Source organism: Clostridium estertheticum (genome assembly GCF_011065935.2).
Classification (GTDB): Bacteria; Bacillota; Clostridia; order Clostridiales; family Clostridiaceae; genus Clostridium_AD; species Clostridium_AD estertheticum_A.
Genome location: NZ_JAAMNH020000001.1, coordinates 2,970,896 through 3,201,581 on the forward strand (window position 1 = coordinate 2,970,896; position 230,686 = coordinate 3,201,581).

At 31.4% G+C, this 230,686-nt stretch carries 219 protein-coding genes and 2 pseudogenes (1 of these 221 only partly in view); 41 read left to right on the forward strand and 180 right to left on the reverse strand.

Annotated features, from left to right (window positions below; translation table 11 throughout):
- The 8 genes from G9F72_RS14135 to G9F72_RS14170 all read left to right on the forward strand — a co-directional run.
- Positions 1-16, forward strand: partial view of an aminoglycoside 6-adenylyltransferase gene (locus tag G9F72_RS14135; protein ID WP_164956041.1) — the end only. 842 nt of this gene lie to the left of the window's left edge; 16 of the gene's 858 nt are visible here — the last part of the coding sequence; its start codon lies off the left edge, out of view; it ends in the stop codon at positions 14-16.
- 76 nt (positions 17-92) lie between these two features.
- Positions 93-938: a class I SAM-dependent methyltransferase gene (locus G9F72_RS14140; RefSeq protein WP_164955298.1), complete on the forward strand. Its 846-nt coding sequence runs from the start codon at positions 93-95 to the stop codon at positions 936-938.
- Positions 939-1,013: 75 nt separating this feature from the next.
- Positions 1,014-1,784 (forward strand): endonuclease/exonuclease/phosphatase family protein, encoded by a 771-nt coding sequence (locus G9F72_RS14145; RefSeq protein WP_164955299.1) that lies wholly within the window; start codon positions 1,014-1,016, stop codon positions 1,782-1,784.
- A gap of 70 nt (positions 1,785-1,854) precedes the next feature.
- Positions 1,855-2,403, forward strand: a complete 549-nt coding sequence (locus G9F72_RS14150; protein ID WP_164955300.1) for a GNAT family N-acetyltransferase — start codon at positions 1,855-1,857, stop codon at positions 2,401-2,403.
- A 108-nt stretch (positions 2,404-2,511) separates the two neighbouring features.
- Entirely contained in the window at positions 2,512-3,855 is a 1,344-nt protein-coding gene (locus G9F72_RS14155; RefSeq protein ID WP_318010981.1) for a sodium:solute symporter family protein, read from the forward strand.
- Positions 3,856-3,875: 20 nt separating this feature from the next.
- On the forward strand, positions 3,876-4,088 hold the full coding sequence (locus tag G9F72_RS14160; RefSeq protein WP_164955301.1) for a hypothetical protein: 213 nt from the start codon (positions 3,876-3,878) through the stop codon (positions 4,086-4,088).
- 188 nt (positions 4,089-4,276) lie between these two features.
- A complete protein-coding gene (locus G9F72_RS14165; RefSeq protein WP_164955302.1) occupies positions 4,277-4,543 on the forward strand; it encodes a DUF3795 domain-containing protein in 267 nt (88 codons plus the stop codon).
- Between the two features lie 40 nt (positions 4,544-4,583).
- Positions 4,584-4,916 (forward strand): MGMT family protein, encoded by a 333-nt coding sequence (locus G9F72_RS14170; protein WP_164955303.1) that lies wholly within the window; start codon positions 4,584-4,586, stop codon positions 4,914-4,916.
- A 106-nt stretch (positions 4,917-5,022) separates the two neighbouring features.
- Here G9F72_RS14170 and G9F72_RS14175 read toward each other — a convergent pair whose 3' ends face one another.
- Positions 5,023-5,229 carry a DUF378 domain-containing protein gene (locus tag G9F72_RS14175; protein ID WP_164955304.1) on the reverse strand — a complete coding sequence of 69 codons (207 nt, stop codon included), beginning with the start codon at positions 5,227-5,229 and terminating at the stop codon, positions 5,023-5,025.
- A 247-nt stretch (positions 5,230-5,476) separates the two neighbouring features.
- On the opposite strand from G9F72_RS14175, the gene purB reads away from it, so the two are divergent.
- Both purB and G9F72_RS14185 read left to right on the forward strand, forming a co-directional pair.
- Positions 5,477-6,907, forward strand: coding sequence for an adenylosuccinate lyase (gene purB / locus G9F72_RS14180; protein WP_164955305.1), 1,431 nt, complete (start codon positions 5,477-5,479; stop codon positions 6,905-6,907).
- A 269-nt stretch (positions 6,908-7,176) separates the two neighbouring features.
- Entirely contained in the window at positions 7,177-8,175 is a 999-nt protein-coding gene (locus G9F72_RS14185; protein WP_164955306.1) for a tyrosine recombinase XerC, read from the forward strand.
- Between the two features lie 118 nt (positions 8,176-8,293).
- Here G9F72_RS14185 and G9F72_RS14190 read toward each other — a convergent pair whose 3' ends face one another.
- Positions 8,294-8,779 (reverse strand): hypothetical protein, encoded by a 486-nt coding sequence (locus G9F72_RS14190; protein WP_164955307.1) that lies wholly within the window; start codon positions 8,777-8,779, stop codon positions 8,294-8,296.
- A 229-nt stretch (positions 8,780-9,008) separates the two neighbouring features.
- Here G9F72_RS14190 and lexA point away from each other — a divergent pair, with 229 nt between their 5' ends.
- Positions 9,009-9,617, forward strand: coding sequence for a transcriptional repressor LexA (lexA, locus tag G9F72_RS14195; protein WP_164955308.1), 609 nt, complete (start codon positions 9,009-9,011; stop codon positions 9,615-9,617).
- Positions 9,618-9,725: 108 nt separating this feature from the next.
- On the opposite strand, the gene G9F72_RS14200 is transcribed toward lexA, so the two are convergent.
- From G9F72_RS14200 to G9F72_RS14250, 11 genes are all read right to left on the reverse strand, one after another.
- Complete coding sequence (locus G9F72_RS14200; RefSeq protein ID WP_164955309.1) at positions 9,726-11,006, reverse strand: aminotransferase class I/II-fold pyridoxal phosphate-dependent enzyme; 1,281 nt, start codon at positions 11,004-11,006, stop codon at positions 9,726-9,728.
- A 524-nt stretch (positions 11,007-11,530) separates the two neighbouring features.
- Positions 11,531-12,352 (reverse strand): FtsX-like permease family protein, encoded by an 822-nt coding sequence (locus G9F72_RS14205; RefSeq protein ID WP_164955310.1) that lies wholly within the window; start codon positions 12,350-12,352, stop codon positions 11,531-11,533.
- A gap of 439 nt (positions 12,353-12,791) precedes the next feature.
- Positions 12,792-13,310 carry an HTH domain-containing protein gene (locus G9F72_RS14210; protein ID WP_164955311.1) on the reverse strand — a complete coding sequence of 173 codons (519 nt, stop codon included), beginning with the start codon at positions 13,308-13,310 and terminating at the stop codon, positions 12,792-12,794.
- Positions 13,311-13,573: 263 nt separating this feature from the next.
- Positions 13,574-14,353, reverse strand: coding sequence for an MBL fold metallo-hydrolase (locus G9F72_RS14215; protein WP_164955312.1), 780 nt, complete (start codon positions 14,351-14,353; stop codon positions 13,574-13,576).
- Between the two features lie 63 nt (positions 14,354-14,416).
- Positions 14,417-15,184: a class I SAM-dependent methyltransferase gene (locus G9F72_RS14220; RefSeq protein ID WP_164955313.1), complete on the reverse strand. Its 768-nt coding sequence runs from the start codon at positions 15,182-15,184 to the stop codon at positions 14,417-14,419.
- 358 nt (positions 15,185-15,542) lie between these two features.
- The gene (locus tag G9F72_RS14225) at positions 15,543-16,064 is read right to left on the reverse strand and encodes a GNAT family N-acetyltransferase (RefSeq protein ID WP_164955314.1); all 522 of its coding nucleotides are present in this window, start codon (positions 16,062-16,064) and stop codon (positions 15,543-15,545) included.
- 103 nt (positions 16,065-16,167) lie between these two features.
- Entirely contained in the window at positions 16,168-16,371 is a 204-nt protein-coding gene (locus G9F72_RS14230) for a hypothetical protein (RefSeq protein ID WP_224676134.1), read from the reverse strand.
- A gap of 33 nt (positions 16,372-16,404) precedes the next feature.
- Positions 16,405-17,418: a phosphotransferase gene (locus G9F72_RS14235; RefSeq protein ID WP_164955315.1), complete on the reverse strand. Its 1,014-nt coding sequence runs from the start codon at positions 17,416-17,418 to the stop codon at positions 16,405-16,407.
- A gap of 197 nt (positions 17,419-17,615) precedes the next feature.
- Positions 17,616-17,759, reverse strand: a complete 144-nt coding sequence (locus G9F72_RS14240) for a hypothetical protein (RefSeq protein ID WP_164955316.1) — start codon at positions 17,757-17,759, stop codon at positions 17,616-17,618.
- Positions 17,760-17,985: 226 nt separating this feature from the next.
- Entirely contained in the window at positions 17,986-18,396 is a 411-nt protein-coding gene (locus G9F72_RS14245) for a hypothetical protein (RefSeq protein WP_164955317.1), read from the reverse strand.
- A gap of 198 nt (positions 18,397-18,594) precedes the next feature.
- Positions 18,595-18,903, reverse strand: coding sequence for a hypothetical protein (locus tag G9F72_RS14250; protein WP_164955318.1), 309 nt, complete (start codon positions 18,901-18,903; stop codon positions 18,595-18,597).
- A gap of 474 nt (positions 18,904-19,377) precedes the next feature.
- Here G9F72_RS14250 and G9F72_RS14255 point away from each other — a divergent pair, with 474 nt between their 5' ends.
- Together G9F72_RS14255 and G9F72_RS14260 are read left to right on the forward strand one after the other, a co-directional pair.
- Entirely contained in the window at positions 19,378-19,689 is a 312-nt protein-coding gene (locus G9F72_RS14255) for a dihydrofolate reductase family protein (RefSeq protein WP_202054821.1), read from the forward strand.
- Between the two features lie 126 nt (positions 19,690-19,815).
- Positions 19,816-20,253, forward strand: a complete 438-nt coding sequence (locus G9F72_RS14260) for a helix-turn-helix domain-containing protein (RefSeq protein ID WP_164955319.1) — start codon at positions 19,816-19,818, stop codon at positions 20,251-20,253.
- A gap of 144 nt (positions 20,254-20,397) precedes the next feature.
- Here G9F72_RS14260 and G9F72_RS14265 read toward each other — a convergent pair whose 3' ends face one another.
- The 6 genes from G9F72_RS14265 to G9F72_RS14290 all read right to left on the reverse strand — a co-directional run bounded on the left by G9F72_RS14265 (position 20,398) and on the right by G9F72_RS14290 (position 28,260).
- Positions 20,398-21,051 carry a pentapeptide repeat-containing protein gene (locus G9F72_RS14265; RefSeq protein ID WP_164955320.1) on the reverse strand — a complete coding sequence of 218 codons (654 nt, stop codon included), beginning with the start codon at positions 21,049-21,051 and terminating at the stop codon, positions 20,398-20,400.
- A 302-nt stretch (positions 21,052-21,353) separates the two neighbouring features.
- Positions 21,354-21,632 carry a hypothetical protein gene (locus G9F72_RS14270; RefSeq protein WP_164955321.1) on the reverse strand — a complete coding sequence of 93 codons (279 nt, stop codon included), beginning with the start codon at positions 21,630-21,632 and terminating at the stop codon, positions 21,354-21,356.
- Between the two features lie 134 nt (positions 21,633-21,766).
- A complete protein-coding gene (locus G9F72_RS14275; protein ID WP_164955322.1) occupies positions 21,767-22,819 on the reverse strand; it encodes a DMT family transporter in 1,053 nt (350 codons plus the stop codon).
- Positions 22,820-23,135: 316 nt separating this feature from the next.
- Positions 23,136-25,040: an alpha-glucosidase gene (locus G9F72_RS14280; RefSeq protein ID WP_164955323.1), complete on the reverse strand. Its 1,905-nt coding sequence runs from the start codon at positions 25,038-25,040 to the stop codon at positions 23,136-23,138.
- 32 nt (positions 25,041-25,072) lie between these two features.
- Positions 25,073-26,410 (reverse strand): MFS transporter, encoded by a 1,338-nt coding sequence (locus G9F72_RS14285; protein ID WP_164955324.1) that lies wholly within the window; start codon positions 26,408-26,410, stop codon positions 25,073-25,075.
- Positions 26,411-26,481: 71 nt separating this feature from the next.
- On the reverse strand, positions 26,482-28,260 hold the full coding sequence (locus G9F72_RS14290) for a glycoside hydrolase family 36 protein (RefSeq protein WP_164955325.1): 1,779 nt from the start codon (positions 28,258-28,260) through the stop codon (positions 26,482-26,484).
- Positions 28,261-28,958: 698 nt separating this feature from the next.
- Here G9F72_RS14290 and G9F72_RS14295 point away from each other — a divergent pair.
- Together G9F72_RS14295 and G9F72_RS14300 are read left to right on the forward strand one after the other, a co-directional pair.
- Positions 28,959-30,083: a metallophosphoesterase family protein gene (locus G9F72_RS14295; protein ID WP_164955326.1), complete on the forward strand. Its 1,125-nt coding sequence runs from the start codon at positions 28,959-28,961 to the stop codon at positions 30,081-30,083.
- A gap of 38 nt (positions 30,084-30,121) precedes the next feature.
- Positions 30,122-30,313, forward strand: a pseudogene (locus G9F72_RS14300) (CDP-alcohol phosphatidyltransferase family protein); the annotation flags it as partial.
- 57 nt (positions 30,314-30,370) lie between these two features.
- Here the strand turns inward: G9F72_RS14300 and yidC are convergent.
- From yidC to glyA, 22 genes are all read right to left on the reverse strand, one after another.
- Positions 30,371-31,018, reverse strand: coding sequence for a membrane protein insertase YidC (gene yidC / locus G9F72_RS14305; protein ID WP_164955327.1), 648 nt, complete (start codon positions 31,016-31,018; stop codon positions 30,371-30,373).
- A 26-nt stretch (positions 31,019-31,044) separates the two neighbouring features.
- Positions 31,045-31,290, reverse strand: a complete 246-nt coding sequence (locus tag G9F72_RS14310) for a hypothetical protein (protein WP_164955328.1) — start codon at positions 31,288-31,290, stop codon at positions 31,045-31,047.
- Positions 31,291-31,423: 133 nt separating this feature from the next.
- The gene (locus G9F72_RS14315) at positions 31,424-31,843 is read right to left on the reverse strand and encodes a hypothetical protein (protein ID WP_164955329.1); all 420 of its coding nucleotides are present in this window, start codon (positions 31,841-31,843) and stop codon (positions 31,424-31,426) included.
- 54 nt (positions 31,844-31,897) lie between these two features.
- Positions 31,898-32,206 carry a hypothetical protein gene (locus tag G9F72_RS14320; protein WP_164955330.1) on the reverse strand — a complete coding sequence of 103 codons (309 nt, stop codon included), beginning with the start codon at positions 32,204-32,206 and terminating at the stop codon, positions 31,898-31,900.
- Between the two features lie 74 nt (positions 32,207-32,280).
- Positions 32,281-33,240 carry an N-acetylmuramoyl-L-alanine amidase gene (locus G9F72_RS14325; protein ID WP_164955331.1) on the reverse strand — a complete coding sequence of 320 codons (960 nt, stop codon included), beginning with the start codon at positions 33,238-33,240 and terminating at the stop codon, positions 32,281-32,283.
- A gap of 531 nt (positions 33,241-33,771) precedes the next feature.
- Positions 33,772-34,890 carry an NAD/NADP octopine/nopaline dehydrogenase family protein gene (locus tag G9F72_RS14330; RefSeq protein ID WP_164955332.1) on the reverse strand — a complete coding sequence of 373 codons (1,119 nt, stop codon included), beginning with the start codon at positions 34,888-34,890 and terminating at the stop codon, positions 33,772-33,774.
- A gap of 563 nt (positions 34,891-35,453) precedes the next feature.
- Complete coding sequence (locus tag G9F72_RS14335) at positions 35,454-36,107, reverse strand: HAD family hydrolase (RefSeq protein ID WP_164955333.1); 654 nt, start codon at positions 36,105-36,107, stop codon at positions 35,454-35,456.
- 297 nt (positions 36,108-36,404) lie between these two features.
- Positions 36,405-37,448, reverse strand: coding sequence for a 2,4-diaminopentanoate dehydrogenase (gene ord, locus G9F72_RS14340; protein WP_164955334.1), 1,044 nt, complete (start codon positions 37,446-37,448; stop codon positions 36,405-36,407).
- 196 nt (positions 37,449-37,644) lie between these two features.
- Positions 37,645-38,700 carry a 2,4-diaminopentanoate dehydrogenase gene (gene ord / locus G9F72_RS14345; protein WP_164955335.1) on the reverse strand — a complete coding sequence of 352 codons (1,056 nt, stop codon included), beginning with the start codon at positions 38,698-38,700 and terminating at the stop codon, positions 37,645-37,647.
- Positions 38,701-38,751: 51 nt separating this feature from the next.
- Entirely contained in the window at positions 38,752-39,822 is a 1,071-nt protein-coding gene (orr, locus tag G9F72_RS14350; protein ID WP_164955336.1) for an ornithine racemase Orr, read from the reverse strand.
- A gap of 4 nt (positions 39,823-39,826) precedes the next feature.
- Positions 39,827-41,224: a GlmL-related ornithine degradation protein gene (locus G9F72_RS14355; RefSeq protein WP_202054815.1), complete on the reverse strand. Its 1,398-nt coding sequence runs from the start codon at positions 41,222-41,224 to the stop codon at positions 39,827-39,829.
- 16 nt (positions 41,225-41,240) lie between these two features.
- Positions 41,241-43,454, reverse strand: a complete 2,214-nt coding sequence (gene oraE / locus G9F72_RS14360) for a D-ornithine 4,5-aminomutase subunit OraE (protein ID WP_164955337.1) — start codon at positions 43,452-43,454, stop codon at positions 41,241-41,243.
- Entirely contained in the window at positions 43,454-43,819 is a 366-nt protein-coding gene (locus G9F72_RS14365) for an ornithine aminomutase subunit alpha (RefSeq protein WP_164955338.1), read from the reverse strand. The genes oraE and G9F72_RS14365 overlap by 1 nt, the downstream gene beginning before the upstream one ends.
- Before the next feature lie 31 nt (positions 43,820-43,850).
- Positions 43,851-45,263 (reverse strand): 2-amino-4-oxopentanoate thiolase subunit OrtB, encoded by a 1,413-nt coding sequence (gene ortB, locus G9F72_RS14370; RefSeq protein ID WP_164955339.1) that lies wholly within the window; start codon positions 45,261-45,263, stop codon positions 43,851-43,853.
- A gap of 39 nt (positions 45,264-45,302) precedes the next feature.
- Positions 45,303-45,593 carry a 2-amino-4-oxopentanoate thiolase subunit OrtA gene (gene ortA / locus G9F72_RS14375; RefSeq protein ID WP_164955340.1) on the reverse strand — a complete coding sequence of 97 codons (291 nt, stop codon included), beginning with the start codon at positions 45,591-45,593 and terminating at the stop codon, positions 45,303-45,305.
- A gap of 301 nt (positions 45,594-45,894) precedes the next feature.
- Positions 45,895-47,286 carry a sigma-54 interaction domain-containing protein gene (locus G9F72_RS14380; RefSeq protein ID WP_164955341.1) on the reverse strand — a complete coding sequence of 464 codons (1,392 nt, stop codon included), beginning with the start codon at positions 47,284-47,286 and terminating at the stop codon, positions 45,895-45,897.
- A 166-nt stretch (positions 47,287-47,452) separates the two neighbouring features.
- Entirely contained in the window at positions 47,453-48,403 is a 951-nt protein-coding gene (gene arcC / locus G9F72_RS14385) for a carbamate kinase (protein WP_164955342.1), read from the reverse strand.
- A 33-nt stretch (positions 48,404-48,436) separates the two neighbouring features.
- Entirely contained in the window at positions 48,437-49,438 is a 1,002-nt protein-coding gene (gene argF / locus G9F72_RS14390) for an ornithine carbamoyltransferase (protein WP_202054824.1), read from the reverse strand.
- A gap of 93 nt (positions 49,439-49,531) precedes the next feature.
- The gene (locus G9F72_RS14395; protein WP_164955344.1) at positions 49,532-51,040 is read right to left on the reverse strand and encodes an alanine/glycine:cation symporter family protein; all 1,509 of its coding nucleotides are present in this window, start codon (positions 51,038-51,040) and stop codon (positions 49,532-49,534) included.
- A 223-nt stretch (positions 51,041-51,263) separates the two neighbouring features.
- On the reverse strand, positions 51,264-52,094 hold the full coding sequence (locus tag G9F72_RS14400; protein ID WP_164955345.1) for a DNA-binding domain-containing protein: 831 nt from the start codon (positions 52,092-52,094) through the stop codon (positions 51,264-51,266).
- The gene (locus G9F72_RS14405; RefSeq protein ID WP_164955346.1) at positions 52,091-53,359 is read right to left on the reverse strand and encodes an ATP-binding protein; all 1,269 of its coding nucleotides are present in this window, start codon (positions 53,357-53,359) and stop codon (positions 52,091-52,093) included. The genes G9F72_RS14400 and G9F72_RS14405 overlap by 4 nt, the downstream gene beginning before the upstream one ends.
- Positions 53,360-53,539: 180 nt before the next feature.
- A complete protein-coding gene (gene glyA / locus G9F72_RS14410) occupies positions 53,540-54,769 on the reverse strand; it encodes a serine hydroxymethyltransferase (protein ID WP_411955935.1) in 1,230 nt (409 codons plus the stop codon).
- A gap of 385 nt (positions 54,770-55,154) precedes the next feature.
- On the opposite strand from glyA, the gene G9F72_RS14415 reads away from it, so the two are divergent.
- Positions 55,155-55,928, forward strand: a complete 774-nt coding sequence (locus G9F72_RS14415) for a threonine/serine exporter family protein (protein WP_164955347.1) — start codon at positions 55,155-55,157, stop codon at positions 55,926-55,928.
- Positions 55,925-56,350 (forward strand): threonine/serine exporter family protein, encoded by a 426-nt coding sequence (locus tag G9F72_RS14420; RefSeq protein WP_164955348.1) that lies wholly within the window; start codon positions 55,925-55,927, stop codon positions 56,348-56,350. The genes G9F72_RS14415 and G9F72_RS14420 overlap by 4 nt, the downstream gene beginning before the upstream one ends.
- 44 nt (positions 56,351-56,394) lie before the next feature.
- Here the strand turns inward: G9F72_RS14420 and G9F72_RS14425 are convergent, their stop codons facing one another.
- The 21 genes from G9F72_RS14425 to G9F72_RS14525 form a co-directional block, all read right to left on the reverse strand.
- Positions 56,395-56,682, reverse strand: a complete 288-nt coding sequence (locus G9F72_RS14425; protein WP_164955349.1) for a metal-sensitive transcriptional regulator — start codon at positions 56,680-56,682, stop codon at positions 56,395-56,397.
- Positions 56,683-56,963: 281 nt separating this feature from the next.
- Positions 56,964-58,748 carry an aspartate--tRNA ligase gene (aspS, locus tag G9F72_RS14430; protein ID WP_164955350.1) on the reverse strand — a complete coding sequence of 595 codons (1,785 nt, stop codon included), beginning with the start codon at positions 58,746-58,748 and terminating at the stop codon, positions 56,964-56,966.
- Positions 58,749-58,834: 86 nt separating this feature from the next.
- A complete protein-coding gene (gene hisS / locus G9F72_RS14435; protein WP_164955351.1) occupies positions 58,835-60,088 on the reverse strand; it encodes a histidine--tRNA ligase in 1,254 nt (417 codons plus the stop codon).
- Between the two features lie 37 nt (positions 60,089-60,125).
- Positions 60,126-61,553 (reverse strand): coproporphyrinogen III oxidase, encoded by a 1,428-nt coding sequence (locus G9F72_RS14440; RefSeq protein WP_164955352.1) that lies wholly within the window; start codon positions 61,551-61,553, stop codon positions 60,126-60,128.
- Between the two features lie 46 nt (positions 61,554-61,599).
- A complete protein-coding gene (locus G9F72_RS14445; RefSeq protein ID WP_164955353.1) occupies positions 61,600-62,208 on the reverse strand; it encodes an MBL fold metallo-hydrolase in 609 nt (202 codons plus the stop codon).
- A 10-nt stretch (positions 62,209-62,218) separates the two neighbouring features.
- Entirely contained in the window at positions 62,219-62,665 is a 447-nt protein-coding gene (dtd, locus tag G9F72_RS14450; protein WP_164955354.1) for a D-aminoacyl-tRNA deacylase, read from the reverse strand.
- Positions 62,666-62,698: 33 nt separating this feature from the next.
- Positions 62,699-64,882, reverse strand: a complete 2,184-nt coding sequence (locus G9F72_RS14455) for a RelA/SpoT family protein (protein WP_164955355.1) — start codon at positions 64,880-64,882, stop codon at positions 62,699-62,701.
- Positions 64,883-65,011: 129 nt separating this feature from the next.
- Entirely contained in the window at positions 65,012-65,530 is a 519-nt protein-coding gene (locus tag G9F72_RS14460) for an adenine phosphoribosyltransferase (protein WP_164955356.1), read from the reverse strand.
- A 134-nt stretch (positions 65,531-65,664) separates the two neighbouring features.
- Complete coding sequence (locus G9F72_RS14465) at positions 65,665-66,543, reverse strand: DHH family phosphoesterase (RefSeq protein WP_318010952.1); 879 nt, start codon at positions 66,541-66,543, stop codon at positions 65,665-65,667.
- A 154-nt stretch (positions 66,544-66,697) separates the two neighbouring features.
- The gene (gene secF, locus G9F72_RS14470) at positions 66,698-67,576 is read right to left on the reverse strand and encodes a protein translocase subunit SecF (RefSeq protein ID WP_164955357.1); all 879 of its coding nucleotides are present in this window, start codon (positions 67,574-67,576) and stop codon (positions 66,698-66,700) included.
- A gap of 4 nt (positions 67,577-67,580) precedes the next feature.
- A complete protein-coding gene (secD, locus tag G9F72_RS14475) occupies positions 67,581-68,819 on the reverse strand; it encodes a protein translocase subunit SecD (RefSeq protein ID WP_164955358.1) in 1,239 nt (412 codons plus the stop codon).
- Between the two features lie 80 nt (positions 68,820-68,899).
- Positions 68,900-70,264 (reverse strand): thioether cross-link-forming SCIFF peptide maturase, encoded by a 1,365-nt coding sequence (gene scfB / locus G9F72_RS14480; protein ID WP_164955359.1) that lies wholly within the window; start codon positions 70,262-70,264, stop codon positions 68,900-68,902.
- 62 nt (positions 70,265-70,326) lie between these two features.
- Positions 70,327-70,464, reverse strand: coding sequence for a six-cysteine ranthipeptide SCIFF (gene scfA / locus G9F72_RS14485; RefSeq protein ID WP_124999239.1), 138 nt, complete (start codon positions 70,462-70,464; stop codon positions 70,327-70,329).
- Positions 70,465-70,531: 67 nt separating this feature from the next.
- Positions 70,532-70,900 carry a TIGR04086 family membrane protein gene (locus G9F72_RS14490; protein ID WP_164955360.1) on the reverse strand — a complete coding sequence of 123 codons (369 nt, stop codon included), beginning with the start codon at positions 70,898-70,900 and terminating at the stop codon, positions 70,532-70,534.
- Positions 70,901-70,997: 97 nt separating this feature from the next.
- The gene (yajC, locus tag G9F72_RS14495; protein WP_164955361.1) at positions 70,998-71,291 is read right to left on the reverse strand and encodes a preprotein translocase subunit YajC; all 294 of its coding nucleotides are present in this window, start codon (positions 71,289-71,291) and stop codon (positions 70,998-71,000) included.
- Positions 71,292-71,417: 126 nt separating this feature from the next.
- Positions 71,418-72,548 (reverse strand): tRNA guanosine(34) transglycosylase Tgt, encoded by a 1,131-nt coding sequence (gene tgt, locus G9F72_RS14500; protein ID WP_164955362.1) that lies wholly within the window; start codon positions 72,546-72,548, stop codon positions 71,418-71,420.
- A gap of 50 nt (positions 72,549-72,598) precedes the next feature.
- Entirely contained in the window at positions 72,599-73,624 is a 1,026-nt protein-coding gene (gene queA / locus G9F72_RS14505) for a tRNA preQ1(34) S-adenosylmethionine ribosyltransferase-isomerase QueA (protein WP_164955363.1), read from the reverse strand.
- 32 nt (positions 73,625-73,656) lie between these two features.
- Positions 73,657-74,715: a Holliday junction branch migration DNA helicase RuvB gene (gene ruvB, locus G9F72_RS14510; protein ID WP_187356031.1), complete on the reverse strand. Its 1,059-nt coding sequence runs from the start codon at positions 74,713-74,715 to the stop codon at positions 73,657-73,659.
- 23 nt (positions 74,716-74,738) lie between these two features.
- Entirely contained in the window at positions 74,739-75,338 is a 600-nt protein-coding gene (gene ruvA / locus G9F72_RS14515; RefSeq protein WP_164955365.1) for a Holliday junction branch migration protein RuvA, read from the reverse strand.
- A 206-nt stretch (positions 75,339-75,544) separates the two neighbouring features.
- Positions 75,545-76,303: a hypothetical protein gene (locus tag G9F72_RS14520; RefSeq protein ID WP_164955366.1), complete on the reverse strand. Its 759-nt coding sequence runs from the start codon at positions 76,301-76,303 to the stop codon at positions 75,545-75,547.
- A gap of 203 nt (positions 76,304-76,506) precedes the next feature.
- Positions 76,507-76,806 carry a hypothetical protein gene (locus tag G9F72_RS14525; protein WP_164955367.1) on the reverse strand — a complete coding sequence of 100 codons (300 nt, stop codon included), beginning with the start codon at positions 76,804-76,806 and terminating at the stop codon, positions 76,507-76,509.
- A gap of 166 nt (positions 76,807-76,972) precedes the next feature.
- On the opposite strand from G9F72_RS14525, the gene aat reads away from it, so the two are divergent.
- Complete coding sequence (aat, locus tag G9F72_RS14530) at positions 76,973-77,641, forward strand: leucyl/phenylalanyl-tRNA--protein transferase (RefSeq protein ID WP_164955368.1); 669 nt, start codon at positions 76,973-76,975, stop codon at positions 77,639-77,641.
- A 108-nt stretch (positions 77,642-77,749) separates the two neighbouring features.
- Positions 77,750-80,215, forward strand: coding sequence for an ABC transporter substrate-binding protein (locus G9F72_RS14535; RefSeq protein ID WP_164955369.1), 2,466 nt, complete (start codon positions 77,750-77,752; stop codon positions 80,213-80,215).
- 74 nt (positions 80,216-80,289) lie between these two features.
- Here G9F72_RS14535 and rd read toward each other — a convergent pair whose 3' ends face one another.
- The 10 genes from rd to G9F72_RS14585 form a co-directional block, all read right to left on the reverse strand.
- Positions 80,290-80,451: a rubredoxin gene (gene rd, locus G9F72_RS14540; RefSeq protein ID WP_164955370.1), complete on the reverse strand. Its 162-nt coding sequence runs from the start codon at positions 80,449-80,451 to the stop codon at positions 80,290-80,292.
- Between the two features lie 160 nt (positions 80,452-80,611).
- Positions 80,612-80,845, reverse strand: coding sequence for a spore photoproduct lyase family protein (locus G9F72_RS14545; protein WP_411955957.1), 234 nt, complete (start codon positions 80,843-80,845; stop codon positions 80,612-80,614).
- A complete protein-coding gene (locus G9F72_RS14550; protein ID WP_164955371.1) occupies positions 80,842-82,014 on the reverse strand; it encodes a MalY/PatB family protein in 1,173 nt (390 codons plus the stop codon). The genes G9F72_RS14545 and G9F72_RS14550 overlap by 4 nt, the downstream gene beginning before the upstream one ends.
- Before the next feature lie 150 nt (positions 82,015-82,164).
- Positions 82,165-82,398, reverse strand: a complete 234-nt coding sequence (locus tag G9F72_RS14555) for a hypothetical protein (protein ID WP_164955372.1) — start codon at positions 82,396-82,398, stop codon at positions 82,165-82,167.
- Between the two features lie 118 nt (positions 82,399-82,516).
- On the reverse strand, positions 82,517-83,008 hold the full coding sequence (locus tag G9F72_RS14560; protein WP_164955373.1) for an LURP-one-related/scramblase family protein: 492 nt from the start codon (positions 83,006-83,008) through the stop codon (positions 82,517-82,519).
- A 30-nt stretch (positions 83,009-83,038) separates the two neighbouring features.
- Positions 83,039-84,799 (reverse strand): DUF4153 domain-containing protein, encoded by a 1,761-nt coding sequence (locus G9F72_RS14565; RefSeq protein ID WP_164955374.1) that lies wholly within the window; start codon positions 84,797-84,799, stop codon positions 83,039-83,041.
- A 25-nt stretch (positions 84,800-84,824) separates the two neighbouring features.
- Positions 84,825-85,616, reverse strand: coding sequence for a RelA/SpoT domain-containing protein (locus G9F72_RS14570; RefSeq protein ID WP_164955375.1), 792 nt, complete (start codon positions 85,614-85,616; stop codon positions 84,825-84,827).
- Positions 85,617-85,663: 47 nt separating this feature from the next.
- On the reverse strand, positions 85,664-86,509 hold the full coding sequence (locus tag G9F72_RS14575; RefSeq protein ID WP_224676136.1) for a putative RNA methyltransferase: 846 nt from the start codon (positions 86,507-86,509) through the stop codon (positions 85,664-85,666).
- Positions 86,510-86,563: 54 nt separating this feature from the next.
- Positions 86,564-87,844 (reverse strand): 4Fe-4S dicluster domain-containing protein, encoded by a 1,281-nt coding sequence (locus tag G9F72_RS14580; RefSeq protein ID WP_164955377.1) that lies wholly within the window; start codon positions 87,842-87,844, stop codon positions 86,564-86,566.
- Positions 87,845-87,870: 26 nt separating this feature from the next.
- Positions 87,871-88,896: an AI-2E family transporter gene (locus G9F72_RS14585; RefSeq protein ID WP_164955378.1), complete on the reverse strand. Its 1,026-nt coding sequence runs from the start codon at positions 88,894-88,896 to the stop codon at positions 87,871-87,873.
- A 181-nt stretch (positions 88,897-89,077) separates the two neighbouring features.
- On the opposite strand from G9F72_RS14585, the gene G9F72_RS14590 reads away from it, so the two are divergent.
- Positions 89,078-89,338, forward strand: coding sequence for a glutaredoxin family protein (locus G9F72_RS14590; RefSeq protein ID WP_164955379.1), 261 nt, complete (start codon positions 89,078-89,080; stop codon positions 89,336-89,338).
- Positions 89,339-89,404: 66 nt separating this feature from the next.
- Here G9F72_RS14590 and G9F72_RS14595 read toward each other — a convergent pair whose 3' ends face one another.
- Both G9F72_RS14595 and G9F72_RS14600 read right to left on the reverse strand, forming a co-directional pair.
- On the reverse strand, positions 89,405-90,115 hold the full coding sequence (locus tag G9F72_RS14595) for a hypothetical protein (RefSeq protein ID WP_164955380.1): 711 nt from the start codon (positions 90,113-90,115) through the stop codon (positions 89,405-89,407).
- 540 nt (positions 90,116-90,655) lie between these two features.
- Complete coding sequence (locus tag G9F72_RS14600) at positions 90,656-91,942, reverse strand: DEAD/DEAH box helicase (protein ID WP_164955381.1); 1,287 nt, start codon at positions 91,940-91,942, stop codon at positions 90,656-90,658.
- A gap of 409 nt (positions 91,943-92,351) precedes the next feature.
- Here G9F72_RS14600 and G9F72_RS14605 point away from each other — a divergent pair, with 409 nt between their 5' ends.
- On the forward strand, positions 92,352-93,221 hold the full coding sequence (locus G9F72_RS14605; protein ID WP_164955382.1) for an SDR family oxidoreductase: 870 nt from the start codon (positions 92,352-92,354) through the stop codon (positions 93,219-93,221).
- Between the two features lie 53 nt (positions 93,222-93,274).
- Here the strand turns inward: G9F72_RS14605 and G9F72_RS14610 are convergent, their stop codons facing one another.
- Complete coding sequence (locus G9F72_RS14610) at positions 93,275-93,787, reverse strand: HD domain-containing phosphohydrolase (protein ID WP_224676137.1); 513 nt, start codon at positions 93,785-93,787, stop codon at positions 93,275-93,277.
- 230 nt (positions 93,788-94,017) lie between these two features.
- Between G9F72_RS14610 and G9F72_RS14615 the strand changes: the two genes are divergently transcribed.
- A complete protein-coding gene (locus G9F72_RS14615) occupies positions 94,018-94,953 on the forward strand; it encodes a M15 family metallopeptidase (RefSeq protein WP_164955383.1) in 936 nt (311 codons plus the stop codon).
- Between the two features lie 15 nt (positions 94,954-94,968).
- On the forward strand, positions 94,969-96,084 hold the full coding sequence (locus tag G9F72_RS14620; RefSeq protein WP_164955384.1) for an amidase domain-containing protein: 1,116 nt from the start codon (positions 94,969-94,971) through the stop codon (positions 96,082-96,084).
- Positions 96,085-96,146: 62 nt separating this feature from the next.
- Here G9F72_RS14620 and G9F72_RS14625 read toward each other — a convergent pair whose 3' ends face one another.
- Positions 96,147-97,811, reverse strand: a complete 1,665-nt coding sequence (locus G9F72_RS14625) for a ribonuclease J (protein ID WP_164955385.1) — start codon at positions 97,809-97,811, stop codon at positions 96,147-96,149.
- Positions 97,812-98,075: 264 nt separating this feature from the next.
- On the opposite strand from G9F72_RS14625, the gene G9F72_RS14630 reads away from it, so the two are divergent.
- Positions 98,076-98,375 carry a hypothetical protein gene (locus G9F72_RS14630; RefSeq protein WP_164955386.1) on the forward strand — a complete coding sequence of 100 codons (300 nt, stop codon included), beginning with the start codon at positions 98,076-98,078 and terminating at the stop codon, positions 98,373-98,375.
- 56 nt (positions 98,376-98,431) lie between these two features.
- Here the strand turns inward: G9F72_RS14630 and G9F72_RS14635 are convergent, their stop codons facing one another.
- Complete coding sequence (locus G9F72_RS14635) at positions 98,432-99,664, reverse strand: FprA family A-type flavoprotein (protein WP_164955387.1); 1,233 nt, start codon at positions 99,662-99,664, stop codon at positions 98,432-98,434.
- Positions 99,665-99,877: 213 nt separating this feature from the next.
- On the opposite strand from G9F72_RS14635, the gene G9F72_RS14640 reads away from it, so the two are divergent.
- Both G9F72_RS14640 and G9F72_RS14645 read left to right on the forward strand, forming a co-directional pair.
- Positions 99,878-100,588, forward strand: coding sequence for a Crp/Fnr family transcriptional regulator (locus G9F72_RS14640; protein ID WP_164955388.1), 711 nt, complete (start codon positions 99,878-99,880; stop codon positions 100,586-100,588).
- 121 nt (positions 100,589-100,709) lie between these two features.
- Positions 100,710-101,156, forward strand: a complete 447-nt coding sequence (locus tag G9F72_RS14645) for an RrF2 family transcriptional regulator (protein ID WP_164955389.1) — start codon at positions 100,710-100,712, stop codon at positions 101,154-101,156.
- A gap of 108 nt (positions 101,157-101,264) precedes the next feature.
- On the opposite strand, the gene sigG is transcribed toward G9F72_RS14645, so the two are convergent.
- From sigG to G9F72_RS14675, 6 genes and pseudogenes are all read right to left on the reverse strand, one after another.
- Positions 101,265-102,038, reverse strand: coding sequence for an RNA polymerase sporulation sigma factor SigG (gene sigG, locus G9F72_RS14650; RefSeq protein WP_164955390.1), 774 nt, complete (start codon positions 102,036-102,038; stop codon positions 101,265-101,267).
- A 228-nt stretch (positions 102,039-102,266) separates the two neighbouring features.
- Positions 102,267-102,431 (reverse strand): annotated as a pseudogene (locus G9F72_RS14655) (YebC/PmpR family DNA-binding transcriptional regulator); the annotation flags it as partial.
- A gap of 153 nt (positions 102,432-102,584) precedes the next feature.
- Positions 102,585-103,217 (reverse strand): N-acetylmuramoyl-L-alanine amidase, encoded by a 633-nt coding sequence (locus G9F72_RS14660; RefSeq protein ID WP_164955392.1) that lies wholly within the window; start codon positions 103,215-103,217, stop codon positions 102,585-102,587.
- Between the two features lie 15 nt (positions 103,218-103,232).
- On the reverse strand, positions 103,233-103,469 hold the full coding sequence (locus G9F72_RS14665; protein ID WP_164955393.1) for a hemolysin XhlA family protein: 237 nt from the start codon (positions 103,467-103,469) through the stop codon (positions 103,233-103,235).
- Positions 103,470-103,562: 93 nt separating this feature from the next.
- Positions 103,563-103,727 (reverse strand): Spo0E family sporulation regulatory protein-aspartic acid phosphatase, encoded by a 165-nt coding sequence (locus G9F72_RS14670; protein WP_164955394.1) that lies wholly within the window; start codon positions 103,725-103,727, stop codon positions 103,563-103,565.
- A 170-nt stretch (positions 103,728-103,897) separates the two neighbouring features.
- Positions 103,898-104,155, reverse strand: a complete 258-nt coding sequence (locus G9F72_RS14675; RefSeq protein WP_164955395.1) for a hypothetical protein — start codon at positions 104,153-104,155, stop codon at positions 103,898-103,900.
- A 234-nt stretch (positions 104,156-104,389) separates the two neighbouring features.
- On the opposite strand from G9F72_RS14675, the gene G9F72_RS14680 reads away from it, so the two are divergent.
- Entirely contained in the window at positions 104,390-104,563 is a 174-nt protein-coding gene (locus tag G9F72_RS14680; RefSeq protein WP_164955396.1) for a hypothetical protein, read from the forward strand.
- Between the two features lie 187 nt (positions 104,564-104,750).
- Here G9F72_RS14680 and G9F72_RS14685 read toward each other — a convergent pair whose 3' ends face one another.
- The 11 genes from G9F72_RS14685 to hflX all read right to left on the reverse strand — a co-directional run bounded on the left by G9F72_RS14685 (position 104,751) and on the right by hflX (position 115,044).
- Positions 104,751-105,266 (reverse strand): GNAT family N-acetyltransferase, encoded by a 516-nt coding sequence (locus tag G9F72_RS14685; RefSeq protein ID WP_164955397.1) that lies wholly within the window; start codon positions 105,264-105,266, stop codon positions 104,751-104,753.
- Positions 105,267-106,232: 966 nt separating this feature from the next.
- Positions 106,233-106,859, reverse strand: a complete 627-nt coding sequence (locus tag G9F72_RS14690; RefSeq protein WP_164955398.1) for a type 1 glutamine amidotransferase family protein — start codon at positions 106,857-106,859, stop codon at positions 106,233-106,235.
- Between the two features lie 42 nt (positions 106,860-106,901).
- Entirely contained in the window at positions 106,902-107,051 is a 150-nt protein-coding gene (locus G9F72_RS14695) for a hypothetical protein (protein ID WP_164955399.1), read from the reverse strand.
- A 129-nt stretch (positions 107,052-107,180) separates the two neighbouring features.
- Complete coding sequence (locus G9F72_RS14700; protein WP_164955400.1) at positions 107,181-107,921, reverse strand: YebC/PmpR family DNA-binding transcriptional regulator; 741 nt, start codon at positions 107,919-107,921, stop codon at positions 107,181-107,183.
- 562 nt (positions 107,922-108,483) lie between these two features.
- Entirely contained in the window at positions 108,484-109,125 is a 642-nt protein-coding gene (locus G9F72_RS14705; protein ID WP_164955401.1) for a YigZ family protein, read from the reverse strand.
- 14 nt (positions 109,126-109,139) lie between these two features.
- Complete coding sequence (locus tag G9F72_RS14710; RefSeq protein WP_164955402.1) at positions 109,140-109,799, reverse strand: HEAT repeat domain-containing protein; 660 nt, start codon at positions 109,797-109,799, stop codon at positions 109,140-109,142.
- A 12-nt stretch (positions 109,800-109,811) separates the two neighbouring features.
- A complete protein-coding gene (locus tag G9F72_RS14715) occupies positions 109,812-111,227 on the reverse strand; it encodes a PLP-dependent aminotransferase family protein (RefSeq protein WP_164955403.1) in 1,416 nt (471 codons plus the stop codon).
- 26 nt (positions 111,228-111,253) lie between these two features.
- Positions 111,254-112,150, reverse strand: a complete 897-nt coding sequence (locus G9F72_RS14720) for a nucleotidyltransferase domain-containing protein (protein WP_164955404.1) — start codon at positions 112,148-112,150, stop codon at positions 111,254-111,256.
- A gap of 52 nt (positions 112,151-112,202) precedes the next feature.
- Positions 112,203-112,424 (reverse strand): hypothetical protein, encoded by a 222-nt coding sequence (locus G9F72_RS14725; RefSeq protein WP_164955405.1) that lies wholly within the window; start codon positions 112,422-112,424, stop codon positions 112,203-112,205.
- A gap of 150 nt (positions 112,425-112,574) precedes the next feature.
- Complete coding sequence (locus G9F72_RS14730; protein ID WP_164955406.1) at positions 112,575-113,099, reverse strand: hypothetical protein; 525 nt, start codon at positions 113,097-113,099, stop codon at positions 112,575-112,577.
- A 157-nt stretch (positions 113,100-113,256) separates the two neighbouring features.
- Positions 113,257-115,044 (reverse strand): GTPase HflX, encoded by a 1,788-nt coding sequence (gene hflX, locus G9F72_RS14735; protein WP_164955407.1) that lies wholly within the window; start codon positions 115,042-115,044, stop codon positions 113,257-113,259.
- Between the two features lie 122 nt (positions 115,045-115,166).
- Between hflX and hpt the strand changes: the two genes are divergently transcribed.
- Positions 115,167-115,691, forward strand: coding sequence for a hypoxanthine phosphoribosyltransferase (gene hpt / locus G9F72_RS14740; protein ID WP_164955408.1), 525 nt, complete (start codon positions 115,167-115,169; stop codon positions 115,689-115,691).
- 88 nt (positions 115,692-115,779) lie between these two features.
- Here hpt and yunB read toward each other — a convergent pair whose 3' ends face one another.
- Entirely contained in the window at positions 115,780-116,457 is a 678-nt protein-coding gene (yunB, locus tag G9F72_RS14745) for a sporulation protein YunB (protein WP_164955409.1), read from the reverse strand.
- Between the two features lie 197 nt (positions 116,458-116,654).
- Between yunB and G9F72_RS14750 the strand changes: the two genes are divergently transcribed.
- On the forward strand, positions 116,655-119,114 hold the full coding sequence (locus tag G9F72_RS14750; protein ID WP_164955410.1) for a transglycosylase domain-containing protein: 2,460 nt from the start codon (positions 116,655-116,657) through the stop codon (positions 119,112-119,114).
- Between the two features lie 41 nt (positions 119,115-119,155).
- On the opposite strand, the gene spoVAE is transcribed toward G9F72_RS14750, so the two are convergent.
- From spoVAE to spoIIAA, 6 genes are all read right to left on the reverse strand, one after another.
- Positions 119,156-119,515 carry a stage V sporulation protein AE gene (spoVAE, locus tag G9F72_RS14755; RefSeq protein WP_164955411.1) on the reverse strand — a complete coding sequence of 120 codons (360 nt, stop codon included), beginning with the start codon at positions 119,513-119,515 and terminating at the stop codon, positions 119,156-119,158.
- Positions 119,512-120,531, reverse strand: coding sequence for a stage V sporulation protein AD (gene spoVAD, locus G9F72_RS14760; RefSeq protein ID WP_164956046.1), 1,020 nt, complete (start codon positions 120,529-120,531; stop codon positions 119,512-119,514). Before spoVAD ends, spoVAE begins: the two co-directional genes overlap by 4 nt.
- 6 nt (positions 120,532-120,537) lie before the next feature.
- Positions 120,538-120,990 carry a stage V sporulation protein AC gene (spoVAC, locus tag G9F72_RS14765; protein WP_164955412.1) on the reverse strand — a complete coding sequence of 151 codons (453 nt, stop codon included), beginning with the start codon at positions 120,988-120,990 and terminating at the stop codon, positions 120,538-120,540.
- 187 nt (positions 120,991-121,177) lie between these two features.
- Positions 121,178-121,933 (reverse strand): RNA polymerase sporulation sigma factor SigF, encoded by a 756-nt coding sequence (gene sigF / locus G9F72_RS14770; RefSeq protein WP_164955413.1) that lies wholly within the window; start codon positions 121,931-121,933, stop codon positions 121,178-121,180.
- A gap of 10 nt (positions 121,934-121,943) precedes the next feature.
- Positions 121,944-122,372, reverse strand: coding sequence for an anti-sigma F factor (spoIIAB, locus tag G9F72_RS14775; RefSeq protein ID WP_164955414.1), 429 nt, complete (start codon positions 122,370-122,372; stop codon positions 121,944-121,946).
- Positions 122,373-122,385: 13 nt separating this feature from the next.
- Positions 122,386-122,721 (reverse strand): anti-sigma F factor antagonist, encoded by a 336-nt coding sequence (spoIIAA, locus tag G9F72_RS14780; protein ID WP_164955415.1) that lies wholly within the window; start codon positions 122,719-122,721, stop codon positions 122,386-122,388.
- 334 nt (positions 122,722-123,055) lie between these two features.
- Here spoIIAA and speE point away from each other — a divergent pair, with 334 nt between their 5' ends.
- Positions 123,056-123,883 carry a polyamine aminopropyltransferase gene (gene speE / locus G9F72_RS14785; protein ID WP_164955416.1) on the forward strand — a complete coding sequence of 276 codons (828 nt, stop codon included), beginning with the start codon at positions 123,056-123,058 and terminating at the stop codon, positions 123,881-123,883.
- Positions 123,884-123,970: 87 nt separating this feature from the next.
- On the opposite strand, the gene G9F72_RS14790 is transcribed toward speE, so the two are convergent.
- The 49 genes from G9F72_RS14790 to G9F72_RS15030 all read right to left on the reverse strand — a co-directional run bounded on the left by G9F72_RS14790 (position 123,971) and on the right by G9F72_RS15030 (position 182,471).
- Positions 123,971-124,609 carry a nitroreductase family protein gene (locus G9F72_RS14790; RefSeq protein WP_164955417.1) on the reverse strand — a complete coding sequence of 213 codons (639 nt, stop codon included), beginning with the start codon at positions 124,607-124,609 and terminating at the stop codon, positions 123,971-123,973.
- A gap of 59 nt (positions 124,610-124,668) precedes the next feature.
- A complete protein-coding gene (locus G9F72_RS14795) occupies positions 124,669-125,787 on the reverse strand; it encodes a 4-hydroxybutyrate dehydrogenase (protein WP_164955418.1) in 1,119 nt (372 codons plus the stop codon).
- A gap of 80 nt (positions 125,788-125,867) precedes the next feature.
- A complete protein-coding gene (locus G9F72_RS14800; RefSeq protein ID WP_164955419.1) occupies positions 125,868-127,238 on the reverse strand; it encodes an aldehyde dehydrogenase family protein in 1,371 nt (456 codons plus the stop codon).
- 39 nt (positions 127,239-127,277) lie between these two features.
- Positions 127,278-128,846 carry an acetyl-CoA hydrolase/transferase family protein gene (locus G9F72_RS14805; RefSeq protein WP_411955958.1) on the reverse strand — a complete coding sequence of 523 codons (1,569 nt, stop codon included), beginning with the start codon at positions 128,844-128,846 and terminating at the stop codon, positions 127,278-127,280.
- A gap of 1 nt (position 128,847) precedes the next feature.
- Entirely contained in the window at positions 128,848-130,149 is a 1,302-nt protein-coding gene (locus G9F72_RS14810) for an acetyl-CoA hydrolase/transferase family protein (RefSeq protein WP_164955421.1), read from the reverse strand.
- 14 nt (positions 130,150-130,163) lie between these two features.
- On the reverse strand, positions 130,164-130,442 hold the full coding sequence (locus G9F72_RS14815) for a NifU family protein (protein WP_164955422.1): 279 nt from the start codon (positions 130,440-130,442) through the stop codon (positions 130,164-130,166).
- 69 nt (positions 130,443-130,511) lie between these two features.
- Entirely contained in the window at positions 130,512-131,963 is a 1,452-nt protein-coding gene (locus G9F72_RS14820; protein ID WP_164955423.1) for a 4-hydroxyphenylacetate 3-hydroxylase family protein, read from the reverse strand.
- Between the two features lie 125 nt (positions 131,964-132,088).
- A complete protein-coding gene (locus G9F72_RS14825) occupies positions 132,089-133,354 on the reverse strand; it encodes a hypothetical protein (protein WP_164955424.1) in 1,266 nt (421 codons plus the stop codon).
- Between the two features lie 501 nt (positions 133,355-133,855).
- Entirely contained in the window at positions 133,856-135,295 is a 1,440-nt protein-coding gene (locus G9F72_RS14830; RefSeq protein WP_164955425.1) for a sigma 54-interacting transcriptional regulator, read from the reverse strand.
- Positions 135,296-135,492: 197 nt separating this feature from the next.
- Entirely contained in the window at positions 135,493-136,797 is a 1,305-nt protein-coding gene (locus G9F72_RS14835) for an acyl-CoA reductase (protein ID WP_164955426.1), read from the reverse strand.
- On the reverse strand, positions 136,794-137,906 hold the full coding sequence (locus G9F72_RS14840) for an acyl-protein synthetase (protein WP_164955427.1): 1,113 nt from the start codon (positions 137,904-137,906) through the stop codon (positions 136,794-136,796). Before G9F72_RS14840 ends, G9F72_RS14835 begins: the two co-directional genes overlap by 4 nt.
- 19 nt (positions 137,907-137,925) lie before the next feature.
- Positions 137,926-139,395, reverse strand: coding sequence for an AMP-binding protein (locus tag G9F72_RS14845; RefSeq protein WP_164955428.1), 1,470 nt, complete (start codon positions 139,393-139,395; stop codon positions 137,926-137,928).
- On the reverse strand, positions 139,392-139,634 hold the full coding sequence (locus G9F72_RS14850) for an acyl carrier protein (RefSeq protein ID WP_164955429.1): 243 nt from the start codon (positions 139,632-139,634) through the stop codon (positions 139,392-139,394). Before G9F72_RS14850 ends, G9F72_RS14845 begins: the two co-directional genes overlap by 4 nt.
- Before the next feature lie 71 nt (positions 139,635-139,705).
- A complete protein-coding gene (locus G9F72_RS14855) occupies positions 139,706-141,460 on the reverse strand; it encodes an Eco57I restriction-modification methylase domain-containing protein (RefSeq protein ID WP_164955430.1) in 1,755 nt (584 codons plus the stop codon).
- Positions 141,461-141,597: 137 nt separating this feature from the next.
- The gene (locus G9F72_RS14860; protein ID WP_164955431.1) at positions 141,598-142,233 is read right to left on the reverse strand and encodes a cyclodeaminase/cyclohydrolase family protein; all 636 of its coding nucleotides are present in this window, start codon (positions 142,231-142,233) and stop codon (positions 141,598-141,600) included.
- Positions 142,234-142,255: 22 nt separating this feature from the next.
- Complete coding sequence (gene hutI, locus G9F72_RS14865) at positions 142,256-143,494, reverse strand: imidazolonepropionase (protein ID WP_164956047.1); 1,239 nt, start codon at positions 143,492-143,494, stop codon at positions 142,256-142,258.
- 78 nt (positions 143,495-143,572) lie between these two features.
- Positions 143,573-144,469, reverse strand: coding sequence for a glutamate formimidoyltransferase (gene ftcD, locus G9F72_RS14870; protein WP_164955432.1), 897 nt, complete (start codon positions 144,467-144,469; stop codon positions 143,573-143,575).
- Positions 144,470-144,550: 81 nt separating this feature from the next.
- Positions 144,551-146,074, reverse strand: coding sequence for a histidine ammonia-lyase (hutH, locus tag G9F72_RS14875; RefSeq protein ID WP_164955433.1), 1,524 nt, complete (start codon positions 146,072-146,074; stop codon positions 144,551-144,553).
- Positions 146,075-146,298: 224 nt separating this feature from the next.
- Entirely contained in the window at positions 146,299-147,159 is an 861-nt protein-coding gene (locus tag G9F72_RS14880) for a DMT family transporter (RefSeq protein WP_164955434.1), read from the reverse strand.
- A 200-nt stretch (positions 147,160-147,359) separates the two neighbouring features.
- Positions 147,360-148,925: a murein biosynthesis integral membrane protein MurJ gene (gene murJ, locus G9F72_RS14885; RefSeq protein WP_164955435.1), complete on the reverse strand. Its 1,566-nt coding sequence runs from the start codon at positions 148,923-148,925 to the stop codon at positions 147,360-147,362.
- Positions 148,926-148,977: 52 nt separating this feature from the next.
- Entirely contained in the window at positions 148,978-150,072 is a 1,095-nt protein-coding gene (locus G9F72_RS14890) for a glycosyltransferase (protein ID WP_164955436.1), read from the reverse strand.
- Positions 150,073-150,119: 47 nt separating this feature from the next.
- Positions 150,120-150,839: a WecB/TagA/CpsF family glycosyltransferase gene (locus G9F72_RS14895; RefSeq protein WP_164955437.1), complete on the reverse strand. Its 720-nt coding sequence runs from the start codon at positions 150,837-150,839 to the stop codon at positions 150,120-150,122.
- Positions 150,840-150,968: 129 nt separating this feature from the next.
- Positions 150,969-151,622 carry a sugar transferase gene (locus G9F72_RS14900; protein WP_164955438.1) on the reverse strand — a complete coding sequence of 218 codons (654 nt, stop codon included), beginning with the start codon at positions 151,620-151,622 and terminating at the stop codon, positions 150,969-150,971.
- A gap of 63 nt (positions 151,623-151,685) precedes the next feature.
- Entirely contained in the window at positions 151,686-152,924 is a 1,239-nt protein-coding gene (locus G9F72_RS14905) for an O-antigen ligase family protein (protein WP_164955439.1), read from the reverse strand.
- A gap of 28 nt (positions 152,925-152,952) precedes the next feature.
- Positions 152,953-153,984 (reverse strand): glycosyltransferase family 2 protein, encoded by a 1,032-nt coding sequence (locus G9F72_RS14910; RefSeq protein WP_164955440.1) that lies wholly within the window; start codon positions 153,982-153,984, stop codon positions 152,953-152,955.
- A gap of 120 nt (positions 153,985-154,104) precedes the next feature.
- Complete coding sequence (locus G9F72_RS14915) at positions 154,105-155,175, reverse strand: glycosyltransferase family 4 protein (protein WP_164955441.1); 1,071 nt, start codon at positions 155,173-155,175, stop codon at positions 154,105-154,107.
- Between the two features lie 11 nt (positions 155,176-155,186).
- Complete coding sequence (gene wecB / locus G9F72_RS14920) at positions 155,187-156,236, reverse strand: non-hydrolyzing UDP-N-acetylglucosamine 2-epimerase (RefSeq protein WP_164955442.1); 1,050 nt, start codon at positions 156,234-156,236, stop codon at positions 155,187-155,189.
- 20 nt (positions 156,237-156,256) lie between these two features.
- The gene (locus tag G9F72_RS14925) at positions 156,257-157,246 is read right to left on the reverse strand and encodes a D-glucuronyl C5-epimerase family protein (protein ID WP_164955443.1); all 990 of its coding nucleotides are present in this window, start codon (positions 157,244-157,246) and stop codon (positions 156,257-156,259) included.
- A 77-nt stretch (positions 157,247-157,323) separates the two neighbouring features.
- On the reverse strand, positions 157,324-158,664 hold the full coding sequence (locus G9F72_RS14930) for a glycosyltransferase (protein WP_164955444.1): 1,341 nt from the start codon (positions 158,662-158,664) through the stop codon (positions 157,324-157,326).
- 20 nt (positions 158,665-158,684) lie between these two features.
- Entirely contained in the window at positions 158,685-160,184 is a 1,500-nt protein-coding gene (locus G9F72_RS14935) for an O-antigen ligase family protein (protein ID WP_164955445.1), read from the reverse strand.
- A 52-nt stretch (positions 160,185-160,236) separates the two neighbouring features.
- On the reverse strand, positions 160,237-161,676 hold the full coding sequence (locus tag G9F72_RS14940; RefSeq protein ID WP_164955446.1) for a polysaccharide deacetylase family protein: 1,440 nt from the start codon (positions 161,674-161,676) through the stop codon (positions 160,237-160,239).
- Between the two features lies 1 nt (position 161,677).
- A complete protein-coding gene (locus G9F72_RS14945; RefSeq protein ID WP_164955447.1) occupies positions 161,678-163,396 on the reverse strand; it encodes a CDP-glycerol glycerophosphotransferase family protein in 1,719 nt (572 codons plus the stop codon).
- Between the two features lie 35 nt (positions 163,397-163,431).
- On the reverse strand, positions 163,432-164,844 hold the full coding sequence (locus G9F72_RS14950; protein ID WP_164955448.1) for a lipopolysaccharide biosynthesis protein: 1,413 nt from the start codon (positions 164,842-164,844) through the stop codon (positions 163,432-163,434).
- Positions 164,845-164,997: 153 nt separating this feature from the next.
- The gene (locus G9F72_RS14955) at positions 164,998-166,107 is read right to left on the reverse strand and encodes a LegC family aminotransferase (RefSeq protein ID WP_164955449.1); all 1,110 of its coding nucleotides are present in this window, start codon (positions 166,105-166,107) and stop codon (positions 164,998-165,000) included.
- Between the two features lie 21 nt (positions 166,108-166,128).
- A complete protein-coding gene (locus G9F72_RS14960) occupies positions 166,129-167,121 on the reverse strand; it encodes an NAD-dependent 4,6-dehydratase LegB (protein WP_164955450.1) in 993 nt (330 codons plus the stop codon).
- Positions 167,122-167,138: 17 nt separating this feature from the next.
- Positions 167,139-168,194: a nucleotidyltransferase family protein gene (locus G9F72_RS14965; protein WP_164955451.1), complete on the reverse strand. Its 1,056-nt coding sequence runs from the start codon at positions 168,192-168,194 to the stop codon at positions 167,139-167,141.
- A gap of 4 nt (positions 168,195-168,198) precedes the next feature.
- On the reverse strand, positions 168,199-168,846 hold the full coding sequence (locus tag G9F72_RS14970) for a NeuD/PglB/VioB family sugar acetyltransferase (RefSeq protein WP_164955452.1): 648 nt from the start codon (positions 168,844-168,846) through the stop codon (positions 168,199-168,201).
- 13 nt (positions 168,847-168,859) lie between these two features.
- Positions 168,860-170,008 carry a UDP-N-acetylglucosamine 2-epimerase gene (neuC, locus tag G9F72_RS14975; protein ID WP_164955453.1) on the reverse strand — a complete coding sequence of 383 codons (1,149 nt, stop codon included), beginning with the start codon at positions 170,006-170,008 and terminating at the stop codon, positions 168,860-168,862.
- 46 nt (positions 170,009-170,054) lie between these two features.
- Positions 170,055-171,098, reverse strand: a complete 1,044-nt coding sequence (neuB, locus tag G9F72_RS14980) for an N-acetylneuraminate synthase (RefSeq protein WP_164955454.1) — start codon at positions 171,096-171,098, stop codon at positions 170,055-170,057.
- Positions 171,091-171,795: a cytidylyltransferase domain-containing protein gene (locus G9F72_RS14985; RefSeq protein WP_164955455.1), complete on the reverse strand. Its 705-nt coding sequence runs from the start codon at positions 171,793-171,795 to the stop codon at positions 171,091-171,093. Before G9F72_RS14985 ends, neuB begins: the two co-directional genes overlap by 8 nt.
- A 2-nt stretch (positions 171,796-171,797) precedes the next feature.
- The gene (locus tag G9F72_RS14990; RefSeq protein ID WP_164955456.1) at positions 171,798-172,790 is read right to left on the reverse strand and encodes a methicillin resistance protein; all 993 of its coding nucleotides are present in this window, start codon (positions 172,788-172,790) and stop codon (positions 171,798-171,800) included.
- Positions 172,791-172,801: 11 nt separating this feature from the next.
- Complete coding sequence (locus G9F72_RS14995) at positions 172,802-173,542, reverse strand: N-acetyltransferase (protein ID WP_164955457.1); 741 nt, start codon at positions 173,540-173,542, stop codon at positions 172,802-172,804.
- A 34-nt stretch (positions 173,543-173,576) separates the two neighbouring features.
- A complete protein-coding gene (locus G9F72_RS15000) occupies positions 173,577-174,665 on the reverse strand; it encodes a Gfo/Idh/MocA family protein (protein ID WP_164955458.1) in 1,089 nt (362 codons plus the stop codon).
- A gap of 94 nt (positions 174,666-174,759) precedes the next feature.
- Positions 174,760-176,076, reverse strand: a complete 1,317-nt coding sequence (locus G9F72_RS15005) for a nucleotide sugar dehydrogenase (RefSeq protein WP_164955459.1) — start codon at positions 176,074-176,076, stop codon at positions 174,760-174,762.
- A gap of 45 nt (positions 176,077-176,121) precedes the next feature.
- Positions 176,122-177,963 (reverse strand): polysaccharide biosynthesis protein, encoded by a 1,842-nt coding sequence (locus G9F72_RS15010; protein ID WP_164955460.1) that lies wholly within the window; start codon positions 177,961-177,963, stop codon positions 176,122-176,124.
- Positions 177,964-178,249: 286 nt separating this feature from the next.
- Entirely contained in the window at positions 178,250-178,468 is a 219-nt protein-coding gene (locus G9F72_RS15015; protein WP_164955461.1) for a hypothetical protein, read from the reverse strand.
- A gap of 91 nt (positions 178,469-178,559) precedes the next feature.
- Positions 178,560-179,330, reverse strand: a complete 771-nt coding sequence (locus G9F72_RS15020) for a tyrosine-protein phosphatase (RefSeq protein ID WP_164955462.1) — start codon at positions 179,328-179,330, stop codon at positions 178,560-178,562.
- Positions 179,331-179,545: 215 nt separating this feature from the next.
- The gene (locus G9F72_RS15025; protein ID WP_164955463.1) at positions 179,546-180,610 is read right to left on the reverse strand and encodes a tetratricopeptide repeat protein; all 1,065 of its coding nucleotides are present in this window, start codon (positions 180,608-180,610) and stop codon (positions 179,546-179,548) included.
- A gap of 127 nt (positions 180,611-180,737) precedes the next feature.
- Complete coding sequence (locus tag G9F72_RS15030) at positions 180,738-182,471, reverse strand: phospho-sugar mutase (RefSeq protein ID WP_164955464.1); 1,734 nt, start codon at positions 182,469-182,471, stop codon at positions 180,738-180,740.
- Between the two features lie 464 nt (positions 182,472-182,935).
- Here G9F72_RS15030 and G9F72_RS15035 point away from each other — a divergent pair, with 464 nt between their 5' ends.
- Complete coding sequence (locus tag G9F72_RS15035; protein WP_164955465.1) at positions 182,936-184,426, forward strand: aminotransferase class I/II-fold pyridoxal phosphate-dependent enzyme; 1,491 nt, start codon at positions 182,936-182,938, stop codon at positions 184,424-184,426.
- Between the two features lie 19 nt (positions 184,427-184,445).
- On the opposite strand, the gene G9F72_RS15040 is transcribed toward G9F72_RS15035, so the two are convergent.
- The 9 genes from G9F72_RS15040 to G9F72_RS15080 all read right to left on the reverse strand — a co-directional run bounded on the left by G9F72_RS15040 (position 184,446) and on the right by G9F72_RS15080 (position 196,785).
- Entirely contained in the window at positions 184,446-185,294 is an 849-nt protein-coding gene (locus G9F72_RS15040; RefSeq protein ID WP_164955466.1) for a hypothetical protein, read from the reverse strand.
- 250 nt (positions 185,295-185,544) lie between these two features.
- On the reverse strand, positions 185,545-186,123 hold the full coding sequence (locus G9F72_RS15045; protein ID WP_164955467.1) for an indolepyruvate oxidoreductase subunit beta: 579 nt from the start codon (positions 186,121-186,123) through the stop codon (positions 185,545-185,547).
- A 2-nt stretch (positions 186,124-186,125) separates the two neighbouring features.
- Complete coding sequence (iorA, locus tag G9F72_RS15050; RefSeq protein ID WP_164955468.1) at positions 186,126-187,892, reverse strand: indolepyruvate ferredoxin oxidoreductase subunit alpha; 1,767 nt, start codon at positions 187,890-187,892, stop codon at positions 186,126-186,128.
- A 67-nt stretch (positions 187,893-187,959) separates the two neighbouring features.
- Positions 187,960-188,856, reverse strand: coding sequence for a phosphate butyryltransferase (locus tag G9F72_RS15055; RefSeq protein ID WP_164955469.1), 897 nt, complete (start codon positions 188,854-188,856; stop codon positions 187,960-187,962).
- A 60-nt stretch (positions 188,857-188,916) separates the two neighbouring features.
- Entirely contained in the window at positions 188,917-190,347 is a 1,431-nt protein-coding gene (gene glnA, locus G9F72_RS15060; protein WP_164955470.1) for a type I glutamate--ammonia ligase, read from the reverse strand.
- A gap of 147 nt (positions 190,348-190,494) precedes the next feature.
- Positions 190,495-191,508, reverse strand: coding sequence for an alpha-hydroxy-acid oxidizing protein (locus G9F72_RS15065; RefSeq protein ID WP_164955471.1), 1,014 nt, complete (start codon positions 191,506-191,508; stop codon positions 190,495-190,497).
- A gap of 14 nt (positions 191,509-191,522) precedes the next feature.
- Positions 191,523-191,984: a DUF523 domain-containing protein gene (locus G9F72_RS15070; protein ID WP_164955472.1), complete on the reverse strand. Its 462-nt coding sequence runs from the start codon at positions 191,982-191,984 to the stop codon at positions 191,523-191,525.
- Between the two features lie 40 nt (positions 191,985-192,024).
- Entirely contained in the window at positions 192,025-194,388 is a 2,364-nt protein-coding gene (locus tag G9F72_RS15075; RefSeq protein ID WP_164955473.1) for an endonuclease MutS2, read from the reverse strand.
- Between the two features lie 18 nt (positions 194,389-194,406).
- Entirely contained in the window at positions 194,407-196,785 is a 2,379-nt protein-coding gene (locus tag G9F72_RS15080) for a DUF3656 domain-containing U32 family peptidase (RefSeq protein WP_164955474.1), read from the reverse strand.
- Between the two features lie 214 nt (positions 196,786-196,999).
- Between G9F72_RS15080 and G9F72_RS15085 the strand changes: the two genes are divergently transcribed.
- Positions 197,000-198,994 carry an elongation factor G gene (locus tag G9F72_RS15085; RefSeq protein WP_164955475.1) on the forward strand — a complete coding sequence of 665 codons (1,995 nt, stop codon included), beginning with the start codon at positions 197,000-197,002 and terminating at the stop codon, positions 198,992-198,994.
- A 107-nt stretch (positions 198,995-199,101) separates the two neighbouring features.
- Here the strand turns inward: G9F72_RS15085 and G9F72_RS15090 are convergent, their stop codons facing one another.
- Together G9F72_RS15090 and G9F72_RS15095 are read right to left on the reverse strand one after the other, a co-directional pair.
- Positions 199,102-199,890 (reverse strand): YhfC family intramembrane metalloprotease, encoded by a 789-nt coding sequence (locus tag G9F72_RS15090; RefSeq protein WP_164955476.1) that lies wholly within the window; start codon positions 199,888-199,890, stop codon positions 199,102-199,104.
- A 101-nt stretch (positions 199,891-199,991) separates the two neighbouring features.
- The gene (locus G9F72_RS15095; protein WP_224676138.1) at positions 199,992-200,177 is read right to left on the reverse strand and encodes a hypothetical protein; all 186 of its coding nucleotides are present in this window, start codon (positions 200,175-200,177) and stop codon (positions 199,992-199,994) included.
- Between the two features lie 426 nt (positions 200,178-200,603).
- Here G9F72_RS15095 and G9F72_RS15100 point away from each other — a divergent pair, with 426 nt between their 5' ends.
- From G9F72_RS15100 to G9F72_RS15125, 6 genes are all read left to right on the forward strand, one after another.
- Positions 200,604-202,034: a TldD/PmbA family protein gene (locus G9F72_RS15100; protein WP_164955477.1), complete on the forward strand. Its 1,431-nt coding sequence runs from the start codon at positions 200,604-200,606 to the stop codon at positions 202,032-202,034.
- Positions 202,034-203,368, forward strand: coding sequence for a metallopeptidase TldD-related protein (locus G9F72_RS15105; protein ID WP_164955478.1), 1,335 nt, complete (start codon positions 202,034-202,036; stop codon positions 203,366-203,368). Before G9F72_RS15100 ends, G9F72_RS15105 begins: the two co-directional genes overlap by 1 nt.
- A gap of 72 nt (positions 203,369-203,440) precedes the next feature.
- Positions 203,441-203,971, forward strand: a complete 531-nt coding sequence (locus G9F72_RS15110) for an amidase domain-containing protein (RefSeq protein WP_164955479.1) — start codon at positions 203,441-203,443, stop codon at positions 203,969-203,971.
- Between the two features lie 203 nt (positions 203,972-204,174).
- Positions 204,175-205,197 (forward strand): LacI family DNA-binding transcriptional regulator, encoded by a 1,023-nt coding sequence (locus G9F72_RS15115; protein ID WP_164955480.1) that lies wholly within the window; start codon positions 204,175-204,177, stop codon positions 205,195-205,197.
- A gap of 33 nt (positions 205,198-205,230) precedes the next feature.
- Positions 205,231-206,985 (forward strand): ABC transporter ATP-binding protein, encoded by a 1,755-nt coding sequence (locus G9F72_RS15120; protein ID WP_164955481.1) that lies wholly within the window; start codon positions 205,231-205,233, stop codon positions 206,983-206,985.
- Positions 206,924-208,723, forward strand: a complete 1,800-nt coding sequence (locus G9F72_RS15125) for an ABC transporter ATP-binding protein (protein ID WP_164955482.1) — start codon at positions 206,924-206,926, stop codon at positions 208,721-208,723. The genes G9F72_RS15120 and G9F72_RS15125 overlap by 62 nt, the downstream gene beginning before the upstream one ends.
- Before the next feature lie 72 nt (positions 208,724-208,795).
- Here G9F72_RS15125 and G9F72_RS15130 read toward each other — a convergent pair whose 3' ends face one another.
- Both G9F72_RS15130 and G9F72_RS15135 read right to left on the reverse strand, forming a co-directional pair.
- Positions 208,796-210,283, reverse strand: a complete 1,488-nt coding sequence (locus G9F72_RS15130) for a sensor histidine kinase (protein WP_164955483.1) — start codon at positions 210,281-210,283, stop codon at positions 208,796-208,798.
- On the reverse strand, positions 210,273-210,959 hold the full coding sequence (locus G9F72_RS15135) for a response regulator transcription factor (protein WP_164955484.1): 687 nt from the start codon (positions 210,957-210,959) through the stop codon (positions 210,273-210,275). The genes G9F72_RS15130 and G9F72_RS15135 overlap by 11 nt, the downstream gene beginning before the upstream one ends.
- A gap of 424 nt (positions 210,960-211,383) precedes the next feature.
- Between G9F72_RS15135 and G9F72_RS15140 the strand changes: the two genes are divergently transcribed.
- Entirely contained in the window at positions 211,384-211,596 is a 213-nt protein-coding gene (locus tag G9F72_RS15140; protein ID WP_164955485.1) for a helix-turn-helix domain-containing protein, read from the forward strand.
- Between the two features lie 283 nt (positions 211,597-211,879).
- Here G9F72_RS15140 and G9F72_RS15145 read toward each other — a convergent pair whose 3' ends face one another.
- The 7 genes from G9F72_RS15145 to G9F72_RS15175 form a co-directional block, all read right to left on the reverse strand.
- Positions 211,880-212,878 (reverse strand): LacI family DNA-binding transcriptional regulator, encoded by a 999-nt coding sequence (locus tag G9F72_RS15145; protein ID WP_164955486.1) that lies wholly within the window; start codon positions 212,876-212,878, stop codon positions 211,880-211,882.
- 212 nt (positions 212,879-213,090) lie between these two features.
- Positions 213,091-213,999: a ribose ABC transporter substrate-binding protein RbsB gene (rbsB, locus tag G9F72_RS15150; RefSeq protein ID WP_164955487.1), complete on the reverse strand. Its 909-nt coding sequence runs from the start codon at positions 213,997-213,999 to the stop codon at positions 213,091-213,093.
- Between the two features lie 19 nt (positions 214,000-214,018).
- Positions 214,019-214,948 carry an ABC transporter permease subunit gene (locus tag G9F72_RS15155; protein WP_164955488.1) on the reverse strand — a complete coding sequence of 310 codons (930 nt, stop codon included), beginning with the start codon at positions 214,946-214,948 and terminating at the stop codon, positions 214,019-214,021.
- Between the two features lie 39 nt (positions 214,949-214,987).
- Positions 214,988-216,493, reverse strand: coding sequence for a sugar ABC transporter ATP-binding protein (locus G9F72_RS15160; protein ID WP_164955489.1), 1,506 nt, complete (start codon positions 216,491-216,493; stop codon positions 214,988-214,990).
- A gap of 39 nt (positions 216,494-216,532) precedes the next feature.
- Positions 216,533-216,928: a D-ribose pyranase gene (rbsD, locus tag G9F72_RS15165; protein ID WP_164955490.1), complete on the reverse strand. Its 396-nt coding sequence runs from the start codon at positions 216,926-216,928 to the stop codon at positions 216,533-216,535.
- Positions 216,929-216,966: 38 nt separating this feature from the next.
- The gene (rbsK, locus tag G9F72_RS15170) at positions 216,967-217,905 is read right to left on the reverse strand and encodes a ribokinase (protein ID WP_164955491.1); all 939 of its coding nucleotides are present in this window, start codon (positions 217,903-217,905) and stop codon (positions 216,967-216,969) included.
- Positions 217,906-218,128: 223 nt separating this feature from the next.
- Complete coding sequence (locus G9F72_RS15175) at positions 218,129-219,067, reverse strand: 1,4-dihydroxy-2-naphthoate polyprenyltransferase (protein ID WP_164955492.1); 939 nt, start codon at positions 219,065-219,067, stop codon at positions 218,129-218,131.
- 185 nt (positions 219,068-219,252) lie between these two features.
- Here G9F72_RS15175 and G9F72_RS15180 point away from each other — a divergent pair, with 185 nt between their 5' ends.
- A complete protein-coding gene (locus G9F72_RS15180) occupies positions 219,253-219,807 on the forward strand; it encodes a biotin transporter BioY (protein ID WP_164955493.1) in 555 nt (184 codons plus the stop codon).
- A 16-nt stretch (positions 219,808-219,823) separates the two neighbouring features.
- Here G9F72_RS15180 and G9F72_RS15185 read toward each other — a convergent pair whose 3' ends face one another.
- Together G9F72_RS15185 and G9F72_RS15190 are read right to left on the reverse strand one after the other, a co-directional pair.
- On the reverse strand, positions 219,824-220,162 hold the full coding sequence (locus G9F72_RS15185; RefSeq protein ID WP_164955494.1) for an arsenate reductase family protein: 339 nt from the start codon (positions 220,160-220,162) through the stop codon (positions 219,824-219,826).
- Positions 220,163-220,299: 137 nt separating this feature from the next.
- Complete coding sequence (locus G9F72_RS15190) at positions 220,300-221,670, reverse strand: TRAP transporter large permease subunit (RefSeq protein ID WP_164955495.1); 1,371 nt, start codon at positions 221,668-221,670, stop codon at positions 220,300-220,302.
- A 258-nt stretch (positions 221,671-221,928) separates the two neighbouring features.
- Between G9F72_RS15190 and G9F72_RS15195 the strand changes: the two genes are divergently transcribed.
- Entirely contained in the window at positions 221,929-222,201 is a 273-nt protein-coding gene (locus G9F72_RS15195; RefSeq protein WP_164955496.1) for a hypothetical protein, read from the forward strand.
- Between the two features lie 48 nt (positions 222,202-222,249).
- Here the strand turns inward: G9F72_RS15195 and G9F72_RS15200 are convergent, their stop codons facing one another.
- From G9F72_RS15200 to G9F72_RS15235, 8 genes are all read right to left on the reverse strand, one after another.
- Positions 222,250-222,939 (reverse strand): response regulator transcription factor, encoded by a 690-nt coding sequence (locus G9F72_RS15200; RefSeq protein ID WP_164955497.1) that lies wholly within the window; start codon positions 222,937-222,939, stop codon positions 222,250-222,252.
- Positions 222,936-224,432 (reverse strand): sensor histidine kinase, encoded by a 1,497-nt coding sequence (locus G9F72_RS15205; protein WP_164955498.1) that lies wholly within the window; start codon positions 224,430-224,432, stop codon positions 222,936-222,938. The genes G9F72_RS15200 and G9F72_RS15205 overlap by 4 nt, the downstream gene beginning before the upstream one ends.
- A complete protein-coding gene (locus G9F72_RS15210; protein ID WP_164955499.1) occupies positions 224,425-225,636 on the reverse strand; it encodes an ABC transporter permease in 1,212 nt (403 codons plus the stop codon). Before G9F72_RS15210 ends, G9F72_RS15205 begins: the two co-directional genes overlap by 8 nt.
- A 13-nt stretch (positions 225,637-225,649) precedes the next feature.
- Positions 225,650-226,342 (reverse strand): ABC transporter ATP-binding protein, encoded by a 693-nt coding sequence (locus tag G9F72_RS15215; RefSeq protein ID WP_164955500.1) that lies wholly within the window; start codon positions 226,340-226,342, stop codon positions 225,650-225,652.
- Between the two features lie 49 nt (positions 226,343-226,391).
- Positions 226,392-227,546 (reverse strand): efflux RND transporter periplasmic adaptor subunit, encoded by a 1,155-nt coding sequence (locus tag G9F72_RS15220; protein ID WP_164955501.1) that lies wholly within the window; start codon positions 227,544-227,546, stop codon positions 226,392-226,394.
- Between the two features lie 273 nt (positions 227,547-227,819).
- Positions 227,820-228,704, reverse strand: a complete 885-nt coding sequence (locus tag G9F72_RS15225) for a tRNA 2-thiocytidine biosynthesis TtcA family protein (protein ID WP_164955502.1) — start codon at positions 228,702-228,704, stop codon at positions 227,820-227,822.
- A gap of 94 nt (positions 228,705-228,798) precedes the next feature.
- Positions 228,799-229,851: an FAD:protein FMN transferase gene (locus G9F72_RS15230; protein WP_164955503.1), complete on the reverse strand. Its 1,053-nt coding sequence runs from the start codon at positions 229,849-229,851 to the stop codon at positions 228,799-228,801.
- A gap of 143 nt (positions 229,852-229,994) precedes the next feature.
- Entirely contained in the window at positions 229,995-230,471 is a 477-nt protein-coding gene (locus G9F72_RS15235) for an FMN-binding protein (protein WP_164955504.1), read from the reverse strand.
- Between the last annotated feature and the right edge of the window lie 215 nt (positions 230,472-230,686).

Genomic DNA, 230,686 nt, shown 5'->3' on the forward strand with positions numbered 1-230,686 from the left:
AACAGAATTTAAATAAATTTTAAAACAATTTTTAAATTTCATAGACCATTATTTTATTATCATTATTTTAATTGTAAAGGGGGCATAAACCTATGTATAATCCAAAAGAAATTAGTGAGTTTTATAATAATTATGGAGTAAGGGAATGGGAAAGACTTAATTTATCAGCATATGATAGAATTAATTATTACCTACACATGCATTTTTTAAAAGAACATATTGGACAAGGTAAAACTGTATTGGATGCTGGATGTGGAGCAGGAAGATTTAGCATTGAAATAGCCAAATCTGGAAGTAAAGTTACACTTTTAGATATTTCTAGTGAACAATTAAGACTGGCTGAAAGTAAATTAATAGAAGAAAATCTTGAATCTAACCTGGATGATGTTATATTAGCAGATTTAAGAGATTTATCAATGATAGAAGATAATAAATTTGATACCGTAGTATGTTATGGAGCACCATTAAATTATTTACTAGAAAATAAGGAAAAGGCTATTAATGAGCTTGTTAGAGTTACGAAAACTGGAGGCAATATACTTGTTAGTGTTAACAGCAAATGGGGAGTAATAAGAACACAATTGGGGAGAGAAGATTTTGATTATACATCTTTCTTTGGAAATCCCGATTATTGGTTTATAGATCAAGTAGTTAATACAGGAGATTTACCAAAGCATGAAATGGTAAATCATCCTCCAAGACATTTCTTTTATGCACAGGAGCTTGAGGACTTATTAAAGGCTGCAGGAGTAGGAAATATAATTTTAGGGGGAAGCCCATGTATAACTAGTGGATTTAGAAAAGCTACTGAGATGTTAGAAAAAGATGAAACCGCGTGGAAGACTATATTAAGATTAGAGGAAAAAGCATATTGTACAAGAACAATGGTTGATAATGGGGAGTTTTTATTGGCTAAAGGTGTAAAAAAGTGTAAATAGAGATAAGAAAAGCATAACAATAATGGGCTATTTGACAATCATCACGGAATGCTCAGTGGAAAGACGAGGGATAATATGAAAATATCAACCTACAACATATGGAACAATGATAAGGATTTTAACTCTAGGTTAGAACTGTTAATAAAAGTTATTATAGAGTTTAAGTTAGATATAATAGCTCTTCAGGAAGTCAGAAGTGAAGAGGCTGTCAAATTTATTGCTTCAAAAAGTAGCTTAAAACATTATTGTTGGCAAGCGTATCCAGATTGTGAAGAAGGATTAGCCATCATTTCTAAATACCCAATAACGTTTAATTGGAATAATTGGAGTAATAACATAGATTTCCATAATAGTGGAGTGATAAATGTATCCATAGAAGTATGTAATAAAAAGATTGGCATTACAAATATTCACTTAGACTATAAAAGGGCATTGAATAGAGAATTTGAGATAGTAAAAATAATAAAAAGAATCGAAGATAATGAAATAAATGATTATGAGTTTATAGTTGGAGATTTTAATACTTATCCAAATTCTTCAGTACATAACTATCTTATTGGTGGTCAGTCATTACTAGGGCATAGCACCTCATTTATTGATTTATATGATAGTTATTCGGTTAGAACAAACTATAATAAAGATGTAACTTTAGATTTTTATAATAATCCTAGATGGGACGATGAGTATGCACTTGATGTCCCTGGAAGATTTGATTGGATATTACTAATGAATCCATATCCTAAAGCATATCCTCATTTAGTAGAATACAGAGTTATAGGGAATGAAAGAGTCAACGAAATAACTCCAAGCGATCATTATGGTGTATTCTGTGAATTGAAGCTATAGTTCAAATGGAAAGGGTAAGTGTCGGTAAACATGAAAGTAAAATCTAAAAAAATCATATAAGGAGAATGCCATGTTAAATATATTCCAAAATCAATTGCCAATTAAAGTATCTGATAAATATTTAATTAGATATATAAGCAATGATGACAAAAAAGATCTTTTTCAAATATATAGTAATAAGAAAATAGCAAAGTATGTTGTACGAAAAACTCACTGTTCTATAAAAGATACAGAGGAGTTTATACAATTAATAAAGCAGCGAATGAAAGAGGGAAATAACATATATCTAGGCATTTGTGAAGAATGTTCTCAAAAACTTATTGGAATTATCAGGTTTCTAGAAAAAGAGGATCCAAGTACTCTATCAATTGGATATGCGCTAAATGAAGACTATTGGGGACGTGGTATAATATATACAGTAGTAAATAATTTAATTGAATTCATTAAGTTAGAGGGAACTTATAAAAGAATGCGTGCAACAGTAAAACCAGAAAATATCAACTCTCAGAAATGCGTGGAAAAGCTAGGTTTTATATTACAGGGTAAATTTAACAAAAGTGAAATTATAGATAATAAGGAAATAGAAACTGTAAGACTCTTATATTATAAGATTATATAATATAAGAGTCTTGGAAGCTTGTTTTCCATAGCTCTATAATTATATTTAAAGGGGATGTAGATAATTCTTATAATTAGTATCATTATTACGTTACTTATAACTGGAATAATTGGTTATTTATCAAAGTCAAAGGTTAAAACATCTAAGGATTTTATATCAGGTGGAAATAAACTTGGAGTCATGGGTGTTACAAGTATGCTTATGGGATCAATAATAGGTGGGGCATCTACTGTAGGAACTGCTCAGATGGCATATAATCGAGGGATTGGAGCAGTATGGTTTATATTTGGACTTTCTATTGCAAGTATAATGTTGGGACTATTTTATTCAAAACAGGTAGATAAAAAATCTACAGAAACAATTCCTCAGATAATAGGAAATACATATGGTAAAAAAGCAAGAACAGCATCAAGTATTTTATTGTCCCTAGGAATGTTTATTCATATTAATGGGCAGATTATAGCCTGTACTGCCTTGTTTACGGTAGTATTTGGTATGAGTATTACTAAAACCGCAGTAATTGTTGTATCTCTGCTTGTAGCCTACGTAGTATTTGGGGGCTTTTGGGGAAGTACAATGGTGGGTGCGGTAAAGACAATTCTTCTATATGGGACAAGTATTATATGTGGCTTATTACTAATATTTAAGTTCAATGGAATTAGAGACATAACTTCTGTATTGCCACAAGAACCTTGGTTTAATTTGTTTAGTGGTGGAGTATCATCGGATTTAGCCTCTGGAATATCTACAATAGTGGGGGTATTATCAACTCAAACTTATTTTCAAGCTATAATGGCAGGAAAGAATTCTAAAACATCAAGAAGAAGTGCTTTTTTAGTAGCATTCTTAGTTTTTCCAATTGGAATTGTATGTACAATGATTGGCATGTATATGAGGATTCATTATCCGAGTATTGCTCCAAGTGAAGCCTTTCCATTGTTTCTTATTAATTATTTAAACCCTGTTTTCGGAGGAGTATGCATCGCAACTGTATTGATTTCATCTATAGCAACAGGCGCAGGCCTCACTTTAGGAATTGCAACTATGTTTGTTAGAGACATTTATAATCAATGTATAAATAAAAATGCAGGAGATAAAAAACAGCTTTATATCTTGAGAGGAACTATTGTTTTTATTGGAATTATGACTTTAATAATAGTAATAAATAATAGTGATTCTATGATACTTAATTGGGGATTCCTTTCTATGATTTTTAGAGCTACGCCAATTTTTATTCCTGTTGTTGTAGCAATATTTTTTAGAGACAAGATAAGAATTGAAGCAGGTATCTATTCTATAATAGCGGGGCCGTTAGCTAGTTTAATATGGATTTTATTAGGCTATGAAAAAATGAATTCAATATATATAGGGTTAACAGTTAGTATTTTGGTACTTCTGGGTATGAGTAAATTTTATAGATTTAAACGAGGTATTGATGGTACATTACAATAAAAATATTGGGGGTGATGTCAATGTGGTCTGATTTAAGTGATATTTGGAAGGAATCCTTTAGCTTAGCTTGGGAATCATTTAACAAGAATACAATTCCAATTGGTGCAGTTATAGTTGATTCACAAGATAATATTATTGCATGGGGAAGGAATAGGATTTATGATGAATCAAGTAAAAATTTCAAATATGTTTGCAAGCCTCTTATGAATACATTAGAAATCATAACAGAATAGAAGAAATATTTGATTCATGGAGAGCCTACTGCAGTGATGGTGTTGATTTAGCAAAGAGGTTATATGAGGATGGATACTTCAAAGATGCACTGTGTATAAATAAGCCTATTAATGAAGTTTATGATGAAATAATTACTTACTATAAAGAAGGCATTTCTGAGCTCTGATAAATATGAGGGGGAATTAAAATGATAGAATCAAGATGTGGTATTGATTGCTCATTATGTGAATATAAAGAATCTACTGGTTGTATGGGTTGTGTTAATATAGAAAAGCCATTTTGGGGAGAAAAATGCCCTGTAAAGTCCTGTTGTGAAAGTAAAGAACTACTGCATTGTGGTGTATGCGAAACTTTCCCCTGTGATTTATTAAATAGTTTTGCATATGACAAGGAACAAGGAGATAATGGTATGAGAATAGAACGATGTAAAAAGTGGGCAAGTCAGTGCAAATAATCCAAATCAGCTTTATAATATTAGTAGGAAGGGGCTTAAAATGGAACCTTTTACAGAACGAGTTGTAGAAATCATAAGAGACATTCCTAAAGGTAAGGTGATGACATACGGTCAAATTGCAGCCCTGGCTGGAAGCCCCAGAGGGGCTAGGCAGGTAGTTAGAGTGCTTCATACCTTAAGTGAAAAATATAAACTACCTTGGCATAGAGTTATAAATTCAAAAGGGGAGATAAGCATAGTGGACTATGAGTCTCGTAATTTACAAAAGGAACTTCTTGAAAGCGAAGGGGTGACATTCACTAAACATAACACTATAAATCTAAATGAATTTCAATCTCATGGACACAATGGCTTTATGGAGTTCGGATTTTAAGCCATAAATACTTAGAATAAAGCAATCAAAAATACTCCATAATAATTTATGGAGTATTTTTTCTATAAATATTATGCTAATACAGATAATATTATAAAAGTAGAAGCTAAATTTTTTTATTCCTATATATGAAAACAATAATATTTACAGCAGATAATCCTACTAAAATATATATTGCTCTAGCAAGGAATGGAACAGATCCAAAGATAAAACTAACTAAATTGAAATTCAATAATCCTAAAAGTCCCCAGTTTAATGCACCCACCAATACAAATATAAATGAAAGTTTGTCCATCATATTAAGTTTATACATAATTCCCCCCAAACTATTATAATTGTTATACTTGTTTAAATTATATTAGAAATATTTTATTTTAGAACTATTTAATTATTTCTTTAAAACGTATATAATATCAAGGTGGATAAATTTATGTACTAAAAAATATTTCGGAATGTACAAATGAAATATACGAACATTTTCATTACTATTAGCAATATTGTATGTTATAATATGAATGAAATTTGTTTTATAATTTAATACGTACGTATGGAGGCAAAATATGAGAAATTCTTATAATACACCGTTAAACAGTAGATATGCATCAAAAGAGATGAGTTATTTATTTTCAGATGACATGAAATTTAAAACTTGGAGAAAGCTTTGGGTTGCATTAGCTGAGGGTGAAAGGTTACTAGGCATTAATATTACGCAGGCTCAAGTTGAAGAACTTAGGTCTTTTGTGGATGACATTAATTATGAAGTAGCGGAAGAAAAGGAAAAAGAAATAAGACACGATGTAATGAGCCATGTATATGCATATGGGGTTCAATGTCCGAGTGCTAAGGGAATTATTCATCTAGGAGCTACAAGCTGCTATGTGGGCGATAACACTGATTTAATTGTAATGAAAAAAGCATTATTATTAATTAAAAAGAAACTAATTAATGTAATAAGTAAATCCTCGACATTTGCAACAAAGTATAAAGATGTGCCTACTTTGGGTTTTACTCATTTACAACCAGCTCAATTAACTACTGTAGGTAAAAGAGCAACTCTTTGGATTCAAGAATTAATAATGGACCTGGAAAATTTGGAATTTGTAATAGATAAAATTAAACTGCTAGGAGTCAAAGGAACAACAGGAACACAGGCAAGTTTTATGAATTTATTTGAAAATGATGAGAAGAAAGTAAAAGACTTAGATAAATATGTAGCAAATAAAATGGGTTTTGAAAATACGTACCCAGTAACTGGTCAAACCTATTCTAGAAAAGTAGATTCTATAATATTAAATACACTTTCAGAAATAGCTCAAAGCGCTTATAAATTTAGTAATGATTTAAGATTACTTCAAAGTATGAAAGAAGTAGAAGAGCCTTTTGAAAAGAGTCAAATTGGATCCTCTGCAATGGCATACAAAAGAAATCCTATGCGTTCTGAGAGAATTAGTTCACTCGCAAGATATATTATAATTGATGCATTAAACCCAGCTATAACAGCTTCAACACAATGGTTTGAAAGAACGTTAGATGATTCAGCTAATAAGAGAATATCAGTAGCTGAGGCATTCCTCGCCCTTGATGGAGTACTAAATCTATATATGAATATAGCAGGAAATATGGTAGTATATGAAAAAGTAATTACTGCTCATGTAAACAGTGAGCTTCCATTTATGGCTACAGAAAATATTCTTATGGAAGCAGTTAAGAGGGGCGGGGACAGACAAGAGCTACATGAAAGCATTAGAGTTCATTCTATGGCTGCAGCAAGGCGTGTTAAAGAAGAAGGCTTAAATAATGATCTTATAGAAAGAATTATAAAGGATGATAGCTTTAAGATGTCAAAAGAAGAGATTCTAGCAGTAATTGACCCAATTAAATTTATAGGTAGAGCTCCAAGTCAAGTTGTGGACTTTATTGAGGAATATGTAAATCCAATATTAGAAGCGAACAAAGACGCTTTAGGTGTAGAAACTTCTATAAACGTATAATCATAGATATCAGTAAGAGGTACATTTAAAAAGAAGCCAAATTAGGCTATAAGAAGCTATCAGTAATTAAAACTGGTAGCTTCTTAATGTTAGTCATAATTTTAACTGAAAAAATATAGATTATGTTGTAAATTAAATAAATTTATAATTAAGAAAAAAAATAAATTAAATTACTTTTGAAAAAAAGAAGGATTTTGACCCCCTCTTGTAGAATAATAATGTCGTGAAATGTAAGTTTCACGACATTATTACGTTTTTTGGAGGTACCTATGAAATCTGATATAAATAATATTTATAACAATGAATTGCCCCAGTTTCTAAATGATTATTTTAATTATTTAGCTACTATTAAAGGCTCTTCTCTAGCTACTATTGTTGCATACACTGCAGACTTATCATTATTACTAAAGTTTTTGAAAATGTATAAAGGTTTAGTACCCGCAGATAAAGCCTTGCACATTGAGGAAATTAGTATTAATGACCTAACTCTAGATACTTTAAAAACCCTTACACTGCAGGACTTATATGCCTTCGTATCCTATCTTGGAAAGTCTAGGGCTAATGGGAACTATGCGAAAGCAAGAAAAATTGCTGCTATAAAGTCCCTATTCAAATATTTAACCACTAAAGCCAAAGTGCTAAATATAGACCCCACAATAGATCTGGAGTCACCCAAATTAGGCAAGCGAAGCCCCGTTTTCTTAACCTTAGATGAAAGCAAGTCTCTACTAGATGCTACAACATCTAGAGATAGGCATTCTATCAGAGATCATAGTATGATTACACTATTTTTGAATTGTGGTCTCAGACTATCGGAGCTTTGTAGTATAAATATCTCTGATATGAAAAGTGATACCTTATCTATTATTGGAAAAGGAAATAAAGAACGAACCATATATTTAAACAAAGCTTCATTGAAGGCAATTTACGAGTATTTACCTGTTAGAAATGCAGACAATGAAAAAATTCATGTTGAAGATAAAGATGCCCTTTTTATCAGTGGAAAATATGGAAGAATTAACAAGAGAACTGTAGAAAGAATTGTAAAAAAACATATAGGAAATGCAGGCCTTAATAAAGATAAATATACGCCTCATAAATTAAGGCATACTTCAGCCACTCTTATGTATAAGTATGGCAACGTTGATATTAGAAGTCTTCAAGAAATTTTAGGTCATGAAAATATATCTACTACACAAATATATACTCACGTAGATAATGATAAATTAAGAAATGCAGTTAAATCAAACCCACTTTCTGATGAATAAAAAAAAATATATATTACTAGAATTGTTAAAATGGCCCCCACTTTCTCAAAATTGGGGACCATTTTAAAAGTAATTTTATGTAGTATATACTTTAGATTCTATTAAAGGATTAAAATTATTATTTTTTTAGTCTTATAAGCCCAGGAAACTCCTCATGAAGTAATTCTGAGTTATCCTCTTCATTTTCAAGGAGATCTTTTACCCCTTCTATATCATCTATATATTCCCAAACTTCATCATTTTCAGGTATATACTCATCTTTATCTAGATTAGAGTGTTCTTTCTCTGCTAAAAATGAATCATATTCTTCAGATTTTATTAGCTCCTCTGAATTTGTTAGTTTATCAATTTCATTTTCACTATTACTTTTTTCTGCTTCGGATAAATCAATTTCATTTTTATCATAAAAATCATCTTCTAGCTCATCTTCTAGCTCCTCAGCCTCAAAGACTTCATCAATTTTTATCGCTTTAACATCGTAGCCTTCGAGTTCTAAACATTTCCCGCAATTTTTACACTTTTTCTTGGAATTTAATTCGCAGACTTCACATTCCCCGCAATTATCACAAATTTTCCTATCATTAAATATACAATTTTTAGACATACAACACCACGCTCCATTTGTTTAAGATACTTCATAATAGACAATTATAACAAATAAGGCCTCATTAATCAAATAAAAAGCTCATCTGGGTGAATAAATTCTATCTGTATTGCATTAATTGTATTCAATTACACACTAATACATCTTTCCTCAAAGCCGAACATAAGTTTGATTATTTTACATATATATGGTATAATTTTAATACGAATGAGAAATGAGAGGTGTTTCTATGTTAACTCAAAAAAAAGATAAACAAGGTGAAATATATAACTACATAAAGGATCAAGTTCAATTAAAAGGATATCCACCTTCAGTAAGAGAAATATGTGAGGCTGTAGGATTAAAATCTACATCAACTGTTCATGGACATTTAGAAAGATTAGAGAAAAAAGGATATATTCGTAGGGACCCAACCAAACCTCGCGCAATTGAATTATTAAAGGATTGTGTCATTAGAAAAGAACTAATAGATATCCCTATTATAGGAAAAATCACAGCTGGAATACCCATTTTGGCAGTTGAAAATATTGAAGACACCTTTACTATTCCATTAAATTTTACTAAAACCAATAATGAATTGTTTATGCTTAAAGTTTCTGGTAGCAGTATGATTGAAGCAGGAATATTAGATGGAGACTTAGCTATAATTGAGAAAATTAATACCTCTAAAAATGGAGACATAGTGGTAGCTCTTATTGATAATGAAGCAACTATTAAACGTTTTTTCAAGGAAAAAGGCCATATAAGACTTCAACCTGAAAATTCGTCTATGTCCCCTATTATAATTGATGACTGTACAATCTTAGGAGTGCTTGTTGGTATTTACAGAAAGTATTAAATCATCACCTGAACCGCTACAATATTATTTAGTATAAAACAAAAACCTGCAATGTTTATAACATTTGCAGGTTTTTGTTTTTCTTTTACTACATATATACTAATACTGTTAAATAACTTTTGAAAGCGCTATTAGTATTCCAATCTTAGCATGATCAAAGGTTAATCCGCCCTGTAAATATGCTATATATGGCTCTCTAATTGGTGCATCTGCAGATAGCTCTATAGATGAGCCCTGAATGAATGCTCCTGCTGCCATTATAACCTGATCTGCATATCCTGGCATATCCCAGGGTTCGCATTGAACAAAAGAATCAATGGGAGAACCCTCTTGTATACCCCTACAGAAATTAATAACCTTTTCCTTATTGTTAAATTTAATAGCCTGAATTATATCACTTCTTTTATCAGTATATTTAGGAAGAACTTCAAAGCCTGCAAGTTCCATAATTCTTGCACAAAAGATAGCGCCCTTCAATGCTTCCATAGTTACATGAGGTGCAAGGAACAATCCTTGAAATAAAGTACGCATCACTCCAAAAGTGGAACCACACTCCCCTCCTATACCAGGTGTTGTTAGTCTATAGGACGCCTGCACTACATATTTTTCTTTACCTGCAATATATCCACCTGTAGGTGCTATTCCACCACCAATATTTTTTATAAGTGAACCAGCAACTAAGTCTGCACCTACATCTGTAGGCTCCTGAACATCAATAAATTCGCCATAACAATTATCTACAAAACAAATAACTTTTGGATTTATAGCTTTAGCAGCTTTTATAATCTCTTCTATTTCACAAATTAATAGTGCATTTCTCCAACCATATCCAGTTGATCTTTGAATATGAATTAGCTTTATTGACTTATCTTCTAGTAGATTCTTTTTCATTAGGTCAATATCAACTTTAGAGTTATTGTTTAATTCTAATTGTTTATATTTTACACCATAATCTTTTAATGAGCCTATATCTTCCTTAACATTTATACCTATTATATTAAGAAGTGTATCATAAGGTGTTCCGCATACAGACATCATGGTATCATTAGGTCTTAGATTACCAAATAAAGCCGCCCCAATTGCATGTGTCCCATTTACGAAATGTGGTCTAACCAATGCACTCTCACAATTAAAAATTCTTGCATATACTTTATCTAATGAATCGCGTCCAATATCTCCATAACCATATCCAGATGAATTTGTAAAATGAGAGTCACTAATTCTTTCGTCTTGCAATGCTGTCAAGACTTTAAGTTGATTAAACTCTCTTATTTCATCAAGAATTTCAAACTCTTTTTGCACATCTTGTATTGCAATATCATAGAGTTCTAGGGTTTTTGAGCTTATTTTATACTTGTTTTGAAGATATGTTTTTGTTATATCTATCATGCTACCAGGTCTCCTTTTGTCATTAATTTATTATATATGTATTTTAAGTTACGCATAAAGCAATTGAAATAAAATTTACTAATCGGTTATATTTTTATTTCAACTGCCTTAGTAATAATAACATATATAATACCAATGTAGAATAGTTTTGTATAGAAATTAACGTAGTAAACCAATGGCATTCCTCGTTATTATTATAACGGACAGATATCTTTATAAAATATGATTTTTAAGATACCTACAATATTCCACACACACACATATAAATTAAGTGTTCATTTTTTAACTTTCATTTATTAGAATAATTGGAAGCTAAAAAAACTCACTATTAAATAGCTATATAATTTTTGCCAAGTTCATAGTATCTGTTTACGCTACACTCCTTAGTAATTATAATTATCTCATTTTTAATGCATTCATTGTAACAACTCAATAATGTTGCAGGCTCATTTTTATTGTATTTCATTTTGCTAAAGTAAGCACTACGCTATTTTCTGAACCGCTTACCACCAATATGCCTTTTTTTAAACTATTAAGAACTTTTTTATAACCAAAATACTTCCTATAGTAGTTAGAATTATTCCAATAAGTATAAAGCTCCATGATATAGTTGTGAATATAAAAGACGGATCTATAAAAATAATGAACATTGTTGCAAAATAAGAATTTACTTGTCTATATACAAAACTATATAAGAAATAAATTGCTATTACTGCGGACACTGCTCCTAAAAATCCAATTATCATTCCCTCAAAAATAAATGTCCATCTAATAAACCAATCTGTTGCACCAAGATATTGCATTATACTAATTTCATTAAGTCGTGGGTATATTGCAAGTTTTATTGTACATTTAATTAAAAAAAATGTTGCTACAACAAGTATAAGGAAAAGTATCACTCCTATCCATTGAATTATTTTAATTATTATCAAAATTTTCGTCGGAAAGTTTTGAGTACCGTTAATTTTATTTATACCTTGTAACCCATTAAGTTGAGAAATTATTTTAGGTATATCATCTGGTGCATTCACTTTAATTATATATGATGATGATAGGGGTGTATTATTTTCAAAAGTAATATAAGTTACAACATTTGCCGCTTCTATTTTTTTACGTATATTTTGCTGATCAGTAATCTTTATATGATCTTTTAAAGTCACCCGTACTTCGAATTGGGAATAAATACCGATAATACCCATTTTAAGATTCAACATGAATAGCACAAATAGTCCTAAAACAAATAATGTTGACATTATTGTAGCAATGGAGGCAATGCTAGTAGTAGCATTGTTTCTAAGATTTTTCGAAGCATCTTTTAAAAGTAAATTTAAGGTGCTAATCCTCATAATTATAACTACTCCTTTCCTTATCTCTTGTTAACATTCCATTTTGGGTGCTTTTACCTTACCCGCCAAAAAGGTATATTAGCATATTGGTGGTTATGAGTTAGGAGCAAAGTAGAAATTATGTTGCATAACAATATCAAATATTAGTATTAAGTAACATTTAATTTATGCTTCTCATATAAAACACCAAAAAACGTTGCTAACTAAGGAAAGTTAAAGTTACACAAATACATTGTGTAACTTTGAAAACACCTAAAATCCATATTAATAATATATTTTGCCCCTAATATACCTTTTTGGCGGGATAGGCAAAACTACCCAAGTTGTTTTTTATTCTTGTTGGTGTGAATAAGAGAAATGCTGGTTCTACCCCTAATATATTAAACCCCGCATCATTAGATATGGGGTTACTTGTGACGACATATAAGAAAGTTGCGAATTAATTATGTAATCTTTTAAATAAATAATGCAAAAATAGACTCGCTACTGCTAACTTATATTTTTTCTCAATGGAAATGGAATGCGTATCATTCATAAAATTTTGAACATCTTCTAACTCAAGTTTCGCATATATTGCTAAGGTTTCATATTTAATTTCAAACTCACTTATTAATACATCTATTACTCCTTTAGTTCTGTCGTCTTCATTTATCATCAATATCCCATCAGATAGCATAAAAATCATGTTTGATAAATATGAAGGGTTCGGAATATTTGAATTATTTATGCTATCTTTATTTTTCTCATTAAAATTCTTTAAGTTAGTAAAAAAATCAAGGAAATTATTTTTTTCATCCATAAAATCTTTTAACCATACATAATCTATTCCAGTTATTTTACTCAAAGATTTCAGTTCAATTTTATAATTTTTAATTAGATTTTGTATATCTTCCCTAATAATACAATCATTCTGATTTATATTTTTACTTACACTTTGTCTTATAATCTTAATCTCCATATATTCCCACCTTAACTTTCATAATATTCTACAAGTTTGACATATCCCCATTATTGTTTAACGGAGAAAAATCTTTATAAAACATGATTTTTCAGATATCTCTGATATTCCCTATACCCACCATGTAAATATTCATTCTTTTAGCTTACCATTATAGACATTGGCTGTCCAGTTTATCTGATTTCTTTAGTAATTCTTATAGTTGTTTATGACGAACTTTAAGAATATCATGATTCAAAATTTTAAAATGACTCTACGTTATTTTAGATATCTATATTCATTCCATCATAAGCAAATTCTAAATTACTATATTTTTGTTCTAGTTTTTTATAGTCTTCGAAGTTTAAACCATCAACTTCTTCAATATGAGTAAATATTACCTTCTTCGGTTTCAAATCATTAATAATTCTAAGATTATCTCTTTGAAAACTTGTTACATCATCCTCAATGGTATTCATGTAACCTAAACCCATAATTATTAAATCTACATTATATAATTCATCCATGATAGGCAAGTACATAGAATGACAAGGACAGTACAATACTTTTTTATTGCCTTCTTCAATTAAAAAAGCATAAGCAAAATTGTTAAGTAGTTTGATTCTTTTAACAGAAACCTTATCAAATATTATATTAGCATCTATATTTATAATCCTGCAATAGTCTAGGTGTTCGTAGAATGAAAAGATAGAATTACTTTTGTTAAACGCAATTTCTATCTTTTCAGGTGGCATATAAATATTAATTGGGACTTTATCATTTCGGTCTTCCATTAATACCTCAATAATTCTGCAACCTAAAGTATGGTCAGGATGCCAATGGGTATAGAAAATATGTTTCACTTCATCAACATTATAAATGTTAAGCTCTTCATTTATATCTTCTGGCGTATCAAATAACATAGATTCTTCATGCAAAAATAAACTCTGTCCAAGTCTTTTATATGGAAATCCTTTTAACCTCGCTTCTTGACATACTTTACATGAGCAACAAGCTCTTGGGATTCTTATAGCACCACCACTACCTAAAATTGTAAACCTCATGAAATCACCCCCTTATAACATATTATGTCACAATATAAGAAAAATTTCTTTCTCTATATAATCCTATGCGAGGTTAGGTTTTTGAGCAACAATAGTAAATCTGTGTTGTTTGCTTTCAATAAATCCTTGTTCTTCAATTTTTGATTGCAATAGACATAATTGCTTAAAACAACTATCAACAGAGAAATTTGGAAATTCCCATTCAATAATTTTTGCATAATAAACCAATGCTCCCACATCAAAAAATTTCTGGTTTGGAAAACATTCATCTGACTTTAAGATAGTCAAACCTTTACTTTTAATTAGACCCAAATTACTTTTTAATGTATGTTCATTACTGTTAATTTCATTAAAATCACTTATTAAAAACCTTCGTAACTCATTGTTGTTTAAATCGCCAACTTGCTGTGTAATAAACAAACCATTCGGTTTTAACAATCGGTAAACTTCGCTGATATCAAAAGATGCCTGGCGGTTTATTATAATGTCAAACATATTATTTTCAAATGGCAGGTAATCATCATTAAAAACCTGCCTGACATCAATTCCAAGTGGCGTTAGTGTCTTATTGCATAACTCAAAATTAGGGAGATATGCCTCTGTAGCATATGTATTGCTATAAGGGTGTTTAAAAGTCAACAGATGCTCACCACCCCCAGTTCCCATATCTAACAATTTTGAATTGGTATTTAAATATTGACGAACCATCCTGTCATAATTCCATGGTAACGGTTCTTCTGTTTTTCGATTACTAATGTACGAAAAATCCCAACCTTGAAAAGTCTTTTTTTCTTCAGTCAACCAGAATTCTTTTAGCTCCATAACCTTCATAACATAACCCCTTTTCATATTTAATTTTGATGAAAAGCAGTGCAGTTACTGATACCAAATTCCACACTCTCGGCACAATCCGCTATCAGATTATATTAACTGCACCGAGTTGTTAATTGGTTTTCTTATTTTCATAAAAATCACTTCCTCACATACAGCGAATAGAATACCGTATATTACTTACAAAATTATTAATTTAGCAACTGATTATTAACGCTTTCATAATATTCTGCTGTTTTAATAATATCATATGTTCGAAAATTTAAATGTGATTGAAGAAGACTTTTTTCCATAATAATATCCTCCTTAAATCTATATAAATAATCTGCGAATAATCATACTTTAAATCAGTATTTTATTATTTGTCATTAGATGTGCTAATACTATATTTGTATAGGTTTTCATTTTCCTCTTCATCAAAAATAGTCCCTAATAATTTACCATTATTCTTTTCAATAATTTTTCTCGAAAATGCATTATCTATGTTACAAGTAACCATTACCTCTTTTATACCAATTTTTTCTGCTTCAACTAATGCTAATTTTAGAATTTGAGTACCATAGCCTTTTTTTCTATAATCTGGTGATATATCATAGCCTATATGCCCATCTGTACCTACATCTTGAGACCTAACTCTTACTACTCCTACAACTTCATTATTATCAATTAACCAAAATGTTGAGGTTATAACCCATCCTTTAGGTAAATCTATTCCTTTAGAATACTTGTATAAATCGTCTACATATTCATTAAAATTTTCCATTCCTTTTTTATATTTAGTAAAATAATAATTATCATTTGCATTTTTATATGCTATAACATAATCTTCAAAACTCTTTTTATATTCTTTGCTTGGCATAGATAAAAATAAATCTTTCATAAGATACACTCCTTTTTTACATATACTAATTCGCCATATTCTAGAAGTTCGACATATCCCCGTTACTCTTTAACTGATTAATATCTTTTTAAAACATGGCTTTTCAGATATCTCTAATATATTCCCTCCACTTATCAAGTGTGTCACATTTTAGGGACTGTCCATTATATAAATCTTCAATTTCTTTTATCATAAAATCAGCAAAATCTACTAATATGTTTGACTGTATTCCGAATGTTATGTGGACATCATTATATGCATTTAATGCGGACAAATAGCATTTTCCGCAACTTCTACCACTTTTCATACAAATTAAGCTTATAATCCCTTGCCATTGTCATTAAATCTCATTACTTAGCCACTTTTCTAATTCAGAAATCATATCTGCATAACGCCTAATGGTGTTTATTGTTCCTGTTACCTCCGCAGTTCCCATCTGCTGTTCTTCGACATCTGTACATTCAATCCATAAAGACCGTTTCAAACTATATTCGAGCCAGCCTAACTTGCCTAAAAAACCATTTACTAAGACCATTCTCCAATTTGCTTGTAGTGTTCCGTATCTCTTTTTATATCCATCTATAAAAGCAAAAAATCTTTCTTTATCAATGTTTCCTATTTCATTTTCAGACCAGTAAATAGCTGTTTCAGTCAATTCTTGCATAGGATTTGTATAGCCAGCTGACTCCCAATCAATAATAATGGGATTGTCTTGGCTCCACATAACATTTTTAGAATCTAAATCCCTATGACTAATAACCATATCTGATCCGAGCTGTTTTGCTGATTTATTTGCCTGAGCATTCCAATCGTAAAGCTTATCAATGATTTCAAGTAACGGATTAACCCACACTGTATTATTTTTTTGTCCCTTTTGCAGATAGTAATTCCAATCTGTTATCGGTACATTATCTGACCAATCATTGATTATGCCTAACCCTGAAAAATCGGTCATATGTATATCCGCAAGAATACCACCTATTTTTTCGCAATGGGCACTATTGATTTCATTAGGTTTCAGACTTTTACCATCTACCCAATCGAACACAAGATAGAATTGCTTGTCTATTTCTTGCATGAAAGTGCCATTAAATTTCTTAGCTGGAAGAGCAGGCATATTATTTAATGCAATATTTGCAATTCGTTCTGAATTGATAAAGTGCTGCATTGCCACAAGTCTAAGCATTATTTGAGGGTTTAATGCTTTAATTGCATATTTGCCTTGCGTGGTTTCGATAGCGTACATTCTGTGTAAAAGCCCACCCGATATTGCTTTAGGCACACTAACTATTTCTCCAAGTTTCAAAATATTACACAATTTTTCAAATTGTAAATTGTACTGTATATCACTCATTTTTTTTACTCCTCATTACGTTTTTATGCATTATATAAATAATCCTTATTTCGCCTTGTTATACTATGTCATCACTAAAGAATATTTCGTAACAGACTAACTCTTATATTAAATAAAAACCCTTTACTTAAACCAATTTAATATTTCTTCTGCTACTAAGTTAGGGTTGTCCCAGTGAAGTAAATGTGTTGCCTCTACTACTTTAATAAATGTCCTAACTCAATAAAACTAAGACTTGTACTTCCTAAGCCATGCAAACATATAATTGTTGGATTTTCAGCATTTCCCCACTCATGGATTCTTGCCTCACCCCCCTCTTTATTAATATAAATTTCTTTCATTTTTTTCTCCTTATAAATAAATTTAATTGTTGATATTTACAAACATAAGTGCTATGACGTGAACTCACATCATAGCCTTTTTATTTTTTATACTAGGTATACAATTACTACACCACCTGCCCCCTCTTATTAGATTCCTTTTTAAATTAAGATATCTTGATACGTCATAAATTACAAGGTTATAGTAATTTTAAAACCTTTAAGAATATTACGTGCTAGTTTAATGCTACTTCATTGTATTTGGAAGATTATCATTATCAATACTCTCTAATAAATTTACACTATTTGTGGTGACAGTATACTTCCAATAACTCTTTGCATATTTCCCATTTACACTAATGCCCCAATCTTTTGTAAGGGTTACTTCATAAATAGATTCACCAGCGTTCTCAACTTTTGTTGTAAATTTAACATTTGCTGTTGTACCTTGTGGTCCACCAGTAGGTAATTTTTTTGTTATAGTGTCAGATTGGCTTGAAGGAAAGTCTGGATGGTCTTTTACTACCATTAATATTGCTTTGGCTTCATCAAACGTGTTTTTACTAATATTATTGCTTACAGTAAGCAAACTTTTTGCACACCCCGTAAGTGAAATGCAAATACAAACAGTAGTTATAAATGAAACTATTTTTTTCATTAATTATTCCCCCAGACTCGCTATTAATTTTAAAAAAGTTATAATTTTTTCTTGAATTTCATATTGTTTAGGACTCCTTCTAGTTATATTTTTTTGAAATTTGACACAAACCATTTATTTGATTATACCATATTTACCGTATATTGGAGATAATAAATATGTCACTATGTTACCTTAAAAAAGATAAATTTTTCATCACTAGTTATAAATCCCAAAACAATACTGAATGTATTGACTTATATTTATATCTAAATTAAACCCTTTCTTAGCTAGACTTTCTAGAATAAATTTATCAATACCATATGGCTTACTAAGCTCATTAATATACTTCAGACTGATTATCACTTCAAAGTTTGCCATAACTATTCTGACATCATCCTCAGAAATATTTTGAACCAAAACTTTTGTATCAAACTCCATACTTAAAGCGTTTACCACTACATTTAAATATCCTTCTGCATTCATATTTTTTACCATATACCCTCTTATAAATCCTGTAGTATTCATTTTTATCCAACCCCTCAAATTCATTTTAAAATGAAAAAATCTTCTTATCCTAAGATAAGAAGATAGATGAATGTCATATTATTCTTCACCGCCTTATCGTTTTTAGCTGAACCACCTTACTATTGCAGGTTGGTATAGGGTCATAGAGCTAAATCTCTACCCTAATTCTTAATATATTGATGTTTAATTTTTACAATTAAATCATATCATACAAGTTGTAAAAATGCTATGGTTTTCTTGTTAGTAACTTAGCAATTGTATTTAAGTGCGTCGTAACTGTTAAATCTAAAAGCACGAATAATCAGGTATAGAAAAATGAACTAGATTGGTTATCAATAGTTGAAATCCCAAATGAAGATTATGGATATGAAAAGTTTGTTCAAGGCGTTGATACCGTAATAATGGGAAAAAAACATACGATAAAGTGCTTTCTTTCGGTGTGAATTTTCCACATAAAGAAAGGAATGCTATGTAATTTCAAGGTCCAGAACCGGTTTTGACGAGAATGTAGAATGTTATTCTGGTAATTTAAAAAATCTAATTGAAGATTTAAAGAATAGAGCGGGTAGTAATATCTTTATTGACGGTGGAGCAGAGATTGTAAATGAATTGTTAAAAATCGATATGATTGACGAATTTATAATATCTATAATTCCAATATTCCTAGGGAGTGGAATTAGGCTTTTCAAAGATGGAAGGCCCAACAAACGACTAAATTTAAAAAGCACAAAGGAATTTACATCAGGTCTTGTTCAATTGTGGTATGAAAAGTTAAATATTTTATAACGACGTTACAAAAAAATAAAACCATCCATAAAGCAACTACAGGTTGCTTTTAGAAACACTCAGTTGGTTTGTCTTTTTACTGCAGAATGCTACAATTTAAGCATAAATTCGAAAGGAGAGAACAAAATGAAAACAGGCGAAAAAATAGCTAAGGCAAGAAAAGATATCAATTTGACACAAGACCAATTAGCTGAATTATTGGAAGTTACAAGGCAGACTATTTCCAAATGGGAATCCGACTTAACTTTTCCAGAAACTTCAAAAATTTCAAAACTAGCTGAAGTGTTGAAAGTAAGTTGTGATCATCTATTGAGGGATGATAAGTCAGTTACAGCTGAAGTATCTATGCAGAGCTCAGATGGTTATGTTGTTGACTGGACTAAACTTTATCCGATTCTTGGAGAATATCAAAGCACCGTAGATTGTAAGCAATATCATAGAATATTCACTGAGATGATAAAAGATATGAAGATAACATATAATTACTCTTTAGATGATACAATTTTGGTTCTCAAAGATTTTCTATATAAAGCATATCTAAATATGCAGAAGGAAGAAAAATAAAGCAATATAAAAAACAAAATTTAGAGTCGTAAATGCCGTAAATTCATAACAATTTTACGGCATTTTTATGTCGCATTCATTAATTTAAAATTAAAAAATCTTCTTATCCTAAGATAAGAAGATAGATGAAAGTCATATTAAATTTTATATAACAATAAGACCTAGTATGGTAGAAAGAGAAACGGCTTGCATGGAGGTAACTTTTGCGCCCTTCACATCAGCAATATTTATTCCTATACCTTCAATATCACAAGTAGTAAAATCTATTCCTTTAAGAGTTGTGAAATTCATTTGAGACTGAGTTAAATCAGACTCTTGAAATTCAACTTTTAAAAATTTTGAATTTTGAAAATCTGAAGAACGTAATTGACATTGAAGAAATGCAACTTGTTTACAATTAGAATAACTAAAAAAAGCTAATTGACCATTACAATTTTCAAAAATTACATCTCTCAAAGTAGCTTCACTTAAATTTATGCCAATAATTTTACAATTATCAAATTCTACTCTACTTAATGAAGCCTCATTAAAATCAACATTTGATAAATCACAATTTTCAAATCTCACATCTACCATTTCTATACGTCTGAAAGTTATTTTATTAAAAATAACTTTTTTAAATATTACTTGTTTAAAAGCCACTCTGTCTGCTTTATGGTTTTCTAAAGAACAATCACTAACTGTTCCAAAGGAAAATACACTTTCATCTTCAATATTTTCTTTAGATAACTCTATAATATCTAAATCGCTATCAAATTTAGGTCTTAAAATTTTTGTTTTTCTTTTCTTCTGTTCCATATGTAGTTACCTCCATTTTATTCTTTAAACAAATAACCTTACGTAAAGGTATTCTCTAAACTAAGGCTTTATTTATTTTTTAATTAGAAATATAATTATAACACGTTTTCATCAAATATATTTTTTTAAAAATGAAAAAAATTTCTTATCCTAAGATAAGAAGATTTTATATCAAAAGCTCTTCTAATATCTCATCACAATAAATCTTTTTACAGATAAAATAATAAACTACTTGTATAAGCGAAAATATTAACGAAACTATTACATTAGAATATATAAAATACATACTTCCATTATCTGTGCTATCTTGATTGAAAATTATAGTATAAGCAAAAGCTAACATAATCCCAATGATAGGTCCTATAAAAAATTTTCGAAGCAACTTCTAGCATACTTTCATAACTATTAAAAGGTGAAAATAGCTCTTTTGTGGTTTTATTTGTTATCTCTAGATCACTTTTAAGCTCATCAACTATAGCTTTTGTAGCTTTCCAATTGTTAAAGTTGTATAACTGAAATTTACCAAGTTCATAACTTTTCTTTTGCTCCTTAATAAAATTATAATCACTTTCATTTACCACATTAATAACGGGATAGCTATAATTATCATTTTTAAATAACCCTTTAAAAACATTCTCTTGAATACTTTATTACTATGTTTTTGCTATCTTTTTTAATTCTCGCACCTACAGGCTGAAAGAAAATTAATTGTAATTTAATGATCATGACTATGATGAATATCTTGTGTGTGTTTATGTGAATGAATATATTCCTCATGAGTATGATTATGATTATGAGTTCCGATAATAGTTTTATCGTGAGTATGGTTATGATGACCCTCATCATGACTGTGGCTATGCTCATGAGTTATTACATTATGACTATGTTTATGATTATGCACTTCTGTTGAAGCATAACACGTACCTATAATCATAATTACTAATGCGATAACAAATGAGAATGTTGGTATTTCTCTAAAAATTATCAGTGATAATCCCACACCAATAAATGGTGCTATAGCATAATATGCACTTGTTCTTGCTGCTCCTAAATCTCTTTGAGCATAGATATAAAAGAATATACTTAATCCATAAGCAAAGAATCCTAATAGGAGTGCTGCCAAAATATAAAGGACATTATTTATTTGTTCACCTAATACAAGTGCAATTAGTAAAGAACCAATTCCAGACCCAAATCCTTTAATTACAACAATTTCTAATGGATCTTTTACAGATAACTTTCTTGTACAGTTATTTTCAAGTCCCCAACAGATACATGCAAGCAACACAAAAATTGAACCAAAAGAAAAGGAAAAACTACTCATATCTTCTACAGATAAAATAATACTTGATATAGTAATTAAAGAAATAGCAACCCATAGTCGTTTACTGATAGATTCCTTAAATATTAATAACGCAATTAGTGAGGTTGCAACAATTTCAAAATTGTTAAGTAGTGATACACTGGCAGAAGTTGTCATGGTAAGTCCAACCATTAGAAATATAGGTGCTACAATATCTAATGCAACCATTCCAACTGTAAATGGAAGTTCTTGTTTAGTAAGTCTGGCTTCCGTTTTATTCTTATATTTCTTTTTCTTAATAAATCCAACAATGGACATTCCAAGTCCTGCTCCTAGATAGAGAAATGATGCCATTAGTGTAGGAGGTATTTCTTTTAGTAGTAGTTTGGACACAGGTGCACTAATAGCATATAATGCTGCTGCTAATATGGCAAAAGAAATTGACTTATATTGTTTGATTTTCATTTTGAATACCTCACAAATATTATTTTATAAATTGATGGATAGCATTATTAAAATCTTCCAGTACCTTTTTATTTTCAGTTTCTACTTCATTTACAACACATGTCTTTTTATGATCTTGTAAAATAATTATACCATTATTTAATTTATGTCACGCGCTATTTTTAATGACAATACTTGAAATTCATATATTAATTTATGTATAAATGATTAAAAAACAAAAATCCTCAATATTACACTACAGTACTATTGAGGATTAAAAGATTAAATATTCAATGAACATATTGTAATCATTGAAACGGCTAAAGTTACATTAAATCTAATTACTAACACTATATATCGTAGCCTCATACGCTCTAAGTTTTTTACTCTTTTCGGTGTAATTTGACAGTAATTCTTTGTAATTACTACTACTTTTAGGTATTGCTTTTTCTTTATTTGATAAATTGATTTCAATATAAAACTTAATCCCATCAAGTTGTCTATAATAACAAAATAAGTCTTTAGTTTTTTCTTTTACGGGTATAAACTCTCCATAAATCAAGGCCTTGTTCTCCCTGCGTAATGCAATAATTGCTTTGTAAAAATTAAAAGGAGAATTTTTATCTTTAATTTGAATATCAGCATTACAATTTTCGAAATCTTTGTTTCCATGGAGCCATGGTGTACCCGTAGTGAACCCAGCATTTAGTTCTCCATTCCATTGCATTGGTGTTCTAGCATGGTCACGACTTCCTGCATTTATTTTTCTTAGAGCACTTTCTTTATTCATACTGACCATTAATTCATTATAAAGTTGGATGCTTTCAATATCCTTTATTTCATCTATAGACTTAAAATCAGAATTAACCATGCCTAGCTCTTGTCCTTGAAAAATAAAAGGTGTACCTTTTAAAGTGAATTGAATAGCTGCTAGCAGTTTACTCAAAACATCACGATACTGTGGATCAGGATTGATTTTTGAAATCATTCTGGGATTGTCATGATTTTCAAAAAACAGTGTATTCCAACAGCTGTTACCATAATTTAATTGCCAATCAATCAATATTTTCTTAAGATAATTTAAATCATATCGATAATCATCAAATCTCACTTTGCCAGGGTTTTCAAGATGATCAAAACTAAATACCATATCAAGCTCTTTTCGATAATCAGCAGTTAAAAGTTTACTCATTTGCATACCAGTACCCGGTGATTCACCCACGGTAAACACATCGAAATTGTCAAAAGTTCTACTTCTCATTTCTTTGAGATACTCATGAAGCCTGGGTCCATAGAAATAATGTTCTATACCACAGTAACCCATCATCTCCCCTATAAGAGTATTTCCCTCTGGCAAACCAGGTGATTTAGAGATATAACTTATAACATCTAACCTGAAACCGTCAATACCTTTACTTAGCCACCATTTAATCATGTCATGTAGTTCAGCTCGTAGTGCTTGGTTTTCCCAGTTTAAATCCATCTGCTTTTTTGAGAATAAATGCAGACACCACTGATCTTTTTCACTGTAGTAATTCCATGCACTTCCACTAAAAAACGAAGTCCAGTTATTAGGTGGCACATCAGTTTTCTCTGATTTCTTCCACAAATAATAGTCTTTATAGGGCGAATTATCATCTTTCAATGCACTTTTAAACCATGTGTGTTCATCAGATGTATGGTTAATAACCAAGTCCATAATGATTTTCAAACCATAGGAATGGGCCTTTTGAAGCAGATTATTAAAATCCTCCATATTACCAAATTCACTCATTATGGCACGATAATCACGTATATCATAACCATTGTCATCATTTGGAGAGTCATAAATTGGAGATAACCATATAACATCAACTCCAAGCGACTTCAGATAATCTAATTTCTCAGTTATGCCATTTATATCTCCAATGCCATCACCATTTGAATCCTTAAAGCTTTTAGGGTAAATCTGATAAACTACCACCTCTTTCCACCAAATCTCTTTAGGTTTTAAATCATTTGATAGTGGTATGTCATTTTCACTGTTAAGTAAAGTCAGTAGTGTGGATATAAAATCATTATTCACAATTTTAGGAGCTAGAAGGCTTAATTGCTTTAGGCGTATATTACGAATAATTGGATTATTAACAAGAGTCATACTTTTTCCCATTTGAAGTAATATTTTGGCTATTATATCATGACCGATAGGACTTTGTAGAAGCTCTTTAATACGACTGTTAGAAGTATATTTAAGGCTATTCATTATAAAACACCCTACCTTTATTAATAGTTTATTTACTCTTTTGCTGAAAGTTCTCTTAACTGGTTAGACACCATCATTTCAGCCACTTGCGCTTCACTAAGTTTGTAGAAAAAAGTCATAATTATAAGCATTACCAAATAACCGCTAATTGGAACCAGACTCATGATAATCCATATTCCATGCAGCGCATCTGGAGTTTGAGTATTTGATTGAGCTACATAACCGAATAAGCCCATCAACTGCAAACATAATGTTACACATAGCGCTCCCGATAGCTTTGTCATAAGCGTTTGTACTGAAAAAGAAATAGCCTCGGTACGTTCTCCATTTATATATGCACCATATTCAATACAATCTGCTGTAAACATACCATAAATCAGTAAAGGCAATTGCATGAATACCACTCTTACCGCTGCTATTGCTAAAAAAAGATTAAAGTTACTATAACCAACAAAATATTGTATGATACACATAAAAATGGTCATAATACAGGAAAATATAGTAATATTTTTCTTTCCAAATTTTTTAATAAGCATTGGCAACATGGGGGCTAGTATAACTACAGGAATTATTGTTATACCCATTATAATAGTAACCAAACCTTTGTTACCAAGATTGGAGTTAGCAAAATAAACAGCCATAGTTTGTAGTGAATTAGTAGAGCTTATTGCCAGGAAGCCCACGTAATAGATCAGTAATTTTTTATTCTTAAATAAAAAAGTGAATATTTTACGAAAAGTAATGTTCTTGCTGCGTTTATACTGTATACGTTCTTTACAAAGAAACTGCAATGGAAGCATTGCTAAAAATGATATAAGTGCATAGATTCCAATGGAACCTGTCCAACCAACTACACCTTGTAGTGACATAAAAACTGCACTTGAAATTGCGGCAAGTGCCGCTGCTAATCGACCATAAGAAATCAACTTATCCCGTTCAAAAACATTGTCTGTCATAGCCGTAGACAGTGAAAATAGTGGAGAGTCTGACATTGTGTAGAGCAAACCCCACAGTATATAGGTGACATAAGCAATAATAAGTTTTGCATTATAAGTGTGACCAAAGTTAAAAAATACAAAAACAAGAGAAAGTGGAACTGTATAGGTTACGATGCGAAGCCATTGCAGGTACTTACTATTTTTAAAGGGATGCTTATCAACAAGTGCACCCATAAATGGGTCATAAAAAGCATCTAGCACACGTGCGATGAGTAAGAGTAATGATGCAGAGGCAATTGAGAGGCCCACACTTTCTGTATAATAAAAACTTAGAAACTGAAATTGCAGTGTATAGATAACATTTTGTCCAAAAAAGTAACCACCATAAGAAATTCGTTCGAGTTTAGAGGTACGGTAAGTTTGCTCCTTCATTTTATAATTCCCCCCCACTTGGATTGGTAAATATATGAAATATTTTCCGAGGTATTAAATGCAAATTTGAACTACAGCATAAATATATTTGTGCTTTCCATGTATTTCTTTTCTAAGGTCTCCGCTTTTATAAGACATATAGATTCATAAGGTTCTAGCGTTATTATGGTATTTTTAACAATTAGCCCTTTTTCTTTGTTGATATAACTTCCAGTTTCTATTGCTACATCAAGCTTACTCGCTTTTAAATTACTTAAAGCTAAATATTCATTGCTATCAATCATAAATCTAATTCTAACCACATCAGAAAAAGATACATTTTTAATTATCTTTTCCCTAATAGGAAATATAGATTTATAAAGTTGCATTTCTTCTTCACTGTATTCGCTAATATTATCTGAAGTGAAAACAAGTCCACCAAATATAAGATTTATCAGTAGCAAAGTGTATCTTTGATTTTGGGTTAGTTTATTATTTTTACTTCTTATAATAAAAACATCGGGGTCATTAAGAAAAGCGTGATTATTTAAGTGTCTTCTACCAATTGTGCTCTCTATACAATTTATTGTTGACACTCTTTCTCTATAGTGGAGACTACTGAGAATTTTATCCTCCCAAGAAAGTGACACATCACTTCCTATTCTACAGTAATCTGTGAACCCAAATGATGATCCAAGGGGCACGCCACAACCTAGAATAATTTTGTCTCCACATATCTCTCTTAGAAATTCCATTGCCTCATACATTATCTGACCTCTTGTTTTTTCTTTTCTAGGTATTAAGGCCACTGCATAAAGAAAATCCAACTTTACCATATCATAATTCCATACATTAAGTACTGTATGAAATACTTCTTTAATATAGTCTCTTACTTCCTCATTATAAAAATCAAGAACATAGAAAAAACCATTCCAACCAGGATTAAAACCTACCTTTTTTAGAATCCAAGACGGATGCTCCTTATAAATTAGTGATTTTTTATCACATACAAAGGGTGCAAGCCATATCCCTGCCTTATATCCAGATTTTTTTATTTCACTTGCTATAAATCCCATACCACTAGGAAATTTTTTATTTACATGAAGCCAATCCCCCAAAGTTTCTTGATATCCATCATCTATCTGAAAAATCTCTATAGGTATATCCCTTGACTTAAAAGCATTTAAGTTATCAATGACTATTTTCTCTGTAATTTTTGTATAATAATTATACCAACTAGTCCACCCAGTACAATGTGGAACTTTTGGTTTTGGTAGCTTCATTGCTTCAAAATATTTATCAAAAGAGTAATTCTCCTCGCCTTCTATAAAAAATAAGTTAAAAGCTTCATATTCTGACTCTATTACAAGTCCGCTACAATCCTTTATTACCTTTATATTTTCTTCTTTGTTATCATATTCAAAAACAGTGTAACCTGTCTTTTCGGAAATTGATCCAAACAACTTAATACTATTTTCCCATCTAATATAAGTATATGTAAAGCTCTGTAGCTTATTATGAAATGCTTCATAAAAACCATAATCCCCATACACGCTCATTATAGGCCATGCAATTTTTTTCAGTTTTGGTATGCACTCCTTTAAGTTAAATTCCCGGCTATTAGTCCAGGTTTGATATCCATTAAGAAAAACATGACTTTTCACTTCTATTTTTTCATCCATTTCAATTAAAAAAGTAATAACCTCCAGTTTTATCTTTGGTATAATTTTTACATTTATTCTTAAGCCATCAGCTTCAACATAGTTATTAATAATGATTTTAAAATCTTCCTTATCAATATTGCTATAAAAATTACATTCTTTTCTTATGTTATTTAAAGTATAAACAATTAATCCATTTTTAATATTCATAAATTAACTCCCCCCGATAAAAGTTTTGAACCTATCTATACTAGTCTAGATATTAACTTAATCATAATTGCATTTTCCATATTTTACAAGCGATTTATTTTATTTAAAATATTTTTTTATTCACTAATTAATTAGCTTCTTTTTATAATAATCAAATAGTAAACTATAACATTAATAACAAGGAGGAAAAAATGGAAAGTAAATTTTTAAAGCCACTAATTATTAGTTTTTTTACCTCTACTTTAACTTTATCTATGTTTAATGTCTTGATTTTTCTGTCTATGAGACCCTTTTGGTATTTCATAGATAGGGATACCAAGACGCCATTTCTTAATCGATTACCATTTTCCACCTTTTTATTTTCCTTATATACTTTATATTTTATATATTCTCTTATACTTTTTATTGTATTAATTAACAAACAAAAGAAACTTATTAGCCCTCTTGCTATTGTGAATATAGTAATTCCAATTATACTGGGGGTATTATTATCAGCTATTACTATTTACTTATTTATCCGAATGGAGGGTTCACAATATCTAGTAACCTCTTACCTAAAGTCCCCCACTCCTTATTTTTTTATTATTATGCTATTTTTTATCCTAATTTTTTTTAGTCCTACTTTGAAAATCAGCCAAATTCCTATATTTTATTACTTCGCTATAGTTGTTGCGTGTATATTATTACTTGTAAAAATTATGGATTTTGAAAATGTAAAAATAACTTCTGGTCCAAATGTTCAAATTATAGATAAAAACAGTATTGCAATACTTTGGACCACAGACAAAAACAGCACTTCTTATGTAGAATATGGTCCTGATAAAGATCATCTGAAAAAAGCCTTTATGTCTAATAATGGCCTAATCGATGCTAACACCAAAAACCATAAAGTAGTAATAGCTTCTCCTCAGCTTAGTTCAATAATTTATAGGGTTTTAAGCACCAAAATCAATCATAGTTATCAGAATAACGTAAACTATGGAAACACAACCCTAAGTAGCTTTAAAACTTATAGTGATTTAAGTTCAAAGGATAAATTAATATTCTATACTCTAAGTGATATACATGAAAATAATAATATATATAAAAATTTCTTATCAAAGGGTGATTATGATTTTGCTGTTTTAAATGGTGACACTATCAATACATTAGACAGTACTTCTGACATTATTGGCAAAATTTTAAAACCTGTATCCGCTACAACCAATGGTGAAAAACCCTTTTATTTCGTTCGAGGTAATCATGAGCCAAGAGGTGGTGCAGCTAGAGATTTGCCTAACTATTTAGCACTTCCAAATAATCAATACTATTACACCTTTAGCTTTGGACCTATTTTCGCAGTGGTCCTCGACTCTGGTGAGGACAAACTAGATTCAGACAAGGAATATAGTGGTTTAACAGATTTCGAAAATTATAGACAGCTGCAGACAAAGTGGTTGCAGGGTATATATGAAAGTGATGAATATAAAAATGCAAAATACAAAATTGCTTTTGTCCATATCCCATTGAATATGAGTAATAATAATAATAATAATAATAATACTACTGGAGTAGCTTCTTTAAAAACTTATCAAATGGATTGGAGTAATTTATTAACTAAAATGAAGATAGATGTAGTTTTTTCTGGTCATACTCATGTTCCCACAGTAGTAGAGCCTGATGGTAAAGAAATTTCTTTTCCAACAATCATAGGTGGGGGTCCCACTGAAAATCAAGATAAATATATTGCTATTAGAACAGAAGTTACTGAATCTGGGATGAAAATTTTCTTTGTTAGCTTTGATGGAAGCTTTAAGGAAGTTTATACAATATCAAAGCATTAATAGCATAAGAAAGACCCTAAACATGCACCACAAGCAAACTAGGAGAAAAACTTGACTCTGTTGTAGATTTGATAATGGTGGTGGTACTGATGATTGTACTATATCCAATCATCAATCTATCAGTTCAAATCATAATTTGGATAGCTATCATCGGAATAATCCGAGCAGTGTCAATGATGGTGGTATTTGTAAAGTATAAAACTTTTGGTATACTTCATACTTATGGGTAGCGAGTCTAGTAAAAATCCTGCTAACAAAAAAAGTTAGCAGGATTTTTATTCTAATATTTATGAATTTTCTGTTTTTAAATTTCTCATATACATTCTAAAAACAAGCTCTTCTAAGAAATTAAACACACTTGTAGTGATTAGATATATACCTACTGCAATAGGAGCCGCTTTAGAAACAAACAAACCAACTATTGCCATTATTATTATGTTTTTCTTACTAATTGTAGCTTGACCTTCAATTTTTAATAAAGTTACATATGAAAGCAGGCTTGGAGTTACCGATACAATCACATATATCAATGGAACAATAAAATAACTGTCAGAGATCTTAATACTAGATACCCAAGGTATAAGATATGTTCCCGCATTCACTGGAATTTTATTGAATACACTCCACATAGTCATTAAAATAGGCAATTGAAGTAGAGTAACTAAGCATCCTACCATACCTTTTGCGCTTTCAGCAGATTGTTTTTTGATTTCTACTTCAAGTTTGTCTTTATTATCCTTATACTTTTCCTTAAGTTCTTGCATTTTTACAGAAAACTTTTGCTGCTGTTGCATAGACTTCTTTTGTTTAAAAGACATTGGTGAGAGTACTAACCTCACTACTAGGGTAAGTAAAACTATTGCTATTCCCCAATCCCCAGTAAAGTTAAAAATTGAATTTAATAAACTACTTAAAAAATTAAAAATGATGTTCATTGTTATCCTCCTTAGAATAATTTTGGCTAAAACATCATTTCAATTTTAAATCGTTCTAAATATATCCATATACCATATTTTTCATATATTATATAATCTTCCGGAAGTAACTTTTTTATAAATCCAAGCCACTGAATTAATGTATTTCTTGTAACATTTTCTTCAACTTTATGCTTTAGATTTTTATAGGAGTGTACAGTATACGCGAATATGCTAGCAAAACAAATCACTAAAAACATTAACTGAATTAAATTTATTATGTCATAAGTCAACTTGCACCCTCCTCATCTACTATTTCCAATCATTATAGCATTATTGATTAAATTTACCAATAGTATTTTAATATAAAAAAATAAACAATTATGTGAGTTTATTTTTTATATGCCTAGAGGCACTATCATAATTTTAACGTGATATATTGTAATTTATCCATTCATCAAGTTCTTTCTTATTGAACATTTTTTTTCCATGGCTAATATCTATATAATGTATAAATTCATAAGTATCATAACTAGATAAGCCTACTTTTTTTTCACTATCTTTTAGCAATATATTTTTGAATTCATCAATTGAAATATTTAAGTACTCAGCACTTTCGTCTTCTGTCAATAGTGCTTTTTCTCTTAATGTGGATTTATTTATTATTTTATTTATAATAAATAAAGATATTAAATAATAAATTAGTAAAACAATCAAATCATAAAAAAATCTCAAAGAAAACAATGGTGAATTACGGAAATCAAAGTTTCCAATTCCATAAGTAATCCCGCTTAGTATAAAAGCAAAAAACATTGCAATCATTGTTTTTATAGAGTCTTTTAACATATAGCATATCCCCCTTTGTTCTCACATTTCTTTAACTTTTCAAATTTTTTATAATTAATTAAAAACACCAAAACAACACTGAATGTATTGGCTTTTATTTATATCGAAGTTAAACCCTTGTTTCTCAAAGCTTTGTAGTATAAATTTATCAATACCATATGGTTTACTAAGACCATTAATATACTCCATACTGGTTAGCACTTCATAGTTATTCATAACGATTAAGATTTCATTTTTAGAAATATTTTCAACCAAAACCTTTGTATCAAATTCCATACTTAAAGCTTTTACTACTACATTTAAATATTCTTCTGCATTCATGGTTCTTGCCATAGCAGCTCTTTGAACTCTTGAAGTATTCATTTTCCCCCAACCCCTCATTCTGCGTTTTATCATTTTATCACTTAATTAACAGATTCCCCTAAACGCAAAGGATTTTAAACAACTATATTACTTATTCCTAAACTCTTAAGAATGCCCGTTGATATTGCCTTAGCTAATTTTTGTTGGTAGTCCTCAGTAGCTAATAGTTTTTCTTCTTCAGGATTAGAGATGAATGATGTTTCTACCAATATTGCCGTAGCATCTGTGTTTTTCAAAACATATAAATTTGCAGATGTTTTGAGGCCCCTATCAAATCTTCCAGTTTCTTTGATTAATTCAGTTTGGACAGCCTCAGCTAACTTTTGTCCAGATACACTTCCAGTAAAATAGTGAGTCTCGATGCCATAAGCTGCCGAGGTTGAAAAGCTATTTAAATGAATGCTTACAAAATAATCTGGTTTAGCATTATTAGAAATATCACATCTTACTTGAAGATTTTGGGCTTCATCGTCGGGCATATTTGTAATATCACTTGTTCTTGTGTATAAGGTATCAACACCATTCTTAGTTAATAGCGCTCCTACTTTTAAAGTAACTGCTAATGCAACAGCCTTTTCTTGAAGGCCCGTTGGTCCTATTGCTCCTGGATCATTTCCTCCATGCCCCGCATCTAATACTACTTTATACTTTGCTTTAGTAGTAAAATCCATTCTAACTTCTTTAGGAAGAGGTTTTCCGTCATAAGACTTAACATTTTCCGTTACTATTAAAGTATATGTCTTGTTATATTCATAATTTCCTATAGATTGAACTATTATATTTTTATTGTTATTAGCTGAACTAACTTTAATGCCTATGTAATTATTATTCTCTCCAACCACCTTAATGTTCGTGGTGTTAACGGTGGCAGAACTCAAAGGGCTATTAAAACTCACCGTCCAAGATTTATTGACCGCCACATCCTTCTTACTCTCCATATTTGTAAACGTACTAGCCTTTACTATTATTTGCAGAGGTATACACAATGCAAAAGATAAAATCATAATTATAAATGCTTTAAAGATATTTTTCATATAACTCCTCCTAAATCATTATAGTTTTAATATTTAATTATTTATATCACGATTTGGATAATTTTAATTATCAGTATAAATTATGGTATTAATAACAAGCTAATTATACTACACTTTTATTATATATACTCAGTATATATATGTTTTTAATACATTTAAAGCTAGACAACAAACGAAATATTAAGATGTTTGTAAAAGTACCAGAACTTTCAATGATACACAAAAAGGTCAAATGTCGTTGCAGTACATAACCTTTTAATGATTTACCATCTGGATACCATAATGCTGTGTGGATAGAACCTCGCCTTATATGCTCCGTAAAATATTGATGAAAATAGCAAACGGCTCCTTGCGTCAACCAATATTTAAAGGTTTGAGAGATGTTAAATTACCTAAAGATTGTATCATAACCTTATAAAGGGAATATAATACTTAGTATTATATTCCCTACTATTTGATTAGTGGTAGGACCTCCTAAAATATAGGGGGCCATGATGAACTATACTTTTACACAATTTTGATTATAATTTATTACCTGTAATATGCAATAATATCTTCTACTGAATTCAAACCAAAGTTTTGAGGTAATGGAAGATTTTTTATATCTTTCCCTTCAAATTTACCCTCCACATAATATTCAACCCCAGTAACCTTCTCAAACCACATAAGGATTTTATCAATTAATGGAATTTCAACTCCAACTATTTCGCAAAAACCCTTTATAATGCAAAGTCCAAATGGAAAATCCTCCAAAAAGTATCTTGATTTAAAATCAGGAATATACCCCTCCTCAATTAATACCATTGGTGATTGGATGTTTTTAAGCGCAATAATACTGCTCACTTTCGCAGTCATTTGCTGTGGTGTTTCTGCTCCAAAATAATCTCTTACAAAACCAACCTTCTTTAAATCAACTGTCTTAAGCTTACGGCACAATGACTGTACCTCTTCATCACAATCAATTAAAATTGTTGAAGCTTCATCCGTCCATTCAGTATAGAAATTAATCATCCTATCAAAGTAAGTTCCTTCAGTGTAATTGTGAAACAATTCATAAAGTCTTGCAGTATGGAGGATTGGATTAGCTGGTGTAAGTGCAACATGAAGATAATTTGGTAGTGGATTACACTTCAAATCAAGTAAATCCTCCAGTACCTTACATACTTCTACATTGTTTGAGGCAGGAATAGTTGCTATAAAAAGTTCTTTTTTCTTACCTAAGTCATACACAGATTTCCCGTACTCCTTTAATCTAGCTATACCATAAACCCTCTGAAATCCAAACAGCGTGTGACCACTCTCAATAAGTTCGTTGCAATAGAATTCGCTGCCACCATTACCTGGCATCACGCCAATCCATGCTCCTACTTTAAGAAAAGGCTTTACCTTCTGTATGGTTCTATTAAACATATAGGATGGAAGAGTAGATATAATGATATCAGCACCACTGATTACTTCCGCAGGATTACTTGATATCACATCCACCTTTCCTGAGTACTTAAATGTGCCATCATTATCACAAACCTCAATTATATTACTCCAATCATCTGGTCTAGAAGTCAATAAACGGACAGAAATATCCTCTTTCCGTCCTAGTTCACCCATTAAAAGTGTACCAATATTTCCACCACCTAAAATACATATATTCATGTTTTTTCCTCCTAAATTCTATTTAATTATGTTAAATCTTATTTTAATTTAATAGATTTCACTTTAGTTCCAATAAAAAATCCCAAAATAATTTTCAGTGTTATTATTCTCACTATGCCTCTATTATATCATATAAGCTCATTTAACCCCAGAATAAATAACTATATTAAATAAGCTTAGTTTTTCTCTATTTTACTTACAATTACATGCCATAATAGATACTTTTCAGAAAAAATTATAACAGTTATATATGCAAATACTGTAGATAGATTTAATAATAAACTGGATATTTGCAATAGAACGAATAAAAAGTCTGTATTTTTTAATAAGGAAAATGTTGAAACATATTGCAAAAATTATTTAATTAAACCATTTTAAATATTACAAAACCACAAAAAATAACACCGTTTTAAGTCCGGTGTTATTTGTAAATATCTTTATGTGTCAGTCACATGAACTTTGAAAATAATTATGAACACTTCTCTAAACTTTATTTATGATATTAACTTTCCCTGCATTAAAAAACACTATCAAAGGTTGAAAACTTTGACAATGTTTTTGATTTATTTACTTAACTTTATATAATTCACTTCTTTAAAACTATTTATCTCTAAATCCGCCATGGAAATATCTTGACTACCAGCAGGATCACTATTGATTCCTACACACTTCATACCTGCTTTTTTAGCCGCACGAACCCCATTATGAGAATCCTCAATAACTACACAATTTTCAGGGCTTTCCCCAAGCTTTTCTGATGCCAAAAGAAATATGTCTGGTTCAGGCTTGCTTTTCTTTACATAGTCACCGGTAACAAAAACTTCAAAATATTCTTCTATTTGAAATTTTTTTGCTATAGCCTCAATTACATTCAGAGGTGATGATGAGGCAATGGCTAGATTTACTCCATTCTCGTGCAAGTCTTGTATTAGCTCTTTTACCCCCTCAATAAGGGTTATTTCGCATTCATCTGAATTAAGATATTCAAAATATTGGCTTCTATCATATTCAATTAATTCATCAAGTGGTTGATTAAGCTTATATTTATTTTTTAGAGCATCCCACATATAATGAGAGGTTGCTCCTACAAAAGAGTGATGCTCGTCTTCTGTAACCTCTATGCCTAATTTTTTATAAGTCTCATTTTCCAGTTTCATATGTGTAGGTTCACTATCAATAATTACTCCATCCATATCAAAGATAACTGCTTTTAACATAAAATCACCATCCTGTTATTTTTTATTATAGCCTCTGAGACACCTCATAAACATATTTAAAGCACAATCTAGTACAAAGTACATAATAGACCTTTTATTTGCAGCATGTCAATAATTAATAGCTTTCCCTTAATCAATATTTAATTCTACAAAAAACCAAAAAATAACACCGTTATCAATACAGTGTTATTTGTAAATATTTAAATTATAGGGGGAGCCTATTCATTAATAGTAATCCATTTATGTGTCAGTCACATGACAACTATGATAATGATTTATGAACACTCTCCCTAAAGTTTATTTGTAATAATTAACTTGCTCTGCGAAACTATTTTCTATACTATGAGGAATTGGAAAATCCATCATTGTTTTAATCCCTGCGCTGCTAGCAATAACTTGTGGAATCATATTTACAGCTATAGCAATAGTTCCTATTCCACCAGGTGTTTCAGGTTTTATTGCTAAATGAAGATCTGCATCGCCTTTTATATATATGTAATCACCAGTGTCCACTCCTTCACTCTCTGGTTGTATTTGTTGTTGCTGTTCTAAAGTTATAATTGGTATTCCTTTTATTGTAGCTATAGCTATATGGTTACACCCAGCTACCATACCTGGTTCTACCCTAATACAGGGAGTTTCCCTATGAGTATTTGATATTATCGGTTCGCGAGTTTCTGTTATCTCGTCATACTCTAGTCCTAATGCTTTTGCAATCATTGGTATAGATTGTGCAAAGCCTACATGACCAACTATTGACCCATTTTCAATTCCTGCTTCAAATTCTTCTGGAGCTAAACCAACACCTTGAGTACTCATTACAGTTGGACCAAATGGAGATAAATCACTTATCCTTTCTGCTCTAATAGAGTCTACACTTCTGCAAGCAGCAGACAAGCTAATAATTAATGTATCTAAAACAAATCCCGGATTAACCCCTGTACCTAAAATTGTAACATTATTTTCTTTTGAGAGTCTATCCATTTCTAGTGAGAGTTCTTTTTCAACAATGTAGGGATAAGACATTTCTTCCGCAATTGTAATGCAGTTTTTTCCACTTTCTACTATTGCTCTTATTGCTGGATATACTCCTTCAACAAAAGAATCTATAGCAAGAATAACTATATCCGCTTTTGCTTCACTCATTAGTGTTTCTGCCTCATCACTAACAAGTACACCTAAATTTTCAGTGCTTAAAACTTGTCCTAAATCCTTACCTAATTTTGACGGATCCTTATCTATGGCACCTACAATTTCAATACCCTTTTTAGTAAGAACCATTTTACCAATACCAGTTCCCATTGCCCCAAGTCCCCAAAGGATAACTTTTATGTTTTCCATTCAAATAAATCCCCCTTGCTTAATTTAATCATATACTCCAATACTTTAAGAATATCACGAATATTTATAATTTTCTTATTATTTATTACCCGAAATTTCAGTTGGTATTTTTAAACCACATTCCTATTGAATGCAGGAATGTGGTTTAAAAATAATCCACTTAATTGTACTTAGTGAAACATTTGGGTGCTTGTTTCTATTTTCTCACTTTTATTAAATCTCTAACATCTCCTATGATAGCTCTTGGGACTGGTAAATCCAGCATTGTTTTGAGACCTGGCTCTGAATTCATTACTAGTGGAATCATGTTAACACATATAGCTATTGTAGCAATTCCTCCTGGTATTTCTGGTTTTATTTGAAGGTTCAAGTTTGGAACTCCTTTAATTGTTATATAATCTCCAGTATCAATATTCTCCATTTCTGGTTTGATTTGTTGAGGATGTTCCATTGTTATAAACAATTTATCTCCAAAATCTGCAAATCCTAATTGTTTACATCCAGCAACGTCTCCAGCCTTTACGGAAACAATATCTGTGCTACGTGGAATAGTTGTAAGAATTGGTGATTTTTCCTGTCTAATATTACTTAACTTAATATTAAACGCTTCTTCAAACATTCCAAAAGATTGTAAAAAGCCAACGTGTCCATCTATTGTGTTGTCAATAACCCCTTGTATAAATTCTTCTTTTTTGAGTCCTATACCTTGCTCAACCATAACAGCCTTGCCAAAGCAGGCTAAATCATTAACTCTAGTAGCATTTATGCTTTCTACTGTATCAGAAACTCCTGTAAGCATTATAGCAACTAAATCCATTATAAATCCAGGGTTTACTCCAGTTCCTAATATAGAAATCTTATTTTCTTTAGCAATTCTGTCCATTTCATCTGATAATTCAGGATCTAGTGCTCTTGGGTAGGACATTTCTTCAGCTGTTGTTACAATATCCATTCCAGCAACAGCTGCCATTTTTATTAAAGGAAATACAACTTTTGTAAAGGAAGCTGTAGCCATAAGGCAAACATCTGCATAGCCCTTCTTTATAACATCTTCAGCATTTTTTGTAACTATACAAGAGTTATCTTCATTAGCTTCAACACCTAGTACTTCATAAAGCTTTTTACCAACTTTACTGGGATCCATGTCAATAGCACCTACTATAGTAAATCCTGATTTACCCAGGACCATTGTAGCAATACCACTACCCATTACACCCAATCCCCAAACTACTACTCTTATTTTATTTTTCATAATATTTTCCTCCTAAACAATTTTTATATTTTAGCTATATGATTAAATTCATTAATTATTGTAATATTTTTCAATATATGCAGAAGTCATTGCGGCCATTAAGCATCCATAATCTACATTAAAATCCACTATATCTCCAACTGATAACTCTTTTTTACAATCAGTTATATCTATAATTAGATGATCACTACTTGCGCCAAAAACACTTATATCAGAGTCCACTGGAACTAAGCCTTCCAGTCTTATATCTTGTCTTCCTACTGCTACAATAGCTCTTTTTCTTATTCCTAAATCTTCAAAATGAGGAGTATTGCCAAAAGCGTCCACTCCTATTTTGCCTGTTGGGATTGTTGGTTTATTCTTTATTTCAACTATCTCACCCTTCAAAATAAAAGCATCTTCATAACAATTTTCCACGACTTCTCCGTAAGCCGTTTCTCTACCAAGAAGTATTGATTCTCCAATTCTAAGCTGAGTAATTTCTTTTGGCATAGTATTATTAATAACCATATAAAGGCTGCTAGAATTTCCACCTGAAATTAAAGGTAAACTTATATGGAAGGTTTTTTCTATATCCCCTTTTAACTTTATTAATATGCCTAAGTTTTCACTATCAGGAATTACTCCACCATAGCAAGTAACATTGGTGCCCAGTCCAATTAATTTAATGTTATCTAATTTTAATATTTCACTCACAGTGGAAGCTGCATCCTGGATTAACACACCTTCTCTTAAATCCCCTATATCTACCATTAGAATAATATTATGAGTTTTATTTAAATCTTTTGCAGCTATTGATAAGGCCCTAATTGTAGCAAGTTCTGAATTTAAGCTTGTATCACTATACCTAACAATTTCATAAGCTTCGCTAATCATTGGAATTCTAATCATCAATTTTTTACAGTCTAAATCTTTAGATTTTTTCAAATTTGAAATTCTAGAATCCGCAACACCTTTAATTCCAGACTTAAGTATAGCTTCTGTAATAGGACTTTGAGCACAGAACACTTTAGTTACCGAGGCAACCTCTATATGCACTTTATCACACAGGTCTAAGATTGTTTTTGCATTATGTGTTAACTTCCCTAAATCTACGTCCACACAAGGGTAATTTTTTTTCATATGATTACGCTCCTTTTTCTAAACAGTTGCTAACTTCATTAATTTCCATATCTTTTGTTATGCCTAAACTTTGACTTAATAATGCTTTAGCTACTTCACTATTTTCTCTACTTAAAACTCCTGCGCAGGCCATAATATAATTTTTGTCCAGGAGTACTTTAGCACCTTTTTTAGGTAGCATTGTAACTTCATCCTTTAAGTATCTAATTCCTAGGAGCATGTCTTCACCTTTAGGAAGTCTTGTTAATGCACCACCAGTTCCTATAATATATTTAACCTCAGATAAATCCTTACCATAAGCCACAAAACCGCTTTCCCCATCATATTTCCTTTTTATAAATCCCACATGCCTACTTATTGCAACATCAAGTGCTTTTTTAGTTAGCATGCAACTTGCATTTATATCTTCTACTTCTGTGGGAATGGGTTTTATGTGCTTAGTTATGTGCTCTTTAGTAAATTCACCTAAATCTCTTTGGTCAAGTAAATCTATTACATTTTTACTGTTAATGAAAACCCCAAGATCTCCTTCTACAGTTCTTTTAGCCTTTGGTTCAGGATTTACTAGCATATCCAAAACTACAGTACTTCCATCAGTAACAGAATGTACATCTGTAGTAGCACCACCTATATCAAAAACTACTAAATCACCTATGATATCGTATAAAACTTTTGAACTTTCCATAACCGCTCCTGGAGTTGGCATTATGCTTCCATTTACCATTTCCTTTATTTTATTCATTCCAGGCGCTTTTACGATATTCTTTTCAAAAGCCTCTTGTATTATTTTTCTTGCTGGTTCAACATTTAAGGTATCTACCATTGGATAAACGTTATCAATCAAATAAATCTCTTGTCCCTCAAATATATCTTTTATTTCTTCTTGATTTTCGATGTTTCCACAATATACAATAGGAATGCTAAATTTTTCAGCGCTTATAAGTTCTGCATTATAAAGAGCTGTTTCTCTTTCACCATAATCCGTGCCCCCAGCAATCATTATCATGTTGGGGTTTATTTCATGGATTCTCTTTAAATCACTTTTTCTCATCTTGCCAGCAGTAACCATTTTTATGATACCACCAGCACCCAGCGCGGCTTCTCTTGCAGCCTTAACAGTCATCTGTTCCATTAGTCCATGAACAGTTATACGAAGACCCCCTGCTGCACTTGAAGTTGCGAGCATCCTATCCCAGGTAAGTGATTCTTCAATTTGATTTTCTATATCTTTTACTGCATTTTTGAGGCCTATAGTTACATCACCATCTAATACTGTAGTACAGCTTTTACCTTGAAAAGGTATATTTACAACAACGCGGCCCTTATCGTCATAGGAGGCATTAAAAGCTGTAACTAGAGTAGTGGTGCTACCTATTTCAGCAACTAGATAATCTACCTTCAAGTGAATTTCCTCCCTTTTATACTTCTTCCTCTTCTTCTATATCAGGAATACCCATTAACCTTTTAATTATGAAAGATGCAACAGATGTACCATTTGATCCACGTCCAAAGCCAACATCCATACCGTTTGCTTTAGCTATATCATCTGTTACTTGTGTACCACCAGAAATAAGTATAATTTTATCTCTTACTCCCTTTTCTATACAAAGATCACTAAGCTTTCTCATGTTCTTTATATGCACATCATTATGGGAAATAATTGTACTACATAATATTGCTTGAGCTTTTGATTCAATAGCAGCATCTACTAATTTTTCTATTGGACAAGAGGTTCCAAGATAAAGTGCTTCTATACCAAATCTTTCAACTCCACCATGTTTTATATCTATAACTTCTCTAAGTCCTACTGAATGTTCATCCTCGCCTACAGTAGCTGCGGCAACTTTTATTGGGTGCTCTTTTACGTAATCCTTCATAACTTGATTTGAAAGCACTTTTCTTCTCTTAGGAAGTACTAATTCATCTCGTTTTACAGGAGTAAAATCACAAATACCTTTAATTTCTACAAGACAACCTTCAGCCTTTTGTAGAACTTGTTTATGAAGAACTTCGACATTTTTAAGGTTCATTCTTTTACCCATTTCAAGGGCTGCTGCTTCACTAATCTGTTCATTTTCTGGTATGAATAGGGTAATCTTAACATATCCATCTTTAGCCCATTGAACTTCAGGAATGATAGTACCATCTTCTTTAACTTTTTCCATTCTCTTAAATACATTATCATTTTCGTCTAATTCATCAATATATTGAATCTTTGAATGGTTACATAAAGTACATTCATCTATTGGATCGCAAGCTTTTTTATATTCGCTTGGAACATTATTAAATCCAAAATGACCACAAACTGGTGCAAAATAATCACTATCTCTTAAAACTATTGTGTCAACAGCATCTCCGCCATTCATCTTTCTTGCAATACCATCATCATTTCTTTCTGGATACTCACCTGAATCTATAAAGAATCCTGCATCAACTGATTTAAAATATCCACCTACTTCTATCATTTCTTCAAGGAACATTATAGCTCTTTCTTCTAGTTCCCTAGCTTTTTCAGGTAGATATCCAGTCTTCTTAAGTTCTATCATGTCCATTAGACCATCCATACCTAAAAAGGACTGTTTTGTAGTGTTTATAGCATGAATATTATTATAATGCCAAGGAACATTACGTCCTTCATCAGGAGTTATAGTACTTTGGATATCAACAGAAGTTAATTCTGAAATTAACAAATTTAATGTATGACCAACAGTAGCTTCTCTTTCACAAGATTCTACATATTTTGTATTCATCTGAGCTCTCATTTTGTATTTTTTGAAGAAATGTCTAAGTGCTACTGCATAAGGCAAGTCATATCTCATACATGGAGCTGGAGCTGAAGTTGGTGGTACAGTTGATAATGCAATATTTTCTGGCTTCATTCCTACCATTTCTGAGAAACAAGAATTTATAGCATGTTGTACCATAAGCTCTGGCATTACCTTATAACCTTTCATAGCTGTTGCATTTGCATTATGTGCTCCATCTATTTGAAGGATATTTGCCCAGGACATTACACCTTTAGCAACTGCTGCATCTACAAAGGATCTATACATATTAATATTTCTATAAAGTACATTGTATTGTGGATCTTGATGAGCTCCATTAACGCCTTCTTCTGCGAACATAACTGCTACATCAGGACCTGCTACACCAGATACATAGGAATGGAAATTAATTCTTCTTCCTACTTCTTCTTCTATTAAATCTATAGCTTTCCTTGTTGCTCTAACTTCCTTTCTAGTTATTGGAACTCCGCCTATACCTTCTGGGCTTCCTTCTAGTAATCCATCAAAGTGACTCTGTCCCATTGTCCTTATAACCATTAAATGATCCGCGCCATGCCATGCAGCCATTCTCATTCTTCTTATATCATCTTCAAATCGTCCTGAAGCTATTTCTGTAGTAATAACAGGTCTTGGTTGTGGATCTATACCTTCAAAGCTTCTTGCTGCTGGAAGGCCATGACTTTTCTTTAGTGGAGCTGATATTTCATGGTATGTGAACTCCCCTACTTTCCCTTCTTTATTTTCTTCTCTCCAGTGCCAGCCTCTCCATTTCGGTTCATACTTATCTAAGTCTTTTAATATTTCTTCTACATTTAGCTTTACATTTTCTTCTAACCTTTCAACCATTACTTGTCACTTCCCTTCATTTTTTCTGATACAATATCCCAGCCTATTCCCTTAGACAATTCTTCTCCCGCTTTAAGATAATCCATTTCCCGAAGCTTTGCATAAGTTAAAATAACATTTCCAATACCTTTTCCAAGTAAGTTGTACTTTGTACCATAATCAATTAATGGTTTTGCTTGCAGGCTTGAAAATCCCATTCTTAAAACTATAGACCGCTCAATAGCTGGCGAAGTATGGGTATAAGCTAAATCAACAATAGGTTTTACAATTTGCTCAGTTAAGCTCCAGAATCTGTCATATAATTGTTCCTCGGTAAGTCCTTTTAAATGTTCCCTTCTTTTTTCGTAATCATCTTCTCTTTTCATAAATTAAATTCCCCCTAAAAATATTTTTTACTTAACTTATTTCAATATTGTGCTGTTTTAGTATATCAACTACTTTTTCTTTACTTAGTTTTGCTTCTAGTGCTAAAAACTTAATATCTACTTTTTCCACCTTATCATCCGCCAATTTATTAATACAATTTTTTATGTAAGAATTTTTTAGACCATCCATATCCGCATCAGTGACTGTTACTAAAGATGGATGAGATGGGATTACTATATTTTTACCAGGTACTTGCTCTTTTGGATCACCTACATAAACATTAATTCCATTATCTTTAGCAAAATTAAGTTGAGGTATTAAATGTTTTCCAGCTCCTGTATATTCAGTCTCTTGCACAACTATTATGGCATCATCCTCGTATTCTTGAGCTATTGCAAAAGCAGCTACCAAGGAGGTATTTCCTGCTGGCCCTCTTTCTAGTCCTTCAAGCCCCGCTAATATTTCAGTCATCCAAAATACTTCACCTTGAGTAGTAGTTACATATCTATCCAAATACCTTAGTGGCCGTGCTGCACTTCTAGGTACATCTGATCTATCTGGATTAGACATAAATGGGATTCCAAAACCTGTATGGCCTGTTGTAAAGGATTTCTTATTAAAGTCTATGTCTGATGCCATATGCAGTCCTGAAAGATCAACTGATGCCCCTATTATTTTTGTTTTCACAGCACCCGCCTTAATAAGTCCTCTTGCAGTACCAGTAACATTTCCACCACCAGCATGAGTTATAACAACTGCATCAGGATCTTTTCCGAATTTTTCTCTACACTCCTCTGCTATTTCATATCCAAGCGTTTCAATGCCTGCTACACCGTAGGAGGAATATAAGGACGCATTATAATACTTTGTTTCTTCAAGTATTTTTAAGTAGGTATAAAATAATTCAGGACCTACAGATAGTCTAATAACTTCTGCTCCAAAACCTTCACATTTTCTTCCTTTTTCCAATATTTCGGGCTGTCCTATTTTTTTTGAATCATAACATTCGTTCGCTATTATACATTTAAGGCCCCTAATGTTGGCTTGGGACGCAACTGCTGCACCATAATTACCTGAAGTAGCGGCGCCTACGCCGGCATATCCTCTTTTCATTGCATCATATACAGATATAGACGCTCTTCTATCTTTAAAGCTTCCAGAAGGATTACAGCTTTCATCCTTTACAAATATTCTAGCTGCGTGTCCAGTTTTTGAAGTCTTTCTGGCGAGTTTAGTAATATTCTTCAATTCAAGTAATGGAGTATTTCCTACCCCCACCTCATTTTGAATTTCTTTAACTTCCTCTAAGCAATATTCAACATCCTTCATTAACCCTTCATAATCAAATGAAAGCTTCCCAGTTTCATATTTACTGTAATCTATTCCTATAGATTTAAGAATTATTTCATTCTTTCGTTCCATAAGCTCTTCATACTTATTCACCTTAAATTACCTCCTTTTAAAACTATAGAACTCACTATCTTATTTTGATATTATTTCCCTAGCTTGCTTTCCTATATTACTTATTTCTTTAACATATTTACCATAGGTATGATAATAGCCTGGCTCTATTTCCACAATTGTGCCTTGAGCAATTCTACCTATATTAGTTTCAACTTGCACCTCATATCCGAGTTCACAATCACTAAGGCACTTTCCGCGTGTCCAGCTTTTAAGCGGAGTTTTCTTTGTCTCATCTGGTATATTTGTAGCTCTATCGGCTGGTGTTAAAACCGTTTCTTCTACTTCAACCCAGGTGCCTTTTTTTATCATAATTTTTACCTCCCAAACTTAAAATTTTTATTGAAAGTATTTTATTTATATAGAGCAATTTCTGTGCCAAATAAAAACACATGTATCTAAGCCATTGCTTAAATACATGTGTTTATTATTCGCAAAATATTCTGCATATTTTTTTTAAAAATTTAGAAATTAAATTAATTATTTCTAGTTGTTGCTTAGTTTGCTATGCCTGCAAAACATTTTGCGGGCATAGCAAAATTTATTGCCTATTTTAATATATACTAAATTACGCCTGCTATTTTCAATGCATAACATCTTCAATCATATGATCCTATTCCTCTACTAATTTATGTATCTTTATTTTGTATTGAAGATTTTGTCTTGAAATACTAAGTTCTCTAGCGGTTCTACTAACATTAAAATCATTCTTTTTTAACATTCTTTCTATTATTTTCTTTTCAATATCACTCATATAGTTTTCCAAATTAAAGCATCCCTCATTATTTGCTGTAATGTCGGAATCATTATTACAATTTTCATAGGCTATTCTAAAATCAAAATAGTTTTCTGTTAAAATGGAATTATAGTCTGCCATATTTATTGCAGCTTCAATAACATTTGTTAGCTCGCGAACGTTTCCTTCCCAATGATATTCTTGAAGTTTTTTCATCATTACATCATCAATACCTCTTATATTTTTACATAGAATCTTATTATATTTTTCAATTAACTTGTCCACAAATATAGGAATATCATCTTTTCTCTCTCTTAGTGGTGGTATATTTATTCTCAGTACACACAACCTATAATAAAAATCTTTTCTTAATTTTCCACTTTCAATAAGTTTCTCTGGTTCTTCATTTAATGTAGCTATTATCCTTACATCAATGTCTATATTTTTAGTACCTCCAATAGGTCTTATGTACCCCTCTTGAAGTACCCTTAAAAGTTTAGATTGAAGATATGGTTCTAGTGAATTAACTTCATCTAATAAAATGGTTCCATGATTTGCTTCTTCAAATAATCCTTTTTTATTCTCAGCTCCCGTAAACCCACCCTTTTCTGTGCCAAAAAGCATTCCTTCTAGCAATAGGGCAGGAATAGCGGCACAATTTATAGGTATGAAAGGCTTATCTTTTCTTAGCCCATCATAATGAATGCTTTGAGAAAACACTTCTTTTCCTGAGCCAGTTTCTGCATATATTAATACAGAGGAACTAGACACACTAGCTTTTTTAGCTTTTTCAATAGCAATTTTCATAGTAGGATTATTACCATATATATCTTTAAAGGTGTAATGTCTATTTAGCTTTTTATCTAGATTTTGCAATTTACAAATGCTTTCAGTTAGCTCTTTTAGCTGAGTCATATCTTTAGATATTTCAATCACTGCTATAACTTTATTATCTACGGTTACTGGAACTGTAGTATTTATAGTGGTGACTTTTTTCTTATATCCATTACTATAATGTTGTATTAAGCCCACAATTTTTTCACCAGTCTTTAATACATTCATAAGGGTAGAATCATCTTCTTTTACATCCTCTAGATACTCGCTAACCTTTTTTCCTAAGACTTCACTAGGCTCTATACCTTCTACTTTTCCCATTACACTATTATAATATATAGTCTTGCCATCACTATCTACTACTTGAATTCCTTCTTCTAAATTTTCTAATAGACATGCTAATATCTTTTCTGCGTTTGGAATTTCACTATGCATATAAGCCCCCTAATGCAATATTTAACTATTCATAATATTATACCATATGAAATTTCATTGTGAATTTTTTTTAACCTAAAAACTACCGAAATATATTTTCTATATTTCGATAGTTCCTTTATTTCAAAATATTGACGTTTTACAATTACTAACCCTGGAATCACTGTTAGTTTACTATAACTGTTCCCGCCGCTTCCCTTATTGCTTCCCTGGCCTTCTCAAGGGATGTTATAATTGCTTTTCTACCTTCTTTTGCTTCAACGAAACAAAGAGCCGCTCTTATTTTTGGAAGCATGGAACCAGGGGCAAAATGACCTTGTTCAATAAAGCTTTTTGCTTCTTCTACAGTTACTCTTGAAAGATTCTTTTGATTTGGCCTGCCGAAATTAATAGCAACCTGTTCAACTGCTGTAAGTACAACTAATACATCTGCATTTAATAATTCTGCTATTTTACCTGAAGCAAAATCTTTATCTATTACTGCTGGAACTCCTACAAGATTTCCATTTCCTGTGTCAACTACAGGTATGCCTCCCCCACCAACAGTTATAACAACATGTCCAGCTTCAACTAATGTTTTAATAATAGGTTCTTCAACTATATCCTTTGGAAGAGGAGACGCCACCACTCTTCTCCAACCTCTATTTGAATCTTCCTTCATTATATATCCTTTTTCAGTCATTAATTTCTTAGCCTGCTGCTCTGTAAAGAAAGAACCTACTGGTTTAGTTGGATTCTTAAATCCTGGATCATTTATGTCTACTATTACTTGAGTAACTACAGTTGCAACTTCCTTATGTATCCCTCTTTTTCTCATCTCCGCCCTAATGCTTTGTTGCAGATGATATCCTATATACCCTTGACTCATGGCACCACATTCAGGGAAAGGCATTATTGGGCTATTTTCATTTATAGAAGCTGCTGCTTCATAAGTAGCCACAAGTTGTCCTACTTGTGGGCCATTTCCATGGGCAACAATCACCTCATGTCCCTCTTCAATTAAATCTACAATAGCCCCTGAAGTTTGTCTTGCAGTTACGAGCTGTGCTTCCGCTGTAGTATCCTTTGGATTTGCTTGCAGGGCATTACCTCCAAGTGCGATTACTATTCTTGCCATATTCATTTCTCCTTTTATATAATTTATTTTAGTCTAGTCTCCAAGCGTAGCAACCATAACTGCTTTAATTGTATGCATTCTGTTTTCTGCTTCATCAAATACTATAGAATGTTCACTTTCAAATACTTCATCTGTAACTTCTAAACCTTCAAGACCATATTTTTCAAATACATCTTTACCTACAATTGTCTTTAAATCATGGAATGCTGGTAAACAATGCATGAATTTAACATTTTTATTTCCTGTTAATTTAATCATTTCCATATTTATTTGATATGGTCTTAAAATTTTGATTCTTTCTGCCCAAACTTCATCTGCCTCTCCCATTGATACCCATACATCTGTATATAGTACATCTGCATTTTTCACCCCTGCTTCTACATTATCTGTAATAGTAATTTTTGCTCCTGTTTCTTTAGCGGTTTCATTACATTTTTGGACTAATGCTGTATCAGGAAATAAGCTTTTTGGTGCTACAATTCTAAAGTCCATACCCATCTTAGCAGCACCTATCATCAATGCATTTGCCATGTTGTTTCTTCCATCTCCAGCATAAACAAATTTAATTTCATTTAGTGGTTTTGGAAAATGTTCTTGCACGGTTAAAAAGTCTGCAAGAATTTGTGTTGGGTGATCTTCCGTAGTTAATCCATTCCATACAGGCACTCCTGCACATTTTGCTAATTCTTCAACCACTTCTTGGCCATATCCTCTGTATTCTATACCATCATACATTCTTCCAAGAACTCTTGCTGTATCTGCTACGGATTCCTTTTTTCCAATTTGAGTTCCTGTAGGTCCAAGGTAAGTTACATGTGCTCCTTGGTCTAGCGCACCCACCTCAAAAGCACATCTTGTTCTTGTGGAACTCTTTTCAAATATTAATGCAATGTTCTTACCTTTTAATGTCTGCCGCTCTGTCCCTGCATACTTAGCTCGTTTTAAATCTCTAGCTAAATCTAAAAAGTAATTTATTTCCTTTGGAGTAAAGTCCATCAAAGTTAAAAAGTTTCTGTTCCTTAAGTTAAACATAATAAATTCCTCCTAATATTTTAATCTTTTATATTATTTTTATAAGTTAATGCTACCCACGTGGCATGCCACTTGCCACGTGGGTGGCACCATATTTTAAACCATAGGTTTATTTACATCTCCTACCTTTTCCTTTAATGCTGCAATCTGTTCTCCATAGTTCTTTTCAACGATGTCATCCCATATTTCTGCACCCTTAATCCCGCATCTCTTAGGAACAAAAACTGGATCCAAACCCATCTTTTTTTGCTGCTCATAATCTTTAAGAGTTGCAAGAACAGGTTTTGTTAATAGTATAATAGCAATTATATTCAGCCATGCCATCATACCAACACCAATGTCTGCAAGATTCCAAGCCATACTTGATGTACGGATTGTTCCATAAAATGTAGATACTACTAAAATGATTTTCGTAACAAATGAAATAGTTTTTAAATTTTTACTATTTTTAAATAGATATGCAACATTACTATCAGTATAGTAGGCAAATGCTAGCAATGTAGTGAATGCAAAGAAGAAGATAGCTATAGCAATAAATGGACTGCCAAGACCGGGAATCAATGTATTTATAGATTCTTGAGCGAAGGCAGGGCCAACACCAACTCCTGGAAGATGCTCTACTAAAAATCCACCAGCAGGATTCGCAACATTGTATTTTCCTGTAGAGAGTATCATAAGTGCAGTTGCAGTACAAACGAATAATGTGTCTATGTATACTGAGAAAGCTTGGACAAGACCTTGCTTTGCAGGGTGTGATACTTCAGCTGCACCGGCAGCTTGTGCGCCAGTACCCATTCCTGCTTCGTTAGAGTAAAGCCCTCTTTTTACTCCCCACATAACTGCAGTTCCAAATATAGCACCGAATGTTGCATTAAGGTTAAATGCAGAACTGAAGATTAAGCCAAACATTGCGGGTACATTTTTAAAATTTATAACCAAAATAACTAAAGCAATGAGAATATAAGCGCCTGCCATAAATGGCACAACTGCACCCGCGAAATTACCAATTCTTTTAATACCACCGAAAATTACAAATCCGAATAACACAGCAACAAAAATTCCTGTAACATATGGAGAGATACCAAAAGCAGTGTTTGTTGACTCTGCAATGTTAAACGCTTGTATTCCTGGTCCTGTAAAACCATTTCCTATAATAGTTACTATAGCAAATAGTATAGCAAAAGGTTTATTTTTCAGGCCTTTTTCTATATAATATGCCGGACCTCCACGGTAATCACCAATAATATCTTCTTTCCACACCTGGGCCAAAGCAGATTCTGCGTAAGCTGAACCCGCTCCTAAGAAAGCAATAATCCACATCCAAAAAATTGCTCCTGGGCCACCATAGAATATTGCAGTAGCAACTCCAGCAATATTTCCAACACCTACACGTCCACCTAATGCCATGGCAAAGCTTTGAAAAGATGAAACACCTTTTGTAGAACTCTTTCCTCCAAACAATTGCCCTACCATGTCTTTGATTAGGCGTAGCTGTGGAAATCTCATTCGTAATGAAAAATAAATTCCTGATCCCAAACAAAGATAAATCAAACCAGAACTCCAAAGCAAACTTGCAATTTTACCTGTTAAAGTAGCAAAATCCATTTAATAAGCCTCCCTCATAATAATTTCTAAATTTGTGTTGTTATGTAGATGCATGCTTAGTTCATTTTAAATCACTTTCAAAATCGAGTAAGTAATCGATTTCTTTTATTTTTTTTATTTTAACAACGTAATTTCAAAAACCATCAATTTACGTCAAAAAAAATATTTAGAATTCTAAATATTTTTAGAATTCTAAATATTCCTTATTGTTAAGACTGCTATTTTAGTCTATTTCACAATATAGTAGAAGGCCTTCAAAAAATTTGTTTATAGAGATTTTTCCTCCAGTATTTTTTTTGCCTTTTATATGATCCATCTCAGCTTTCACGCTGGAAAAATCAAAAAGCACATTTGCATAAGTATTAAAAGTTTCATTCATATAATCTTCAATTCCTAAGTTTGCCATATTCCCCAGTCCATTTTTAATGGCTCTTCGAATCCTTTGCTTTACAATCTCTGGATTATCTCCAAAACAAGTAAAAAGTTCCTCTAAATTAAATTCAGAAAAGGATTTTTTGGTTTCAATTATAATTGCACATATTTTTATTATATCTGTTGTTCCCTTTTCACCAAGCATTCCAAGAATACTTAAAATGTGTTTTACTTCCTTTAGGCTGTCTTTTATATCCGTATTGGGTTGTTCCGAACTTTTCAACATTTTTTTTATACTAGACAACATCATTTTCATTTCAATATTTTCTGCAACTTTTGAGGTCACTTTTTCTACTTCAATTTTATTAATGGGTTTACTTATAAAAAATTCTATTCCTGATTTGTATGAATCTGTGATAAGCTCACTATCTAAAACCTGAGATATCATAATAAAACAAATATCAGGTTTTAATATCTTGAGCTGCTGTACAAGAGTATTTCCATCCATTTTAGGCATAAGAAAATCTACAAGTACAATATCAGGGCTTAATAAAAGTATTTCGTTATAAGCAGTTTCGCCATTATTTGAGAACCCTATAACTTCAAATGAATTGTTTTCTTCTATTATATTAGTAAGTATTCTTACCATACTCATGTCATCATCAACAATATAGTATCTCATATAGGTTCTCCTTCCATTTTATCTTCTTTTATTTTTATAGTGAATTCCGTACCTTTATCCGTTTCGGAATGGACATCTATCGTACCTGAAAAAATATCATTAACAATGCCTTTAACATGGGCAAGTCCTATGCCTCGACAAATGTCACCAGTCTCTACATTAAATTTTGTTGAAAATCCAGGATTGAAAATATATTCAATATCTTTCTCTTTTATTCCTTTACCATTATCGGATATAACAAAAACATAGTATCCTTGGCTCTTGCTAATAGAAATTTTTATATTCCCATTTTTCATTTCTTCCATAGCTTCTATGCTATTGTAAATAAGGTTTCTCAGTACGGAAACCAAATAAAAATGTTCCTTCACGTTAAAACTATCTAATATTTCGAAGTTTAAACTTACATTAGATTTATTTCTTTTTACATGCTCTTTTACATCAATCTCAATAATAATTGCAATATCTCTAATATTCATATTAACCGTATCTGTTTTTTCGCCAACCATTTCTTCTAATCCTTTTATAACGCTGATATAGTCCTTTTTTATTTCGTGCACATCTTTTGCTATATCAAGAGAAATATTTTTTAAATCGCAAGAGTAATTTTGTTCCGAAATGTCTTTATAAAGAGAATAAGCTTTTTTCATTACATCTTCAATATCCGAATTGTTTTTGTTCATAAAATAAATTTCACTTTTCACACTTGAAGTCATTAATATTAATTTTCTATATCTTTCTTCATGCTCTTCCTTTATCAGTAAGAATTTGTAATATTTCAGTAGTAATATTATAGATATTGCTATTGCAGTTCTTGTAAAGGCTATAATCGCTAAATCTTGGAACAATAGATAGCTATACCCTTTGAAACCAAGCATTATGCTAATTTCTATAATGTTTGAAAAAAGATCACAGAAAAATACAGAAAAAAATAAATCCGTTAAATTCGTTTTTGGTTTTCTCAAATAGAATAAATAAAATAATATGCCATAGCTAAAATAAAACAAAACATCAGCGCCTATAAATCCAAGGGTAGTATGTAAATTCTTAGTCCCAACGTATAAGAATATTCCCCTATAAAGGGGAGAAATTATGCCAGTTGCAAAGATAATTTCTATTGCATTAAATTCCTTATAAAAATAAAGAAAAACAGGCAATATGACAACTGACAAGGTTATTATAAACCCTGGAACAAAAAAATTTATATTAACTTGAGATGCTAGGGCTATGCCTATAGAAATAATAAAAATAGACTTTATCTTTTTCATGATTGTCTCCCTTATATACAAAATATTATATTAATAATAATATTATTATATATCAAATTAATTAATTCTAACACTTTAAAGACCTTAAATTACTTTACAACAAATAAACAAAAGCACCTGCTCCTAAGCAGATGCCATTGACTATATACTAAAATTATATTTTTTTATTACTCAATTGCCCTAATATAATGGGAACTTATTACATAATTGAACTACTTTTTCTCTAATTCCTTCTAAATTTCCTTCTCTATTTTCTATAGTTTCATTCATAAGGGCCGCTATTATTTTCATTTCTGCTTCTTTAAAGCCTCTAGTAGTTACAGCAGGTGTTCCAATTCTTATTCCACTTGTAACAAACGGGCTTAGAGTTTCATTTGGTACTGTATTTTTATTTACAGTAATGCCCACAAGATCTAATAGCTTTTCTGCTTCTTTACCAGTTATATTTTTATTTGTTAATTCTATAAGTAAAAGATGGTTATCTGTCCCGCCAGATACTAATTTAAATCCGTATTTTAAAAGTTCTTCACCTAAAACTTTTGCATTTTTAACTACTTGTTCAATGTAAACTTTGAATTCTGGCCTAAGAGCTTCTCCAAAGCAAACAGCTTTAGCAGCTATAGTCTGCATTAATGGTCCACCTTGCATACCTGGGAAAATAGACTTGTCTATTTGTTTTGCATATTTCTCTTTACATAAAATTGCTCCACCTCTAGGTCCTCTTAATGTTTTATGAGTAGTAGTTGTGACAAAATCAGCATATGGTACTGGCGACTGATGTGCTCCTGTTGCTACAAGCCCGGCTATATGAGCCATATCGACAAACATATATGCTCCAACTTCATCGCAGATTTCTCTAAAGGCTGCAAAATCTATTGCCCTTGGGTAAGCAGACGCCCCAATTACTATCATTTTAGGGTTATGCTCTTTAGCGAGCGTCCTCACTTCTTGATAATCTATTGTTTCTGTTTCTAAATTAACGCCATAAGGAATGATGTTATATAAAATTCCTGAAAAGTTTACTTTACTTCCATGAGTTAAATGTCCGCCATGGCTCAAATTCATACCGAGTATTGTATCTCCTGGTTTTAGTACAGAAAAGTATACAGCCATATTGGCTTGTGAACCTGAATGAGGTTGCACATTAGCATGTTCAGCACCGAAAAGTTCTTTCATTCTATCACGTGCTAAATTTTCTACTTTATCCACTACTTCACAACCACCATAATATCTCTTAGCAGGATAGCCTTCCGCATATTTATTAGTTAATATAGAACCATTTGCTTCCATTACAGCCTTGCTAACAAAATTTTCAGAAGCTATTAGTTCAATATGATCCTCTTGTCTTGTATTTTCCTCTTGAATAATTTCATAAACTTTTAAATCACTGTTTTTTAAGTATTCCATCATATACGTACCCTTCCTCTCATCTTTTAAATTAAATTATTATTTTTATTCAAATTTATAAAAATAAATATTATACTCCCATTATAAAATTTTATAGCTTATTAATCAACCTAAAGATGAAAATTTCCCCAAATGTTCTGAATTATTCGCGAAATATATCTATTATGAGAATTGAAAACCCTTAATAGCATAATTATATATATATATATGTATCATATTTCATATTAAAACAATAATAAATAATTCAATTTTCTAAATAATAATGTTTTATTAGATTTATGGTATATAATGATAGTGCGAATTTATTATATAATATACATAATTTTGTATTTACGATTTATCATAGCTATAAAAATCTAAAATTAGTTTTGTACTGAAAGGAGATCCCATGCATATTGATGATATTATTCATGTAGCTACCGAAGCTGGTAAAATCATATTAGAAAATGGCGGAGAAACTTATAGAGTTGAGCAAACAATTACTATGATATGTAAGTCCTATGGCATACCGCACACTGAAAGTTTTGTTACTCCAACTGGCATTATGGTCTCAATTACTAACAGTGAAAATAGGACTATTTCATTAGTTAGAAGAATAAATACTAGAACCGTTAATCTTCGTAAGGTTGCCATGATAAACAATTTGTCAAGGCAAATAGTTTCAAAGCCTCTATCCATGGCAGATATGAGAAAAGAAATTGAGTATATTAATAATATACCACCATATTCTCGAAGAACCACAACATTTTTTGCTGCTGGATCCTCAGGATTCTTCACCTTGCTTTTTGGCGGAAATTATAAAGATTTTTTTATAGCCTTTATAATTGGTGCTCTTATAAATTATTTAAGTGGATATTTAGAAAAATTAGAGATGAATGGTTTTCTCAAAAATATGTTAGGTGGTGCTTTAGCTGCAACCATAGCTCTTATAGCAGCAGCTTTAGGTTTAGTAGGTAATATGGATACTATAATAATAGGATCCATAATGATACTAGTTCCGGGAATCTCTATAACAAACGCAATACGGGATACTATTGCTGGAGATTTAGTTTCTGGGGTATCACGGTCAATAGAAGCACTATTCGTAGCTATTGCCATATCTGCAGGCACAAGTATAGTTTTCAAAATATGGGTATTGTTATTTGGAGGTGGTTTAATATGATCCTTAATTCATTTTATGCTTTTTTAAGTTCTCTCGGTTTTGGAGTATTATTTAATATTAGAGGTAAAAACCTAATTATCGCATCACTTGGAGGAGGTCTTACCTGGTTCACCTATCTTCTTACCGCAAGACTACAACCCTCCTTAGTTTTTTCATTGTTTCTTGCCTCTCTTGTAGGTAGTATTTACTCAGAAATAATGGCAAGAATTTATAAGAGTCCTGTTACCATATTTATAATTTGTGCAATTATACCTCTTGTTCCAGGTGGTGGAATGTATTATGCCACTCTTGAGGCAGTAAGAGGGAATTTTGATGCTTCTCTATCCAAAGGTGTTGAAACCCTGTTTAGTGCAGGAGCTATTGCAATTGGAATAGTTTTTGTATCTTCCATAAGTACAATTTTCAAAAAAATAAAGAAGTAAAATTTGCTATCAAATTTTACTTCTTTATTTTTTATAGTTATTTATTATTTTAAAAACATAAGGAAAGTTGAAACTAGCTCCTGAATTTTTTCTTCTTCAATTGGGTCATCTTCATGTAAAAGACAGTTTTTTGTATACCTCTCTAAAACTAAGCCACCAACCTTACTCATAGCGGCGCGAGCTGCCGCAACTTGAACCAATATGTTCTTACAACAAGCTTCACTAGTCACCATTTTTTCTATGCCTTTAACCTGTCCTTCTATTTTTCTTAGTCTCACTTGAATATCTCTCACTAGCTCATCATTTATTGCTTTATCTTTTTCTGTTGTCATTTTACCACTCCTATACATAATATAGTGAACCAATGTCATTAGTTAATTGTCATCTTAGGCGCTATACCGTTATCTAATTTAATGGAATATATAAATACTGTTCACAATTACCATACCCGGTATAGGTACTATTAATAATTATAGCATCAGAATTATTACAAATCAAGGTATAAACAGTGGAATTAATACATAAATTTTGTATATTTAAAAATTATGGACATAAAAACAGCATAATATTTTATATATTATGCTGTTTACTATAATAATACACACTTAATGTGTTATTTTTTTATTTCTGTTTTTGTGATACCTAATTCCAGAAGTTGCTTGTCATCAACTATGTTTGGTGCTTGGGTCATTGGACAGAAAGCATTTTGATTTTTAGGGAATGCTATTACATCTTTAATGTTTTCTGTTCCCGCTAAGAACATTGTTATTCTATCTAGTCCAAATGCGAGTCCGCCGTGTGGTGGTGGTCCGAATTTGAATGCTTCTAGTAAGAAGCCAAATCTTTCCCATGCCTTTTCCTGAGTAAATCCTAAAACTTTAAACATAGTTTCTTGTAGACTAGAATCGTGTATTCTTATACTTCCGCCACCTAATTCCTCTCCATTTAATACCATATCATAGGCTTTAGCCCTAACTCTACCCGGCTCTGACTCTAAATATTGTAGATCTTCATCCATTGGCATTGTAAAGGGATGGTGAGCTGCTACATATCTATTTTCTTCTTCGTTATAATCTACCAGTGGAAATTCTGTAACCCATACAAAGTTAAATTCTTTATTATCTTTTAAGATTTCTAGCTCTTTAGCTAACTGTAATCTTAAAGCACCCAGTGCTTGTAGAACTACGCTATCCTTATCTGCAACAATAAGTACTAAATCTCCAGCCTTTGCCTCCACCTTATCTAATATAGCTTGCATTTGCACTTCACTTAAGAACTTAGCTATAGGGGATTTAATCTCATCTTCTTTACACGCAATATAGGCAAGGCCTTTTGCTTTGTAAGCTTTAACAAACTCACCTAATTTGTCTAATTTTTTTCTGCCCATATCTGCAGAATTAGTAACTTTTATTGCTCTTACTGAGCCACCATTATCTATGGCATTTTTAAATACTACAAATTCACAATCACTTGACTCCTCAGTAATATTAACTATTTCCATTCCAAATCTTAAATCTGGTTTATCTGAGCCATATTTATCCATAGCTTCTTTGTATGTTATTCTTTTCATAGGAAGCATAACATCTTCATTTACTACTTCTTTAAATACTTTTTTAATAAGTGCTTCATTTACTGCTATAACATCGTCCTGCTCTATAAATGACATCTCTATATCCACTTGTGTAAATTCAGGTTGCCTATTTGATCTTAAATCTTCATCTCTAAAACATCTTGCTATTTGGAAGTACTTATCATATCCAGACACCATTAATAATTGTTTAAACAATTGTGGTGATTGTGGAAGTGCATAAAAATTTCCTGGATAATTCCTACTTGGAACTAAATAGTCACGAGCACCTTCTGGAGTACTTTTTGTAAGCATAGGCGTTTCTATTTCTAAAAAACCATTCTCATCTAAAAAATCTCGAATTACTTTAGTTGTCTTATGGCGTGTCATAAGAATTTTTTGCATATCTGGTCTTCTTAAATCAAGATATCTATATTTTAGACGTATATTTTCTGAGGCATCTAAATCTTCTTTTATATATATAGGTGGAGTTTCTGATTCAGATAATATCTTTATACTTTCTCCTTTAAGCTCTACTTGCCCAGTTGGCATATTGTCATTAGGAGATTGTCTTTTAATTATTTCACCAGTTACAGCAATACAGTACTCTGGTTTCACTAAATCCGCTTTTTCAAAAGCTTCCTTGTTTATTTCTTCACCAAAAACTAACTGAAGTAGTCCTGTTCTATCTCTTAAATCGATAAAAACAAGCCCTCCTAAGTTTCTTTTTGTTTGAACCCAACCCATTACTGTTGTTTTACTTGATATGTGTGTTTCACGAAGATCCCCACACATATTTGTTCTCTTTAAACCATTTAATGCTTCTGCCATTTTGTTCCCTTCCTCTCTTGACAGTTAATTCTTAATTCACAGCCCTTAGCCCTTAATTTTTAACCTTTAAAGTTAAGGGCTGTGAATTAAGCTTTAACTATATTAATAATTTCTTGTAAATTATCTAATTTAATTTCAAACTGTTGTCCATCACACATTCTTTTTATTTTAGCAATTCCTGTTTTAATTTCATCTTCACCTAAAATAATTGTATAGGAGGCGTCAATCTTATTTGCATATTTCATTTGAGCCTTTACACTTTTCTCCATATGATCGCATTCACATTTTATTCCCTGTTCTCTAAGAGAATTCACAATTTTAATTGCCTCATATTTAGATTCACCATTCATTGATCCAACATAAATCTCCATGTATCTTTCTTTAGGTATTTCTATGTTGTTTTCTTCCAGTGCCATTAATAGTCTTTCTATTCCCATACCAAAGCCCATAGCTGGAACATCTGGTCCACCTATTTGTTTAATTAAATTATCATATCTTCCACCACCACAGAGAGCAAGACCATTTTTGTCAAGCACTTCAAATACAGTTTTGGTGTAATAATCGAGTCCCCTTACTATAAGTGGATCCACATCAAAGGCTATATCCATAACGTTCAGGTAACTTTTTAAGCTTTCAAAGTGAGTCGAACATTCAACGCAAATGTAATCGGATATAATTGGTGCGCCACTAACTATTTCATTACAACTATTAACTTTACAATCTAAAATTCTTAGTGGGTTTTTTTCAAATCTACTTTTACAAGTTTCACAAAGATCCTCATATTTCTCTTTTAAAAATTCTTTTAATACATCATTATATTTTTTTCTACAACTCGGACATCCCATACTGTTGATTTTTAATTGAACACCTTCTATTCCAAGCTCTTGATATACTCTCATAACAAGGCTAATGACTTCAGCATCAATGGAAGCTTCCACAGAGCCGCAAACTTCTACCCCAAACTGATGATGTTCTCTAAATCTTCCCTTTTGCATTTTCTCATATCTGAAACAAGGAGTAAAATAATATAACTTTGTAGGTTGCACCTCATTAAACATACCGTTTTCTATAAACGCTCTTACTGCCGGTGCTGTTCCCTCTGGTTTTAGTGTAATACTTCTTCCACCCTTATCTTCGAAAGTGTACATTTCCTTTTGAACTACATCTGTAGTTTCTCCTACACCTCTTTTAAACAATTCAGTATGTTCAAACATAGGTGTTCTAATCTCACGGCACCCATACACAGAACATAATTTTCTAAATAAATTTTCTACATACTGCCATTTATAAATATTTTCAGGTAATATATCTTTAGTACCCTTAGGTGCTTGAATATCCATTTTATACCTCCTTTTGTTTAACTTAGGGTTTTAACTTTCAACTATATAATGTATCTAGTAGTGCAATTTTCTTTAGGATCATCTCATCTAGCCTTTTTATATACTCTCTAACATCCTTAATATTTGCAAATCTTTCATGCCTGTTTTCCTCTAAAAAAACAACTTTACAAACAGCATCAGCACCAAGTGCAATAATTGTCTGTTTTTCTTCAATCATTTGAATATTATATATTCCTTCGCTACCTGGTGTTGTATATCCAATATTCTCCATATTGCCCACCATATTTTTTTGCCTATACATATAATAAGGTTTCATATGCAGTCTTTTAGATAATTCCACAGTGTGCTCATACATTTGGTTTAATTCTTCTTGAACAGGAACTTCAAACCTATAATTATTAAGCATCTTTTCATGGAGCTTAGAAGCTCTTTTTATGGACAAACCATGAATTGTAATACTGTCAGGCTTAATTTTAAATATTTCATCGCAGGTTTTTATTATATGTGAAATTTTCTCCCCAGGCAGTCCTACTATTAAGTCCATATTTATATTATCAAAACCTAATTGTCTTGCCATAACAAATTTCTCTATAACGCTATCTACGGAATGAATTCTTCCGATTAATTCCAAGGTATCATCGTTCATAGTTTGAGGGTTAATGCTTATTCTATGCACTCCATACTTTTTCATAGTAGATAACTTATTAAAAGTTATACTGTCCGGTCTTCCGCATTCTACTGTGAATTCACGTACATTATTATGCTCCGTAAAGGCTTCATAAATACACTTCATTATAAATTCAAATTGCTCATCATTTACAGAAGTGGGCGTACCGCCTCCAAAATAGACACATTCGATATTTAGTTTTTTAGTTTTAATGTAATCACTTATTTCACTAATCTCATGAGACAGTGCCTCAAGGTAAGGCTGTACTATATCTTTGCATCTTTCTATAGGACTCGCTGCAAAAGAACAGTATAGACAACGGGTAGGACAAAAGGGCATCCCAATATAAACACTTATAGTGTCCTTGTTTTTATTAACAATATTTCTCTCAAACTTTGCAACATCAATACAAAGTTGTGCCTTATCTTCCCTTGTAACATGTTTTTCTTTGAACTGTTCTATTATAGCATCATCAGAGTATCCCTCTTGTAGTAGTTCAAGAGCTTTTTTTGAAGGCCTAATTCCTATTAAAGTACCCCAAGGAAGCTGATTTTCTGTACTCTTTGAAAAATATAAAAAAACAGCTTTTTTTACTTCATCCTTAAGTTTATAGGAATTATCAACCTTGTATTCAAAACTTTCAGGGCCCTTTTGTATTGTTACTATCTTTTCATTTACTTCAATATTAAAATCATAATTTTCCTCTACAAATTTAATATCTGCAAATAAAAAAAATAAATTTATCATTTGATATACGTCATAATTAAAATCTGCATTATTTAATTTTACCTTAATCATTTTAACTCCTTATGCTCCTTAGTTTATAACTTTTTTTTGGATTACATTAACCTTGTAAAAAAGGATTTCCCAATTTTTCATTGTTTATTGTGCTACTTGGTCCATGACCTGGATACACTATAGTATCCCCAGGAAGGCATAAAAGCTTCAATTTTATACTCATAATTATAGTATTGAAATCTCCTCCTGTAAAATCTGTTCTTCCGATGGAACCTGTAAAAAGAGTATCTCCTGTGAAAACAGCATTTTCAACTTTAAAGCACATACCACCAGGTGTATGGCCTGGTGTATCTAAACAAGTAAACTCTAAGTTAGAAATTTTTATTACATCCCACTGCTTTAGTAATTTGTCTGCCCCACCTTCAATAAGAGGACCAAATAAATACTCACCCTTTGTTATTAAGTCGTCGTCTGCTTTGCTTATACATACTATAGCCTTTGTAATGGCTTTTAATTTAGCCACACCGGTGGTATGATCTAGGTGTCCATGAGTCAAAAGTATATACAAAACTTTCGCACCCATAGCATCTATAGCGCCAGCAATATCCTCCACATCACCACCTGGATCTACAACTATAGCTTCTTTTGTAGTTTCATCCATTACTATATAACAATTTGATCCATATATTCCTGTAACAAGTTTTCTAATTTCCATATTAATCCTCCTAGAAGTCTTTCTTACTCTCTATAATTAAGGTCACTGGTCCATCATTTTGTATAAAAACCTGCATATCCGCACCAAAATCTCCAGTTTTAACTTCACCTAATACTAACCTGCATTGATTAACAAATTCCAAATATAATATTTGGGCTCCCTCTCCACCAAGGGCTCTCATAAAATTCGGTCTTCTGCCTTTTCTACAATCTCCATATAGTGTAAATTGTGAAACTACAATCATTTCCCCACCTACGTCTAGAAGGGACTTATTCATTTTTTCATCTTCTTCAAAAATCCTTAGGTTTAAAATCTTATCCACTAGGTATTTTACATCTTCCTGCGTGTCTTCCTGGCAAATGCCTAGGAGAACATTTAGCCCAAAACCTATTTCACTAATTAATTCACCATTTACTTCAACCTTAGAGGATTTTACTCTTTGCACAACTGCTCTCATAAATATCCATCTCCTAAATATAAAAAGTATCCACTAATTTTTAATTCTGTATACTTCTATTACACCAGTCAATTTAGTAATCTTCTTTTGTAATTCCTTCAAATGCTCAGTATCAGCAACTCTTAACTTTATATTTATTAAAGCCACATTATTTTTTAGCGTTTTTGCGTTAATTGAGTACAATTGAGTTTTTGTTACTGTTATTACCTCCATTATGTCAGACAATAAACCATACCTATCATCTGCTTTAATTTCAATTTCAGTAATATAGCCTTTTCCCTCAGAAGCTCCCCAACTTACCTCCACCACTTTATTAATTTCATTTTTCATCAAGGCTTCAACATTTTTACAATCTCGCCTATGAACAGAAACTCCACGTCCCTTAGTTATATAACCTATTATTTCGTCACCTGGAACTGGATTACAGCACTTAGCGAACCTTACAAGCACATTGCCCTCTCCCTTGACGATTAGCCCCGAAAAATCCATTTTCTTTTTCTCTTCTTTAGCTGAAGCCTTGGTTATCTTTTGTTCAATGTCCTCGATTGTCAAAGTTTCTGTTTTGTTTTTATTTTCAAAAACCTCTCTCAATCTATTAACTACAGTAGAAGGCATAATATCTCCTACTCCAACATAAGCAAATAAATCATCTAGGGTTTTAAAATTATATTTCTTGTATATTTTTTCTATGGCTTCTCCCTTGGCAATTTCTCCAAAATTGTGTCCTTGTCTTTTGGATTCTCTTTCTAATACTTCTTTACCTTTTTCAATGCTTTCATCTCTTTTAGCCTTTTTAAACCAAGCTTTAATTTTACTTTTAGCTTGATTACTCTTTGTAATGTTAAGCCAATCAATATTAGGACCCTTAGGCGATGGCGAAGTTACAATTTCAACTATTTCTCCGGTTTTTAGTTGATATTCCAGTGGCACCATTCGTCCGTTTACTTTTGCACCCATGCACCTATGACCTATATCTGTATGAATTCTGTAGGCAAAATCAATTGGTGTTGCATCCAGGGGTAAATTAATAACCTCCCCCTTTGGTGTGAACACAAATACTTCATCTGAAAACAAATCAATTTTAAATCCTTCCATAAACTCTTCTGCGTCAAAGGTTTCCCCTTGCCATTCAAGAATATCTTTTAACCAAGAAAGTTTAGAATCAAAATTTTCATCATCACTGTTCTCTTTGCCCTCTTTGTATTTCCAATGGGCAGCAATTCCATATTCGGCAGTTTTATGCATCTCATAGGTTCTAATTTGAATTTCAAAAGGTTTTCCGTGAGGTCCAATTACTGTTGAATGAAGGGACTGATACATGTTAGGTTTTGGCATTGCAATATAATCTTTAAATCTTCCTGGAATTGGTTTATAAACCGTATGCACTATCCCAAGCGCTGCATAGCAATTTCCAATATCATTAACTAAAATTCTAACTGCAGTCAAATCAAAAACTTGATCTATAGTTTTGTTTTTGGCAACCATTTTTCTGTAAATGCTGTAAAAATGTTTTGGCCTTCCATCAATGTCAGCCTCTATTCCTACAATATTTAAGTTTAATTTTAATTCAGTTATTATGTTGCTGATATTTTCTTCTCGCTCAACTCTTTTTTCTGCAATTTTCCGAACTAAATTATAATATTCATTTGGATTTAAATATCTGAGTGATAAGTCTTCTAGTTCCCATTTAATTTTAGACATGCCTAGTCTGTGGGCTAGGGGTGCATAAATATCCAAAACCTCTTTTGCCTTTAGCTTTTGATTTGCAACAGGCATATATTTTAGCGTACGCATATTATGCAGCCTATCTGCAAGTTTAATAAGTATAACTCTAATATCCTTTGCCATAGCTAAGAGCATTTTGCGTATATTATCTGCCTGTTCCTCTTCCTTTGTCTTATATTTTATGAGACCAAGCTTTGTTACCCCCTCAACTAAATTTGCTATTTCTATACTGAATTCTCTGCTTATATCTTCATAAGTATATACTGTGTCTTCAATTACATCATGAAGTAAGCCCGCAACAATTGTACTGGTATCGAGTCCCATTTCCGCCAAAATACAGGCAACTTCTACTGGGTGCACAATATAAGGCTCTCCTGATTCTCTCTTTTGCTCTTTATGTGCAGCGTAAGAAAAATTAAAGGCCTTAATAATAAGATCTTTATCTAGAATATTACAATTATTTTCAATCTTATATAACAATTTTTCTAACATGCCTTATACACTCCTAAAATCAAAGGCTGGTTTAATTAACCAGCCGATACTTTTTACTAATATTATATAATATTATGTAGAATTATGCAATTTGAATTTAGTAATTTACTACATAAATTTAAATAAGAATTAAATATCGTACTTTACAAGAGACATTATATCATAACCTTTTAATTTGTCCTTTCCATTAAGCTCTGTTAATTCAATTACAAAGTTTAAGGATACAACCTCTCCGCCCATTTGCTCTATAAGTTTTGTTACTGCTGCTACTGTACCGCCTGTAGCAAGTAAATCGTCTACTATAGCTACCTTTTGTCCAGGTATTATAGCATCTTTATGAATTTCAAGTTTATCTGAGCCATATTCCAGGTCATACTCAATTTCTATAGTGCCATAAGGTAACTTACCAGGCTTTCTAACTGGAACAAATCCCGCTCCAAGAGCATAGGCTACTGGTACACCGAATAAAAACCCTCTAGCTTCTGGTCCTACTATTACATCTATTTTTTTATCTTCTAAATATGCTACCATTTCATCAATAGTGTGCTTAAGGGCTTTATGGTCTTGTAGTAAGGTAGTTATATCTTTAAAACTGATACCTTTTTTTGGAAAATCCTCTATTATTCTAATATTATCTTTTAAATCCACGATAATTCCCCCCCCTAAAAATAAAATCAAAGTTTACAAACACAGCAAAATTTGATTAGTTTTCTTTTTTCATCAATACTGCTTATTATATATTATAATGCGTTATTTATGCAACACAAAGATTATGTAGTATCTCACCTAAACATAAGACTATTTTTTAATTCTTTATCTAAGTACTTTGATATCTGCAATGCTCTATTGCTATCTGAGGTAATAAATAACTCAACAACAATTTTAGCATTATCCATTCTTCCAACAGCATTAATGGTAGGCATAACTGTTAATGCTAATTTTGATACTGTATCTTCATTAATATCAACAATATTATGAGTTTTTAGTAGTGCACAAATTCCATAATTATTTGTGTTTTTTAATTTTTTCATACCCTCTTGCGCAAATATTCTATTTTCACTCTCAAGCTTTGTTTTACTAGAAATAGTACCTATCATTACCAAATCCATATATTTGTTTATGGATTTCATCTTGTAGTAGGAGGATATCGCTTGTGCTATTTTAAAGGTTACTCCTGAAGTACATAGCCCTTTGAAAGGATAATTGCAACCCTCTTGTTTTGGATTCACAACAATGGTGTCTGGCGGTCTTTTAATAGGCTCATGAAAATCTGTGATTATAACGTCAATTCCCATGTATTTGCATAATTCTATTTCACTGAAAGAATTGATGCCACAGCCTAAGGTTATGATAAGTCCTGGCCCTAAATATTTTATATGCTTAGTAATATCACTTTCAACTAAATCACGGCTTTCGCTCTGCTGACTTGGTATAAAATACTCAACATCAGCATTTAGAAACTTCAACACTAACATCAATAGGGAAATTGCTGTAATACTATCTACATCATAAAATCCATAAAGGACAATTTTTTCTCTCTCATTTATAGCTTTGACAATCCTATATAATGCATCCTCCATTCCTTTTAATAAAAATGGATTATACATATTATAATCTATAAAGCCAGTATTATTCTTTTGCATGTTTTTAAGATAATCCACCATAAAAACTCCTCAAAGTTAATAGGAAACCTACAAATTTTAAAATTTCCTGTTTAACAAAATTAAAAAAGACAAAGAAGTAGTTAATACATCATACTTCTCTGTCTTTAATTTTTAACTATTTGAGCCAAAGTGTAACTTTAGCAATTGCTTCTTATGCTCTTGCTTTCGAAGTTTTCTTACTATTTCTATTTTTAAGCAATACCCAAACTGGACTTGCTATAAATATTGAAGAATAGCATCCAACTGCTATACCGAAAATTAATGGACCACTAAGATCTCTGATAGATGGTACAAATACATATACCGAAATTATACAAATTAAAACTGTAGCAACTGTGTTTATTGACCTTGCCAAAGTTTGTGTAACACTTGTATTAGTAATTTCTTCTATAGATGATTTTCTCATAATCTTTTGGTTTTCTCTTATTCTATCAAATATAACAATAGTATCATTAATAGAATAACCAACTACAGTAAGAATAGCAGCTATGAAAGTTGCGTTTACTGGTGTTTGGGTCACTGCATATACTGTAACCACAATTAAAATATCATGTACTAATGCAATTATGGCCGCAGCTCCAAAGTTAAATTCAAATCTAAATCCCACATATATTAACATACAAATCATAGCAACAATTAAAGCAGTTACTGCTTTTGTCTTTAATTCAGTACCAATAGATGCACCAATTGTATCTTGTGACAATAATTCACTAGATTTAAACTGTGCCTTAATATCTTTTACCATGGTTCCTATTTCTAATGGAGAAAGAGCATCGCTTTTTACGGTTATTTCTAGCTCCTTACCATCATTTATCGTTTTTGATAAATATTCACCCTTTGCATGTTTATCAATTATTTTATCAACATCTGCTTTTACAAAAGTCTGATTCATCTTCATATCAAGTGCTGTACCACCTTTAAAATCAATACCTAAGTTTAGTCCTTTTGTTGCCATAAATCCCATTCCTATTAAAATTACGAATAGCGACACAGCAAAGAATATTTTAGTTTTTTCAACTATCTTTAACATATGCTTACCCCCTCTTCACGCCAAAATGAGATGTTTTACTTATTAGTCCCATTTCGACTGCTAATTTTAATAAGAATTTAGTGCATGTAAGTGCGGTAAATATACTTATAGTTACACCAATTACTAATGTAAGTGCAAAACCTTTAACTGAGCCTGTTCCCATCATATAAAGAACTAAACCAGCAATTATAGTTGTAATGTTTGAATCTAATATTGATGGCAATGCTCTATGAAAACCAGCATCTACAGAAGATTTTATTGATTTTCCAGTTTTTAGTTCTTCTCTTGTTCTTTCGAATATTAACACATTAGCATCTACTGCCATACCAATTGTAAGCAGGAATCCTGCTATACCCGAAAGTGTTAAAGTGGCGTTAATGGCTGAAAATGCACCAAGAACCAAAACCACATATAAAATTAATGATATATTTGCAATAATACCCGGTGCCCTATAATATAAAAGCATAAATATGAATACAAATAATGTCCCTATAGCTCCAGCCTTCATACTTAATGATAATGCATTTGTACCTAAAGTAGCACCTACTGTTTTAACTGAAACAGCTTTTAAAGTTACAGGCAATGCTCCTGATTTTATAATTTGAGCTTGTCTTGTAGCTTCCGCTAAATCTTTACTACCTGTAATAACAGCCTTACCATCTGTAATAACTGCTTGCACTGTAGGATTAGTTAACTCCACATTATCCATATAAATGGTTATTGGCTGATTTAAAAATTTCTGCGTTGCTGCAGCGAATTTTTTCGTACCTTCTGCATTAAGTTCAAGACCTACAGTAGGTTTATTATCTTGACCTGGGTATGCAGAAGCATCCTTTACATCTTTACCAGTAAGAATTGTCACTTTATCAGGGCCAACAAATTTAAGCTCTCCTGATTTTGCAACAGTATCAAGAATTTCTTTAGAATCGAATACACCTGGAATCTCAATTCTAATTCTATTATTACCTTCTTTGGTAACTAATGTCTCACTAATTCCCATTTTGTTTACTCTCATAGAAATAAGCTCAATTGCTCTGTCTAATGTTTTTGAATCTGGCTTTTCCCCTTGAACCTCTTCTAAAACAGAAATTCCGCCTTGTAAATCTAACCCTTTATTTATTGTTTCAGTAAATGGTTTAAACCTATAAGCGCCTATTGTAAATCCTTTAAAACCTGTATATGCCAATATTACAATAACTAAAACAGTGGTGAAAAACAATATCATGCTTTTTTTCTTTTTCATCTTTATCCCCCTTTGTTGCTTAATCATAAATACAATTATATTATGATTAACAAAATTAGTCAATATTAGGTAAATTCTATTTATTTATCCATTGTTTTTGCTTTTAAAGCTATAGCACATTCTATCCTTTTCTTTTGCATTTTGCATCCAATTTCATAAGGAATATGCATATCTCCATTAAAATTAAAGTTATTTGCTTGGCATCCACCACTACAATAAAATTTAGCCCAGCAATCATTACATTTAGGTTTGTTGTAAATGTGTGCTTCTTTAAACTCTAGTTCCATTTCTTTATTATGCATTCCATTATATATATCACCCATTAGAAAATCTTTATTACCAACAAATTGATGACAAGGATATATATCACCATCCGGAGTAACAGCTATGTATTCATGACCTGCTCCACAACCAGAAATTCTCTTATAAACACAAGGTCCACCCTTAAGGTCTATATTAAAATGATAAAATTTAAAATCATTTCCATCCTTGTGTCTTTGAAGCATATCCTTATATAATTTATCATATTGATCAAAAATAACCGGCAAATCTTCTTCTCTAAGTGATAGTGCATGTTCCTTCGGAAGCACCACTGGTTCTATAGATATTTCTTTGAAACCTAAATCTGCCATATGTTTTATATCTTCAAAAAAGTCAGTATTTTCTCTAGTGAAAGTTCCTCTCACGTAATAAGCTTTTGACTTATCTCTCATATCAACCATTTTTTTAATGTTAGGAAGTATTCTATCATAGGATCCAGTTCCATCTGCTCTTACTCTAACTTTATCATTAACAGATTTTCTACCATCTATACTAAGTACTATGTTACCCATATTTTCATCCATATATTTCATGATTTCGTCATTGAGCAATGTAGCATTAGTTGTCATAGTAAATCTTATAGATTTATTATGAAGTTTTTCTTGGACTTTAGCATGTTCCACTATTTCTTTTATTGTATCAAAAGCCATAAGCGGCTCTCCACCAAATAAATCCACCTCAATGTTTTTTCTTGGACCAGATTTCTCTATAACAAAATCTATTGCTTTCATTCCCACTTCTGCTGACATGACGCTTCTAGCACCATGATATTCACCCTCATCAGCAAAACAGTATTTACATCTTAAATTACAATCATGTATTACATTTAGGCATAATGCCTTTATATAAGACTCTTTTTCTCCACTTTCCATTGCAATTGCTCTGTACAAATCTCCTGTATATAGCATTTCTTCCTTGATTAAGCTCAAAATTTCATTGTAAGCTTCTTCAATATCTTCTACCATATATTTATCTTTAAAAATTTCTAATAACTCTTCTTTTTCTCTAAGGGAAGTATCATCCAAAAGATCATAAACTATTTCATCAACTACATGTAGTGCTCCAGAATTTACATCAATTACATAATACTCGTTGTCTTGTATATATTTATGAATTAGTGACAAGTTATTTTCCTCCTAACAAATTTAAAGCAGTAACCCTAAGTGTTACTGCCACATTAGTAATATTAGTTCTCACACGCTAAATTAGCTACTGTACAAGAAGTTTTACATGCTGATTGACAAGAATTAGCACATTCCTTGCATCCTGGTTTTTTTAAACTTTCTTTAATACTTGTTTTATTTATAGTTTTTATATGTTTCATTTCAATTCCTCCATTCGTAAAGTTTCGGTATGATTATATCATAATATCTTGGCTAAATAAAGCATTTCTATAGATTTATTCCAAGCATTCCAGCAAGTGTACCTATACCTAGTGCTAAAGCTGTCCTTACTACTTCTCTCATACCAATAGCAGTGCTTCCACCACCAACGACTTTAACTAGGTATAATACTAACATGTAAATAGCTGCCACCATAATTCCCATTAGCCAACCTTTTTCTCCTGCTTTTTTTGCAGCATATACTGACCCATAAAGCACACTAACTAATGTTATTACAATATAAAAAACAGATGTTACCTTCATGCTAGCTGGTAAATAGCCTGTTATAATAGAATAGGCTACCAATACAATTAAGGTTAAAATTGAAGCCCTAAATACACCTTCTGCAGCACAAGAATATTTTACTTTGTTTTCCATGTAAATCCCCCCTTTTTTGTGGATTTCAACTAAAAAAATTTAGTTGAAATCTATAATATTAATTATGATTAAAAAGGGGGTTTTATTACTTAATTCTTTACTTTTTCTCTAATACCACATCAGAACTGCTTGAATTTTTAACAGAACCTATTCCGGTTCTTGCTAATTTAATTTTAGTTCTATCAGGACCACTTTCTAATATAACAAATTCTTCTTGCATATTGACTATTTTCCCAATTATACCGCCTTTAGTCATTACTTCATCATTTACTTTTAAATCATTTAAAAGTGCAGCATATTTTTTCTTTCTTTTATTTTCTGGTATAAATACTACTAAATAAAACACCACAAGCATTAATATTATAGGTAATAAAGATACTATTTGATTCATTTATATTCCCCTCCTTTCAATATTTTTTAAATTATAATAAAATAATTCTCCTATAAAAATTAATTCCTAAGAATAATAACATTACTTATTATTACTTTTATAGGGTAATCATATTATAGCAATTAATTATGGGTTTTCATTCCACTGAGCTAGTTTTTCAGCCTTAAATTCTTCAAAACAATCATTATCAATAGCAGATCGAATGTCTTCCATAAGCTTATTATAAAAATATAGATTATGAAGTACACAGAGCCTCATGGCGAGCATCTCTTTTGCCTTAAATAAGTGTCTTATGTAGGCTCTTGTATAATGTTTGCAAGCAGGACATTGACACCCTTCATCAATGGGAGCAGCATCTAGTTCAAATTTAGCATTCATTATATTTATTTTACCATCACTTGTGAACACATGTCCATGCCTTCCATTTCTTGCGGGCAAAACACAATCAAAAAAGTCTACTCCTCTTGACACTGCTTCTAAAATATTACTTGGGTAACCTACCCCCATAAGATATATTGGTTTATCCTGCGGCAAATATGGAACAACTGCATCAATGATTCTATACATGTCTTCATGAGACTCTCCCACAGCCAGGCCACCAATAGCATAGCCATCTAAATCCATTTTAGCAATAGCTTTAGCATGTTCTACTCTGATATCCGCGTATGTTCCCCCTTGATTTATTCCAAATAACATTTGTTTGTTATTTACAGTATCCTCAAGAGAATTCAATCTATCCATTTCAGTCTTACATCGTTCGAGCCACCTTGTAGTTCTTGCTACTGAATCTACTACATATTCTCTAGTAGATGGGTTTGGTATACATTCATCAAAGGCCATCGCAATGGTAGATCCTAAATTGCTTTGAATTTGCATACTTTCTTCTGGGCCCATGAATATTTTCTTTCCATCAATATGTGAATTAAAGTAAACCCCTTCTTCTTTTATCTTTCTCATGGCTGATAGAGAAAATACTTGAAATCCACCTGAATCTGTAAGAATAGGTCTATCCCAATTCATAAATTTATGAAGTCCTCCCATTTGCCTTACAACCTTATCAGAAGGCCTTAAGTGCAAATGATAGGTATTAGATAATTCAACTTGACAATTGATTTCTTTTAAATCCATGCTAGAAACGGCACCCTTAATAACCCCTTGAGTTCCTACGTTCATAAAAACAGGTGTTTGAATAGTTCCGTGAGGAGTTGTAAATTCTCCACGTCTTACTTTACCACTTTTCTTAAGTAATTTATACATTTTTGCCCTTCTTTCCTCACAATAATTAAGAGTTAGTTCTTAATTATTAACTAATATAAAAACATTGCATCTCCAAAGCTGAAGAATCTATATTTTTCTTTTACCGCCATATCATAAGCACCCATAACTAAATTTTGGCCTGCAAAAGCGCTAACTAGCATTATTAGTGTAGATTCGGGTAAATGAAAATTTGTTATTAATGCATCAACAATTTTGAATTTATAGCCTGGATATATAAATATATCCGTCCAACCTGATTTTTCTTCTACTCTCCCATTGGTATTTGCTATACTTTCTAAAGTTCTATTAGAAGTAGTGCCTACAGCAATTATTCTACCGCCCTTTTCTTTTGTCTCATTAATTACATCAGCTGTCTGTTTATTTAAAACATAATACTCTGAATGCATTTCGTGATCTTCCACTAATTCAGCTTTTACAGGTCTAAAAGTACCTAGGCCTATATGCAGTGTTACAAAAGCAACTTTAACACCCTTTGCTTTAATTTGTGAGAGCAAATCTTCTGTAAAATGAAGCCCTGCAGTAGGCGCTGCAGCTGACCCTATTTGTTTTGAAAACACAGTCTGATATCGTTCTTTATCTTCTAATTTTTCAGTTATATATGGTGGTAGAGGCATCTCTCCAAGCTTATCTAAAACCTCTTCGAAAATTCCTTGAAATTCAAATTCTACTATTCTACTACCGCCCTCAGAAATACTTATAACTTGTGCCTTTAACTCTCCGTTACCAAAAATAAACCTAGTTCCAATCTTTGCTTTTTTTCCAGGTTTTACTAAGGTTTCCCAATGATTAACATCTATTCTCTTTAGAAGCAAAAATTCCATTTTACCGCCTGTATCTTCTTTCACTCCTAGAAGTCTTGCAGGTAAAACCCTTGTATCATTTAGTACTAAACAATCTCCTGTGTTTAAATAATCTATTATATCTTTGAACCTTTTGTGTTCTATTTCTCTATTAGTTTTATTAACTACCATAAGTCTTGACTCATCTCTTTTTTGGAGTGGATGCTGCGCTATAAGCTCCTGTGGTAAGTCAAAATTAAAATCCTTTACGTTCAAAAAAACTACACCCTTTCTTTCTGCAAAAATATTTAAATTTCATTGTCTTCATCATCAAAAACTGTTAATTGTTTAAGGTTTTTATGCACCTTTGACTTTTTCATAGGCCTATTTAAATGTTCATAGGCCTTTTCAGAGGCTACTCTTCCCCTTGGGGTTCTTATTATGAATCCCTTTTGAATTAAATAAGGTTCGTAGACATCCTCTAGAGTCCCTATTTCCTCGCCTATAAAATAGGATAAGGTCTCTATGCCTACTGGTCCACCCTTAAAATTATCTATAATAGCTTCCAATATTTTATTATCAATTCTATCAAAGCCTTCGCCGTCTATTTCAAGAAGTTCAGAAGCTGCCGTAGCTAAGCTTAAATCAATGATCCCATTGCCTTTAACATCACAATAATCGCGAACCCTTTTTAGCAAACGATTAGCAATTCTAGGAGTACCCCTTGAACGTCTTGCAATTTCAACAGCTGCCTCCTGCGTTATTTCTACCTTTAAAATAGCTGAAGACCTAATTACTATTTCTTTTAGCTCATCTTGCGTATAATATTCCATAGCACTTAGTACACCAAACCTATCACGAAGAGGCGCTGTTAGGAGCCCTATTCTAGTAGTTGCACCAATGAGTGTAAACTTTGGTAAATCGAGTCTTATAGATTTAGCTGAAGCGCCTTTTCCAATTACAATATCTAGAGCATAATCCTCCATAGCAGGATATAATATTTCTTCTACATTTCTATTGAGCCTATGTATCTCATCAATGAAAAGCACATCATAATCACTAAGTGAAGTTAAAATAGATGCCAAATCCCCTGCTCTTTCAATAGCGGGCCCTGAGGTTACTTTTAAGTTTCCCTTCATTTCCTTTGCAATAATATTCGCTAGGGTTGTCTTTCCAAGTCCAGGAGGCCCATATAAAAGCACATGATCCAGAGCTTCTTCTCTATTTTGAGCTGCTTTAATGAATATATTTAGTTTTTCTTTTATCTTGGGTTGACCAATATACTCTCTAAGTCTTTGTGGTCTTAGGGAATATTCCGCCTCCATATCTTCTTCAATGATAGAAGAAGTAATAATTCTTTCCTCTATATCATCCATAGTTTACTCCCACCTTAGTTCATTAAATATTTCAAACAATCTTTAATCATATTTTCAAGGGATAACTTGTTATCGCTAGCTTTTAATGCCTTTTCAGCTTCCTTTTCAGAATATCCAAGTGACATAAGAGCTCCTAAAACCTCCATAAGTTTTCTATCCTCTACTACATCGCCTCCTGAAAGTTGTGAAAAATTGTTAACTTCAGACTGCTCAATATGAATTTTTTCCCTAAGCTCTAGAATTACTCTCTGAGCGATTTTCTTTCCTATGCCAGGAGCTCTTTGTAGTGTTTTTTCGTCTCCTGATACAATAGCATATCTTAAGCTTTGTACACTACAAATAGAAAGTAGTGATAAGCCGGCTTTTGCACCAACTCCATTGACACCAATTACAAGAGTAAACATCTCTATCTCGCCTTTTGTTAGAAAGCCGTATAGTCCAATAAAATCTTCTCTAACAATTTGCTTTATATATAATAACACATGCTCGCTGGTTTTAGGCATCTTTGCCATAGTACTTCCGGAGGTATATATTTTATACCCCATACCATTATTATCTATTATAATATAGTCTTTATTAATACCTATAAAAATTCCTTTTATATATTCGTACACAATATTCCTCCTAGCGTTCTCTTATGGGATGTAAAATAGACAATTATTATACCCAGCAGAAAATAGCGACTATATAATACTTTACCACCTAACCGCTATTAATTCAATAATTAACAATGGAAATGTTTATAAATAAGTAAAAAAACCTTAAGAAATATATTTTTCTTAAGGTTATAGTGCTTGTTTTTTTATTTTGCATGAGAGTACTAAGATTTTAATAAACCCCTAGCATAATCAAAAGCTTTTTCTGGAGTTTTAAATTCCCCACTTTCATATTCTTGATCAACTTCTACAGCCTGGATGCCACCATTATCTTTACTATGTTTTCTACCGCGAATTAGGTCTTCTACCAGTCCGTCTTTTTCTTTTAAATCATCTATTTTTATATATTGTAGTTCTCCACTGTCTTTTGATTCAAAATCATATTGCTTTTGTCTACCATCATCTGCATATACATTAGAATTAAATATTTTATGAGCTACTATATCACCATTATTATCTGTTTTATAAATTGTTACAAAGTTATTATATACACCTAAATAAAATCTATTTGCACAATAACTGTACCTATCACTATTATTAACAAAAATAATTTCATGATCACTCATATTGGAAACTGTGTAACCTTGGTTTTTAAAAAACTCGTCGAGTTGTGCTTGTGTTTTACTATTTAATAGAGTGGATCCGTTAAAATGTTTTTCTAATACCATATTTCTTACTTCACTATCTTTATATTTAATTTTAAAAATAAATTTTGTGTCTTCAGTTACCTTCGGCAAATTATTAGTTACTGATGCTTGAATTGAATCCTCGCTTTTGGCAATAAGTTTCAAGTATGGCATTTTACCAGAAGATTGTAGCACTAAATTATGATTAGTAATATATTGAGCAAGTGAATAGCTGGCAATAACAAAAGCAATTAATAGGGTTGTTAATATTGTATATAAAATTTTTTTATTTTTCATATTACCCCTCCTTATTTGGAATTATGTCCATATATAGGGGTATTTATTCAATTGAGATATTTTATTTATCTAGATCTTTTCCAAAATCAGTAACAATATCTAATATCAAAGGATAAGGCTAAATTACAACCGTCAAAAAAAACTGTCATAATTGAGACTTTCAATTATGACAGTTTTTTTATCCACTTATGATTTACACTTCCTTAACACTCCCCAACAGCGTATTGCTGCAATCCTACTTTGGTTTCACCTTCTAGTCGTCCTATTGTTTCCGATAAAACTCTACATATTAGTTCTAAATTACCATCCTTAAAATCAAGTCTTTTAGAAGTTAGAATACAAAGTTGCCATTGCAATGTTTCTAATAAAAACATATTATATATGTCTGTAGGAACATTTTTTTTCACATAATCCAGTCTCTTAAGCGCTTCATCATCATGGATCTCGTAAGCTTTTGTAACAACATGAGTGTACTCTTTATAAATAGTTTCATCAAAAAACATAAGATCACCTTCCTTTTATAGAATTTGTGTTGGATAATTTAATATTATTACGAATCCTATATTTTGTCAATATTGTTAAATTATATTCAAACTCAGTCAATGAAGCATTACTATGAGGATAAAATTTCAACTTTTTTATATTAATACATCTTGAAAGGAGCTTATCATGCCAATTTATAGATTATCAAATAATTTAGTATTCCCTGACCCATCTCTTGCAGAGGAGGATGGGCTTTTAGCCCTAGACGGCGACCTATCTCCCGAGAGATTACTACTTGCCTATTCCAATGGAATATTTCCATGGTTTTCAGATGAGGAACCAATCCTTTGGTGGTCACCGGATCCAAGATTTGTTCTTTATCCAAAGGATATTAGAATTTCTCATTCCATGAAAAAAATACTTAAAAAGAATATCTATAAAATTTCCTTTGATACTTGTTTTAGAGATGTTATATCCAATTGCTCTAATATGAGAAAAGAAGAAGGCACATGGATTACAAATGAAATGATTGAAGCTTATTGTAAATTACATGAACTTGGCTTTGCTCATTCTGTAGAGACCTGGTATGAAGATAAACTAGTTGGTGGGTTATATGGTATAAGTATGGGAAAATGTTTTTTTGGTGAATCCATGTTTTCAACTATGGATAATGCCTCTAAGGCTGCCTTTATTACTCTTAGCAAGTTATTAGATGAGAAGGGGTTTGTTGTGATTGACTGCCAAGTTCATACACATCATTTAGAAAGTTTAGGTGCGGTATATATTTCTAGAGAAGATTTTTCGCAAATGGTAAAAAGAGCAATTTCAATAGAACCTTTAAAATTGTTCTTTTAGTTGCATAATTCCTTATATTGTTCAATAATTTTGTTGACCTTTTGCTTATTTTGTCTAATAATGTATATATAATTATAAAAAACATTTTTTACACTTAGGGGGATTAGAATGCTAAAATGGAATCTACTAAAATCAAAACCGAATAAAATAGCTATAAAAAATAACATAGAAAATGAAAAAAGTCAACATCTACCAGCTCAAAACAAACTTGCAGTTTTAAAACATAATCAAAAATGCATTGTAAATAAGTTAAGTAATAAAATTGATGAAACCGGTTTTGCTACAGAAAATTTAATTGGTATTACCAACAATATTAATCAGTATGTGGAAGTTCAGATGATTTCCATTGACAAATTGGTAAGTGAAATCACTAATTATTCTGCATTAGCTGAGGAAGTGCTAGCAAGTACAGAAAATTCAAAGCAAATAGCTGAACAAACTATGGAAATAGCAGAGGAAGGTCGCATGGCTGTAGATAATTCTATTAAAGCCATGAGTGAAATAGAAACTTCTGTCAGCGACGCAAAGATCGTTGTTATGGATCTTAACACAAAGTCTGCACATATTAATGAGATGCTAGATGTTATTAAAGATATAGCTAATCATACAAACCTACTCTCTTTAAATGCTTCTATTGAAGCAGCAAGAGCTGGAGAGGCCGGTAGAGGGTTTACTGTAGTTGCTCAAGAAGTTAAAAAATTAGCAGAACGAAGCGTGGAGTCTGCTGGATTTATTTCAAAGACCATAAATGAAATAAATGATAGCATTGCACATACAATTGCTGCTATGGATAAGACAACTGCAAAAGTAAAGGAAGGAAGTGACATAGCTCAAAATACTATGTTAGTTTTCCAAAATATTATAAATGCAGTACAAACTAGCACTGATGTAACGGCAGAAATAAATCTAGCACTAGTAAGTCAAACGGAAAATCTAGAAAATGTTATAAGCTCCACAGAGGAAATGAGCCATACTTCCGAGAAATTGTTATCTGTTGTAGAATCAGCTTCTTTAAATACCCAATATACAAAGACTTCTCTTAATATCCTATGGGAGGTTTCAGAAGATTTAAAATATATATCCGATAAATTGCTCCAAGAAGTCCCGGTAGCTACAAAGGAAGATTCCACTTTAACAACCTGTTTACATGGTGTACCACTTGGATTTGATCCAGCCCTTGCAATTGACCAAGAAAGTGGACAAGTAATTGTAAATGCTCACGCAGCACTACTTACCATTGGTTCTACAGGTGAAATTTCTCCAGGTATAGCAAAAAGCTGGTATGTAGAAGAAGATCATTTAACTTGGGTTTTCAATTTAAGAAAAGGAGCGAAATTTCATAATGGACGTGAACTAACTTCTACTGATATTAAATATTCTTATGAAAGAATTTTAAGCCCAGCATTGAAATCTCCCAATAGTTGGTTTCTTGAAAACCTAGAAGGCGCTACTGAATATTTACAAGGACATGCTAATGAAGTTATTGGAATAAGAATATTAGATAAATATAGAATTTCTCTAAAGCTTACAGTTCCCTACACTGGATTTTTGTTGAATCTTGGACAATACTGCTGCTCTATTATAGCAAAAGAAGAAATGGGAAAAGGCAAAATTGTAGGTTGTGGCCCATTTGTTTTAGACGATGTAAAAACTGATGGTTGTACTCTTACAGCTTTTAAAGATTACTTTGGTGGTGCTCCTTATGCAGACAAAATCCACATTGAGTTTAATCCTAAAAACCCTGCAGAAAAGTTTTTAAATAAAGATTATAATTTTATTACAGTAGATAATAAAACCCTTATGGAAAGTTTAAAAAGCTCTGTTTCTTCCTCAATTAGTATGAAAGATGTTATGGGAACCTATTATGCTGGTTTTAATTTAAAAAGCAATTGTCCACTAATTCAAGATGAACAAATAAGAAGAGCGTTAAATCATGCCATTGACAGAAAAAGAATTATCAAAGAAATTTTAGGTGGCATGGCCATAGAAGCAAAGGGTCCTTTCCCACCTAGCATAATAGATAACAAATATTTACCCGGACTTGACTACAATCCTACTATGGTGAAGGACTTAATAGCTAAGAAAAGATTAGGGTCTTCTCTAAAGCTTAAATTATTAATAAGAGATGGAAGCTCTGATACAGTCTTTAATAAAATTGCACAATACGTACTTGAAGACTTAAAGACAGTAGGAATTGAGTGCAATATTGAAAAGGTGACCTCTGATAAATATTTTGCGAGTATACCTAATAGTGATTTATTTATAAGTAGATGGATTGCAGATACTGGTGACGCAGATAATTTCCTTCAGCCTAATTTTAATCATACAAATTATACGGATTTTACAGGATATAAAAATGAAAACGTATTAGAAATGATGAATAGTGCTAAAGAAATATTAAATCCACTTAAGCGCATTAAGGTGTACGAAGATATTCAAAAGGAAATTGTTCAGGAAAGTCCATGGATTTTCTTATATCATCCTCAAGTAGCTGTAGCTACTAATGCTGGTGTATTAGGCGCCAGGTTAAATCCTCTAGGAATTGTAAGATTTGAAGATATTGTTGTAGAATAATAAATATAGTTATAGAGAAAAAACAAATCAGCATAAAGATGTAAATCTTTATGCTGATTTAATTATACTATATACTATTCTACTTTTTCAAACTCTGATTTACTAACTCCACATAGTGGGCAAACCCAATCTTCAGGTATATCTGCAAATTTAGTTCCTGGTTTAATTCCACCATCATCATCACCTACTGCTGGGTCATAAATATAACCACATACTGTACAAACATATTTATCCATAAATATTCCTCCTTAAAATTTTTTAGTGACTTATTATTTTAAATTTTATGTAGAAATAAATGTGATTTATCATCACAAACTTTCTAATAACTTGAACTTATGGTTATGTTACCATATTCGGTATAGATTAACAATATTTATTTTTTCTTGATAGTGAATGTTAAGTGAAATACTCAATTATTGCCCCATGAAAATTATTATTTATAAGATCTGATATATAATTATTCATATCAGTACTATCTGATTTCTTATAGACATACTTAAATTTCCCATAGGGTCCCCATTTTAATTGCCTTGCTTCTTCATTGAGATCAAGCACAGTATTCACAAATCTTTGAACAATTAGCTCCTTTGCCGCTTTAGTAAATCGATGTTGAATAAGTTCAAAGCTTATTTCGCACTTACTACTCTTTCTATTCTTCTAAGGGCTTCCACTAAGACACTTCTGGCACAGGCAATATTTATTCTTTGAAAACTAGCACCTTCTAAGCCAAATAGTATTCCATCATTAAAACCAACTTTAGCACTCTTAACAAAAAATTCTTCAAGTTCAGCAGAGGACATATTTAGTGCTGAGCAGTCAATCCAAACAAGGTATGTGCCTTCGGGTTTAATTACTTTAATTTTAGGTATATACTCTTCAAAATATTTCATTAGAAAATTTAAGTTTTCTTCTAAATATTTCATTAGCTGCAAGAGCCACTCGTCCCCTTCATTATAGGCGGCTTCTAAAGCTACAGCTGCAAAGGAATTTATCTCAGTTAAAGCATTATTTTCTAAAGTGATTTTGTACAAATTCCTTAACTTATCATTGGGAATAATTATATTCGATACTTGAAGACCCGCCATATTAAAAGTCTTACTAGGGGCCGTACATATAACAGAATTTTGTGCGAATTTTTCTGAAATGGATGCAAATACTGTATGCTGATTCCCCTTATAAATAAGATCAAAATGAATTTCATCAGATATTACAAGAATATTGTTATCTATACATATTTGTCCAAGTTCCATAAGTTCCGTCTTAGACCACACTCTGCCAACAGGATTATGCGGATTGCATAATATAAGCATTTTTGTTCTTTTTGTAATTTTTTTCTTTAAATCCTCAAAATCCATTTTATAACTGCCCTTTTCATAAATCAGTGGATTTTCAACAATTATACAACTGTTGTTTTTTACAGAACTATAAAAAGGATGGTAAACTGGTGTTTGAATTATTATTTCATCCCCCAAGTTAGCATAAGTTCTAATTATATAATTTAGAGCAGGCACTATTCCTGGAGTATAGGTTATCCATTCCCTCTTTATATTCCAATTATGATGCTTACCCATCCAATTAATTACCGCTTCATAATATGATTCACTTTTTAAAGTGTACCCATATATCTCATGGCAAGCTCTCTTTCTTATTGCTTCTGATATAGGTTTTGCTACCTCAAAGTCCATGTCTGCTACCCACATCGGGATTACATCACTATCTCCATATTTTTCTTTTACTAAATCCCACTTAATAGATTCAGTGTTGAATCTATTAACAATCTTATCAAAATCATATATCATTTTGTAGCCCCCTTGTTCAATATCCTTATTAGCACCTAATAATTAAGCACCAATCCTTTTCTATTTACCATTATAACCAAAATATAGGGAGAATGATACAATGAAAATGTATCATTCTCCCTATATTAAATCGCTCTTAATAAATAATTCTTATCTAATATTGTATTTATTGATTACCTTATTTCTTAATTTTATACCAAGGGTCTCATTTACAAATCTATCAATTATATCTTCCTTAGTAGCTTTACCTTCTACAAATATGTTATATCTCTTGCAAAGCTTCCCTAAGTCGCCCTTACTTATCTCACAAGTTTTCACAAAGCTTTTTGCAGCTTTAACACTAGCCATAATCATTATACGTTTATAAATCTCATCATTAGTCATACATGCACCTCAAATCTTTTATTTATCAAATACATTATAACATCATAATGATCATGAATAAATCATTTCTACTAAAATTAATAAAATTTTAGTAGAAAATTCAATGTTTTAGTAACAATTATCCATTATTTTTGTTTTTGTTATCATGCAATACTTGATCTACTACAATTACCATTGCTAATATAAATGCATAATTTTCTTCTTCATTGATATTAATCTCATAAGTATCTCCCCAAGCTAACCATTTTTTGTTTATTTCTGCAACAGTGCTACCATTTTTTGTAATGGAAAAATCATGCGCAAGAAAATCTCCTTCTATTTCATAGTTTCCCATATTGCTATCTATATCGAACCTATTGCTAAAGAAAGTAAATTCTTTTTTTACTCTTGCAGCATAGTTTCCATTTAAATATATATTGTATTCTGGAAGTAGCTTAAATAATTTCTGCTCAATATATACAATCTCATTGCTATTCATATCGTAAATTTTTAGCTTATTTCCTATGGAAAAAACCTTTCCTTCTACATTGAACACATCATTACCTATATCATCCTGAATACTAAACATATCGCCGATAGAAAATATCTTTTCTCGAATGTAAAACTTCATATAAAGATCCCCCTTTAATTTCTTGCTTATTTATTTTACTTTTACAAGAACATAAAATTCAAAATTCTTGGATTCTATTTTACCACTTGAAGTATTCTTATTTCCTGATATATTAGAAAATCGAATTTTAATTTTAACTTTATCATTTTCATCTTCAAAGGACATTGACTCTGGAGTTATAGATTCATTCTTTTGGTTAACACCATATTTTTCTAAAAGCTTAGTGGCGAATATTGTTAAATCTTTTACAAAAATATCCTTTCCAGTTTGAGTTATCTTTAGTGTGCTTGATGTATAATCATAATTTAAACTAAAAGCTGTACCGGTTTTAATCTGGGATCCATTATTATTATTCCTTGAATCAAAGAGATAGTCATAGCCTCTTATATCCAGAGGTTCTGATGTAGCTGTGGAATTAAAGAAGAAATACCCATTGTTGCCCGTATTATATTCGTCAGTATATTTTACACCTATTACACTCTCCATATCAGAAGTTTTAAAATCTTGTGGCAAGCTTTTAGCATCCTTTAGACTGTGATTTCTTTCAAAGTAATTAAGTATACTAGATATCTGTCTTGAATCCTCAGAAGAAACCACACCCCTTGCTTTAATTACACTGTTATCTTTAATCATGTTATTTGAAACGAATATCTTAGTTAGCCTCTTATTTTGGCTATATTTTGAAATTGAATAGCTGCTAAAAGGACCAAACACAGATATAAGTGTTATTACTGCTAGGGATAGTGGAAGTATAATATTCCTTAGTTTTTTTGTAACTGAAAAGTAAATCATAATTAAAAATACCCATATACCAAGTGCTACAACAAAATATCTATTTTCAGTTACTCCATATGCGGTAATTCTTATGCCTATAGAAATGAACATCATGACTATCAGTGGAATAATTACCTTTGGAAAATACTTCATATATCTTTTGGTCCAAGTCTTTTCATGGAGTAGTGGTGATATGAAAAATAGCACCGCTGCACTTATCACTGAATACCAAAGCACCAGATTAGATACAAGCCCCTCTGGCCACTGCCTAGTAATAATTATCTTTCCGAAATATATATATAGTATTAATGTATACACTGAAATAAGGGGCATTATTATATATAACACAAGTACCTTAAGAAGGCGTGAATAATCGGTTAAACACAATATTTCATCTTTTGTAGGAAGACCTGCAAGAAAAAATGATGGTGCAAATATACCAGCAACAATAAGAAAAGTGTAATAGTAAAGCTGCCCTTTAATATTAATTCCTAAAAGTTTATCAATTGTAAAAAGAATTGCCGCAAGTCCAAGATATAAAACTAGGGAGTATAAAACTGTAGTAAAAAATCTAGTGAAAACCATTGTAACAAAAAGCTCAAAGTCTTCACGAGTTGGGAAGTATGATATTATTAGGAAAATCAAATAAAGAATAAGGCTAAATGCAATGTATCTTGACATTGAAACCATCCTTATCATACCTATATCATTTAGGAAGAAGAAATAATAAAGGATTAGTAAAACAGTACCTCCTAAATAGGAAGCATACAGTGATACCTTCTTGTAATTCTCTAAGCCTTCAAAGAAAAGGTTAATACAGAGTGAAAGTGGAATTCCGAGGGCAACAACCATAGTTATTTTAACAAGGGTTTCTATAAAATCGTCATTTGTTCCCGTTGTTATTTCTGATATATAAATAAGGAGTATAACACAAGCCGTTGATATACCAATGGTTTGCGGGAATCTATTAACACTTCTCACAATGCCTTTTAATATTGCATTAAATGTTTTTTTCATTACAAACCTCCTTCATTATTCAATTTTACTTTTCTCCTTTTAGCTCCTTTATTTCTTTCTCCTTTAGTTCTATTATCTTTTCGTATTTTGCTTCCATTTCAGTCCAATTTTTATTTAGTAAATTTATTAGAGAAGCCATTTCATCAGAACTGCCTGCTATACGATTAAATAATAATAGATTTAGTGCTAGCACTTCTGGAATTTCCTTATGAGAATATCTTAGCTGATGGTCAATTTCACCATAGCCTTCCTCAAATATTGTTCTCACCTGAATCTCTGCTATAACCTTTTGGCTGGTGGGAAAAAATTCTATCAAATAGTGTACAGAACGGTATCCTGATTTTCTGGAATGAATTTGAATATTTAGTTCATCAAACCTTTTAGTATCATCGCCTTCACGAACATTAGCTGTTATCTCAATTACTTTCCAGGTGCTATAAATGAAATTGTGTATATCTTCCCAATCTTCTTTAAAAATATGTATTGCTCTAACCCCTATTAAATCATTTATTTCTTCTTTATAATTCTCAATGGAGAATTGAAATTCTGAGCCATACTTTTCTTTTCGCCCTGGTGTCTTTCTAATTATCTTTTCTATTAACCTGTCTGATTCTTTAACTCTAGACTTTACTGAATGTATTTTTTTATGTGTTCTTAGAGTATCTGCTATAAATCCAGCCTGACTTTCATAACTACTCATATAGCTATTAAAATCAGTGTATATTTCATTTAATACTTCCCAGTCAATTTCATTTTCAATAATGTCAGCTTCTGTAATATGAGTTTTCTTATAGAAATCTTCTTTTTTAAGATTCATGCTTTCCTCCTGATTAATATAATATGCTGCTGAATTTAAGTATATTATTAACACTTTTCATAAACATTAATATTAAAATGGAGCACAGTTGAAAGTTTAGAAGTGCCACTGGCCTTTTCTCTCATGCAATTGTCAAAAGTCCAATAATAAGGAGTCATTGCAATAAGATTCTTTATATGCTCCCCATCTTCTACATGAATATCGTACATTACTTCTGCTCTGTCAATTAGCTTAAATCCCTCAAAGGATATTTCTTTTTCTTCGTGTTTTCTAGGGGTTACATATAATATTTCTTTTAACCCATATAAATGTTGAATCCCGGGTGTTACAACAATTAGCTTACCAGTATCAACTAGAACCCTCTTAAGTTCACTCTCATCAGATGGTGCAAAGTTTCTAATAATAATATCTATGGTGTTTGTCATTATAGGTAAGTTAAAATTACTGCCAACTATAAAGTTGATTTTTTTATCTCTTTTAGTTGCATAAGTAACTGCAGCTTTTGAAATGTCTACACCGAAAAAACCAATTTTACTATTTTGAGTACAGTTAGATTCACTCCTAGATATAGCTTCCTTTAACCTCCATAAAAAATACCCTTCTCCACAACCGGCATCTAGTATATTTACATTGTTTGCACTTATATTTGATATTATTACCTCATTCAGTTTTTCTGAAAAAGTGTGGTAATACCCTTTATTTAAAAAGTCTCTACGACCTTCCATCATTTCTTTACTGTCACCTGGCTCTTTTGTGTTCTTTTGATTAGCAAGCAAAAGATTAATATATCCACTGCTTGCTATATCGTAACTATGATTATTTGTACATATATATTGTTTTTCATATTTTTTTAAACATAAATTGCAAACAGGACATTTTAATATAGATTCCATATTTTCAGTTGTCACAAAATCACTGCCTTCCTTAAAACCATTTTTGAACTATATCTAATTATATAGTTTACTTATCAATTTTTCCAGATAAACAGATTTCATCTGCTTACTTGCCATGGCTCTTTTAATTGGTGGCAATTTCAGTATAGTAGATAGGATAGCTGCCATAGCTCTATGACTTGCAAGTGCTTTGTTATCGAAAATAAGTTCTTGCAGTTGCCCTTTTTCTATGGCCATCAAAACAATTCTATGTACTGAATTTACTGGAGTAATTATCTGCTCTTTTCGACGTTTTAGAAAAATACTATCTTTATGACAGGATCTAACGCAAATACCACAGCCAAGGCATATTTCTTCATTAATTTTTGCGATTTTTCTATTTTGCTGGGACGTTTCATTGATATTTACAAGTTCAATTGCACCTATTGGGCATGCTTTAACGCATTTGCCACAGGCAATGCAACTGTCTTGTGCAACTTTAGGTATAAACCCTGTAGTCTGAACTGGATGAAGCATACCGAATTTACGTGCTGCAATCATACCTTCACAGCAACATCCACAACAGTTACATAAAAATGATGAATCCACCCTAACATTTTCCGCACATTGCACCAAGTTATACTGGTATGATCTGTGTAGGATTTCCATACCTTCTGATACATCAATTTTTCTACCATATCCGTACTTAGAAAGAGAATTTGCTACATTACCAAAAGTGATACAAGTATCTAAAGGCGCATCACAATTTTTGTCAAGATGCTGCATTTTGTGTCTGCAATAACACATGCTCACACTTATATCTGCCGCTGTTTTTAAAACATGACTAGCCCTCTCAAAGTCCATAATCTCAACTGCATTATTATTTGAAAGCACTGGCTCCTGTACAAGGACTCTTCCGAGTTTTGTTTCAGTGCTTAAAAATAAATCTTTAATAAAATCTTCTTCTACATTTAAATATTGATAGTAAAGCTCTGATAAAAGTTTTTGGTCAAAATTCCCTCTAGTTCTCATTAGTGAAAATTCAAAAAATCCAAGCATAGGTGGAGGTAGAACATATTGTTGTACCCCCTTGTTATCCATATCTAAAAGGATTGCATTTTTTGAAAGTTCCTCTAATATTTTTTGAGTTAAAACTTCATTCATCTTCCATATTTTGCTAGCCGTTTTAACTGTAAAGGGCTTAATTGGTAACATAGCAACAAGCGCTGCATCTTTTTCACTAATTAGCATCTTCAAAATTTTATGTAGTGTCTCAGAATGTGGTGCCCCTTGTGGAAACCTATTTATTCTTTGTTCCAAACTTTCATACGCTGACTTCCCTGTAATATGAGACATAAATTCACTTTCCTTTATATTTAATTTCAGTGAGATTTTTTATCATTCAAATCTACTCCAATTATATCTAATAAGAATATAACTATTGGTATTCCAAGGAGCAGGCCCCAAATACCCATAAAATGTTCTGACACTATTAATGTAACAAAAGTAAAAAATATGGGAAGATGAGTGTTGTCAGACATAAGCTTTGGGTTTAAAACATAGCTTTCAATAGAATGAATTATAAAAATCATTATAAGCACAAAAACTACTTTAATTAGCCCACCTATTTTAAAAGCAATTAAACATAGTGGGATTAATGAAATAAATACCCCAGCTACTGGTACAAGACTTAAAATAAATATCATAAAGGCAAGAGCAAATAATTGAGGAAAGCCCATTATTGTAAGCCCTATAACTGATAATACTGTGTTTGTAATAGCTATCATTATTTGAGCCTGTATTACTTTACCAAAAGAATTCAAAAAGTTATTACCAAAATAACTAAAATAATTATATTCCACTGATATCTTACTCTGTTTAAACTTGTATACAAATTTTAAGATACTGTCTTTCTCTAAGATAAATATGAAGCTTAGTAAAAGTGCCATGAAAAAATTCAAGCTCCATTTCCCAAAATTAGTTACAAAAAGCATAATACTTTGGATACCTGATTTTGCATAACTAGCTATATCAATTTGCTCTAATATGGGTGTTAAATAAACCATTACGCCACTATTACTCTTGGGAAATTTAATATACTCCATTTTATCTAGGATAAGTATACTCTCAGATATAGCAATTGGTATATACTTAACTAATAGAAGAACTATAGTTACTGCCATAAACATATATATAATTATAGTAATAATTGTAGGGTTTACTTTTATAACTTTGTTGATTTGCTTAACTAATAAACACTGTACGCTATTAGCTAAATAAGTAATCATAAAAGTTAATAAAATCAAATCAAAAATAGATTTTATTAAATATGCGAATAATATCAATGTTAGCAATAATATTATTTTTACTATTGTTTCTCTCTGAAATAACTGTTTAACTGTTTGCATTCAAGGTGCTCCTTCATTTCTTTTATTTGTTTTATTAATTTTAACTATTTCATTATAGCAAATCATTTAACTGATATCTATAAATAATTAATATTATAGGTGAAGAATGTGAAAAATGGTGTATAATATTGATATATATAATAATTTATATATTAATTAGAAAGTTTGGTGGTGATAATAAATGAAACCAGTAATTATGTTTGTAACTGAATGGTGTCCATATTGCAAAAAAGCACTTTCTTGGATGGATGATATAAAAAAACAGAATCCAGAATACGCTGACATTGAAATTAAAATAATTGATGAAGAGCTTCAACCGGATATTGCAAAACAATACACCTACTATTACGTACCTACCTATTATGTAGACGGAGTTAAAGTTCATGAAGGCGCTGCCTCTAAAAATATTGTTAGCAAAGTATTTGAAATGGCATTAAAATAGAAAAGACTATATTAAGCATTTTAAAAAAGATACTAGTAATTATACTAGTTATTTTTTTAAATGCCTTTATTTATGGTATTGCTGAGACTCTACTCTAAACTTCTTTTCCACTTTTTTATAATCCTCTAAACTTTGAATCCTTACAAGAAAAAATTCAATCCTTTTTTCCATATTTATAATGCATTTTGTCATATTTGCTAAGGCTACTTTATCTACAATTATTTTTCTTTTATGTTTTTCTATACAATTGTTTTCCTGTTGTTTTTCCTGTCTTATTTTTTCCTTTCTTTTATTACATTGTACAATTTTAGTTTTTATACTCAACTCAGTAGAATATTTAAAAAATACCTTTCTATAACTTTTAAAAAGTATTTTCTTAATAAATTTAAATTTTTCTCTTTTGAGAAAAATCCGAAGAGCTTGATTATATCTTTTACTTTGTGCACGCTCTCGTACTATTTTATTTTCTAATTTATTTATTAGGAGCTTAACCGCCTTAATTTCCTGCTTGCTCTGTTTAATTTTATTTTTCAGATCTATTTGTTCTTTCTCGAGACTCCTTATCTTTGATTTATTTATATCTATATTTTTAATAAACTCTTTTTCATATACGTCTAAATCTTCAACCGAAAATTTTGTTATTTTTAAAAGATTGCATAGTTCCATTCTAGATTTGGTTAAAATTTCAACTTCGCTTTTCAGTTCTTCTAAAATAGAACTACTTAATTGAAATTCTATTACAATAGCATTGTATATTTCTTTATATTCTACCATCATTGTCAGTACCTCTTTTCACTTTAAATCCAATAATTTATAAATGTATTTTACCATATTTGTGCAAATTCTGCAAATATGGGATATAGCAAAGAAGTTTCGGTAAGAATTACAATTTCTATACTTACCATTATAGGACTTATTTTTCTTCTAATTCCTATATTTGCAATAGATGAAAAAAGGTATTTGAATCCACCCCGTCAGAACTAAAAATGAAGGATTCCATTAAGGCTACCTTTAGAAACAGAGAATTTACTATATGTTTTTTCAGACTTATATTAAAATAAAAATTTTAATTTTATTTTATGTATATCTTTTTAAACCTCGGATATACTATTACTGTAGTCAACTAGCCAACATTAATCACATAGTGGGGAGATGTTAGTTATGTTAATCAATAGATTTATAGTTTTAAGCGTAGGCAGTATTGCTAAGGCTAAGAACGGAGATTACTAAGTGAATCCATATGTAATTTAAAATATGGATTAGTAAAGCCAATGATTATTTAAAATAATCATTGGCTTTATGCATTTTATCTTATTTTTATCTTGCTACTTTAGTTGTTGCTCTAGCATTTCTAGGTTGTTGTCTACCAGATTGATTTCTTTCATTTCTTCTAGCGTAACCATTTGCTCCTGACTTTCCAGTGGAAGCTTTCTTTGTGTTATCCTTATTAACTACAATTGGTAAATTGCTTGCAGGATAAGGATGATCCTCTATTACTGGTATTGATTTTGCTATAAGCTTCTGAATATCCTTAAGAAAAGGCTTTTCTTCGTCATCACAAAAGGATAATGCAACTCCACCAAGTCCAGCCCTTCCAGTTCTTCCTATTCTATGTACATAGGTCTCTGGTATATTTGGCAAATCAAAATTGATTACATGAGATAATTCCTCAACATCGATACCTCTTGCGGCTATATCTGTTGCCACAAGTACTCTTGTGATACCAGCCTTGAAATTATTTAAGGCAAGTTGCCTTGCGCTTTGTGATTTATTACCGTGAATAGCTTGAGCCTCTATGCCTGAATTGTTAAGGTCTTTAGTGATTTTATTTGCACCATGCTTTGTTCTTGAGAATACCAAAGCAGAAGCTATGGACTTATCTTGTAGCAAATGAATAAGTAGAGGTTTTTTATCTTTTTTATCTACAAAATACACAGCTTGATTAATAAGCTCAATAGTGGAAGAAACAGGTGTCACTGCTACCTTAACTGGATCCACAAGAATAGAATCCACTAGTTTTGAGATTTCTGGTGGCATAGTTGCTGAAAATAGCATTGTTTGTCTGATTTTAGGTAGTTGTGCTATGACTTTTTTCACGTCACGCAAGAACCCCATATCAAGCATACGGTCTGCCTCATCAAGCACAAACATTTCCACATGATGAATATTAATAAATTTCTGTTGCATTAAGTCAAGTAGTCTACCAGTAGTTGCAATTAAAATATCAACTCCACCTCTTAGTGCATCAGTTTGATTTTTTTGTGAAACGCCCCCAAAAATAACTGCACTAGTAAGTTTCATATGTTTACCATAGGCATCAAAGCTTTCTCCAATTTGGATTGCCAGTTCCCTAGTTGGTGCAAGTATTAGAGCCTTTATATTTTTAGGTCCCTTTATAACCTTTTGCTTTCCACAAAGAATTTGAAGTATAGGAATAGCAAAGGCGGCTGTCTTTCCAGTGCCTGTTTGAGCACAGCCTAGAAAGTCTTTACCTTTCAATATACTAGGAATTGCTGCTTCCTGTATAGGTGTAGCTTCTACATAGCCTTCAGTTACTAGTGCCTTTTTTATTGGTGTGATGAGATTTAAGTTTTCGAATAACATTATTTTCTCCTTTGGAAGTGGTCGTCTTGAACTTTAAATGTCGTTAATCACTGATATCCTGTTATGAATCTTCTTGAAAATTGGAAACAACAACTTTCTTACATGATTATATTGCATCTAAGAAACCACCCTTTATTAGCGATATGAGTAATTTAGGCTGATTAATCTTCATTTTAACTTTGACTTTATAGGTCTTTATGTATAAATAAATTTGTTTCACTTATATCAACTTCAATTTTATATTTATTTTTATTTAAATGTTCGTTGCACTCATATTTTTTAATTATAACATATTTCTACTGTTCTTGCTATTCTTCTGTTAGATTGTAGGTAAAGTGAATATAAATGCTCTTTTATCATAAACTATGTGTACAAAAATATATTGTATTTAAAGAAAGGAGCTATTTTTATGAATGAAAATTTTAATTTTCCTACTAGCGTACCTGAACAAAAACAAGATAAACAACCAGGACTCGAGTCACTTATGAACCCACGGCCTATTTTTGAAAATCCAGATTGTATAGGTTCTGATAAATTAATGAGTAAAGTTGCCTTAATTACAGGAGGTGATAGTGGCATTGGAAAAGCAGTTGCCTTGTCTTATGCCAGAGAAGGCGCAGATATAGCCATAGTATATCTTGATGAGCATGAGGATGCAGAAGAAACAAAAAGACTTATTGAAATAAAGGGTAGAAAGTGTATTTTGATTCCTGGCGATATAGGTAACGACACTTTCTGCAATGAGGCTGTAAAAAAAACAATAAGTGAGCTTGGCAAAATAGACATCCTTGTTAACAACGCTGCAGAGCAACATCCTCAAAACAGTATTGAAGATATTACAGTGGAGCAACTAGAAAAAACCTTTAAAACCAATATTTTTGCCATATTTTATATGGTGAAAGCTTCCTTACCCCATTTAAAAGAAGGTGCTACAATTATAAATACTTCCTCCGTTACAGCCTATGAAGGCCATAAAACACTAATTGATTACTCCTCAACTAAGGGAGCAATAGTTACCTTTACTCGTTCCTTAGCTCTTTCTCTAGCAAGTAGAAAAATACGAGTTAATGCAGTGGCTCCAGGTCCTATATGGACGCCTCTTATACCCGCGTCCTTTAGTGCCAGTGAGGTTGGTAAATTTGGAAACAAAACTCCCATGGGAAGACCAGGTCAACCTGTAGAACTTGCTGAAACATATGTATTTTTAGCATCCGTTGGTGCTTCTTATATAAGTGGTGAAACTATTCATGTCAATGGTGGAGTTGTGATAAATGGCTAGTGCCACCCACGTGGCAAGTGGCATATTCTTGCCACTTGCCACGTGGGTGGCACCTATGTTATTCGAATAAAAATAGCCTCTCTTTTTATAAAAGCATCCACAACATCTGGGTCAAAATGAGTTCCTCTTCCCGCTAGGATAATTTTCTTAGCCTCATCATGGGTAAATGCAACCTTATAAATTCTCTTACTAATAAGTGCATCATATACATCACTAAGGGCCATAAGTCGTCCTGATATAGGGATTTTTTCTTTTGATAAACCCTTTGGATATCCACTGCCATCCCACTTTTCATGGTGGGTTAAAGCAATTTCTTTGGCTAGTGTCAAGAATGAATCTTCTCCTAGTTGATTTATACCCACCATTAATGATTGTTCACCATATATTGTGTGCTTTTTCATTTCTTCAAATTCTTCTTTAGTGAGTTTTCCTGGTTTAAGTAAAATACTATCTCTTATACCAACTTTTCCAATATCATGCAATGGTGCTGACTTATATAAGAGATCGATATATTGATTTGTAAGTATATCTTTATACTTATCTACCTTTTGTAATTCAAGTGCCAATTCTTTAATGTATTTCTGTGTTACTTATATTAAAATTATTATTATTACTATGGCTATACTAATTATCACATAATATAACATTTTTCTCAATATATATCTTTAGTGCCACCCACGTGGATAATCATGCCACTTGCCACGTGGGTGGCACTTGACATGATTATCCACACATATAAAAACAGTTCATAGGCAATTATATATAGCAAAAGTATTTTAAAAAAGGAGATATTATTATGAAGAAAATTTCCGTTTTAATTTTTGTTACTATTTTACTATGCAACATAATAAATATAACAATATCCCCTACTGCAAATGCTATTCTTAAAGAAGAAACTTCTAATACATATAATGTAACAATGAAGCAAGATCTACTATGCTTAATGATAGCTTATCCTGAATACATTACAAATATTGAAGAAAAAAACGGATATGTGTATTTAGTGTTGAAATCAGAAAAAAAACTTAAATACGATGACAAAATCAGAAAAAATTCACAAGAAAAGTTAGCAAACCCAGACCTTCAAGATACTTTAGAGCAAATATATCCCCTTTCAGCTATTAGAAGTATCATGAAGACAGATTATGATCCTGGTCGTGCTCGCTCTTATGGATTATTAACAGAAGTTTATGGCTGTTCAAAAAATGCTATAGAAGCTAACCTAACAAAAGTTAAGGTAGGATACAACAATTATCAATTTAACAAGAGTAATAGTGCAGCTAGTTCACTGCAAGCTGTTATGAAAGAAGTAATACCACTTTCACAAACAAACCAAAATGTAAGAAAATGCCTTTTACCCTGCAGTGGTACTTTTAATTACAGGATGATTTCAGGCACAAGTAGGCTAAGTCCTCATGCTTTTGGAATTGCTATAGATCTTGCTAGTGATAAAAGAGATTATTGGAAATGGGCTTCTAAAGAAGCTGGCGAGAAAAGGTTAGCCTCCTACCCCCCTGATCTTGTAGAAATCTTTGAGAAAAATGGCTTTATTTGGGGTGGTAAATGGTCACACTTTGATATCCTACATTTCGAGTATAGGCCTGAAATAATTTTAAAAGCTCGCTATTTTACAAATAGTGTAGATTTAAAAAAATCATGGTATGAAGGTGCACCATTACAACAATCAGATATAAAAAATGCCATAGAAAAAATAGATGCATTAATAAAATAATAGGAGTATAAAATTATGGATTTTTTTAAAAAGGAAAATTTACACTGGTCCAAAATTAGATTATTTATATTTATAGCACTTCTTTTATTTGTACAGCTATGTACAACTAGATTCACATATGCTGCAACGGATGATGAAAAAAAAGAAGTTACTAGTTATATAGAACAAATTTTTCAAAAGAGAAATAAGGCTATATTAAGTGGAGATTTAGAATTAATTAAATCCATTTATAATACAAAAACAAAATATGGAACCTGGGCCTATGAATATGAAAAAAGAAAGATGAATTATGTTAATAATTGGGCACAAAAACAAGGGATTAAGTTTATAGATATTACACCAACAGTAATCATAAAAACAATTAAAGGAGGCATTGATAATTTTTCTATTTATCTATTGTGTTCCACTGAATATAAGTATGTATATGAAAATCAGCCAGAAATACAAAACACTTCAACAATTGGAACCTATCACATATTACAACTTACTAGTAAGGATGGTTCATGGATAATTTCTAAAGAGTGGTATAAAGATCCTTTTGGAGACTCACTTAACTTAGATAATATTAAAGCAGATTCTATAAAAAGCTATATACTCTCTCAAAATGGAAGGGATTTATCTACCATAGATAAGAGAAGAATCAAAGCTTTAGAATATGCTAATAAATATTGTGGCGCAGCAAGTACCGCAGAATTTGAATATAAGTATAATAAAAAGTATAGGGATTATAATCCTGAAGGTGGTGATTGTGCAAACTTTGCATCCCAAATTCTTTTTGAAGGTGGAAAATTCAGAAAAAATTCTGCCTGGAATTATGACGAAAATGGTGCAACAAGAGCTTGGCTAAACGCAGATGGCTTTAAAAGATATATGGAATATAGCGGTAGAGCATCAGTAATTGCCTACGGTAGCTACGATAAAATATATAAGGCTAGTTACAAACTACTTCCAGGAGATTTCGTTGCCTATGAAAAAAATGATGACATTACTCACATTTCTGTTGTAACTGGGGCTGATTCAAGAGGATACGCATTGGTTAGCTGTCATAATTCAGATAGAAACAAAGTACCTTGGGATCTTGGGTGGAGCAATAAAAGTATTAAATTTTGGTTAGTTAGGGTTCATTATTAATAAAAATATTAAAAGCTGAGGGTTTAATGCCCTCAGCTTTTTGGTGCCACGTGAGTGGCACCCTAAATTTCCATAATAATAGGGAAAATAATTGGTCTACGATTTGTTTTTTGGTATAAATATCGCTCTACGGATTTTTTTATGTTAGATTTTAACACATACCACTCAATGATTTTATTGTCTAAGCATTTATTAAGCTCCTGCCTTACAATTTCTTTTACTTCATTAATTAATTCATCTGATTCTTTTGCATATATAAATCCACGAGTGATTATATCTGGTCCTGCAATAATACTATAAGATTCTCGTTCTAAGGTAACAACAACAGTTAGCATTCCATCTTCTGCTAAGTGTTTTCTATCTCTAAGTACTATACTTCCAACGTCTCCAACCCCTAGTCCATCTACAAATACAGACCCAGTTTGTACTCGCCCTGCGACTCTGGCTTCATCCACCGTAATTTCTAATACCTGCCCTGTTTCCATAGTAAATATATCTTCCACTTGCATACCTAGATTTTGTGCTAATTTAGAATGCTGTCTTATATGTCTGTATTCACCATGAACTGGCATAAAATATTTAGGATGGACTAATGCATGAATTAGTTTTAATTCTTCTTGATAGGCATGACCGGATACATGTACCTCTTCTAAATCCTCATAAATTACCTCTGCTCCTTTTTTAAATAATTCATTGATTACCTTAGATATAAGTTTCTCATTGCCTGGAATTGGAGATGCAGATATAATAAACAAGTCCTTCGGTTCAATCGTAATTTTTCTATGAGTGGCAAAAGCCATTCTAGCTAGGCCTGCCATAGGTTCGCCTTGACTTCCAGTAGTTATTATTGTAACATGCTCATTTGAGTAATTACGCATTTCATCTACCCCAATAATGTAACCTTCTGGTATATGAAGATATCCAAGTTCCATCGCTACTTGTGAGATATTCTCCATGCTCCTTCCACTAAAAACAATTTTTCTACCATACATTACAGAAGCATCAGCAATCTGTTGCATTCTATGAATGTTTGAGGCAAAGGTGGCTACAATAACTCTTCCCTCAGCATTAGATAGTATTCTATTTAGTGTCTTTCCTATAACTTTTTCTGAAATCGTATGACCTTGCCGTTCAACATTTGTGCTATCCGCCATAAGGAGCATTACACCCTCTTTCCCCAAATTTGAGATACGTTCTAGGTCCATGACTAACCCATCAATGGGTGTAAAATCAATTTTGAAATCACCAGTATGTAATATAACACCAATTGGTGTGTGAATGGCAATGGCACAGGAATCTGCTATGCTGTGAGTAACCCTTATGAATTCAATTTTAAAATTTTGTAGCTGAATTATGTCTCCTGCATTTACATTGTGTAGTACACAACCTGATAATATATTGTGCTCTTTCAACTTATTTTCAACTATTCCTAATGTTAACTTAGTGCCATAAACAGGTACATTTAATTGCTTTAGAATGTATGGCAATGCTCCTATATGGTCTTCATGCCCATGAGTTAAAAAGATACCCTTTACTTTTTCCGAATTGTTTTTCAGATAAGTTATATCTGGAATTACTAAATCCACACCATACATTTCCTCATCAGGAAATGAGATACCGCAGTCTATAACAACAATTTCATCCTGATACTCAAAAGCAGTTATATTCTTACCTATTTCACCAAGGCCACCTAAAGCAATAACCTTGATACACTCTTCGTTTTTCACTAAATCCTCCCCTTCGTTTATATGGATTAAATTATTAATTTCATTTTCTTTATTTTGCCATGTATTGTGAAATTAATACCTTTTTTTTTAGATTCCTTATAGAACCACGGAAATAGTATGACTTATATTGTTAGTTAATTTGAAATATTAACAGATGTACATTAACTATACTTTTAAAGAATACTAAAAAAATTAATGAGCACCCTAATAGTATAAATAACACCGATAAAATAATAAACTATAAACATAAGGAGATAAACTAATATGAAGACTGAAGAACAAATCAAATCAGAAGTATCAAGGCAGGTAATTGACAGTATGAAAACAACCTTAAATGAAGAGTTAACTCAGGTAGAAAAAGAATTTGAAGAAACTTATAAAAATAAGCTAGAACAAGAACTACAATATTCCTTAGACCTTGCTGAGACTGGTCTTCAACACAATTCAAGTAAAAACTTAAAAGTTGAAAACAAAAAACTAATTCAGCAATTAGATAGTATAAGAGTTGAGAAAATGAAAGTTGAGAACAAATTAAAAACATTAAATGAATTCGAAAACATATAGTTTAAAAGGGTAAATAAATCCATTTAAATAAGCCCATGAGCTTCATGGGCTTTTATTTAAATTGTACTAAGCAATAAGTCGGTAGTATATATAACAGCTCTTTCAATATTCTTTAAATCTTCTTCATTAGCTGCAAATCTAATTCTAATAGGTAACTGCACATCAATCATTCCAGTGCCCTTTATTATATCGGAAGTATTTAATAATTTAATATTGGTTTGTTTTAGATAATCTTGAACCACTTCAATAGCCTCTCCACTCCAACCATAAGATCCAAAGGTAGCTCCTAATTTACCTTCTAGATTTATGGTATTAAGACTTTTTAGTAGATCTTCCATATTACCAATCATATCTGCATATTTTGTAGAAGTTCCAAAGAAAATAGCTTGGGCTTCACTAATAGCTTTTAAAACTTCTTCCCTTGATGTTTTATTAATGTCCATGACTTCTGACACTATATTTTGTTCTTGAAATTTTTCCATAATAAATGAAGCAATTTTTTTGGTTCTACCTGTCATTGAGGAGTATAAAATTAGTGCTTTTTTGCTTGTCTTTGTGCTTTTACTCATAGTGTCATAGATATCTATATAACTTTTTACATCCTCTCTAAGAATAAATCCATGAGAGGGGGCGATCATCTTTATATCTAAGTCTTTAATTTTTTGAATCATATTTTGAACATATCTTCTATGAGGATGCATTATTAAATTATAATATCCAATATAATCATTTTTAATATCTTCTTTTGCAATATCATTAAAATATTCATAGTTTGCTATATGAGTACTAAATATATCACAAGAAAATAGAATTTTATCTTCTACGCAATAGGTCACAATGGTTTCTGCTGTATGAAGATATGGTGTTTCTATAAATCTAAGAGTCTTTCCTCCTATATCAAGAGTATCTCCATCTCCTATAACTAGAAACTCCCTATTATGAAGCTTATACATTTCCTTCAATTCAACTACCGCAAGTTTTGAGCATACTATTACAGCATTTTTAGCAAAGGTTGCTAAACTTCCAAGTGCACCTGAATGGTCTGGCTCTGTGTGGTTTATTATAATATAAGCTATCTTTTCAAGCTCTATTATATTTTTTAAATTTTCTACAAACTCTCTACCAAATTTCATATCAACAGTGTCAATTATTGTAGGCTTTTCAGTCATTAATAAATAACTATTATAAGTGGTTCCCCTGGTAAGTGTTAATCTATGAAATGGTACATCTCTATCATCAACCTTACCTACCCAAAATATATCTTTATTTAACATTATATTATTTTCCATTATATTTTCCTCCTAAATTTTATTTATCCCGGCTTTACTTTCTTTCTATATTCTTATCTTACAATCTTTTCTCATTATTAAATATGATTTAAATCAAAATATAAAATAAAGTATATATTGTGTTTAATAAAGATTAGGCAGATTAAGCTAAAAATGTTATTATAAAATAAGTTAAATAAATATTAAAAAATACATTTGGTAGGTGATAAATATATGAGTCAGTGTAATTGTACAAATTGTAATACCACGCTCTGTGCTAAAAAGGTACCCATATTTTCTTTCCTTTCTGATGAGGAACTAAAAAAGATAGTAGATATGACTGGACATAAAGCTTACAAGAAAGGATCTGTACTATGCCATGAAGGCGAGAAATCTGATACCTTGTTTATAATCAATGAAGGTGGAGTAAAGATCTCAAAGCTTACCAAGGAGGGTAAAGAACAAATTGTTCATATCTTAACTAGTGGAGATTTTTTTGGGGAATTGAGTCTTTTCAACAATAATGAAACCTATAATTTTGACGTTTATGCTATATCAGACACGAAAATATGTACACTAACAAAACAAAACATGGATGAAATTCTTATGAATAATCCTCAAATATCACTTAAGCTGCTACAAGTAATCACAAAGCGTCTTAGTGACACTGAAAATCTCGCTCAGAATCTTGCTACTAACGATGCTGAAATTCGAATAGCCTATATGCTTTTAGAGTTTGCCGAAAAATATGGCGTGAACACTTCAGAAGGCCTGCAGGTTAAGCTACCAATTAGCAAAGAAGAGATGGCAAGCTATGTGGGAGTAACAAGGGAAACTATAAGTAGGAAGCTTAGTATATTTGAAGAATTGGGAATTATAAGTCATAAAGGTAATAAGCTATTAGTTATAAAAAAATTAGACATGTTAAAAGCCTATGTGGAGTAAGTCCTAGATGGACATCAATTTGACTTATTCTTTTCAATATAGTATCATTTACTTGAATGAATAAATATTACTTTATGCGTTATGTGTAGATTTTAGTATAGATAAGGAGAATTAACACACCATGAATATTTCTACAAAAGGAAGATACGGTTTAAGGGCAATGGTTGATATCGCTGTGAATTCATTGGGAGACTATATTCCCCTAAAGGTTATCGCTGAAAGACAAGACATCTCAGAAAATTATCTAGAGCAAGTTTTCTCAGTACTTAGAAAGGCTAAGCTTGTAAAAAGTGCGAGAGGCTCACAGGGTGGTTATACCCTATCAAAAGAAGCCTCAAAAATCACTGTAGGCGAAGTTTTAAGAATACTTGAAGGTGATTTGAGTATTACCGGCGATGATGATGGGACTTTAGGAATTGATAAAACAATAAAAGTTTGCATAAACACCATGGTATGGCAAAAGGTTAATGAGCAAATTAATAAAGTAATGGATGCTGTTACACTACAAGATCTTGTAGAAAAGTACAATACTCTTAACACAGAATATACCTTGGACTTTATAATATAAATGAAGAATGATGACACCTAGTTTTCTAAGTGTTATCATTCTTTATTTTTTTATTGACGTAAAATATTCTTAAAATCGAATAACAAAAAAGGGGTCCACTTAATGACACTATACATACTTTCTCATATGCTTTAATGCATTTTTTTCAACTCTAGATACCTGCGCTTGGGAAATGCCTATTTCATCAGCCACTTCCATTTGAGTTTTTCCATCGAAGAACCTCAAATTTAAAATTAACTTTTCTCTATCTTTTAATTTTTTCATGCCCTCATTAATTGATATATTCTCAAGCCAACTATCATCTGAGTTTTTAGTGTCGCTTATTTGATCCATTACATAGATTTCATCTCCCCCATCATGATAAATTGGTTGAAATAAAGATACTGGATCTTGTATAGCATCTAGTGCAAATACTACATCCTCCCTTGGTAATTGTAATTCTTTTGCTATCTGGGATATAGTTGGTTCTTTGTTGTCTTGATTTACCAATTTATCTCTAACTTGTAATGCCCTATATGCAATATCCCTTAATGATCTACTAACTCTTATAGAGTTATTATCTCTTAAGTATCTTCTTATTTCCCCTATAATCATAGGTACTGCATATGTTGAAAATCTAAGATTTAGACTTAAATCAAAATTATCAATGGATTTCATTAAACCAATACATCCTACTTGAAATAAATCATCTACGTTTTCTCCCCTATTATTGAAGCGCTTTATCACACTTAAGACCAACCTTAAATTTCCTTCAATAAATTTTTCTCTACACTCATACTCGCCATTTTGTATCCTTAATAGTAACTCTTTCTTTTCTTTTTCCTTTAAAACAGGCAATTTCGAGGTATTTACTCCACATATTTCTACTTTGTTGAACATCATAAGGTCATCCTTCCCTTCAGAGTAATTGCTTTTTAATTATGTCCTTATGATTTGATTATTATACTACAGACAACCTTACAAAATTTTAGTATAATTTTATCATTCAATATTTATTAGTATTTTGCTCTTAAAAAATTTTTTTCAAATAAAATAGCACCTCTAAATGTATATAATTTTATACATTTAGAGGTGCTATTTGCCATCATAAACCATTGAAAACGCTTACCCTTATTCCTCAATCTCCTCAAGGAACTCTGCATTATGATAAACATCCTGCACATCGTCATCGTCTTCAAGCATATCTATAAACCTTTGTACCTTTGCTACGCCTTCTAGGCTAATAGGTATCACATTATTTGGTATCATCGTAAGCTCTGCTGAAACAAACTCAAAGAAAAGGTAAATGTATGTATAGCATTATATGTTCAATTTTATTATCTTAATGCAATCATAGTATATTATTATGGATATGAATTTAATAGTATGAAAAAATAAATTATTACATGAGATTTTTCTACATTAATATACATATTTTTTATAATCAGCTCAAAGGCATTTTACAGGCATTCTAAGCATGTTAATATTTATACATACTATTACATTACTTATGTATAAAATACTCGTGAATCCACTTTCTTTATAATCTCTATCAATTCTGATTTTATCCCCTTTATGTAGTTCTCCAATAATAGGAAAGTTTGCACCTTGTCCACTTCTAATATTTAGAGTTGTAGCAGTTACAGTTTTCCATACTTCTATTTTGATTTTAGTTGATGGTGTAGTCTTAACTACAGGTAATTTACCACACAAACTCAATACAATAGCATCTGCCATTTTTTCTATAGAAAATTTAGACATATCAGCCTTATTGTCTATAAAACATAATTTTATAAGCATTGAACAAGCATGAGTATTTTTTACAACGGCTAAATGGCTACCATCCTTAATTCCTCGATTCGTATAATCCATATCTATAATATTATTCAAAATATTTCTAGCTTCTGGAATTTCCTTACCATTATAAGTGTATATTTCTGTGTCATGCACAAAAGTATCACTTGCATTTAAATGTATACTCAGTAAAAAATCTGCTTCAGTGCAATTAGCTTTGGTTACAATATTATTTAATGCTTGATTTTCACTGGTAGAACTATCTACAGTACAATTTACAACTGCCATTTATATTTCACCTCCCTAAATTCTAAAATAACCCACTTTGAATTGCATAAAAAAGAATCCAAGTAAGCTTGTTACCCAAATTCCCATAAACCACTTCATTGCCGATGTTAAATTTTTAATATTGTCACATAGATTTTTTATCTCTGTTTTAAACTCCCTACCATCTTGCTTTAAATTATCTATTTCTTTGCTGTGTTCTTTTAAAGTTTCAGCATGTTCATTTATTTTTAATTCAACCGTTTCTGCGTTCATAATTTCACCTACCTTTTTATTTTTTTAGACTTTAAAAAGAGGACTATGAAAGTCCTCTTGCTGCTGTGTCTATTGATTTGATACGATAAATTATTACCTTTTGTCTATTAATTTGTCGTATTCATTTAGTAGTTCATCTAGCCTTTGACTAAGTACTACTAATTCTAGGTCAGTTAACGCTTCTTTTTCATTCATTACCTGATACATTAAAGCTCTGAGTTCTTCAATTTTTTGTGTAATTTCTTTCAATTGTGTCACAATATCCCTCCTTCCACTACCAATTGTATCGAAAATAGGAATATTATCATAAATAACTTTAATGCACCTAAATTTTAATGCAATATAAGAGACACCCTTTCGAGTGTCTTTTACTTTTAAAGTTAGTTCGTAATTTATTCTGAGCGAAAATTATGGCTTGTCTGCCTAAATCAACAACAGTCACACCTATTACACCTACACCTACACCTACACCTACACCTATTATTAGATAATGCTTCAATCAATAACCATGTTACAATCAATTCATCAGGTATATCATTAGATCTTTCATTACACTTATTACGCTTATTACGCTTATTACACTTATTATTAGACAATTCATCAGACTTTTTATTGCCCAGTTGATTTGACCATTCGTTTGATATTTCATTACACCATTCATTACTTTGATGAGAATTATTAGACATATATAAACCTCCTATATATTTCTCAATATATATTATGAAGCTTGTCTAAATATGTGCATAATAACTATTATAATCGGAGCTATTTATATATGAATTAAAAAGACACTCTCTCAGGTGCCTTAATTACGTAAGTCTATACTTTATTCATAGTACAGACTTTTAGCTAATTCATCATATTATATAAAGCACATCTTACCATAGTTCAGCATATACTTTGCTAAGAGGTGATTTATAATGTCTTCACCATTAAATAATTTAGATACTGGTCAACTTATAGCCCTTGCAAATGCTCTTGCAGTTTCTTTTTCAAACGGTCTAACATCAGATGAAATCGAAGTTTTGGGCAGTTTAATCACTACAGTTGGAGATTTACTGGCTCTTATAGCATCAAAAAAGGATATCCCTTGAAGAAAGCCAAATCTAATTTGTTGAAAATATCAAAATGAAACTGTATATTAAAACCAATATTTTAATTTTTATGGGTATACTTGCGACGACTTATATTCCCAATGTATCACAAGTAAAAACGCCACAAACTTTTATTATTTGTGACGTCTAATAAGAAGAAAGCGAATCAAGTAACTTAAATTTATATTCATACACTGTATAATGATTTTGCTATAGCCATATCATAGCATCCCCACATTTCATCTTTATACGGAAATCCATTTTTTAAATACTTTTCATCAACAAAGCCTACATTTTGATAACACCTATGAGCACTTTGATTATTGTCAAAAACTTTTAAAGTTACCCTTGACATATTTAATATTTCAAAGGCATATCTTATTGCCTGATTCACCATTTGCTTTCCAAACCCATTATTTCTTTTTGATGAATCAGTAATAACAAAGCCAACATGTATACTATCATTTTCATAATCAGCATTCATCATTGCTATGAACCCAACAGGAGTTCCTTTTTCATCCAAAGCAGTGAAGAGCCATCCTTTTTCATTATTTTCAAAACTTTCTTTTGTTTCTTTCATTGATTCTTCTGTCAAAGGATATGTTATTTTATTAGCACACCATTTCACAAAATCTTCTTCGTTGTCTATCCATTTAACAATATATTTCGCATCGCATGATTTATATGGTCTTAATCTTAGCATTCTATTTATCCTCCGATTCATGTTGTTAGCATTTAAATGCTTATTGATTTAAGCATAAATGATTACGTTGCGTAAGGTGCAAGTGAAATTTATATAAATTCATAGCTTCATAGTTAAATACGATTTCGAAAAGTTCATGAGATTATGGGTTGCTTCAAAACATGCTAATAAAAATGTTAAAACATCTATCTCAGGGAACTTATTCTTTTTTACAATTAAATAAATATATCCAGCCAAAAGTAAATAAAAAACAAATTTGGCCATAACTAAAAATCCTTCATTGAGATTATATCAAAACTAATTTCAAACATCTCCCCTCTAAGTATATTATATCGGAGAGTTTTTCCAAGACTTAAATTCAGTCTTATTAACATGAAATTTTTTATATATCTCAATACGTTCTTAATGCTTAATATACCCGTTTTATGGACGAAATTATAAAATTATTAGATGAAAATTTAGACTACATAAGTCATACAATTATTGGTGATACGATTTTCATAAATGTAGTATCTAATCGTAAAGAAGTTAGATGTCCTTATTGTGGGGACCCTTCTTTATTTATCAAATATTACTCTTTATCATCAACTATACAAAAATTACAGAAAAATTCTTCATCACTTTTTTTAGAAAATTCCTACAAAAATTATGTATTGCTGCATAAAAACTACTATAACCTTCGTCATATAATTTTTCATTTGTTTTATCATCTCTAAATATCCACCCCGACCAATATTATTGAAATGCGACGTAAAAATGCCGTAAAATTCACTTCTGAATAATACGGCATTTGTGATAATTATTCAGTTTCATAGTTGTATTAGTATAATTAAAATTTGTGGAATTTTAATAAGGTTACAACGTCTTAAAGGAAAATACCTCGATAAAAAAGGTCTCTTTATTTCTGATAAACAGCATAATTCAGTTATTTTTCATTGGCTAATTAAGGAACTTAGAAATAGTATATTATTTAATTAAATGCATTATTTCAAAGAAGTATTTTGAATCATGAGTCTTATAAAGTTGTTGCCACGAATCTAATACTTCTGGTAAAAATACATCAAGCTTTCTTAATACATGTACAGTAAAATCAAGTGGGGCAATTCCTGAAGCTGTAATCAAGTTTTCATCTACTACTGCCGGTTCCATCTTATAGTACTTTTCACCAATATAATTCGGGCATATCATTTTAAGAAACGCAAGGTCATTGCTTGTATGATACTTTTGATTTAAGAGTCCTACTCTGGCAAGTCCAATTGTGGCTCCACATATTGCTGCAACGATAGTACCATTGTTTAAGCATTTTTCAGCTATTGATAAAACTAAATTATGAATCTGGTCTGTCCATGTATTCCCACCAGGCAAAATTAGAGCTGCTGCGTCATTCATAGAGAACTTGTCGATCTCAATATCTGGCACAGTTCTTAATCCACCCATTGTAACAATAGTTTCTTTGGTATTACTCATGGTTAAAATTTTTAATGGTTCTTGCCCTTTTTTAAAGTATCTTCCAGAGTTAAGTTCTGCATTTAGGTAACCAACTTCCCAATCTGCCATAGTATCAAATATATAAAGATAAACTGTGTTTTTCATTTGTTATCCTCCCATCATTAAAAAATTATATTATTGAATTAATTACGCAAAATTTTCAATCTTCATTTCTTGTTTTAAATAATTCTGAAATAAGGCATTACAATTTCTATAACTTTGAATTGTCCTTTTAGAATAGTTTTTTACCTCGCAATCGAGTAAAAATTCTTTTATAATATCATTTAATTTTAACAAAAAAACACCTCCAGATATATATAAATTTATACATACATCTAAAAGTGTTATTTGCCATCATGAATCAGTAAAAATACGTATGTCGTCATTGTTCTTAAACGTTTACCTCAATGTAACCGTTGGTATCCCTTATCCCTCAAATTCCTCTGGAAAATCTGCATTATGATAAACATCCTGCACATCGTCATCGTCTTCAAGCATATCTATAAGCCTTTGTACCTTAGCTGCGCCTTCTAGGCTAATAGGTATCATATTATCTGGTATCATCGTAAGCTCTGCTGAAACAAACTCAAAGCCTGCTACTTCTAGTACTTCTCTTACTGCTCCAAAATTTTCTATAGCTGTGATAATTTCAAACATTTCTGCTTCTGCATTGAAATCTTCCGCCCCTGCTTCAAGAGCTAGCATCATGATTTCATCTTCATCCATAGCTTCGGTTCTTTCTATGATAATTTGTCCCTTTTTAGCAAACATCCAGTTTACGCATCCTGCGGCTCCCATATTTCCACCGCATCTATCGAAAGCATGCCTTACAGTTGCTACACTTCTATTTTTTTTGTCTGTTAGTGTGTTGATTACTACAGCAACACCTTCTGCTCCATAGCCTTCATAAACTATTTCTTCATAGTTTATGTCATTAAGCTCCCCAGAACCTTTTTTTATAGCCCTAGTTATTGTGTCTGCAGGCATGTTATTAGATTTAGCTTTTGCAACTACATCTCTAAGTTTAGCATTAATTTCTAAACTTGGACCACCAAATTTAGCTGCCATTATTAATTCTTTACCTATTTTTGTGAAAACTTTACCTCTTTTTGAATCAATTTTACCTTTTTTCTGTTGTATGTTATGCCATTTTGAATGTCCCGACATTTGAAATTCCTCCCAACTAACTATTTTATGTGTGAAATTTTTCCAATTACGCCTAATAAATAGCAATAATTCTATGAATTAGCTATAAGTACATTACATTCCCATTATATCATCGAATAAAGTACTTTTCAAATAAAAGAAGAAAAGTATTTGTACTTTTCTTACAATGCTCAATTGCAAAAGTAATTTCCACCCTCAACACATTCAACAGTGGAAGTTAGTCTAAGCGGCTACTGCCCAGAAAGAATATGAAACTCGCCTTTTTGAAGCACAAGTGGAATTTCCACAACCGAAGAGGAAGTTTTACGTCTAGACAAAATAATCAGTCCCCTTGAGACCTATATTACTTAAAAAATAAAATTATATCAGGCAAGTATTACTGTTGGGTATATCTTACTAATTTATCACATAACTATTTTGCTAGAAAAATAGTAGATATAAACATTTTTTTGTTAAAAAATATTTCTAACTTTTTTTATGGAAATTAACTCTACAAAGTGGAAGTTACTTTTTCAATTCACCCTTTTCTCACAATTAGTAAAGAATGCGGTATATACAGACATTATCCATACAATCTATGATCTAATTTGAAGTACATTTTTGGCTCTTCTTCTACATAAAGTGCTTTTCCAGAAGTAACTTCAGTTATTTGTGACTCCAATTTTTCTAGATTACTAAACTCACTGAGTATTTGAATTTTCACTTTGTCAGTATACTCTATGTTTTCTATATGAGTGTTTCCCTCAGCACATAGATGTTGTAACTTTCCAAGTAAATCATATTCTATTACTATTTCTAAGGGAATACCTTTAACCTTCTCTACTACAACTGCTTCACTAATAGCTAGAGAGGCACCTTTAGAATATGCTCTTGCAAGTCCTCCAGTTCCAAGAAGAATTCCTCCAAAATATCTAGTAACAACTACAACTACATCTGTAATATCGCTTTTTTTCAAAACCTCTAGAATAGGAATTCCACCTGTACCATGTGGTTCTCCATCATCACTATATCTTTGTATCATTCTATTTTCACCAATTATATAGGCATAAACATTGTGCCTAGCTTCTTTATGCTGACTTTTAACCTTTTGGATAAATTCCTTAGCTTCCTCTTCCGTTTCAACTCTTTTCCCATGACCTATAAAAATAGATTTTTTCTCTTTAAATTCAGCTTCTGATTCATCTTTTATTGTAAAATAACTCATATAAGTTCTCCCGTCTATATTTGCTCCATAAGTAATAAAAAGTTCTGAGCAGCATCTATTATGTATTTTTTGTCTATATTCTTATACAAGTACTTTATTTTTACAATAGCTTTTTCACTTTTTATTTTACCCAGAGATTTTATTGCATAACTTATCACCTGTGGATTCTCGTCGGATAGTGATCTAAGTAACGCCTCTTCTGCTCTGACGTCTCCCAGTTTTCCCATAGCTGAAATTGCCATTCTACGTATATTTACGGATTTATTAACAGAAGCTTTGATTAAAATATCTAAACAAGATACTTCCTTTAATTCCCCTAAAATCCAAACTGCAGCTTCTTTGTCTTTAGGATACATCTCACCATAACTAGTTTTTATGAGTGCAGTTAATTTATTTTTATTATCCTGGTCCATTGAATTCAAAAAATGAATTTTATCCTCTTTTCCTGCCACCGCAATACTTTTGAAAAGTTCATTAGTATCATTGCTTTTTACTAAAAATCTATATTTTATTTTACCATCTATAATATGTTTTTGCACAATGGAATTTTCCAAATTTCTTATTTTACATATGGCTTCCATGGTTTTGCCCTCTAAAAATAAGAAATAAGATATTTCCTCCTGAGAATATTCGCCTATGCATTGCCAGTCAATGTCCATTAATCCCTTTTTCAAAAGTTTCTCACCTTACCTTGTTGGTATTTTTTCTAATATCTCTGATATAATTTTAATTCCTTCTTCTATTTCAGGTTTTTTTATTTCTGAAAAACTCAATCTAAAATAATTATTGCCCTGCTCAGCATTTTTATAAAATAAAACACCTGGTGTGATTAGAACTTTTCTATTCTTGCAACTATAAAACAAATCCATAGAATTAATTAACAAACCATCAACTATCTTAAAATAAAAATTAATTCCCCCTCCAGGAGTAAAATAACTAACTTTATTGCCTAAATACTTTTCTATACATTTTATCATAAAGTCATATTTATCTCTATAAGCCTTATTAAGATAGTTTATATGCTGTTTCCAAAGATTCTTATTTATATATAAATCTAGAGCACGCTGCATAAGACTTGAAGTTGATATATCTGAATTGATTTTTGAATTTTGAATATACTCCTTGTATTTCTCAGGAGATATCATATATCCCAGTCTTATTCCTGGAAGAAATATTTTTGAAAAACTCTTAATATAAATAACTCTATCATTTATGTCTAAGCTTTTAAAACTCCTATATTGCTTCTGGTCATATATTAGCTCAGATAGATAGTCATCTTCAACAATATAAAAGTCATATAGCTCTGACAGTTCCAATATTTTTAGCTTTTTATCCAAACTATAGGTGGCCCCTGTAGGATTTTGAAAATAACTCATGGCATAAAAACATTTTATTTTATTCTTCTTTAAAATTTCTTCAAATTGATTTAAATCTATACCATCCTCTAAGATATCAACTTCAAATATATTAGCTCTCCGCCATTTAAAAACTGTTAGTGCACCACCATAGGTAGGCTTTTCAACAACAACATTATCATGAGCATTTATTATAGATTTTGACACTATATCAATACCCTGTTGTGCCCCGGATAGGATTAAAATATCTTCAGTACTTACTTTATTGTTCCAAAAAAAACTACTTATACTATTTCTAAGTCCTTCATACCCCAAAGATTCCTTATAAGCAAATGCTTCTGCACCATCTCTATCTAATACCTCATTTAATACATCCTTAAATACTGTTACTGGAAAAAACTCACTACTGGCGATTTCCCCTGTAAAATCTACATATATTTTAAGATCTTGCCCAGATATTTTTTTTAAAGTATTTGAATATTCTTTTTTAAATTTTATATTTGTATCTCTTCTTTTAGCATAGGTTCCACTGCCCATCTTTTGATATGCATAGCCCTCAGATTCAAGTTTTTTATAAGCACTAACTATGGTAACTTCATTAACCATCAATATTTTTGCTAATTTTCTTATAGAGGGTAATTTTTCACCATCGTATACATTATTTTCATCAATCATTTTTTTTATATGCTTTGATATTTCTATGTATTTGGGAACGTCTAAGTCAAATTCAATTTCATACTTATGCATAGCTACACCTATTTATTTCGAAATTATTATACAAAATATACATTTTGTTTAAATAAGATTTTATCCTTGTCAATCTTAAAATCTCTACTTTCTTTTTTAATTATATCTCTTTCCCAAAGTTTATTGAGCAATTCTTCCATGTTTATATCAAAATCCACAAACAACTCCTCCGCCATAATTTCCTCAGCACTTAAAAACTTATCTTGTTCTCTCATATAGTTTAAAAGTAAGCTACAATCACTCTTAATACTTGAATTTATGCTTTGCTCTAGAAATGTAATAGTTTCTTGGATGGTCTCTGCAATGTTTGATTTTTCAAAAAATAATTTATCAACACATTGTTTAAACTCATCATTTAAATTCATGGCCATAGCAAGAACATCCTTACTAATCATATACCCTGATGAATTAACAAATAGTCTTGAATACTTTTCTATGCATCTTATGGCAGTACTGTAGGATGTATATATCCCATTGCTCCATAAATACTTTTTACATACTCCCATATCTTTTAAGAGTTTCCCTAAAAAAACCATACCCCAGCGTTCTCTATCAACATCAGGGAAAAATCTACCACCGTCAAATCTTACTGTTACATCCATATCTTTTGAGAATACTAACCTTGAAGATGAAAAAATTCTATGTATATATCCGCCCTTTAGATTGTCAGAATAAATTTGTATAAATTTTTCTTTACCCATGAGTTTAATATGAACAGGAACCCCCTTTTCTTCAGTATATATATCTCGAATTTTCTCGAAATTTTCTTTGACAATTACAAAAAGATCGATATCTGATTCTTCCCATAAATCACCTGTCACCATACTTCCGAATACCATTACCGATAAAACAGATTCATCAATTTTTATTCTATCTACTACGCTATTAAAGGCATTTTGATATTGTAAAATAGTTTTTGTCATTCCCTTACCCTCCAGTTTTAAATATGCTTTAGCATCCTAAAAAGTGATTTCCCTAAACCAATATTTTGTTAATTTTAATTCTTCCATAAAAATTACAATTACTGCACCGATATATATGAACACAAAATTCATTTCTGTCATCAATTTCCATATTAGCAGTATAATCATCAAAATATTCTTGTATTATTCCTTTATCCTCCATTATAGCACTACATTTTTCACAATTACAAATTTTTCTTTCTAAATTATTGCAAACAGGACAAATTTTTTCCATGAGGTTACCTCCAATTCATTATCCTATTTATTTTTACCAATTTTTATTTTAATAATCTTAATATGAAATCAAAACCATAATTTCCTAAAACTAAAATAAAGAGACCAAGTCTAATATTAATTAAACCTGTTCCCTTTAGCATTATAAAAATTATTTACACTTACAATCATACTTTGCGAGTTTCAACATATTGTCAACTTTACATCTCAATACCTCAATTAAATCCTCTGCAATTTCATTAACTTCTACAACTAAGTCTAGAGCATCTTTTATTTTCTGACTATGGCCAAAATTGGTATTTGCCATATTAGCTGCGGAAATTGAAAAATTATCCGATGCAAAGGATAAAACAGTTAAAGTATCTGTTAGTGGTTTTACATCATTTTCAAAATAAGCCCTTGCTTTAAAATCCAAAGGTAATCTATCCAGCTCAAATCTTAAAATATTTATATTTACAACCTTATCTGTTAAAGATTTAATATCAAAATTATCACATGTATTACTGGTGTCACTAGCTTCAGATAGTGGTTGTTGCATAGAGGAATCTTTATAGATATTCTTATATTGCTGAGTAAGATCATCTATAATTTTTTTTTGATATTGCTTGTCATCTTGTATATTTGGTTTTTTAATTTGCCTCTTTTCATTATCTGAATTTAACTTATCCTCTCCCATATCTACTCCTAAATCCTATGATAAATGCTATATACCTAATACTTAATTATATAAGCTAACCATTTGTTTTATTACACTTATTTTATTTTTTAAAAAGTGCAATAATACATCTTTCTCCATAAACCTTTATCCATAATAACATTAATTTGAGTTTATTCTACAGTTGAATATATTTTTCACACTTATTATAAACTTCATCGTCCCCTTGTACTGACATAAGTGTTCCCTCTTCACTGTATTCTTCCGATTCTACCTTAGAACCTCTATGCAAGTATGCCACCATGGACTGATCAGTGTATGGAATAAGCACATTAAATTTCTTAAGAGTATATGGAAGATCTTCACAAGCTTCTTTTAATAACTCATCCAAATTTGTACCATACTTAGCTGATATTTCTATGCATTTTAAATTTTTATATTTTTCTTTAATCTTCAAAATGTTTTCTGGTGATGCTTTATCAATTTTATTTAACACCAATATCATTGGCTTATCAATTGCCGCAAGTTCTGTTAATACTAAGTCTACAGCTTCTATTTGGAGTTCTGCATTTTCTGAAGATACATCTACTATGTGCAATAATAAATCTGAATATACCACTTCTTCTAAGGTTGATTTAAAGGCTTCTACTAAGTCATGCGGAAGTTTTCTTATAAAACCTACAGTATCAGTTACTGCTGCCACACGATTATCAGGTAATAGTAGTGCTCTTGTTGTTACGTCTAATGTTGCAAAGAGCATATCTGCTTCAAAGACTTTATCTTTTTGAACGGCACTTTTTAGTGCAGCTACCTCACATAATACATTTCTAAGTGTTGATTTTCCTGAATTAGTGTACCCAACTAAGGACACTTTTGAAATACTTTCGCGACTTCTCTTTTCCCTTTGGACACTTCTCGTGGTTTTAATTTTTTCTAATTCTTTATTTAAATCAAAAATACCTTCTCTTATTCTCCTTTTATCAATTTCTAATTTTTTCTCTCCAGGACCCTTTGTGCCAATTCCAGCACCTGTTCTTGAAAGCATTGTTCCAAGTCCCGTTAACCGTGGTAACCTATATTTTAATTGTGCAAGTTCAACTTGAATTTTTGCTTCTCTAGTTCTTGCTCTTCGTGCAAATATTTCTAATATCAATGTAGTTCTGTCTATAACCTTACACCCCAGCACTTCTTCTAAGTTTCTAACTTGAGAGCCAGATAATTCATCATCAAAAATAACTAAATTTGCTCTTAGCGCTTGCCTAATAACCGCAATTTCTTCCGCTTTACCGCTACCTATATATAAAGCTGCATCTATTTTATGTCTATTTTGCAGAATTATATCTACAGTTTCTACATTACATGCCTTTGCAAGTTCCCTAAGTTCTACTAAATCCTCTTCACTTTCTATACCTACCAAGATAGCTCTTTCTGCATCATCTTCAGTGATTTCACTTGTCTTCATTAATTTTTCGATATGTTTAATTTTGTCTATGATATCATATTCTATTACTTGTTCTATACTTAGAGGTCCTACTTCTTCTTCTATTAGAATATTATTTTCTATTCCACAAAAACCTACATTATACCTTAAGTCTTCCACTTCTGATATTCCAATAGCCACTATACAATCTAACTTTAATTTTACTAATGCTGACATATCAAGAGCAGATAATCTAGAATTTCCATTTGGATGAGTGTGTATTATTTTAACCCCAGATAATCGACCTTCTCTTATATCAATTATAGGAAGTTCCACAGTACTACTGTCACCAATTGCCATACTAATTATTTTACCTTTTCTATCAACTGCCGCACTTATTTCTCTTTTCAAATCTTGTGTTACCTCAACTAATATATCTACCAATTCTTCAGATAAAATGCAATCTTTTGATACTCTTATATCACAAGCATTTTCTAATTTATTTAAAATTGAATTCTTAACTCCATCAATATTTCCATATATCATTGTAAATCACTCCATTCTAATAATATTTTAACAACTTTTCTTATTCTTATACTTGACAACTATCTTATAATTTTATACTATTGAAGCAATATTGTAAATATATATAGAGGGCGGGATTAACATTGGATAATAAAAAAGTAAATATTCTTATATCTAAAGAAGCAATTGATGAAAGAGTTGGACAACTTGGTGCAGAAATATCTAAAGATTATGATGGAAAAAAATTGTATATTCTTTCATTACTCCGAGGTAGTTTCATATTTACTGCAGACCTTGTACGTCAAATTACTGTACCTACAAAAATAGGATTTATGACAACCTCAAGTTATGGTGCGGGCGAAGAGTCCTCAGGAACAGTTAATATTATAAACGATATACCTGACAATATTTCTGGCTTTGATGTATTAATAGTGGATGATATTGTTGATACAGGAATAACTATGAATTCCATTATGACTAGGGTTAGAACCCTTGGAGCGGCTTCTGTTAAGTCTTGTGTTCTTTTAGATAAACATGAGCGAAGAAAAATTGATATAATACCTGATTATTGTTGTTTTGAAATTCCAGATCTTTTTGTAGTGGGTTATGGATTGAATTATGGAGACTACTATAGAAATATCCCCTACGTATTTAATTGGGAAGATTAATTTGTTTTAACATCTTTCTTTAGGATTTCCAAAAAATATAATTAGAAATAAAAAAGTACGTTTAATTGCGTACTTTTTTATGTTTATGTTATTTATTACTGCTATTACCCAATTTAAAACCTGTACCATTTAAATCTAATCCAATTGCAGTATTAGGTGTTTTTCCCACAATAATAGTTTCAGCAATTGGTATTTCATTAGCTACCTCGATATCATTGCTTTTCAAAGGGATAATTACTCTAACCGTGGTTTTTACTTTAACATAAATCTTATGTCTGGTTTGATTTATACCTGCACTTTCAAACTCAGAAGAATATTTAGTTTCTACAAGGCCTATAGGCTGCATTTTTATGGTTATGCGTGGACCATAATAAGATAAAATATTATTTCTTGTTATATAACCTATAGGGATTTTGAGGCCTATATCCCCCAATTTCAAGAGTTCCTTTTGGGTCTCTAAAGCAACATCGCAGGCTATTTTATTCATTTTTAAAGTATCTGCCTTAAGCATTACAATATTCCCTTCAGAATCTTTATCAACCCTTATAATCTCATCGTAGTTAAACTGCTTTGAATATTCATTTATAATTGCTCTGTTAACAATTTCTGTAGCTTTTGCTCTCATTTCTGCATCCGCCACTGCCATTACGGTGGGCATTACTATTTTATCAAATATATATATGAATATTGTAAAATTTATCATAATCATGGTTATAATTAATAATATTCTATGTTTAAATTTGTTTTTAATATTTATTACCTCCATTTAAGGTTATATGTTATTATATGTAGTTCTTTTAAGCTACAGAATTAAATAACATATCAAAAATGGATATTTTATATTAAGATAATTATATGGTATAATATTAACAACTAATTATACTTATACAATATGTATTTTCACACAAGACTTGGAAAATAATATTTATCATCCGCTAAAGAGAACTAAGAGGAGGATATTCAATGAAAGATAAAGCAACTACTCAAAATAAAGATAAAAAACCAGCTCAAAAGAAGAAGAAGAAGAAATCAACTGGTAATAAAATTTTTAAAAGCATTGTTTCTACTATTTTATTTATAGCCTTAATAGCCATGGTAGCTATGGGGGGAGTAGTCCTAGCTATGGTGAAAACTGCTCCTGACTTAGATATTAATGCATTCCTAAAATTAGATGAACCTTCAATACTATATGACAATTCTTCAAAGTATATGGACGAATATATTACCTCCGAAAGAAGAACTAATTTATCTATTAATAAAGTTCCACTCATCCTTCAGGATGCATTTATAAGTGTTGAGGATTCTAGATTTTACACCCATCCTGGTATTGACATAAAAAGATTGGGTGGCGCAGTATTCAATGATATAAAAATAAAAATAAAGGGAAGTGGAGATAGTCTCCAAGGTGCTTCAACTATAACTCAACAATTGGTTAAATATAGAATGTTTTTAGAAGACTCTATAGAAAACAGAACCTCAATAAAAAGAAAAGTTCAAGAAATTTCTCTGTCGCTAAAGCTGGAGAAGGTTTTGACCAAACCCCAAATTTTAGAGGCATATATGAACACTATTTTTTTAGGCGGAAAAGCTCACGGTGTAGAGGCAGCCTCAGAGCAATATTTTGGTAAGCCTGTTGAAAAATTAACATTAAAACAATCTGCTTTTATTGCTAGTGCTGCACAAAACCCTAGTCTTTCATATAACTTGGCGTATAAGGCATCTAAGTCTAAAGAAGTTTTTGTTTCAAATAGAACAAAAGCTGTTCTTGAAAATATGTTAAAATATAATAAAATCAGCAAAGCTCAATTTGACTCAGCTATGGCTGAAAAGATAGTATTTAATTTTTCAATAAAAGATGCAAACAAAATGAATTTTGAGTTTTTCTCTAGGCCTGTAATTATCCAGGTTTCTGAAGATTTAATGAAAACACTTAATATTAGCAAAGAAGAAGCATATTCCATGCTTATGTACGATGGTTTAAAAATTACTACAACCATGGATAGATCTATGCAAAATGCATCGCAGAAGCTAATTGATAATGCTATTAACTCAAACAAAAAATGGAATCCACAAATTCGAGCTGCCTCTGTTATCATGGATTATCATACAGGTGAAGTTAAAACTATTATAGGAGGAAGTAGCGACGAAGGTCCTATGTCATATAATAGAGCTGCGTCTATTGATTTCTTAAAGCCTCCTGGTTCGACTATTAAGCCACTAACCGTATATGGGCCAGCTATTGATACTAAAATAGCTACGGCTTCTACGATTATTGAAGATTCACCATTAACAGATGAAATGGCAAAGAGATTAGGCGGAAAAAATAATCCTCCATATAATCCTAAAAATTCTGGCAATGCATATAGAGGATATTTAACCCTAAGAGATTGTTTGAAATATTCTGTTAACGTGGCTGCTGTGAAAATTGAGGATATGATTACTCTTAAAACTGGTGCTTCTTATGGGGAAAAATTTGGCTTACAGCTAGATGACACAGATAAGGGCAGTCCCGCCGCTATGTCCCTCGGTCAATTAAATGGTGGTAAGTATTTGGGAACTAATCCTCTTACTATGGCAGCGGCATATGGTGTCTTTGGTAACAACGGAATGCGCACTGCTCCAAGATTATACACTAAAGTAGTTGATAGGGATGATAAAATATTACTCCAAACAAAATATGATCCAAAACCTGTTTTATCTCCTCAAAGCGCTTATATAATGTATGATTTATTACAAGGCCCTGTAACTCCAGGTGGTACTGGAACAAATGCTCCTTTTAGCGACATGCCTGTTAGAGGTAAAACTGGTACTTCTTCTGATTCAAAAAATTTATGGTTTGTTGGATTAACTCCGTATTACTCTGCAGCTGTTTGGATCGGAACAGATAAAGAAAATGTTGAAATTAACGGACTGTATAGTAATGACGCAGCATTATTATGGGGAAAAATTATGAAAGAAGCACATACCTCTCTTCCAGTTAAGGAAGTAGAACGGCCTTCTGGCATATCATCCTATTCTGTATCAAAGGATTCAGGAGATATACCTACAGATTTAACTTATGCAGATCCAAGAGGTAATCGAGTTTACTCTGAACTTTTTATTGATGGAACGCAACCTACAACCCTTGATAGCATACATGTTCTAGCTAAAGTTACCAAGGATCCAAGTGGCATATATGTTCTCGCTTCAGAATTTACGCCACCTGAAAAAATTGAAACGAGGATTTTTATAAAAAGGACTACTCCTAATGCTCAATTATTAGACGCTGCTTTTGTATTACCAACAGCAGTTGACACCTTTTCAAAGCAAATTATTATTCCACCTGTTACTGTTCCCCCAGTTACTACTCCTCCAACTGACGGTGGAGTACCAGTAGATCCTAATAACCCTCCAGTTATTAATCCCCCAGTTACTACTCCTTAAAAAAAACTACTATCAAAAAATAAATTTTGATAGTAGTTTTTTTACCCTTTAGTTTTGGGATTAAATATTAACGCCATAATATATCCAAAGAAAATTGCAGCAGTAATACCTCCCGCAGTTCCTTTTATGCCTCCCGTAAATGCTCCTATAAGACCAACTTCATCTACTTCTTTCATTACGCTTTTAGCTAAACTATAACCAAAACCTGGCAGTGGTATACTTCCGCCTGCCTTCCCATATTTTATCACCACATCATATATATTTAATGCACCTAATATAACACCAACAGTTACAAATACAACTAATATTCGAGCTGGAGTTAATTTAGTAGTATCCATAAGTATTTGACCTATTACACAAATTGCCCCTCCAACTAAAAAAGCCATAATGTAATTATTCATTTTTCACCTCCAAACTCTATGCAAACAGCATGTGCGATTCCAGGTATTGTTTCTCCTTGCAAAGATGAAGTTGGACTTAGAAGCGCTCCTGTGGAAACTAAAAGTATTCTTTTAAATTTCCCCTTTAGCATATTTCTGTATAAATACCCTGTTGCAACTACTGCAGAACACCCACAACCACTACCACCTGCATTAGTTCCTTGTTTTTCAGCATTAAAAATTTCCTCACCACAATCAATATAATGGCCTTTCATATCGTACTTATATTCTAATAGCAATTCTTCTGTAAATTGTCTTCCTATCGTGCCTAGGTCTCCCGTAGCAATAATATCATAATCCGAAGGCTTTCTACCCGTATCTTTAAAGTGTTGTTTAATAGTATCTACAGCTGCGGGTGCCATGGCCACACCCATGTTATTTGCATCAGTTATTCCATAATCTTTAACTTTTCCAGTTGTAATATGTGTAACATAAGGAAAATCACCTTTTTTACCCAAAACCATGGCTCCTGCACCTGTAACTGTCCATTGCGCTGTTGGGGCTCTCTGACTCCCCATCTCTAAGGGGAATCGGTATTGTCTTTCAGCCGCGGAAAAATGCGATGAGGTAGCTGCTACAACGTAATTAGCCATGCCCCCTTCCATTATCATTGAACCCACGCTTAAAGACTCTGCCATTGTTGAACAGGCACCATAAAGTCCTAGAAAGGGTATATTCAAATCTCTCGCTGCAAAACTTGAAGAATATAACTGATTTAGTAAATCTCCTGCTAGTAAATAATTTATATCACCTTCAGTTAATTTTGCTTTTTTTATGCTCTCTTTAACAGTAGTATATAAAAGGCTTGTTTCAGCTTTTTCAAAACTTTCAGTTCCATTAAGATCGTCTTCTAAAATTCTATCAAAATACTCTTTTAATGGTCCCTGACCTTCCTTTGGCCCCACTATATTGTAGGTTCCAACAATTCTAGGTTTGCTTTGAATTTCTACTGTTTGAAGTCCGATTCTTCTACCCATCACAAATCACCACCTTAAAAAATAATATAAAATCCCTACAATTACAGATGAACCTATTCCATATACTAAAACAGGTCCTGCAATAGTAAACATTTTAGCCGCTACACCAAAAATAAAACCTTCTTTTTTAAACTCCATTGCTGGTGAAACTATTGAATTTGCAAACCCAGTGATTGGTACGACCGAACCTGCTCCTGCAAAATCACCTAGTTTATCATATATACCTATGCCCGTAAGTATAGCTCCTAGAAACACCATTACTATGGAAACATAACTCCCTAGCTCATCACTTGGAACACCCATTTTAGAAAAAACATCGCTGATAAATTGCCCAATTACACATATTGCGCCTCCAACCCAAAAGGCATTAAAGCAATGTAATAGTAAATTAGGCTTAGGAATTTTATTAGAATTGAGGTGGTCAAATTTTTTTCTTATAGTTTTTTCTTCCACTTTCATGAAATATCCTCCTTGTAATTCTCTAAAATGTTTATATTTATTAATTATATTGAATTATTAGTTTAGAATATATTTTATACCTAAGTTATTATTTGCAATTATATAATTTTTAGTCAAAAAAAATAAGAATCATTTATAGATAAACAACTTCAAAATAAACATTGAAGTTGTTTATCTATATTTCATCTTAACCACTCAACTTTTCTTTCATTATTTTCAAAACTTTCTTTTCTATTCTTGATACTTGTACTTGGCTGATTCCCATCATTTTCGCCACCTGAATTTGTGTATTATCTTTAAAATACCTGAGCATAATTATTTGCCTCGATTTTGCATCCAATTTTCTAAGCGCTTCTTTCAGTGCAATTTTATCTAAAACCTCATTATCTTCTTCATATTTTTCACTTAATTTATCTATTAGAAGTACTGGAGCGCCATCATCTTGGTGTATTGTATCAAATAAATATTGCATATTGTTTGCAGACTCTAGTGCATATACTATATCTTCTTTTTCTATATTAGAAAATACTGATAGTTCCTCAATAGTAGGATCTCTACCTAGTTCTTTTGTTAGAGTGTCTTTATCATAATGTAGTTTTCGTGCAGTATTTTTAACGCTTCTACTTACTTTTATAATCCCATCGTCCCTAAGAAATCTTTTGATTTCTCCCATTATCATTGGTACTGCATAGGTAGAAAATTTCACATTATACTTAGTGTCAAAATTGTTAATTGCTTTTACTAGACCAATACATCCAATTTGGAATATATCATCATACTCGTATCCCCTATTAAGAAATTTTTTACTAATTGATGCAACTAATGGTAAATTCATCTCTACTAGCCTATCTAATGCACCTGGCTCTCCACTTCTAGCCAATTGAATGAGCTGCATATTATCCTCATAATTGTAATTGTTTTTTTTGACTATTTTTTGATCCATAATATTCCACCTAACTTAAAGGATTAAATATTTTTTTCATTATTATACTTGTTCCCCTACCTTTATCAGACTTTACTTCTAAGCTGTCCATAAAAGTTTCCATTACAGTAAAACCCATACCTGACCTCTCTAAGTCTGGACGAGAAGTATATAATGGTTGCATAGCAATCTCTAAATCGTCAATTCCTTTTCCTGAGTCGCTGATTATCACTGTTAATTCATTTTCATTAATAATAGCTTCTATAGTAATCATTTCCTCTTCGCTATCATATCCATGAATAATCGCATTGGTAACAGCTTCTGATACAGCAGTTTTAACATCGCTAATTTCTTCAATTGTTGGATCTAATTGCGCCGCAAATGCTGCTACTGCTACTCTTGCAAAACCTTCATTCTGGGATTTACTTAAAAATTCAATTTTAATTCTATTGTGACCCATATTAATCCCCCCACTAAATATTGTTTACAGCTTGTTCAACGTCATCATATAGCATAATGATTTTAAACATTCCTGACAATTCGAACACTCTTTTTACTGAAGACTTAATGCTTGTTACACATACTTTTCCATTTCTCATATGTAACTTTTTGTATCTTCCAATAACTACTCCAATACCAGAGCTGTCCATAAACGACACTCCATCAAAATCCATGATTAATTTGTTGTAGTTATCTCGGTCTAAGCGATCGTCTATCATATTCCTTACTTCTTCAGCACTATGATGATCTAGTTCTCCAGACATGTAAACAATCAATTTATCTTGGCTATTTTCAAAATTTAAATGCATCTTCTTCCCCCTTGAATCATTTTAAATTAAAGTAGTTTTTCAACTTTGTCTAAATACTGTACCTTTCTTATATATTCTATCAATTACATAATTTTCCTTCTTTTTTTTTAAATATTTAAGCATTTTTTTATATTCTACCCATTTATAATCATTTAATACATTATTTGATAAATAAGTTCATAAATAAGTTGACTGAATCAAACTATTGCCCTATATCAAAATCATTGTTATACTATTGTTGTTTAACTTTTGAAATTATTTGTTAATTGGGAAACAATAAGTAGATATCAATTATAAATTGTTATCTGCCCCCAAAATGTGAGGAGGAATAATAATGGATATGTGGTTTAAAGAAGGTCAAATAGCGAATGCTGCTATGACTTATAAAATAAAGGAAACTTTGGTAACAAAAACAACTCCGTTCCAAGAGCTTGCAATTCTTGATACTGAAGCCTTTGGAAGAATGCTAGTGCTGGATGGAATAGTTCAAACTACTATAGAAGACGAATATGTATATCACGAAATGATAACTCATATTCCTCTATTTACACATCCAAATCCTAAAAAGGTTCTTGTTGTTGGTGGAGGAGATGGTGGCGCTATTCGCGAGGTGTTAAAACATCCCGGCATTGAGAAAGCAGTGCTCTGCGAAATCGATGTGGATGTTGTTACAGAATGTAAAAAATATCTTCCTGAAATAAGTTGTGCTCTAGAAAACCCCAAATGTGAAGTTTTTATTGGGGATGGTATAAAGTACGTTCATGAACACAAAAATGAATTTGATGTAGTAATTGTAGACTCTACTGACCCTTTTGGAGCTGCTGAAGGATTATTTGGAGGAAGTTTCTACAAAGAGATATTTGAATGTTTAACAAAAGACGGTATTTTCATTGCACAAACAGAAACTCCCTTTTTTCTACCTGAAGTAGTGAAAAGAGTATTTAATGATGCAAAAGCTGTATTCCCTGTTACAAAATTATTTATGGCAGCTATCCCTACATATCCAAGTGGATACTGGAGCTTCACTGTGGGTTCAAAAAAATACGACCCAGAAACAGTAGATTTATCAGCTGCTTATGAATTTGATACTAGGTACTATACTAAAAAGCTACATAAAGCTTGTTTCGCCTTACCTAAGTTTGTAGAAGATTTAATAAAATAGAAGAAAAATAATAGAAGCAAGGATGATTAAATAAAATATCACCTTCCTTCTATTATTTTTGCTTAGCCTCTTAAAAATATAGAGTATTTACATAATGACTGTAATAATATCCTCTACAGACTTTCTATGTGGTCTTTTGTTTTCCTGGTCTAAGGGTAATCCAATAGGAGTTAATGCCATTAATGAATACCCTTCTTTTTTGAAATTAATGGCGTCACTAATTTCTTTTGCAGCATAATTTGGGCCTGTCATCCAGCATGTTCCATAACCAAGAGATGCTGCGGCAAGTAATAAATTTTCTATAGCTGCAGCAACTCCTTGTATCCCTGGCGCAGTATCAAGAAGTTCTTGTATAGCTTCCTTGCTTTCATTAATAGCCTTAAATTCTTCAAGTCCCGTTGGTTTATAAATGCCTGCATATATCAAAATTAAACAAGGGGCATTTCTAAAAGCAGTATGGTATTTTAAAACTTTAGTAAAAAATGACTTAATATCTTTATCTGCAATTTTAGCAGCAATTTGTTCATTTTTAATTTCTACCACATTTACTATTTCATTTATCTTTTCTTTACTTCTAATTATTACAAAGTGCCAATTCTGATCATTTTTACCAGATGGAGCATGAATAGCCGCTTTAATAATCTCCTGCAAATCATCCAGGGGAACAACTTCATCTTTAAATCTTCTTATACTGTGTCTTTTATAAATGAAATCTAAATTGGACATGTGAAACCTCCTATCATATAAGAAGAGAGGTTCGCACCTCTCTTCTTATATTTTAATATTTAATATAAACTCTTATAAATATCTCTAATTTCATCTCTGCTTAGAGGTACATAATTATTATTTAAAAGTCTTTGTTGACCTACAACAACGCTATCTGCAAAACTTTCAATTTCTTCTACCTTCATACCATAATCTTTTAGTGGTTTTCTAACTAATAATTTATCAAGTACTCCAGCAAGTGAAGCAAACACATCACTATCTGCATTTACATTTAAAATATCTGCAAGTATTTTATTAACATCTTTAATTTTACCATTTGGATTTTTCTTATTGTAAGTTCTAAATACCTCAACAAACATCTGGTAGTTTGCTTCTCCATGAGGAACGTGGTAAGTGCCTCCAAGAGGATAAGAAAGTGCATGAACAGCCCCAACTCCTGTGTTACCAAAAGCAATACCTGCATAGTTACTACCTATAACAAAATCTTCAATTATTGCTTTTCTATACTCTTCACCTTTTTGAATAATTTTCATATATCCCTTTAAAATCAATTCCATTGCTTTCACACTAAATAATTCTGTGTAAGGATTAGATTTTGGTGATACATAAGACTCAATAGCATGAATTAGTGCATCAATTGAACTCGCCACAAAGAATTTATACGGAAGTCCTTTAACAAGTTCTGGGATAAGTACTGCATGATCTGCTAATAATTCATCTGTAGCAAGTCCCATCTTTGTATGCTTAGCTTTGATTTCAGCTATAGATAAATTTGTAACTTCTGAGCCTGTTCCAGCAGTTGTAGGAACTATTATAAGCTCCTTATCCTTTATTAATGGAACTGTTTTCTCGAATAAATCTAATGCTCTATTTTCACCCTTTATTACAAGAAGTTTTGCTATATCAATAACACTACCGCCACCTATAGCAAATATTCTTTTAAATGTCTTTCCTTTAATAACTGATAATACTGCATCAATTATCTCATCAGAAGGTTCACCAACACCAAATTTTTCTAGAAAAACTATCTCAGCTTTAAGATTTAAACTTCCGAAGAATGGATCATATATAAATTCATTTGATAATACAAAATCTCCTTCACCTATATTAAAGGTTTCTGCAAATTCTTTTGATGTATCAAATTTATGGATTTGTGATTTAATTGAAAATAATTTCATTATTTTTCCTCCTATTTTATAATTAATTTATATTAGGGAAATAGGTTTCAACTTAACCCGTTGAAACCTACTAATTTTATCTATTCTGCCCAGATTTCCTCAGCAGTTGGAACTTTAGCATCCTTATTAAAATATCCTATTCTTGATATATTTATTAAGTGATAATAAGTAAAGTTTTCAGATATTGAATTATTTCCCCATGATCCACAACCAAGAGTTGTAGATGGATTAAAGCCGTTATTAAAACTTCCGCCTGCTCCTGTAGATGATGTTTGATTAACAACTAATCTACTTATAGGTAATTCTTTACCTGCATATTCAATATGAGCATCATCATTTGAATGAACAGCTGTAGTATGTCCTGCACCTTCATATAAAAGATTAGTTTTAGCTAGTTGTACTGCTTCTTCAAAAGTATTGTAAGTCATTGTTATCATATATGGGAACATTTTTTCCTTGTTAAGTACATCTAGTGATCCTATTCCTTTAGTTTTTAATATAACTACTTTTGTAGCTTCCGGAACCACGACTCCTGCCATATCAGCAACAAACTGAACTGATTGACCAACAAGTTTACCATTTATTACACCACCTGGGAACATAACATTTCTAAACTTATCAATTGCTTCTTCATCTTCAATGTAGTATGCGCCATTGTTAGTAAAGGCCTGCATTATTTCAGCATGTTTTTCAACTGGAGCTATAATGCTTTGTTCTCCAGAGCATATGATACCATTATCAAATTTTCTTCCTGCGATAATATCTTTTGCAGCTTGATCAAAATCATAATTTCTATCAATAATAACTTGAACATTTCCTGCTCCAACTCCAAATGCTGGCTTTCCGCTGGCATAAGCAGCCTTTACCATTCCCATTCCACCAGTAGCTACTACTGTATCAACAGCTGACATTAATTCTCCTGTTAATTCAACGGATGGTTCTGCTATTATTTGAATCAAGTTTTCTGGTGCTCCGAGTTTCCTTAATTCATCATTCATTAGTTTAACAGCATGTGCTGAGCAATTCTTAGATCTTGGATGTGGTGCTACAATAATTGAATTTCTTCCTTTAATAGCAAACATAGCATTACACATTGGTGTAACTATTGGATTTGTGGTTGGTGTAATAGAACCTATAACGCCCTTTGGTTTTGCTACTAGTAATATCCCTTCTTTTCCTTCTTCAGGCCCCATGATATCTACTGACTTTTTACCTTTTAAGCTATTCCATATAGTCCTTGATTTACCCATATTCTTAGCTACCTTATCTTCATAAACTCCCATTCTTGTTTCTGTTACTGCTTCTTTTGCTAGTATTTCAGCATTATCAAATATAACTTTACCAATTACTCTAACTAATGCATCCACTTGTTCTTGGTTATAGTTTGCAATACCTACTTGAGCTTTCCTTGCCTTAACCATCATTTCATTTATATATGCTTTATTATCCATTATTATTTTCCTCCTATTTGTTATGTATTACTTTATTTATTAACATATATTTCTTTCAGATTGATCTATTTTATTGTTGTATTTAATTATTTTTCTATCCCTCATAGTTCCTGTAGCTAAAAATCTACTATGCCATCCTAAAGCTTTCTCAAGCATATGTGGTGTATGTTTTGCTCCAGTGAGTTGTGCATCTTCAAAATATTTCATAAGTGCTACTTTATAATCTGGGTGTGCACAATTATTAATAATTTTTAGTGCTCTTTCTCTTGGGCACAATCCTCTTAAATCTGCTACCCCTTGTTCTGTTACAATAACCATAACATCGTGCTCTGTGTGGTCTACATGAGATACCATTGGAACAATTGAAGAGATATCTCCTTTTTTTGCAATGGACTCTGTAGTGAATATAGTTAAGTATGCATTTCTTGCAAAATCTCCTGATCCACCAATGCCATTCATCATTTTACTTCCCATTATATGTGTTGAGTTTACATTTCCATATATGTCCACTTCTATAGCTGTATTCATAGCAATAACACCTATTCTTCTTGCAATCTCAGGATTATTACTTATTTCTTGAGGCCTTAATACAATCTTATCTTTATAAAAATCTATTTCTTCTTTAAATTCAACCATTTTCTCTGGAGAAGGACTTATGGCTGTGGAAGATGCCATTACTGCTTTTCCACATTTCAATAAGTCTAACATAGAATCTTGTATTACCTCTGTATAACAAGTCAAATTCTTAAAATTTGACTCACAAAGACCTCCAAGTACTGCATTGGCTACACTACCTACCCCAGATTGCAGTGGTAATAAATTCTCTGGTAGCCTACCTTCTTCTACTTCCTTCTCTAAAAACTGGATTAAATTTTTAGAAATTTTCTTTGATGCTTCATCAATGGCTGCAAGTGGTCTTGTTTTGTCTAAAAGATCTGTCATAACAATGGCTGCAATTTTTTCAATTCCACAAGGTATACAGGTTGTCCCAATTCTATCTCCAGGGTGCATAAGTGGAATTGGTTTTCTAAAAGGTGGTTTTTCTGTCATATATATATCTGCCATTCCTTCTAGTTGCATGGGTTGACTTTCATTCACTTCTACAATTACAAAATCTGCATTTTTTATATAACAAGCTGCATTCCCAATGGCTGTAGAGGGTACAATACACCCGTCTTCTGTAATTGCAACAGCTTCAATAATTGCCACATTTACTTTAGGAATCACTCCACAATCTACATATTGGGTACTATGACTTAAATGCATGTCTATATAATCTATATCTCCTTTATTGATGCTATTTCTTACTTCATTATTGGTTTGATATGGCAATCTTTTAGAAATAATTCCTGCCTCAGCCCATGCTCCATCAATTTCTGCCCCAACGGAAGCACCAGTATATAGTGTTAATTTCATTTTTTCACCAGTAGCTTTTACTCTAGCGGCTAGTGCCAATGGAACTGCTTTGGGATAACCTGATGGCGTAAATCCACTTACGCCTACTACCATTTTATCCACAATTAGTTTTGCAGCTTCCTTCGCACTCATTATTTTACACTCTAGACTTGCATTTCTTATTCTTTCAATATTCATACTTTCACCCCACATTTTAAAATTTTCTTTTAAATCTATTTTCCCACTCTTTTGTAAGTTCTGCTCTAAAATCTGGATGGGCAATCGCGATTAACACTCTACCCCTTTCACTTAAAGTTTTCCCTTTAAGTTCAGCAATACCATACTCTGTAACCACATAATGTATATCATTTCTTGATGTAGTTACCGCTGCACCCTCATCCAATAAAGGTACAATTCTGGATCTGGTTCCTTTACTTGCCGTGGATGGCATAGCAATAATGGATTTCCCGCCTTTTGCCATGGCAGCACCTCTTGTAAAGTCTACTTGCCCACCAACTCCACTGAACTGCTTAAGTCCTATGCTCTCTGCTACTACTTGACCCATAAGGTCTACTTGTAGACAGGAATTGATACACACCATTTTATAGTTTTGCATAATTACCAAAGGATTATTTACATAATCTACTGAATGCATGGATATCATAGGGTTATTGTCTGCAAAATCAAAAAGTCTTTTGGATCCCATTAAAAAGGTAACTACAATCTTACCTGGATGTAAGGTCTTCATTTTGTTTGTTATAACGCCAGCCTCTACAAGTTCCACCACTCCATCTGAAATCATTTCAGAATGAATTCCTAAATCCTTTTTATCTTTTAAGAATAAAAGTACAGCATCTGGAATCGCTCCAATTCCCAATTGTAATGTAGATCCATCTTCAATTAGTTTTGCACAATTTTCTCCAATTATTTTTTCTACATCGCCTATTTTAGCTGCTTTTAATTCTATAATAGGATTTGAGGTTTCAACAATATAGTCTATATCTGAAACATGAATAAAGTTATCTCCCATTGTCCTTGGCATATGCGTATTTACTTCTGCAATTACTAGCTTTGCACATTCTGTAGCAGGCTTTGTATAATCATTAGATAACCCATAACTACAATAGCCATGTTCATCTGGAGTGCTAACTTGAATTATCGCCACATCCACTGGCAAGATTCCTTCGCGAAAAAGCTCTGGAACCTTATAAAAAAAACATGGGGTATAATCTGCTCTACCCTCAGCTACCGCGGCCCTTGTACCACCACCTACGAAAAGTGCATTGTGATGAAAATACGGTTCCATTATATCCTTTACATATTCCCCTTTTCCTAGAGACACCATGTGTACAATTTCCACATCTCGATAATTTTCCTTATTTGCAATCATAGCTTCTATAACATCAATTGGTTCTGAACAAGCATGTGCTGTTACGACTCTATCTCCTGATTTAATTTTAGCTGCAGCTGATTTTGGAGAAACTATTTTACTTTTATAAGTTTCTTGCCAACTCACATTTGTCACCTCATTTACATATCTTTTTTTATTATTTTTTTATATGCATCCCACAATTCTGAACTTACATCATAAACTTGTATTACTTTCTTAATTTCTGGTATCTTTTTCTTCAACGTTTTTTCTACTACATCCTCTATAGTGATTTTAGCAGAAGGGCAACCTTTGCAAGCCCCTAAAAACTTAATCTCCACTATTCCATTTTCCACCTTGATAACTTCAATATCGCCATCATGTAATGCCAATTGGGGTTTTACTTCTTCTTGAATTATTTTATTAATTTTTTCTATCATATTTACCTCATTTATAAGAGGGGAATCCCCCCCTGTTCCTTTTACATTTTTCTAATAGATATAATAATTTTATTCGTTTACTTTGGCTATAGTTTTTGCTAATTTTTTCTTATATGCTAAGTTTCCCTGTCTTGCAATCATTATTCTTTGTGCTTGTGGTGATCCAGCTCCGTGCATGGATTCTGTTCGATAGCCTACTGCTGCTGTTCCAAGGGTCATATTTTCGATTAATCTTAAAATTTTCATACGATTTTCAGTAGAAACTGCTGCTACACCTTTTAAGTATTTATCTATATATGGTCCTGTTTTTGGATTTCTGAAATCTTGTTCTGAAGGCATTGTTACCATTAACCCTCCAGCTATATCTTCTGCAAGTCTACAAATTTCATAGGGGAATCTAGTAACATTTTGCTTACATACATTTGCAAGTAAATTATCTATTTCATAGTTTCCTGCTTTTGTTACATGCCCTTCTGCAGAACATGCTATTCCACAAGCGAATAGTGTTTCATTTAGGTGAGTCATTTCTATTAACTTATCCTTAATGTGTGTTGCTTTATGAGCCCCATTATATTCTGAAGCTACCGCTGCTGCTCCGATCAGTACATCACCAACGCCAACTTTACATCCACCATAGCTTTGTCTGTGATATCCAGCAAATCTTTCTACAAGCATTCCTGCAAATTCAGTTTCTCCATTTAAAAATATTCTATCATTAGGCACAAATACATTTTCAAATACAGTTAATGTTTCTTGTCCACCAAATTCACTATTTCCTCTATCAATCATTCCATCTTCTAGTTTTCTTGTATCACAAGATTGACGTCCATATATATGGAACACACCCTCTGCATCTGTTGGAACTGCAAATGATACTGCCCAATCTTTATCATTTTCTGTCATTGCTATTGTTGGCATTACAATTATTTCATGGGAATTTGTCATACCTGTTTGATGTGCTTTTGCACCTCTTACTACTATACCATCCGCTCTTCTTTCTACTACTCTTAAGTACATATCTGGATCTTCTTGTTTACTAGGTGAAAGGCCTCTATCTCCTTTTGGATCTGTCATAGCACCATCCACTGTTAAATCATTATTTTGAACATAAGTCAAAAATTTCTTGAAGTTCTCATGATAGCTTGTTCCATGTTCTTTGTCTAATTCATAAGTAGTACTAAATAAAGAATTGAAAGCATCCATTCCAACACATCTTTGGAAGCAAGAAGCCGTTTTTTGTCCAAGCAAACGCTGCATTTTAACTTTCTTTATTAAATCTCCCGTATTTTGATGAAGATGCGTAAAACGATTTACTTTTTCTCCAGTCAAGTCTGAAGTAGCAGTCATTAAATCTTCAAATTCTGGATTTTGCGCTAATTCGTATGTCATTGCTACAGAATTTAAAGATGGGCGAATAATTGGATGATCTACAACATTTTCTACTAATTCCCCAAACATATAAACCTTTAGATTTAATTTTCTAAGACTTTCTATATATTGTTCTTTTGTCATTAATCCCATTAAGAACAGCTCCTTTAATATTTATTTTGAATTTTATTAATTTTTATTTTATTTTCACTATTAATCATAGCAAAAACTATGCCAACTTCTCTATTATATATTTTTATAAAAAAGCCTTATCAGATTTATGTAATCATATGAAGTATGATTACGAATATTACAGTAAATAGGAGCCCAAAGGGATAGGTTGCTCCATAACCAGCTGCAACTTCATCAGTCTTCGTAGCATCAATTGCAGCTCCAAGACCTGGTGTACTTGTCATACCTCCGCATATAGCGCCTGCAATAATGATCCAGTTCATTTTAAATATATATCTTGCTACAAAAAAACCAGCACTCAATGCAACTAGACCAACTACAAAAGAAATTAGTGCAAGTGTTGCACCGCTTCCACCAAGTGCAGCTACAGTTTCATATCCATATTGTAATCCTACTATAGCCAAGAACAGAGAAAGGGATAAATCTCTTATAGCAGAAAGCACTCCGGTGTTCATTCTAAAGGTTAGTGGTCCGATCTTACCGATATGACCAAGCCATAATGACATTATAAGTACACCTCCAGTTGATCCCAAACTCATCCATTTAACAAATGGTATGTATATATTTATTGAACCAACAAAGTATCCAATCAAACACACTGTAAGAAATGATATTACGTCCATTCCCACTTCTTTAATGTTTTTTTCTTTAGTTTCATTGTCATCAAAAGATGTCATTTCTGATTTGAATCTTTCTTTTTCCTTTTCTACATCCATTTTAAATATAACTGGGAAAAAGTTCATAGCAATAATTACCACTAAAACCCCCGGTGCATATCCAATAGCATGTCCTAGTCCAACTTGTGCTTGTGCTACTGCACCATACTTAGCAGTGGCTTCTAAAGCTGCTGCCAATGCTGGTGAACTTGTTAAAGCGCCTGTATAAACCCCAGCAACAGCAAAATTATTTTGCCCAGTAAATACAAGTGTAGCTAAATATGTGGCTAATGCACCTGTAGCAGTTATCACACCACCAAGTACAACAAATCGGGCTCCATATTTCTTAACAACCTTTCCTATATCTTTTCCTGCAAGTAACCCAACTGATGAAATAAAAAGAATCAGTGTGAATGTAAATAAAGTATCGCTAACAACCCCATTTTTAAAGTAATTAGCCGCATATTTGGGTGCCCCTGCAATTAAACCTTTTTTAGGATTACTTGGATCTAACATAAAGGCCACACAGTATTTCGAATAAAGTAACCACCCAAGAAATATTCCAGTAAATAAACCTCCTGATTGTCCAAGATTGAATTTTCCAATTTTAATGTTACCTAGCAGCAATCCAGTAACCGTTGCTAAGAACATAGGAACAAATGGATTCGTTAAAAAAGTGTTTAAATCAAATTTCATTTTTTTATGCCTCCTCAATTAAATAGAATAAATATTTGTTCATTTAGTAAGTCTATAAAATAACACGTTAATTGATAATTTTGTTAATACTTTAACAAAACTTAGCAATTATATCCATTTTTCTCCAGTCGTTAATCCTATTAAGACTATCCCTCCATATATATATTTTGTCTAACTTTACATTTATTTATTTATGTAGCAATACCTGTGCCAAAGTTATAAACATGTAATATGATTTTTTTAAATATATTATACCTTTAATCTATATCAGTACATTTCACTTAGTATTTCAAGTAATTATTGTGATTATTTTCACAAATAATAAGTAAAAAAATAACACAATTGTGAAAACAATCACAAATATGTTATTCAAGCAATAATATTTGTTGCATAAAAGCAACAAATATTAGAAACCCAATTTAAAAATTCCATAATTCTTGCATAGTATATGTGTTTTACAAGATATATATTTTTTTTGCATTTTTGCAACACGTTTCATTTTTACAACATATCTTTTTCTAAATATCTTTTACGCTTTCTAACAAAAGTAGAAGCATCAATGCCAAGTAATTTTGCAGCATCTCTAACATTACCTGTATTTTCAAAGGCCTGACTAATAAGTTTAGCTTCTACTTTTCCAACTGCCTCTTTTAAATTACATATGTCTCCACTACCAATATTTTTTCCTATGCAGTTAAGATGGTTTTTCATTGGCAAGTCACTTCCAAATATTTTGTCACTACTGCTCATCACTATAACTCTTTCTACAATGTTCTTAAGTTCCCTAACATTACCGGGCCAATCGTAATTATACAGTGTATTCACTGCCTCAATAGTGAAAGTTTTCTCAAAATTATATTTATTATTTAATTCAGATAAGAAGTACTGAACTAAAGGTACAATATCTTCTCTTCTTTCTCTTAATGGTGGTATAGTAAGGGGGACAACATTTAACCGATAATATAAATCTGATCTAAAGGTTTTCTCTTTTGTCATATCTTCTAAGTTCCTATTAGTAGCTGCGAGTACTCTTACATCAATTTTAATCGATTTCACCGATCCAACTCTTTCAACTTTTCCCTCTTGGAGTACATTAAGTAGCTTAACTTGTATATCTAAAGGAAGTTCTCCAATTTCATCTAAAAAAACTGTACCTCCATCTGCCACCTCAAAAAGTCCCATCTTTCCTTCTTTATTCGCTCCTGTAAAGGCCCCTTTTACATATCCAAAGAGTTCTGATTCTATAAGATTTTGAGGAATTGCTCCACAATTAATTTTTATAAAATTCTTGTCACGCCTCAAACTATTTTTATGTAGAAATTTTGCAATTTCTTCCTTACCAACTCCCGTTTCTCCTAATATTAAAACAGTAGTATCCACACTAGCTACTCTTTTAGCAACCTCCAATAAATCTATCATTGTTTTATCCTTTGCAATGATATCTGATAAATTTAAATATTGAATTCTCATAACTTCTATCTCTGAATAATATTTTTCTGTAAGCTTCATATTTTTAGCTAGCTGTTCTTCTAACTCGTATAATTTCGTTATATCTCGTACATTTGTAACCACCATGCTTATATTACCCTTGTCATCAAATATGGGGTTACTAGAAACTAACACCTTTTTACCCGTACTAAATTCCTGCTCAATGGTATTAGATTTTTTGTTTTTTAATACCATAAGAGTTGATGACTTTGATATGTATCCCTCTTTTTCTAGTTCATACATATTCCTATTTATCATATCTTTTCTTTGTAAACCCGTTATATTTTCATAAGATTTATTAATCTTTAATGTGTTTGCTTTGCCATCGGTTACATATATACCATCAAAGGATGATTCAATAATCTCATTTAACTCTGTGCAATTAAGCTTTCCTATGTCACATTCATTAATGCAATTTAAATTACTTTTCATCATAGCATCCCTAATTTTCATAAATACACCTCTCACTCTATGAAAAATTAAGCTATGCATTATTTATAGAGTGCATAGCTTGTTTTTATTATATCAGAAAAAGTATAATTTAATATAACTATTTGGCCATTCTTTTAAATAATAATAGCCTTTCTTCGCTTTGACCTTTATAAAAACTTTTAACGTCTTACATATTATTCCTCAATTACAAAATATCATTAAAACATTCCCTTTACATTAAGAGAACACCATCTAACTAATTCACTCATTATTAAACTGCCATTCCAAGGAGAATCATAGAAATTCATATACCCAATTTTCACAACTCTATCTACACCAAAAGCCGTTACTCTGTCTGCAAAATCTAAAGTCTTGTTACTATTCTTTGATGCTATGCCAATGGTTTGTATGTTTTTAGTAATCAAAGGACATACATCTAATATATCATCCACTTGTTTTACAAATATAGTTCGTCCAGTAATAGGTTCTTCAAGCTTTAATTCACTATCAATTAGTATTGTATATTGAAGCCCCTTACTTATATAAAGCTGCTTATCCAAACACAGTGAATATTCTCCTCTTTTATTAATTATTTTTGCAGCTATGGCTTGCTCTAAATCTAAATTACTATATCTTTTAACCATCTTCTCAAATTTTTCACTTAACCTTTGCGCTATTTCCTCTAAAGGTAGTTTGCTTTTCTCTAAAAACAATACCTGAGGGGAAGAACATGCTTTTTGTTTAAATGCAATTATATCTGTAACTAGATTTTCTAAGTATTCTTCAAAGTCATCACTTTCAATAGCTGATTTTTCAAAAACTGCAAAAGAATACTTAGGTCCAAAAATTAAATCCTTACAAGTAGTTTTTTTAGGTAAAATAGAAATAGCATTTACTGCAGTTTCTCCACCCCAAACTATTCGTGCATCTGCTTTTAAAGACATCTCAGAATTGTGATACCCATCTTCACTATTAAAATAAATAAGGGCAATATTTTTTAATATAACTTTAGAGGAATAAGTATTTCCCTCATACATAACCAAAATATTATCTAAAAGCACCAATAATTTATATACTTCACTAACACATTTCTTTGACACGCGAAGAATATTACCATTTTTGCATAGTATACTTTGAAGCACTGAATAAATTCCGAGGGTAGCAACATTTCCTGCCATCCAATGGCATACTACACCCTTTGGTTGTGTTTTAATGTATTTTTCATCCTCTACCTGTACAAAATCATTTAGATATTCAATATTTCCTAAGTTAAGCTTTAACTGTTTTTCCATATTTACTTTCTTTAAATAAAAGCACAAGAATGGAACTCCTTCCATTTTTAATATTTCTCTGTTTGTAGCAATTTTCTTGCTATATTCATTTATAATAAGTATTATAGCTTGCACCGGGAATTCATGAAGATCTTCAAGATTCTTGTTTAAGCAAGTATCTATTTCATGAAAGTCTTGAAATATGAATCCATTTTCATTGAACTCTCCATTTAATCCATAACAATTTATCATCTTCCTACCTCTCTTTCCGCAAAGGTATCTCCACAGCCTCTAATTTCTGCTTTGTCTACTCGAGATTTATATCTAAAATACTTGCCTTGTCTACCACAAGGACAATTATCTACTCCTATAAATTCACCAATATCCTCAGTTAGAATAGCTTGGGACGGATAACTAGTACCTAAAATACTCATAACCTCTATAAGCCCTGTTTCACCAAGCTTCACCTCTTCTAAAGTCTGCAGGTCCCTTATAATAATCTCTGCAAAATTCGGAACATGCTTATGTCCATACACACAATCAATAAAAACTACTCCCACCTGTTCCACCATTCCATAAAAATCTATGACGTTGGCTATATTTGTGTTAAATACCTGCGCTGCAGTCTCTGAAAAAACATTCTTTTCCACCTTTTCAGAAATAAGTTTTTTCCACCCGCCACTATGTAATAGCTTTAACTTAGGCATATCCAGTTTTATTCCTTCCTGCTTTAATACATTTAAGAATTTAGACCACATTATATAAGTAAAACCATAAACTAAAATTTCTTCTCCATTATATGCTCTTTCAAACTCCACAAGTCTATCTATATTTAATTTAAGTTCACCATTTTCACTATCCATCACATAAAAAATTTTACTACCAAAAGTACTTAACCCTCTTATAGCCGCCCCACGTGCAGTTATATTGTCTCCTCTTTTGTTGCTGTCTATGCTATCTATTATAAGCATGGGTCTTCTCTTTCCTCCTAAAAAGCTTGTTAATGTACTTATTAATCCTTGTGTTTGTCTTATGGAAGTCCTTTTGTCTAAATATATTTTACTAGGAATTCCTGTGGTGGTAGCACTAGAGTTTAACACTCTTACCACTTGTTCTTGCTCACATATTCTAAGATCAAAATATTTAAACATATTTACAGGAATATATGGAACCTGCTCTAGTGTTTTGATACTACTAATATCTATACCTAATCTATCATACATAGCTTTTATATTTAAATTTGACTTATTGCGTTCTAGTTGCGATAAGATAATATTTAAAAGTAGCTTTTCCTTCTTTTCTTTTTCTATATTAAACTGCTCTCCCAGAACTATTTCATCTATCAATTCTGAAGCATCCATTTGTTTCACCCTCTTACTGTTATTTAAGTTTTTTTGTTAACACCTTACCAGAGGAATTTTTGGGAAGAACCTTTAGAAATTCTATATACCTTGGAGTTTTATAGGAGGGTAATTGCTTTTTACAAAAATCTAATATATATTTAAAGTTTATAGAAGCTTTATTTTCTAATAATACTACAAAGCACTTTATTGCTTCGCCTAAAATATCGTCGTAAACTCCAATAACTGCACATTCCACTACCTCAGGAATTTGTAATATTACATCTTCTATTTCCTTAGGACTTATTCTATTTCCAGCACTTTTAATAATATTTTTCTCTCTTGAAACTATATATATATACCCCTCATCATCCACTTTTGCTAGATCTCCCGTATATAAGTATCCCTGCTTTATAACTTTTTCCGTTTCTACCTTGTCATTGAAATATCCCTTCATTACATTTCCACCCCGGGCAGCAATCTCACCTATTTCTCCAGATTTCACAGGATTTCCTTGGCTATTTAAAACCACCAGTTCCGTTCCATTAATGCCTTTTCCTATAGAATTCATCTTTTCATTAATTAAATGTGGTGGTAAATAAGATAGCCTTGCTGTTCCCTCAGTCTGACCATACATTATAAAAATATCTACTCCTTTTAACGCATTTATTAGTTCACTTATAAAAATCTCTGACAATTTTCCTCCTGCTTGAGTTACGTACCTTAAGGTTGGAAGCTTAGTGTGCTTTATATCTGTCATTCTAAGAAGTATTTGATAATTGCTAGGAACCCCTGAAAAGCCTGTGCAATTATACTTATTTATATCCTCAACAACTGTTTGCGGAAACATAAATCTGTTATTAATTACAATGCTTCCACCTACCCTAAAATGAGTATGCAAAATTGAAGTTCCATAGCAATAGTAAAAGGGTAAAACCATTTCCACTCTATCTTGCACTGAAAGCTTCAGGTATTCTATTATAGAATTTGTGTTATACATTAGATTATAATGAGTAAGCATTACCCCTTTAGGACTTCCTGTGGACCCAGAAGTAAAGAGTATTACAGCTACGTCTTCTTCTATATTTATATCCTCACTATATTTTTTTTCATGCACTTCAGTAAAATCACACTCACTGTCTTGTGTATAAATCTCAACATCATCACAAACCAATCTCTTTATTTTTTCGCGGAATTTATTCTGCGTAAAAATTAACTTAATATTAAGAGAGTCAATAATATACTTTATTTCATTGCTATTTAATGCTGGATTTATAGGAACACAAATGACTCCACTTTTAATTATTCCAAAATAATTCTCAATAAAAAAATTAGAATTATCTGAAACCAGGAGTATAGCCTCATTTTTAGAAAACTTCTTATTTTTTATAAAAGAAGCTTTCCTATTTACATTTTCAAAAATTTTCTTATAACTTATTTCATTTTCAAAAATTACAGAGGTTTTATCGTATTTTGATGAAAACTCGAAAACATAATCTGTAAAGGTCATATCTGAATGCCATATTTTCCAAGTATTTTCTTAATTCCTCCTATGGTATACATTCTGGAAATATCTATCACCTCTAAGGATATGTCAAAAACTTCTTCTAAACTTGTTATAAGCTCTACATGTCCTAAAGAATCCCAATTTTCTATATCATCTGGTCCCAAATTATCACTTATATCCTCTGATTTTTTAAAATCAAATACATCTCGTAACACCTTGTTTAGTTTTTCTAAATTAGCCATAATAGTTTCCTCCTAAATTGTAATAATTTATTATATTCATAGCAAGATTTATGCCAAAAGCAAAAAAAAGATTATACTTCGTGGAGTATAATCTTTTTTTCTTCTTCACTAAAGTGAAAATAATCATATAAATAATTCTCGTCTTTGCCCTTAAGCTCTATCATAATTGGAATACATAATTTCATTAAATTATTTGGATAATACTCATAAGCATCTTCACCTAGTTTTTTTGCAAAGGTCTTAAAGTAAAATTCATAGATTTTACTATTTAATAAATATAATAGAAAATCATAAGTAAAAGGCACATCTTCTTTTAATATCAGTGCATAAACATCCGCACTAAAATAACTTCCATTGTCAAGGGCAAATCTATTGCTGCTTGCTTTAAAAGGGAAAATTATCTTTTCTGCTTCAAATATGTTTTGACTTCTGCCCCATTGAAGCTCATACCATTTCCTAATGCCCCTTTGGCACTCTCTTCTTTTTAATAGCTTTTCCGCCTTTGTCTCAATATGAGCTATAGCCCTTGGGTACTCCTGTGGATTTTTAATTAAATCTGAATATATTATGTAACAATCTTGTCTTAAAATGGAATTTTTTTCTATGTAGCTACTCTTAATCCAAGGTTTTATTAAATTCATTTCAATATTTTCTTTTAGAGCAGTATCACCACTTACTACAAAAGCTTTGTCACAGCCAGTTATTACCCCTTGATAACTATTACATATATTACTTAGATGCGTAAAACACCTTTGTTCTATTTTATTTATTATATTTCTCTGCTTTTCATCTATTAAAATCCAACCCTTGTCATTTAATTTGTTTTTATTAAGGAAAAAACTATTATATTTGTTTCCACTTTTTAAAAATATACTATTGTAAAAGTCACTTTTGTTTTTACCTTTTACAGTAATTGGTTTCATAATTTGAATTTCACTATCCTGATTTTTATAATTTGTTATAAACAGAATCACAGGATCTATTCCTATATTTTTAAATGGTCTTATACCGTAAAAATCGATGATTTTGTCTATAGTGCACATTTCCTTTAATACCTTCCTTAAATCCCCCCCACTAGGTGATTCTAAAAAGTATCTAGAAGTAATAAAAGTGAGCTTTCCTCCATTTTCAAGGTTTTCTAATGCCTTTTTAAAAAAACAATAGGATAAATCTCCTTTGTCTTTATAAACATCGCTGTATCTAACTTTCAGATGGTCTGCGTATGCCTTATCTATTGATTTTTTACCCACATAAGGTGGATTGCCTATAAAAATATCATATTTACATTCACTTTCATATAATAAAAAATCCACACTCAAAATATTACTGCATAGGCTACCCTTACTTAAATCATATAAATCTATAATAAGAATTTTTGTAGCTATATCGTCAATATCAAAACCATGTAAATTGTGTGTTATTATATGTTCATCAATACTTTGCAAATTTAAATTCAATCCATTTTTATCATTTATTATATTTAAATTATCTACATATAAACTTCTTAGAAGTTTGAAACAACAAATTAATATATTTCCTGTACCACATGAAGGGTCCACAATTTTTATATAAGGGTTCTCTATTATCTGCTCTGCCTTTACTGTATTTTCTATCATATAAGAAGATATGGGTTCTGGAGTGTACACAGTGCCTTTTTCTTTATTGTTTTTAATAAACTCATAATAAGCACTGCCAAAGCTTTTCTGATGTGAAAATTCTATTTCCCTTTTATAATTTTCTAACGCAGTTATTTTAAACATATCATCTATTGGACTTAAAATAATATTATATAGTTCACATATTTTCTGTTGAAACAAATCTAGCATTTATTATCCCCCACCTATCTACCTAAAAGTATATTAAAATTCTTTTAAAGTATATCATAAATGCAGACTATGGTGAAAGAAAAAAATAACAAGTCAAGTATGCTATCATACTGAACTTGTTATTTTTTTTAATGTAATTACATGCTTTCATCCACAACAGATAATATTTCGTCACGTTTTACTCTTCCCTGTTTTATTAATTCATTGCATCTTTCAGTAATCTCTTGTTTATAAGTTTCATCTTTTATACTAGAAAGATTTATTTTAACATTTAAAATTGCACTTTCAATGGATGCTTGAAGCATTAAAGCTGACACACCTGCATCTGAAATTGCATTTTTGTTACCTAACTTAGCTGCTATCTTAACATACTCATATATTTTGTATGATTCTTCTGCAACACTTAGTGGAATTTCTAATGCTTTTTGATATCCTTCTTGGATTTTAGCGCTTCTTATTTTCTTTTCTTCGTCACTTTCCTTTGGAAGTTTAAAAGCTGACATGAGAATTAAAAAAACCTCTGTATCTTTGTTCATTAAATCTAAAAATTTGTCCTTATGCTTAAGACATTCCTCTAGGTATTTGTTAACAAGCATTTTATCTTCATCGCTATATTCGTTATATGCCTTCTTACCTACCGTTAAATTGAACACCATAGCGCCTAAAGCACTGGCCAGCGATGCTCCAAGGGCTGCAACACTTCCACCTCCTGGCGCAGGGGAATTTGAACCTAACTCATTAATAAATTCTCTTACAGTTTTTTCATCTAACATTTTATATTCTCCTTCATTAAATTTAATTTTGTATAACAATTTTTCCGTTCTTTATTACTGTATCTACAGCATTAGCACCAAAATGATATATTAGGTAATTTAAATTTTTACTATTAAATATGGCAATATCAGCTTTTTTGCCTACTTCAATGCTTCCAATTTCACTTTCGCGATTAATGGCACAGGCCGCATTTATTGTCATTGCATTGATAATCTCTTCTGGGAACATTTTCATTCCAAAGCAAGCAAAGGTCATAACTGTCTGTAATGATTCCGTAGGTGAAGTGCCAGGATTACAATCTGTAGCCAGTGATACAGCCACACCTTCTTCTATCATTTTTCTGGCTCTAGCAAAATGATTTAACATTAAATAGAATGAAGTTGATGGTAATAGTACAGCCACCACATCATTTTCCGCTAGTGCCTTTATTCCTTCGTCTGAAGCTGCAACTAAATGCTCTGCTGATGTAGCTTTTAGCTCACCTGCAAGTTCCGCAGCCTTTACTGTTTCAACTTCATCTGCATGAATTTTTATGTTTAACCCAAATTTTTTCCCTGCTGTTAAAATCCGTCTGCACTCTTCTACTGAAAATACGCCTTTCTCACAAAAACAATCAATAAACTCTGCAAGTTTATTTTCGCTTACATATGGAATCATATTATTAATTATTTCTCCAATATATGCTTCTCTATCGCTTTTGTATTCCTTTGGCAACGCATGTGCAGCCATAAATGTGGATACTATGTCTATAGGGTGAGTTTCGTTTAAAATTTTGTTTACCTCTAAAATTTTAACCTCAGTTTGTAAATCGAGACCATATCCTGATTTGCTTTCAACAGTAGTAGTACCATGTTTAAGCATTATATCAAGCCTTTTTCTACTTTCTTCTATAAGCTGCTCTATTTTAATCTTTCTAGTGTTTTCAACTGTACTTAGTATTCCCCCACCACTATTTAATATTTCAATATATCCAACCTTATTTAGCTTTAGTGGCAATTCATTTTCTCTTGAACCGGCATATACAACATGGGTATGTGGATCTATAAGCCCAGGCGTAACAGTTTTTCCTTCTCCATCAATAACTGTGCACTCGCTAGTTAGATATTCTTTGTACCCATCTCCTTCTCCTACAGCTTTTATTTTGTCATTTTCAATGACTACATAGCCATTTTTTTTAATTTTGGCATCTTTAAATTCTTCACTTTTTTTTCTATAGCTTCCTTCGCAAGTAACTAGACAATCAATATTTTTTATTATAATATCCAATATACTTTCCTCCATTCTATATAAACTGTAATACCATAGTTATTACAGTTTATATAAAGTAAACTTCAAATTTTATTCCCAAATTCTCTTTTCTAAAATTTGATCCATTGAAAAATTTTCTATTTGTAAATAGTATTCCGCACATTGAATTAGTGCTTCCATTGGTACTAGTCCAATAACTTCACTTCCGATTACAGAAACACCATAACGTTTTGCTTCCATCTTAACCATTTCAAAAGCTCTATAAACTGCTGTTTTTTCATAATTAACTAAGTTCATAGATACCTGAGCTACGTTTCTGTCCTCAAGTTTTACTCCCATAGCTTTTACAAATCTTAAACCTCCACCAAGATTTCTAACAGTTTTAGCAATTTTATCAGCAATTTCAATGTTATCAGTACCTAAATTTACATTAAAAGCTACTAGTGGTACTCTTGCTCCAATTGCAACGCAGCCACCTTTTACATTGACTTCAGCTTTGCCGTAATCAGGTGCCCATTTATCTTCTTTGATTTTTTCAAAAAAACCTTCATATTGTCCTTTTCTAACTACAGCTAAATTTTCTCTATGAGGTGCTGATGCTGCCTTTTCATATAGATATACTGGCACATCAAATTTACTAGCTATTTCACTACCTACTCTCTTAGCTAGTGCAACACATTCCTCCATAGTTACCTCACTAATTGGTACAAAAGGAACTACGTCTAGTGCTCCCATTCTAGGGTGTGCACCTTGTTGCAAGGTCATATCAATGTTTTCATAAACTTTTGCTGCCATGTCTAAAATAACTTGTTCTACTCTTTCTGGTGTTCCAAAGAAAGTAACAACAGTTCTATTATGATCACTATCTGATGAATAATCCAGTAATTTTATTCCTTCTGCATTTCTAACTGCATCAACTATCTTTTCAATTACTACTTTATTTCTTCCTTCACTAAAATTAGGTATACATTCAACTATTCTTGACATTTTATTTTCCCCCTAAAGTTTATTTTTTATTTTAGTATATAGCTAAATTATACTGTGAAAATATAATTTAGCTATTGTAATTTAAACTATTACCTTTACCTTTTGTTCTACGCTTTCCACTATTGATCCATCTGCAATTAAATTAGTAACTTTATCTAATTCAATATACATAACCACATCTCTTTCAATAAACTGTACCTTTTCCCTAACCACTCTATAGGCTTCCTTTGTACCTAATCCTAAAGTATAGCCTTCTCTAAAATCTATAGCTTGACATGCTGCCAAAATCTCAGTTGCTAAAACTCTTTGTACATTTTCAATAATATCTCTGCCTTTTCTAGCTGCTATAGTTCCCATGCTTACATGATCTTCCTGGTTTGCAGAAGAAGGAATAGAGTCAACAGAAGCTGGATGTGCTAAAATTTTATTTTCAGATACTAAGGCTGCTGCAGCATATTGAGTTATCATAAACCCTGAATTTAAACCGCCTTCTTTTACTAAAAAAGCTGGTAAATCATTTAGTTGGTAATTAATAAGTCTCTCCAGTCTTCTTTCTGAAATACTAGCCATTTCCGCCATTGCTATTCCTAAAAAGTCAAAGCTTATTGCCATAGGTTGCCCGTGAAAATTACCTCCAGAAATAACATCTCCCTCTTCAGTAACTATTGGATTATCTGTTACGGAGTTAATTTCAATTTCTACCTTACTTTTAATATATTCTAATGCATCTTTACTTGCACCATGAACTTGAGGTACACATCTTAGTGAATAAGCATCTTGTACCCTTATCTCTCCTTGAGAGGTTATGAATGTACTTCCTTCAGTGAGATTCAAAATATTTTTAGCAGTTTGCATCTGACCAGTGTGAGGTCTTAATATATGTATTCTTGGATCGAAGGCATCTCTTATACCTCTAAGCGCTTCTAAACTTAATGCTGCTGCAATGTCACTTATTTTCAATAAATTAATACTATCATATACAGCTAGCGCGCCCACTGCGGTCATAACTTGGGTGCCATTTATAAGTGCCAAGCCCTCTTTTGCTGTAAGTTCTACAATATCTAAACCTGCCTTTTCCATAGCTACTTTTCCTGGTAAAACTTTTCCGTTAAATTCTGCTTCACCTTCTCCAAGCATTGGTAAAACCATATGAGATAGTGGTGCTAAATCTCCTGAGGCTCCAAGTGATCCCTTTTCCGGAATTACAGGGCATACTCCACTGTTAATCATTTCTATTAATGTTTTTAGTGTACTGAGCCTTATTCCAGAATATCCTTTTGCAAGAGCATTTGCTCTGAGTAGCATTATAGTTTTTACAATCTCCTTCGAAAAACACTTTCCAGTTCCGCAAGCGTGAGAAATTATTAGATTTCTCTGTAATTTCTTGCAGTCCTCTCCAGATATTGTTACGTCACTAAATTTACCAAAACCTGTGGTAATACCATATATCACTTTATTATTATCCACTATTTCATCTACAATACTTCTAGACTTAATAACTCTTTCTTCCGCTTCCTTGGTTAATTGTACCTTATAGCCTTTTCTTGCCACCATCACTATTTGTTCTAAAGTAAGATCATTTCCATTAATTTGTATGACTGTCATATGTTTCTCCCTCCAGCTTTTATAATTTTCTTAATAGTATTAATATTCTTTATCACTACCCAATAACCCTCTTAAAATGCTAGATTAAATATTCTGAATATTTTTAATTCGTTAATGTAGTACTAGGGTAAACTGCTAGCACCTTAAAATATTTCTTGGGCTGGTCACCTTCATGAAGGCAATAAAGAAATGGAACTAGAATTAAAAAGGGCTTAAAACTCTAGTTATTCCATTGTTAATATCACTACAGATGAAACAATCATTATACTTCCAATTATAATCCTAACTGATATAGGTTCCCCCAAAATTATTATTCCTAGGGTTAAGGCAACAATAGGCTCAATAGTACTAAAAATTGCAGCCTTAGAAGGACCTATTATTCTAACCCCTTCTAAAAATGCCATTAGTGCTACAGCTGTAGATATTAATGCTAATAATAAAATTGCTACAAGTGCGTAAAAAGAAATATGCATATTAAAATTTCCAGTAGTGATTGCTGCCATAAACATCATAACAGCAGATGCACATGAAATATAAAAGGTTAAAACATAACTATTGATGACCCTAAATTCCTTATGAGATGCACCTAGCACATATAACGAATATAATACTGCAGCTATACCTGCTAGTATTATTCCAATTAAATTAAAACTAGCACTCCTACTGTCAATTAAAATAAATATACCTATTGTGGAAATAATCAAAGATAAGATTTTTCTAGGATATATTTTTTCTTTATAAAACACATAGGAAAATAAAGTAACGATAGCCGGGTATGTATAGAAAATCATAGTTGCCGTTCCAATACTTATGTAATTATAGGACATAAATAAACTAGTTGAGGTAAATGTAAATCCGAACACCCCTATCATTATTACTAAAAATAATTGTTTTCTAGCTAGTTTCAAAGAAATGCCTTTAGATTTTAAATAATACAAAAGCATAATTGCTGCGAAAAAAAACCTAAGGAATAATGTGGTATATGTGTTGGCTCCTCCTCGATATGACAACTTTGCTAGAATCGGCATAATTCCAAAGGAAATAGCAGATAAAATAATAAATAAAATTCCTTTTGTTTTCTCCATAATAATCCCCCTTGATTTCACATTTTTTAACATCAATTTAATACCTTCTAAATTGTATCATCTTTTTGCCCGTTTTTCTTCATTTATGTATAAATTTTATAAATAATATAGGTAATATAATCTTAAATAAATTAAAAACCCTAGCTCTGTATATGAAGAGCTAGGGTTTTTAAATTCTATCTAAAACAGTTTTTTCAAAATCATTTAATATAGTATTTTTTCGCAATTTTTTGTTTGAAAATATCCCATAAATACATAGATTCTTTAATTTTTAAAAGGTTTGTTAGATAAAAATAGAATATTATCCCTAGGATTGAACATAGAAGTAAAATCATCGCATTAATTATAAAAGTCGGTGCTAAGTTCGTTATAAATATTTTTTTAATAAAGTATACTACAATTCCCATAATAATAGAGGCTATAGAGATTTTACCCAGTGTTTTAAGCATAGAATTAAAAGCAATACCTTTAAATTTCTTATTCATCTGGACTAGTAACATTAAGGTAATAACAACAGAGGATATTGAGGATGATAACGTGAGTCCTGGTACTGACATATACTTATATAAAACAGCACTAAGAATAATATTTATTACCACTCCCAACACACTATAAATCATTGGTGTTTTAGTGTCTTTTGCAGAGTAAAATGCTCTATTTAATATGTCTCGAACCCCATAGGCTATCATAGTTGGTGAATAAAATATTAATGCGGTAGAAACTAATTTAACATCACTTACTGCAAATTTTCCTCTTAAAAACAATACACTAATTAAGGGTTCTCTTAATATTACTATTGCAAGTGCAGCGGGTATCATAACTAAATTTATAATATTAATTGATTTCACTAAGGATTTTTTATACTCATCGTAATTATTTTGAACAATAAAGGTAGAAAGTATTGGATACACTATCATAGAAACTGCTACAGCAAACACTTCATAGGTGAGAAGTGTTACTTTATTTGCAGCTTCTAGAACCGAAGTAGCTCCTTCATATAAGCCCATGGCAAAAGATCTATTTATAAATAAATTAAATTGCATGGTTGCAGTACTTATTATTATTGGTATCATTAATAAAAACATCTTGTGAAGGTCCTTATTCTTAAGATCCACTTCTAATTTATACCTGTATCCTAGCTTTATAAACTTTGGAACATTAATTACGAATTGCACGAAAAAGGCTAAAACTGCTGTAATTGCAAAGCCTGTAAGCCCAAATCTATCCACAAAAAAGCTTAAGTAAATTATAAATATTAAGCTTGCAGATGCAGCCATAGCAGCCGGAATAGAGAATTCTTTGTGAGCTTGAAGTGCCCCTGCCACAATGCCTTGAAGGGTTAAAAATAGCACTGATAAGAACATTATTCTTAGTATTTTTACGGTTTGATTAAATATAATTGGGTCTTTTGACAAGTTATTCGCAAAAAAATACACTATATAATAAGAAGACAATATACCAATCCCTGTAATAATCAGGGTTAATATCATGGAAACATTAGTCACGTTATTTACAAAACTATTTCGCTCATTTAGTTCTTTTGTCTCAATATATTCCGTAAGAATGGGTATTAAAGTAGTACTAAGTCCATATCCTAAACTAGTAAAGAGAAATACCACTCCAAAACACCATACATAAATATCTGTTGCATAAGTAGTTCCAAATTTAGCAAACATTAAGCTATCGCGTACAATAGCTAGAATCTTTCCAATTATTACGAATAGCATTACAATCATTGAACTTTTCAAAACTTTGTTTTCTTTCATCGTACACTCCATTTTTTTGTTGAATTAAATCATAATCTTCGATTTTACAATATTAAAATTTATTCTTTAGTATGTTCTTATAAATTCTTAGATAACTTTCCCAAAATTTTTCTATAGTAAATTTTTTTACAACAATGTTATATAAATTCTCACCTTTTACCTTTAAATTATTCACATCTAAATATGCTGCACTCATAGCTTTGTAAATATTTTCATTGCTCTGGTTTTCTATTTTATATCCACTATTTTCATCTAATATAGACTCTAAGTCTCCTACCTCAGTATAAATCAAGGTTTTCCCTACAATTCCTGATTCTAAAACAGTCAATGGCGGTGCTCCGCCCTCACTTAAAGAAGCCAAAACGCTAATATTTGAACAATTTATGTAGTCTATGGGATTTGTTACATTTCCAACTATAGTAACACTATTTTTTAGTTCTAAATCCACTATTAGCTTTTCTAATTGGGGTCGAAGCTCTCCCTCACCAACTAAAAGCAATTTTACATCATGAAACTGTAGCGTTAATTTTCTAAAGGCCAGTATTACTTCTTTATGGTTTTTTATAGGATGCAATCTTGCAACCATAATATATACAAAATCCTGTTGATTTAATTTTAAATAATTTCGCATATCCTCTGGAGAGGTGGCAACACTAATTTTTTTTATATCTATACCATTGTTTACAACTGCTTTACTTCCCGTAAACTTTTTTTCTTCTAATAGTTCTTTCAAGTTATTTGATACACAAATATAATTGTTAAAGCTCTTTAATCCTTTAATACTAAGAGGTGTTAAAATAAAATATTTTACCTTATTATTAAGAAAATCGTATCTAAAATCACTGTGAATTACAGCAACTGTAGGAACTTTTATTTTTCTTTTTAAAATTAAATGCATTAAAAAGGGTTTTGCACCATGGAAATTCACTATATTTATGGAGTTCTGGTTTATAAAATCAACAAGCTCCATATTATTAAGCTTGTTTGTAAAAAGCTTATAGCTAACATCTATAGTTTTAGCTTTTGAGTAAAGCGGACCTTCTCCCACACAACCAATTATGTTTTCAAAATTTCCATTGCTTTTGTTGCATATGTTTAATACGTGGTTTCCACCCCCACCATTATCATTACCAGATATGATATGCAAAACTTTAATGTGGATCCCCTCCTTGTACTCTTCTTTATAGATGAAATTTATTTGTGTTTATACTTATCCTTTAAAACCGCTAAAATAAATTTAGGTATAGTTGACAATCTTTTTATTCTAAATGGCTCTTTTGCAACTCTATATACCCATTCCATCCCTATATTTATCATCCATTTAGGTGCACGTTTAAGATTACCAGCTATAATATCAAAGCTTCCGCCAACCCCCATAAATACGTTGCAAGGAAGTCTGTCCATATATTTTGCAATGAATAACTCTTGCTTTGGACATCCCATTGCAACAAATAAGACTTGTGGATTAAATTTTTCTATTTCCACTAATATTTCTTCACAATTGTCTATTTCAAAATATCCATCATGACTACCTAAAATATTTAATTCTCGATATTTAGTTCGCAAATTAATATTACACATATCTACTGTTTCTTGTGTAGCTCCTAGTAAATAAATTCCCCGGTTTTCACTTTCACATTTTTTTACTATACAATCCATAAGCTCAATCCCTGCAATTTTTTCTTTCACTGGATGCCCTACAATTTTTGAACATATTACAGTGCTAATTCCGTCTGGAATTATGATAGAATTTTTACTCGTGAAATTATCTAGCAATATATTATTTTGTAGTCCATTGCTTAGCACTTCTGGATTTCCAGAAACAATATGTACTTTTTCGTAATTATTTATACTTTCAAGCAATGCTCCTATGTTTTCATTGAAAATTTCATACTGAAAAATTCTTGTTGTCATAAAACTCCTCCAAATAATCTGCATTTGTAGATATTCCATAAAATTATACAATTTAAAATAAGAGGTTAAGTTAAATTTTTTAGTCAACCTCAGTTACTATAGTTAATGCTCATTCACATTAGTGAATGCTTAATAAGCACCCTCTTTTTTAAATACAGAAACAACTGTTAAAAAGAGGATTTTTATGTCTAATGCAAGGTTGAAATCCATTATATATTTCAGATCAAAAGAAATAGTTTTTCCAAGTTCAATTTCTCCTCTTCCACTAATCTGCGCAAGTCCAGTAATACCAGGCAAAACTAGAAATCTTTGACGATAGTCTTCTGGATAATAATTAACTACCTCAGGTATTTCAGGTCTAGGACCCACAAGACTCATTTGCCCAAACAAAACATTAAAAAGCTGTGGAATTTCATCTAAGCTGCTACGCCTTAAAAAATTTCCAAGCACTGTTATTCTATTATCTGACTTACTTTGAAATACGAAATTTTCTAAATCATTTGGGTCTATATTAAGTTCTCTTTTACTCTCAGCTTGAACTATCATAGTTCTAAATTTATATATAGTAAAATCTTTCCCATCTTTACCAACTCTAATTTGTTTAAATAGCGCTGGTCCTTCTGAGTCTAATTTTATTGCAATTACTAAGACTATATATAATGGTAATAAAATTATGATTCCTATTAAAGATAGAACTATATCCATTATGCGTTTCATAACAAAATGAAGTTTTTTATCATGTATATTTTTTTGTATATCAATTTTAATAGTATTTTTTTGCATTTTATTCCTACCTTTTGCCTTTATTAATATATTACTATTTGTCTGTGGTTTTACGTTCTAATTTTATTTATTGCCACTATTTAATAATGCTTCTGCAGTAGCTAATAAAAACCAAAAATAAGTTGTTGTTTTAGGTACAAAAAATAAATTGTCTGAAAAATTCATAAATAGAAAAGCAATCATACTTGCCATTACACCCATATAAAATGCCTTGTTAAACTTATCACTAGTTGTACTATATAACTTTCTAAATCTAAATAGTGCAGTTACTATCACTCCTAAGAAAGAAACTATTCCAACTATCCCTAGTTCACTTTGTACTTTCAAATATGAATTATGAGCTGGATAATGGGTATACGAGTTATAATCCAATCTATATTTTTGAATATAAGTGTCATATTGAGTTACATAGTTTCCGTTGCCAACTCCTAGTATTGGATGTTCCTTTATCATCATTAGTGCTGTTTTCCAAAGCTTAATCCTTGATTCATTTTGAGATAAATTAGCAATATCTTGAACTCTATGGAAAACAGAAGGAATTAAAAGAATTAATACCCCAAAACCTCCAAGGGCAAAAATTATTTTAATACTATAAAGTAGTGCAAGCACTACTAACCCTAATGCAAAGCCTAACAATGCATTTCTAGAATAAGTCATCAATAAATTGGTAAAAACTAATATAGAAAGTAATATATAAAATATTTTTTTGTTTTTATTTTTTTCATAAATACTTAGCATAATCACTGGAAAAATAATTAAAATCAAATAACCAGCATAGGCGTTGGGATGAGAAAGTGTAGATGCTATCTTTATACCTCCTCCAAATGCAAATGTTTTTATGAATTTTGCATCCAATGCAAAACCTGTAAAATATTGTACAATACCTATACTGCTAAGTACTGCGGAAATAAATATATAGCATCTTATTAAAATTTTAACTTGTTTTTTATTGTTAAACTCATATTTTATAATAAAATACATAAAGACATAAGATATATATCTCGCACTTTCACTTAATGCTAGTTTTTTGTCTACCGCATAAAAAGTAGATACAAGCATCATTGCTAATAATATGGCCATAAATATACTCAATTTGTCCCTAGTGAAATCTAGTAATCCATTAATAAAATTTTCTCTATTTTTCTTAGACATTACTAAATTTATAATGTATACAAAAATCAATAATGCTAAAACTAAATCAGTAAAAGGAATCCCTGCAATCACAATATCTTGTGGAATTAATGGTAATAACATAAGATAAGCACAGGTTGTTAAAAATAAAATCTTTTTAGAAAAATCCACTTTCCCACCTCATTTCAATTTATAAAAATTACCTTGATGATTTTGTGTTTTTTTCAACAGGTTTATTAGATTTCAAAATGTAAAACACTATTAATCCCTCTAAAAATCCTATTCCATAGCTTAGATGCAATATCAAAAATGCTATTATCATCTTAGGAGCATTTTTTACTTTTCCACTGTAAGCTTTTAAAGAGAATGTAATAGCACCTGCTAAATATGCTAATATTTCTGCTGAAAATAAAAATCTAACTATCTTAGAAAATGGACTTAACAACGTTCCAGAAATTAAACTGAGAACAAATAGTAAGGGAATTAAATGTCTTACTGCTGATGGTTTTTTATGTTTTTGAATTACTCTAACTTTCCAAAAACCATACTGGAAATATTGTGTCCATAGCTTACTAAAAGACCCTCTTGTATAATAGTGAGATATTATATCAGGGGCTAGAAGTATCTTATTGCCACTTTTAGTAATTCTAAAATTCAATTCATCATCTTGGTTTCTTACAAGCTCTTCATCAAAATATCCTATTTTACTAAATATACTTTTTTTATAAGCTCCAAAAGCAACCGTGTCGACAAGTTGTTCCACATTTGAAAATCTAAACAGTGCATTTCCTACACCAAATGGAGATGCCATAGCAAGTGATATCGCCTCTGCAATACTGTCTTCACTAATGTTTATAATTCTTCCACCAACACATGCAATGTCAGAACTCTTTAGTTTTTCTACGCAAATATGGATATAATCATTATTCATATAGGCATGAGCACCAAAAATCACAATTATCTCACCCACCGCTGCCTTTATTCCTAAATTCATTGCTGTAGGTGCCACTCTTTTTTCATTGATTACTAATTTTATCTGCGGATATTTAATGCTATATTCTTTTATTATATCCAAAGTACTATCATCTGAACAGCCATCACAAACAAAAACTTCAATATTTTCTATTCCATAGCTTTGTTCCATTATAGATTGTAAACATTTTCCTATATATTTTTCCTCATTTCTGCAGGGAATAACTACAGATACTTTTACATTTCCTTCACCATTCATTTTATCACTCCTAATTGAGTTTAATCATCACCTGCGGTGCTGCAATATTAACGGCTTCAGAAGGAGATTTAGACTCCCACTTATAGAAGTAGGAAACCTTCCTTCTGAAATGTAGTTAAACTAATTGTTTTTTAGCAAAGCTAAATACTTCTGTTCCACCAGTTGCATATTCTGTGTCCAAATAGCTTTTTTCAATATAACTTCTCTACTTAATTTTGCAGCCTTTTGCTTAAACTCTGAATCATTCAATGCGAACTCCATAGATAGTTTAAGACTTTCGACATCATTATTCTCTGTAATTAATCCATTACTATTATGATCAATCCACTCTCTATTTGCGGGTATGTCTGAAGCAATGGTTATTATTCCTGATGCCATAGCTTCTAATAATGTTACAGATGTTGAATCTGAATCTGGTATTGTAATATGCATATGTGAACTATAGAGAAGGTCTATTAACTCATCTCTAGTTACAAATCCTCTAATATCAACATTTTTTTCCACATTCAACTGTTTTACTAGAGCTTTGATATTTTCCATTTCTGGCCCATTATTAGTTATAATTAATTTAAAATTAATTCCTTCATTACTTTCAATTAGCTTTGCAAATGCACTTACAATTATATCAATATTAGAATTCACATTAATAGTACGCAAGCTTAATATTTTAATTTCATCAGTGCTCTCTTTTCTTTCTCTATAGCATAAACCTTTTTCAACTCCCATGGGTACAGTTAATACATCAGTATTTGTTAACTGATGTATGGCTTCACTCATAAAATTGGAGTCTGATGTAATTAGTTTTGCACTATTTAATGCATATTTTGTAATAGCTTTATATATTGCATTTCTCTTAGGTGCTACAAGTATATCTGTACCCCAGGCTGATACTACTAGTGGCTTTGCTCCAGATAGTGCCGCCAAAAACCCATAACTAGTTACAAAATGCGCATTTATAATATCAAAATTTGCTTTTTTAATTAACTTTTTAATTTGCATTGTTGAAAAAATGTACTGCCAATTACCGCCGCTAATATTTATATCAAAATCGCCTATTTTGTGTACAATAATATTTTTGTGGACCACATTAGAAAAAGTTATTAAATGTACTTCATGACCTCTTCCATGAAAAAAATCTAACCATCTTCTAATATGAATACTATTCCCATCTCCTAAAAAGCAAATCTTCATCTCTTCTACCTCTATCCTATAATATCAACAATTTTTTTTACTGCATCTCCAAATCCAAAATATCCATGCTTAGGCTTATTACACTCAAATTTTAGAATAGCATTTTTTATTTTCAACTTATCTGCCCCAACAAGTACATTCCATCCATTTTCTACAGTTTCAATCCATTCAGTTTCTTCTCTAAGCGTAATACAGGGCTTGTCAAGGAAAAACGCTTCCTTTTGTACTCCACCACTGTCGGTAATTATCTTTTTACAATTCTTCTCTAGCATCACCATTTCTAAATAACCCACAGACTGAATAGTTTCAACATTCTTTCCAAAAGACAATCCGTATTCAATTATATACTTTTGAGTTCTAGGATGTAGTGGAAGTATTATTTTTTCTCCACTTTCATTAAATGCTTCTACTATATTTTTTAGTCTATTAAAATCATTAGTGTTTTCAGCCCTATGGATAGTCGCTAATATATATTCTTCTTTATTTAAGCAAAGTCTATTCATTATATTGCTCTTTTTTTCAGCAATTTTATTGAAATGTAATATGGAATCATACATAACATCACCTACATTATATACATTCTTAACAATTCCTTCTTTAGTCAAATTGTTAACAGCAGTTTTTGTAGGTGCAAATAAAATATTTGATATATGATCCGTAAGTATTCGGTTTTGTTCTTCCGGCATAGTCATATTATAACTTCTAAGCCCAGCCTCAATATGAAGAAGAGGTATCAACATTTTACTTGCTGCAAGTGCACCAGCTAGTGTAGAATTAGTATCTCCATAAACTAAAACACAATCCGGCTTTTCTTTTTGAAGCACTGCTTCAATATTTATAAGCATATTTCCTGTCTGATATCCATGATCACCAGAACATATGTTTAAATTATAATCAGGTTTTGGAATATCTAATTCCTCAAAAAAAATCCTTGACATGTTATCATCATAATGCTGCCCTGTATGTATTATAATTTCATTGTTATGTTCTCTCAAAGCACTAGAAACCATTGCTGCTTTGATGAACTGCGGTCTAGCCCCAATTACCGTTACTATTTTCATCTAATCTCACCTTTTTATTCTTATTTGTCTGAAATTGATGGTACATAATTACTTTGATTTCTTACAGAAAGCTTATGTACAATCTTATATAACGTGGCAATAATATATACAAATATATTATTTTTAGATTTTTCCCAAGCTGTGTAATATTCTCTATATACATCTTTATTTGTTAAAATGTACATTGATTTTAATTGTTCTATATGAAGTTTGTGGTAAAAAACACTTGCTATATTATGGATTTTAAAATTATATAAGTCATATCTCGACCATTTTATTCCTTTAATGTTAAATAACATTAAATTGTCATAAAGAGTCTTCTCGCCTTTATTATATAATTCTATAGCTTTTTTATTATCTGATACAATATTAAAATCTAATAATCCCCAAAGTGAAAAAATTAATCCATTTAGTACAAAGGAAGGCTCTTTGGATGGATATTCTTCGTAAAAATATCCACTGTTCAGTAACGCAAGCACCCCTTTATCTTGACTTTTAACTTCAAAAGATTTAAGAAGTTTTTCACAAACATCCAAATATCTTTTATCTTTTGTTACAGAATAACATCTTGCAAGTACAGACATAGGTTGTCCCTGTGATAATGAGGATAACCAGGGCTTATGTAGTCCATATGTCATCTTGTCATAATCATTAACATATCCATAGACACCTTTTGATGTTTCCTGTATGTTTGTAACAAACCACTCTGCACAAATTATAACAACATCAAAATATTTTCTATCTTTGGTCTCTATATATTTATCAAAATTTCCTAAGGCATACTGAGCAATAGTTACTGGGAAATAATAATATGTCCCATCCATTTCAAGCAAGGGTATATTATTTTCATCCATCTTACCAATGTAATTATGCTTAGATTTTGTATCAACATAATATTGGTCAATTTTATTTAAACTACAGTTTTTATTAACTAACATATCTGGATGCCAATAATCTTGTTTCCCAAAAATTAGGCTTCCATAAGCTTTAACCATTTGAAGAATATTCATGTATATTTTCCTCTCCCCTATTTAATATCTTAAAAAATATAACTTATTTAAAAATTTATAATACACAATATATAAATCTAAATTTGTTCAAACAAATTCACTAATTGATTTGTTAAATTTTTTCTTTCAAATTCTGCACATTTTACTGCAGCATTAGTATTAGTATCTTCTTTGTTTTTCCATTTCTCATAATTATCTTTTATAAAATTATAAACACCGTCTACATCGCCATGATTATATGAATATCCTATTTCTTTATCTATTATTAAATTTGAAGCTACACCATTTGAAGGCATAATTCCTAAAATTGGTCTTTGAGATCCTATATAGTCAAAAATTTTACCGCTAAACACCCCTTTACTTTCTTCTTCATCTGAAAGTATTATTAGATTAATATCTGCACCCTTCATATGTGAGATACACTGAGAATGAGGCATATAATCGATTTTTTCGAAATTCTCATGAATGTTAGAGTCTCCAATTAAATTTATGTATTCATCTAATATAAATCCAATAAATTTCACTTTTATATTATCTTTATATTCTTGATTTTCATTAAACAATCTCTCTGTTGCTTTAATGAAGGTTTCTGGTGTTTGTCCCTTTGCCACAATACCACTGTAACATATAGTAAATTTTTCTTCTTTAACAACTTCTAATTGTTCAAAGTCATTAGCATCAAACCCATTAGTAATGGTTACGAATTTTTCTTTATATTGTGGGTATCTTTTTTTATAATTTTCACAAATAGGTTTTGTAACCATAATTATTTTATCGGCATAAGCTACAACCTCTGACTCAAGTTTTTCTTCTTTTTTCTTTCTTTTTTCTGAATGACCCTCAGTCATTGGTGAATTTCCTATCCATGGATCTCTAAAGTCAGCTACCCATGGAAGATTAGTTTTTTTCTTTGCCTCTAGTGCAATCAAATGTACAGTATAAGGATATGAAGATGAAAAAATATAATGAATATCTTCACTATTTAAAATATTTGAAACATCCTTTACTGCATTCTTATACCATCTTATTTTACTATCTGGTACTAAAAAATTAAGTTCAATGAATCTAAATGCTCTTTCCTTGAGTCCTGGTGAACTTTGCACAGAAACACTTGTGCCGCTAACATTTTTAATATCTTCATTAGATGTAGCTTTAGGTTTTCTTATAGCGCTTAATTTTTCTATTATATTTCTAACCCATAAAGTTTCTCCAGCATTTGACCTATATACCACTACACTTTTTGGTACTTCTTCAAGTAAGGTTTCATCATATGCAAAATTATGACCAGCCTTTATAGTTGCTACTACAGGATTATATCCAAATTGCGGCATATATTTAACAAATTTTAAAGTTCTTTGTACTCCACTTCCGCCCATAGGTGGGAAAAAGTACAATATTGATAATACATTCTTACTCACTTTAACACCTCAATTTACATTTAGTCTTTTAAAATAGTTTGTTCTTTCGTGATTATTAATAAAACAGTCAATAAACTAATTAATACAAATGCTGGAACCACGCTTATGGGATGCTTTGAAGTAATGAATGCCTGACCTGTAACATTCCCATATGCCATGAGTGAAGACATACCTATAAATGTAGGAAATATAAAGCTTTTATTATACTTTTTTGCTTTAGTAAATCCATATATTAAAGCTTTTAACATGGCACCCCACCAAGATAAGAAAAATACTAGTGCAAAAGGTATTCCAAATTCAGCAGCTACATTTAAAAATATATTATGAGCGTCAATATATGCCTTTTTTAGTTCCGGCGCATAGGATTGAAAATAATACTTGAAATTAGCTGGACCTACTCCAATATAAGTATGATCTTCTATCATTCTAAATGCCGCTGACCATATAGGACTTCTATTACGAGCTTGCTCACCTAATTGATAAAAAAATCCTTTACCACTTGCTCCAGCTCCTTCAACTTTAGGAACCCCAGAATTTATAATAGAATCTTTTATATCTACCATTTCACCTCTCTGAGATACATTAAAAGTAATACACCCTAGTATTAATAAGGATACTATTAAATATTTTTTATAATTTTTATGATCTATAACAATAATAGTTACAAAAGCTATAACTAATGCGCCCAATATACCTCTTGACCTTTGAGTACATAAATTAATAATCTCAACTAATAACAGTAACTTATATATAGAATTATACTTGCCTGAAATTTCTTTATTAACAGCATATAATAGTATAAAAGGAAGCACCATTAAAGTATATCCAAGCATGAAATTACTGCCTAACACTCCATACAGGTGAATATTTTCTCCACTTAATATTAGACTATATAAAGCTATAAAAGTATCTGGTATTCCTGATATTGCTACACCTATGCATAAAAATAAAATAACTTTTTTATAAAAATCATATTCTTTTATTTCTAAACATATCAATATTAAACTATAGAGAATCATAAATATGACTCCGATAAATGTTAATCTAAATGCTTCAAATTTATAAGCACTTAGAGCTGATGAAATTATAGCAATAGCACTTAGGAAAATATATACCATAGCAACTATTCCATATTTATTTTTTATATTAATTTTTCTGAAATTCAATTTCTCTTTTCTTACACCAATTACTAAAAATATAAAATATACAAAGTACATTGTAGCACCAATGCTATTTTGATTCAATCTATTTAATAAGTATAACTGCATGGGCAGTATTGGTATTGAAAGATTATATATGAGTATGGCAGTTTTTGAATCCTTCAGCATTAAAACTAATGAACTGATTATAAATATTGTTGTGAAAAAACTAGCTGCAAATATAAAATAATTGGTTTTTCCTATAAGCATATAAATACCTAATTGACAAACTAAATATGCTACTAAAATTAATATTTTATATTTTAATAAGTATTCGATATATTCTTTTGACCCATTTTTAATATCCTTTAGTAAATTCATTTCTTACCTCCTGGTATTCCTCTGATGTATATAGCAATTGTTAATTGTTCATTCACTTTATATAAGTTTGCCCCAAAAACATTTTATAAATGTTAATTCCACTTTGGACAATACAATTTTGTTTTTCTACAAATGTATATAACCAGCTGAAAACTTGTTTTGAATATTGGTTATATTCCTTTGTAATAGCTGAATTATGCCATAATATAACGAAAACTCCACTATATTTTTGCACTTGCAAAATAAGCTTTTTAATATATTCCTCGGACTGTTCATAATTTAAATTCATATAATCAAAAAGACTTCCGTCCATTAATATTAATGGAATTTCAATTAAATCTAAAGATGAATTTTGGGTTAAGTCATAGGTTTTATATGGCAAACAATATCCAACCTTGAATCCCGCCAGTTCTGGAAAGCACACCGTAGAGTCATATTTTAATCCAGACCCATCTTGAATAACCCATGTTTTCGAGCCGTGAAAGCTTAAATAATGCTGCCTAACACCAAAAACATCAGTTTCAGCAATATTACCTTTTAATGTGGCAAGTTGATTTTTAAAATTTCGTTTATCATTGGAAGTATTGTGGCCTGGATGAAAGCCTATCTCACAACCACTATCCAATATATTCTTAAAAATTTCTTTTACTCTATTGCTTTTTAAATCATAAGTTTTTTCATCAGCCATAAAGTAAAAGCTGGATTTAAAATTTTTCTCACTTTCCAAATCCAAAATATCATCGAAGGTATCCAAGGGATCCTTCTGTACTTTTAGTATCTTAATATTAATAAAATCACTTATTCTTTTAAAGACTTGTCTAGGTTTCTTATCAATTAAAATCATACTAAGTAATAATCGTATTTCCCTTTTAAAGGATAGATGCTTTGTAATAATATCAACATCATGCGATAACATTACTGCATATTCGCGGCCCTCCCATAAATCTTTTCTTTGAAGGCTTAAATTGAATTTTTCCTTCAAAACATTAATAAAAAAGCAAATATTTTCATTAACTACTGGTCTTGATAGCAAATTGAATTTATGTAATATACTATTTGCTATATTAAACCTTCCTTTATTATCATACTCATCAAAAACAAATTCTTCATAGCAAGTTAAAAAATAAAATATGATTTGGAAAATATCAATATTAATGATTGTTTTCCCTTCCTTATCTTTAAAGTAAAAATCACAGAATTTATTACTAAAGAATACAGGTAACCCCTCATAAAATTCAACATTATTAAGCAAGGAATCCTTTTGTAAATAATTTTTTCCAAATAGAGGCCCTTGCATAACAATTATATTCGCAAAGTCACATTCTATATTGGCTCCATAATAAATGATTAAATCACATTTGCAATCTGAATCAAATTTCGAATATGGTATTGCAGAATAGTCAACGCAGTAATTACTAAATAAGATCTGCACTGCATACTCTATTTGATTTTTAAATTTCTCATTTTCATAAACCACTAAAATTTTCTTCAATTTACTCACCTACAATATTAAAAATTCTTTCGCTAACATTACCGTCTACTTTATAGAAATTTTCATCTAGGTATTGTTGAATACCTTCATCCTTTTTAATATCAATATCTTTTAGTTGTACTAGTGTTTTTGCTAATTCAAATTCATTACTTACACCAACGGAAATACCATCACGAACAAACCCTCCTGCATCATTATATTTTGGAAGCAGAATGCATGTAGATGGCTTATTTAAAAGAGCACCCTCAACAACCACTGTAGAATGAACACTTACTATAACATCACTCCAATTAATGAGATCATATAAGTCTCCATCTTTTAGGATTTTAACATTATTTATATTATACTCTTTTATTTTCGACATATAAAAATCATAATATAAATCAATAGGATGAAGCTTAATTATAAGTTCATAGGGCTCTTTTAACAAATTTAGTGCTTTAAATAACATTATTGTTGCAGGTTCTAATAAATCTACAAAATATTGTGTACAATATAAAATTTTTATACTTTCTTTTTTTAATTCTGTATCATTATAACTTCTATTTACTAAAAAATCCGTTCTTACCTGCCCAACCACTTTTATATTTTTATCATTATAAGCATTAGAATTTTCTATTAGAAGCTGTTTATATTTATTGCCCCAAAAAAAAGTAGCTTTAGGAACTAACAGCTGTGCAAATTTTGACGTTATTGCATATGCAGGTGAATTTTTATTAATTACCCCATGCTGCGACGCAAAGCTTTTTATACCTAATCTATTTGCAGCAATAATAAAGCATCGTCCTCTATCGCCTTCATCAATAATCAAACATCTTTGGATTTTATTTTTTTTCAAAAATCTTTCTGCAGATAATGTTTCTATTAAGTAAGACTTAGATTTCTGTTTTAAATCCTTTAAAATATATGTGAGCATAAGTTCCTTTAGGTCATAATCCTCAAACTCATAATTAAAACTGGAAAGCATGTTAAGTTCATCCTTATATTTTGTAATGTCTATAAGCTTTTCACCTATAAATCTCTTATATGCAATAAATAATTCAAAAGGTACAAATTTTTCATTACAATTAAGCGTTTTATCTATTAGTTCTATACTATTTAATAGTTGAAGGTTTAACACATTAAATTGACTTCTACATTTTTCTGTTACAAGACCTATTTGTGTATCATAATAACGATTATTTGCTTCAGCGTCTTGCACTAAATTCAGTGAACCTGCATGAGAGCATATAAGCATATTTGAACTATTACTTTTTATGATTCTAAACTTTAAGTATTGAATAACTCCTGACAATTGTCTGTAAATTAACTTATACTTATTGTTTAAACCACTGTTTTTTTCGTAGTGGGTAACCTTTTGTGCTTCACTAGTTTTTAGATTAAATACTTTTTCCGCTGCCATCTTCATAAGTTCATTATCTGTTTGGACTGAAAAATCCTTACCATATTCCTCCGTAACTCTTTGAAGAATAGTTATACAGGTGATCAATATCTTTAGCTTTAAAAATATTGTTGGTCTATTGAAATAATACAATGGAATACCATCATACATACACAAATCTTCAATTTGTTGCCCGTCGATTTTTTGACTTTCTAAAAATTTAAGAAAACAAAATGAGCGTTCATCGATATTTGAGCTAACTAAATATTTATTTAAATCAACTTTTTCATTGCTACTTACCATTTCCTTACACTGCTTTGTATATATTAACGTATTCAACTTATATCACTTTCCTTTTACTCTATGTCAGTAGCTTATCCATTTAAAAGAACACCAATTTTCTTCTTAAAGCTAAAAACTGTTATTAAACAAACTATGATAATTATACCATATCTTATAACCCATAAGTCCTTAATAAAATAAAAAATCACACTAGATACAGCTATAAAGGAAATCCCATATATAAAGTGCATTACATTAAAGACTCTTACGTCAGATATTTTTAAAGCTATTATATAATGATACAAAAATAGTAATACATAGGATACAACCGTTGTAAACCCAGCAGCCTTATATCCAAATTTGGGAATAAAAATAAAGTTTAGAATTATATTAACTATTGCAGCCATAAACGTTCCAGTTGCAATAAATTTAGTTTTTTTAGTATAAAACTCTAAATTAACTGGTAGGCTATATAAGAAAACAAAGTAATAACCTATCATTATGATTGGTACGAGTCCTATTCCTTGCGAATATGCCTTTGTACCTAAAAGCAATGCTATTTCTGGAGATATAAAAATTAAAATAAAGGTTATAAATGAGAATAAGATTATATAATACTTTGTTTTTTCCGAAATCTCATCATATTTTTCTTCCTTCATCTTTTCAAAAAACCAAGGTACCCAAGCTTTATTAGATGCAGCCCAAGCAATACTTACTATAAGTCCCATTTTATATGCAAATCCATAAATACCAGTTTCAGAATCACCTATCATTTTACTTATCATTATGGCATCAGAAGAGGTCAATGCTATTGATGAAAGTTGATGAAAAATCATAGGAAGAGAAATAGGTAGTGCATACTTCCAGTATTTTAAATCTATTAACTTTCTACCTTTAAGCATAAATATAACATATAGTACTAAGCCATAAACTATTGTAACATATGCGCCACCTTTAATTCTTCCATAGTATCTATCATTATTTAGTCCCATTATTAAAAGAATTGATAGCGCAACGTTTATCAACGTACTTGTTATAGAAATAAATAAAAATTTCTTATACTTATATTCAATGGAATATTTAGTGCTAGCAAAGCTAAGTATAAACCCAAAAAAACTTTGCACAACAAGTAGGATTATTAAATCTGGCTTTATGTGCATAATATTTGCAATCTGTACTTTGAACGTAAATCCTATGGCTAGCCATATTACGAAGGTTATACTAGCCAGAAAAAGTAAAGAAGATAAGAATTTTTCATAGTCCTCTTTAAAATCAAATCTACCTCTAGAAACCGCAGATTCGAGTCCTATACCAATAAGAATAGTAAAAACACCAACATAGGTAGTGTATACGGTAATTACACCATTTTCTCTGGGACTGAGTAATCTATTAAAAATAGGAAGTGTTAAAAACCCTATACCTTGTAGGAAAAATGTCCCTACAGTGTACCATATCCCACTTTTCACTAATTTACTGCTATACATTTTTTTAAATAAAGTCTTCAAAATTCTATCCCCTTACTAATATTTCATATTGCTTATTTAAAAAACAACTAGTCCGATGCTAGTCTATTTTTTATTCACCATAATGATAAATGATACCGGTCCATATTAATGTATCTTTAAGATAATATGGACAAGTATCCTTATCTGTGCTTTTTAAATTTTATTTGCATATTTTTTAATAATATTACACACTGCTTCAATATCTTCTTTTTTAAGTCCTACAGAACTTGGAAGATTTATTCCTCGCGCATAAAGTTCACCTGTAACACTTAAATCTCCATGTGTACAATCACTGTATGGTGGCATACCATGTATAGGCATAAAGAAAGGTCTTGCTTCTATTTTTTCTTCATTTAGTTTTTGTATAAGTTCGTCTCGAGTAATACCATACTCCTCTTCAACTAAGATTGAGTATAGCCAGAAACAATTTTCTACATTATCTTTTTCTATTGGTAATGTAATTCCATGAGCCTCACTTAAAAATTGATTGTAATAAACTGCGTTTTCTTTTTTTACCTTTAGATATTCTTCGACATTTTCAAGTTGAGCCACTCCAAAAGCAGCAAGAAGATTTGGCATCCTAAAATTATATCCTACCTCAGGATGGAAAAAAGCTTTGTTTTCAGTAACTACCTTTGTTTGAGTAGATAAGAATTTTGCTCTATTTCCATATTCTAAATTATTAGTTACAAACATTCCACCTGCGCCTGTAGTTATAAGCTTATTTCCATTAAAGCTATAGCAACCCATATGTCCTATGGTGCCAGCCATTTTGCCTTTATAAGTAGATCCTAGTGCTTCTGTGGCATCTTCTATAACAAACAGATTATGCTTTTGTGCTATTTCCATAATCCTATCCATATCTGCTGGATGACCATAAATATGTACTGGCATTATAGCCTTTGTTTTAGGTGTTATTAAGCTTTCTATCTTTTCAGCATCCATAACAAAGGTATCTCTACATACGTCTACAAATACAGGCTCTGCACCTACGTATTTTATAGTGTTTATTGGAGATATAAAGGTTAATGATGGAACTATTACTTCATCTCCTGCACCTATACCTAAGGTTAATAATGCTAATTGAAGTGCTGCTGTACCATTATTAGTAACTACTGCACTTTTGCTATGAACATATTCACTAAATCTCTTTTCAAATAAATTAACGTAACTGCCTACTGAAGATACCCAATTAGTATCTATACAGTCCTTTACATATTTCCACTCATTGCCTCTAATTTCTGGTATACATAATGGTATCACAATAAAAACCTCCCGTTTATTTTATACGTTGTATATGTCTGTCTTGAAATACTGCATATTATTTTTTATCCATTCAACTGTCTCTTCAAGACCCCTATCTATACTATAATTCGGCTTCCAGCCCGTTAATTCTTTTATTTTAGTGTTATCAGCCCATAATCTATTAACTTCGCTATTTTCTGGTCTTAGTCTTTCATCATCACAAAGGATTTTTACGTCCTTTCCTATTATACTTATTATTTTTTTAACTGTGTCTCCTATTGTTATCTCATAGTTTGAACCAGCATTTATAACTTCACCAATAGTTTTTTCGCTTTCAGCAACTTTTATGAAAGCCTCTGCAGTATCTTTTACAAAATTAAAGTCTCTAGTTGGAGTTAAACTTCCAAGTTTAATTTCTGTTTTACCTGCTAGTATCTGTGATATTATTGTTGGAATTACAGCCCTTGCTGATTGCCTTGGTCCATAAGTATTAAAGGGTCTTAGGGTAGCTATTGGCATATTGAAACTTTTATAGTAACTCTCTGCCATCTTATCTGCTCCTATTTTTGATGCTGAATATGGAGATTGGCCCTGCATTGGGTGTTTTTCATCAATTGGTACATAAAGAGCTGTACCATAGGTTTCAGACGTCGATGTATGCACAATTTTTTCAACGTCATATTCCCTACAAGCTTCTAAAACATTAGTAGTACCTTCTATATTTGTTCTTACATAGGCCATAGGTGAAAGATAAGAATATGGAATTGCAATTAGTGCAGCAAGATGAAGCACTACTTCTTGCCCCTTTATGATTCTTTTCATTCCATCATATTCTCTTATGTCTCCAGTAACAACTTTAATGCTATCGCGAGTCTTTTTATCAAAAGTGTCAATCCATCCCCAGTTATTAAAAGAATTATATTGGGCAAGAGCCGTAACCTCTGCTCCAAGTTCCACTAATCTTTCTGTTAAATGACTTCCTATAAAGCCCTCTGCACCTGTAACTAAAACTTTTTTTCCTTGCCAATTCATTTCATCTACCCCTTTTCTTATAATTTAAAAAATTTATGAATATCCGTGTTGGCCTTTCTATAGTCTTCTATTTGACCTATATCCTTCCAATACTCCGTTATCTCATATATACCTGTCTTATGTTCATTATTCATTGCATCTTCTATTAAATCAGTCATATTATAAACTTCGTCTTCTTTTATGTATTTTATAATTTCAGGATTAACCACATATACTCCACCATTAATATTAAATTTATATGTAGGCTTCTCTTCCAAAGACTCTATAAGCATATTATCTGTAATTAATACTCCATAAGGAACATTAATTTCATAATTTCTAACACCTACAGTTATATTGAAGTTGTTTTTTATATGATGATTTAAAAATTTTTCAAAATCAATTCCTGTTAATATATCGCCATTTATAACTATAAAAGGTTTTGTGAATTTTTCTTTTACTAAGGCTATGGAACCTGCTGTACCTAGTTTTTTAGTTTCTCTAATGTATTGTATTTTTACACCAAATTCACTTCCATTTTTGAAGTAGTCCTCTATTATTTCTCCTTTATAATTAAGAGAAATAATAAAGTTTCTAAAACCATATTCTTTAAATTGTTCTATTATAAGCTCTAATATGGGTTTATCACCAACTGTTAGCATAGGTTTCGGTACTGTTTCTGTTAAAGGTCTTAATCTAGTACCTAGACCACCGGCTAAAATAAAAACATAATTATCCTTTTTTTCATAAGATATTATATCATCTAAAAAGTATAAGTCTATAAGTTTTTTATCTTTATCAATAACAGGTACCTGTCTTATCTTATTACTAAGCATATACTCTTTTGCTTTCTTTTTACTATGCTCTTCTGTTACAAATTTAAAATTCTTAAAATATGTGCTTTCTATACCATCACGTATGTTAGAACCTTTAAGTATAGCCCGTCTAATATCACCATCTGTTATAGTTCCCACTAACTGATTATTTTCATTTACAACTAAAGCTCCACCAGTTAAGTTTTTATCAATAACCACCATAGCTTCTTTTATTGTAGAACCCGCTCCTATACAATAATTATCAATTGGAAATTTCATAATATCACCTGCGCTTTATAATTTTTGCTGGAATTCCTACTGCAACTACATTATCTACTATATTTTCAATAACCACAGCTCCGGCTCCTATAATTACATTATTCCCTATATGTACTGATTGAATTATAGAACTTCCCACACCTATATGGGTATTACAGCCAACATTCACCCCGCCGGCTATACAAGCCCTAGGTGAGATATGGGTGTTTCCTTGCACTTTGCAATCATGTTCAATTACTGCACCAGTGTTTATTATACAATTCTCTTCTATGAGAACACCTGGATTAATTATGGCTCCTGCCATTACGCAAGTTCCAAAGGCTACATTTGCATAAGGAGAAACTATTGCACCCTTATGTATAAGTGCAGGTATATTAAAACCTATAGCCAAAAGTTCCCTGTATATCTTATCTCGAACCACAATATTCTGCAGTGCACCAACACATACAAAAGCATTTTTTACTCCAGTGTTGTATAGCTCTTTTAAAATGCTGTCATCACCTATTATAGGTATATCTAATACAAGGGTGTCTTCACCACAGGCATAAGCTTTGTCCGTTACACCCACTATATCATATTTAGAAGTACTTTTTATAATGTCTATAATAACCTTGCAATGACCACCTGCACCTACAAGTACGATTTTCTCCATAATATCACCTCAACTAGTAAGTTATTCTTTTTTGTATAAGCTCCCTATCTAGGACTATCTCACTTAAAATTTGTGCTATTTTACCACTGGCATTACCATCACCATAAGGATTTGTGCAGGTTTCTAATTGTTTCTTAAAATTATGGTCTTCTAGTGCTTTTTTAATTCCTGCTTTTACAGCTTCTTTCCCGTAAGGTACATCTATTATATTGCAGGCTCTTAGTCTTCCACCCTGCCTTGATCCTATATTTACTACAGGTAACTTAAAGCTAGGAGCTTCAATTATACCTGAAGATGAATTCCCTATCATTACCTCTGCTATTTCTAAAAAGCTTAGGTACTCTACTTGACTTAAATTTCTAAATACCTTTAAGAATGGGTACTTAGATCTGTACTCCTCAATAACCCTTATAATTTCACGTCCGCCATTATCACTATTAGGATATGAAACTATAGTTTGGTAGCCAAGTTCTACCACCGCATCTAGTGTTTCTCTTATCTGCCACTCTACCAAGTCTCTCTCTGTAGTTACTGGATGTTGCGTAAGTAAAAATATCTTATCATCTTCTAATTTAAATCTTTCCAGCATTTCACTTCTTGATAAAAGAACTGTTTTTTTAATATAATCAAGACCTGGAGCTCCAACTACAAAAATATTTTCTTCCCTCTCCCCTAATTTAAGGATTCTTTGTTTACTATCCTCATTAGCTGGAAAATGAATATGAGAAAGTTTAGTTATAGCGTGTCTTACAGATTCATCAACGGTTCCAGTTACTTCCCCTCCATGAATATGTGCTACAGGAATATTCATATGAATAGCTGCCGTGGCTGCCGCTAGCATCTCACCTCTATCCCCTAGTATTAATACAACATCTGGTTTTATTCGATCAAAGCACTGTGCCATACTTATAATTGAAAGACCTATTGATTTAGCCATTGCTGCCCCTGTGTCTGAAGCAAGTATTGTTTCAAACTTATCCGCTATTTCAAAGCCATCTTTTTCTATCTCATTTATAGTCATACCAAATTCAAGGCATAGATGCATACCACAGGCAATAAGTTTAAGGTCCAATGCTTCATGTTTTTCTATTTCTTTAAGAACATGATAAAATATACCATAATCTGCTCTTGTACCAGTTATTACCGCTATTTTTCTTTTCATATTTAATCTCCTATCCTATATCAAGATGAAATAATTTGGCTCATTTTTATTCCACCATATTTAAGGCTATTTGCTCATTCATTTTAATATCTCTGTTAGTTTTTTTACCAACAATATCCAAATAAAATTTAGGTGAAAGTCCAGTTCCTGGTCTTTTGTAATCTAAGTCTATTAAACTTATACTCTCTCCTGCATTTATATCTCTAGCAGCTACTATACTTTTTCTTGCTGCTTTCACAGTATCTACTTCACTAGGATTATACATCTTAATACCACTTCCAAGTGCTATTTCTACATTTCTAATAGCTGTAACCATGTCTTTTAGCTCTATAGGATTTAGAGATGCACTATGATCTGGTCCTTCCATGTCCTTATCTATTGTAAAATGCTTTTCAATTATATTTGCTCCCATAGCAGCTGCGGCTATAGGCACTGTTATCCCTTGTGTGTGGTCAGAATACCCCGACACAATTTTAAAGGCATTTTTTATAGTATTCATGGCGTTTAAGTTAACACTTTCAAGCTTAGCTGGGTAATTTGAAGTACAGTGGAGCACTGCTACTTCTTTATTCCCTATGCAATAAATTGCATTTATTGCATCTTCTATTTCTGAAAGTGATGCCATACCTGAAGATAAAATTATAGGTTTATTAAATCTTGCTATATGCTCTAAAAATGGAATATTAGTTAAATCCGCTGAACTTATTTTAAAAGCCTCCATGCCTATAGATAATAAAAAATCAGCGCTTTCAAAATCAAAAGGTGTAGATAAAAACATAATTTTCTTGTGCATACAATATTTTTGTATTTCTATAAAGTTTTCATATGAAAGTTCTAGTTTCTTTAACATATTAAACTGGGAGTCAACTTTGCCAATATTATTCTTTTGATACTCTGCCATGTCTGCATATCCAGTGACTAATTTTTCAGTCTTAAAGGTCTGAAATTTTATTGCATCAACTCCCGCAAGTACAGCTTCATCTACCAGCTTTTTTGCTATATGTGTATCTCCATTATGATTAACCCCAGCCTCTGCAATAATAAATGCTGGATTTCCATCACCTATAATTTTACTTTCTATTTTAAACATCCATACTCTCCTTTATTATCAGTTCTACAAGTCTTGCATCTAGCATTGTGTCAATGTCTACAGAACTTTCCTTGTCCATTACATAAGGGATTGTATCTTCATTAACAAATTTCTTTTCATCCACTAGCATATCTGTTGAATTTATATATAGTGCACCATTAAATATATAAAAAGTAGGTAAGTCTTGGCGCCTTAGATTTGTTCCCTCAAAACTTATGACTTCCTTTAATTTATCATTTTCTATATTTCTCATAAGAATAGGATTTTCCTCTGCTTCACAAACACTAACTAATGAAGTTCCGCTAGACTCAATAATTTTTTCTATAGCTTTATCCAGATGCTCAAAAGTTCTTAAGGGTGATGTTGGCTGTAATAATATTACGTAATCAAAAGTTATATTATTATTTTTATAAAAATCTATTGCATGTATTACCACATCTATAGATTTTGCACTATCACTTGATAATTCCTCTGGTCTTAAAAAAGGAACCACAGCACCATATTGCTGCGCTATTACCTTTATGACATCACTATCTGTTGATACAATTATTTCATCTATGTATTTAGATTTCTTCCCTGCTTCTATTGTATAAGCTATAAGTGGTTTACCACATATAGCCATTATGTTCTTATTTGGTATACCTTTTGAACCACCTCTTGCTGGAATAACAGCAAGAAATCTTTTATTCTTATACATGATTATCCCCTTTTAAGTATGATTTTTCCATATTTTCTTATGTCTTGTTTTAAATTTAGCATAATTGATTTATTTTTAATTATTCTGAAGTATTGTTTTTGCGTAGCCCCAAAGGAACGAAACATGCTTTCTATTTGTGGTACTACTGAACCTTCAAAATCAAATTTATCAGTAAAGCCCGCAGAATATTTGATAGCTTCAAACACATTTAAATACATGGCTCCACTGCTTCTAAATTTAGGATCTGCACCACCCAATAGATAATAAGCACAGTTTTTATCATACACAAGATATAATGCAGCATGAAGATTATTTTGTGCATCCATTGTGAAAAACATTTTTCTTGAATTGTTTTTATTTATTATAGCATCAAAGCTTTTAAACCACTCAAAATCAAAAGGTACTCGCATATTTTGCCTTTCAAAAGTTTTTCTCAGCATACTATACATATCTGAAAGAGTCAAGTTATCAACAACCTTTAGATTCTGACCTATTGCTTTATTTATAACTGACTTAGTTTTATCTGCAAACTCACCTCTTACCACTTCCATATTTTGAATATCTTCTATTACGTAAGTGTACCTGGTTTGCTCGTTATAACCCTTCCACATAAATGGCATCCAGTTAGTAAAGTTATAGTGAAATGAACAATCAAAATTTTTGAATTTAGGAATGTTATCCACAAAATCCATAATTATATCTTTTTCTTTAGAGATTCTCTTTACATACTTCATTTCTGAGAAATCAGTAAAAACTATGCCCAGGGTTTGGGTAAGCTTCGGCATAGTTATATATCCATTTTCATTTTGAGTTATGGGCATCCCTGCCACCATTCTATCTCCTTTATCAAAGCACCCTAGTATATTATACTTTGAACCTACTGCATCTAGCCAGAAGCTTTTAGCAAATATACAACCTTGGGGAGATTTATCTACAAATGCGTCCCACATTTCATATTCATTTTTCTCTAAATTTCTAAAATTAAAATTTCCCATATTTACATCCTTTATTGATTTTTAAGCAATTGATCAGCTGGTACAGCTCGAAGCACTTTAGCTGGATTTCCAACTACAATTTTGCCTGCTTCCACGTCTTTAGTAACTACACTTCCCGCTGCCACTAAAGCATCTTCGTGTATGATTTTGCCAGGCAAGATAACAGCTCCGGCTCCAATTCTGCCACCTTTTTTTATAGTTACTCCTTTAAATTTTCCAAACCTTTCCTTAGAACGGGCTGCATAATTATCATTAGAAGTTGTAACACAAGGGGCAATAAATACATAATCCTCAACCTGCGAATAAGCTGTTAAATATACATTAGTTTGTATTTTGCAGTTAGACCCAACGCTGCAGAAATTTTCAATAGTTGTTCCGCGACCAATAATTGTTTTTGAGCCTACGGTTACATTTTCTCTTATTACAGCGGTGTCAGCAATAAGTGTTTTGTCTCCAATTTCGCAGCCGCAGTAAATTATCACACCTGCCCCTATAAGACAACCTTCGCTTATTTTAGCAGGAAGCAATTTTTCTTCATCTTTGAAAATACTGTTTACGGACCTCATAGGTTGTTTACCTATTATAGTATTATCATCTATTCTAACATTGTCAGAAATAATAGTTCCTAGGTGAATAACCACATTACTGCCAATAATACAATTAGCGCCTATTACCACATCATCATCTATTACAACAAAATGTCCCATTGTTACATTGTTGCCCAATTTGCTTTTCTCTGAAACATAATTCATGAAAATAACCCCTTTTCATATGATATTTCTAAAATTATTTCTTCATTTCGAGTGTTGAGAAATCTCCCATTGGGAATTTAACTGGAAGCCCTGTAAGTCTCGATTTATATGCCGCAAGTATTATAGACATACCTTTTTTACCTTGTTCTCCATTTATAAGAGGTTGTCTATCCATATTTATAGCATCTATCATATCTTTATATAGTGGAGTATGTCCGAAGCCATATACTGAATCTGGGTCTCCCTTTTGCTGACTTAATATTTCTTCCTCAGTATCCACATTATCTCCAAATTTCCAAGTTTCTATAGAATTAACTGCAAGTCCTCCAATACAAACCGTACCTGTTTCACCAAAAATGCTTAATGTTTCTTCTAAATTTTTAGGATATACGCAAGCAGAGCCTTCAATTATACCTATAGCACCATTTTTAAATCTTATCATTATTGCTCCAAAATCCTCAGCTTCTATATCTCGAAGGAAGGTATCACACTGAGCATAAACAGTGTCTATTTCTCCACCCATCATCCATTGTAATAAATCAATATTATGAATACATTGATTCATTAGTGTACCACCGTCGAGATCCCATGTTCCTCTCCAAGGTGCTTGCTGATAGTATCCCATATTTCTATTCCAAAGAATTCTTGCTGTTCCATTAATTAATTTTCCGAATCTATTTGCTTCTACAGCAGCTCTTAACTTTTGTATTGGCTCATTAAATCTGTTTTGGTGACTAACACAAAGCTTTACATTATTTTTACTTGCACATTCAATCATTCTATCTGCATCTTGAGTAGATAGAGCCATTGGTTTTTCTACAAGTACATGTTTCCCAAGATTCATACAATATATAGCTATTTCTGGATGATATCCACTTTCAGTAGCTATAGAAACCATATCTATATCTGCACTCTCAAGCATTTCTTTATAATCCGTATAAACTTTTACATCTGCATTTTCTCCCAGTGCCTTTATGTACTCATCTTTTTTAGAAATAGCATTAGCTTCTACCACATCACAAACTGCAACAAGCTGAATTTCTGATTTATTTTGAGTTATAGCCTCTACATGTTTGTAAGATATTCTTCCACATCCTATTATTGCTACCTTTACTTTTTTCATTTAAATTCCTCCTTGATGATTTGCTATAATTATGGCATGCAACATTATAAAATAGTTTACAATGCTTGCATGCCATAATTTTATATTACTTTAATTAAAGTTTATTAATTTTTTCTCTATTATTTACAACAAACTTTGTAGCGTTTCTAGTGTCATATAATAAACTAGCTTCTGCTACAATTCTTTCATAATCATAATCACTATGATCTGTTGTTATTATTACTATATCTGCATTCACTATTTCATTTTCCCAATTTACAGATACATATTCTTTGCCCTTATGGCTGAATTTTGGGATAAAGGGATCATTTATTATTATGTCAGCACCATTCTTTACTAATTGGTCAATAACCTTTAATGTTGGTGATTCTCTCATATCATCTATATCTTTCTTATAAGCAGCACCCATAAGAAGAACTTTTGCTCCGTTTAGTGCCTTTTTCTGACCATTTAAAAGTTTCATAACATTTTCAAGGACAAATTCAGGCATATAATCGTTAATTATACCTGAAGCCTCTATTAATTTCGTATGATAATCAAATTCTTTTGCCTTCCACTCTAGGTAGAATGGATCAAGTGGTATACAATGTCCACCAAGTCCTGGGCCTGGGTAAAATGGCATAAAACCATAAGGTTTAGTTTTAGCTGCATCTATTACTTCCCAAATATCAATATTCATTCTTTTACACAAAATAGCCATTTCATTCGCTAGCGCTATATTTACATTTCTGAAAGTGTTTTCAAGAATTTTTTCCATTTCAGCTACTGCCGGAGAAGAAACTTCCATTATATCTCCCTCTAACACACTTCTGTATAGCATTCCTGCTACTTCAGTACAATCTTTGGTACATCCTCCAACTATTTTTGGAGTGTTTTTTGTATTAAACTCTTTATTGCCTGGATCAATTCTCTCTGGAGAGAAGGCTAGGAAAAAGTCAACTCCACATTTTAAACCTGATTCTTCAAGTATTGGTTTTAACACCTCTTCTGTTGTTCCTGGATATGTTGTACTTTCAAGTACTACTAGCATTCCCCTATGTAAATACTTAGCTACACTTTTAGTTGAATCCACTACATAAGATAAATCTGGTTGCTTATATAAATCTAGTGGTGTAGGTACTGCAATACAAACTGTATCAACATTAGCAACAAAGCTAAAATCAGTAGTAGCTTTAAGTTTTCCTTCTTCTACTAATCTAGTTAAATCTGCATCTAAGATATCACCAATGTAATTATGTCCTTCATTTACCATTTGAACCTTTTTATCTTGAACATCAAAGCCTATTACTTGATATCCTACCTTAGCCTTTTCTACAGCTAGTGGCAATCCCACATAACCGAGACCTACTACACCAAGTTTAGCTGTTTTGTTTTTTAATTTTAACAATAATTCGTCTTTATATTGAGACATTTTATTACCTCCTATAACCTTAAAGGTCTAATTTAATAGTTTTTTTTAGTTGCTCTTTCTTTTATACGTAGGAACTTTTTCTTCCATTAAAGCAAATACAGCTTCTTTATCTCTTCCCACCACATTTCTAAAATCCTCAATAGATTTTTCAATAAAATCTATATCATTTCCAATAGGTTTTTCAACGTAAATTTTATTATGTGAAGTGGATGTTAAAGCTACCTCATCCATCAGAAGCTCTTCATAAAGTTTTTCTCCCGGCCTTAGTCCAATAAATTCAATCATTATATCTACATCTGGTTCAAGTCCTGATAGAGTTATTAAATCTCTGGCTAAATCAACTATTTTTACAGGTTCTCCCATATCCAGAACAAATATTTCTCCACCTTTTGCCATTCCTCCAGCTTGAATAACTAATTGCGCGGCTTCAGGTATTGTCATAAAGAATCTATTTATATCAGGGTGCATAACTGTTACTGGTCCCCCATGGGCAATCTGTTTTTTAAATAATGGGATTACTGAACCATTGCTTCCTAAAACATTACCAAATCTTACAGCCACATATTCAGTATCACTAATTGTGTCAAAGGCTTGAATTATGAGCTCACAAAATCTCTTAGTAGCTCCCATAATGTTTGTAGGATTCACTGCTTTATCAGTGCTAATTTGAACAAACCTTTTTACCCCAAATTCATGACTACATTTTACCACATTATAAGTTCCTAGTACATTATTCTTAATGGCCTCTGCTGGATTTTTCTCCATAAGTGGCACATGTTTATGAGCGGCCGCATGAAATACTACATCTGGTTTGTTGCTTTCAAAAATTTCTTTTAATCTATCAATATCTCTAACAGATGCAATAATGAATTCTTTATTTAACTGCGGAAACTCATAGTTAAGTTCCATCTGTAAGTCATAGGCATTGTTTTCGTAAATATCTAAAACTACTAGTTTTCCAGGCTTAAATTTAGCAATTTGCCTGCATAATTCGGAACCTATAGAGCCCCCACCACCTGTAACTAATATTGTTTTACCTTTAATATATTTATCAATATCTTCGGTGCTTAATTTAACTGGATCTCTTCCTAAAAGATCCTCAATGTTTACATCGCGAAGCTCACTAATGTTTACTTTTTCGTCCACAATTTCATAAATACCAGGAATTGTTTTTAACTTACATTTAGTCTTTTTACAGATGTTTAGTATTTCTGTTTTAGTTTTAAAATCTGCTGAAGGCATGGTAATAATTATTTCCTCAACGGATTGCTGATGGCAGATTGAAATTATCTTATCTCTACCACCTAATACTTTAATACCATTGATTATTTTATCCTTTTTAGATAGATCATCATCAATTAATCCAACAACATAATATTTAAGTTCACTATGCTTACTAATCTCTTTTACTAGAAGTGCACCTGCATCGCCGGCACCTATAATAAGAATGTTTACGTTCTTATCACACTGTTTATTTTCTCCCTTTTTTTGCTCTGATATCCTATATATAATTCTAATTCCACCTAGGGTAATTACACATAGAAGCCAAAATATTATATGCACAGTAAATGGGAACCTAAAATACTCACTTTTAAATAAGATAAAACTAACTAAATAACTATAAATTACAAACACTATATTTGCGAGTGATATGGAATATACTATAGAGAACAATTCCTCTATAGAAGCATATTTCCATATACTTCGGTACAATCCAAATATTTTATTAAAGCCTATTATTAAAATTAGCACTGGAATAATTGAAAGTTTAAAAAATTGAAGGTCTTTACTAGGGATATTAAAATCAAATCTCAATAGTAGAGATATATATAATGATGCCAAAATACAAATAATATCCACCGCAAAGACCCTTTTATCAGTTTTCATGAAGTCCACATCCTTTATTTAGTTTTAAATCCACTGTTACTCCCCTTAATCATTCTACCTTATTTCCAAAATTATTCAACATTTTTTTTATACTTCTATTATGCGATATCTTTGCACATATTATTATATCCTAAAACCTTGTTTTTGTATAATTTAATGGTGTTTATTAACTATTTATTTATAATTTATCAATATATAGTTGTTTTTTCTGGTTAAAATTAAAAATTCAAGGACAACCGGCAATTAATAATTGCTAATTGTTCTTGAATTTTGTTGAATTACAAATTTAGTATAAGTATTTAGGAACATCAAAATACAAATTACTATTTGAAAAATTATCCATAATTGCTTTTATGTTTTTTGTTTGTTTATCAGCCCACACTATGTCTGTTGCATATAACTTTTCTCTAATGTTTTCATCTTCTTTTTTAATAACATTTAAATAAAGATTAAAATGTATTATTAAGCAAAAAAAGCCTTTTGATTTGGCTTTTTTACTCTTCAATTAAGGCATCTAAAAAAATAACAAGTCAGAATACTTGTTATTTTTTCAGATGTCCAATATACTCTAAGATTTGTAGACTTTTATTCAAAATTTATTTAAAAATATTGAACAATGAAATTCCTTTTTTCTTTTGTTTTAATTCTAAAAACTCCATGGTGGATACATTATTTATAATATTAGTTTGATTTTCTAAAATCCAGTTATAGGTAGCTAGATTTTTTTCTTTTACTATTTCATAGGCTATTTTTAACCTAGTTTTTCTACTTGTAATATTATGCCCATCACTACCCAGAATATGTACCATATTCTTTTTTACAAATTCTTCCGAGGTTTTTTTCACTTCTTTTCCATAGTCACCCAGTAAACTTCCAGTATTAATTTGCATTAGAACACCTTGCTTAATTAAATTAATTACCAAATCATGGTTTTTCATAATTTTAAAATTTCTCTCGGGATGGGCTAATATGGGCCTGGCTCCAAGTAACATTAATTCATAAAACACATCTTCAGTGTACATAGGAAATTGTCCCATAGGAAGCTCAATAAGTAAATATTTAGATCCATTAATTCCCCAAATTTTCTTTTCACTATAGAGTTTTGGTAAATTGGGGTGCATATAAATTTCTAGTCCTTCTAAAATTTTAATTTTAAAATTTTCTTCCTTAGAGGCTAGAACTAATCTGTCTAGTTTTTCAAGGTATTTTTCTCTAGTAATTTCAAATTCCTCAGTTATAAAATGAGGGGTAGCACAAATATATTCTACCCCTTCATTTTCTGAAATTTTCACCATTTCAAGAGACATATCTAAGCTTTTTGCTCCATCATCAATTCCATGGATTATATGACTGTGAAAATCTATCATAATTCTACACCCTCTAAATCCCTACTTCTCTTTATCATAATACCCTTTGTAATATTTTCCATAATAAATACTTACAGCCTCCGGAACTTTATTAAACACGATTCCTATTACTTTTCCACCACCGCTGGGTTTGGGGGAATAGGACCACTAGTCAATATAAAAAGATCCTTAACAGTGGACTCAGCCATACAATCTTCTTTTTTTTACATTTTGAACTAATACATCAATAGATTTTCTAATTGAATTACAATTTCATCTAGTGGATCTATTTTTTTAGCCATATCTAAATGTAGCTTGGCCGATTCAAAATCTTTAACATTTATATAACACATAACAAGATTTGTACATACCTCTATGGATTTTGTAACCTCAAAGGCCTCCCTAAAATATCTTATAGCAAGTTCGTAATTTTCAAGACAGGCATAGTTAATTCCGAACTCTATTATTACCTCAATTAAATCTTCTTCAATTGCTACTGCTTCATTCAAATAGTATATAGCCTTCTCATAATTTTGCAAAATTCTATAAGCTACAGCAGTGTGGTAATATATATCTGGTCTATCCCCCAATTCATCCATTAACGGTATAAAAATTTGGAGTGCAGCTTTAGGATCCGTAGGTATTAGCTCTTTTCCCTTTTGAAAACTTGTTATAGTTTCTAAGTTATTTTTAAGTTCAATAACCTCTGTTGTTAGCTCTCCACCACCTGCCACATATTTACTTATGGCAATGTAGGCTACATCATGTTCCATTTCACTATTAAAAACTAATGCTTCATATAGATATGGATTACTGTAATTAGTAATTTTTTTAGCCCTTTCTACAAGGGCTAATTGTTCTCCCTTGAACATAATATTAGTGGATCTTAATTTATCCACTAACAGAAAAATCTTATCGTAATTTTCACTATTTTCTTCTATAGTTAATAACCCCTTTAAGATAATATATGCTTCTTCATAATTTTCATTTTGGATTTCTTTAAAAATCACACCCTTAATAAATCCTATTGAACTTGGAATAGTATTTATAATTTTTTTATACTCATCAGTATATTTAAAATGTTCATCTGCTCCTAGAACATAAAACATCCCTTCTATAAATAGATTAACTGGTATATTATCAAAATCCTCTTTTTTCTTTATTTTTTCTATTATCTCATTAGTTCTCACTGGGAAGTATATGTCCTCTAAAATGACATATTCATTAATTTTACTGGTCTTCTTAATTTCTAAAAAAAGAAGCGCTGATAATTTTTCCGAAAAATATGTTTTGATGTCCATGCTTACACCTTCCTAATAGTCTTAAATATTTATGCTACAAGTACCAATCTTAATAAGAATAATATACTGCGGGTAATTTGTAAACCACATTATTGGTAATTATGGTCCGAAAATAATGAACAGTTTTTTAAATTTTGCATGCTTCATCTACTAATGACATAACATTTTCTTTAAGCTGAATTATTTTTTCAGATGTATTTTCTATTGAATTTCCCTTAACAGATATATAAATTTTCATTTTTGGTTCAGTGCCAGAAGGCCTTACTACAAACCAAGACCCATCCTCCAAAACAAACTTTAATACATTTGATTTTGGAAGTTCTATTACTTCCGATTTGTGGTTTATTAAATCCACTTCTAAGCTAGCTCTATAGTCCATTTTCTTTACGATTTTGTTATTTCCTAGTTCATCTTTCATTGAAGATCTTAAATACTCCAATATCTTACTTATTTTTTCTGCACCATCTTTTCCTTTTAGCTCAATCGAAACTAGAGCTTCCTCATAGAATCCATGTTCACTATAGATGTCCATCAGTGCATCGTACAAACTCATTCCTTTATTTTTATAGTAAAGTGTCATTTCACAAATTAGCATTGCAGCTATTACAGCATCTTTATCACGTACAAAATTTCCAGCTAAATAGCCAAAACTTTCTTCAAAACCAAATATAAACTCTTTTTCACCACTCAGTTCAAACTCTTTAATTTTTTCTCCAATATATTTAAATCCTGTTAGCACATCTAATACTTCAACATTATATTTTTTTGTGATAGCCTCTACCATATCTGTTGTAACAATGGTCTTTATTATCACACCATTTTTAGGCAATTCATTAGTTCCACACAATGCATTTAAAATATAATTACTTAATAATACACCTGTCTGGTTTCCTGTAAGAACCCTGTATTGCCCCTCTTTATCCTTAACCACCACTCCAATTCGATCACAATCAGGGTCTGTACCAAAAATTATGTCTGGATTTATGTCTTTTGCCATTTCAAGTGCTAATGCAAAAACCTTCGGATCTTCTGGATTTGGATATGGTGCTGTTGGAAAGTCTCCATTTGGCATTTCTTGCTTCTTTACTACAAAAACATTATCATAACCGAGTTCTCTTAAAACTCTTCTCACAGGCACATTTCCAGAGCCATGAATCGGAGTATAAATGATTTTTAAATCCTTGGCATATTCCGCAATTAAGTCTTTTCTCACAGTTAGATTTTTAACCTTCTCAATGTATGATAAATAAAGATTTTCTCCAATAATTTTTAGCATTCCATTTGTTTTCGCTATAGAAATTTCCATAGTTTTAACTTTAGAAAAATCTTTTATGCTCTTTGCACAGGTTATAATTTCATTTGCTACTTCATCAGTAACTTGTCCACCATCATCACCATAAACCTTATAGCCGTTGTACTGCTTAGGATTATGTGATGCAGTAATTACAATCCCCGCCTTACTTTTTAGTTCTCGCACTGCATAAGATAAAATTGGAGTTGGTGTTAACTTGTCAAATAAATTAACAAAAATACCATTAGCGCATAGAGTCATTGCGGCAGCTCGTGCAAATTTCTTTGACATATTTCTTGAATCATAGGCTATGCAAACCGATATATCTCCCTTATATTTTAAGTTTAGGTATTCTGCTAAACCTTGAGTAGCTTTACCAATGGTGTGTATATTCATTCTATTTGTTCCTGCACCCATTACTCCTCTAAGTCCTCCTGTACCAAATTCTAAATCTTTATAAAATCTATCTTCAATTTCGTTTTCATCTATTAACTGTTCTAACTCTTTTTTTAATTCCAAATCTATGGAATTAGAGTTAATCCAACTTTTATATTTGTCACTGTAAGTCATATATTACCCTCCTTGAATTCCTCTAGAGCAGACATTACTTCTTGCATTCCTTCCAATTTATAATTATTCTCTCATATTATACTATCATACCAGTACAAATAGAAGGCATTTTTAGTGTCTTTATTATGAATTATTCTCATATCCTAGTTCCACGTTATCCGAGTACTTTTGTTTTGATATCTAACAAAAAGTATAATATAGCTATTTAAAAGTATAATATAGCTATTTAAAAGTATAATATATTTAGTTGACTAATCTTTACTGCCTTAATATGTTTTATTTGGAAATTTAAAATTATTATTGCATTTGCATATTTTATCCTTTATAATTATAAATTGTTTGAATGAATATATTAAAAAAAAATTTTAAAATATTTGGAACATAAAAATAAATAGAATAGTATACTTACTCCAAATTTATTTGAATGTACCTTAGTATAAATTCTTTTGAAAGGGGTGTATAAATTGTATAGATTAAATCAAAATGAAACTCCATTATTTGATGCTTTAATGGAATATGTTAACAGAGATACCTTACCACTGCACGTACCTGGCCATAAAAAAGGAATAGGCGCTGATGAACAATTTAGAAGTTTTATGGGGGATAACCCTTTTAAAATTGACGTTACAGTTTTTAAACTTGTTGACTCTTTTCATCACCCAACGGGACCTATTAAAAAGGCTCAAGAATTAGCAGCGGATGCTTATGGCGCTGATGCCTCATTTTTCTCAGTTCATGGTACTTCAGGAGCTATTCAAGCGATGATTATGTCTGTAGTTGGATCTGGAGAAAAAATAATTGTACCTAGAAATGTTCATAAATCTATAACCGGCGGAATAATACTTGCCGGTGCTGTCCCAGTTTATATGCAGCCAGAACTAGATAAAAAAATTGGTGTTGCTCATGGAGTTTCACCAGAGACAGTAGAAGCAACCTTAAAGGAAAATCCAGATGCAAAAGCAGTACTTATAATTAACCCAACATATTACGGAGTTTCCACTGATATTAAGAGCATTGCAGATATAGTTCACGAATATGACATGCCTCTTATAGTAGATGAAGCTCATGGACCTCATCTTAAATTTAATGATAGATTACCAATGTCTGCAATGGAAGCTGGTGCAGATATATGTTGTCAAAGCACTCATAAAATTATAGGATCATTAACTCAGAGCTCTATGCTACATGTTAATTCAAGGCTTGTTAACCCAGCTAGAGTTAAGCAACTAATAAACTTAATGCACACAACTTCACCTTCCTACATACTAATGGCTTCATTGGATTGTGCAAGACGTCAAATTGCATTGCATGGCGAAGAGCTTTTAGATAAAACTATTGATTTATCTAATTATGTAAGAAGTGAAGTAAATAAAATCCCGGGACTTTATTGTTTTGGTGAAGAGGTTTTAGATGGTTTTGGAGCTTATTCTATTGATCCAACTAAAATCACAATAACCTGTAGAGATTTAGGTATAACAGGTTATGACTTAGATATGATACTTTCTAACAAATATCATATACAAATGGAATTATCTGATCTTTATAACATATTAGCAGTTGGTTCCTTTGGTGATACAGAAGAAGGCATGGAGAAATTACTTACAGCACTAAGAGAAATAAGCAATGAATACTATGGCAAAGGCATTAAAAAATCTGATTTTATAGATATACCTAGTATTCCAGAACAAGTTCAAATTCCCCGTGAGGCCTTCAACAGTGTAAATACTGCTGTAGAAATTAAAAAGAGTGTTGGCATGATAAGTGGAGAATTTTTAATGGCTTATCCACCTGGTATTCCAATACTTTGTCCTGGTGAGAGAATAACACAAGAGATTATAGATTATGTTGAAAAATTAAAAAACACTGGGTTATATGTTCAAGGAACTGAAGATCCAGAAGTTGAATATATAAAAGTTGTTAGAGAAGAAGATGCTGTATATATAACTGTTGAATAAACGTAAAAAGAACTCCAAATTAATTGGAGTTCTTTTTACTTCTATTTAATTTTACTCTATAATCAATACTTTCTTTTTCAATAGCGCTTAAGTACTTAAAATATTCAGTATCTGACTTTTTACTTATGATTTCACAAGTTTCCACTAATTTATTAAAATACCCCATCATATAGCTTATCTTCATTAGTGGTCCAGTTATTTTATGATTAAATCTAACGGACATCTGTTTTCGCTTCTTTTCTGCAGTTTTTTTAATATTTGTATAGCATCCTCTAGCAGAATCTATCAATTTTATCTTTTGTAAATTTATGCTTAAGGCTTCTCTATAAGTTGGCAATAATTCTTCCAGCATATACGCATTAAAATATTTTTTTTCCGTCTTATAATTTCCCGCTTTATCCATAAGTTGTTTTAATACTTCATTATTTTTTCTTCTAATAGTGGGTAATTTACTAATTACTTGTTTTACCTGTTCTGAGTCCACAATTCCTTCTTTAGTTAAGAAATCTAAACCATCCACCACTAATTTATAATCCTTCCTATCCTTTTCAATTGCACCATTATCTTGAAATGCATTCACTATGCAGATTCTGCTCTCTGTATTATAAAACACCTCTGAGAAATAGGCTAGTTTTGCCAGTCTTTCTTGTAGTGATTTTTCACTTATAATTTCATTCTTTTCATTAATATAGAGATACCCCAAATTTTCTTTTCTAAAACTTTTAAATAATTTTTTAGAAAATGTAATTTCTTTATATAATATATTATTATATTCCAAAGCAGTAAATATCTTAGCTACTTCACCTTTCCTTGTATATTGTTTTATGTGCTCTAATATTTCTTTAGATGGTAGTGAGTATATTGGCATTTTAATTCCTCCTTGTCGCTCTCTTACGTACAAAACAATTATCCGTTGTTTTGCCCCTTGCTACAGTCTTTATTTATATTATAACAAATTTTTAGAAATATCCCACAAAAATATACAATTTTCTACTTAGCGAGCTATCTTAAATATATAAGTTGCATTATTCGCTAAGTTACAATGAAAAATAAGAAATAAGAGCTTTAACTCAAAGCTCTTATTTCTTATTAAAAATTCACTAAAGTTGCTAGGATAATTACTTAACATTCATACCTGCACTAAATGCCTTCCTATTTATTTCTATAGCTTTTGGAGGCACTATATCACTAATAACTTCCTCCCAGTTTATATTTTCTAATTTAAGCACTTTAATTGTAGCTCCTAGGAGAACTACATTTTGCGCTTTAATATTACCAAGATTTTTAGCAATTTCAGCAGCATTAATAACTACTACGTTATGAACCACCTCAGTTAATCTTTCGTTTACATTCTCAGGATATTTTTCTTTACCGGTTAAGACTGGTACTGGATGTATTTCATAATCATTAACTACAATATATCCATCTTTCTTTAAGTAAGGTAAGTATCTAGCCGCTTCACTTTTTTCAAAAGATACTATTACATCTACTTTACCTTTTTCTATTAGTGGTGAATAGACCTTTTCTCCAAACCTTACTTGTGTAGTAACACTCCCTCCTCTTTGAGCCATGCCATGAACTTCTGACATTTTTACATCATATCCACTTTTTAAAAGTCCTTCTGTCAATATTTTAGATGCTAGAATAGTTCCTTGTCCACCTACACCTACAAATAATACATTTTTACTTTCGCACATAATTATTCACCAACCTTTTCTATAGCTTTAAATGGGCATACTTGTTTGCATAATCCGCATCCATTACACATGGAGCTATCTATACTTACAACTCCATCTCGGAATCTTAATGCTGGGCAACCTGTTTTTAAACAAGTCTTACACTTTTTACATTTTTCTTGATCAATAATACATTTGATTCCTGCTCTAGCTTTAAGTACATCCTTAATTAATGCACAAGGTTGTTTTGTTATTATTACAAATGGCTCTGTACTATCATGTGCTTCCTTTACTGCCCGCTTCGTCTCCTCTAGTTTATATGGATCTACTACTCTTATATTTTCTGGTTTAATACCACAGGCAAGAACTAACTTTTCAATATCAATCATTGGTGCAGGCGTTCCTTGAAGGGTTTTTCCAGTACCAGGATTTTCTTGATGTCCTGTCATACCAGTAATTCTATTATCTAAAATACAAGTAACTATTGGAGTATTATTATATACTGTATTTATAAGACCTGTTATTCCTGAATGGAAGAAAGTTGAGTCTCCAATGAAAGCAAAAACTTTTTTATCATCTCTATTAGCTACCATATTGGCTCTTTCAATACCTGTACCTGCAGAAATTGAAGCTCCCATACATATAACTGTATCTGTTACATTAAGAGGGTCTACCATTCCTAATGTATAGCAGCCTATATCACCAGATGATATTATATCTTTGTATTTAGATACTTGATAAAAAATTCCTCTATGTGGGCAACCTGGGCATAATACTGGTGGCCTTGATGGAGCTTTTACATCTGTTGAATAAGTAAGATTGTTAACTTCACCTAAAATAGCTTTTCGTATTATGTCAGGGTTTAATTCATCACAAATAGGAATTATTTCTTTCCCTATGCAGTCAATTCCCATTGCTTTAATTTCAGTTTCCAAATAAGGATCATTTTCTTCTATTATATAAAGTTTTTCAACCTTAGTTGCGAATTCTTTAATCATTTCATCTGGAAGTGGATAGCTCATTCCTATTTTTAAGTAAGACGCTTTATCTCCAAAAACTTCTTTAGAGTATTGATAAGAAATACCACTGGTGATTATTCCTATTTTAGTATTCCCCAATTCTATTCTATTTAAAGGCGAAGCATTAGAATATTGTCTTAATGCTTCTAATCTTTCTTCTACTTCATAATGTTTAGCCTTTGAATGTGCTGGTGTCATAATATACTTCTTAACATTCTTCTCGTAGGGTTTTACTGCTACTGATTTTTTTTCTCCAAGCTCTAGTGCAGATTTAGAATGACATACTCTTGTAGTAACTCTAAATAAGATAAGAGTATCAAATTTTTCACTAATTTCATAAGCTGCTTTCATATAGTCTAAGCATTCTTGTGAATCAGATGGTTCTACCATTGCTACTTTAGCATGTGGTGCATAGTACCTATTATCCTGCTCATTTTGAGAGGAATGCATTCCAGGATCATCTGCTGTAACTACAACAAAACCTCCGTTAACGCCTTCATAAGCCATTGTAAATAGTGGGTCAGCAGCTACATTTAATCCAACATGTTTCATAGTAGTGAGTGTTCTTGCTCCACCAATAGATGCACCCGCTGCAACTTCGAATGCTACTTTTTCATTAGGTGCCCATTCTGCATAAACGCCTTCATATTTCGCTAGATTTTCAAGTATTTCTGTACTAGGTGTTCCTGGATAAGCTGATGCTATATGGCATCCACCTTCATAGGCACCTCTTGCAATTGCCTCATTACCTGACATTATTACTTTTTTCATATATTATTTCCCCCCTTGAATTCCTCACGGTCACTAAACAATTATCAATTGTTTAGCCCCTTGATTTTTAAACTACCACTGCTCCTAGAGCTATAGAATATAATTTTGATTTTGCGCTATCAGCCCTGGAAACCAATACAACTGGACATTTTGCTCCTACTATAATGCCCGCACTTTCAGCTTTTGCAAAGTAAGTAAGCGATTTACCTAAAAAGTTTCCAGCCTCTATATTTGGTACAAGTAAAATGTCACTATCCCCAGCTACATCGCTAATAATACCCTTGTGCTCTGCAGCCTCCTTTGAAATTGCATTATCTAGACCCAACGGACCATCAATTAAACAACCCTTTATTTGCCCTCTTTTATTCATTAGTGATAGTGCCGCAGCATCTATGGTTGCCTGCATTGAAGGATTAATAACTTCCACAGCGCAGATAGGCGCAACCTTTGGAATATCTATTTGCAAAGCATGTGCTACCACTACCGCATTATTAATTATTTCAATTTTTTCTTTTAGTTCAGGGCAGGTAACCATACCTCCATCAGTTAAAAACAATAATTTGTGGTAAACAGGCACATCATAAACCATAACGTGTGATAAAAGTCCACTGCCTCTTAAGTTAGCTTCTTTGTTTAGCACTGCTTTTAATAAGTCAGAAGTACCAAGCATCCCTTTCATAATGAAATGAGCCTCACCACTCGATACAAGTTCTACAGCTTTTGCAGCAGCTTTTATCGTGTTTTTTTCATTTACAATTCTAATACCTTCAAGACTTAAATTTTCTGAAGATGCAATTTCAACTATTTTATCCTCATCCCCAACTAGTATTGCATCAACAATTTGTAGTTTAACTGCTTCTACCACAGCCTTTAAAACTATACTGTCTTGTGCTACTGCTACTGATAATATTTTTTTATCTTTGCCTATAGCAAGTTCAATTAACTCATCAAGTCTTTTAATCATAATCTAACCCCTTTCTCTTAACATCTATAGTATTAATTATTTGTGCTTTATTATTAAAAACTATAAATCATAGTACAACTGAAATTCTATTGGTGATGGAACTGGCAATACCTTTTTTATTTCCTTTTCATATTTGAACTTAATCCAAGTATTAATAAAATGCTGATCAAATACTCCACCTTTTAATAAGAAGCTAGAATCTTTTTTAAGTTCTTCAAGTGCTTCTTCTAAAGATCTTGGTAATACTTGAATTTTATCTCTTTCTTCCGCTGGCAAGTCAAAAACGTTTACATCATATGGTCCAAAACCTTCTTCAGTTGGACAGATTTTATTCTCTATACCATCAATACCAGCCATAAGTATTGCAGAATATGCTAAGTATGGATTTGCTGTACCATCTGATGGTCTAAATTCAAATCTTCTAGTTTCAGGGTCTTTAACATATCCAGGAATTCTTATTACTGCACTTCTATTTCCTGTAGCAAAACAAATTGACACTGGTGCTTCAAAGCCAGGTACTAATCTTTTATAAGAATTAGTTGAGGGATTTGTAAATGCAAGTAATGCTTTAGAATGCTTTAATATTCCACCAATAAAATATAACGCAGTTTCACTCATTTGAGAATATCCATTTTCATCAAAGAAAAGGTTTTTTCCATTTTTTCTTAAAAGCATATGAACATGCATTCCACTTCCCGCTTCTCCAAATAATGGCTTAGGCATAAACGTAGCAGTTTTGCCGTGAGCTACAGCTTCATTTTTAATTAGATATTTTGCCATCATTGTAGCATCAGCCATTTTACTCATTTTCTCTAATTCAACCTCTATTTCAAGTTGACCAGCGGATCCTACTTCATGGTGATGGTATTTCACAGGTATACCCATCTCTTCTAATTTTAAACACATTTCACTTCTTAGATCATTATTAAGATCGTAGGGTAACCCTAAATGGTAACTTTTTTGGAAAGGTGCTTTATATCCAAAATTCTCCTCTTTATTGTTAGTATTCCAGGGGGCTTGCTTAGAATCTATGAAAACCTCTTGATGATGACTTGTAACTTCAAAATTTATATGGTCAAATATATAAAACTCAAATTCTGGTCCTATTACGTATTCATCAGCTATTCCCAGGTCTCTCATGTGTTTTTCTGCTTTTTCAGCTATAAATCTTGGATCACCTGAAAATCTTCCTTCGTTTTTACCAAGAGTGTACATATTTGCAATCATACTCAAAGTTGGTATTTTGCAATAAGGATCAACAAAAGCTGTAGTCATATCAGGAAGAAATCTCATATCTGAATCCTCTATAGTAGAATACCCATAGCTTGATCCGTCAAAGCCTATTCCTTCAGAAAAAGTCTTTTCTGATAGTCTTTCAACTGGTATAGTTAAATGATTCCATCGACCTGGTAGTGTTACTACTTTAAAATCTATAAATTTAATATTATTTTCCTTTATAAATTCTTGTACTTCATTAATATTATTAAACATTTCTAAGACCCCCTGCATCTTTATTGAAAAAATTTAAATATTCATAATTTTAGTATAATGCATGAATTTAATTTGTCAATTCAACCTGCTAAAGGAATTGGAATAAATCAAAAAAAGCCACAATATTTCTGTGGCTTTGTGTTAAATTTAGTATAAAATTCTATTATTAACATGTTTTATAGATTTGCAACCTGTAAGTACCATAGCTGATTTTAATTCACCTTTAAGAAATTCAATGTAAGATTTCACACCCTCCGCCTTACCACCAAATGAAGCCACTACAAATGGTCTACCAATAAGAACAGCATCTGCACCTAGTGCTAGCATTTTAAGTATATCTGCACCACTTCGAACTCCGCCATCAGCTAAAATAATTACTTTCCCCTTAACTTCACTTGCAATCCCCTTAAGAACATCCGCTACGCCGGGAGTTTGGTCTAATACTCTTCCCCCATGATTTGACACTACAATTGCAGCTACTCCTGCTTCTACTGCAAGTTTTGCTTCATCTGGTGTCATTATCCCCTTAAGAATAAATGGAAGCTTTGTGGATGCAACAATTTCTTTAATCTCTTCTACAGTTTTAGGCATAACTGGTTTACCAGCAAGGGCTAAGGTAATAAGACCACAAGCATCTATATCCATACCTATAGCAAAGGCACCTGCCTTTTCTGCTGATTTAATTTTTTCTATAACATTTGCATTTTCCCAAGGCTTTAGTATTGCAATTCCATTTCCACCTTGTTTTTCTAATTGTTCAAGATTAGTTGTAAGAAAAGAATCTACAGCAGTATCTCCAACCATTGGGAAAATCCCTCCGGAGAGGCATCCACTTATAACCCAAGATATATACTCTTCTTCAGTAAATTTGCCACCCATATTTAAGGTTGTGCCTGATATTGGTGCAGCAAACACAGGCATATCCATTTTTCTCCCAAATAATTCTGTGGAGGTGTCTGGATTTTTTGCATCATGTATGGTTCTCATATTAAGTTTATAAGTACTAAGTGCTTCTATATTTATTTTGAAAGCATCTCCAGTTCCTTTTCCACCCATTCCAGGTACTTCACCAGCACAAGCAACTCCATTACATATAGGACAAACTCTGCAGCTTTTATTTAAATTACCTTTAGCTTCTCTTAAAACATCTTTATAATTCATGTCTTATTTCCCCCTTAGTCAAATTTTACTCTATCTAAATTTTCTTCTGTATAAACTTTTATTCCTCTGGATATTAATAACTGCGCAGTAACTCCATTACCGGATCTTTTAGTCCTACTGAAAGTTCCGTCGTATATTTGTGTTACTCCGCAAGAGGGGCTTCCTGCTTTTAAAATGGCAATACTAGCAGAAACTTCTACTGCAATTTTTAGTGTTTCATAAGCACCTTTTATAAACTCTGAAGTTACATCATCACCTTCTGATCCAAGAATTCTTGCTTTACCCATTAATACATCCTCTCCATTGCCTTTTACAATTTCACGAGGAGTCCTAGGAGTTTGCATACCCCCTAGTTGTTCTGGACAAACAGGTATTGCTTTTCCTTCTTGCATTAATTTAAGAACCCTTACATCTAAATTATTGCCTCCATTATACTTACAATTAATACCACATAAACAAGCACTTACAATAATCATAACCTTGCCCTCCTTTATCAAGCTGTAAATTAAGGTCGAGCTATTTAAGTTCTACTACAGTAACTCCGCTACCACCCTCACCATAATTTCCCAATCTATAAGCTTTAGCATGACCATGTCTCTTTAGCATATCTGTAATAGTATTTCTTAGAACTCCTGTACCTTTACCGTGGATAATGGTAACTTCTTTAAGTCCCCCTAAATAAGCATCATCTAAATATTTATCAACAGTATATATAGCTTCTTCCGAATCCATACCTCTTAAATCTACGGAGGTGGAAACATTTTTTAAATTTAGTTTCAGTTCCCTCTTATTAATCTTTGCCCTTTTCTTATCTTCCTCCGTAACCTTTGATTTGCGTAGCTCATCTAGTTTAACATTTATCTTCATAATACCAGCTTGAACCTGTAATTCACCTCTGTTATCCGGTTTAGTAAGTACAATAACCTTTTGGTTGAGAGATGGTAAATATACTTCTTCTCCCTCTTTTACAGTTTTTAGCTTTTCTCCTACTTCTTCTTTATTCTTTTGTATATTCTCATCTAAGCTTTCAAGCTTATCTTTTATTTTCGTTCTTTCCTCTTCAAGCTTTTGCCTTGCTTCAGATGGATAACCCAATTTTTCTAGTTCTCTCATATTTTTGAGAATTACATCAGATTCTTCTTTGGCATTTCTTATCAGTCTCTTTGCTTCTCTTTGGGCATCATACATTGCATTTTCTCTAATGTTTTCAAGTTTATATAATTTTTCCTGATATTTATCCTTTAACTTACTAGCCTCTAGTTTCAAAACTTCTGCCATCCTAGCATCTCTTTCTGCCTTTATGCTCTTTTCTTGTAGACTTTGAACTAATTCTTCAAACTCTAATGTTTCTTTAGAAATATTTTCTCTAGCATTTTTAATAATATAATCAGGTAAACCTAACCTTTTAGAAATCTCAAAAGCATTGGATTTACCTGGCACTCCAATTATTAGTCTGTAAGTAGGACTTAAGGTGTCCACATTAAATTCTACAGAAGCATTTTCTACCCCTGTGGTTTTTAGTGCATATCCTTTTAATTCACTATAATGTGTAGTTGCGACTACTTTTGTCCCTCTTGCTCTTAAATTTTCTAGAATTGATACAGCAAGAGCTGCTCCCTCTGTGGGATCAGTTCCTGCTCCTAATTCATCAAATAGAGCCAAGGTTTTTTTATCTGCTTTTTCAATTATATTTACTATATTTGTCATATGAGAGGAAAAAGTAGATAGGCTTTGTTCTATACTTTGCTCATCACCTATATCTGCGAAAATTTCATTGAAAAAACTTACCGCGGAGCCATCTCTAGCTGGAATTAAAATCCCACTCATAGCCATTAACTGGATTAAACCTACAGTTTTTAAAGTTACAGTTTTACCACCAGTATTTGGTCCTGTTATTACTAGTGATGTAAATCCTCTTCCTAAATAAATATTACTTGGCACTACTACTTTAGGGTCTATCAACGGATGCCTAGCCTCAATTATATCTACTATCCCTTCATCATTCACATTAGGGATTATAGCATTAATTTCTATTGCATATCTTGCTTTAGCAAAAATAAAATCTAATTCCCATACTATATTAGCATTGTTTGTAACAATATTTATATTTTCATATACCTTATAGGATAATTCAGCTAAAATCCTTTCAACCTCAGCTTTTTCCTTTAACATGATTTCTTTGATTTCGTTGTTTAAATTCACTAAACTCATTGGTTCAATGAATAATGTGGCTCCTGAGGAACTCTGGTCATGAACAATACCCGGAACACTGCTTTTATGTTCTATTTTAACAGGAATTACATATCGGTCCCCTCTTATAGTATAAAGACTTTCTTGAAGATATTTTGCATTAGATCTAACTAGTGAATTTACCTTTTCTTTTACGGAAGCATTCTTTTCTTTTAGTGATTTCCTTAGATTAAAAAGCAGACTACTAGCCCTATCTGAAATTTCATCATCACTTATTATAGCTATAAAAATTTCATCTTCTAGCTTTTTTATTGGAACAATTCCGATACATATATCCTCTAAGACTCTAGAAGTTTCGCCCCCTTTGTTACCAACATAATTCTGAAATAATCTAGCACATCTAAGCATTTGAGCTATTCTAAGGAGTTGCGTTGGCATAAGTGAAGCCCCTTTAGATGCCCTGCTTATAGCATCACGAACATCATATATCCCTTCAAAAGGTGCACTCCCTTTTTTTGATAAAAGTAATAGTGCCTCATTAGTTTCCTGCAGGTGTTCGCGTACTTCATAAATATTGGTGTAGGGTTCTAATTTTTCTATAATATCCTTGCCAGCTGTAGTATGGGTATATTCTTTAATTTTATCTTTAATTTTATAATATTCTAAAACGCTTAAAGATTTATTATTCATAGTTTCACCGTCTTTCCTTTATTCCACGCCTCTTTTATAGTGGCCTCTAGTATAATTTTTAAAATCTGTGTTCCAAGTCCTTTCAATATAATTGCGAAGAACCTCAAGCGTTTCCTCATAATTCTCATGTATAAAATCTAATCTAAAACAGGAAATTTTGTTTTTCATGATTTCTGTCATGTTAGAAATCAAATTTACTGGCACATTATTATAAATATAGCTTCTACAATATTTGTCAGTATTAATCCTAAATTCTTCACCCATTCTGTCTTTAAGCGTATAAGTTCCACTAGTACATTTCAGGGCGCAAGTTTTGTTATCGCTTTTGTTACCAAAAACACTTCCTATAGCACAGTATTCACTAACCATAAGTTCATATTTCCCGTAAACCATAATTTGCAGTGGTAATGAACTTTTAGCTGCTATTTCTTTAATTTCCTTTTGATTAAGCTCTGCACTAATGCAAGTTCCCGTAAGGAAATACTTGTAAAAATCTCCTGCATAACTATTAAAAACATTTAATTTATAATCTCCAATGATACTTACCTTCTTGTTAAATCTATTAATTATTCCTAAATTAGCTGTAATAATACCTTTTAATTTGGTTAAATTATTTTCAATAAAGTCGCAAACACTTTCGAATTCTCCCTTGATAATATTAGGTACCTTTAGATAAATATTTACATCATACTTATTAAAGTTGATGTTACACTCCCTCATAAAAGGGTTTATAGCAATATTATCAAAACCCATTTCTAGTACTGCTCTTAGCTGCTGCTCATTACTTACATATATAAGTGTCTCCGGCATAACATTATCTTGCTTATACAGTGCTTCTAAATTATTCGTTTCTACTTGTAAACTCTTCTTTTTATCATAATTAATCTGTTTACTGTTTTTTTCTCTTTTATACTTTCCTATTATATGCTTTTGAATATTCTCTGTTAATTCTCGCCTAACTAAATTTAATGCAGCCATTGGCAGGAAGCCGTCTTCAAAGCTTTCAAAATTCACATCATTTATTTTGAAAGGGGTGTCGCCTGTTTTAGATAGATTCTTAATAATACGTTCTCTATCTAATGGTTTATTTACAGCCGCTTGAACTAGCTCTCCCAAGACGTTGAAGTTCTCTCCCATGTAACTAGCACTTATACACAGTGGTTTATTTACACTAAAGTTTATTGAAAGATTTAATTCTATCTTCCTCTTAAACGCATCACTATAACTTTTGGAAAGTTCATTCATGAGTTCCACATCAGAAATCTTATATAAAGTGTCTCCAGCTCTAAATTTAGTTGGTTTTAGTAAAACCTTATCCCCTATAACTGCCTTTGAAGCTTCCATTCCATTCACAATAATCTTTGATATGGCGAACCCGTCTTCACCAAACATTATACCATCTTTTAAAGCTACCTTTTCTAAAAGAGTTACTGACAAATCAGGGGCAACTTTTCCTATTGGAATTCCAGAATTCTTAGGAACCTTATATGCCATCATATCTTTTCCACTATTACCATATAGATAAGCCTTTGAAAATCCTTCTCTATTAAATAATTGTGTTAAAATTTTAGTATCCTCATCTAACTTTTGTATTTTATTGTTATAAATGTTGTCTAATGCCCGTCTATATATATCCACCACGCCTGAAACATATTCTGGTTTTTTCATTCTTCCTTCTATTTTTAATGAAGAAGTACCTGTTGCAACTATATCTTTTAAGTTATCTAAAGTACAAATGTCTTTAGGGCTTAAAATGTATGCCTTATGCTCCCTGTTAGTGTTTTTATCTATTAGTGTATAAGGCAATCTACAGGGTTGTGCACATCTACCTCTGTTTCCACTTCTACCACCTATAATACTACTCATAAGGCACTGACCTGAATAACATATACATAGTGCTCCATGAACAAAAACTTCTGTTTCCACTTTTAGTGTGTTAGATATGTAATCAATTTCTTTTAAACTGAGCTCTCTTGAAAGAACAATTCTTTTAAAGCCCATATTTTTTAAAAATAGTGCAGCTTCACCATTATGAATTGTCATCTGTGTAGATGCATGGAGCTCAAACTCAGGAAAATTATTTCTTATTAAGTATATTAATCCTGTATCTTGAAGTAATAAAGCATCTACTCCTACGCTATATAAAAATCCTACATACTCCATAATTTCTTTTAATTCATTATCCTTTACTAAGGTGTTTAATGTAACATATACGCGAACTCCATATATGTGGCAATAATCTACCGCGCGAGCAATATTCTCATCATCAAAATTAAAAGCATAAGCTCTTGCTGAGAATTTGCTTCCTCCTATATAAACTGCATCTGCGCCCATTTGCACTGCTGCAATAACGCTTTCCATACTTCCGGCAGGGGCTAGTAATTCTATTTTATCCATTTGCATCTCTCCTAATTAGTGTTCTATATTTTATTATACAGTAAATGTTGTAATAAATTAAGAGATTATAATATTTTATCTTAATAATGATCATATTTCATACTAATAGACACAATGAAAATAATGGAATATAATAAAAAATAGACTCGCTGACATCCTGATTATTTTTTCGAGGATGATTAGCTTAAAAAAATTGATTAATGGAGATATAAATATGACAGTAAAAAGTAGTATTAGAAATATTGGAATAGTCGCCCATGTTGATGCTGGAAAAACAACTTTAACAGAGCAATTACTTTATCAAAGTGGTTGTAGCAGAATTTTAGGCAGCGTAGATAAAGGTACAACCCATACAGATTCTTTAGATATTGAAAAGCAAAGAGGTATATCAGTAAAAGCTACTGAAATTGATCTTACTTACAAAGAAACTAATATCCATGTTATAGATACTCCAGGGCATATTGATTTCAGTTCTGAAGTAGAGAGAAGTATAGGTGTTCTAGATGGAGCTATAGTGGTATTGTCCTCAGTAGAAGGAGTACAGCCTCAAACAGAAGTGTACTTTAATGCTTTAAAGGAATTAAATATACCTTCAATATTCTTTATAAATAAATTAGATCGTATGGGAGCCTCACCCTCTAAGACTATTGTGGATATGAAAAAGCTTCTAACAATGGATCTTATACCACTTCAAATAGTCTACGAAAAAAATAATGAGTTTGTTGTATCCAACATATTTGATATAACAAATTACGAAAAAAATATATCAGAAATAAAAGAGGTTGCTCACAAACAACTACTTGAAGATATAATAGATATGCTAGGTAATTATAACGAAAGTTTTTTCAAGCAATTTTTCGAGGGTACTTTAACCCTAGGCATGATAAAAGATGAGATATTGGCGCAAGCTATTAAAGGTAAAATCTACCCTGTGCTTTATGGTACTGCACTAAGAGGGGAAGGAATTAAGGAACTGCTAGACGGCATAATAGATTATCTTCCAGCTCCAGAGAATTTAGATGATTCTGAGCTCTCAGCACTAGTATACAAAATTTCCCACAACAAAACCACAGGTAAAATAGCTCATATAAAAATATTTAGTGGAACAATATCTACTAGAGATGATATTTTTAATGTAACTACAGGCAAAATTGAAAAGATTACTATGATAAAAAAACTGAGTAATCAAAAACAAATTGATGTAAAATCAGCTAGCAGTTGTGATTTGGTAATGGTGAGTGGGTTAAATTGTAGCACCTACGATATACTTGGAAGCAAAACTTATATTCCCAGTCTCCAAACAATTACAACCCCACTTCTCACTTTAAGAATTTATTCGAAAATTAAAGAAGACTATATAGCTTTAGTTGATGCTTTAACGTTGCTACAAGAGGAAGATCCCCTTCTTAACCTGCAATGGATAAAAGAAAAGAAAGAACTTCATATCCGCATTATGGGTAAAATTCAAATTGAATATATTGAAGCCGTTTTAATGGAAAGATTCAACCTACAGGTTACCTTTGGTCCACCCTCTGTTATCTACAAAGAAACTCCTATAGCAAGTGGATATGGTGAATCTCGTTATACTATGCCCAAACCCTGCTGGGCTATAGTTGAATTTTTAATTGAACCACTACCAATGGGAACTGGTCGTATCTATGAATCTAAGGTAAGAACTGAAAAAGTAAAGTTAAAGTATCAACGAGAAATAGAAGATAATTTAGATCAAATTTTAAGTCAAGGTATATATGGTTGGCCAGTGACCGATTTAAAAATAACCTTTACTTACGGTGAAGACCATGTTATGCATTCACGTTCAGGAGACTTTGCAACATCAGCCGCCATGGGCATCATGAGAGGTCTAAATGAAATAGGCACTACACTCCTTGAACCAATAATTAAGTTTAGAATTACTGTACCTGAGGATGTAGGTGGAAGAGTTTTAAATGATATTATAAAAATGCGTGGGAGCTTTGAAACTCCATTTATACATAACGGCACTTTCACAATAGAAGGAAAAATGCCTGTATCCACCTCACTTGAATATCCAGGAGAATTAGGAAGAATTTCCTCAGGGAAAGCAGTAATGACAACTAGATTTTTGAGTTATGAGCCTTGCTCCTTAGAAATAGGGTCCATAAGAGAAAGAATTGGTGTTAATCCTTTAGATAGAGCTAAATATATACTTTATGTGAGAAATGCATTATAAAAAAGAATCATCCAAAAATATTTGGATGATTCTTTAAATGCTTTCTAAACAATAAAATCTCATTCTTTCTTTTTAAAATAGAAACTAACCAATTTTAATTTTAATAATTATTTCGATATTTCAATTTGTACTTTATCATTAAACAATGATTTAGTTTTCATTATAAATATAAAGCTAATAATAGCGAATAAAAATACTAGGCCTTCTATAAAATATATATTAGTAATAATCTTCATTTGATATAGTGCTGGTGCAGAATCTACTAAAGCGTGAAGTAATATGGCAACTAGCAGATATATGTTTTTCCTTTCCCTTATAGCATACAAGACTATAAAAGTAAGTGCTATCTGAATTGTAAAAGCGAATACCCTTTCAAATACGCCCATGGAGGTGGCAAGTAACGTCACATTTACTAGTGAATTTTTTACAGTTTCAATTTCAGCTGTATTTTGGTTTTTAAGTAAATTGTTAATTGTGCCTGAATTTATTGCAAGGGACATTATTAAAGCATTTAGGTATGACAAAGCCCCTATTAAGATAGTTTCTATTCCAGCATGACCGAGTCCATAACCTAACCCATCTTTCCATTGCCTATTGTTTTTAAGGAAAAATTTGAACATCACAAATCTACCCACTTCTTCAAATATACCGGCAGCTAGCGCGCCATAAATAGCAAAAGTAATTGTGTTCACCTTAATTATTTTTGTAGATATCACCATGCTATGAAGTAGACTTTCTAGTACCATAACAAAGAGAAAAAACCCTAAACCTCCAATAGCAACTGTTTTAATTGAAAAGTGTTCTTTGTTTTTAAAATATATTACTGAAACTATCGGGAATAGAGTACAAAAAACTATGGCAACTATTATAAAAATAATTATACTTTGACTAACCATATGAAACCCCTCCGTATTAGATATATATTTAATTATACTAACTATAGCTTAATTTTATTATTAAAAATATAAATTCTTAACTAATTTTAGTGGAAGATGCGTTAAGAACACTCATCTACCCCAGTTGATTTCATGAAAAAGTTTAGTGGAACAATATGTTTGAAGTCTTTTAGAAATTTTAAACAGTCACAAGTGGTTTTTATATCAGTAATGCTCCCACCTGCATTTTTTAACACATCTTCAATAGTAAATACAAAAGTGTTATTAATAAGGTGTGTTAATACCAAAAGTGAATATTTCGCCTACTTCATCTTCATTTACTCCAGCTGTAATTGTAGAAACCAAAGTTGTAGGTATTTTATATTTTGATAAATTTGCTAAAGCTTTTTTCTTAAGAGGTAATAGGTTTTAATATTCAATTTGTTTTAATTATACACAAGATTAATTTATATATCAAATATTCAACATAATTACATATTATTTGATTTCCTGAGTGTCTACTCCTTAAATATTTAGATGTATGCGCGTGAATAATTATTCATTTATTCAAGTTTATGGATTTGTTGATAAATTTAGTATATAATTATTATTGGAAATATTTTAGAAATTCAGAAGTTATTAATGTACTCTTTTTGAGGAAATATATTTCTAAAATGTGTAAGGTAATTAATAATAGATTAGTACAATAAAAGGAATATTGGAGGGATAATTTAATGAAAGTTTCAATGTCGAGTTTTTTAATAAGTCAGAAGCCTATTTTTAAAAAAATAGTAGGCATTCTTTCTGAAAACTATAAGTATGTATCAATTTTAGGCACAGATACTAAAGGTAAAATATATAACGTACAAAAAACTGGTATAGATTTAAGCGATTCATTTTGGTGTGAACGTGGTTTTGTTATAAGAGTTCATAACGGTGTAAACTATTCTGAGTTTTCTTTTAACGAAATCAGTGAGGATAATTTAAATGCCATTGTGGATGAAATACAGATAGAGATGACCAAAACTCTTGAAATTCTTAAAAAGGCCTCAATAGCTGTAAATGCATATGATTTAATGGAAGAAACACTAATAAAGGAGCAGTTTTTAGGAGAAGTCATTACTCTTCCCTCTAATTTAACATCAAAAGAGAAAATAGAGAAAATGTGTTTTATTAAAGATTCTGCTTTAAGTTATTCAGATTTACTTGTAGATTTTAGAGTAGCGTATCATGAAGTTCATGTGTCAAAAATTTTTATTTCTAACAATAAAGAACTAGAACAATCTTATATATGGAGTGAAGGATATTTGGTAAGCATAGTCCGTAGAGATGAGAATACTAAATATGCCCATGCCTCTTTCTCTGGTTTAAAGGCAGTGGAATTAATTGATGAAATGGAAAATGCCATAGAAAAAGTGGTAGATACTAGTATAAAACTTTTAGATGCGAGGAGCGTAATACCAGGTGAATATGAAGTAATATGTTCTCCTGAAATATCAGGATTAATTGCCCATGAAGCTTTTGGTCATGGAGTAGAAATGGACATGTTCGTTAAAAAGAGAGCAAAAGCTTTGGAATATCTAGGGAAGTCTGTGGCATCAGAATTAGTTACAATGCATGACGGTGCTGCAGCCGCCAGTAATATGTCCTCTTATTTGTTTGATGATGAAGGGGTACTCGGAACAGATACAGTTGTTATAGAAAAAGGAATACTTAAAACAGGAATTTCAGATATACTATCAGCTCTTAAACTAGGTACTAAACCTACTGGCAATGGCAAAAGAGAATCTTTTGAAAGAAAAGCTTATGCAAGAATGACTAATACCTTCTTTACTGCTGGAAATGATACTTTAGAAGATATGATAGCTTCTATCAAATATGGGTACATTTTAGACGGCACCATGAGTGGCATGGAAGACCCTAAAAATTGGGGAATTCAATGTATGATACTTAAGGGTAGTGAAATTAAAGATGGAAGATTAACTGGTGAAGTAGTTTCCCCTGTAATTATGACAGGATATGTGCCAGATGTTTTAAAATCCGTATCTATGCTATCAGAAACCGTGGAACTTTCTGGTTCTGGTGCTTGTGGCAAAGGGTATAAAGAATTTGTTAAAGTTTCTGATGGTGGCCCATATATCAAAGCAAAAGTGAGGTTAGGATAATGATAGAAAGAATAAAAAATCTTATTGCTGAATCTGTAAAATCAGATAGTTTAGAGATGAATAGTTTTAGTATGGATGGTTTTAAAATTATAGAAAATAAAATAACTGCTAGTGAGCTCTTCTTTGTAAAAAAAGGCTTAGATATGTATAGAGCTAAAAATGTGCATAATTTTAATATAACAGTTTATAAAAACTTTGAACAAGATCATGTAGCATATACAGGATCCTCTTCCGCTATAATTCATCCTACTATGAGTGATGAAGAAATCCTTCAGGTTATTGAAGAAGTTTCCTTTGCAGCAAGCTTCATAAAGAATAAATATTATCCTTTACTAGAGCCCTCCCATAAGACTCAGCGGTCAATAATAAGTAACTTTTCCGAGAAACCACTGAGCGAATGGCTTCCTACATTAACTGATGCAATCTACAATTCTGATAATTATGATAAAGGCGGTATAAATTCCTCTGAAATCTTCCTTAATAAAGTTTATACACGTATTGTAAGCTCTACAGGCATAGATGTATCTTTCACAACATATAAAGGAGAACTGGAGTTTATAACCAATTGGAAGGAAGATACTGAAGAAATTGAACTTTATAAGCACATAGATTTTTCAGAGTTGAATTATGATTTGATAGATGAAAAAGTAAAAGAGATGCTTATTGTTAGCAAAGAAAAAGCTATTGCATCCCCTACCCCAGCACTTGGAAAATATACTATATTACTTAATGGAACGCCAGTCATTGAATTATTAAACTATTACGTGTCACAAGCATCTGCTAAAACTGTGTACAATGGAATGTCTACTGCAAAGCTTGGTGAAAATATTCAAGGTGAGGATGTACAGGGCGATTTGATAACTCTTATTTTAGATCCTTTTATGAAAAACTCAACCAAATCTTCTCCATATGATTCTAATGGTTTTCCTGTGAATTCTGTCAAGATATTTAATAGTGGTGTTTTAAATAGTTATCATGGTGACTTGCGTCATTGCCATTATTTAAATGTAGAGCCCACAGGCAATATATCAAACTTTGTTATAGAAGGGGGAACTCATTCAATAGCTGATTTTAAAGCGGAGCCATACCTAGAAATCATAGCCTTTTCTGACTTCCAAATGGATACTTTAACAGGAGATTTCGCTGGAGAAATTAGGCTAGGTTGGTTTTTTGATGGTACCAATACTATTCCGGTTACGGGTGGGTCCGTCTCAGGTAATATTAAAAAATTGCAAAAACAAATGTATTTATCAAAAGAGCTACAAAAAGATAATAATTTTATAGGACCTAAAATTGTTAAACTATTAAATGTAAGCGTAGCTGGAATAGAATAATTCTTTGTTTTTGTGAACATTCAAAGTAGCTTTATCATAGTATTTAATAATAGTAATTTTATGGAGCGTAATATGGACTCTTTTAGAGCCAACCAATATTCTAGAATAAATGCTGTTAATTATGCAATAACCTACGCATTACATCCAAACCCCAGCTTTAGGTACTTCCCTCTTATTAATAATGATACAAGCGGGGATTGCGCAAACTTTATATCTCAGTGCCTACTAGCAGGTGGTGCACCTATGACTTTTAATGGCTCGCATCCATGGTGGTACAAAAAGAATAATATCCTTAGTACAAAGGATGATACTTGGTCAGTGACCTGGACTGTGGCACATTCCCTTTATTGGACTTTAAAAGTCAATCAACAATCTGAAGCGACCGGAATTAAAGGCCTTGAAATAAATGATACTAGCCTGCTTGAATTAGGTGATCTAATATTTTTCGAAGGTAATGATGGAAATATATTTCACTCTACTATTATTACAGCTTTTAGAGATTCACAGCCTTTAGTCTCTCATCATTCTTTTGAGGCTTTAAATATATATTATAAAAATTCTTGGCCGGCTAAGCGCGTGCATTACCTAAAGATAAGTTTATAGAAATTATAATTTCTATAAACTTAGGCATATGTAAAAAATAACAAGTCAAAATGCTAGCATAATGACTTGTTATTTTTTATGCTTATTTTTAATTAACGTTATAAATTTAATATTGTAACGTTAAGTATATTTATTTAAAACGTTGTATTTTAACTTAATATTACTTATAATAGTATTAGAGCATAAATTTGGAGGTGGGTTATTTGAGTAACAAAACTACAATATCAGATATAGCCGCTGCATTAGATATCTCAGCAATATCTGTAAGCAGAGCACTAGCAGGGAAAATTGGAGTTGGAGAAAAATTAAGAGAGAAGATCACTGTTAAAGCAAAGGAAATGGGCTATTTAAAGTCTATAAACAAAAACTCTTATAAAATTTTGGTACTCCATCAAAGGCCTCTTATACAAGACAATAGTAATTTTGCTTATATGATACAGGGGATTGAACGGGCTCTTCAAAATATGGAGATATCCTATCACACAGAATTTGTTGATAAGAATAGCCAGGATAAGATGCAACCTCCATTTAAACTATTAAAGGAAAATAATTTTAATGGCCTAATTTTCATCGGCAAATTTGATGATAACTATGTAGGTTTTCTAAAAGAAAAAATTAAAAACTACATTTTTTATACAGGGTATTCCCCTTCTTGCGACGTTGACAGTGTTTGGTTTAATTTTAATAATGGAGGATACAAGCAATGTGAGTATTTAATAAAAAATGGACATGTGGATATTGGTTTTTTAGGAAGGCGCAGTATTTTGTTTAGGAATAAAGAAAAGGTGCTTGGAATAACCTCTGCTCTTGAAGATTATGAAATACCTATTAGAAGTGAGTTATTTACTTATATTGAAGAGAATTTCGAAGAAAATTTTGAAATATCAGTTATGAATTTGCTTAGTGTAAAAAATAAACCTTCAGCAATTATTTGTCAAGGGGACTTTATAGCTGTGAAATTAATTAATCTCCTTTATAAAAAGGGAATTAAAGTACCGGAAGATATATCTATCATTAGTAGTGGCAATACTGAAATGTCCTCTTTAACGCTACCTACCCTTACAACTTTAGATTTAAATATTGAATATTCCTGTGAAATAGCAGTGGAGCTCCTTTTAAAAAGGATTAATAACCCAGATAAACCATGTGAGAGCATAACAATTAACAGTACTTTAATTTCAAGAGAATCTGTCAAAGACTTAACCGCATTTCAGCACTCCAGGTGATGATTAATTAAAATTCGTAAAGGAGAAAATTAAATGGGAAAGAACATAATAGTAGAGTTTATTAAAAAACACAAAATATCATATATTATTGGCATTCTATTTATGTTTTTAACATCTTATATTCAGTCGTTTTTTCCTAGAGTTCTAGGCGATACCATAGATATACTGGGAAGGTATAATTTTACTTTCAATCTTGTAAAAATAAAAATAGTATACATACTTTTAATTACTACGGGCACTTTTATAAGTACTTATGCATGGAGAAATCTAATTGTAGTAAATGCTAGAAATCTTGAATGCCATCTTCGTGAAAAATTATATACTCACTTTCAAAAACTATCTCCTGAGTTTTATAACAATAGGAAAACTGGAGATTTAATCGCTTACGCTATAAATGATATTTCTGCTATAAGAATGACTTTGGGACCAGCAACGGCCATGATCATAAATGGCATTGCTATCTTAAGCGTTTCTATTTATTCCATGTCAAAGATTATGAACCTGAAATTCACTTTGATGATATTAATTCCAGTTCCCTTTATCCTATTTTTCATGCTAAAAATTGGAAAGCTTGTTCAAAAGCGATTTAGAGTTGTTCAAGAGAACTTTGCCTCTATATCTGGAAGAGTTCAAGAAAACATATATGGAATTAGAGTGATAAAATCTTATGTTCAGGAAGAAGCGGAGGGCGAGAAGTTTGAGGTGTTAAACGATAAGATGATGGACTCTAACATTAATATGGTAAAAGTATCAGCCTCTCTCTCCCCTATTATTGAGATTTCCTTTAGTATAAGCTTTGTTATGAACCTTATTATAGGTGGAAATATGGTGTTAAATGGAAGTATAACGCTTGGAGATTTTATTGCTTTTAATGGATATTTGACCATGATTATGCGACCTATAATTTCCATAGGAAGAGTTATAAATATAGTTCAAAGAGGTATTGCTTCAATAAAGAGATTGGATGAAATATTAAATGTGAAACCTAAAATTCAGGATGGAGCAAAAATGATAAGTACTGCTATTGATGGTGAAATAGAATTTAAAAATTTGAGTTTTTCTTATAGCAATTTTAATAAAAAAGCTTTACAAAACATTAGCCTTAAAATACCTAAGGGGTATACCATTGGAATCACAGGGAAAACCGGTTCAGGAAAAACTACCCTAGTAAGTTTATTATTAAAGCTTTATGTGTCATCACCAGAAGAAATATTTATTGACTCTGTGGACATAAATGACTATTGCCTAGAAACACTTAGAAGTAGCATTGGGTATGTACCTCAAGACAACTTTTTGTTTTCCGCATCTATTAAAGAAAATATAAAATTTTTCAAGGATATATACACTGATGAGGAGGTTGAAAAAGCTGCTAAAATAAGCTCCATATATGAAAGTATTATAGGGTTTCCTATGGGCTTTGATACTGTACTTGGAGAACGTGGTGTTAACCTATCCGGTGGTGAAAAGCAACGTATTTCTATAGCCAGGGCTATTATACGAGACCCATCAATACTGATTTTAGATGATTCACTCTCTGCTGTGGACACTATTACTGAGTCCAAACTACTTAAGAATATAAAAAAATGGAGATTTGGTAAAACCACATTAATTGTTGCTCATAGAATTTCCACAATAAAACATGCAGATTTTATTATAGTATTAGATGACGGTAGGATATGTGAAAATGGAACTCATGATGAACTCATAAAGAAAGGAGGACTATATTATGAAACCTACAAGTCCCAACATGAAAACCAGCAAAAAAAATCTGAGTGGGAAGCTTCATAAAATCAATAGTATTAAGAGACTTTTAGCGTTAACAAAACCATACCTAAATAAAATAATCTTAGCCGCATTATGTGTAATGCTTGTTAATGCTGCCGAACTTTTAAAACCCTATATACTAAAGCTTGTCATCGATGATTTTTTAATAAAGAAAGTATCGCAAAGCGGTATGTACTCTATAGCAACTATGGGACTATTATATTTTACTGTTGTAGCTATTGGTGGGATATCCACTTTTACTCAAGTGAACTTAATAAATAAAGCTGGTCAGGAAATAATGAGGAATTTGAGAAGAAGAGTATTTCGAACAATACAATTTCTTCCACTATCATATCTTGATAAAACCTCTTCAGGAAGACTCATAACTAGAGCTACAAATGATGTGGAAGCACTAAGTGAGATGTATACTGATGTAATTATTAGTTTGTTTAAAGATGTATTCTTACTTATAGGAATAGTATATGCTATGCTAGCACTTGATGTAAAATTGGCACTCATATCATTTTCAGTAGTTCCTATGATGTTTTTTATCGTTTTTCTTTTGAAAAATAAAATAAAGAATAACTTTTCAAAAATGAAAAGCTTAATAGGTAAAATTAATGGATTTATGGCAGAGAATATTTCAGGGATGAAAATTATACAAATATTTGCTGGCGAAAGTGAAAAAAACAATGAGTTTCTAAAATTAAACGGTGAATATTTAAAAAGTACATTATTTCAAGTTAGGATGAACAGTATATTAAGACCGGCAGCTGATGTCTTCCAGAGCCTTGCAGTAGCAATAATATTATGGTATTCAATGAGTAAAATCGCAAACCATACTATAGAGATAGGTGTGCTTTTCGCTTTTACAACCTATATAAAACAATTTTTTAATCCAATTTCTGATCTTGCGGATAACTATACTACTATTCAATCCGCTTTGGTTTCTGCAGAACGAATTTTTGAACTTCTAGATGAGGAAGATTCTCTAGAGGATTTAGATGAAGGCAGGAGCTTTGATAACTTACAGGGTGATATAGAATTTAAGAATGTATGGTTTTCTTATAATAATTCAGAGTGGATATTAAAGAATGTGTGTTTTAAAGTTAAAAAAACGGAAACTGTTGCTTTTATAGGAGAAACAGGTGCAGGAAAAACTACAATAATAAGCCTTATAAGCGGGTTTTATAAAATTCAAAAGGGTGAGATACTAATAGATGGAATTAATATTAATGATATAAAAAAGAAGGACTTAAGAAAAAGTATATCCGTTGTGCTTCAAGATATATTTTTATTTTCAGGCGATGTAAAATCTAATGTTTTATTAAATGATAATATAAGCGAAAAGACTTTAATTAAGTCCCTTAAAACTACTTGCGCCTTAGACTTTGTAAACGAACTGCCAGGTGGAATACACTCAGCCGTTAAGGAAAGAGGATCCACTTTTTCAGCTGGTCAGAAGCAGCTTTTATCATTTTCTAGGGCCCTTGCTCATTCGCCTTCTATATTTATATTAGATGAGGCTACGGCAAATATAGATACACATACTGAAAAGTTAATACAAAAGGTAATTGAAGAAATGGCTCAAGATAGAACTACACTTATTATTGCACATAGATTATCAACCATAAGAAATGCAGATAAAATAGTGGTGCTAAAACATGGCGAAATTATAGAAATAGGAAATCACGATGAACTTATGAGAAGTGGTGGATATTATAAAGATATGATCCAAGGTGATATACAGGTCGCAAACTAATATAAGAACGGTATGTGAAATGAATTACTTTATCATTTTACATACCGTTCTTATGTTATTATTACAGTATCTCTATTGTTTTATTAAAATAAAATAGAATTTAACTCCAATTTCTGTGTTTTCTACTCCGTAGCTACCACCATGAAGTAATATTATATTTTTAACTATTGAAAGACCTAGACCAGTACCCCCAAGTTTTCTAGTCCTTGATTTATCGATTTTATAGAAGTTATCCCATATCTTATTCGATTCTGAAACATCAATTGCATTTCCACTATTTTCTACTTCAACACAAATGGTATCTTCTCTATTTATCATTGTTACTGTTATGGATCCACCCTCCTGCGTATGTCTTATTGCATTAGTCATATAATTTGTTATTACCTGTTCTATTCTGTTCCAATCTGCATTTACTTTTATATCTTGGATAAGATTTAATCCAAGTTTAATTTGCTTTTCGTGAAGTAAGGAAGAAAATTTCCTAGTAACTGATTTTACTAGCTCATGAAGAGTGAACTCCTCTTTAGTCAACTTAAAATTTCCTGATTCTAATTGAGATAAATCTAACATATCTGATACTAAACTGTTCATTTTCCTAGATTCATCCATAATTACATCGATAAAATATTGTTTTTCTTCCCCTTCTAAAACATCATCATTTAAAGCTAGGGTATACCCTTCTATAAGGGTAATAGGTGTTTTAAGCTCATGAGAAACCGCTGCTACAAAGTCTTTTCTCATCTCTGTTAATTTTTTTTCTTTTTCAATATCCTTTTCTAATTGTGTATTAGCATCTGTAAGTGAGGTTAATGCACTATATAAATTTTCTGAAAGAAGATTAAGTGAGGTAGCTAGAGCACCTATTTCATCTTCACTTTTAACCTCACATTTTTCTGTAAAGTCAAGCTTTGCCATTTTAGTAGCTGTTTTAGTAATTTTTATAAGTGGCTTTGCAATCATATTTGAGTAAAAAAAAGAAAGAAGTAGAATAGTAATTAGGGCACCTATATAAAAATATAAGTAAAATTCCTTTATAACTTGGACTGCTTCATTTACTGGCTGTAGTGAAGAAAAAGCACACACAGTTTCATCTTTCTTTTCATCATATAATATACCTGCTACACTTGCAGCCATATCGGGGTTTTGCTGCGTAATAAAAATAAAGGGTTTTTTAGTGTCTTTAAATTTAGTAATCCCACCCCGATTTTCTATTTCAGATGACATTATTTGGTTCATGATTCTAACTTTTATGGAGTCTTTTCTTACATCAGTTGTTTTTGCAAGATATTTCAAATTTCCTAATCTATCTCTTATAATTATTTTATAATTATTCTCTTCTTCAAAAGAGGTAATTAAGCTAGTCTCATCTTCATTTTTTTGGAGCAAACTATATTGGCTTTCAAATTTAACAAGGTTAGTTTCAAGATTGTCAGTTTTCCATTTTCTATAAAACTGCTCAAAAAACTGGGACTGAACTACCAAATTAGTAGTTATAAAAATTACGAAAACTATAGAGGTTATTGTGAAAAGCTTTATTGTAATACTCTTTTTACTTTTCATTTTTCACCTCAAATTTATAGCCGGTACCTCTTATAGTTGCTATAAGGTAAGATTTTTCACCTAATTTTTCTCGCAATCTTTTTATAACAGTATCCACCGTTCTCAAATCTCCAAAATAGTCAATACCCCATAGTGCATCTAATATTTTTTCTCTACTTAATACGATTCTTTTATTAATTATAAAATAATTTAGTAGCTCGAATTCTTTTGGGGATAAATTGATTTCGATATTGTCTACAGTAACCTCATGGCTTAAATTATCAACTACAAGGCCATCAAAGCTATTTTCTTCATTCAGAATAACCTCAGAGGTATGAGTCCTTCGTATAATGGCTTTTACTTTTGCAACTAATAGCTTTGGAACGAAAGGCTTAGTAATATAATGATCTGTTCCTAATTCAAAACCCAATAATTCGTCATCTTCTTCTGATTTAGCTGTGAGCATTATAACGGGGATATTTGAGGTTTTCCTTATTTCCTTGCAAACGTCCCATCCATCCATAACAGGCATCATTACATCTAGAATAATCAAATCTACTTTGTTTTTATTAAATATATTTACAGCCTCACTGCCATTTTCAGCTTGTAAAATAGTAAAATTCTCTTTTCTTAAATAAATAGACACAAGATTTCTAATTCTTTCTTCATCATCTACTATTAAAATGGTTTCATTCATATGATTTTCTCCTTTATTAAAAACTTGAGACAAATAAGTTAAATTTCTAAATTTAAATAATAATTTCTAACTCTACTTTATATTATATAATAATACCATCAATAATCATAATTTATTATATTGTATCTAATATGAAAATTTCCTCTGCAAAAGGGGGTTTACAGAGGAAGTACAAATCAGTATGTTAAATTTATTTTAATCACAATGCATATGTCTTATAAATATATAATAAAGTTATACCATGGCACTTAAGTGGCAGATATGTTAACATTTCATGAATGGTAATTGTAAAATTAGAATATTACTTAATTATCTCTATTTTTAACAAATAATACAGAAAATTAACATAGCTTTTGCCTATATTCGTAGTATAATTAACTTGTACAATTTAATTAGTTATAGATAATTATAAGGAGGTTTTTATATGCTTAATGGCGCTAGGATTAGAGAATTGAGACTTAATAAATCTTTAACGAGCAGAGATATATCAACTTTATCCAAAAATTTAAATGTACATGTATCCCAGACTTATTTAGAAGAACTGGAACGAGGAAGTAAAAAAAATCCATCATTTAATATAATTGAAACTATTGCAACTATTTTATGTGTTAATATAGACGAACTTAGAATAAATTAAATTAATCTAAAAAGGCCAATTAACTGTATTTAGTTAATTGGCCTTTTGGAGTTATTTGATTAAATCAAAAGTTTTTAGATTTCGTAGCAACCCTATAAGGGAATAATTCTGCTGTCATTAGCGCTTCATAATTATCAATGTGATTATTCTAATGCATTAATATTTTTTTATAAAAAAGTTTATAAAAAGCAGTAAATGATAAAAAATATTGTCTTATATTTCCAAGGAAATATATTCAATATATATTTCCCCCATAGCTAGAATTGTCTTTTAAAAAAATTAATTATGTAGTTCCTCTAATAATAAGTTCTGTTTCAAAGTAAACTTGTTTTTCATTAGGTAGCTCTCCATTTATTACATCTATTAAGATACTGCATGCTTTTTTCCCCATTGTATATATAGGCTGAGCTATTGTTGTAAGTTCTGGTTCAATAATCTCTGATATATGAATATTATCAAAGCCAATAATTGATATATTCCTTGGGATTTTATAACCATTTCTGTGTAGAATTTTCATTCCTCCCAGAGCCATCATATCATTACTATAAAAAATGGCATCTAACTCCTTAAACACACTTATTATTTTTTCAGTAGCCATTATACCCCCTTCAACATTAAAATCTCCTTCAAAAATATACTTTTTATCATATAATCCATAATTCTTCATTGCATCAATATATCCTTCTAATCTTTGCTTTGATACTTCTATATCTTCTCTTCCTTTCACAAAAACTATTTTACGGTTTCCCTTTTCATATAAGTATTTAATACCATCGATAACACCCTGCTTGTTTAAGCAAAACACTCCATAATCATCTTTATATCCTTCAATATATCTATCAACCAATACAAAGGGAACGTTGTTGTTTTTTAATAGTGTTATACTTTCATTACTTTTTCCACCAGACATAAAAATTACGCCATCTATAAGCTTGCTTATAAGAAGTTCGATATATTTTTCTTCTTTGTCTATATCATTATCCGTGTTACATATTATTAGATTATATTCTAGTCTTTCTGCCTCATCTTCAATTGCTCTTGCCATTTCTGAGAAAAAGGGATTTGTGATATCTGGAAGTATTATTCCAATAGTACCGGATTTTTTTGTGCTAAGGCTTCTAGCTATGGAATTAGGAATATAGCTCATTTCTTTTGCAATTTTCAGTATTCTGTTTCTAGTTGCGTCGCTTATGCTATCATCCTTTTTGTTCATAACCATTGAAACTGTAGCCTTTGAAACCCCAGCCATTTCTGCTATATCCTTCATTGTAACATTATTCATAATGATCCTCCGATTTTAAGTAAATACTCACAATTATTAACAAGCTAGTATTTAAAAACTGTAATTTTTAAGTTTAAGTTAAAAACCATAATTATATAAAATTATACCAAAATATACCTTGTATTGAAATGCTTTATAAAAAAATAACCCAGTGGATAATACCCTGGGTTATTTTTTTATATTCTATTATTGGGGGAATAATATTTTCATTACTATTTTTTGATTAGTTGAAGTTCTACTGGAACTTCTTTTTGAACTGTTTCACCTTTTGCTATCTTAACAGCATTTTCAACTGCAACTGATCCCATTAAATCAGGTTTTTGCGCTATAGTAGCTGCTAGGTCTCCACTTTTTACTGCTGCTTTTGCTTCATCATTTCCATCAAAGCCTACAATAATCACTTTTTTGTTTGCTGTTTTAGCTGCCTTTATAGCTCCTAGTGCCATTTCATCGTTATGTGCAAATATTGCATCGAAGGCAGGAGTGGCTTGAATAATATTTTCGGTAACAGTTAATCCCTTTTGCCTATCGAAATCTGCTGCTTGACTAGCAACAACCTTAACACCATCTTTTTTATCTACTATATTGTGAAAGCCCTTACCTCTATCTCTTGTAGCAGACGCTCCTGGAATACCCTGTAATTCTACTAGGTTTCCTTTCCCGTTTAATTTTTCAAGTATAAATTCTGCTGCCATCTCTCCACCTTTTATGTTATCAGATGCTACGTGACATACAACTTCTCCACCATTGGCTTTTCTATCTACAGTAATAACTTTTATTTTGTTATCATTTGCTACTGTTATTGAATTTACAACAGCATCACTATCCGTTGGGTTGATTATTAAAGCTACAATTCCTTGTTGAATTAAATCTTCCACATTAGACCTTTCCTTTGCAGCATCGTTTTGTGAGTCAAGAACTACAACCTCATATCCGAGTTCCTTAGCCTTCTTCTCCGCGCCCTCTTTCATTGATACAAAGAATGGGTTATTCAGAGTTGATATTACCATTCCAATCTTCTTTCCACCTTCAGCGCCCTTTTGTGACGTGCAGCCAGCCAAAGTTCCCATAATTAGTACTGTTGATAATGCCATCGATAGTAATTTTGCTCTTTTTTTCATTTAAATCATCCTCCATTTTTTATTTATCATTCCGTTTAACCATTACGGCGAGTAGAATAACTAATCCCTTAACTATTGCTTGATAAAAAGGTGACACATTTACGAGATTCAATCCATTATTTAGCACACCTATTATTAGAGCACCTATTATTGTACCTACTACACTTCCCTCTCCGCCAGATAAAGAAGTACCACCTACTACAACAGCCGCTATAGCATCTAGCTCAAAACCTACTCCAGCATTTGGTGAAGCTGATCCTATTCTACTTGTAACAATTATTCCACTTAAGGCTGCTGTTGCACCACAGATAACATAAACAAGTGTTTTAATTTTATCTGTATTAATACCGGATAATCTTGCTGAGTCTTCATTTCCGCCAAGTGCATAAAGATATCTACCATATCTAGTTTGACTTAAAACATAAAATGCTAAACCAAAGACTATAACCATAATTACAACCGGAATTGGTAGCCCTAAAATCATTTTATTACCTATGCTAGAAAAATTTTGTCCAAGTCCTGAAATAGGAGTACCATTAGTATATACATAAGTTACACCTCTAAAAATAGTCATAGTAGCTAGTGTAACAATGAAAGCTTGTATTCTACCTTTTGAAATAAGAACACCATTCATAAGACCTATTACACAGCCGATAGCTAAAGCTACAATTATTGCTAAATATATATTACCTGTAGATTTTATTATACTTGCTGCCGCTGCAGCGCTGACCGCAAGTATTGATCCTACAGATAAATCAATACCTCCCGTAAGGATTACAAAAGACATTCCTATAGCTATAACTGCATTTACCGAAACTTGAGTAAGTACATTTTTAATATTTCCTAAACTTAAAAATCTTGGTGTAATAAATGATATAACTATACATAATATCAAAAGACCTATTAGCGATTTATACTTTAAAACTACACTCTTTAAATTATTTTTCACAATAAAACTCCTTCCTGGCTGATGTTCTTTTTCAGTATTTTAATTTTTTATACCTACTGCATATTTCATTATTGCTTCTTGTGAAGCTTCGTCCCGACTAAGCTCACCAGATATTTCTCCTTCGTGCATGATTAAAATTCTATCGCATATTCCAAGTATTTCAGTCATATCAGAGGATATCATAATAATTGATTTACCTGTAGCCTTTAATTCATTTAAAACATCATAGATTTCTTTCTTAGCCCCTACGTCTATTCCTCTAGTTGGCTCATCTATAATTAATACTTTAGGTGCAAGCATGAGCCATTTCGCTAAAATAACCTTTTGCTGATTTCCTCCACTTAAATTTTTAATTAACTGTTCTGAACTAGGAGTCTTTATGGAAAGCTTCTTTATATATTCTTGGACTTCCTTACTTTCTTCTACTTTATTTATACATTTAGCTCCATTTTCATACTTTTTAAGGTTAGCTAAGGTCATATTGCTAGCTACTGACATACCTAGAATAAGCCCCTCTTGTTTCCTGTCTTCGGAAAGATAGCATATTCCTTTTTCAATAGAATCTTTTGGGGAACAAATATTAACTTCTTCACCATCAACAAATATTTTACCTGATGATTTTTTATATTCTCCAAATATTGTTTTTGCCATTTCTGTCCGACCTGAACCCATAAGTCCTGAGACACCTAAGATTTCTCCACTCTTTGCTTCGAAGCTAATATCACAAACCTTTTTACCAAAGCTTAAGTTTTCGACCTTAAGAATAGTATGTCCTTTAGTTGACTTTCTGTATGGAAACTGTTCTTCCAGTTTTCTGCCGACCATCATTGATATTAAATCTTCTTTAGTAATGTCGGTTGTTTTAACCTCACCAATATATTTACCATCTCTTAAAACTGTTATCCTATCACAAATTTGAAATATCTCATCCATTCTATGAGAGATGTAAACAATACCCATGTTGTCACTTTTGAGCTTAGCAATTACTTTAAAAAGATTATCTGTTTCAACATCAGTTAATGCAGTTGTAGGCTCATCCATTATTATTATTTTCGAGTTTTTAGAAAGTGCCTTAGCTATTTCTATTAGCTGTTTTTCACCTACATTCAAATCTTTAACTAAGGTCTTCACATCCATACTGAAACCAATATCTTTAAGTAGTGCTTCTGATTTTTCTTTTAGCTCTTTTTTATTTATTCTTCTTGTTAATCCATTAATTCCTTCATTACCTAAGAATATATTTTCCCATATGCTTAAATTAGGAAGAAGACTTAGTTCTTGATGAATAATTGCTATTCCATGCTTTTCAGCATCTTTTATCCCTCTTATATCTACTTCAGAACCTTGGATAAAAATGCTTCCTGTATCCTTATGATAGACTCCACTTAAAATCTTCATTAGGGTAGATTTACCTGCTCCATTCTCTCCAAGTAGAGCCAGAACTTCTCCGCTATAAGCTTCTAATCTAACATCTTCCAGTGCTTTTACTCCTGGAAAGGATTTTGAAACATTTTTCATCTGAAGTAGCGGCTTTATGATAGTCATTGAAACTCCTCCTCAAAACTTAATTATATTAACCTATAGTTAGAATACAACTCCTGATTTTAGTATTACATTTGCATAGGGTGTTTGTTCACCTGTTCTTACTACTGCTTTGCACTCTTTTAACTGATACTTCAGTTCCTCATGAGCTATAAATGTGATTTTTACATCGCCAACTGCCTTTTTAATTTCATTAAATACATGAGGACTAACATCAAATGTTTCCTTAGCCACTATTACTTCTTCTATTTGAAGTTCTGTTAATATAGAATTCAAAGTTTCAATAAAGCCCGGTATATTTTTAATTAATGCAATATCTATTCTTTTAGTGCTGTCTGGTATCGGTAGACCACAGTCACCTATAGCTAAGGTATCCTTGTGTCCCATTTTAGATACTACTTCACATATTTGTGAATTTAATAATGCAGTTTTTTTCATAATTATACCTCCTTGTATTCCTCTAGGAAAAATAACAATTATAAATAGCTATCTTCCCCGCAAATGTCTATTACCTCTTTTTTTGTTGGTATTGAAGGTTGCGCTCCTAATCTTTGAACTACTATTGAAGAAACTTTGTTAGCAAAAACTATAGCCTTTCTAAGATTTTCATAGCTCAATTCTTCAGCCCTGAGTTTACTTGATACTGCTCCAATAAAGCTATCTCCAGCAGCAGTTGTATCAATAGCTTTAACCAAAATAGCTGGAATTAATTCTGCCTTTTCTTTAGTTATTAATGCAGCACCCTTTGAACCTAGAGTTATTATTACGTACTTTACTCCCATGTTCATGAAACTCAACCCTGCCTTTTTAGCACCTTCTAAATCTTCTACTAAAATTCCTGTAAGTTCATAAGCTTCTGTTTCATTAGGAATTATTATATCTGTACATTTTAATAAATTTTTATCTAGTTTTTTTGCTGGAGCTGGATTTAGTATTGTTATAACTCCATGTGATTTTGCAAAATTGAATGCCTCAAATGTTATTTCACTAGGCGTTTCAAATTGTGCAATTATTACATCACAATCCTTTATAATTGAATAACTCTGCTTTATCTCATCTTTATTAATACTCATATTAGCACCAGCTACCACGACTATACAGTTATTACCTTGGCTATCCACATTAATTATAGCTGTGCCTGTACTTTGTTTATTATCTTTAAAAACAAAGTCTGTATTTATACCATCCCTCGCAAGTGCGTTTACTAAGAAATCACCATTGTTATCTAGCCCAACCTTACCTACCATGTGCACAGCTGAACCCATTCGTTTAGAAGCAACTGCTTGATTTGCTCCTTTCCCTCCAGGAATATTGCTTATACTTTTAGCAAAAATGGTTTCACCAATTTTAGCCATGTTTTCTACTTTTAATACTATATCCATATTTAAACTTCCAAGTACGCAAATTTTATTCATACAATAGATCACCTCTTCTTAGCTTAACCGATTAAGTAAACCGGTTAAGCTTATTGTATACGTTTAAATATCCTTTGTCAATAAATAATCTGAAGATTCCATAGTATATATTAAATTATACTTAAATTTAAATAACCGCCTTAAATAAGTTTATCCAAGATGGATAATTTTATTTAAGACGGTTACATAATTCAAATTTTTTAATGTAGCACCTTGCAATCATCTACCATTTAAATATAAGAGCTATTGAAATTGCTAGTATGTGAGTTATGTTAACTAAAGCAAAATTTTTAACGGAATATATGAAGGTTTCACTTTTAATAGGCTTTTGGTGGAACAATTTTATGTTTTTATTCAATGGTATTATAGTCAAGATTACCAGTAAAGACACTACTGGTGAAATTTTTAATATAACTAAAATTATAATATCTAAGTATCCTATATAATATAGAACTTTAAATAGGTTAAATGCATTTTTCACACCTAGATAGTAAGGCAATGTAAATCTATTATTTACTTTATCATCTTCAACATCACAAATGTTATTAGCAAGCATTATGTTTGCTATGCCACCCATTGTTGGTATGGAGATTAAGAAGATATAAAATACCTCTACTAGGTTTATGCTAATGTTTAACATATTATCATAATACATGAATGAGATTATATTTTTATCAAATATTTGAATGTAAACAGATAAAAATAGAATTACAAATCCCATAAATACACCAGAAAATATTTCTCCTAGTGGTGTACGTGAAATTGGAATAGGACCATATGTATAGAATATACCTGCTAAGAATGATATAACTCCGATTAAGAGTACCATTACATTAGTATTTAAAGTTAGTAAAATCCCGAAAAAAATAGCCAGTAAAATCAATATAAAAATTATAGCTAAGGCTGTGGAATCTTTAAAGCCATACCCAGGAATCTCACTTTTATTCTCATGACTTTTTAAAGCTTTTTTGTGATCAATATAATTGTTAATTGCTGTTGTAGCCATGTCAAAGGCTAATAAAGATACACTCATAATAATAAAATTCTTTAAATTAAAGCTTTTATATCGGTACATTGAATAGAGTGTTCCCACTATAAATGGTATCATGCTAGCCAATTTTGTTTTAATCTCAATGAATTGAAAGAAATTAGTTAAAGTCAATTTTAAACCCTCCTAATAATAAAATCTTGATTTCTTGTATAGTTTGTTTGACATTCAAAATAGTTCATGATAATATCATTGTAAACCTTATATTAAAATATGGTTTACATTTTGTTATATAACATATTTATCTATTAAAGCAATAGTAATACGTTATTTTATTACTTTTTAGGGAGGAATTTATTTTGAAATTATCTACACGTGATTTAATAATTACTGCATTATTTACATCACTAACAGCAGTGGGAGGTTTTATTTCTATACCTCTAGGTCCAGTTCCTGTAACACTACAAACTCTTTTTGTTGTTTTATCTGGACTTATCTTAGGTGCCAAGTTAGGTGCACTATCTCAAATCACATATCTGATTTTAGGTTTAATTGGAGTACCCGTTTTCTCAGGTGGAACTGGAGGATTAACTTCTGTAGTTAGCCCTACTTTTGGATTTCTAATTTCTTTTATTGTTGCAGCTTATGTAATTGGGAGGCTTACAGAAAAAAATAAGTCTCTTTCTAAAATAATATTTTCCGTTATTTCAGGAAGTTTTGTAATCTATATTATAGGGATACCTTACTTTTATTTTATTTTTACAAACTATTTAGGAAAAAGCATAAATTTTTATACAGCCCTTAAATACACTTGCATACCATTTATACCCGGTGATATTATAAAAGCAATTATAGCCATAATCTTAGCAAAACAATTAATTCCTAGGTTATCAAAATATCTGAATTCAAAGTAATACAACAATTTAATACTTATTCCCAGGTTGTCCATATCTCTGGTACATAACCCACGGTGGCTTGTTTCCCATTACGCACTATAGGAGTCTTAAAAAGTTGTGGGTTTTTCAATAAAATCTCTTCTTTAGTCTCCTCTCCTCTAATTTGATCTAAATTTAATTTTTTATAATCCTTTGCTTTTGTGTTTATTAAATTATTTAATCCTACAGAATTTTTCACACTTTGTAGTTCACCCTTACTTAGCCCTTTAATATTTAAATCTATGAATTGATATTTTATAGCTCTTTCCTTAAAATATCGCTCTGTTTTTTGCGTGTCAAAACATTTTTTAGTCCCAAAACATTGAATGTTCATTTGTTAAATATCTCCTTAAACTGTATTAGTAAATCTTATAGGCTTCCATTTATAAAAGCCTTCGCCTCTATTAATTATAAGGCATCATCAAAAAAATAACCAGTTAATAAACTAGTCTCTTTTTTTAGGTGCCTAAACTATAATATTATCATTGCAAGTATCACTGTAGCAACTATTCCACAGCTAACAGGTATAATATTCTTCCGAGCTACATCAAATGGTTCAACCTTGCATATTCCTGCTGCAGCAACTACACTCCAAGGGATTACGGTACCTCCACCTATCCATACGGTGATGATTTGGCCAAAGGCTGCAATACTTTCTTTATCTATATTAATAGCGTTAGAAAAGGTGTGAGCTAATGTTCCCACTATTGGAAGTCCTGCGAAGCCTGAACCACTAAGTCCAAGAAGAGTACTTACTGCTGTTTGTATTCCAATGACAGAATATTTTGATAGGGGAATGCTACCAGCCACATACATTCCTATATCACTTAAAATACCACTGGCTCCAGCTCCTAATATATCAATAGCTGTGCCTTCACTTCCTAAAAAAAAGAAAGCGCCGATAATTATAATTGGTGCAAATATATTTATACCAAAAGTAAACCCACTTTTAATGTATTTAGTAACCTCGCCTAATGATGTTTTAAAACCAGTATGAATTATGGATGAAATTATCATTATTATTGCTGCTGTACCACCTATTAAGGCTGTAGATTCTGAACCTTTTAATCCCAATTTTCTTATCAATATAATATTAATTATAAATGTTAGTGGAGTTGCTATTGCCATTATTTTCACTGCTCTTGACTGTTTTTGTGTTAATTGTTTAGATTCAGTTATTTTTGCCTCAAGCCTAATTTCTACATTTTTGTCTTTTCTCATAAGTATAAAGGCCGTAGTAATAGTAACTATACTCATTACACCCCAAAAGGGAATGCTTTGTTTAATAATTCCTAATGGGCTATCCAAAATTGCGGTCTTAGCAGTTATTGACGGTGCTGCTTGAAGGACGAAGTCACTTGATAAGGCTACCCCATTGCCGAATATACATAAAACCACTGCAGCCCATACAGGGGATAATCCAGATTTTATTGCTGCAGGCACCATTAATGCACCAATAAAAATCATTGCAGGTGTTGGCCAAATAAACCATGATATAAAAGTCATTGTAATACCTAGCACAAAAAAAGACATGGTTTTGTTTATCATTAATTTTTTCATAGGTTTTATAATTAGTTCATCTACACCCATATCAGTTAATGCGCTAGACATTGCATTAACTAATGCAATAACAACAACTACTTCAATAAATTCTTTTCCAGATACCACCAATGCCTTATATATAATCTGCACAGCCTTTAGGATATCGCCTGTAAAGATATAACCTATTATTCCAATTCCTAAAATACATGGAAGTATAACATCTTTTTTAAGTGCAATTATTACAATAATTATTAGAATGATTAAGATATAGACATAATGAATTGTACCTAAATTAACCATGTGGCTTATTCCTCCTAAGTTTTAGTTTAGTACATATAACTAATTATAAACTCTAGCTACTGAATAGTTATTGCTTTGATGATGTACTAAATTGAGTATATGCAATATTCAAAGAAAATAATCAAGTTCAAATATATTGCATGACTTTAACTATGATTTATGATAAACTTATGTCTAACAAAAAATATCTGACAATATTACGGTATTTTCTAAATTCATAAATCTTATCTATTCATAAAGATAAGCAAGGAGGCAAAGATGTTAAAAATTTGGGGGAAATTAATTAATGATAATAGAATTGTTAAGGATGAAGTGTCAACGTGTGAAATAGAAGAAACTTATCAAGAAAATTTAAAAGCATGCATAACAGAATTATGTTATAAATTTGATATAGCAACACCTTATTGGCTAAAATCAAATATTAATGAATATAATAAAAGACATAAAACTAGTTTTGATGAAAATAATTTTATAGAGGAAATTTACTTTGATAAATTTATGATCGAAGAATTGAAAGAAAATGAAAAATAGTGCCCCACAGGCACTATTTTGATTTTTTTTATATTAAAAAAATTATATCTATACTTCAAATCTATAACCAACGCCCCATATAGTTTCAATATATTGGGGATTAGATGGATCTATTTCAATTTTTTCTCTGATTTTTCTTATATGAACAGTTACCGTTGGAATATCACCTTGTGAATTAAGTCCCCAAATTCGCTCAAAGAGATCCTCTTTAGTAAATACTTTGTTTGGATTAGCAGCAAGATATATTAGTAAATCAAATTCCTTGGTGGTGAGAATTACTTCCTTTTCATTTATAAATACTCTTCTAGAGCTCTTATCCATAGAAAGTCCTCTTATTTCTATTTTGTCACTTTTGGGTTGATTGCCCTCTGTTAATCTTTCAAATCTCGAAATATGTGCCTTAACTCTAGCTACTAATTCACTCGGACTAAAGGGTTTTGTCATAAAATCATCTGCACCTAGGCCTAGCCCCCTTATTTTATCAATATCTTCTTTTTTTGCGGATACCATGATTATTGGTGTATTTTTGCCCTGCCGTATTTGTCTACATATCTCGAAGCCATCAATCTTAGGAAGCATAAGGTCAAGAACTATTAAATCATACTGATCTTGCTTTGCCGCTAGAAGACCTTTATCCCCACTATTTTCAATAACTACTCCAAACCCATTTATTTCAAGATAATCCCTTTCAAGTTCTGCAATACTGATATCATCTTCAATAATTAAAACTTTCTTCATAACATATCACCACTTTTATATTTTTTTAGAGTAAACACCATACTTGTACCCTCACCTTCTACACTATGAGCTCTAATATAACCACCATGCTGTTCAATAATTTTTTTAGCTATGGAAAGACCTAAACCACTTCCACCTGTTGAAATATTTCTAGCTGGGTCAACCCTATAAAACCTATCAAAAATATATGGAAGTGCATCTATAGGGATTCCTTGTCCATTATCTTTAATTTCTACTATAATGCTACTCTCATCCTGATTAATTATAATATTTATTTCACCATAAACCTTATCCATATATTTTACAGCATTTTCAATTACATTTATAAATACTCTTTTAAGCTGCTGAACATCTGCAATAACGTATATGGGTTCTACACTTATTGGATGATGATTTATTGTGATGTTTTTCTCCAGTAAATGAAAATATAGTTCTTCTATACAGTCTTCTATATATTGGTATACATTTACCTTTGTAAAATTAAATGCAAATTTATTCAAATCCAATTTCGAATATAAAAATAATTCATCAATAAGTTTATCTACATCTGAAGCCTTGGTATATATGGTGTTTATATATTTACTAGTCTTCTCTGGAGTATCTGCAACACCATCTCTTATTCCCTCAATGTACCCTTTTATTGCAGTAATAGGCGTTTTTAAATCATGAGAGATGTTAGTCATAAGTTCCTTCCTGTTTTCTTCATACTGAAGTTGAACATTTATAGATTTTTTTAGTCTTGCCCTCATTTCCTCAAAAGCAATACATACTTCTCCAATCTCATCCTTTGAATCAGTTGTAATCTGAAAATCTAAATTTCCTTCCTTGATTTCATTAGCTGCAGATTTTAATTTATATAGTGGTTTTATAATACTTCTGGCTACAATTAAAGTCAGTGTACCATTAGTTAAAATAAGTATCATTATTATGAATATACTTACTGTAATGTGAAACTTATTAAAGGCTTTTTTTAAAGGCTCTACGTTAGTAGCTAAAAATACACTGCCCTTTCCTTTGTCTTTAAAGTAAAAATCCTGCTGACTTAAAATCAATCCTATTTTTGTATTTCTATAGGGAACAGTTATACTTTTTACATACTCACCGAATTTTGGTAAATATTCTTTTGTGTTGAAATCTGAAACTGTGGAGCTAGAATACACTATTTGGTCATTTTTTCTTACTATTATTCCAGAATTTAGAGCTATCAATTTCTCTTCTAATTTTTTTATATATATTTCATTTTGAAAGTTCTCTGGAACTTCAATAGAAGTTAGCTTAATGGCTGCAAACAACTTATCTCTTTCATCTATAATTTCACCAAAAGGATAGATTTTTGACTTTACATCATAAGCTGTTTGAGCATCACTAAAGTAATATAATCCTGCTAATAAAGCTACCAGTACCGTTAAAATGATTGGTACAATTAGCATTGTTATATAAGATAACACTAATCTTGATTTTATTGAAGTTCTTATGCTCCTATTTTTACTCATATCTGAGGGCATCGATTGGATCTAATTGAGCTGCTTTCTTAGCTGGATATATACCAAAGAATACACCAACTGCGGAAGAAAATAAAATAGATCCAACTATGGCTGTCCAAGATACCACTGGCGTTATTCCAGCAAAACTTCCTATTATCTCTGCCCCAACAATACCCAGGATCATGCCAATTATACCTCCTATTAGGGATAAAATAACTGATTCAATTAAAAACTGCATTAGTATTATTCTAGTCGTTGCTCCTACAGCTTTTCTTATTCCTATTTCTCGCGTTCGCTCTGTAACTGACACAAGCATTATGTTCATTACACCAATACCACCAACGAGTAGTGATATAGCAGCAACTGCACTTATAAATGCTGTAAATATTCCAAGAACACTGTTAATTTGCTCAAGCATTGCCAATGCATTGTCTGCTGAATATATTTCTTTTCCTCTGTTATTGTGTCTTGATTCTAACATTTTTATTGTGCCATTTCCTACGGATTCACCGTTCTCTTGTGAATTTGCTACCACTGTTATGGAACTTATTTTAAATTCCTTGGACTGTAGCGTACTTAAGAAAGTTACAGGTGCAGTTATTATAATTGGTTTACCAGAATTACCACCTTTTCCAAAAGGTGAAGATATTCCTTTCTCAACACCTACAATAGTCATCTTTTTCATTAATGTATTTTGACCTATTTTAATACTTTGACCTACCACATCAGAATAACCAAATAAGGTAATCGCATCCGTTTCGTCAATTATTCCTACTGCAGCTCCTTGTTCATATTCTTTTTCATTAAAATACCTTCCATAAATAATTTCTGTGTTATTTATATATGCAAGATCTGGAGACCCGCCTCTCATAAAAGCATTTTTACTCTTCTTTTCAGAAAAAACAGTGCCTTGAAGTTGAAAGGCAGGGCTTGCATATTTAATGCTCTCAATCTTTTCTTTTATTTGTTTAACATCTTCTAATGTTATATAATCTGTTGATTGTGCATTTTCTCCACTCACTTTAACTGTAACCGAAGAGGCTCCCAATTTATCAAATTCGCCTGTTATAGCCTTTTGTCCACCTTGACCAAGAGATACAATTGTTATAACTGAACTTATACCAATTATTATTCCAAGCATAGTGAGGAAAGATCGCATTTTATTAGCCTTTATACTTTCTAAGGCTGTTTTTATACTTTCAAATATATTCATCCTTTCACTCCCTTTATATAACGATTCTATGCTTAACAATAGAATCTGATACAATTTCACCGTCTCTAAACCTTATTATTCTATTTGTATGGTTTGCAATATCAGTTTCATGCGTTACCATGAGGATTGTAGCTCCTTCATTATTCAAATCCTTAAATATCTTCATTATATCTTCTGATGATTTAGAATCAAGGTTTCCTGTAGGTTCATCCGCCATGATCACCGCCGGAGAATTAACTATAGCCCTTGCGATAGCAGCTCTTTGCTTTTGTCCCCCTGATATTTCATTTGGCAAATGACGTACTCTATCTGATAGCCCTACTTTTTCAAGTGCATAAAGAGCTTTTTCTTTTCGCTGCTTAGCAGGTATTCCTGCGTACATCATAGGAAGTTGAACATTGTCAAGTAAGCTAATTCTTGGAATAAGGTTAAATGACTGGAATACAAATCCTATTTCTTTATTTCTAATATAGGCAAGCTCATCACCGCTCAGAATTGAAATATCACGTCCATTTAAAATGTACTTGCCACTATTCATTTTATCAAGACACCCAAGTATATTCATTAAAGTAGATTTTCCAGAGCCAGAAGCCCCCATTATTGCAGTAAACTCTCCCTTTTCAATTTTAAGATTAATATTTTTAAGGGCTGTAAATTCAAGATCTCCCGTTTTGTATATTTTTATCAAGTCTTTTACCTCTAACATTTATATTCCTCCTTGTATTCCATGGGGTACAAAACAATTATCTTTTACTTTAATCCGTTGCCTCTTTTATAATTGTGCCTTCTTTAATTGAAGTTGAAGGGTTCAAGATAACCTTTTCCTCTTTTTTAATCCCTTTAGTTATTTGAACTTCAGTATCTGACTGGGATCCAATAGTTACCTGTCTTTCGCGTACAACATTTTCTTCAACAACGTATACTAAATTTTTACCACCTTTTTCTACCTTTAATGCTTCTGAAGGTATTTTAATAGCACTTGCAACTTTACCTACTAATATGTCTACATCTACATCGAAATCTATCTTTAAATCTGGAGCTTTATCTAAAATAGATATTTCTACTGCTAAGGTTGTTTCACTTCCGGTTACTCCTACTGATTTATTTGCTGCGGGGTCTATAAATGAAATACTGCCTTTATAGGTTTTATCTCCATTTTTAACGAGTACTTCTTGACCAATTTTAACTTTACTTGCATCATATTTTCCAAGGGAGGCGGTTGCTTTTAAGTTTTCTATATCTTGAACTACTACCACTGCCTCCATACCATTACCTACTGCACCTTCTATAGCCTTCATTGTTGTTACAACTCCTACACTCGTAGCTACTATTGTGCTTTTATTTTCTGCAAGCTTTTGTTTAGCTGAATTTAATGATATTTCTGCAAGCCTTACAGAATTATCTGTTTGTTTTAACTTCTCCGAGGAGATAGGTGTTAAGGCACTCTTTTGTTGTTTTAAACTTTCTAATTTTGCTTTTTCCGTTGGATTCAAACTCTTTTCTAATTCAGCAATTTGCTTGGCTAAATCTGCAATTTTGCTTTTGATATCATCATTTTGATTGTACAAATCTTCTTTTGCAAGGATTGCATTATCATATTGAATTTGCGCTTGACTAACTGTAGACGTTAAATCTATAGTTTCATAAGTTACTAGGACATCACCTATTTTCACCTTGTCTCCTACTGCTACATTGACCTTTTTAATTTTAGATTGAAGACCAAAATATTCTTTACTACTTTTTGAATTCACCGTTGCTGTAGTAGATATATAAGATTTAAGTTCTCCTACCTGTACTATTGAGGTTTTTACTGTTGCAATCTTACTAGCATTCTTTTTTTGATTTATAAAAAATGTACCACTTAAAACACCTATTACAATTAAGCCATAAATTACTGTTTTCTTTTTCATTATTATTCCTCCTTATTTGCTTCTGCTTATAGATAACAATTTTCAAGTGCTATCTATCTTATATTTATATAGTTAAGATAATACTCGCTAATTTTATCATTCTAAACAACACGTAATATTTATATTATACAATACTGTTATAAACTCTTTCTAAAGCATTTCTTAAATTTTTCTAAAATATACATAAAAAACTAAAATATAATTAATCTTAAAAAAAAAATGACAATTGCATAAAAATAGCAGTAGAACCTAATAATGTTCCACTGCTGCTTATTAATCTTCATCCTCATCTTCATTTTTATCATAAAAATCTAAATATGAATAATTTTCTCCGCTCTTTTGCCAACCTAAAATAGAATCCATATTTACATTATGTGCCGCTCTAAAAATAGATTTATCAACATCATTAAAATTCTTCTTTAATTCTTTAACTAAATCTTTAATTTCATGGCGCTTGTTTCCTATCTTTTTAGCTGCAACCATACAGGCACAATTAAGTGGCCAAATACCATTGGTTTTAGTAAAATCTTCAATATATTGTTCTTCAATGTAATATAGAGGACGTATTAATTCCATTCCCTTAAAATTTTGTGCTTTTAATTTTGGAAGCATAGTCTTAAAATTCCCTGAATAAAGAATATTTAACATAGTGGTTTCAACTACATCATTAAAATGGTGGCCAAGGGCAAGTTTATTACATCCCAGTTCTTTTGCCTTTGCATATAATGCTCCCCGACGCATTTTAGCGCACATGTAACAAGGATAATCCTTTGCTATCTTATCAATTATATGGAAAACACTTGATTCAAATATTTTAACCGGGATATTTAAATGGTTACAATTATCAATTAATAATTCCTTTATATTTTCATGATAACCAGGATCCATTGCAATAAATTCTAATTCAAAATTAACGCTGCCGTAATGTTGTAACTCTTGAAATAATTTAGCCATTATTAGACTATCCTTACCACCAGAGATAGCCACCGCGATTTTATCCCCCTCTTTAACTAACTTATAATCCACTATAGCTTTAGTGAATTTAGTCCAGATAGGTCTTCTATAGGTTGTAATAAGACTACGTTCTATTTCAGCTACTGGCTTTCTTTCATTAAATGGAACTCGTATTTCACAACCTTCTCCTGCAATACCGCTCATAAAATCACCCCTCTTTTACATTAGAATATTATAACATATTTAAGAAGAGTTTGTCTTTGAAAAGTGTAATGGAAATTACATGATTTTTTATTCCCTAATTTTTTAATGTGAATGCTGCATCTGTGATTTTAAAATTATTCTTTAAACCAGGGGTAATGTATACTTGCTTGTCTTTAGTTATAAAGATAGCTTCTACTCCCGGCATTGTATTTATAAATTTCATTCCATCTTCAAGTCCCAATGAAAATACGCTAGTAGAAAGAGCATCTCCATCAATTGATTTTGTACTTACTATGGACACTCCTGCTATAGAATTATCACAAGGGTACCCTGTGCTAGTGCTTAATATATGGTGATATTTCTTACCATCTTTCTCAAAATACCTTTCATAAATGCCGGAAGTTACAATGGATTTATTTTCTACTTCGATCATTCCAATAATATCACCTCTTTGCGTAAAAGGATCTTGAATTCCTATTTTCCAAGGAGTTCCAGTAACATTTTTACCCATAGCAAATACATTACCACCAAGATTTATAATAGCATGTTCTACGTCATTTTCTTTTAGAACTTGTGATACTTCATCCGCAGTGTATCCTTTAGCTATAGCACCTAAATCTATAATCATACCTTTATTTTTAAGAAATGCTGTTTTGTTTTTTTCATCTAATATTAAATTTTTGTAACCTATTAGTGCTTTTTTTACTTGAATTTCTTCTTTTGAAGGCACTCTTGCTGCATCAGTACCTATTCCCCATAATTTCACAAGAGGTCCAACAGTTATATCCATTTTCCCATCTGTTAATGCTGCGAATTTTAAACCCTCTTTAAGAACTTCCATGGTTCCATCGGAAATTTTAATTGGTTTTTCTCCAGCTGCATTATTTATATCTATAACCTCACTTTTTTCTTTATTTATGCTCATTGTATTTTCGACTTCGCCAATTCGTTTGAAAGCCTTATCTAGTACTTTAGTAGAAGATTTATCATAAATTTTAATGGTACAAACAGTTCCCATTAAAAACTCAGTACCGGAAATTGGTTCCACTGGTTCTACAACTTTTTTAGAGCAAGCAGTTAGCATTATGGCTAGGATAGTAAACGTTGCAATAACCTTAATTTTTTTATTTTTTAATGAAAAAATCATAATTATACACCTCTTATTTTCATTTAATCATTTTTTTTGGAATGACTATTATAGTTTTAAATGTTTTAATTATAATAAATCTTTTCTACAACAAGAAGGACTTTAGACCTAAGTCTAAAGTCCTTCTTAATTTAATTATTATATTATTTTTTCATTGCCTTAGCTTGCTCATATAAGGTTTTAAAAGTTGTTGAAATACCAGTTGCACCAGTAACTGTTACTGCCTTATCTTCTTTTAAAGCAGTTTCAGTTAATTTAGCATAAGCTTCAGCAGGAGAAACGCCAGTGGTTTTTTTCATTTGTTCGTATGCTGGATCCTCACTCTTTTTCTTACCATCTTTATTAACTTCCATATATTCTACTTTAGATATCTTACCATCTGTATAAGTTACTGATACCTCACCTTTCCAACCACGATCATCAAACTTTGGAGCCGTAGCTGTAAATGTTTCAGGTTTAGTTTCTACTACTGCAGGTGTTGTAGTTTCTACTTTTGCAGGTGCTGTAGTTTCTACTGGTTTTTCAGTTGCTACAGGTGTTGCTTTTTTACCACAACCACTTAAAAGTGAAAGTGTCATTACACCAGCAGCTATTATTGAAAGAATTCTTTTATTTTTCATTACAAATACCCCCTATTTTAGATATTAATTTGTTAAATATTCAACTTATTATACAATTTCTTTTAAAAATAGTCAATTATAACTATTATTTTCTTTTCACTGATACTAAATCCTCATATCCCCCTCAGTTTAAAATTATTATTAATATAACTATTTCCACTAGTTAAAATTTTATCACATATAGTATTACCTGTGCTAAAAAAGAAGTAATTTGT

What these genes read in the sequence shown, in the direction of transcription:
- G9F72_RS15110 (WP_164955479.1), top strand. Translation starts at nt 203,441, where the DNA reads ATGGACTCTTTTAGAGCCAACCAATATTCTAGAATAAATGCTGTTAAT.
- G9F72_RS15030 (WP_164955464.1), bottom strand. Translation starts at nt 182,471, where the DNA reads ATGACTTACAGTGACAAATATAAAAGTTGGATTAACTCTAATTCCATA.
- G9F72_RS15105 (WP_164955478.1), top strand. Translation starts at nt 202,034, where the DNA reads ATGATAGAAAGAATAAAAAATCTTATTGCTGAATCTGTAAAATCAGAT.
- G9F72_RS15210 (WP_164955499.1), bottom strand. Translation starts at nt 225,636, where the DNA reads ATGAATATATTTGAAAGTATAAAAACAGCCTTAGAAAGTATAAAGGCT.
- G9F72_RS14315 (WP_164955329.1), bottom strand. Translation starts at nt 31,843, where the DNA reads ATGTTAAAAGACTCTATAAAAACAATGATTGCAATGTTTTTTGCTTTT.
- G9F72_RS14240 (WP_164955316.1), bottom strand. Translation starts at nt 17,759, where the DNA reads ATGAAAGAAATTTATATTAATAAAGAGGGGGGTGAGGCAAGAATCCAT.
- G9F72_RS14580 (WP_164955377.1), bottom strand. Translation starts at nt 87,844, where the DNA reads ATGTCTCATATTACAGGGAAGTCAGCGTATGAAAGTTTGGAACAAAGA.
- G9F72_RS14815 (WP_164955422.1), bottom strand. Translation starts at nt 130,442, where the DNA reads ATGATAGAAAAAATTAATAAAATAATTCAAGAAGAAGTAAAACCCCAA.
- G9F72_RS14595 (WP_164955380.1), bottom strand. Translation starts at nt 90,115, where the DNA reads ATGATGGTAGAATATAAAGAAATATACAATGCTATTGTAATAGAATTT.
- tgt (WP_164955362.1), bottom strand. Translation starts at nt 72,548, where the DNA reads ATGTATAAATTACTTAAGAAAAGTGGTAAAGTAAGACGTGGAGAATTT.
- G9F72_RS14145 (WP_164955299.1), top strand. Translation starts at nt 1,014, where the DNA reads ATGAAAATATCAACCTACAACATATGGAACAATGATAAGGATTTTAAC.
- G9F72_RS14665 (WP_164955393.1), bottom strand. Translation starts at nt 103,469, where the DNA reads ATGAACGCAGAAACGGTTGAATTAAAAATAAATGAACATGCTGAAACT.
- neuB (WP_164955454.1), bottom strand. Translation starts at nt 171,098, where the DNA reads ATGTTTAAAATAGAAAGTAAAATTATAGGTGATGGAAATCCAGCATTT.
- G9F72_RS14635 (WP_164955387.1), bottom strand. Translation starts at nt 99,664, where the DNA reads ATGGAAAATAATATAATGTTAAATAAAGATATATTTTGGGTAGGTAAG.
- G9F72_RS14730 (WP_164955406.1), bottom strand. Translation starts at nt 113,099, where the DNA reads ATGGGAGAGGATAAGTTAAATTCAGATAATGAAAAGAGGCAAATTAAA.
- G9F72_RS14845 (WP_164955428.1), bottom strand. Translation starts at nt 139,395, where the DNA reads ATGACCTTTACAGATTATGTTTTCGAGTTTTCATCAAAATACGATAAA.
- G9F72_RS14895 (WP_164955437.1), bottom strand. Translation starts at nt 150,839, where the DNA reads ATGACAACAAGAATTTTTCAGTATGAAATTTTCAATGAAAACATAGGA.
- G9F72_RS14535 (WP_164955369.1), top strand. Translation starts at nt 77,750, where the DNA reads ATGCTAAAATGGAATCTACTAAAATCAAAACCGAATAAAATAGCTATA.
- scfA (WP_124999239.1), bottom strand. Translation starts at nt 70,464, where the DNA reads ATGAAACATATAAAAACTATAAATAAAACAAGTATTAAAGAAAGTTTA.
- G9F72_RS14455 (WP_164955355.1), bottom strand. Translation starts at nt 64,882, where the DNA reads ATGTTAGAAAAATTGTTATATAAGATTGAAAATAATTGTAATATTCTA.
- G9F72_RS14445 (WP_164955353.1), bottom strand. Translation starts at nt 62,208, where the DNA reads ATGGAAATTAGAAAACTTGTTACAGGAATATATGGATCAAATTGTTAT.
- G9F72_RS14230 (WP_224676134.1), bottom strand. Translation starts at nt 16,371, where the DNA reads ATGAAAAGTGGTAGAAGTTGCGGAAAATGCTATTTGTCCGCATTAAAT.
- purB (WP_164955305.1), top strand. Translation starts at nt 5,477, where the DNA reads ATGAGAAATTCTTATAATACACCGTTAAACAGTAGATATGCATCAAAA.
- G9F72_RS14825 (WP_164955424.1), bottom strand. Translation starts at nt 133,354, where the DNA reads ATGAAATTTGATTTAAACACTTTTTTAACGAATCCATTTGTTCCTATG.
- hflX (WP_164955407.1), bottom strand. Translation starts at nt 115,044, where the DNA reads ATGATATATGGAAATATTGATGGAGTTAAGAATTCAATTTTAAATAAA.
- G9F72_RS14380 (WP_164955341.1), bottom strand. Translation starts at nt 47,286, where the DNA reads ATGCATAGTGAAATTCCAAACGCAGAAAAGATATTAGCATGTCTATTA.
- G9F72_RS14970 (WP_164955452.1), bottom strand. Translation starts at nt 168,846, where the DNA reads ATGGAGAAAATCGTACTTGTAGGTGCAGGTGGTCATTGCAAGGTTATT.
- G9F72_RS15040 (WP_164955466.1), bottom strand. Translation starts at nt 185,294, where the DNA reads ATGCCAATATACTCACTACCATCTAAAGAAATATTAGAGCACATAAAA.
- G9F72_RS14715 (WP_164955403.1), bottom strand. Translation starts at nt 111,227, where the DNA reads ATGCATAAGTATGAAATTGAATTTGACTTAGACGTTCCCAAATACATA.
- G9F72_RS14820 (WP_164955423.1), bottom strand. Translation starts at nt 131,963, where the DNA reads ATGGGATTAATGACAAAAGAACAATATATAGAAAGTCTTAGAAAATTA.
- G9F72_RS14790 (WP_164955417.1), bottom strand. Translation starts at nt 124,609, where the DNA reads ATGTCCAATTTAGATTTCATTTATAAAAGACACAGTATAAGAAGATTT.
- G9F72_RS15200 (WP_164955497.1), bottom strand. Translation starts at nt 222,939, where the DNA reads ATGAAGAAAGTTTTAATTATTGAAGATGATATCAGTATTGCAGAACTT.
- G9F72_RS14705 (WP_164955401.1), bottom strand. Translation starts at nt 109,125, where the DNA reads ATGAGTTATTTTACAATAAAAGATGAATCAGAAGCTGAATTTAAAGAG.
- G9F72_RS14855 (WP_164955430.1), bottom strand. Translation starts at nt 141,460, where the DNA reads ATGCTAGATTTGTTTCAACAGAAAATATGTGAACTATATAATATTATT.
- hisS (WP_164955351.1), bottom strand. Translation starts at nt 60,088, where the DNA reads ATGGATATTCAAGCACCTAAGGGTACTAAAGATATATTACCTGAAAAT.
- G9F72_RS15195 (WP_164955496.1), top strand. Translation starts at nt 221,929, where the DNA reads ATGTTAAAAATTTGGGGGAAATTAATTAATGATAATAGAATTGTTAAG.
- G9F72_RS14165 (WP_164955302.1), top strand. Translation starts at nt 4,277, where the DNA reads ATGATAGAATCAAGATGTGGTATTGATTGCTCATTATGTGAATATAAA.
- glyA (WP_411955935.1), bottom strand. Translation starts at nt 54,769, where the DNA reads ATGATGGAATACTTAAAAAACAGTGATTTAAAAGTTTATGAAATTATT.
- G9F72_RS14560 (WP_164955373.1), bottom strand. Translation starts at nt 83,008, where the DNA reads ATGAAGTTTTACATTCGAGAAAAGATATTTTCTATCGGCGATATGTTT.
- G9F72_RS15225 (WP_164955502.1), bottom strand. Translation starts at nt 228,704, where the DNA reads ATGAGCGGTATTGCAGGAGAAGGTTGTGAAATACGAGTTCCATTTAAT.
- G9F72_RS15235 (WP_164955504.1), bottom strand. Translation starts at nt 230,471, where the DNA reads ATGAAAAATAAAAGAATTCTTTCAATAATAGCTGCTGGTGTAATGACA.
- G9F72_RS14600 (WP_164955381.1), bottom strand. Translation starts at nt 91,942, where the DNA reads ATGTTATTCGAAAACTTAAATCTCATCACACCAATAAAAAAGGCACTA.
- G9F72_RS15005 (WP_164955459.1), bottom strand. Translation starts at nt 176,076, where the DNA reads ATGTCTCAATATAAAGACGAATTATTGTTAAAATTAAAAAACAAAACA.
- spoIIAA (WP_164955415.1), bottom strand. Translation starts at nt 122,721, where the DNA reads ATGCATTTAAATTTTGAAAATAGCCAAGATAAATTGATTGTTTACATG.
- G9F72_RS14415 (WP_164955347.1), top strand. Translation starts at nt 55,155, where the DNA reads ATGCATATTGATGATATTATTCATGTAGCTACCGAAGCTGGTAAAATC.
- G9F72_RS14850 (WP_164955429.1), bottom strand. Translation starts at nt 139,634, where the DNA reads ATGGCTAATTTAGAAAAACTAAACAAGGTGTTACGAGATGTATTTGAT.
- secD (WP_164955358.1), bottom strand. Translation starts at nt 68,819, where the DNA reads ATGAAAAAGAAAAAAAGCATGATATTGTTTTTCACCACTGTTTTAGTT.
- G9F72_RS14750 (WP_164955410.1), top strand. Translation starts at nt 116,655, where the DNA reads ATGAAAGATAAAGCAACTACTCAAAATAAAGATAAAAAACCAGCTCAA.
- G9F72_RS15135 (WP_164955484.1), bottom strand. Translation starts at nt 210,959, where the DNA reads ATGAATGAAACCATTTTAATAGTAGATGATGAAGAAAGAATTAGAAAT.
- G9F72_RS15045 (WP_164955467.1), bottom strand. Translation starts at nt 186,123, where the DNA reads ATGTGCGAAAGTAAAAATGTATTATTTGTAGGTGTAGGTGGACAAGGA.
- G9F72_RS14330 (WP_164955332.1), bottom strand. Translation starts at nt 34,890, where the DNA reads ATGAATATATGTATTTTAGGTGGTGGAAATATTGGTACACTTTTAATG.
- spoVAC (WP_164955412.1), bottom strand. Translation starts at nt 120,990, where the DNA reads ATGAAAGTGGAAGAAAAAACTATAAGAAAAAAATTTGACCACCTCAAT.
- G9F72_RS14685 (WP_164955397.1), bottom strand. Translation starts at nt 105,266, where the DNA reads ATGCTAAGATTAAGACCATATAAATCATGCGATGCGAAATATATTGTT.
- G9F72_RS15090 (WP_164955476.1), bottom strand. Translation starts at nt 199,890, where the DNA reads ATGGTTAGTCAAAGTATAATTATTTTTATAATAGTTGCCATAGTTTTT.
- G9F72_RS15100 (WP_164955477.1), top strand. Translation starts at nt 200,604, where the DNA reads ATGAAAGTTTCAATGTCGAGTTTTTTAATAAGTCAGAAGCCTATTTTT.
- ortA (WP_164955340.1), bottom strand. Translation starts at nt 45,593, where the DNA reads ATGATAAAAAAAGGCACCTGGGTTGAAGTAGAAGAAACGGTTTTAACA.
- G9F72_RS14985 (WP_164955455.1), bottom strand. Translation starts at nt 171,795, where the DNA reads ATGTATAAGAATAAAAGATTTCTTGCTGTTATTCCAGCAAGAGGTGGT.
- G9F72_RS14660 (WP_164955392.1), bottom strand. Translation starts at nt 103,217, where the DNA reads ATGGCAGTTGTAAATTGTACTGTAGATAGTTCTACCAGTGAAAATCAA.
- wecB (WP_164955442.1), bottom strand. Translation starts at nt 156,236, where the DNA reads ATGAAAATAGTAACGGTAATTGGGGCTAGACCGCAGTTCATCAAAGCA.
- G9F72_RS14190 (WP_164955307.1), bottom strand. Translation starts at nt 8,779, where the DNA reads ATGTCTAAAAATTGTATATTTAATGATAGGAAAATTTGTGATAATTGC.
- G9F72_RS14880 (WP_164955434.1), bottom strand. Translation starts at nt 147,159, where the DNA reads ATGGAGAAAACAAAAGGAATTTTATTTATTATTTTATCTGCTATTTCC.
- G9F72_RS14210 (WP_164955311.1), bottom strand. Translation starts at nt 13,310, where the DNA reads ATGGAGATTAAGATTATAAGACAAAGTGTAAGTAAAAATATAAATCAG.
- G9F72_RS14250 (WP_164955318.1), bottom strand. Translation starts at nt 18,903, where the DNA reads ATGAATACTACAGGATTTATAAGAGGGTATATGGTAAAAAATATGAAT.
- G9F72_RS14425 (WP_164955349.1), bottom strand. Translation starts at nt 56,682, where the DNA reads ATGACAACAGAAAAAGATAAAGCAATAAATGATGAGCTAGTGAGAGAT.
- G9F72_RS14260 (WP_164955319.1), top strand. Translation starts at nt 19,816, where the DNA reads ATGAAAACAGGCGAAAAAATAGCTAAGGCAAGAAAAGATATCAATTTG.
- G9F72_RS14555 (WP_164955372.1), bottom strand. Translation starts at nt 82,398, where the DNA reads ATGACTAATGATGAGATTTATAAACGTATAATGATTATGGCTAGTGTT.
- G9F72_RS15185 (WP_164955494.1), bottom strand. Translation starts at nt 220,162, where the DNA reads ATGAACATTCAATGTTTTGGGACTAAAAAATGTTTTGACACGCAAAAA.
- sigF (WP_164955413.1), bottom strand. Translation starts at nt 121,933, where the DNA reads ATGGATCAAAAAATAGTCAAAAAAAACAATTACAATTATGAGGATAAT.
- G9F72_RS14170 (WP_164955303.1), top strand. Translation starts at nt 4,584, where the DNA reads ATGGAACCTTTTACAGAACGAGTTGTAGAAATCATAAGAGACATTCCT.
- G9F72_RS14640 (WP_164955388.1), top strand. Translation starts at nt 99,878, where the DNA reads ATGAGTCAGTGTAATTGTACAAATTGTAATACCACGCTCTGTGCTAAA.
- G9F72_RS14365 (WP_164955338.1), bottom strand. Translation starts at nt 43,819, where the DNA reads ATGAAAAGAGAAGATGATTACGAAAAAAGAAGGGAACATTTAAAAGGA.
- G9F72_RS14830 (WP_164955425.1), bottom strand. Translation starts at nt 135,295, where the DNA reads ATGAAAATTAGGGATGCTATGATGAAAAGTAATTTAAATTGCATTAAT.
- rbsK (WP_164955491.1), bottom strand. Translation starts at nt 217,905, where the DNA reads ATGAATAAAATTTGCGTACTTGGAAGTTTAAATATGGATATAGTATTA.
- rd (WP_164955370.1), bottom strand. Translation starts at nt 80,451, where the DNA reads ATGGATAAATATGTTTGTACAGTATGTGGTTATATTTATGACCCAGCA.
- G9F72_RS15085 (WP_164955475.1), top strand. Translation starts at nt 197,000, where the DNA reads ATGACAGTAAAAAGTAGTATTAGAAATATTGGAATAGTCGCCCATGTT.
- G9F72_RS14590 (WP_164955379.1), top strand. Translation starts at nt 89,078, where the DNA reads ATGAAACCAGTAATTATGTTTGTAACTGAATGGTGTCCATATTGCAAA.
- ord (WP_164955334.1), bottom strand. Translation starts at nt 37,448, where the DNA reads ATGGAAAACATAAAAGTTATCCTTTGGGGACTTGGGGCAATGGGAACT.
- G9F72_RS15145 (WP_164955486.1), bottom strand. Translation starts at nt 212,878, where the DNA reads ATGAATAATGTTACAATGAAGGATATAGCAGAAATGGCTGGGGTTTCA.
- G9F72_RS14205 (WP_164955310.1), bottom strand. Translation starts at nt 12,352, where the DNA reads ATGAGGATTAGCACCTTAAATTTACTTTTAAAAGATGCTTCGAAAAAT.
- arcC (WP_164955342.1), bottom strand. Translation starts at nt 48,403, where the DNA reads ATGGCAAGAATAGTAATCGCACTTGGAGGTAATGCCCTGCAAGCAAAT.
- G9F72_RS14440 (WP_164955352.1), bottom strand. Translation starts at nt 61,553, where the DNA reads ATGATTAAGGTAAAATTAAATAATGCAGATTTTAATTATGACGTATAT.
- lexA (WP_164955308.1), top strand. Translation starts at nt 9,009, where the DNA reads ATGTTAACTCAAAAAAAAGATAAACAAGGTGAAATATATAACTACATA.
- yajC (WP_164955361.1), bottom strand. Translation starts at nt 71,291, where the DNA reads ATGAATCAAATAGTATCTTTATTACCTATAATATTAATGCTTGTGGTG.
- orr (WP_164955336.1), bottom strand. Translation starts at nt 39,822, where the DNA reads ATGAAAAAAAATTACCCTTGTGTGGACGTAGATTTAGGGAAGTTAACA.
- G9F72_RS15140 (WP_164955485.1), top strand. Translation starts at nt 211,384, where the DNA reads ATGCTTAATGGCGCTAGGATTAGAGAATTGAGACTTAATAAATCTTTA.
- sigG (WP_164955390.1), bottom strand. Translation starts at nt 102,038, where the DNA reads ATGATGTTCAACAAAGTAGAAATATGTGGAGTAAATACCTCGAAATTG.
- G9F72_RS15130 (WP_164955483.1), bottom strand. Translation starts at nt 210,283, where the DNA reads ATGAAAAGTAAAAAGAGTATTACAATAAAGCTTTTCACAATAACCTCT.
- G9F72_RS14995 (WP_164955457.1), bottom strand. Translation starts at nt 173,542, where the DNA reads ATGAATTATGTTTCAGAGAAAAGCAAATTGGGCAACAATGTAACAATG.
- G9F72_RS14325 (WP_164955331.1), bottom strand. Translation starts at nt 33,240, where the DNA reads ATGAAAAATATCTTTAAAGCATTTATAATTATGATTTTATCTTTTGCA.
- G9F72_RS14525 (WP_164955367.1), bottom strand. Translation starts at nt 76,806, where the DNA reads ATGTTTTTTGATGAAACTATTTATAAAGAGTACACTCATGTTGTTACA.
- G9F72_RS14575 (WP_224676136.1), bottom strand. Translation starts at nt 86,509, where the DNA reads ATGGAATCTATATTAAAATGTCCTGTTTGCAATTTATGTTTAAAAAAA.
- G9F72_RS14160 (WP_164955301.1), top strand. Translation starts at nt 3,876, where the DNA reads ATGTGGTCTGATTTAAGTGATATTTGGAAGGAATCCTTTAGCTTAGCT.
- oraE (WP_164955337.1), bottom strand. Translation starts at nt 43,454, where the DNA reads ATGGTTGAAAGGTTAGAAGAAAATGTAAAGCTAAATGTAGAAGAAATA.
- G9F72_RS14900 (WP_164955438.1), bottom strand. Translation starts at nt 151,622, where the DNA reads ATGCAAAAAAATACTATTAAAATTGATATACAAAAAAATATACATGAT.
- iorA (WP_164955468.1), bottom strand. Translation starts at nt 187,892, where the DNA reads ATGAAAAAAGTAATAATGTCAGGTAATGAGGCAATTGCAAGAGGTGCC.
- G9F72_RS15190 (WP_164955495.1), bottom strand. Translation starts at nt 221,670, where the DNA reads ATGGTTAATTTAGGTACAATTCATTATGTCTATATCTTAATCATTCTA.
- G9F72_RS14405 (WP_164955346.1), bottom strand. Translation starts at nt 53,359, where the DNA reads ATGAAAAAGATAAAGTCTATTTTTATTATTTCTATAGGCATAGCCCTA.
- G9F72_RS14215 (WP_164955312.1), bottom strand. Translation starts at nt 14,353, where the DNA reads ATGAGGTTTACAATTTTAGGTAGTGGTGGTGCTATAAGAATCCCAAGA.
- G9F72_RS15000 (WP_164955458.1), bottom strand. Translation starts at nt 174,665, where the DNA reads ATGAAAAAAGTAAAGGTAGCAATAATAGGATGTGGAAGAATATCTTAC.
- G9F72_RS14220 (WP_164955313.1), bottom strand. Translation starts at nt 15,184, where the DNA reads ATGAAGGTTATGGAGCTAAAAGAATTCTGGTTGACTGAAGAAAAAAAG.
- hutH (WP_164955433.1), bottom strand. Translation starts at nt 146,074, where the DNA reads ATGACAGTCATACAAATTAATGGAAATGATCTTACTTTAGAACAAATA.
- G9F72_RS14520 (WP_164955366.1), bottom strand. Translation starts at nt 76,303, where the DNA reads ATGAAAAATAAAAAAATTTTATATACAATATTAACAACCCTATTAATT.
- G9F72_RS14585 (WP_164955378.1), bottom strand. Translation starts at nt 88,896, where the DNA reads ATGCAAACAGTTAAACAGTTATTTCAGAGAGAAACAATAGTAAAAATA.
- G9F72_RS14420 (WP_164955348.1), top strand. Translation starts at nt 55,925, where the DNA reads ATGATCCTTAATTCATTTTATGCTTTTTTAAGTTCTCTCGGTTTTGGA.
- G9F72_RS14265 (WP_164955320.1), bottom strand. Translation starts at nt 21,051, where the DNA reads ATGGAACAGAAGAAAAGAAAAACAAAAATTTTAAGACCTAAATTTGAT.
- neuC (WP_164955453.1), bottom strand. Translation starts at nt 170,008, where the DNA reads ATGAAAAGAAAAATAGCGGTAATAACTGGTACAAGAGCAGATTATGGT.
- G9F72_RS15120 (WP_164955481.1), top strand. Translation starts at nt 205,231, where the DNA reads ATGGGAAAGAACATAATAGTAGAGTTTATTAAAAAACACAAAATATCA.
- G9F72_RS14275 (WP_164955322.1), bottom strand. Translation starts at nt 22,819, where the DNA reads ATGAAAATCAAACAATATAAGTCAATTTCTTTTGCCATATTAGCAGCA.
- G9F72_RS14550 (WP_164955371.1), bottom strand. Translation starts at nt 82,014, where the DNA reads ATGATATATGATTTTGATAAGATTGTTAATAGATTCAACACTGAATCT.
- G9F72_RS14285 (WP_164955324.1), bottom strand. Translation starts at nt 26,410, where the DNA reads ATGAAGGAGCAAACTTACCGTACCTCTAAACTCGAACGAATTTCTTAT.
- G9F72_RS14690 (WP_164955398.1), bottom strand. Translation starts at nt 106,859, where the DNA reads ATGAAAAACACAGTTTATCTTTATATATTTGATACTATGGCAGATTGG.
- glnA (WP_164955470.1), bottom strand. Translation starts at nt 190,347, where the DNA reads ATGTTTAATAATATTAATGAAGTACAAGAATTTATAAAGGAAAATAAT.
- spoIIAB (WP_164955414.1), bottom strand. Translation starts at nt 122,372, where the DNA reads ATGGGTCACAATAGAATTAAAATTGAATTTTTAAGTAAATCCCAGAAT.
- G9F72_RS14225 (WP_164955314.1), bottom strand. Translation starts at nt 16,064, where the DNA reads ATGAAAGATTTATTTTTATCTATGCCAAGCAAAGAATATAAAAAGAGT.
- G9F72_RS15160 (WP_164955489.1), bottom strand. Translation starts at nt 216,493, where the DNA reads ATGACTATCATAAAGCCGCTACTTCAGATGAAAAATGTTTCAAAATCC.
- G9F72_RS15010 (WP_164955460.1), bottom strand. Translation starts at nt 177,963, where the DNA reads ATGAAAACTGATAAAAGGGTCTTTGCGGTGGATATTATTTGTATTTTG.
- G9F72_RS14565 (WP_164955374.1), bottom strand. Translation starts at nt 84,799, where the DNA reads ATGAAAAAAACATTTAATGCAATATTAAAAGGCATTGTGAGAAGTGTT.
- rbsD (WP_164955490.1), bottom strand. Translation starts at nt 216,928, where the DNA reads ATGAAAAAAACTGCATTATTAAATTCACAAATATGTGAAGTAGTATCT.
- G9F72_RS14200 (WP_164955309.1), bottom strand. Translation starts at nt 11,006, where the DNA reads ATGATAGATATAACAAAAACATATCTTCAAAACAAGTATAAAATAAGC.
- G9F72_RS14605 (WP_164955382.1), top strand. Translation starts at nt 92,352, where the DNA reads ATGAATGAAAATTTTAATTTTCCTACTAGCGTACCTGAACAAAAACAA.
- G9F72_RS15230 (WP_164955503.1), bottom strand. Translation starts at nt 229,851, where the DNA reads ATGATTTTTTCATTAAAAAATAAAAAAATTAAGGTTATTGCAACGTTT.
- G9F72_RS14570 (WP_164955375.1), bottom strand. Translation starts at nt 85,616, where the DNA reads ATGAATCTTAAAAAAGAAGATTTCTATAAGAAAACTCATATTACAGAA.
- murJ (WP_164955435.1), bottom strand. Translation starts at nt 148,925, where the DNA reads ATGAAAGAAAACAAAGTTTTGAAAAGTTCAATGATTGTAATGCTATTC.
- G9F72_RS14235 (WP_164955315.1), bottom strand. Translation starts at nt 17,418, where the DNA reads ATGAGTGATATACAGTACAATTTACAATTTGAAAAATTGTGTAATATT.
- G9F72_RS14915 (WP_164955441.1), bottom strand. Translation starts at nt 155,175, where the DNA reads ATGAAGATTTGCTTTTTAGGAGATGGGAATAGTATTCATATTAGAAGA.
- speE (WP_164955416.1), top strand. Translation starts at nt 123,056, where the DNA reads ATGGATATGTGGTTTAAAGAAGGTCAAATAGCGAATGCTGCTATGACT.
- G9F72_RS14320 (WP_164955330.1), bottom strand. Translation starts at nt 32,206, where the DNA reads ATGAATACTTCAAGAGTTCAAAGAGCTGCTATGGCAAGAACCATGAAT.
- G9F72_RS15220 (WP_164955501.1), bottom strand. Translation starts at nt 227,546, where the DNA reads ATGAAAAAGAAAACAGTAATTTATGGCTTAATTGTAATAGGTGTTTTA.
- G9F72_RS14140 (WP_164955298.1), top strand. Translation starts at nt 93, where the DNA reads ATGTATAATCCAAAAGAAATTAGTGAGTTTTATAATAATTATGGAGTA.
- G9F72_RS14965 (WP_164955451.1), bottom strand. Translation starts at nt 168,194, where the DNA reads ATGAAATTTCCAATTGATAATTATTGTATAGGAGCGGGTTCTACAATA.
- G9F72_RS14400 (WP_164955345.1), bottom strand. Translation starts at nt 52,094, where the DNA reads ATGAGATACTATATTGTTGATGATGACATGAGTATGGTAAGAATACTT.
- yidC (WP_164955327.1), bottom strand. Translation starts at nt 31,018, where the DNA reads ATGAACATCATTTTTAATTTTTTAAGTAGTTTATTAAATTCAATTTTT.
- G9F72_RS14280 (WP_164955323.1), bottom strand. Translation starts at nt 25,040, where the DNA reads ATGAATAGCCTTAAATATACTTCTAACAGTCGTATTAAAGAGCTTCTA.
- G9F72_RS15065 (WP_164955471.1), bottom strand. Translation starts at nt 191,508, where the DNA reads ATGAATTATAAAGATGTTTTAAGAGAAGCTAAAGGTAATTTAAATAAA.
- G9F72_RS15080 (WP_164955474.1), bottom strand. Translation starts at nt 196,785, where the DNA reads ATGGATAAAATAGAATTACTAGCCCCTGCCGGAAGTATGGAAAGCGTT.
- G9F72_RS15025 (WP_164955463.1), bottom strand. Translation starts at nt 180,610, where the DNA reads ATGGACATCAAAACATATTTTTCGGAAAAATTATCAGCGCTTCTTTTT.
- G9F72_RS15125 (WP_164955482.1), top strand. Translation starts at nt 206,924, where the DNA reads ATGAAACCTACAAGTCCCAACATGAAAACCAGCAAAAAAAATCTGAGT.
- G9F72_RS14615 (WP_164955383.1), top strand. Translation starts at nt 94,018, where the DNA reads ATGAAGAAAATTTCCGTTTTAATTTTTGTTACTATTTTACTATGCAAC.
- G9F72_RS14805 (WP_411955958.1), bottom strand. Translation starts at nt 128,846, where the DNA reads ATGTGGGGTGAAAGTATGAATATTGAAAGAATAAGAAATGCAAGTCTA.
- G9F72_RS14960 (WP_164955450.1), bottom strand. Translation starts at nt 167,121, where the DNA reads ATGAATTGGCAAGGAAAAAAAGTTTTAGTTACAGGTGCAGAGGGCTTT.
- G9F72_RS14675 (WP_164955395.1), bottom strand. Translation starts at nt 104,155, where the DNA reads ATGTCTAATAATTCTCATCAAAGTAATGAATGGTGTAATGAAATATCA.
- rbsB (WP_164955487.1), bottom strand. Translation starts at nt 213,999, where the DNA reads ATGAAAAAAAGAGCAAAATTACTATCGATGGCATTATCAACAGTACTA.
- G9F72_RS14295 (WP_164955326.1), top strand. Translation starts at nt 28,959, where the DNA reads ATGGATTTTGAAAATGTAAAAATAACTTCTGGTCCAAATGTTCAAATT.
- G9F72_RS15070 (WP_164955472.1), bottom strand. Translation starts at nt 191,984, where the DNA reads ATGATTATTGTAAGTGCTTGTTTATGTGGTATTAATTGTAAGTATAAT.
- yunB (WP_164955409.1), bottom strand. Translation starts at nt 116,457, where the DNA reads ATGGAGGTAATAAATATTAAAAACAAATTTAAACATAGAATATTATTA.
- G9F72_RS14630 (WP_164955386.1), top strand. Translation starts at nt 98,076, where the DNA reads ATGAAGACTGAAGAACAAATCAAATCAGAAGTATCAAGGCAGGTAATT.
- G9F72_RS14800 (WP_164955419.1), bottom strand. Translation starts at nt 127,238, where the DNA reads ATGGATAATAAAGCATATATAAATGAAATGATGGTTAAGGCAAGGAAA.
- G9F72_RS14490 (WP_164955360.1), bottom strand. Translation starts at nt 70,900, where the DNA reads ATGGAAAACAAAGTAAAATATTCTTGTGCTGCAGAAGGTGTATTTAGG.
- G9F72_RS14395 (WP_164955344.1), bottom strand. Translation starts at nt 51,040, where the DNA reads ATGGATTTTGCTACTTTAACAGGTAAAATTGCAAGTTTGCTTTGGAGT.
- G9F72_RS14840 (WP_164955427.1), bottom strand. Translation starts at nt 137,906, where the DNA reads ATGGATGCTTCAGAATTGATAGATGAAATAGTTCTGGGAGAGCAGTTT.
- G9F72_RS15055 (WP_164955469.1), bottom strand. Translation starts at nt 188,856, where the DNA reads ATGATTAAAAGACTTGATGAGTTAATTGAACTTGCTATAGGCAAAGAT.
- G9F72_RS14645 (WP_164955389.1), top strand. Translation starts at nt 100,710, where the DNA reads ATGAATATTTCTACAAAAGGAAGATACGGTTTAAGGGCAATGGTTGAT.
- G9F72_RS14935 (WP_164955445.1), bottom strand. Translation starts at nt 160,184, where the DNA reads ATGAATTTACTAAAGGATATTAAAAATGGGTCAAAAGAATATATCGAA.
- dtd (WP_164955354.1), bottom strand. Translation starts at nt 62,665, where the DNA reads ATGAGAGCAGTTGTGCAAAGAGTAAAATCCTCTAAGGTTGAAGTAAAT.
- G9F72_RS14990 (WP_164955456.1), bottom strand. Translation starts at nt 172,790, where the DNA reads ATGGGAAATTTTAATTTTAGAAATTTAGAGAAAAATGAATATGAAATG.
- G9F72_RS14700 (WP_164955400.1), bottom strand. Translation starts at nt 107,921, where the DNA reads ATGTCGGGACATTCAAAATGGCATAACATACAACAGAAAAAAGGTAAA.
- G9F72_RS15215 (WP_164955500.1), bottom strand. Translation starts at nt 226,342, where the DNA reads ATGTTAGAGGTAAAAGACTTGATAAAAATATACAAAACGGGAGATCTT.
- G9F72_RS14680 (WP_164955396.1), top strand. Translation starts at nt 104,390, where the DNA reads ATGTCTTCACCATTAAATAATTTAGATACTGGTCAACTTATAGCCCTT.
- G9F72_RS14290 (WP_164955325.1), bottom strand. Translation starts at nt 28,260, where the DNA reads ATGAATATTAAAAATGGATTAATTGTTTATACTTTAAATAACATAAGA.
- spoVAE (WP_164955411.1), bottom strand. Translation starts at nt 119,515, where the DNA reads ATGAATAATTACATTATGGCTTTTTTAGTTGGAGGGGCAATTTGTGTA.
- G9F72_RS14720 (WP_164955404.1), bottom strand. Translation starts at nt 112,150, where the DNA reads ATGACAAAAACTATTTTACAATATCAAAATGCCTTTAATAGCGTAGTA.
- spoVAD (WP_164956046.1), bottom strand. Translation starts at nt 120,531, where the DNA reads ATGGGTAGAAGAATCGGACTTCAAACAGTAGAAATTCAAAGCAAACCT.
- G9F72_RS15205 (WP_164955498.1), bottom strand. Translation starts at nt 224,432, where the DNA reads ATGAGTAAAAATAGGAGCATAAGAACTTCAATAAAATCAAGATTAGTG.
- G9F72_RS15020 (WP_164955462.1), bottom strand. Translation starts at nt 179,330, where the DNA reads ATGATAGATTTTCACAGTCATATAATCCATGGAATTGATGATGGAGCA.
- aat (WP_164955368.1), top strand. Translation starts at nt 76,973, where the DNA reads ATGCCAATTTATAGATTATCAAATAATTTAGTATTCCCTGACCCATCT.
- G9F72_RS14725 (WP_164955405.1), bottom strand. Translation starts at nt 112,424, where the DNA reads ATGGAAAAAATTTGTCCTGTTTGCAATAATTTAGAAAGAAAAATTTGT.
- aspS (WP_164955350.1), bottom strand. Translation starts at nt 58,748, where the DNA reads ATGGCAGAAGCATTAAATGGTTTAAAGAGAACAAATATGTGTGGGGAT.
- G9F72_RS14835 (WP_164955426.1), bottom strand. Translation starts at nt 136,797, where the DNA reads ATGATAAATTGTTATGGATTAAATGGAGAGTTCAATGAAAATGGATTC.
- G9F72_RS14150 (WP_164955300.1), top strand. Translation starts at nt 1,855, where the DNA reads ATGTTAAATATATTCCAAAATCAATTGCCAATTAAAGTATCTGATAAA.
- G9F72_RS15075 (WP_164955473.1), bottom strand. Translation starts at nt 194,388, where the DNA reads ATGAATAATAAATCTTTAAGCGTTTTAGAATATTATAAAATTAAAGAT.
- G9F72_RS14925 (WP_164955443.1), bottom strand. Translation starts at nt 157,246, where the DNA reads ATGAATATTCTTCAAATGGTTAAAGCTTATGGAAGCCTAATTTTTGGG.
- G9F72_RS14910 (WP_164955440.1), bottom strand. Translation starts at nt 153,984, where the DNA reads ATGAATGGTGAAGGAAATGTAAAAGTATCTGTAGTTATTCCCTGCAGA.
- G9F72_RS14245 (WP_164955317.1), bottom strand. Translation starts at nt 18,396, where the DNA reads ATGAAAAAAATAGTTTCATTTATAACTACTGTTTGTATTTGCATTTCA.
- ftcD (WP_164955432.1), bottom strand. Translation starts at nt 144,469, where the DNA reads ATGTCAAGAATAGTTGAATGTATACCTAATTTTAGTGAAGGAAGAAAT.
- G9F72_RS14175 (WP_164955304.1), bottom strand. Translation starts at nt 5,229, where the DNA reads ATGTATAAACTTAATATGATGGACAAACTTTCATTTATATTTGTATTG.
- G9F72_RS14795 (WP_164955418.1), bottom strand. Translation starts at nt 125,787, where the DNA reads ATGAAATTATTTTCAATTAAATCACAAATCCATAAATTTGATACATCA.
- G9F72_RS14185 (WP_164955306.1), top strand. Translation starts at nt 7,177, where the DNA reads ATGAAATCTGATATAAATAATATTTATAACAATGAATTGCCCCAGTTT.
- G9F72_RS14860 (WP_164955431.1), bottom strand. Translation starts at nt 142,233, where the DNA reads ATGTTAGATGAAAAAACTGTAAGAGAATTTATTAATGAGTTAGGTTCA.
- G9F72_RS14620 (WP_164955384.1), top strand. Translation starts at nt 94,969, where the DNA reads ATGGATTTTTTTAAAAAGGAAAATTTACACTGGTCCAAAATTAGATTA.
- secF (WP_164955357.1), bottom strand. Translation starts at nt 67,576, where the DNA reads ATGTTAAAGATAGTTGAAAAAACTAAAATATTCTTTGCTGTGTCGCTA.
- G9F72_RS14335 (WP_164955333.1), bottom strand. Translation starts at nt 36,107, where the DNA reads ATGTTAAAAGCAGTTATCTTTGATATGGATGGAGTAATTATTGATAGT.
- ord (WP_164955335.1), bottom strand. Translation starts at nt 38,700, where the DNA reads ATGAAAAATAAAATAAGAGTAGTAGTTTGGGGATTGGGTGTAATGGGT.